This window comes from Bradyrhizobium sp. USDA 3256 (assembly GCF_054058275.1).
On sequence record NZ_JBSSAE010000002.1, the window covers coordinates 6,211,511 to 6,437,846 of the forward strand.

A 226,336-nucleotide genomic window follows, 5' to 3' on the forward strand; every position below is an offset into this window, starting at 1 on the left:
GTCATTGGCAAGCGAGGGATGGCAAACATGCGCCGACAGAAGCACCTCGTCGTCTGACTCTCCCTGGTGAAGATACTCACCATAGGTCAAATGCCCGTCGGCGAGGGTCGAGTCGATCACGACCTCGTAGCTATCGTCCCGCAGTTGCTCCAGCTGTCGGTGGGCCATGCAGAAAGCCCAGTTTTCCTGGTAGTAAGACGTTCGGTATGGGACCAGGTCCGGCTGATCGGGCAATGTGAAGACGTGGGACTTAAGGTCGTCCAGCGGCATGGTGCGGCACACCGGCACGCTGTAGCTCATGACGTGCAGGTTGGATTCGTTGAAATCGACGACCTTCCGGCCCCGCGGGTCCTTGATGTACGCGTCCCGGATGTTCCACTCACGCGGCACGACCCAATCGAGAACGGGTGTACCGGTCGGCACCTCGTGGACATCAAGGGAGATGTACGCACCGATCTCCCGAAGGGTCTGCCGCACACCGTTACCGGTAATACTGCGGCAGATCGGGTATATCCTTTCCGCAAGCGCAAACATCCTCGCGCCTGCACTTGTGACATCGTCTGCCGCCGACACGCCGTCCTCCTGGTGTGTCAAATTGATCGGCGCGTGTATTAGTTCGCGACGAGTGCCGATTGCCCGACGCCCTGCCTCGACTTTACATGGCGGAGATCCGCATCGAGCACGCCGTCCGCCAGCAACTTGTTGACGTGGCTGATGCGCTGATACCGGGGACCTTCGAACTCTTCGAGCGTGATGCCCGAGGCCCGGTACGCCTTATAGAGCTGCTCCGCGCCCATCTTCGCATCCCATTGCGGCTTGAACTCCGGCAGCCGGGTTCGGATCTTTTCGAAGCTCACGCGATAGGACCGCGTGTCGGGACCGGCGCCATCGGCGAATTCGATCTGACAGCCAGGGACAACATCGGCGACGATCTTCGCGAGATCGCGGATCTGGTAGTTGTGCGCCGTCTGGCCGACGTTGAAGGCTTCATTGAACACCGCCGCCTCGGGAGCCTCCATCGCCGCGATAAAGGCGCGGGAGATGTCCTCAATGTGAACGATGGGCCGCCAGGGCGTGCCGTCCGACTTCAAGAGGATCTTTCGCGTTGTCACCGCCCAGGCAACGAGATTGTTCAGCACGACATCGAATCGGAGCCGGGGAGATACGCCGTAAGCCGTTGCCGGTCGCAGGTAGACCGGACAAAATCCGTCACCGGCGAGGCCGGCAATATCGCGCTCCGACTGCACCTTGGATTCGCCATAGGCAGTCACCGGGTTGAGCGCTCCGGTTTCGTCGATCATCCCGTCGCCCGCCTTGCCGTAGTTGCTGCAGGAGGATGCAAACACGAACCGTCGCACACCGGCTTGCTTGGCCAGCTGCGCGAGGCGCACGCTGGCTACGTGATTGATCTGGTCGGTAAGGCCAGGTCTCAGATTGCCGAGCGGATCGTTCGACAGCGCGGCAAGATGCAGGACCGCGTCAAAAGCCTTCAGGTCCGCAAGTTCGACGTCTCGCGTGTCCTTGCAAATGGCCGGCACATCCACGATCGACCCGCCCTCTGCAAATGTGCAGCGAGAGTACAGATCGCTGTCGAGGCCCACGACTTCGTGCCCGGCACGCCGTAGCATCGGGGTGAGCACTGTTCCGATGTAGCCGAGATGTCCGCTCACGAGAACGCGCATCTTAACGCCTCCAAATTTATTCTGTTTCTATCCCCCCTGCTTATTTCAGAATCGCCCGCTGATGCACGTGTTTGTAAAACCTTAGTTAATGGCACGCTTGAAATAGCGGGAACGATCCGCTCAAGACGACGGGAAATGGTTGAGCCGTACGCCATGATCGTTGACGTCGCCGGTCGCGGCGCCAGCCGAGAGACGCCGCAGCAGCGCTTGGGGAACTCTGCGCAGTTGCCGGTGAAGCCGGTAACGAGTGGTGGAACGGCTGACGTCGAAGCGATTGGCCAGTTCTCCGCCGAACGCCACAACGAACTTGTATCGCGCCTCGTTCTCAATTCCGCCGTCGAAATCGAAATGAAGGCCCCGCTCGTGCGCCAGCTCGATGCCACTCCAGAGGAGCAGACTTACTGCGCCTGGATGGGCAATGCTCCTGTCCCGCGATGACAGGAAATAGTGCACGAACTTGTGGTCCCAGACAAAGAAGACCTGGGCGTGGACGTTGTTGTTCGAGTCCACCGCCGCGAGGATCTTGCATTGCTGTCGCTCGCTCGCGGCGGCATAGACAGCTTCCAATCGCGAGAGGTCGAAATACGATTTCGCGCCCTCCAGGTTAGCCTGGTAATACTTCACGAAGTATTTTGGGGACGTGACTTCGCGAATGGCAAGCCGTTCCCGCGCGCGTCGTATCACGTTCTTCGTCTTGTCGCGCAATCCCGACCAGAGCTCGTCTCGGGAGATCGTGCATTTCAGCATGAAAGTCGGATGCGCCCGCACCTCGTAGCCGCACGCGAGGAACGCGGCCACATCGCTGAACCCGGTATCGAGCGTCATCTCGACGTGATCGAAATCCGCGACCTGCTTGAGCAGGTCAGTGATGACCGCATGCGCCAACCGCATGCGCGCTTCCGTCTTGCCGGACTGCAGCGTGACTGTCGGCCCGAGAAAGCGCGTGATTTGAGGCATCTCGCATATGTTCATCCCGCCTTCAGTACGCGTGACGAACCGGAGAGAACCAACAACGCGCCCGCCACGCGAACAAGTGACTTCGCGCCAGCCACCGGGAGCCAGCGCATCCAGCCACCAATCCTCGTGAAAGACCGATTTGCGCATCAAATTCCTCTTCCGGAGACTAACCGGATAGCGAATCGGCAATCTGATTAAACCAAAACGTGCAGAAATGCCCAAGGTCCGCGCGGATCAGAAGGCCTTAGCTTCTATTGTAGTTAACGACGTCTGCAGCATTTAAATCGGGGCGCTCGCCTAGTTAGCCTCTGAGCTCGTCGTCGGTCAGGTGACGCATTGACGCAATACCGCGCCTGTTCAAAACATATTTAATCATTGCCCACGAGGCATGTGCTCACTGCGAACTTTTGCGTGCCGATCCATCCAAATTCGGCTGCACGAACGGCGTGCCGGCGTCATAGCGCGCTTTGGCCGGAAGCACATGAAGCTTCGTCTCTCCGACCGGGTCCACCCAAGGCCAATCGTATCCGCGCCCGACATCGAAGAACGGGGGGCGGCTTGCGAGGTACATGGAAGCAGGCAGGGCGCGATCCTCGCTTCCGGAATCCCAGTGCGTTTTGTTGGTGAGGTAATCAAAATTGCCATATCGAATCGTGGACATCGCAACCTTTGCGTCCGTCGGATATGGCTTCACGGCGTCCCAGCCGAGCATCCAGACGCCGGGCTTTGCATCGGTAAAGCGGGTTTCATACGACCAGCCGTCCATCTGACCGGGAACCCCGAGCACGTTTCCTATGAAAGACATCCAGTAGGAATACGCCATCAGACCGGCGGCGCGCCGCGGCCCATTGCGGGGCTGCGACATATCATCGATGGTCCCGCCAGCCTGATTGTCGAACGCTGCCCGGACGCCGCGTAGATAGTTGCGGAAAAACGTGTGATAGATGCTGTTGCCGTGAGTGTCGTCGCTGTCGGCGTTCTGAGCGTAGTTGCCCTCGAACAAGACGTGATGGGCGCCCACCATGTGGCTGGCGTTGAGCCCGGTCTCAATCCAGGCTCCATTCGTATTGATGTAACCCATGTCCATGTAGTTATAGCCGACCACGGAGCCCGCCCCGGCGGAACGCGCCACCACCAGCTTGTTGGCCCTCACGGCAATTCCATTCTCGATCAGAACTTCCGACGATCCGGCGGAAAGACTAATGGCATATCCGCCTCCGCCGGGTTGAGCCCAGGCCGCGTCGTGCACGTAGAACTCGCGTAGTTCGACCCGGAAGGAGCTGTGAATTGCAAAGCCTTCGCCGTGCCAAACCGAATTGTCGACGTTCTTCGCCCACGAAGAAGCAGCCCAATTGAAGCGAAGATTGCCCGCGTCGCCCCCCTTGAGCGCCAGATCTTCGACGCCCGCGTGCTTCACATGCGGCTGCGCGAACCGTGACAGTTGAGCGGCGTTTGCCTTCCGATAGCTGATGTGAATTGGGGTCGTGAAGGTGATCCTGGAACCGGAGACGGTGCTGATCTCCTTGACCTCGGCAACAGGCCGATCAGGTCTCCCGAACCACGATCCAGCGCTTTGCGGCGTCGATGGAAACGCATCGGGTGCAAAGTCATCGACAGACTGAATCGCAGGTTTGTGCTTTTGCCAGACAACCCTGAAATCTTCCGACGCCCAGATCTGCCCTCGCCCCTGCGGGTCGACACGCCAATTGGCGGCCGACGCCTCGTCGAGCAGCACGATCTGTCCAGGCATAAAGCCCGCAGCATCGTCGACCTCGACCGTTTTTTCGCCTTTTACTGCATCATTCCGAAGGTTCGTCGATCGCACGGCATTGACCGTATCGCTCGTGCTGGAGAAAAGCGACGGTCCCACCACGACCAGCGGAGACGGCCTGGCACCGACTGCGTCATTGAAAGGTTTCGCGCCATCTTGCTTTTCGAGCATCGTCCGGCCCGGACCGGAGCCGCGCAGGGTAATTGCCTTGTTGAGCAGCAGGAAATTGCCGCCATTGATCAGAAACCGTCCCGCCGCCAGTTGCACGACCTGCCCTACCGGGCATGCGTTGATTGCGCCCTGGATTGCCGCAGCGTCGTCGAGTGTGCCGCCACGAGGCGACAGCGTCGCGCAAATGGTTTTTCGAGAGGGTATCCCACCCTCAGCCATCAGGCCGGGTTGCCAGGTCGTCGCGCGATCTGAGGGCAATATTTCCATCGAGTCGAGAGCAAATGCGGACGAATGGCTTGAGCATGCAACGAAGATCATCGTTGCAGCCAAGCACTGCCAGGGCCGCCGCAGCGCCGCTCGCAACGTCTCGTGACCAGGGTTGCGCCGCGTCGCGATGACCTTCCGGTTGAACATGCATCCTCTGGCTTGCGGCGCCGAGCCGACTGGCTTCGCGCCTGCTAGCGTGACCTCACGACGTTGACGGGAGTAGACGGCGGCCTGAACCGCGGTCCGTGGATGCGCCGCATTGCTGGGCGCCTGGCTATCGCCGAATTTGCCGCGGGACGCGCCTGCCCCCAATATCTGGCAGCTTCAACCGCGGCTATAACGAACACGACCCACAGCATTTCGAAGCCGCGCATCCATGTGCTCTCGAGACCGTTCGTAATGGCAACGTAGAGAACGATCGACAGCAGGATCCATGCCCGCGAAAGATCAAAACGCGCCAGGCGGCCAATGCCGTGTATCGTCGCAAGGATGAACCCGACAAGCAGGAAAAATCCCGCATAGCCTAGTTCAAGCAATGTGTCTTCATACCCATTGTGGGCGTTGGGCATCTCCTTGACCCAGCCCGGCGCTTCCACGATGCTCGGCGCGTCGGGTCCGACCAGCCAGAACGACTGATAACCCCAGCCCAGCAGCGGCTTCTTTGCGATTTGCATATTTGCAAAATCCCAAATGATGGTACGGCCCGTGAAAGTCGAATCGCCGTACAGCATGTACGACACGCGATTCATGCTGATGCCGGTGACGAACGAAAAGACCATCCAGCAAATCGGTATCGATACGACAATCACCCACACCGGAACGCGGGTAGCCCTGGAAAGCTTGAGCAAGGTCCAGGCGAACGCCGGGACAAGCACCGCAAGTGCAAGCGCCGTCTTTGAATTGCTCAGCAGGAGCAGCGCGACAGACATGAGCGCGGTAACGATGCCGAGAACCCGTCGCCGTCCGGGATGAAGCAGCTCATGGAGCGCAAGCAGGAATGCAACGGCAGCGCATTCGCCTAGATAGTTCTTGCCCGAGAAATAGCCCGGGTAACCCCATGTGGCGAACTTCACCTCGATCGGCGGCCTGCCCATGACGAACAGCATGTTCAGCACGGCGGCGATAAAGAAGCACCAGAACAAGCCGCGCAGCAGGTCGGTCGATCGAGTTGCAACGATCGCCGGGAGCGCGATCGAGGCAATGATCATGGCCTGCTGCGCAAATCTGATCCCCGAAGCCTCCGGCTTGAATGCCCAGGCAACGCTCGCGCCCGCCAGCGCAAGATAGGCAAACAGTATGATCAGGATCGGCGGAAAGCGGAGTCGCGACCGATTGCGCAGCGCAACGACGAGCGCGACTGCGGACAGGATCGGCCAAAAGATTTTGCTCTCTGGTCGAGCTTCCAAAAGACAAGCCGAGTCCGTCGGACTGCAGGTCACGAGGATCAGGGGAAAAGCAATCGTGGCGTAGACACAGGCCAGCAGCGGGATGATCGCGTATCCGTCGATTACCCGACCGGACGGAGCCGCCAAGCCTGGTCGCTGAGAACGCAATACGGCTTCGTGCATGCTCGGTGCCCGTCAACTCCAGTCGCCAAGGCAGCACGCTGATCGTTAATCGCCTGCCTTGCCGACCGTGGGGCCGCGCAGCGAAACGATCAGCCTCTCAATGGCGCTGGCGCCAACACGTACTCAGACACGGCTCCGAACACCAACGATAAGTCAATCTTTCCTGAATTTTTATAGTGAACGCTTCGTTAACGCTTGTCCCCTAGCGTGGCGCACAGGGCGGGCTGTTTCGCTTGGTCGATTGATATTCCGGGAAATTGTCGATGCCGCGTAAGTACATGTTTACTCGCGCAAATTTCTTCCAAACTTCTATCCGGCGGTACGGCGGTCGATGCCGGACGGCGACGACCGCAAGCGGCGCGCGAGCAAGCACGAAGAAGAGACCGGCGTTTACCAAGACTCCGTTCGTTAATCTTCGTTAACCAGGGTCCAATGTCGTGCCGAGAAGTGCGGGCAAGAATAGTCAACGAACGCCGTGCCTGACCACTCGCGAAGTGGCGCCGGCGCATTCGGCTGGCAATTCCTCGCGTCTCAGTGGTGGCCGCCTATTGGGCGCTTTGGCCGTCACAGCGACAATCGCGCTCGCTGGCTGCTCGACCATGCCGACCTCGGGACCGGCAAGCTCCTATGTCCGCGCGGGGCAGACCGACCCTGAAAGCGTGCACTATGCTCTGGTACGTCTGACGACCGACACCGAGAGGGTGCTGGTGCGCAACTCTACGCGGATCGACCGCGTTTTCACGGATCGCCGCGGCCCGCCCGAGATTCGCTTTGGCATCGGCGACACGGTGAGCGTGACGTTGTTTGAATCGATGGCCGGTGGCCTGTTTACTCCGACCGAAGCCGGTACGCGTCAGGGTAATTACGTCAACTTGCCCAATCAGGCCGTGAATTACAAAGGCAACATCACGGTTCCGTACGGTGGCTCCATCCGCGCCGCGGGCCGGACACCGGACGAAGTCCAGAATGCAATCGTGAAGTCCCTGCAGGATCGTGCGATCGAACCACAGGCGGTGGTTGCGCTGGTGGATCAGAAGGCAACCTCGATCAGCGTATTGGGCGAGGTCGGACAGCCTGCGCGCTTGCCTGCAAGCGCCAGCGGCGAGCGGCTGCTCGACATCATCACGCGGGCGGGCGGGCCCAAAAATCCCGGCTTCGATACCTGGGTGACCCTCGAACGCGATGGACGGCACGGTACTGCACCGTTCGGATCGCTGCTCAGCCAACCGGCAAACAACATCTTTGTTCGTCCCCAGGATACGGTCTACGTGTACACGCAGCCGCAAACCTTCCTCGCGATGGGCGCCGCCGGGCAACAGGGGCAGTTCTCGTTCGGAGCCTGGCGCCTGTCACTGGCCGAGGCCATGGCGAAGGCGGGTGGCCTTAAGGATGATCACGCTGACCCTGGGTCGGTGTTTATCTACCGAGGAGAACCACGCGAAGTTGCCAAGCAGCTCGGCGTCGACTGCACTCGCTATGGCGGGCCCCTTGTCCCCGTTATCTATATTCTCGATTTGAGAGATCCCGGCGGCTACTTCATCGCGACAGAATTCGAGATGCGGAATAAGGATGTCATCTTCGCGTCCAACGCAACATCTGTCGAAGCGACAAAGTTCATGACTTACCTTCGGATGATCATCGGCACCGTGAGCGATCCAATCGTCGCCGGGATCGATGCCTACACGCTGAAGGGACTCGCCAACGGCAGCATCTCCGGCGCGACAACCATCGTTACGTCGTCCCGATGACGACAATTGGCCTGGCGGGATCGACTCCCGCGGCAGGTATGCTGCCGGCAACCGAATCCGCCGAGGCAACTGTCCGCGACCGGTGGCCCCGCCTTCACGGACACATTCCTGCGCTCGACGGAGTGCGGGGACTTGCCATCGTGATGGTGATGCTACTGCACTTCGTCGGCAACACGTTGCCGACCAACGCTGTCGAGAAGATCGTCGTCGGAATCACCAACTACGGCTCGTATGGCGTCGAGTTGTTCTTCGTCCTGTCCGGCTTTCTCATCACCGGAATCCTCTATGATTCACGGGGGGAGCCGAACTTCTTTCGCAATTTCTATATACGGCGAGTGCTGCGTATTTTTCCGCTCTATTATGGCGTGCTCGCGCTCGTCTTCTTCGTCGCTCCGCTTTTGAGCCCGCTGCGTGGTCCGACCCTCGACTATCTGATAGATCGTCAGGCCTGGGCCTGGCTGTACGGAGTCAATGTCTACATCGCATGGAACGGTGACTGGTCATTCTCGTATCTGGAGCATCTCTGGTCGCTTTGCATCGAAGAACATTTCTATTTCTTCTGGCCGCTCGTCGTATATCTGGTCGCGAAGCAACCGAGAAAGTTGATTGTGGTCAGCCTCGGCCTATCGGTCGCTGCGATGCTCGCTCGCCTGGGCGGCTCCTTGGCCGGACTTAGCTGGTGGACAACCTATGTGTTGACACCGTTTCGGCTGGACGGTCTGGCACTCGGCGCCTTTCTCGCCGTGGTGGTCCGACAACAGGGCGGACTTCAGCGACTTGTGGGCGCCCTTCCATACGTTGCGACCACTGCATTTGCCTTGCTATCCCTGACTTTCATCTGGACGCGCCTGGTGACCGACCAAGGTAACGCTTTCGTCCTTCCGGTTCGGTCTTCCATCATCACCGTGCTGTTGGCTTGTCTCCTCATCTGGGTGCTTGTTGCGCCAAGGCGTTCCTTGGTATCGCGCCTTTTCTGCAGCCGACCCTTGATGCTTCTCGGGACCTATAGCTATGGCCTGTACGTCTACCATCACTTCATATCATACTACCTTGTGACTCATCGAACTGAACTGGCACTCGGCGAATGGCTTGGCTCTCACAGCGCAGCCGTGGCAATACAGGCGACAGCGGGCGCGCTCGTCTCGCTGCTAATCGCTTATCTGAGCTATGAATTCGTCGAAAAGCGTTTCCTGGACCTGAAGCGGTTCTTCAACGCTCGGCGCGCCGTTGCTGCTGGCGAAGCGTTGGCGCCTTCCCATCCGTACCGCAACTGATGGCGAGCCTCGTACGGTAAAAACCCTCGAGAGCGCGAGCTGCTGAACTCCAGGCATACTTGCCTTCGGCCAAAAGCCTGGCGGAACGTCCGAGATCCGCAGCGCGATCGGCATCGCCCAGCAGGCCGCTGACACGGGCGGCAAAGCTCTCGACATCGTCCGCGATCATGATGTCACGATCCGGCACGGCCTCGATCCCCTCGGCGCCCAAGGTTGTCGAGACGATTGCCTTGCCCATCGCCATAGCCTCGACAATCTTGAGCCGTGTCCCGCCTCCCAATCGCAGAGGGACGACGACGACTGCCGCCTCGGCAAGATGCGGTCTCAGATCCGGCACGAAGCCGGTGAACTCGATTCGGGGACCTGCCAGCGCTAACAGGGCGGAGGGCGGCGAACCGCCAATGATCTTGCAACGCGCATCCGGATGGCTGGCCGCGATGCGCGGCCATATATCGTTGATGAAGTGGATGACACCGTCGACATTCGGTGCATATGACAAGAGGCCAAAGAACACGACAGTGCGTCCGTCAGGCTTCGGATCGTCGGCACGCGGGCGATAGAACTCGATATCCGCGGCATTTGGAATGACAGTAGTCCTGGCTTCCGGCATTTCTTCAAGCAGCCGACGTTCGTCAGTCGCGCTGCACAGATAGACGCCATCCGCGTCACGATAGGTCCCGAGCTCCTCCTTCCGAAGCTTGCGCCAATTGACCTCGGAATAAAGGCGACGAAACAGACTGTCGCCGCTTTGGGCGTACTGGCGGGCAAGGTCGTAGTCGATGTTGTGAGAATCCACGACCAATACTGGAAGCTTCTCTCCTGCCGGCGCCTTGCGCAGCTCGTAGTGACCAAGGAACGTGAACTCGAGATTAACCACGTCGAAGCGCGTCGACCCCAGCAAGTCGTCCAGCGTCTGACGCACTACGTCTGCCGTGATTCGCAAACGCTCGAAGCTGAGGGGCGATACCAGGGAGCGCAGTTGAAGCAGGCGCTTCGGCATCCCATCGCGACCGAACGGGTTACGCACGAGCACCACCTTGCGGCAGTAGGCCTGCATGGCAGTTCGGCATTCCTCGATGTCGTGCTCGTCATCCACGAGCATGACTGCCGTCAGGTCATGACGTTGAGCCAATTCCGTCATCAAACCGTGCATGCGTGCCTGCGCGCCGATCCGCGGCGGGCTCGCAGGCATCTGTGAGACGAAGAGAACATTTAGGCGGTCTGAGTGCATCGATCCAAACCTGCCTGCCGACATCGACAGGTACTGAGATGCTCGCTGGGCCCACATTTCACACAGCTCGGCTTACTCAATGCTTAAGCTTGAGCCTTGCGTTAATAGTTGCCTCGTTCCTCTTAACGAAACAATGATAGAAAGGCGGCGTATCCATTTATCCGCTTGGATTTTCGACGTAGAAGCATTGCCGAAGCAGTCTTGGTAGGTTCTCCGCAACGTTACCTCGTGCGGGCCAGCTCAAGCTCAAGCCGCGGAGGCGACGATTGAATGTGCGGTATCTCGGGTATCATCGGCCGGCTTGACGAAAACAACCGGGCCGCGCTCGCTCGGATGAGCAAGGCCATGATCCATCGCGGGCCGGACGGCCATGGCTCGTGGGCTTCAACGCCGGATGCCCGCGGCTGGGGTGTCATGCTTGATCACCGCCGTCTCTCGATCCTTGATCTGTCGTCCGCCGGCGCTCAACCGATGGTGGATGATACAACCGGGCACGTGATTTCGTTCAACGGCGAAATCTACAACTATGTCGCCCTGCGCAAACGCCTCGAGAGCGAAGGACAATCTTTTCGGTCTAGCGGCGACACCGCCGTCATGCTGCGGGCACTCGGGCTGCATGGCCTGGAGGCAGTCGGATGGCTACGCGGCATGTTCGCATTCGCAAGCTGGGATCCGCAACAGCGGCGACTTCTGCTTGCGCGCGACCAGCTCGGCATCAAGCCGCTCTATATCGCACAGTCCAGCAATCCGAACACCACGTGGTCGCTGATATTTGCATCCGAACTACGTGCATTGCTGGCCTCAGGCTTGCTCGGAACGCCGCGCCTTGATCCGCAGGCGGTTGCGAGCAACGTATGGAACGGGTTTGTGGTCGGCCCTTGCACCTCGGTCCAGGGTGTTGAACTTCTTGCGCCGGGTCACTACGCCGAGTTTGACGGGGCAGGCCGTAAAATAAGCGAGCACGATTTCTGGCGCATTCCCGGAGAGTCGCCAAAGCCGACAATGGACGAAGCGACGCTTGCCTCGATCCTCGACGAAGGGATGAAGCTTCACCTCGCCAGTGATGTGCCGCTCGCGGTTTTCCTGTCGGGCGGCATCGATTCCTCCGCGATGGCAAATCTCGCGCAACTGACCGCTGACGCCCCGGTTCATACTTTCACGCTCGCGTTCGAGGACCAGCAGTTCAACGAAGCGCCGTTCGCAAGGCGGACCGCTGCGGCAATCGGCACTCAGCATCATGAGGTAGTGTTGTCCGAGCAGCGGTTCGTCGACAGTCTGGACGACGCCCTCGATAGTCTCGACCAGCCAACCTTCGATGGACTGAACGCCTATTTCATCTCCCGGGCTATTCGCGAAGCAGGCTTTACCGTCGCGCTGTCGGGAACCGGGGGCGACGAGCTGTTCGGCGGGTATCCGACGTATCGCGATCTTCCGATCTTGCAGCAGTGGTGTCATCGGGGCCGCGCCTTTCCCAGAAAATGGCAAGCCAAGGCTGCAGCCTTGCTGACATGGCCCTTGCGACGATCCTCGCATCCCGTAGCGCCTCAAACGCGCTGGGCGAAGCTTCCGGATATGGTCGATCGTGGCGAGGATCTGCTGGCGTTATACCAGATGGCCTACGCACTCTTCCTGCCTGGATTTCAGGGTGAATTGCTTGCACCGGATTTCGCGAGCGCGCTCGTGGACGGCCTTCCCGACGCGATGCGCCGGCGGCTGATGGCCGAAACGGCAGGCCGTACCCCTGTTTCCGCTATTAGCGTGATGGAACAACGTCTCTTTTTGGGTGAACGCCTCCTGCGCGATAATGATGCAGCAAGCATGGCCAGTTCGCTCGAGCAGCGCGTTCCGCTGGTCGACCACGTATTGTTTGAAAGCGTCGACGCCCTGTCGGACCAAGCGCGATATCAGCCCTTGGGGCGCAAAGATATGCTTCGGCGGATCGGATTGCGCGGTCTCGATCCTGCGCTCTTCGAGCGCCCAAAGACCGGCTTCGTCATGCCCTTTGACCGGTGGATTCGCCGCGGATTGAAGGACGCCATGGATCGGACCATGCGCGATCCGCAGGCGATCGCGCCTACGGGCCTGAATCCCGCCGCGGTCGAGCGACTTTGGCGAGCCTTTCTCGACGGAGCGCCCGGCATGTACTGGTCGCGGGTCTGGTCCATCTACACGTTTGTCCGTTGGTGCCATCGCAACGGCGTTTACGCATGATCAGCGAGTGCCTTCACCGGCTTTCCCGCCGTTCGCTCTGACCATTCGTCCAATCGATAACGTCGAACTCGAGCCCTCGCTTCAGCATCTCCGCCTCAAGATCGGTGGCATGCCGCTTCCATTCGGCCGTCGACCGGACTCGGAATTTGGGATCTTTGCCGCTTGCCTCGAATTCATCGTCGGCCTCGAGCGCGCCGCGGATAGCTTCATATATCATCCTCAGACTGGGATCGGTGATGGCGCCGCAGGCCATTGGTTTCAGTGTCTCGATCTCGTCGAAGTTTTTGCTCATGACTATGGTCGATCCTCATCCACGCGCGCTAGCGCGCCTTCGATGACCTCGATCTCCTCGCGAAGGATATCGCTCACAATCGACGGCTTGAACCCTGGAATGGTGTGCATCTGAACATCATCCAGCAATTGCTGACGATGGTGCCTCAGCTTTTCCAAGGCTTGGCGATCCTTCAATGAAACGTAGCCGGCAACGATCTGCTCGATGGCTTTCATCGGTAATGCGCTCTACAATAAGAATAACGTACTGCAATCTCTCGAATAAACTGGCCAAATCGCTTCCTGACAAGACCCCCGCCTTTGTGCTCGTGCGGTAGCGTTAACGCTCAGCCCGTAAAAACCCGGACCCTCCACGAAATGATTTCGCCGCCGTTTGTCGGGATCCGGCAAAGCGAAGACGTCAGTTCGATCGTCGTTGCCGAGTCACTTCCACGCAACGCGACGGGGAAGGTGCAGAAGAACCTGTTGTGCGACCGCTTCGCCGATATCTCCTCGGCGGAAGTTCAGCAGCGAATCTGAAACGGACTCCTGCGACCCGCGACATGATGCCCGTCGCGCGGTACTGCGGATCCTCGAAGATAGCAGCGATGCTGCGGGCGGCGTTCCGTTCACCGGCCGCGAGCGACGTGCGTGACGCCAGTCAGGAGTGGCGCATAACGACACCCGTCGGCGTGGCAAAGCCCTGGAGAGTCTTGATCCGCTTCTCGAGCCACCAGCCGAACTCCGGCGACCAATCTTCGAAACGGCTGTTGATGCCGAGATCGTGCGCCCAGTGGTGGGCGATGTTAGGATTGAACTGCGACTGCCGCCCGACGGCAATGAGGTCGGCCTGGCCTTTTTGAAGGATGGCCTCGGCCTGCTGCGCCTCGAGAATGATGCCGACGGCCATGGTGGTGACATCCGCCTCCTTGCGCACGCGCTCGGCGAAGGGAACCTGGAAGCCGAGGCTGCGCGGCACTTGCGCTGCCGTAGCCGCGCCGGAGATTCCGCCGGAGGAACAGTCGACGACGTCGACTCCGCGCGCCTTCAGCTCGTGCGCGAAGGCGACCGTATCATCCATGTTCCAGCCCTCGACAGTGCCGTCGACGGACGAGACGCGCACGAACAGCGGCATGTCCGCCGGCATTTCGCGGCGCACCGCCTCGACGATCTCGAGCGGCAGACGCATGCGGCCAGCGCGGTCGCCGCCGTACTCGTCATTGCGTGTGTTGGAGACCGGCGACAGGAACGAGGCCAGCAGATAGCCGTGCGCGGTGTGGATCTCGATGGTGTCGAACCCGGCGGCAACCGCTCGCCTTGCAGCGGCTGCCCAGGTACCGACCATGGCCTTGCACTCGGCAGTGGTCAATTGCCGTGGCGTCAGCCAGCCCTTGGCGACCGGCTCGGCGGTCGGGCCGACCGGCTGCCAGATCCTGGCGCCGGCTTTCAGATTCTCCTCGGTCAGCGGCCCCATGCCCTGCATGGCGGACTGTGCCGACGACTTGCGGCCGCCATGGCCGATCTGGATGCCGATCGCCGTCCCCTGACGCTTCATGAAGGCGACCAGCGGCTTGAAGCTCTCGGCCTGCTCGTCATTCCAGATGCCGAGATCGTTTTCGTTGGTGAGCCCGACTTCCTCCACCGCCGTCACTTCGACGAAGACGAGCCCGAATCCACCGAGCGCATAGCGACCAAGATGAACGAGATGAAACGCTCCGCAGGTATTTCCCGGTTCGCAGCTGTAATGGACCATCGGCGGCACGACGAGACGGTTCTTCAGCGTAAGGCCTCGAATCGTGAGTGGCTGGAACAGCATCGGCCGCTCGTCTTCTTTGCCGTTGATCATTTCACCACTCATGGAACTGTCTCCTTGCATGCTATGGCCGTCCGGTCGTGCCATGGACGGCAAGTCTTCAGGTACGTCTTGGGGGCCCCAGCGACGCGCGCGGGATGAACTCGTTGGGCACGAGCACGCGCCGCGGCTCGCGCGGACCGTCGTTTCGGATGCGATCGAGCAGCATGCCGGCCGCAATCCGGCCGACCTCCGCCTGATCCCAGCCGATGATGGCGACCGCCGGCGAGACGAGCTCGGCGAGCTCGGAATGGCCCGACGCGATCAGCGACACGTCCTCCGGTATCCGCAGGCCTCGCCCGCGCACCGCGCGCAGCACGCCAGACAGCATGTCGATGCCGCCGGAAATGATCGCGGTCGGAGGGTTGCGCTGGCCGAGCAATGCCGAGGTGATACGAAATCCCGCGCCGGGCAGGAAGCTCCCCGCGTGAACGAGCGAAGGATCAGGCTCGAGATTTCGCGCGGCAAAAGCCTCCTGATAGCCGCGAACGCGTTCGCGCGCCGGATAGAGCCCGGCGTCGCCGGTGATCAGCGCCACGCGCCGATGACCGAGATCCAGCAAATGACTGACCGCGACGCGCATCCCTTCAGCGTGATCGGCCATAACGGCATCAGTCCAATCCGGCTGATCACGATCGATCAGCACGATCGGAATATCGAGATCGCGCAGGAAGGCCTCGAACTCACCGGCGACCGGCGTGTACGGCCCCATCATCACGCCGTCGGCCTGCCGCCGCGACAGCCGGCTGAGCAGCTCCCGCTCACGCTCCTTGCGGCCTTCCGAGTTGGAGATGAGCAGCGAGAAGCCGACCTCGTCCAGCACGTCGTGCGCGGCTTTGACGAAACCCGCGAGTTGCGGAATGTTGATCTCACGCAAGATGCAGCCGATCGTGTGGGTCGACCGGATGCGCATGCTCTGCGCCACCGCGTTCGGCGTATAGCCCAGATCGTCGATTGCGCGCTGGACCTTCCGGCGGATGTCGGGATGGACGGTGGCATTGGCATTGAGCACCCGCGACACCGTGCCGGTCGAAACGCCCGCTGCGGTCGCCACGTCGCGGATCGTCAATTTGCTTCCGCGACCTGCCGTTTGCTGTTCTGCCATCACCATCACCGGGGCTGAGACCTCAATCCCCTGCACAATACGCGGAAGCCAATTCGGCCGCAGGTGCTATCAGCCGGCCGATGGCAAATGATTTGTGCATTTCTCCACCGTGATCCAAACGGCCTGGCCTCCCGTCCTTGTTCCGGAACGATCAGATGGCGTCGGCTTCGACGATATTGCGGCTCATACTTCGAACGCCCACTGCTCCGCCACCAGGCTGTATCGGCCTGCCTCGCGCCGCATATGTCCGAACCCGGGGAAATGCAGATGCATGCCGCCGACCAGCATGTCGTCAGTGACCACCATGTCGAACATCATCTGACGAGCGGCCGCGGCGGCCTCGGGGTCGGTGTCGAATTCCATCGTCACTTCCGGACGTGCAACCTGGATCTCCGGCACATGGACCGTGTCCCCCCAAACCACCATTGATTCGCCGCCGCACGATACGACATAGGCGGCGTGGCCGGGGGTATGACCGTGGATCGGGATCGCCGTGACGCCCGGGAGCACCTCGCCCTTCCGGAAAGTCTTGACGCGATCGGCAGCCATATAGGGCTTCAGCTGGGTGCGGCCGGCCTCGAAATAGCGGCGCCGGGGCCGCTCGGCCGCCTTGGCCATCGCCTCATCGTTGAACCAGTGATTGATCTCGTTCTCATGGACGATGACTTCCGCATTGGGAAACAGCCGCGTTCCGGTTGCGGCATCTGTCAGCCCGTTGGAATGGTCGGGATGAACATGGGTCAGCAGCACCGCGTCGACCGAGGCCGGATCGATGCCGGCGGCAGCGAGATTTGCCGGCAGGCGGCCGCAGGTCGGCCCCATCAGATCCGCTGATCCGCAGTCGATCAGGTAGGTCCGGTTGTCCATGCGCACGGCAAAGGCGTTGACCGAGATGCGCGGCGGCGAGGTGCGATGATCGCGCGCCAGAATGGCTTTGGTTTCCTCCTCGGGGATATTGCGAAAGATCGTGTATCCCATGTCGACGTAACCATCGCTGAGGCCTGTGACCAGCGCATCGCCAAGCTTGCGGTGATAGACTCCTGCGACTTGCGTTGAGGGTGAAGTGCTCATTGTGCGTCCCCTTGCCAAAATCTTGCAACGATCGCTGCATCGTCGCGCCTGTGGTGCCAGCTCCGGCCCACGCCAAGTTGTGCCTTCGACCAGAGCCTGATCTGCATCAGCGCGTAGGCCCAGGTGACGGCAAACACGTCCATCACGGGAGCGCCGGCGATGCGATGGACGCCGTGACGAACAAGGAGTTCCGCCAGCACACCTTCCGCCGGAATGATGACGTCAGCGCCGCGCGCCACCAGGCGCTCGGCCGCGGCCGTGAAATTTGCGATGACCGGAGCCGGGTCGGCGTAAGCACGCGCCAGCTGCGGCTCGTCGAGCGGCGGATCCATCGCCGCGACCTCCAGCACACGCGCGGCGAGCTTGTGCTTATCGACCGCAACCTTGGTCATCCACTGCACCGCCGGCGCATTGGAGATCAATGCCACATAGCTGCCGAGCGAGCAGCCGACCAGCAGGCCGCTCTCGGTCAGCGAGGCGACGGGAATATCCACCGCGGAGCGGATCTCGCGCAGAAACGGTTCGCTGAACGAACCGATCACGAAGGCATCATAACCCTGCCGCTCGGCTGCGATCGCATTGTCGATCACCCGGCTGAGAATGCGGTGATAGGCGAATGCATTGCCGAGCACCGCAGTGGCCGAAGCGCCGGCGTATGATCCGGACGGAAGCCCGTGGACGACGACCTCGGCGTCGTCGCCAAGAATTTCCGCCGCATGGGCCTCGAGCGCGCGCTTGTAGACTTCGAGATGATCGAGCTCGTTGACCGACTGGTGCCAGATGCGCGGCGTCGATCCCTTCCCAGCCATTGCCGCGCTCATGCGTCGCTCCGGTCGTTGGTCAGGCGCAGCGAACGGATCGACCTGAGGTCCTCGATATTCCAGAGCTGCTCGAACAGGGCGTCGGCCTCGCCTTGCTTGAACACCCGGGTCGCGCAGTCCATGAACTTATCCTGCAGTTCGTCGCGCGAAAGCGGGCGCTGCCAGCTGCCCTTGGCATGAACCACCGGCGCGTGCTCAAGCACTTCGCCCGATGTCAACACGACGCTGACGCAGTCGGCCGGCGCGAACGGCTGATCTCCCGGCATGATTTCATCGGTTGTCGTACAGTGGACCTTGGCGAAGGTAGCGCCGACGTCGGGCCGCGAGACGAACTCGTCGGTGAGCTCGGACAGCCCGACGCGGCCGGCGATCAGCGCGGCGGTCATCGCGAATTCCATGCTGAACTTGGCCTCGAGACCGGTCTGCGGATTGGTGTTGCGCAACATCAGCCTTTGGGTGACGCCGGTGTGGACCCGAATTTCCTTCACGTCGTCGGGTTTGAGCTTGTGCGCATTCACCAGGCCAATCATCGCGTCGATCGAACGATGGGTCGCATAGCAGGTCGGATAGCGCTTTACATTGATGCCGAGATCGGCAAGCCGCCAGTTGCGGCCGATATCGATCGTGCCGTTTTCGATATCCGGCGCGCCCGAGGGCGAATGGGCGCGCAGGAAGCCGGTTTGGTGCTCGAGCACGTCCAGCGATGCGGTAAATCCCTGATCGGCGAGACGCGCGGCAAGCACGCCAGATTGGGCGGTGCGACCGGCATGCAGCGATTTGGTCATGGTGCCGAAATTGGCGACCAGTCCGGAGGCGAGCGAAGCGGCGATCGCGATGGCATGCGCGGTCTTCGTGGAGTCGAGATTGCGCAGCCGCGCACAGGCGGCCGCGGTGGCAAGCGCACCCATCACGGCCGTCGGATGAAAGCCGCGCTCATGGAGGTGACCGGGCTCCAGCGCAATGACCTGCGCCCAAACTTCGTAGCCCGCGGCATAGGCGGCAAGCGCGTCGGCGCCGCCGGAGTCGAGCGACCAGCCTTCGGCCAGGATGGCCGGCACCAGCACGGTGCTCGGATGTCCGGCCAGCGCCACGTCGTCATAGTCGAGCACATGCGCCGCGACACCGTTGACGAGCGCGGCATCCGGCGCCGCGAGATTGCGACCCGACGGAACCTCGGGCGCGCCGTCGTTCTGGGTGGACGCGGCCACCATCGCCGACACGATCCGCACCGGCTGCTCGGCGGCGCCAGCGATCATGACGCCGACGCAGTCGATGATGCCGGTCCGCGCCGCCTCGCGGCAGCGGCCGGACAGATCGGACAGCTTGAGGCCGGCTACAAAATTCGCCGTCTGACGCGTGATATCCAGCATGGGTCGTCTCCTCAGTAGGAACGCGGAAGACCGAGCACGTGCTGCGCCACAAAGGCCAGCACCATGTTGGTCGAGATTGGGGCTGTCTGGTAAAGACGGACCTCACGCCATTTGCGCTCGACGTCGTATTCCTGCGCAAAGGCGAAGCCGCCATGGGTCTGGAATGTCGTATCGGCCGCCTTCCAGGTGGCCTCCGACGCCAGCAGCTTGGCGATGTTGGCGTCTGCTCCGCAGGGCTGCCCAGCCTGGAACAGCGCGGCGGCACGGCGGCACATCATGTCGGCGGCTTCGAGTTCGGCGTAGGCACGCGCCAGTGGAAACTGGATACCCTGATTCTGGCCGATCGATCGCCCGAAGACGCGCCGCTCATTGGCATAGGCGACACCCTTGCCGAGAAGCCAGCGCCCGTCGCCGACGCATTCGGAGGCGACCAGGATCCGCTCGGCGTTCATGCCGTCGAGGATGTAGCGAAAGCCCTTGCCTTCCTCCCCGATGAGATTGGCGGCGGGCACTTTCAGGTTCTCGATGAACACCTCTGTCGTGTTGTGATTGACCATCGCCTTGATCGGACGGATTTCGACGCCGTTGCCCTTGGCCTCACGCAAGTCGACGAGGAACACCGAAAGTCCGTCGGTGCGCCGCTTCACCTGATCGACCGGACTGGTGCGCGCCAGCAGCAGCATCAGGTCGGAGTGCAGCGCCCGCGACGTCCAGACCTTCTGGCCGTTGACGACATAGACGTCCCCCTGACGCTCGGCGCGGGTCTTGAGCTGGGTAGTGTCGGAGCCGGTATTGGGCTCGGTCACGCCAAAGGCCTGCAGCCGCAGCCGGCCCGCCGCGATCTCCGGCAGGTAGGTCCGCTTCTGGGTCTCGTTGCCGTGACGGAGCAATGTACCCATGATGTACATCTGGGCGTGCGCGGGACTGGCGCTGCAGCCGTTCGCATTGATCTCTTCGAGGATCACCGCGGCCGCACGCAGCGGCAGGCCCGAACCGCCATATTCCTCCGGAATCAGCGCGCCGAGGAATCCCGCTTCCGTCAACGCCGCGACGAATTCGGTCGGATAGGCGCTTTGATCGTCGAGCTTGCGCCAGTATTCGCCCGGAAAGCCCTTGCAGATCTGCCGCACCGTGTTGCGCAGGTCGGAGAAATCTTCGCCCAACGCGACGGTGACCTCCATGTCGGCGGTTTGGGCGGCGTCGTGATAGTTCATGTCATATCCTTTCAGGCGGCGGCGCTGGCCGACACGCGGAACGTTTTGGGCAGGCCGGCGCGGGCGATCGCGCCGGAGAACCGTTCGCCGGGCAGCCAGCTCTCGACCTCGCGTCGCAAGGCAACCAGCCGCTCGACATCGGCGCCGGTATCGAAACCAAGTTGTTCGAGCAGGAAAACGGTATCCTCGGTGTCGATGTTGCCGGTGGCGCCGGGTGCGAACGGGCAGCCGCCGAGCCCGGCGAGGGATGCATCGAACGCGCGTACACCCGCATCCAGCGCCGCCGTCACATTGGCGAGACCGAGACCGCGCGTGTCGTGGAAGTGGCAGGCGACCGGCAGTGGACGCACCGCTGCGATCACCGCGCCCATCAGGCGGCGAACCTGACCCGGATCGCCATAGCCGACTGTATCGGCGACGATGATCTCGTCGGCGCCCATCCCGGCGAGCCGCACCGCGATCTCGACCACTCGTGCCTCCGATACCGCCCCCGAGATGGTGCAGCCGAACGCGGTCGCGATGCCCGCACCAAGTCCGATTCGTGCCCCGGGGCGCTGATCGCGCGCCGCAGCGATGCGCGCGAAGTCCTGCAGCGACTCCTCGGTGCTGCGGCGAACATTGGCCTGGTTGTGCTCCTCGCTCGCCGACAGCACGTAGTTGACGATTGGCACACCGAGCGCGAAGGCGCGCTCGGCCCCCTTCAGATTCGGAACCAGTACCGACGGCCGCAAGCCCGGCATCGCCAGCGCACCGCGGGCCACCTCCTCCGCGTCGGCAAATTGCGGGATCACCTTGGCCGGCACGAATGAGGTCACCTCGATCTCGCGGATTCCGGCCTCCACCGCGCCACGGCACCAGGCCAGCTTGCGCGCGCTCGGCAAGATGGTTTTGACCATCTGAATGCCGTCGCGGGGTCCGACCTCGCGAACATGAGCTTTCTCACGCATTTCGCGCTTCCTCCTACTTGCCCTGAAAGTTGGGTTTGCGGCGCTCGTTGAACGCCAGCACGCCTTCGCGCCGGTCCGCCGTCGGGACCAGACGGTTGTAGGCCTCGATCTCGAAGGCGAGGCCATCGGCGAGCGACATCTGCAAACCGCGATGGATCGCCTGCTTGGCCTGGCGCACCGAGATCGGGCCATTGGCAGCGATGCGATGGGCGATGGCGAAGGTCGCCTCCAGCAATTCCCCTGGCGGCAGCACCCGATTGACCAGCCCCCACCGCTCGGCCTCGGCGGCCGAGAACGGCTGCCCGGACAGGATCAATTCCTTGGCGCGGCGCTCGCCGACGGCGCGCGGCAGATTCTGCGTGCCGCCGCCACCTGGCATGATGCCGAGCGTCACTTCGGTCAGCGCGAAGCGTGCATTGGTCGAGGCGTAGACGAAGTCGAGCGCCGCCGCGATCTCGCAGCCGCCGCCATAGGCCGCACCATTGATCGCGCCGATCACGGGAATCGGACAGCCCAGCAGAGCGCGCAGCATGCGCTCGAAGACCAGATGCTGTGCCTGCCAGGCCTCGTCCGTCATGCCGTTGCGCTGCTTCAGATCGCCCCCGGCGCAGAACGCCTTGTCGCCGTGTCCGGTCAGGATCACCGTGCGCAACCCCTCGATGTCGGTCGAGAAGCCCTCGAACAGTTCCACCAGATCGAGGCCCATCTGGGTGTTCATCGCATTGGACGCTTCCGGCCGGTGCAACGTGACCAGCAGGATATCGCCATCACGCCGTTCGACCTTGATGGTCTGGAAATCAGTTCGCATTGATGGCTCCCTTGCTCGCAGGCTTTCGAAGAATGGCATTGTGCTGGCCGAGCGCCGGCGCAGCGGTGCGTGCGCGCGGTCGCGTACCGTCGAAGGCAAGCGGAACGCCGACAAGATCGATATCGTCGCCGGCACATCGCACCATCATGTCGAGCGCGCGGGTTTGCGGATGCTCCGCAACCTGATCGGTGGTCAGCAGCGGTGCATTGGGAACCCCGGCCCCGTCGAGAATGCCGCCAAGCGCATCGGCCGTATACTTACGCACCGCGGCCGCGATTTGCGGGATCAGTCGTTCGCGGTTGACGACCCTTGCCGCGTTGGTCGCGAAGTCAGGATCATGCGCAAGCGCTTCGAGATTCAACGCCACGCACAGCTTGCGGAACAGATTGTCGTTGCCGGCGGCAATCATCAGCCATCCGTCGGACGCCTCAAATGCCTGATAGGGCGCGATTTCCGCGGTGCCCGATCCATAGGGCTTGCGCACCTCACCTGACGCCGCATAGCCGGCCAGCGGAACGGTCATCCACGCGAGCCCGGTCTCGTAAAGCGAGGTCGCAATGCTGCGACCCTGACCGCCCTTGTTGCGCGCCACCAACGCAGCGAGCATGCCGATCACTGCCCACATGCCGGACCCCATGTCGACCAGCGAGACGCCGACACGCACCGGCGGCCGTCCGCCCTCGCCGGTGACGCTCATGATGCCGGTGCTGGCCTGGGCGAGCGGATCGTAGCCGGGCTTGCTGGCGAGCGGCCCCTTGGCGCCGAACGCGCCGATGTCGCACCAGATCAGCGATGGCTTCGCGGAGCTGAGCGCATCCGCGGTGAGACCAAACTTGTCCAGAATGCCGGGCCGCAGATTCTGGATGACGCCATCGGCCTCGTTCAGGATCAGCGACTTCAGCCTCTCGCAATCCTCCGCTGCGCCGAAATCGACGGTGATGCCTTCCTTGCCGCGATTGAGACTATGGAACACACTTGCCGTCCCGTTCCAGAACGGCGGCCCCCAGCCACGCGCATAATCGCCGCTCTTGGGATTTTCGACCTTGACCACACGAGCGCCGAGATCGGCCAGAATCAGTCCGGCATAGGGGGCGGCCACGCTGTGTCCGAGTTCAACCACGGTGATACCAGCGAGCGGCTTGTCAACGTCCATCAAATCCTCCCGGCCGCCGCAGGGGCCGCCGCCGTTCCTGTTGTCATCAATCGGTTCATCATGTCGAGCGGCGTCGCTTTCACGACTTGTCCTGCGCATTGTCGGCAACCAGCACCGCGCCGTTGACGAAGCTCGCGCGGTCGGACAGCGCGAAGACAATCAAATTGGCGAGTTCCTCCGGCGTGCCCCAGCGCGTGTTGCGCATGGAATTATTTTCCGACCAGCGCTTGCGTTCGGCTTCCGCCTCCTCTTCGCCCAGATTGCGCTTGGCGAGCTCGCGCTCCCATTTTGCAAAACGTTCCGGAGTATTGACGAAACCGGGAACGACGCAGTTGACGCGAATGTTGTGCGGTCCGAATTCGTTGGCGAGAATCTTGGAGAAGCGGATTTCGGCCGACTTGGCCGGACCGGTGCAGGACGACAGGAACGGCGGCATCGTCACCATGATCCCGGTTTCGCCCGACACGTTGACGATGCTGCCGCCGTTCTGCTCGATCATGATCGGGATGATGCGCTGACAGATACGGAACTGAGCGAAGAAATTGATCGCCATGCCGTATTGCAGTTCCTCGTCGGTGACTTCGAGGAACGGCTTGTAGGTGCCGGTGCCGGCATTGTTGACCAGGATGTCGATGCGGCCGAGACGGTCGCGGGCGACCTCCGGCAGCCGCTCGATCTGCTTCAGATCGGTCACATCAAGCGACAGCGTTTCGACCTTGACGCCGGTGCTCCGCTCGACGTCAGAACGAGATTCGGCCAGCGCGTCCTCGCGGCGCGCGCAGACCAGAACCTTGACACCCTCCTCCGCCAGCAAGCGTACGGTCTCGAGACCAATGCCCTTGCTGCCGCCGGTGACGATCGCAGTCTTGCCTTCAAGTCCAAGTTTCATTTGATCGCATCCCTCCGAGATCGGGTCAGGCGGTCGAGCAGCCTGCGCACAGGCATCGATCCGCCGCTACGTGCCGAAGCGAAAACCTCGGCCGCAAGGCTGGCGCCTTCGCCGGCCGGAATTCCGGTGCCGACCAGGCGGCTCTCAAAAACCTCGGTGGCACGGGCTTCGTCCTGGAACACCAGAACCTTGGGCGCCTCGCGCGCGGTCCGGCGAAGACGCGCACCATTTTCCATCTCCAGCTCGACGGTCGCGTCGAGATGGGTACCGATCGCGTCCGGCTCGACGATCGTCTTTTCGACGAGTGACATGATCTCCCGGTCCTGGCGGTGCTCGACGCCCATCTCGTAGTCGAGGCGGCCGTAGCGCAGCATGGCGGCGACCGCAAAGGCGGTGCTGGCCTGGGTCTGCACCGTCCGCGTGAACGGTCCCTTGAAGGACGTTCCCGGATATTGCGTATAGGGCTCCCAGATCGTCACGGTGATCAGCTTTACCTGCGACAGATCGATGCCGTCGCGGTGGAGCACATGCGCCGCCAGTACCGCCGACATGTTGTCGCCCAGGGTTGCGAACGGCTTTGCCATGATGCCGATCATCGTCGCGACATCGGGGCCTCGCTGCCATTGTTCTGGCGTGCGATCGAGGCCGGCAAGCGAGCGCAACAACCCCTTCGGTCCTTCCAGCGCATCAGGCGCCCCCTGGACGCCGCGCGCCGCAAGCTCCGCGGCCACCAGCCCACCCTGGGCGGCGCGCCCGTTCTGCACGCGCCATTCGTCGGAGCCGCAGCGCACCGGCTCCAGCGTACCGCCGGTCGTACAGGCCGCGATTGCAACCGCGCTGGTGGACCTCGGTGGATCCAGCCCAAGTGCGGCTGCGGCCGTCGCCGCGGCGCCGATCGTGCCGAAGGTCGGGCTGGTCCGCACGCCCCTGCGGATCAGGCCGCGGGCAACGACTTCACCCGCACCAAGCCATTTGAGCGTGGAATAGCCGACCGTGAGAGCGGTCAGTACGGTGCGCAGCGGCGCATCCAGCGTTTCGCCAAGCGACACCGCGACCGGCGCAATCAGGGATCCCGGGTGCGTCCATGAATCGTGGTCGGTATCGTCCTGAAAATGGGCGTGAACGGCAATGCCATTGGCGAGAACCGCCTCGGACAGCGCGGCATGTTTGCCGCTCGCCCAGATGCGCGCGGTACGCGGTCCAGGCAGCACCTCCGCGGCCATCGCGCGCGCAGCCGCGGCCGTCGGCTCGTGCCGCGCCGCGAGCGCGAGCCCCAACGAGTCGAGCAGGCAAATGGCTGCCTTCGTGGCGACATCCGGGGACAGTTCGCTCGCCGACGTCGTTGCGGCGAAGGTCCCGAGCAGCGCAGTGGCGTTCAGAGTAGCGGACATCATAAATACTCCTCGGCAAGCGCAACGTCGCGAATTTCGGCGACGGTGCCGCTCCGCCTGACCTCACCACCGCGCATCACGTAGCCGCGTGTGGCGAGCTTGAGCGCCGGACGCGCCATCTGCTCGGTCATGAGAATGGTCGTGCCGCGCTGTTGCATATGGAGGATCGCCTCGCTGATCTGCGCGATCCACACCGGCGCAAGTCCGAGAAACGGCTCATCCAGCAGCAGCAGCTTGGGAAACGAACTCATGGCGCGCGCCAGGGCGACGATCTGCTGTTGTCCCCCCGACAATTGTCCGGCCGGCTGGCTGGCGCGCTCCTTCAGGATCGGGAAGATGCCACAGAGCCAGGCCCAGGCTTGGCGCTGGCTAGCCCCGCCGTGCCAGCAGGCGCCACTCAGGACGTTGTCGGCGACCGACATGGTCGGGAATACGCGGCGGCCTTCGGGCGAATAACCAATTCCGGCCCGCGCGCGCCCGTCGCAGGAAACGGCACTGAGATCACGGCCCGCGAAGCGCACGCTGCCATGCGAGGCCTGGACCAGACCGATGATAGCGTTGATCAGGCTCGACTTGCCGGCGCCATTGGCGCCGATCAGCAGGACCGTCTCGCCCTCGGCGACGTCGATCGAGACCCCGCTGATTGCCGTGATGCCGCCGTAGCGGACTTCGAGGTCTTTCACCGCCAGCATCAGGCCGCCTCCTCGTCCACTGTCCCGAGATAGGCGTCGATGACATCCTTGCGTGCCAGGACGTCGGCCGGAGCGCCTTCGGCCAGGACACGGCCGGAATCGAGCACCAGTATTCTCGGACAGAGGCGGCGCACGAGATCCATGTCATGCTCGACGATCAGGACCCCGCAACCGAGCACCGTCCTCACGTGGCGCACGAAAGCATCGACCCGCAGGCGCTCCCGCCGCTCGAGACCGGCCGCCGGCTCGTCGAGCAGCAGGACTTTCGGCCGGGCGGCGCAGGCCAGAATGAGGCCGAGCATCTTCTGGAGCCCGTATGGCAGCTTGTCGCTCTGCTCGTCGAGCTGCGATTCGAGCTCGAACGCGTCGATCAGCGGCGCGACGCTCTCCCATCCGGGCCCGCTGCCGCTGAAGCGAAGGGCCCGCGAAATGTTCTCGCGGACCGACGCCGTACGAAAGGTGTTGGTCTGTTGAAAGCTGCGGATAATTCCCATTCGACTGACGGCATGCAGCGGCTTGCCGGTCATATCCTTGCCGTCGAGCCGCACCCGGCCGGTGGTCGGCGGCAGCATGCCGCAAATGACGTTGATGAGCGTGGTCTTGCCGGCGCCGTTCGGCCCGATGACGCCAAGGACGTCGCCTGGCGGGATGGCGAAGCTGATACTGTCGAAGACATGCAGCCCGCCGAAACGCTTGGAGATGGCTGCGACCTCGAGCAGCGCGCCGCCGTCGGTCCGTCCGGTCCGTTCAGTCGTCATTGCAGGGGCTCCATCGCATTGGGCACGCTCAGCGTCGGCGACGAGGCGACGGTGGAAGACCGCGACGGCGACGGCGGAGAAAACACGCGGACGCCGAGGCGATGGATCGTCCCGACGACGCCCTCGCGCGCGACCAGCACCACCACCACGATCAGGAAGCCGAACAGGAACTGGGAATACTCGCCGCGCAATGCGAAGACGTCTCCCGCCCAGATCAGCAGAGCGCCACCGACAACCGGGCCAAGCATGCTGCTCTTCCCACCGATGATCGCATAGGCAATGTAGTTGACCGATGACAGCGCGCTGAACGAGGTCGGATGAGCGGTGAGCAGCATGTTGACGAGAGCGAAGCCGGCGAGCCCGGATACACCCGCCGCGATGGCGAAGCCGAACGCCTTGTAGTGCCAGACGACAAGGCCGAGACTCTGGGCGAGCAGTTCGTTCTCCTCGATCGCCGCGAAATGCTGGCGCAGCGTGCGGGTCACCGCAGCGGTGACGATAGCGCCGGCGAGCGCCAGCCCGATCGTGACCTGCAGCACCGCGCGGTTGTCGGCGAGTTCCAGCCCGAACAGCGTCACGGCCGGCATCCCGACCAGTCCATTGGACCCGCCGGTCCATCCCGGCGTTTCAAACAGCAACAGTTGCGTGATCTCGGTGAGGACGAACGTGACCAGCACGAAATAGACGCCGGTCAGACGGAGCACCAGCGCACCGAGCGGCAGCGCAAACAGCGCCGGCACCACGAAGCTCGCAAGCCCCAGCAGCAGCACATCGGTCACGCCGTGACGAAGCCCCAGGATCGCGACGGTGTAACCGCCGATCGCCATGAAGGTCGGCACCGCGAAGGTCATCAGATTCATGCGCAGCATGATGTAGACGCTGAACGCGGCCGTAATCGCGATCAGCATCTGGTTGGCCAGCGAATAGACCATCGGGTTCTGGCTGAGCCAGGGAACTACGAAAGCGGCCGCGATAACCACGACGCTTGCTGCCTCGGCCAGGTCGCCGCGCTTGGAAAGGGTGCGGGCTGTCATGTGCTCAAGCTCCCCGAACCCGGTGGCCGAACAGACCCGATGGCTTGACGACCAGCATGACCAGGACGAGCACGAACAGCGCGAGTGCGCCCTTCGAGCCACCGAGATAGACCGCCGAGAACGCCTCCGCCATGCCGACGATGAAAGCCGCGACTGTCGCACCACCGACGCTACCGAGACCGCCGAGAATGACGATCAGGAAGGACGTCGCCAGCACGGGATCGCCGATATGCGGCGCGAGCGACAGGATCGGTGTGACCAGCGCGCCGGTGAGGCCGGCGAGCCCCGTCGCCAGGGCGAAGGCGGCCGGAAACAGAATCGCCGGACGCAGTCCCTGCGCCGTCGCCACCGCGCGGTCATCGGCCAGCGCTCGCAACGCGCGGCCGAAATCGGTGTAATAGATCAGGCCGTAGATCGACAGGATTCCGACGATGCAGACGCCCAGCACCACGAGATTCTCGATCGGCACAAAGAAGCCATGGCCGTGAATGACACCGGTCAATGGAAAGGCGAAGGCCGGAGATTGCGGTCCGAACACCACCAATATGCCGCTCGACATCATCAAATAGAGGCCGAGCGTCAGCATCAGTGTCGCCAGATGATCGTCGATCACGCGATCCAGCACGAAGCGTTCGAACAGGAATCCGAGCAGCGTGGTGCCCAGCGCCGCGCAGATCACCGCCAGCGCGTAGGGCATGCCGAGATAGGTCACCGCGGAATAGGCGAGATATCCTCCGAGAACGTAGAAGCCGCCATGCGCGAAATTGACGACTCCGAGAATGCCGAAGATCAGGGTGAAGCCGAGGGCGAGCAGCGCGTACTGCGCACCCAGGCTGATGCCGATGAGGCAGGTGGCGACAAAACCTTGCACGGAGTACCCGCTACTTGCCGCCGGCCGCTTCGACCCTGATGGTCGGTTGCAGCTTGCCTTTTTCCACGAGTCCGACGCCGAACGGGAACGACAGTTCCTGGTTGATGCCGAAGAAATCCTGCCCGATCCAGTGACCGGGACCGATATTGGGATCCTCAACCGGCAACGATCGCAGGGCCTCGGCAACCTTGGCCGTGTCCGAGATGGTACCGGCCTTGGCGATGGCTTTGGTTACCATGCGGGCGGCGGAGACCCACTGAAAGAACAGATTGTTTTCCGGCCGCTCGGCACCGAGCAGCTTCTTGTACTCGTCGGCGATCAATTGCACTTTCTCGTCAATGAGAACCGGTTCGTACCAATAGAAGTCCTTCAGCACCTCATCGCCACCGGCGACGCGGGAGATTTCGGTGTATCCCGGACCGCCGAGACGTCCGATCGGTCCCTCAAAGCCAGCCTGACGCAATTGCTTCACGATGATGCCGGCGTCGCCAGGTGGCGATGAAGCGAGATCGACGGCATCAGGCTTCGCGTTCATGATCCGGGTCACGATCGGCGCGAAATTGGTGGTGCCACGCTGATAATATTCTTCAGAAGCGGTGATGCCGGTTCTCTTGTATGCGTCGGCGTCGACGCTCGCGATATCCGTGCCGCCCTGGTCGTTCGGCGCGACCAGCACCACGCTCTTCATGCCGAACTTCTGCTTGGCGATCTTGATGATCGGCTCGGCCCAGCCCGAAGGACCCGGCCCCATGTGAAAGACCAGCGGCAACTGCGGCGATAGTGCATCCTTGGCGTAGCCGTTGCCCATCACCAGCATCGAATTGCGCTTGGCGATCGGCTTCACGCCGGTGAGCTCGGGCGAGCCGATCGGGCCGATGATGAATTTGACGCCCTGCCCTGCCAGCGTGTTGGCTGCAGCGGCAGCGCCTTCGGCCGTGTACTTGCTGTCGATGGCGACGACGTTGACCTTGCATGGCGCCCCGTCGACCTTGATCAGGCCGTCCCGGTTGGCCTCGGCAGCGACGAGTTCGACCGCGCCGCGCAGCGCGAGGCCCCATTGCGCAGCGGGACCCGACAGAACGCCGACGACGCCGAGCGTCAATTCCTGTCCCGCCGCCATCACCGAGACATTCGAACTGGCCAGCGCAGCGCCGACGGCGATGCCGGACAACAGCAGATTTCTCCGCGTAGTGCTCATCACTCCCCCCATAATTTGTTGCGGCTCATGCGCCGTCCACTTGTTGCGTGGAAACCCGAAGCGTTCCGCTCCGGGGCCGCGCGTATCGCTCGGCGCCGGGACGCTAGGCGCGCGGAGGCTGCCTTGTCAATGAAACGTTTCATGAAAAATAGGGCAGATCAGCTATGCTTGAGATGAGTCATCGTTCCGAACATGCAATAAATGCAAATAATAACAGTATCTTACGCTATCGATCGAACGATCCATCAGAACTCCCATCGACGCGCCGCTACTGACACACCCTCACAATGAAACGTTCCACTTGAATCAACCTGGCCCGGCCGTTAGCTTCCGTGACCCGTCGCGCACAGAAGACGACGGCCAAGGGGAGAAACTCGATGATGCGGGGCGCCGTGACAGCCGTGCTTGCCGTGCTTGCGATTCAGTGCAGCCAGGGAGCGCTAGCAGCCGAACCTCAGTTCAAGCTGCGGGCTTCGGTGGACACCTCGGCGACACACGGACGGACATTGTCTGCCGCCGACTACCTGAAGAAGCTGCAGGAAAAATCCGGCGGCCGGATCACGACCGAGCTGTTCCACAGCGGCCAGTTGTTTCGCGACCGCGACGTGGTGAAGGCGCTGCGTCAGGGCGCCGTCGAGATGGCGATCCCCGGCACCTGGGTGCTGACCGGCTTCGTCCCCGATGCAGACGTCTTCCAGCTGCCGGCATTTTTCGGGCAGCCCTATCCGGTGGTCTATGCTGCTGCCGACGGCAAGATCGGCGAGATCATCAACAAGCAATTCGAGAGCAAGCTCGATGTCAAATTGCTCGGCCCCTGGCTGCAGCTCGGATATCAAAACACCTACAGCACCAACAAGCCGATCCGCGACTTCGCCGATCAGGCCGGCATGAAGATCCGCAACTCCGGCGGTGCCGGACAATCGGCGCGGGCCAAGTTCTTCAATGCAACACCGAACGTCACAGCCTGGCCGGACGTTCCGCTGGCGCTGTCGCAAGGCACGTTCGACGGGCTGAGCTCGACCGATGAAAGCCTTGCCAGCGCAAAGCTCTGGGAATCCGGCGTGAAGTATGGCTTTGCGGATCGCGAATTCGTCGGGTTCTACGTGCCGATGATCAGCGAGAGCTTCTACAAGAAGCTGCCGCCGGATCTCCAGAAGCTGGTCGTCGACCTCTGGCAGGAGAACATCGAGGCCTACCGCAAGAGCATGGAAGAGGCTCAGACCGAGGCGCGCCATACGCTGGAAAAGAACGGCATCGTGTTCGTTTCGCCGTCCGAGAGCGCGCTCGCTGAGGTCCGCGCCAAGATGCTGCCTTTGCAGGACGGCATCGCGAAGGAGTTGCGGATTTCGCCCGCCTTGCTGCAGCAGGTGCAGGCGGATGTAACGACCGTCGGCCATTGATTGCCACCCATGATGAAGATCTGGAACAGGCTTGAACTCCTGTTGATAGGAGTTCTTGGTGCCGCCGCGCTGACGGTCGGGACCGCTCAGGTCATCGGCCGTTACGTGAACAAGAATTTCGCTTTCATCAATGGCGAGGAGGTAGTGGTCTATCTGACGGTCTGGGCGGTGTTTCTGGCGTCGAGCCAGTTGGTCCGGACCGATGGGCATGTCAGGCCCGACGTCGTCCTGCGACTGTTGCCGCCGCAAGGGCAAAGATGGGTCGAGGCATTCAACTGCTGTGTCGCGATCTTGTTTTGTGGCGGCCTGGCCTATTGCGGCTTCCAGGTTTCCGACGTCGCCCGCAGCCTCGACGAGCGCAGCATCACGGGCCTCGAATTCCCGATGTGGATCTACTACTCGGCCATCCTGACCGGCGCCGTGCTGATGCTGTTGCGCTACGTCATCAAGCTATATTTGCTCGTCTTCCGCTTCGATCCCGCCACCATGGTCATCGCCGTTCACGATCACTGAGCGATCGGCGGCGACGTCAGCCGTCTTGATGACCGATCTGCCATCGGCAAACTGACCGTCGTGGTCCCGCATCGGGACGCAGGTCCAGCAACAACGAGACCGACACGATGTGGACGATGCTTTTCCTGCTGATGTTCTTCGGGCTGCTCTGCGCGGGAATGCCGATCTTTCTGGTGTTGGGTCTCTGCGCGGCGGTCCTGTTCGGCTTCAGCGACCAGCCTCTGGTGGCGATCGCGCAGAAGATCGCCGATGAAATGAATTCCAGCACACTGATGGCCTTGCCGTTGTTCGTGATGGCTGCCGCATTCATGCGGCGCGGCGGCGTCGCCAAGGCACTGGTCGATGTCGCGATCGCCTGGTTCGGACGATTGCGGGGCGCGCTCGGTCTCGTGACGGTGGTGTCATGTACCCTGTTTGCCGCGATCTGCGGCTCCTCGGTCGCGACTGCGCTCGCCATGGGCACGATTCTGGTGCCGGCGATGATCGAGCGCGGCTATCCGCGTCATTTTGCGCTTGGCGTGGTCGGCGCTTCCGGCACGATCGGCATCGTGATTCCACCCAGCCTGTCGCTGATTCTTTACGGGCTGATCGCAGAGCAGTCCGTGCCGCGCCTGTTCCTGGCCGGCATCATGCCCGGGCTGCTGCAGGCAGCGATGTTCTTCGGCTGGGTGTTCTACTACTCGCACAAATACGAGCTGCCGCGCGAGCCGGCCGTGCCACGCACCGAACTGGTGCGGATGAGCCTCAATGCCCTGCCCGCGCTTTGCGTACCTTTCATCGTGATGGTCGGAATCTACGGCGGCCTGATGACGGTCACCGAAGCAGCCGCGGTCTCGGCCACGGTGGCTCTTCTCGTCAGCCTGTTCTTCTATCGCGGCTTTAAGGTCAGCCAGACGCTCGAGGTGATCGCCGAGGCAATCAAGAGCGCCGCGACGATCATGATCATCGTCGCGACCGCTTTGGCGTTCGGCCACTGGATGACGGACTCGGGCATCCCGGCCTCGCTGGTGAAGTTCACGCTCGACAACCAGCTTCATCCCTGGCAATTCCTGCTCGCGATCAACGTGCTGCTGCTCGTGCTCGGATGCTTTCTCGAGGTCGCCGCCACGCTGCTGGTGGTGATGCCGATCCTTGCGCCTGCGCTGAAACCGCTCGGAATCGATCCCGTCCATTTCGCGATCGTCTTCACCCACAACATGGAGATCGCGCTGGTTCATCCCCCGGTCGGACTGAACCTCTACGTGCTGGCCACGATTTCGACGGCGCCGGTCACCGAAGTGGTGCGCGGCGTTCTGCCGTTCCTCGGCCTGCTGCTGCTGTGCCTTGCGATCATCACCTATGTCCCACAGCTTTCGCTTTGGCTGCCCAATCTGGTCTACGGCGCGGGCTAGCAACGCGGATCGTCTCGACGGAGAGCTCGAGCATGTCATCGAAATCGATCCATTGGGCCGGCGAATTCTCCGCGCTCGCGCTCCGCTACGGCAACAGGCCGGCCGTCGTCGACGCCGCCGGCACAACGTCCTATGCGGAGTTGTTCGCCAAAGCCGCCGGCGTGGCGGATGCCCTGATGCAGGCCGGGATCGGCCCGACAGATGCCGTGGCTACATTGTTCCGCAACAGCGCCGACGCCGTTGCGGCCACTTTCGGCGTCATGCTGGCGGGCGCGGTCGAAGTCCCGATCAACCCTGCGCTGAGCAGCGACGAACGCGCTTACTGCCTCGCGGTCTCCAACGTTCGCCTCTTGATCACCGGCGCGGCCCTCGCGACCGAAAGGGCTGCCGGCGGTCCGAACAGCATCGAGGTCGAAAGCATCGAACGGACCGCGTTGGATCCGGCCGCCTTCCCGCAGGTCGACGGCGACGCGCCGGCGCGTATCGTCTTCACCTCTGGTACCACCGGTCGCCCGAAAGGCGCGGTTCACAGCCAGATCGGCCGCTGGACGGCCAACATATTGCTGCGGGCGAACCTGCCGTTCCGCCCGGGTACCGGCAGCAATGTCCTGCTGATGACACCATTCTCGCACGGCTCGTCGTTGATGACGCATGCCTATCTGTCGTCGGGTGCCGCCGTGACACTGCTCGACGGCGTCGACCCGCCGCGCGTGCTTGATATCCTCGCACGCGGCGCATGCGATGCGATGTTTGCGCCGCCGACCGTGCTGGCAAAGATCGTGGCCGCCGCGGGCACGTGCCAGTTCTCGTCGCTGCGCGCGATCTTCTGCGGCACGGCGGTGCTGAAGCCCACGCTCTATGCGCGCGTCAGGGAGATGTTCGGTCCGGTGGTGCGGGTCACCTATGGCAAGAGCGAGGTATTCAATCCGATCACGGTGCTCGAAGCCGAGGAGACCGAGTCCTGGTATGCATCCGGAGGCGAGGACGCCTGCGTGGGCTGGCCCGCTCCTGGCGTTGAGATCGTCATCCGCGGCGAGGACGGCCGGCCGGCCGCGGCGGGCGGCGATGGCGAGGTTCTGATCCGTGCACAACACCTGATGACCGGGTATCTCACCACCGAGGGTTTTAGCGCGCTCGCACCGAATGAATTCCACGAAACCGGCGATCTCGGCTATCTCGATGCATGCGGCCGGCTGCACCTCACCGGCCGTAGCGCCGACGTCATCAAGTCGGGCGGCTACAAAGTAGCGCCGGAAGAGGTCGAACGATTGCTTGCGCCGGCGCTGCAGCCATCGGAAGTCGCGGTGGTCGGCATTCCCTCGGACTATTGGGGCGAGGTCATTCTGGCGGCGGTGGAAAATCCTGCGCCAGGCTGGGAGGAGCGTATCAATCGCGTGGTGCCGACCATGACCGACTACAAGCGCCCGCGCCTGCTGATTGCCCTCGACGAATTGCCGCGCAATGGGATCGGCAAGATCCTCCGCGGCGCCATTCGCACCGACGTGCTGTCCCGGTTCCGCATCACCGAAGGGCCGCGGCCGCGGCTCGAAAAGCGCTCCTAGTTCAGCGCGAGCGACGAAGCCGAGTTCGCGTTGCAGGCGCAGAGAGTGTGGCCGCATTACGGGCACTTTACTCCGGCGGAACGCACAGCACGCCGGTTTCACGAGAACGGCGCCGTCCAGCGAACGAGAAGGCTTACGTAGCGCCCCAATCGATGACCTGTCGCCATTATGTGGCGTTTGCCCCAATAGTTGGAGTCGTCATCGCCCCCTTGGCCTTAGCTCGTGGCTCATCGGCCGAGTCTGACGCTACATCCTCTCCGGTAATTGACGCAGCCCGGTTCGGGACTCCCATCATCGGGACGCTGCCCTGCATTATCGCTGGATCAATCCGCCAGAGATATCGGGCGGGTGTTGCGTGCACGCAAAAAGACTGCGACGCGGGGCTGGTATGCGTCGGGCCTCCCACTTCGTTCCGCTGCGGGACAGAAGCCCGACAGTGAGTCTCCCGTTTGGCTCGACAAGCACTGCAGGCCCGCGCTTCGCTCTCATTCGTCTTCGGGCTCGCCCCAGTTCCATGCGAACACAACCATCTATCCACCGGCGCGTTGCGCCGGAATGTGATCTGCAATGCATAACCCGCGTCACGAAAGTTCCGAGCTCGCCTAACGCCAAGCGTTCCTTGTCCTTGCCGTGAGCGGCCCGCGTTTGGCGCCGCCTGTTGCAGCCAGGTTACAGCAATTCCGTACGTGTCTGATAGGCGATGAACTTGGGGCCGGGCTAGTACAAGAAAGTTGGAATGAAAAAGATGAAGAAAATTCTGCTTGTCACCGCCAGCATGATCGCGCTCGGCGCGGTCGCGCCCGCTTCCGCGGCTGATCTCGCGCCTCAGCCCTACACCAAGGCTCCGCCCTATGTTGCTCCGACCCCGATCTACAACTGGACCGGGTTCTACATCGGTGGTCACGTCGGTGGTGCGTTCGGTGGCAACGACAACGTCCTCGCCCCCGGCTTCGGCGGTGGCAACGACGGTGTGTTCATGGGCGGCGTGCAGGCTGGCTATGATTACCAGTTCGCGCCGAACTGGGTGATGGGTCTTGAAGCCAACTACAGTTTTCTGGATACCAGTTCGAGCTTCGCTAATCGCGGCCTCGGTTCGGTAACCGGCCGCCTCGGCTACACCTGGGGTCCGGCGCTGCTTTACGTCAAGGGCGGCTATGCCTGGGCTGACACGCGCTTCTCAAACGGCTTCGGCGGCGACGGCGGCCGTGACGGCTACACCGTCGGTGCCGGTCTCGAATACATGTTTACCCAGAACTGGTCGGGCAAGCTCGAATACCAGTACTATGACTTCGGCACCGTCAACGTGTCCGATTCTCTCGGCTTTATCGGCAGCTTCCGCAACGACCAGCACACCATCAAGGCGGGCTTGAACTACAGGTTCAACCTGGGCGGCCCGGCCGTCGCTAGGTACTGATCGCTCGCTTAACTCCAAGCGACATGAAAGCTCCGGGCCCAAACAAAGGCCCGGAGCTTTTTCGTCGGAGCGGTGGTTCCTCCCGGATTGGAAGCCTCTTGTGCGGTCGACTGACGCAACACCGTGAGGGCCAATACGAGGCGACCGCGCACTAATCCGAGCATCCTCAAGGTCCGAGTGAGCCGCAATCGTTGACACCGACTTCCTTGGTCGGGTCGGCGGCCTCAGTTTTCGATCCCGCTGACCGAAAGCATTGTGGAGCTTGCCGCGCGACGGACCAATCAGTGACGACATGACGCACGACGATCAATGCGTCATGGAACTGACCTCCAAGGGACGATGGCAGCTAACGCTCATCGGGTTGATGGAGCGCGAACAGGAGGCCCGTTGCGACCGGTTCGGCCGAGCTGGTATTTGGACAGGCCGGTCGGATTTGCCGCATGGGCGCCGCGCGCTGCGAAGCTTCAGCGCCGATGCCTGATCTGCACGGCCTTCAGATAGTCGGCAACCTGCTCAGCCCAATCGGCGGGTGGCGCCACGCCTGTAACTTGCGGGCTGCGACCGCAGCCAACGCAGATCGGGTGAGTGTCCTGATCGCTCTCGAAGCTATAGGCATCCGCGCCGTCGGTAATCACGCACGGCGTCATGTCGGAGCGCTTGCAGTCGCAGCGTTTCATCATGGCCTCCGTTCCCCGGCGAGTGCTAGCCGACACACTTTGCGAGTCCAGTGCTGGATCATGAGTCGCCCACCACCGCCGAGGAAAATGCAAAGTGTAACGCATTCGATGGAACAGCAACACGCGCGGGTGTTTTGGTTGTTGATTGATTATGATGCAATCGTGACTACGGAACCGGTGCTCTTGGCACGGACTGCACATCCCATCACGAGGCGGTTGTGATCTCATGGTGTGCATCGGATCGACCGAGCACGCGCATCGGCTCGGCCAATCCGAAATACTGGCAAAGACGGCTCCGGCGCGGCCCTCAGACAGCACGTCGGGGCCGTCGCTTGCGTCAGCGGAGCTTGCGAGATGGGTCGGCAGCCATCAAGTGCCGTTGTCGGATATGCACGCGCGCGTGTTGACGCGGCGTTGCGGCGCTCAATAGCCTTGCCGGTTGGGGTGGCTTGATGCGCGGTGATGGCGATGTCGAGAATAGAAGTGAGCGCGGAAGAGAAGGAATTGATTCTAATGCTGCGCGAATGGAAACGCGACGTGCGCGGATTTGGGTCGTCCGAGGTTTTGATTTCGCGCCAGCATGGACGCGGATGGGAAATCAGGCTTGCGCTTAACACGGATCAAGTGTCGTCCATCGGACTGAGCTTCGGCTTGGCCTGGAATGCACTCGCGGCAACACAGTTGGGTGCCGCACGATAGGACGGGCAGCGGAACTGGTTGTGTTGGCACAAAGTGCACTTCTATCCAAAGCCGAGTGTGATCTGATCATCGCTCGGATCAGCCGAGCCCCACAGCGCATCAAACTCGGATAGTCCGAAGCACTGGCGAAGACGGCTTCGACGTTGAAGCCCCTCAGACTCACGTCGGAGCCGTCGAAAAAGGGTGACGCCAATGAAAACTCGAACAGGCACCGAATGGGCCATCATCGCCGCTGAATGCTGGCTCGCATTGGTCGCGGTGGCGATCTTGCTGATCGCGCTACACCCGGAAGTTGGCTGATTGCGACACGCGCGGCTGTTGGGATCTAACGGACGATTTTGGTTAGGGTGGTACTCCAAGCGCATGGCGCGGGCCGAGATTCGTCGTCGCCTTCAGGACGACCGCCGCAGACGAGCGAGCGGAGCATCGCCGCCCCCGTTTGGCGAGCGCCTTGATCGCGTCTACCGCCCGGGAACCCGGGAGATGGACCACGCGGCCGGCGATACCTAAAACAGCGTCTCGAACATGCTTCAACGAGCAACTGTAGACGGAGATTCAGGAGTTGCGCTCTTGGGCGCGTCGTTCGACTGTTCGGCGGCAACGACGGAACGAATCTCGTCGATTCGTCGACACGCGCGGATCGCACACTCTCTCAACTCATCGATCGATTGCGTTTCTGCCCGTGTCTTTTCGATCGCTTCGATTTGCGAATTGAGGGCTGCAAGTTCTGCCTGGAGCAGCTCGAGTAGCGATTGGTTGGAACCAACCGCCCTTTCCACTCTTTTTGCCCGCATTGTCATCCCCAAATACGGTTGTACGTTCGTGACAACGATTCGTGGCGTCATTATGAATCCGAATGCCCCCAGCTTGGACCGGAGCTTCGCGTCACCGCAAAAACATTGCCAACGGCGCCCGACCACGCTGCCGAACTGATCGCTCATTGCAAGACGCGCAATTTCGTTCGGGACCTCGAGCGCGACTCATCGGCGATGGTCGAACCTCGAACGAGAACGCTCCTGATCGTGTTCTCGTATTTATCGTGACTGCAAATGCACGGCCTTTGCCAAGGCTCGCGCTGCCTCTTCCGGAGACACCTTGTCCGTATCACCGTCGACCAAGAGGTTAGCGGCGCGCATAGCCTCAACGGGAACCGAGCCGACAAGCGGAACAAGTGCTCGCTTCAACCGCGCATCGGCGGCGCGCTTCGGCGAGATGAGGATCAGCGCATCATAGGAAGGTATCGCATGCTTCGGGTCAGCCAGCACGAGAAGATCAAGCGCCGCGATACGCCCGTCGCTCGAGAACGCGGAGATGACATCGGCCTCGCCGGCCTCGAGAGCATGATACATGATCGTCGGATTGAACGAGCGTCGCGTTCTGAACGACAAACCATAGGCATCCCTGAGCGCGCGCCATTCCGGTCGCCCCAGGAACTCAAGGTCATCGCCGATGGTGAGTTGAGGTGCAACACGAGCAAGATCGGCAATCGACGTGACGTTTAGTGCCTGCGCTCTCTCCCGTTTCATCGCGAGAACGTAGGCGTTTTCGAAACCAAGCGCGCCAAGTACCGTGACTCCCTGCTCTGCTTTCATCCAGCGGACGATCTCCGCCTGCATCTCCTCGCGCCGTGGCATGTCGGTGCGACCGATGACGTTGCGCCAGAGCGTGCCGGAGTAATCGACGTAAGCATCAATGTCATTGTGAGCCAGCGCGCGAAAGGCGATAGCCGAACCGAGCCCATCCTTGCGCGTTACGCCGACTCCTTCGGCCTTCAGCCGGTCACCCATCAGGTCCGCCAGAATGAACTGTTCGGAGAAGCTCTTCGCGCCGATGACATAGGTTTCTGCTTCGCTCGAGAGCAGCGGCGCGAAACCGGCGAGCGTGCCGAGAGCAAGCCCGGCGATGCCGAACACCACACGCTTCCTGCTGCGTTCAGACGCCCCTGTCTCCACGAGACCGAGACAGAGGTCGGTGATCAGAGCAAGCCCGGCCGCGGCGATGCAGCCGAACAGCACGGAAACCCAGTTCTCGGTTTGCAACCCCGTAAAGATGTAATTACCAAGGCTGGGTTTGGCCGACGGGCGTGGAAAGCGTGGCTGCTCCAATCGTCCATACAGCTGCAGTCCGCACCCCGGCCATGATGACAGGCGTGGCGAGCGGCGCCTTGACGCGTGTCAGAATCTGCTGAGGCGTCATACCAACGCCTTCTGCCGCTTCGACGATAGCAGGACTGACGCCATTCAAGCCAACCACACTGTTGCGCAAAATCGGAAGCATCGCATAGAGCGTCAATGCAATCAGCGTCGGCAGGAATCCCAGCGCTGGGATGCCGAAGCCGAAGAGCCGTGCCGTCAATGTCGAGAGCGCAAGGAGCAACGGATAGAACAGTGCGAGCAACGCAAGTCCCGGTATGGTCTGGATCAAGCTCGCGATGGCAAGCACCAGCCTGCGTAGCCATGGTCGTTCCGCAGCGAGGGCAGCCAGCGGCAGGCTGACGAGTAGTCCAAGCGCCAGCGCCGTGGCGCAAAGTACAATATGCGGTGTGAGATAGGTGGGAAGCAGGCGCCAAGCGTCGAACAAGGCGTCTAATCGGGCACTGGAAAGCAGCTCAGCGCCGGCATCAGGCACGGGCAGGTCCGTTCTGGGTCGCAAACGCGGCGATGCGTTCCGCTTGACGTCGCGGCACTTCCATCAAGGCGGTCACGTCCGGATCGTCAGAACCAGAGCCCATCATCAAAGTGTGCGGCGTGTCGTCCGCGAGCACGCGGCCGTTCTTCATGACGACGATTCGATCAGCCATCAGCGCAGCTTCCTGGATGTCATGGGTAACCATCAGGGTCGTCATGCCGAACCGGTCGTGCAGCTCGCGGTAGGAAGAACCCAGGCTGTCGCGGGTGACAGGATCGAGTGCACCCAGCGGCTCATCCATCAGAACAATGCGCGGTCGGGCGGCGATTGCACGCGCGACGCCGACCCGTTGGCGCTGACCTCCGGACAGCATGTGCGGAAAGCGGCTGGCGTAATCCTGCGGCAAGTCCACCATATCCAGCATCTCGGCCACCCGCGCTTCGATCTCGTTCGCCTGCCAGCCACGCAACTTGAGTGTTACGGCAATGTTGTCGGCAACTCGCATATGCGGAAACAAACCGATCCCCTGAAAGACGTAGCCGATGCTCCGCCGCAGCATCGGCGGTTCGGCTTCGCTTACAGGGACTCCGTCGATCCTGACTTCTCCAACGTCAGGATCGACCAGTCGATTGATGGTCTTCAGTAGCGTGGTCTTGCCGGATCCCGAGCCGCCCACGAGCGCGACCAGTGAACCCTGCTGTACGTCGAGCGATACGTTGGAAACAGCAACACTCCGCCCCCCATCGTAGGATTTTGATACGGCATCGATCTCGATATACGGCGCGGAATTAGACGGATTCGAAATCGGCGAAGCTGTCATGAACAGGGCCTCCCTGTAGACTGCAGAACTGGCAGAAAGTAGCCAAGCAGGAGTCAGGGCATGATCCACTTGGGTGCACGGGTTCCTGGGTCACACCCACGCCCATCTTCGGAAAGCGAGCCCGTCACGGCTCCAGCGCGACCTGCGGGCCGTCGTCACCCTCAACATGGACATAACGAGGTCCGATCGGACGCCCCCTACCGCTGGCAACAGTGACAATGTCTTCCAGGGGAGCGGCGCGCGCATCCGCCTCAGGCCGGGACAACATCAGATCGGCGTGAAACAGCCCTTCCGACTCAAGACCGGTGGCATCGATGCCAAGAGCCGCGAGGCTGGCCAAGCAACTTTCAAACTCTTCAGCATCGCGAAAACGACGCTGGATAAAAGTCGCGCCGGCAAGACGCTGCGTCACAAGGCCACGCTTCGCAAACGTCGCGGCTAGAGAATCGAACGGGAACATTCGTAGCACGAACGAAATGATCCATGGACGCTTCTCCGTCGCATCGAGAATCTTGCTGAACGTCTTCTCGGTGACGTAGCCGATGCACCCCGTCGACATGATGACATCCGCGGATCGGATAAGGTGCGCGCTGTCCGTCGAGAGCGCCTCCGTTTCAAGATCTGCGACAATGCCCTGCTCAAGCAGACCAACACCCGTTGCATACCTTATCGCCGGCGCCGATACATCGAGACCGATAAATCGCGCGAGACCGACATCCGGCCAGGCCGCATAAAAATTGCGATCGAGACGCACCAATGTCTCAGAACCGATCGCCCTCATTTCGCGTCGGGCGTAGCGATGGCGCAAGCCCCCGAAAGTCAGTGGAAACCGATGCACCGCTGCGTTGATTCCGTATGAACAGCCAACATCAAGCACGGTCGGCTTGACGCCGGTTTCCGAAACCTTCGCTGCCAGAATTTGGCGCACAACCGGCTCAGCCACGTCCGGGATCATGTAATCCAAATCTCCCAGGACAGAGAAATACGCCCTGGGATCATCCAGGGCATAAATTTCATCGAAGACGGCCTTGGACTGATTGATGCGCGAAAAATGTGTTTGCAACCCGGTCTCCTATTTCAACTTACAAGCCACTCGACGGCTGCTGCGTTCAAGTGCTTGATACCTTATTGTAGAGATTGACCGACGCATAAACCCATTGCGCTTTTTCAACCTCGCTTCGTGGAACTGCGCTGCGCCCCGATGTGCCCGCGCGTGTAACGCGGCCTCTTTTTCGAAACCATCGCTGGTTGGGGCGGCTTGATGTGCGGTCAGGATGATGCCGAACACGCCGGTCGCTCCGGCAGAGAAAGAAATCAATTCTAATGCTGCACGAATGAAAGCGTGCGGGCAGCCGGCCTCGATAGTCGACAATGCTGGTCAGGCACGGACGCGACAGTTGGGATATCACGCTCGCGTTGCGTGACCGGTGGCGCCAGTCGCCGCGCCGGAGAACATCTCGCAGAAGCATGGAATGCACTCGCACCAGCACAGTTGCCGACAACAGGTTGAGACCGCGCCAATAGGAAGGCCGCTCAGATGGGAATGATTGGCCCGCGTAGTTGGCCGATGGATCGAACTCGGCCTACGGATAAGGCGCGCTGGAGCAGTTCCTCGGCAACGGCAACTCACGCACGTGGTTTGGGGGCCATGTTAGAAAATGCGCCAAGTCGCCACGCCGAGGATGAACCAAGCTTGAAGCTGATTTGGTGGAACAGCAACTCGCGCATGCGCACAGGGCTATTGACGGTTTGCATCGCTCGCGAGGCCGATGTTCGGAACTTTGTCGGTTCCGCTCCAACGATGAGAGCCTGACAGCACTGAACGGACCGGGCTCCTCGCAGGGTATCGTCAGCGAGATTGAGCGTTTCCAAGCGTCTCGAACACTGTCTGCTGCCACCAATCACCTTCGATTTGATCGAGTACGGCGAGATCGAGCATCGGCCGCAAGGCGCTGTCTTTGGGCAGTACGATCGCATAGCTCTCGCTGCTGAAGCTGGTATCGACGACGCGAGCCGAGGCCGAGAAGTCGCTGCGAACCATCCAGGTCAGCAACGGCTTGTCATGAACAAAGGCATCGATTGTCCCGCGCCCCAGCGCGGAGAGGCCGCCTTGGATGTCCGGAAACGTTCGAAACGAAAGCCGCTGACGAGCGAGGTAGTCGGCAGTCGCGGAGTTCGCGACCGCGCCGACGCGCACGGAACGCAGGTCGTTGAAGCCGTGAACGGCGCCCTCGAGCCCTCTGCGCGTCAGGGTGGAGGTGATACCGGCGGTGAACACCGCAATCGCGATCACGGAAGCGATCATCCATCCCATTGCGACGATCCTGCCGGGGAGGGTTGTCGGAGCATTCTGAGCGGCCCCCGCTTGCGTCATGGCGATGGTCGACCACCAGAAGCTGGAGCCGAGTCCCTTGGCGCCGCCACCGAAGTGCTCGGTTTTGCGCCGTTCCAGCATCCAGATAAGGAATCCGACCGCCATTGCGAAACCAAGCAGCACCGCGACGGCCTGGAAGAATCCGAAAGAGAGAAGCGCCCGTCCGATCGCGACCCAGGGGTTCTCGTTGACCGGCACCGCAACGCCGAGCCCGGTGTTGTAAAACGGCTGTGTAAAATCGACCTTGCGCGCACGCTCGGCAGTCACTGTGACCGCCGCGACGCCAACGTCGAATCTGCCGTTTGCGACGCCGTCCAGCAAATCCGGCACGCCCTGGGTTTCGACCAGGCGAAAACGTAGGTGTGCCTGATCGGCGATCCTTTTCCAGAGCGCGATGCTCATACCGCTCCAGCTCCCATCCGGCTGCTTGATGGCAAATGGAGGGGCCTGCTTGGTCGCCACGACTAGTTCCCTGTCAGGGGCCGTGGCAGCTTGTGCGTGAAGGGCGCCGGAGCCGAACGCGGCCACCGCCAGCGTCAAGATGCATAACCAGACCGGTCGAATCGACGTCCGCTTGCGTTGCGAGATTGGATCTCCCCGCCTGGCGCTGTGGGCAGCCATCTCACGCGAGACCCCTCCCAAGTCGCGGTCGTGCAGAGCTAACGGGAAAGCCTCGAATGAACTCATTGCTCACCTCGATGCATACCGGGATTGCCGACCAGAGCACCGCTACTCTCTTGGCAGCACTTCGTCACACACCTGTCCGTCAAAACAATGGCGAAGGAGTCTTCGGCCATGTCCGGAGGGCCAACTGACCTCAGGTTGGATTCCACAACGCAGACGCTCGATCGTCGACGTTGCGGGTGACGGCCGAAGCTGCGTTCTCAGCATGGTCGGTTGACCGGTTGGTCCGTCAGCTCGCGGCGCTATCCTTCAACTGCAACTGCACGGCAAGATGCTCTGTCCACCAGAATGCAGGTGCAGCTCGTTTCATCGACAAGAACACGATCGAGACGAGCGCCGGACTGCGGATCTCCGCCGACAAGATCATCATTTGCACCGGCGGAGAGAGCCGGCTACCGCTTATCCCCCGGCTTCGAGCTGACAAGCACCCACGGCGATGCATGGGCCCTGACTTCGGTCCCGCCATCCACGATCGTCGTCGGGCAGGTGCGACGGGTGTTCAGGTTGCCTCGATCTTCAATGCATTCGGCTCACGCGTTCAGCTGTTCGAAGCCGGTCCGCGCATTCTGGCCACGGAAGACGCTGACATTCAGCTGCCGGCCGCGATCGCCCTGCGGCAATCGGGAATAGCGGTGCACGAGAGTTTCGGCACCATCGAGGCGTTCGCGAAGACACCCGCTGGCGTGCGCATGGTCTTTACGAAGAATGGAGCCCGGTTGGATGCTGAAGCCTCGCTTGCGGTTGTGGCGGTGGGTTGGGTCGCAGATACGAAGCGGCTGAACGTCGCGGCTGAGCCTACCCCACCTACGGAGGGATCTTGACCCGGGCTGCGGTGATGGCGGCAGGACAGATCGGCTTGAGCATAGGCTCGCAAGCGCACCGGTTCGAGAATGTATCGCCTGCGACCCAGTCGGGAGAGGTTGGGGACCTTCCCGGTCGCCCGTCGCAAGGGAGATTTCCGCAAATTTCGGCAAGTATCGCGACGTTCGAACGGCCCACGGAGACGGGCTAGCAGTCCCGACCAGTAAGCCGATCCTGGTCAACCCACAGCACTGAAAACCATCCAATCCCTGCAGTCGGGCAGCCCCCGCGACAGGCAGAATGGCTAGTCCGTTTTGTTCAATATCCCTTTCAGCGACGAACACGGCAGCCACCACAACGAAAACGCTGGGCAATGGCGGCATTATTCGCGGGGTTATCCAGTCCATGCCATTGAATTTGCTTGAGATATCCCTCCTGCCGGGATCGCCACGTCATTTTCCGCTCCAGTGTTTTCAATAGGTTGAGCCTCAATTTGGAAGTTGAGCTTGTTCAGAAGGCGCAGCCTCATGAAGACTGGAACGAAAGCAAAGCGTCGAAAGCTAAGAGAGCCAGTGACCGTCCTTTGGCGCGCGTTCGCGCCGCGTCATGCACACGGCTCGGCCAGCCCTTCATGTGCACGTCGACATGAAAACACCGAGCCTCGCTCAAGCCCACATCTGCTCGGCGTGTGAGTGACAAGTCATCGCCTGTGGTCGCGTTCTTTCCGGATCACGAACGGACCCGAAGTTTGACGATCATTGTGAGCCACCCCACAGCCCGCATGCCACCGAAGTGATAAAAGGCATTTTTAGACATAAAGGCATAGTGTCAAAGCAATTGGACAAGACCGCTGACGGTCTCCGGCGGTCCGAGAACCGCAGGTTTGTTGATTTTCTCTCCAAGACAGGGTTCCATTCCGGCTCCATTGAGCCGAGGTCGTGCAATGCCTGCCGGAGCTGTCGCGAGGGAGCAAGCCGCCCACACGCCAAAATGGGTGAATGCACGCCTCCGGTCTCAGGAGTGGACCAACAACCCTCGCGCGGACGCCCGGACCGCGGCGGTGCTACTTATCGACATTGCCGGCTTCACAGCGAAGACCGACCGAGCTGCCGGCGACGGCGCTGAAAGCCTTACCTACTTCATCAACGATTGCTTTGCCATACTGGCCGACGTGATTGATTCAGAGGGAGGCGACATCGTCGCTTTCGCCGGCGACGCCATTCTCGCGATTTGGGTCGATCCGGACGCTGCCGTCGCGACCGCGCAGGCCGTGCGCTGCGGCCTTGCGCTGCGACAGGCCATGACCGCCGGGCCGGGCCGAGAAGCGATCAGTGCGCGTACGGCGGTGGAAACCGGCGAAGTGTTCTTCTGCAGGCTCGGCGGCTGGCAGGACAAATGGCACTATGTTGCAGCCGGAGAACCCTTTTACAGCATCGGCCTCGCCTATCAGAAAGCCGCGATCGGCGACATCGCGTTGTGTGCAAACGCCGCGCGGCTGTTGACGGGCTCGTGCGAACTCGAGCCCATGCCCTATGGGGCACGGCTCCTTGGAATGAACTCGCCCGATGCCGTCGCACCGATAGACGGCACTATCTTCGGAAGCCACACGGGCAAAGCCGATGCCAGCGACTGGGTCGGCGAGTTTCGCACGCTCACAGTGGCGCGGGTCGGCCTCCCCGATTTCAATTTCGATGATGATTTCTTGACGAGACTGCAGGCCTTCGTCGTTGACGTCCAGCAAATCGCCGAACGGCTCGAGGGAACCGTTCATCAGGTCCTGATGGACGACAAGGGCCTGACTCTTACGCTCGTCTTCGGATTGGCTCCGCTTGCCCACGAAGACGATCCCTTCAGGGCAGTCGAGGCGTGTCTGCGCCTCCGTCGCCAGCTGGAGGCGAAGGCCATTCCGATTTCTGTCGGCCTGGCGACCGGCCGCCTGTTCTGCAGCAATTATGGCGGCCTCCATCAAAGGACATTCGGGATTTTTGGGCAGGCGATCAATGTGGCCGCGCATTTCGCCGAGGCCGCACAAGGCGACATCGTCTGCGACGCCACGACGGCCCAGGCCGTCGGGCGCAGGATCGTGTTCAATCTGCTGCCACATCTCCAGGTCAAGGGGACGGGCGCATCGATGTTGGCGTTCAGTCCGGCGGCAGTAACCGACGATTTCCATGCTCCACCCCGGCGCACCATCATCGACCGCGTCAGCGAAACCGCGATGCTCAGGAGCTGTCTCGACGGTCTGAAGACAGGAACCGGTAAGCTCGTCCTCATTGCAGGCGAAGCCGGCATCGGAAAATCGCGCCTGCTCGAAGACTTCATCGGATCGGCGCAGGCCGACAATCACGCCGTCCTGGTTGCAAATGCCACGGCGATCGAAAGATCGACGCCCTATTTCGTGTGGCGCGCCGTATTGCGGCAGATCTTGCAGTTTGAAGGACCGGGCGACGGACCGCGGGTTCGACGCGAATTGTCGGAAGCGCTGCTCGAAAACGAGTCGCTGCTGAATTGGCTTCCGCTGCTCGAAGAAGTCATTCCACTGGGATTTTCCGAATTCGCCTTCACCGAACAGATCGTCGGCTCGGCTCGCGCGAGCGCGATCGAAGAACTCGTGATCTTCATCCTACGCCGATCGAGCGTTCGCATCCTCCTGATGGAGGACGTCCACTGGTTCGACGGCCCCTCGATCGAACTGCTTGGCGCCGTCGCGCGCCGGCTTTCGGACTTCCTGATCGTGGTTACTCAGCGGACCCAGACGACAGCCATCGCAGAGCAGCGTCTTGCCGTCGAACTCGCCTCATCGCTGCAGCTGCGGCTCGACCGGCTGTCGCGCGACGACGTGCGGCTGCTGGTGAAACGGCGCCTGAGATCGTCCGAGGTTCCGCCGGAACTGGTGCGATATGTCTACGGTCATGCCAGTGGAAATCCGTTCTTCAGCGAGGAGCTCGCGCTCGCGCTCAGGGACACTGGAAAGATTCAGGTTACGCGGGGGATATGTTCGTTCGATGAACAGAGCCTCGCCGATTCCAGTATCTCGCTCTCGACCAGCGTTGAACGCGCAATCGTCAGCCGGATCGACCTGCTATCGCTCGACGACCAGCTGGTGCTCAAGGCCGCCAGCGCAGTCGGCGACGCCTTCTCCTCCGAGTTGCTGGATCAAATCGTCCCGGAGTTGTCCGCTGCCACCAAGGCGGAATGCATCCGCCGATTGATCGACTTCGACTTCCTGCAACTCGATCGCGAGACGCGGCCACTTTCCTTTGTGTTTAGGCACTCCATAACGATGGAGGTTGCCTATCATGTCTTGTCTTTTGCGCAGCGAAAAACCCTCCATCGGCGGATTGCCGGCTTTATCGAGCAGCATCACGCCGAGGAGCTGCAACCGAATTATGCGCGCCTGGCAAGGCATCTCGAACTTGGCGGCGAGCCGTTGCGGGCGATCACTTACCTCGAGCTTGCGGCGCAACAGTCGCGCAACAACTCGGCAAACCGCGAAGCGATTCGTTATGTGGAGAAGCTATTCGATCTCACGCAGCGCGAAGCAATCCAGATCGGACGCAGCCGCAAGGCGGCTTGGGAGGTCATCCTCGGTGACGCTTGTCACGAATTGTCGGACTACGAGAGCTCCGCCAACCACTACCACCGCGCGATGGAGTTGCTTGGTCATCATCTCCCGGCGAGCAAGACCGAACGAATCGGCGCGCTTATTCGCAACGCCGCAACCCAGTTGAGGTTACGGTTTACTTCGTCGAAACAAGTGGTCCTGGCTGAGCAGGACAGGTCCGACATGCAGCGCGTCGCTCATATGCACGAATTTCTGTCGGAGCAGTATTTCTACCAGAATGACTCGCTGGCCGTGCTCAATGGAACCCTGGCCTCGTTGAACCTGGCCGAAAAATGCGGCGCGACCCCGGAGACGATTCGAGGATACAGCGCGCTAGCGCTCGGAATGGGGATGTCCGGCATGGTGGGGATCGGCCGCAGTTACGCAGCGCGCGCGATCCAACTGGCGGAAGATTACGGCTCGCTGCCCGAGATCGCGCGGGTCCGTCTCGTGCTCGGCGTTCTCTCTTATGGCCTCGCCGAATGGGACAATGCCGAGGCGCATGGCGAGCATGCAAGACGTTGTTACGAGCGCCTAGGAGACCGAAAACGTGCGCAGAACAGCGAGACGATGTTGATCTTCATAGCGCTTTTGCGGGGATATATTTCGCTCGCCGACGAGCGGCTTGCCAGGCTGTTCGCGGAACTCTCCGACGATTCCCCGCCGCAGATCCGCGCTTGGAGTCTTTCCTTACGGGCATTGATCGACATCACCCGGGGCGGGACCGATAACGGATGCCTCGACAAACTGAAGGCGCTGGCGGGCCAGCGGTTGATCCGCACGGAACAATTGCTTTGCACGGGCGTGGCCGCGGCCGGCTATCTCGAGCGTGGCGAGGCCGCGGTCGCCCTTGAGCTTGCGGAACGGGGACTTCCAATCTTGCGCGAATGCGGCGTTGTGTGGGGCGGATATGCCTTCGGACCGGCAGGAATCGCCGATGTCTTACTGAGCCATTGGGAGCAAGCTTCCGGCGCGGTCTCTTCGAACATTCAAAGCCAGGCGAAGCTGGCGTGCCGGGAGCTTTCCCGGCTCGCTCGAACATCGCCGATCTGCCGTCTCTACAGCTTGTTAATGAACGGCCGATTGTGCTTCCTGACCGGTCAACCGGCGCGCGCGCTCGAGAATTGGAAGCGCGCCGGCGAAGTGGCCGAGCTGCTGCAAACCCCCCGCGAGCAGGCGCAGGCGATCTATCGAACCGGCCTTGCGACCAGCGCGAGCGATCCTGAGCGTGAGTCTCGCCTGCGGCAGGCGGCCGACATCTTTGAACGCCTCGGCGCCGCCAAGGAGCTCGCCGAACTGAAACGTGTCCATCCATCGCCGTCGTCGCAATGGAGACAGGCTTGAGCCAACGCCGCATCATCATCGTGGGCGGCGGAATGGCGGGACTTTCCGCCGCCTATCAGCTCAGCCTTACACCGGAATTGCGCAAGCAATATCACGTCACGGTCTATCAGCTGGGATGGCGGCTCGGAGGCAAGTGCGCCAGCGGGCGCGATGCGCAGGGCCGCAACATCGAGCATGGCCTGCATATCTGGTTCGGCCACTACCTGAACGCCTTCCAGATGTTGGCTGAGGTCTACCAGAACTTGCCGCGGGAAGGAGCGAAAGTCGAATTAAACACCTTGATTCTCCCACAGGGTTACACGCCGATCGGCGATCCCGATGGGGCCAAGCCGAGGGTGTATGACGTCAACTTTCCGACATCGAAGAAGATCGGTATACCCGGCAGAGAACCGGCTGACCTCAGCATCGCCAATTGTCTGTCGCACGCGATAGGACTGCTGATAGACTTCCACGACTATGCGCTCGGGTCAGACTCGCCGATCGTCAAGCTCGACGAAGTTTCGATCGAAACGATCAAAATGCGCGACGATCCGCTGTTTCCACCCTCAAGACTACTCGGTGTGGTGACGGCAAGAACCTGTCTGGAGATTGCCTCGGCATGGCTGTCGCATCTCGACGAAGACATGATCTCGTTTGGCCGCGCGGACATGGAATTAGTCCGCCGGGTGCTTCAGGGCGCTGCTGGCGCTAGTTGTCATATGACCTTTGCGAATACCGCAGCTGGTCACTTGTTCGACCAGGCCTTGCGACTAGCGTGGCCGCTGGTGGACGGCATTTTCGACGACATCGTGATTGAGCAACGATCCATCCAGCAGATGGACGGCGAGGACTTTCGCCGCTGGTTGGTTCGTCATGGCGCCGAGCCCTCACTGGTCAAGCAGTCGCCAATGGTGAGAGCGCTCTACGACACGATGTTTCAGTATCCGGACGGAGACATCGCCAACGCGAGCTACGGCGCAGGAACCGCGGTGCAGGTCCTGCTTCGAGCACTCGGAACCTATCAAGGAGCCGTGGCGTGGGAGCTGCAGGCCGGTGCAGGCGAAGTGATTGTCGCTCCCCTGTTCGAGATACTCAAGCAGCGAGACGTCAAGTTTCGGTTCTTTCACAAACTGACCGATATCAGGGTCTCGTCGGATGGGCGATCTGTCGATTCACTGCACTTTGACGTGCAGGCGATACCGAAGTGCGGCTATGAATGGACCGTGCCGATTGGCCATGGACTGTTCGGCTGGAGCAGCCAACCCGACTGGCTTCACCTCGACGCGCCCCCGAACGGCTGCGTTGATTTTGAATCGTTCTGGTGCAACGAGCGGGTCGACACCGACGTAAAGACACGAGTCGACGATTTCGACGATGTCGTCCTGGCGATACCGCTCGGCGCTTCCAAGAAGTTCACGGGCAACAAGAGTGTCGAGCGACCGCCCGGACCAGGACCAGGCCTATTTAGCATTGAAGAAAATCACGAGCCGTTCGACGACCTTTACAACTACAGCACCGGCTTCTGGAATATGGCGGCAAAGCTTCGCCTGGTGCCCAGCATCGCAGTTCAGCTCTGGAGCACGCGCTCGCTTGCCGGCCTCGGCTGGTCTGGACAAAAGCCCGCGCTGGTGTCAGGCCCCAATCCTCTCGACATCTGGGCGGACATGTCCCAGCTCCTGCGATATGAGCGCCGCGACCCTCCCTATTCGCTTCACTACCTCTGTGACGTCTTCCCTTCGAAATTGTACGCAGCGCCGCGGACAAGCCGGCATGCCCAGGAGATGGCAAATCTGCTGGCCTATCTCAAGACGTTGGATTGGCTCGAGCACAAGGCCAAATTCATCTGGCCGAAGGTGATGACGAACGGTGCGTTTGACTGGACCGTGCTCTACGACGACCAGGATCGCGACGACTATCGCCGGATCAGGGCGCAGCACGTCAAAGCCAATATCAGTCCCTGGGACTGCTGTGTCGCGACCGCGGCCGGCACCAGCGCCTGGCGCCTGAAGACCGACGAGTCCGGCTTCAAGCACCTGTACCTCGCCGGAACCTGGATCGACACCGGCTTCAACACCGAATGCGTTGAAACAGCCGTGATCTCGGGAATGCAGGCGGCGCGCGCGATCATCGGCGCAGAGCTCGAAATTCCCGGCGAGCGTTTCCTCCACGCTACCCGACAATATGTGTCTCTCTGTGATTTTATGCGCAGCTGCGCGCCCGCTCCCGCTGAATGAGGATCGGCCGCATGGCGCGCAGAAAGATTGCAATCCTGGGAGGCGGTGTCGCAGCGCTCAGCGCGGCGTTCGAGCTGACGGAGCAGGATCCCCAGCATCAGCTGTTCGACATCACCGTCTACACGATCGGCTGGCGGCTTGGCGGCAAGGGAGCGGTCGGCCGCGACAAGGAAAAAGGGTATCGCGCCGAAGAACACGGACTTCATGTCTGGACCGGTTTTTACGATAACGCATTCGAACTGGTCGACCGGCTTTATGCCGCGATGATCGATCTCGATCTCAGCCCGCCGTTCGGGTCACGCGAGCACGCCTTCGAGGGCCTCGATCGATCCGTGCTCATGGAGCCGTTCAATTCCGGTTGGACTTCATGGACTATCGACATTCCACCCCATGAAGGAATTCCGGGCACACCGCGTCCCGCATTATCGCTCGTCGATTTTCTGCGCTCACTGCTCGAATGCTCGGTGCAGCAGAGCCAGTCGATCGCTGGTTTCACCGACCAATGGCCGGCGGGGACCCAGCACTCCGCCGTGGCGGCCGGAACGACCGACGGTCCGTTCAGAACGGCGCGGGCGAAGATCGATATCCTGCCGCAGGATCCCAGGGCGGTCAGCCCGAGTGACGCCGCCGAACTACAGACGATACTAAGGCATGCGCGGACTCAGCTCTGCGACAAGCCGGCGTCAGCCGCCATGTCTCGCGACCCGCGCGAGATCGTGGCGGAGGTCGCGCTGACGATCGCGATCGGCATGTTGAGCGACGGCGTGCTGTGGCAGGGCTTCGACTGCATCGACCATCAGGAGTGGACCGATTGGATGAGGTCGAACGGTTGCTCGGATTCGACGCTGGATTCCGCCATCGTCCGTGGCTGCTATGATTATGTGTTCGGGTTCTTCGGTAGCCACACGGAACACGGGAATGTCGTTCCCTGCAGGAATGTGGCGGCTGGCACCGGCACCCGCATCCTGTTGAAGCTGCTCTTCACATATCGCGGGTCGTTCTTCTACCTTCTCAAGGCGACCATGGGCGAGCTGCTGTTCGCTCCGCTCTACCAGGTCCTCACGAAACGCCATGTCAAGTTCGAATTCTTTACCAAGGTCGAGCACATCGGACTGTCTCAAGACAAAGCTTCGATCGAATTCATCGACACCACCGTGCAGGCGACCACCCACTCCGGCAATTCTTACGATCCGCTGATCTGGATCGGCGCAGATGGCACAATCCCGAGCTGGCCTTCCCATCCAGACTACTGTCAGCTGGTCCAAGGACAGGATCTGCGGGACCAAAGAATAGACCTGGAATCGGCATGGACGAAGTGGCCCGGCGTCGACCCTCCCCGAAAGCTGCTGCGAGAGAGGGATTTCGACGATGTCGTGCTCGGCATCGGCATCGGCGCATTTTGCACGATATGCAGCGACCTGATCTGCCACACGCCCGGCTGGCGAGAGATGGTCGATGCCATCAAGACGACGGCGACGGTAGCCTTTCAAGCATGGACAAGCGTCGGCATGCGCGAGCTCGGTTGCAAGCAGGATCGAACGGCTCTTTCGGGATTCGTATTGCCGCTCGATACCTGGGCCGACCTCAGCCTGATGTTGCCACTGGAAAAATGGCCTCAACCGTCTCCCAAGGGGTTGGCATATTTCGTTGGCTCCCTGGTCGACGATCCCCTGGATCCGCCGCCCCCGTTCTGCAAACACAGCTATCCGGCCAGGATGCTCGCGCGGCAAAGGCGAAGGATGCTGCGCTGGGTCGAGAGCGACCTTCACTTCCTATGGCCCGGAATTGAAGGCCCCGGCCATGCCATTCGTTGGGAGCGATTCTTCGACTATCGTGCTTATTCCCCACCCACTCGAAGGCGGTTCTTCGCGCAATATCCGAGGGTGAACATCAATCCCTCGGACCGATATGTGTTATCGGTTCCCGGCAGCGTGTTCAAACGCATGGAGGCCGGCAATTCGGGGGTCGACAATCTCTTTCTCGCCGGCGACTGGGTTCGTACCGGTATTAATGCGGGTTGTATTGAAGCATCGGTCATGGCGGGCCGCGCCGCGGCAGCCGCAATTGCAGGAGTAGATATTGCCATGCCAAACGCCAACGACTTCGACGACGTTTCGCTGCCAACCGCCTTGTTGCCGGCATTGGACCTGTTGCGCAAGCTTGCCACTAACGCCGTCGCCGGTACCGGCGAAATCGAGGCGTTCTGCGTCGTCCAACAACGGCCGCGCTGCGAACTCGAGAAAATGCTACCCGATGGGCTGACACTCCTCGAACCTCCAGCGCCCCACAGCACGATCAAGACAGCGCATCACGGCGCGTCGTCCGATGCAGAGGGCAAGACGGAAAAGACAGCGGAGAATATTCCCGAGCCACCGCATCATGTCGTCCTGATCTTTGCCCGGCAACGCAACGTGCGTCCGGGACCACTACCCTTCGGCGGCGCGCACTACCTCGAAATCGCCCAGCTGATTCCCGACGTTATCCATAAGAACGCACCTTCATTGCAGAACGTCCTGTTCAGCTACATGCCGCATTTGTTCGTGAGCTCGCTGGCAGCCACGTTGATCGGCCAGAATTTTTACGGCTTCAACAAACAGGTCGCACGAATCCAGGATGATAATGACTCCTTCTCCATGCGAAGCTCATCCGGCACCATAAGAACCTGGTTCGAGCGCGACGGCGTGCCCGGTGGTATCGACAGTTATCTCGTCATCAAGCAACTCCGCGACAAACTGGATCAGCCGCTGGTCGGCGTCCAGCCGGATGGCAATTTCGTCTACTCGATGCTGAAATACGGTCTAGGCGGCGCGGTCGTTCAACCCATCAAAGGCAAGATCGCGCTATCCTCGCCTTTCGCCCATAAGGCAGACGAGATCGAACTCACACCGATCTCAAAGCCGCCGCAAAAGGACGACTCTTGGGGATTCCGGTTCATCGCGCCTTGGACGCTCAGCCTGCCCTTCAATTTTCCGGCCGGGCAGCCGAGTTCGAGCGCAAGAAATCTGGCGAGGGCCACCGGCGAGTACAGCACGGCATTGCTGGGCCGTATCTTGGTACGACGCTGACGGCCGGGAATTGGCGCCACTAATTCGCTCAATGGTCACCAAGACACTGCACTCGCACGAAGCCCTTAGGATGACGACAGCCATCAAAACGGCGAGAGTCGAGCATGAGGATGCAGCGCCCCGGACCCGACAGCCGAACGCCAGGCAGCCTTTCACTCGTTACTCGTGCCTTGGCCGCAGAGCGCGCCCGCCCCCGAGCCGGCGGACCGCGTGGAAAGCACCATCCCTTTGGAGGCTGGATAAGGCAATGAACCGCGACGGTATGACGAATGCCGCATGGTAGCGGGGGAGCGCTACCGCCTTTCCCCACACCAACCAAATCTACGATATCTCATCCAGTCCTTCGCATGAGTCGGTTCTTGGGCCCGTTGCTGGGTTCAGTTCTTACGCTCTTAGAGACCCACGCTGAAAGACCGCAAACCCTGGAATCGGGCCAAAGCGGCCGAACTCGCAGAGATTCGAAAGGCAGCGCATGTTTGGCGCCAACTGCGTGGAGACGACCGTGATTACCACGCTCAGAATGCTCTTGCTGCTTCTGTAGGCTCGATCTGGATGAGCCAGGTTTCCATCGACGGTGGCGAATTTTTGGTCATTCAGATCGTGATACAAAGTGCCGGTCAAAACATTGACAAACCCGACATTTTGTATCATTCATGCTCGATGCAATCAGCCTCTGAGACCCAGCAAGACCGCGCCATAACTCTACTGAAAAAGCGGGGCATGGCTCGCCTTTCTGAATTCAAGGAGGCGGGCGTCACGGCGGCAACCGTGTCGCGAATGAGGGAGAAGGGGCTTGTGCTCCAACTCAGCAGGGGACTGTACCAGCTTCCCGATGCCTCGCTCGATACCCATCATGCGCTGGCTGAGGCCGCCAAGCTCGTCCCGAAAGGCGTGATCTGCCTCACCTCTGCGCTGGCGTTTCACGGACTAACCGATACGATCCCGTCGCGCGTTTGGATGGCAATAGGCGCAAAGGATCGGCGGCCTCGCATCGAAAACCCTCCCCTCCAATTTGTGCGTTTCGGACAGAAGGTTCTGGCCTCTGGCATTACAGAGCAAAAGATCGAAGGCGTACGGGTACGCATCTACAATCCTGCCAAAACAGTAGTCGACCTGTTTCGCTACCGCCGGAGCGCTGGAAAGCGCTATCAAAAGAGTCCTGGCCTCAATCTCGCGCTCGAGGGTCTCAGAGAAGCACTGCGACAGCGCAAAGCAACCCCTGCCGAGATTGCCCGGTACGCCGATGAAGCTGGTATCTGGAAGGTCGTTCAGCCGTATCTCGAGGCTATGACCACCAATGCCTAAGAAGCCAAAGCCTCCGATCAAGAACATGGGCGCGTCGATTCGGGCGCGGTTGCTCAACCTCTCAAAGCAGCGTCGTCAGCCATTCGATCTGCTGCTCAACAATTACGTTCTCGAGCGACTTCTTTATCGGCTAAGTCAAACCAAACATCACGACCGTTTCATTCTGAAAGGAGCGATGCTGCTTACGAAGTGGTTCGAAGATCCGCTACGCCCGACAAGAGATTTGGACTTTTTGGCCATCGGCAATGACGATCAAGAAGAAATGGTGCGCATCTTCCAGGAGGTCTGCGCCGTCTCCTTTAACGATGGCGTCGTTTTCGATCCCGACAGCGTGAAGGTCGATCGTATCCGCGAAGAAACCGAATATGGCGGGCTACGCATTACGGCTAACGCTATGATCGACAATGCCAAAGTTCGGATCGTGATTGATATCGCCTTTGGCGATTCCGTTGAGCCGGGTCTTCAGGAGATGGACTTACCGGTTCTGTTGGATTTTCCGGCACCACATCTCCGGGCCTATGCTCGCGAGACAGTGATCGCCGAGAAATTTCAGGCGATGGTCATGTTGGGTCGCGCCAATAGTCGCATGAAAGATCTGTACGACGTCTGGGTCTTATCGCGCAACTTCGAGTTTAAAGATGGTAAGCTGCCACGAGCTATCGCCGCGACATTCGCTCGACGCGAGACCGAAATTCCCTCAGAGGCTCCGGATGGGCTGACAACGGCCTTTGCGGAAGATCCAACGAAGGTTCAGCAGTGGAATTCATTCCGCGAAGACGTCGCGTTTCAGCCCGGCACACTCGCTGACGTGGTCCAAGACTTGTCCGCATTCCTAATGCCTCACGAGTCGGCGGCACGCTCGCTCGGTGAAACAAGATCGGCGTGAATGATCAGTTCGCTCGTGACCATATGTAGCAGGCTTCCCTACGCAGAGCAGTTGCCGACACTAGAGACAGCCAAGACTAGACGTCCATCCTACCGACATTGCGTCGACAGACTTTCAGCAAGTGGCTCTGGCGATGAGGAGCTTGCATTCGAGAAATCATTGGCAAGAGAGCGCGACGAACATCGGCTACAGTTCTAGCCGCAAAAAATGCTGATATCTTCGTGGAATCGAATCTGCCGCGACTGCCCGAAGCCAATGGAACATCGCTTTACCCGTCAGGAACTTTACAGCCGTATCTGGTCAACGCCGATGACGCGGGTGGCTGCCGAGTTGGGCACCAATACAAGCCGGTTGAGCTCCCTGCTCCGCCGCGCCGGCATTCCGACGCCTCCATCCGGTCACTGGATCAAGAAGGAGTTCGGCAAAGCCGTGGCTCAGCCACCTCTGCCTCCGGCTCCTCCAGATTGTCCCGAGCCTTTGGTGCTGGACACGGATGCGGAGACCACACGCACACGACGCCCCGAAACTGCAGCGCACAAAGCCGAGCCAGTGGCCCAAGTGCTTTCGGAAGTAGAAGTAACATCCGCATCGGCTGGCTTCACCGCCGCCAGCCACACCTGCACCACGCCCGTCTCAGCCATCGACGCTCACCCGACAAGATCTTTATGCTGCTGTGTGGGAAACGCCCATGTCGCGGTTGGCTGAACGGTACGGGATCAGCGACAATGGCCTCGCCAAGATGTGCCGTCGGGAGGACATTCCATATCCGGAGCGTGGCTATTGGGCTAAACACGCGGTTGGCAAGGCGCCTGAGCGTACGCCACTACCGGAACCCGGCCGAGCTTCCCGCCCGATCACGATTTATCCGACGCCGCTGCCCGAACCGCCCCATGACCTGCCGGACGACGTGCGCCGCCAGATGGAGGGCATTCACGCGGAAGCATCCTCGATGACTGTGGCCGAACGCCTCGTGAAACCGCATGCGATTGTTGCCGCGTGGCTGGCAGACCATGAGGAACGAAAGCGGCGTGCGCACCAGGAACGCGATCCGTGGCGAAAGAAGCTGTATGATCCTGGTGACTTCAGCGATAGCGATCGGCGACAGCATCGCTTTCTCGACGCACTGTTCAAGGCAATCGAGCGCCAGGGTGGCAAAATCAAGCAGGGCGACCGGCGCGAACTCTTTGCCGAAGTCTCCGGTGAAAAGGTCGAATTCCAGCTTCGCGAGAAGCAGAAGCAGACCCGCCGTCCACTGACTGCAGATGAGCAGCGCTGGCGGATAGGTAACAAGGATTGGAAACAGGAGCTCGTGCCAACCGGTCGTCTTGTCTTCGAAATCAAGGCTTATCTGCCCGCTGGGCTAAAATGCCAATGGCTGGAGACCGATACGCAGCCGCTCGAAGGCATGCTACCAGACATCGTGGCAGTATTCGTTGCCGCGGGCCCGCTGCTCGTTCGGCAACGACAGGAACGGGAAGCCGCCGAGCGCGAAAGCCAGCTCGCGGCACGACGCCGGCACGAGGAGCAACAAAGAAGGAAACGTGACGCCAACCGGTGGCGGTATTTCAGGGAAATTGCGCAGGGCCGGCGTGAGCTCGCTGCCGTACGGGATTTCCTGAGCACACTCCGTTCAATGGATGTTGATCGATCGATTGAGATCGATGGTCGCAGTGTCGGCGATTGGCTCATGTGGGCCGAGGACTGGCTCCAACATGCAGATCCAACGGCGAATGGCCCCGAAGACCTGTTCAGACGGATCGCTGAGATAAAGGAATGGTCTTATCGTGACTGATAGCCTAACCGGTCCACCCCGTGTAGCGGCTAACTAACGCAAACTTCGCCCTTAGTTGTGGTACCCGAATCCAACCATTGATCGTGCAAAATCGTAGTCTAGCGTAGGAAATCGCGGTGCCGCGTAGCGGGGGAACGCTACCGCCTTTCCCCACACTCGAGCGACTTGCTCTACGTTCTTCAATCATCGGCTTGATGTATCACGCAAGGGACTGGCTCAACTCAGGTTTTACGCACGCAACGCAAATGTTGGAAGATCCCGCACACCGATATCGGCGACGAGCAAATGATATCGCGAGAAATCGAATGGGAGCACGGCCTTCGGCCGCTTAGTCGTAAAGCCGCGCGGAATTTTCGCTCTGAACCAGATAGGGGGGTCGAGTAGAGGCGTCGATCGCTCGACGCCCCCCTCACAGATCCGGACGTGCAGCTTTCCCGCATCCGGCTCCTCTGACGAGCAACTTGATCAAGCCATTTGGTGACGCCAGTCGCGTACATGCCCGGTCGGTATCGGAAAGACCTTCAGGATCGCGTTGAACCGCTCCCACGACAGCTTCGGCCGTTGGCTTCGCCGTAGCAGGACCCGCCGCCACGCCTTCATTACCTGAAGACGGAAGCGACCGAGGCAGGTGCTGTTGCCAGGGATGCCGAAGTAGGCGTAGTGCCCGCGCAGCACCGCAGCCAGCCACCTGTGCTGGTCGCGGAGCCGTTGGTGCATTCGTCGCCTCATCTCCTGGCGCAGCTCCTTCAGCTTGCGGATCATCCGTTTCCTTTGGGTCTTCTGGCAGAGGAGAAAGCGTCCGTCCCTGGTCTCGCCGCAGTAATGCGTGAAGCCCAGGAAGTCGAACACCTCCGGCCGTGCCCTGCCCTTGCGCCGACGGTTTTCTTCAGCAAACCGTCCGAACTCGATCAGCCGCGTCTTGTCCTCATGGAGATGAAGACCGAACTTGGCCAGTCGTTCCGCCAAGGCCGCCGTCATCGTCTCCGCATCCTGCCGTCGCTGGAATAGGAGCAAGTAGTCGTCGGCATATCGGACCAGCCGTACCTGACCGGTCGCATGCCTCCGCTTCCACTGCTCCACCCAGAGATCGAGCACATAATGCAGGAAGATGTTGGCGAGCAGCGGGCTGATGCCCGCGCCTTGGGGCGTTCCTTCCACCGTATCGGCGTACACGCCACCCTCCAGGATGCCGGCACGGAGCCATTGGCCGATCAGCCGCAGGACTCTCGGGTCGGCAATCCTGTGCGCCAGTATCCGCAGCAGCCAGTCGTGGTCAACGCTGTCAAAGTATCTGCGGATGTCGGCATCGAGTACCCAGTTCACCGGCTCCGTCGTGATGGCTTCGCGCACCGCCCGCAGCGCCTGATGAGCACTGCGTCTGGGTCGGAAGCCAAAGGAGCAATCGAGGAAGTCGGCTTCATAGATGGCGCTCAAGACCTCCGCCACCGCGCCCTGGACGATTTTATCTTCCAGCGCGAGGATGCCGAGAGGCCGCCGACCGCCGTCAGCCTTTGGGATGTATGTCCGGCGAACCGGCAACGGCCGATAACGGCCGCTATGGACTCTGTCGGCTAGATCGCGAAGGCTACCTTCGAGGTCTTGCCCGTAGGAGTCCACTGTCACCCCGTCTACCCCGGGCGCCGCCTGCCGCCGCAGCCGTCGATACGCCCTTTCGAGCGCAGCGACGTCAACGTGGTGCAGCAACGCCGTGAACCTGGTCTGGCGCGACCGTTTGGCCGCCTCATTCACCCTGGTGAGATTGGCTGACAGGATGATCCGGCTCTGTGTCCGGTCCCGTGCCTGCTCACCGGAGTTTCCCATCAGTCGGGGCCTTCCCTCCGGTCGACTCGTTGCCTTCGCCGCCATCGATAGTACTACGCCCCGATCCGCCACCCTGCCGTGCCTGAGGAGCGGCCTTTGCTTTTCGCTCGGCCAATTCCCTCTCCGGTGACGAACCGGAGCACACGACAGGGCTTCTCAGGTTCCCATGATCTCTGTGCGCGCGTGATGTGGTCTCCGACCCCGGCGGCCCAGAATCTGCTCGCCTTTAGCGCAGATCCCGGTGTTGCCTTCGACTTTTGAAGCAGCCTCGGCGACCGCGACGATCCCATTACGTGGCCCAATACACACCCTGTACGCTTGCTGTCTACGCTTAGTCCTGCCGTTACCGGTTCGGACCCAAGACTCGCTACGAGGCGTCTGGCTAAGACCTACCTCGGCAGAACTTTCATCCGCTAGACATCATGAGCTTCTCCTGACGCACTTCAAATCGTGGAGACGCAACCACCGATACCGACATTCGGTTCAAGTCGCGATCTGACCGTGGGCGGCCCCGCGCCCCGAACGGATAAGCATCTTCTAACCTATTGGTGTTTCTTGGCATGGTAACCATTTTCGTCCCGTTTTGTTCACGGTCCTTCCACCCAATTGCTGCAATGTCGTTGCGCTGTCGCTTCATGAGACAGAGAGCGGACATCGGCGATCCGCTGCACACCGTGACTGTTGCCCTCCGAAGGCAAAGGTCACACGTTCGAATCGTGTCGGGTGCGCCAATTCTCCTTATTTTATAGGCCGATGTGCGCTCCAAGCCGAAACTGTAGCTCCGCTTCGGGTTGTGCGAGTAAGCAATCCGATGAGCGACGATCCCACCGCTCACGGCCGAAACTCGTAACGGTGGGGCATGCGCGTGTGGCGTACCGGAAGGCTGGTGTCAGCTTTGGTCAGAACCGGATTGGAGCCAACGGCCGTGATTTCCGCAGAGGCCAAAAAGTGGACTTGCACATTATTTGGAGGCTCTTCACTCAATCGACTGCCGCGGCGGTCGGACCTGCTGCTTAGACTTCGGCTTACGATCGGCGGGAGCTTGTCAGCAGTGCGCTTCGCCGCGGGTGACGCGCGGCTGGACTAGAAGCGCGCGGCCATTGTCAGCCGTACCGCGCGCGGCTCCACGGGATGCACATGACGGTCGGCAACCCCGCCGATGGGCTCGCCCGGCAGGCGCGAAAGATAATAGTATTCGATCTGATTGGTCTGCTCGTTGAAGAGATTGAGCACGTCAAGCTGCACCCGCAAGCCATTGTCGAAGCGATAGCCGGCGCGTGCGTTGAAGATCAGCGAGGAAGCCGAGCGTACGCTGTCGTCCTCGATCAGCGGGCGCGGCCCGAAATAGCGCGCCTTCAGCGCACCGAACCAGCCGGTCTCCTGTCCAAAGGTGACAGCGGCGCTCGCAATCCAGGCCGGCGCGCCGGGAATGCGGTCGCCTGCCGGATCGAAGTCCGTGAAGCGGGCACGGGTATAGGCGACATCGAGCTCGACGGACAGCCACGACGTCGGCTTGTACTGGTTGACCCACTCCATGCCGACGCGCCGGCTGGCCCGGCTCGGCTCGGTTGTGCCAGCATCACCGACGAACAATAGCTCGGAATCGAAGTCGAGCACGAACAGCGCAAGCGAGCTGGTGAGGCCCTCGATCGCTTTGGTGCGGATGCCGACTTCCGCGCCACGGGAGCGCACCAGCAGTGGTACGCGGCCGAGCGGCGTCACCTTGTCGTTGGGATCGACGGTGATCGTCGCGCCCCTGATGTCATTGCTGTGCAGGCCGTAGCCAGCATTGCCGTAGAATTCCGTCTCGAACCAAGGACCCAGCACGACGCCGGCCTTCGGGCTCGTCATCGATGCCTGCGCATCGCCTGAATTTTCTGGCGTGTCGCTCAGCACGCGTCCGGCAAAAAAGTCCTCGCGGACGCCGATGGTAGTGCGTAACCAGTCGGTCCACCGCGTGGTGGTGTCGGTCCAGATGCCGACGTTGCCCTCCTGCACGTGGTCATCACGCACGGTCGAGAGCAAATTGCGTTGCTCCGTCTTGAACAGGCCGACATGAATATCGTCGTAGCGGCTTTGCACGCCGACGCGGGTCTGCGTCGCGAAGCCGCCAAAGCGCCAATCGAAGAAGTGCCGCGCGTCGAAGCCTCCGACGGTGCGGCGATCGAGCTGATTGAACTGATCGCCGTTAATGGGATTGTCGAGGAAGTAGGTGAAATTGTTGTAGAGTTGCAGGTCGGATCGGATCGCGTAAGCACTGATCCTGGTCTGCCCATATTCGCTCGAATGCGCCAAATTGCCGGACAGGCTGAAGCGACTGGAAGTGCCGCCATCGGTCGGATCGAGCGTGCCGAAGCGGCCAATGATGCCCTGATCGATCGCACGCTGTGCTACCTGGTCGGTTGAATTCCAGCCGTTGGAATAGGCCATGCCGGTGAGCGTGAATCCGTCAGTGGCGGTGCCCTGGCTGTAGCGCAGCACGCCGTTGATCTTGCGAACATCGTCCGGCACGTCCCACGGACCGTTGTATTTGGTGCCTTCAACGGCTGCGAGCAGCGTGCCCTCACCGACTGCTGTCGATCCCGCCGCCAGAGCGCGGCGATAACCGAAGCTGCCAAAAGTTGCCTCCGCGATACTTTTCGGCAGCTTGTTGACGTAGTCGATCGCCACGGAGCCGGCGGAGCTGAAGTCGCCGACATCGGCGAAATATGGACCCTTGCGGACATTGACCGTCTGGATCAGCTCCGGGATCAGGAAATTAATGTCGGCATAGCCCTGCCCGTGGCCGTGAGTCGGCATGTTGACGGGCATGCCGTCTACTCTGATCGCGAGATCGGTGCCGTGATCGAGGTTGAAGCCGCGCAAAAAATACTGATTGGCTTTGCCTTCGCCGGAATGCTGCGTGACGATCAGGCCGGGCACGATCTCCAGCGCCTCGCCCGGCCGCGCGAACGGCACCGCGTTCACCTCGGCGCCCGTGAAGCGCACAGCGCTGACGGCGGTAGGTCGCAGCCCGGCCGCACCGCCGGAGACGGCGCCGTCGGAGGAGGCGCCGGGCGAAACGCCGCTGGCGCCCATAGCCGGCTGGTCGGACCGAGTGGCCGTAGCGCTGCGTGTCACGCGAACTCGCGGCGGATTGGGCCGGGCGACCCGTTTGGGCGGCGTGGCCTCGGGAGCCGTGATGTTGACGGGCGGAAGGTGGTAAATATGCGGCACGTCACTTTCGTGCGCCGCAGCAGGCAATACGCAGGCGGCAGATGAAGCGGCGGCAGAAAGGATCCGCAGCCAATCCTTACTCACCGTCGTGTTCCCGCCCCCTAAGGCTGGTCAGATCGCGCAGCGGTCCACCTTCGTAGCGCACCTTCATCCCGAGCCCTATTCCACTGACCGAAACGCTCACGCGGCAAAACCGGCCAGTCGTTCGATAAACCAGTACGCGGCCATGATCCCGATCGTGTAGGTCGTCATCAGCCTTGCGTGGCGTTCGATGAAAACCGGAACCCTGATCAATTTGGCCAATCGCAAGGCGCCCAGAACGGCCGCAATGAAGATGAGCTGGCCGGCTTCGACGCCAACATTGAAGGCAAGCAACGCAAGCGGAATATCCCCTTGAGGCAAGCCAATCTCTGTCAGCGCGCTGGCGAAGCCAAATCCATGCAGCAGGCCGAACGAGAAGGCAACGAGCCACGGCCATTGCGCCGTCAGGCTTGCCTGCCCCCGGTCCGATCGGATGATCTCGCACGCCAAGAGAAGAATGCTGAGCGCGATCGTCGCTTCGACGGGCGGTCCGGGCACGTGCACCACCCCCAACGTCGCAAGGCTCAGGGTGATGGAATGCGCTATCGTGAAGGAAGTGACCGTGATCAGGAGGACACGGCCGCTGCGCACGATCAGGATCAGAGCCAGCACGAACAGCAAATGATCATAGCCGAACAGGATATGCTCGACGCCATGCATCAGATACGCCTTCGCGACTTCCAGCGAGCTGCGCGAGGTAGCGACCTCGATCCACGGTTTTGACGGGCGCACCAATGTGGTGGAGTAGCTGCCGTCGAGCAGCTGCACGCGCACCAGTGCATCCGTAATGGTCGCCTGCAGGCCGACGATCTCGATGCGCGCGCCGGTGAGCCCGCTGTCCAGCTCGATCAGCCGGCGTTCGACCAGCGAATCCGAGAGTTCGCGCAACGTCGGTTCGTTGACGTTACGGGTTTTTTCAGGAAATCGGAGTGCAATCGGAAGCCGCATGCCGGATAACAGCGGCGTGCGCCAGACAATTTGATACCGGTGCGGCGCAATCTCGGTCACTTCCATGTAGGCCGGACGGGACTCGTGCGCGGACGCGCCGCCCAGAAAAGCGAGCGTCACGAAAAAGATGGCGAGAAATGCCAATCGTAGACTCAATTTTACGGCTTCTCCGGTAGCACAACCTGATAGCGTGCGCGCATCGTCTCATAGGCCTTTGCCTTCGCTTGAGCGCGCTGATCGGCGATCCAGCTTGCCTTGATGTCCGACTCGATTTCTTCGAAAGCAGGGATCCGCCCCTGAGCGGAAGAGTCGACAAAAATCAGGTGCCATCCGTACCCGGATTCCACTGGTCCTTGCCATGAGCCAGGCTTGATGCTCACGAGCGCTCGGGCAAAATTCAGTCCGAACAGCTTGGCCATATCGTCGAATGACCGATCGCCGTAGTAATCCTGATACATGAAGGGGTCACCAAGAGCCGCAACATCCTTCGAATCGCCCGATCGCTTTGCGATTTGCTCCAGGGCTTTCGCGGCGGCTTCCCGGGTGCGCTCGCCATGTTGATCGAAAGAAAAATAAAGATGACGGAACGAGACTCGCGGCAACAGCGCAAATCGCTGCTGATTCTCCTTGAACCAGGCCCTGAGCGTATCGGTCGAAGGGTCATTATCGATTGAAACGCCCTCGGCCAGAAATTCCATTTTCTGCGCCAGGCGCCGCTTGACGATGGTGTCGTCCTTGTCCAGCCCGAGCGCGGTTGCTTCCCGAAACAGCACCTCCTCTCGAACCTTGAGTTCAATCAAGTTTCGCATCTGCTCCGGAGTTGGCGGCGGCCGGCCCTGGGCCAGCCATGCCACGCTCATCTGAACAAGGTCGTCCGGCGTCAGAACAATACGGTTCGATTCGGATGTGGCTTCTGTTTTCGGATGCAGGACGCTGTAGCCGGCAAACAATGCCAGGCCGATCAGAAGAAACTGAACCAGCGGTTCACGCGACCATCGTCGCAACAGCGATGGCTGAGCGGGTACGGCTGCGTCCGGACTTTTGCCGGACACAGCGCCCGCATCCATTGAACGATCTAACAACACTCACCGGCTCTTGCTGACAAGCTGCTACGTTAGAAGGGAGAACGCTCGGCTTGACCCAGGCTGAGATTCTCCAGATTTACCGGCGTCGGAACGATCTCGTAATTGGCGTAGCCGTATTCATTGCTGCGCGCGCCAAAGTATTTGTCGCCCACCTTATAGACGGTCACCTCATAAGGCAGGTTTCCGAAGGCGGTGACGATCTTGCCATCCTTGATTGAATAGGACGATGGCGAGCCAAGCTCACCGCTGTGCAAGACGTCACCGATCTGTCCGGGCTGTGGCAGCGTCCCGTCAACATTGGTGATCAGCCGCCGTCCGGCCGTGCTCCAGATGACCTGGAAGACGCTGCCGGTCGCGTTGTTGCGAATCCATGTCGACTTGCCGACGATCAGGTCCTTGAGTTCTGCATCATTCAGCGCGGTTACGCCCGGCTGCTGTTTCAGGCTGGCGACCGTCGTCCCTGGCTTGGCAGCCACGCGCGCTTGCTCGGTCGGCGTGTACCAGATGGGCGATGCCCACGCCCGCTCCTGAACCGTGGCCGCGACGATGTCGGGAGGATTGATCCCGAGATTCTTGGCCTGAATCGTGGTCCACCGCGGTGTCGGGATTTCAAGTGCCCGGGCGTAATAGAATGCGTTGAGACCCGGATCGAATTCGGGATCGCTCCACACGGCCTTGAGTTCGACCGCGCCGATCGTGTTCTTGTAGGTCGCTTCGTGAATGTTGACGGTACTGCCGATCGGCGAAACTTTGCCGGTGACCGGATCGGGCGCGCGTTTGCCTGCCCAAACCACGTCAAAGACCTTTTCGAAGGCCTGGCCGTCCTTGGTCCATCCCTTGATGATCTGAATACGGTCAAGATTGCCCGATGTCGGGTCCTTCACCGCCCAAACCGCGAAGGACGGAGCCTTCTTGTCGGCCGGCTTCGACGACAGGTCGCCTCCCATCGGCACGCCCTGCGCATAGGCGGTACGGACCCACAGCCGGTCCTTCAGCCAATCCGGAACGATATTCCAGACTTCCCTGCTCTTTACGTCCTTGGCATCCTGGCTGTAATCCCATCCGCCAAAGAAGCGAAGCTGGATGCGCGGTCCGCTGGTGGCAAAGGTTTCCTTGCGCTGCATGGCATTGAACAGCGAAGCGCGGGTGTTCTCCTCGGCCCACAGGCCGGTGAGGCCGGCGGGATTCTCGAGGCGAACGTCGAGGCCAGCGAAGACGTGACCCGACATGCGCTGCTTTTCCTCGCCGTCGTTGCGGGCATGGCCGCCGTAGAAGTTGTCCTGGCGGTAGGGGACACCGGTGTTATGCGAGTCGGAGCCACCCACGACACCAAATTTGTAGGGGTTGTAGCCCCGCGAATCCTGCATCGCGATGCCAGACTTGTAGGCGTCGCGAATGTAGCTGCCTGGGATGGTAGGGAAGCGGCCCGCCGGATCGCCGAGCAGATAGGTCAAGACCTCGAAATTCGCGAATTCATCGTTCGGCGACAGACTCGGATGCGTCTCTGACTGCCCCTTGATCTGCTTGATCTCGGACAGCTTCTCATTGCGTTCGCGCGACTCGGCCCACGCCTTGTCGATTGGCCGTCCTTTGAAATCCAGCTCCGTCGGGAACATGATTCCGTCCGAGAGGTTGGCATTGTGCGAGATCGCGAGCAGCTCGTTGCCGGCCTTGCGCTGGCCGTCCATCCAGTCCCACAGATCTTCCGGGGCCGACGAGTCGATGGAGCTGAACGGCAGCTCCGGCACCTTGGCGCAGTCCTTGAAGAAGACGTTGCGGTGCATGTTGCGATTGTCGGGCGTCGATGTCCATTCGTAGGAACAGAAGGCGGTGAATTTGCCCGGCTTGTTGAAGCGATCTGCGATCGCATTATTTTCTTTCCAGATGCTGCCGGCGACCTCGGGACTGATCAATTCCTTGATCGGCTTCTTGTCGATGATCGTGTAGCCGAGCCAAAGATAGATTCTCTGAATATCGGCTGGGGTGCGAACCTTCAGCTTCTCCGCGATCGGCAACTTGCTCAAGGCCGAGCCGGGAGTATTGGCCAGCTTCACTGTTCCGACATATTCGGAGTGATCGGTAACGCCCATCCAGTCCAGCGGAGTCGTGATCTTGATGGGATAGCCCATCGGGTGGAGGATGGTTTGTCCCGTCGCATATTTGTAGGCGTCATCCGGCCCGGTCTTGGTGTTACCGAAGATGTAGGCGTCGAACGACCAGCCAGTATGGACGTGCGTCTCCCCGAAATACGCGTTCCGCTCCGGGGTGGTTTGAGCGAACGCCGGCGATATGAGGGCAGTGGAAGCTGCAAAGGCGAACAATGCGGTCCGGCCGCGATGGTTGAAACTATTCATGTCAGTACCCCATTCGATGCATTGAATGCCAAATCGACAGATCGATTCCTTGGGACGGTCTCAATCCCCCTCAATAACAGGGCGGATAGGGATAATAACCGCAGACCGGACGCGTGTAGTAAGGCGCGCCATAGGCGGCGGCTCCGACCGCGGCGGCGGCGCCGGCATACATCGCGCCGCGGAAGGCAGCCCGGCGCCAGACCCCGAAAATATCGATGAAGATCGAAGCCGGTCCGTCGCCGCCGTTGAGATCGCCTTCAAGGGTCTGAACATCGAACGTGAGCTTGTCGCCATCGAGCTTCGGATTCTTCAGCACGACCACGGCGTCCTTCACCGATCCATCCTTGCCGAGGACGGACACGGTGGCGTTCGGCGGATCCTTGACGAAGCTGTCGTTGCCTGGCGTGCTCGCGCCCCAGTCCGCGATCAGATTCGCGGTGAGCTCGTGGCCGGCAGAGCGCACTGGTCGGTCAGCAAATATGATGGAGTTCGGCGAGACGCCGGTCAAAGTCAGCACATCCCCTTGAAGCGTCGCCCCGCGGGAATTGAGCACGATCAACGAGGGTATCACCTCAGGCCTGGCTGCCGCGGAAGGTGTCCCGATCGTCTTCATGGCAGGCGGCGCTGGCGCGTTCTGGGCAAGCGCGATCTCGGGACCGCATAAGGCGGTCGTCAGAGCCAGCAATCCGAAAATCTGATTCAATTTTGCGATCCGCATGAAATCCAGGTCCTTCTCTTGCAGAAGTTCAATAGATCGGCGCCATAGCACTCTCGTTCTGGGCGAGAAGTCGCGCATCGAAACGTGCAACATTCGCTGCAGCTAACGCCGCATGGCACCCGCAGAATCAAAAACGCGCTGGAATTGAATGTGGTTGGCTTATAGTCTTACGGCACTTCAAAGGGTGATGCTCATCTACCTCCACGAGCATTACGCTAGCACAATCAGAGAATGAGGGCCAGCCCATGGTTATTGTTCTGTGCCTCTATCTCGTTGCGCTATGGGTCGTATTCTCGAAATTCAGACTGGTGCGGTGGGGCTGGTTGTCGGGGACGATCTCGCTGCTGATCGGAGGATTTATTCTCGCGACATTTCTTGCGCTCTTTAATTATCTCACGCCGTCGGGGCGCGTGACGGTGACCGGCCGCGTGGTGGAAGTGACGCCGAATGTGACGGGGCAAATTGTCGCAATCCCGGTCAAGCCGAACGTGCCGGTGAAGAAGGACGATGTGTTGTTTCAGATCGACCCGGCGCCTTTTCAGTACAAGGTCTCGCAGTTGCAGGCTTCGCTCGCGGCGGCAAAGCAGCAGACCGAGATATTGAAGGCGAATTACGAGCAGGCGACTGCGAATGTGGCGGGTCTCACCGCGCAGGCCGCCTACAACAAGAAGCGTCTCGCCGACATTGAGACGTTGGCCTCTGACGATGCCAACACGCAATTTCAGGCGCAAGATAAGCAGGTTCAGTACGAAACCGTGTCGGCCCAGCTCGTCGCAGCCCAGGCGGCGCAGCAGAGCACCAAGCTTGCGCTGGATTCCGAGATCGGCGGCGTTAACACCACGGTCGCGCAAATTCAGGCGCAACTCGAGAACGCGAACTGGGAATTGTCGCAGACCTCCGTTCGCGCGCCTGCCGACGGCTATGTCACTGTCGTGGCCTTGACGGTCGGCGACCGGGCGCTGCAGGCCCGCTCGGCGATGTCGTTCATTGTCGAGAAGGAGATCGCCCTGGTCGGCATCTTCTCGCAAAACGGATTTCAGACAATCAAGGAAGGCACAGCCGTCGATATCGTGTTCGACAACGTGCCGGGCCGCATCTATCACGCCAAAATCATCGGCATTCCCAAGGGCAATCGGCGTTCGGCGCTCCGGCCGCGGCAAGGGAAATTCAGGTCGGCCGATTTCCAGCGACCGTGAACGTCAATTTGAACCTGCATCTGAATGCGCAGGGCGATCTCGTGCTGCTCAACCCCACCTACACCTTCGCGACGCCGGTGCTGGGTGGCCAGTTGGCTATTGGCGTTACCGGACTGTTCGGGCGATCGGCCGCCGACCTGAACGGGACGCTCACGACGGGGGTCGGACCGTTGGCGGTAACCCGCATGGGAAGCTTCGGCGACTCCATCACCTCCGTCGGCGATCTCTATCCGCAGGTGACGCTGAAATGGAATCAAGGCGTCCATAACTTCATGACCTATGCGACGGGAGATATACCCGTCGGGGCCTACGATCCAGTTCGCTTGGCCAATCTCGGAATCGGTCACGGCGCGATCGACGGCGGTGGTGGCTACACCTATTTCAACCCGCAGGCGGGGCATGAATTTTCGGCGGTCGCCGGGTTCACCTACAATTTCAAGAATCCGGACACGCAGTACCAGAACGGCATCGATTTCCATGTCGACTGGGGTGCTTCCCAGTTTCTCTCGAAGCAGCTCTTTGTCGGCCTCGTGGGCTACGCGTATCAGCAGATCACCGACGATTCCGGACAGCACCCTATCCTGGGCGGCTTCCGGTCACGTGTCGTTGGCGTCGGTCCGCAGATCGGATATCTGTTTCCGGTTGGCGACATGCAGGGTTATCTGAATCTGAAAGGATACGGCGAATTCGCTGCGGAAAACCGCCCAGCAGGCTGGAATACCTGGCTGACATTCTCGATCTCACCGACGTCACCTACCAGCACCGTGACGCCAACACGACGGATCGTGACGAAATAGCAGCATCTATCGCGAATCGCATGCCCTGGGAATCGCGCGGAGAGCTTGCCGCTCCGCAAGGGTCATCAAGGTCGAGAACTCAATCACCTGTGCGCGGCGAGCTGCGAAGAACAGTTCGCCGGTGGTGCATCAAATATTGAAGCCTTTGAGCTGCAAGACCGAGTGCGGCCATCTCGGCGCCATCGGCGCCCTCCCCGCTCGCGCCCCTGGCAAGCTCGGCCCTTAGAATGTCATCAATCCGTCTTTCCGTTTCTTCCAGCTCGGCCTCGGTCTTTGCATTCCTGATCCTGTTGCCAAGCTCGTAGAGCGGCTCCAGCATGCTTTTCGAGCCGCCCCCAGAATTCGCAAAACGCCAAACTGCCAAAATGATCGAAATCAGCGATCCCAGCAGCAACGACGCGTAATAGAGCTTGTCGTCGTATTTATCGAGGAAGCTCTGCTGATTTCCATTGTAGTAGGTGGCGGCTCCCGGATGAATCGGAATCAATGCGTCCGGATCCGTGCTGGGAGCGCCGGCCTGCGCCAGTACCGGGTATTGCGACAACAAATCCCTGCGGACGTCGACGAGGGACTGCGTCAGATCCGTGATGGTACCGGCGTCCACCGACTTGTTGGCAACCAGAAAGAACGACACCCGCAGCGATGTCAGATCGTCCGAAGGAATGGGCGGCGATCCCCGCAAGGTACCCTTTGGAATATCATAGCTTTCATAATACTGCGCGACATTGGCGACTGCGCCGGCCGATTCGATTTCAATCAGCTTTGGAGCCTCACCTTTTGCGCCGGACAGCTGAAAGAAGCGCCTGACCTTGGCCAGATAATTCTCGGTAAGAGGCACGACGGCAAGAAGCGCCTGTACCTGTCCGGACGACAGCGCCGCCGCCCCTTCCGTCACCGCAACGTCATGGAATCGAAGCTTGGCGCGGTCGAATTGATAGACCTGCTTCAGGGCATCGACGGTGGGCCGGTTGACGGGTCCCCCGACGACCCCGATTGTCGTGTCGCGCAGATCGCCAAGACTGTCGGCGCTGACGGTCGAGGGCGCCATGATCAGGACCACGCCATGCGTCAGCAGGAGGACGCTTCTTGCATCTGCGAGGCCCCCGGTATCGCCGCGAACCACGGCAAGATCTGCCTTACCGGAGGCCAATAACTCCGACGCACCACCCGACGTTAGGCTATCGATGACTTTCAATCGCGCGTGCGCATTCGACGCCGCCAGACGCGCCGAGATCGCCGAGATCAGCGACAACGTCTCGCCGTCGAGCGAGCCGGCGGCCACGGTGAGGTAAACGGGCTTGGCAAAATAGCGATAGGCAAGCCAGCCGCCGGATATGACGGCGGCTGTTGCGATCCCGACCACCGTTATGCGCAGCCATCGAGGCCACAGATTGACTGCAAGGCTCGGCATCGCGTTCTCCCTGGCTTGAAGCGAACCGGGCGCGCTCTCGCCGTCGCGATTTTACATAGGAGATCGCGCAAAGCGAGCGTAAACTGCGTGTGACCACCCGATGCCCAGGCCGCCGCATGATATGCCAACAAGCCATTCCGGCGAAGGCCGCTAGCCGTAGATAAAACCAATGTTGCCAGACACACCGCCGGTCAGTCAGCTCTCGCACGTCATCTCCCAGGCGGCCGCGCCTGCGTTTCTTCTCGGTGCATTGGCCGCCTTTATCGCCGTGCTCATATCTCGGCAAAACAGGATCATCGACAGAACAATCTACCTGAACGGAATCCCTGACGAAGACGGCGCCAGGTCGAGGCTCAAGGCCGACTTGCCACGCCTCATCCGGCGCGCAACTATGATCAACCGCGCAATCTTTTGGTCGGTGATGGGAAGTATCGCGATTAGTATTTTGATCGTGGTGGCATTTGTGAGCGCGTTCTTCCAGTTTCCGCATGAGCGGGGCGTTGCCATCCTCTTTATTCTCGCAGTTGCGGCCTTCACGGTATCGCTGGTTGATTTTGCGCGAGAAGTTCGAATTGCACTGAGCGAATTCGATCATCACGGCTGATGTTTGCTTTGGGTCGATTCTGTTGAAAAAACCGACAGTATTTCGTTGTAATGGCTCCGTTGCGATGTGGCCGAACTACTCTACCAACGCTTACGCCAGCCTTGGGGCGACCATCGGGATCAGCTTGGCCATCTTTCGAAGATTTTGGGCGATAGCTGCGAGGATGAACTCGTTACGCGCGCCGCTTGGACCTCGTAAGCGTAGAAAGTCGAGCTTGAGAATGCGCTTGAGTTGCGCGAACAGCATCTCGATCTACTTGAGAAGCCGACGCGAAGTTTGGCCCTCCCACGATCTCGCGATCTGGCGCGCCATATTGCGAGCGCCCTCGTAGATCGAGCGCGGCTCCCTCCGTGTGGCCCTGCTTGGGCAGCACCGGCACTTCACTGCGCAGCAATCAGAATCGCGTTTACTGGCGAGATAAAGCATGATGGCAAAGACTGCCGTAGCTTTGATGAGAACGCGGGCCTAATTCCTAGCGGACGATCTAGAACCTCTGCCAGATAACGCACGCTACGCGGCTAAGCGGCGATCCTCTGCGGCCTTCTCTGACTCGCCGCTCGAAGCCCTCTTGAGGAAGCGGGCGAGCGCGGCTTTCCGCGAATCGCGATCCAGCGCGTAGGCAGTTTGCTTGAATTCGATACCGTCAAGGAGCTCTTGAATGTAGCCAGAGATCGTGTCCGCAGCCATGATGAGCGCCGTGTCGAGCGTATGGATGTATCTGCTGGTCACCGAACCTTTCGCATGGCCCACGAGCGCCGCGATCGTTACCTCGGTAAAACCGAGGTCGTTGGCGATACTTGCGAAGCTGTGACGCAAGACATGGGGCGTGATATCGGATAGCGGGGACTCCTCGAAAAGATGTTTCCAATGGTTCGGGAAGCTGCCGAACGCATTGTCCTCGCCCTGCCCCGGAAAGACGTATGTGCCGACGTCATCCGTGAAACGACGATCGAGATATTCGACGACTGGTAGCCCAATCGGACGGACGGATTCTCCCTCCTTACTGTCCTCCAACCGCAAGCAGCTCGATTCGGTGTCCGCCTCCGTCCATTTCAAGCCGATCATCTCGCTGCGGCGGCAGCCCGTCAGCGCAAGCTGCCGAACGATGTCCACGATCGTGGTGTACTTCTCCTGCTTGGCAGCGTCGCGGAGGATCCGACCCAATATTCGATACTCCCCCTCCGATAGACGACGCTTTCGCACGTTATCATTTGGCTTGCGGATGCCGTGGGCCGGATTGGTTTCGATGATGCCCGCTTCGACGGCGTACGTGAGGATACCGCCAAGAAGACCAACAGTGCGCGTAGCCGTTCCTGCTCCGCCGCGGACAATAGCCTTTCCGCGCAGCTTCTTTGTCTTGATCGAAACCCGCGTCTTTCCGGCCATGATGTCCTTGAGGACCTTGTTGATGTCGGTCTTGGCGAGATCCTTAATCCGCCTGGTCCCAATAAGTGGAATGATGTGACGCTCTATGCGGCCAGTGTCAGTGACGATCGTTGAGGCCTTCTTGGGTCGCCCACCTTTCCCCGGGATAAGCCCGGCCTGGAGATCGGCGAGATAGCGGGTGCACAGCTCTTCACAGTGATCGCCTTGTGATCAAGCTGGCGGTCTTCGACGGGATCATCGCCCCCAGCGACCCGACCGAGTTGCACCTTTGCCTCTCGGCGTGCAGTCTCTGGCGCCCAGGCTCCGTGAAGCCCAATCGTGTAGCGACGTGAGCGACCTTTCGTTCGATACTGGATGACGTAGCTCCGCTTGCCGGAACTAAAGACACGGAGCCCGAAACCCGCCAGCTCGTCGTCCCATATCAGGTAGTCCTTCCCTTGCGCTTCCGCCGCCTCAACAACCCTCTTCGTGATCTTGACCATGACATTCCTTCGTTCCGGGCACGATCTCTCGCGTAAGCAGTGCGTAAGCACGCGGGAGAAAATCAATGCGTGTTTTCGGATAGGAACGTCGCTTGTGGTGTTGAGAATATCCAGTTGTTTCAGCTGGATAGCGTAGTGCAGCGTGCCCTATCGTATTTTTCGGATGGGCACGTTATCTTGCTCCGAAGGCAAAGGTCACACGTTCGAATCGTGTCGGGTGCGCCAATTTCCCCTTATTCCACTGAACGATAGACGCGCGCGGATCGAAACTTCAGCTTTGCCTCGTTAGGGCTAGTCAGCAATCTGGAGGCAAAACCGTCGTCCTAATGCAAACTACCTGGCAGTGACGTTCGAAAGCTCGCTTGTCCAACAACATAGCGGCACGACGACTAACCCCGCCGTTCAGTTCACGCACGCTCGAAAACGCTAGTCGTTGCAAGATTCGGCTAGCGGCGATTCATTTTCGGCGACCCAATATCCCAGCGACGGGTCACAATTGCACGCTCTATCGCGCGATGCCACTCGGCAGAAAAGGTCTCGCCTTGGCGAAATCGCGCATCCTCGAATTCACTGGCGAGGGCGATGTAGGATTGAGACAAGGACGTATACCTTAAATGCAACGCCCGCTTCCGCGGGGAAAGCAGACGCGTCGTACCCGCCCGGGAATCTCGCCTTATGATCCTTAAGGGACGTTCGGCACCGCCCAGCGATTGATTTGGATCGAGCGTTCCGTTCGGCTTTCGCGGACTAGGTAGAGGCATGAAGCGGCCAGAAGAACCTCGCCGTCTAAAGATGCGCCACAACCCAAACCGTCACGCCTGGAGCAGGCGCGCCGGGTCATTGAGGAATACGCAAACGATCTGCGGGAATAATCAAGAAGCTGCGTCAGCGCTTAAATTGAGCTCCTCTCACGAGTTAGACTGACCACATCGACCTGCAACTCATCCGAGATCATTTGGGATCGGCTGAGCGCCACATTCCGTTGCGCGACAAGCACGTCGGCCGCCAAGTTGCATCATCGATCAGTTGGGTGGTTGCCGGAACACCTTCGCCAGGCGCCACTCGATGCTATGTCGATGTCGTAACGGTGCTGCACGTTGGCGCGCCCGAAAGGACCGTTGTGGGTCAAACTCGTCAAAGTCAAAGCTCAGAGTGAGCATCACGCGTCCGGTTTCGGGGGCATCGCCCGTGGGGAGCAGCTCATTGAGCCTGACTGCCCAGCCATGATTCAAATCCGCTGACAAACGGGGCCGAATCATGCGCTACGAACTCTCCGACGAGGAATGGACTGCCATCAGGCCGATGCTGCCAAACAAGCCGCGCGGCGTACCGAGGGCGAATGACCGTCGCGTCCTCAACGGCATCTTCTGGTGCTACGATCCGGGGCGCCATGGCTCGATCTACCAGACGCCTTTGGCCCATATACCACTTGCTACAATCGCTTTGCGGATTCCGCTCGATGTCGCCCGGCATTCCGAGATGATCTCGCCCACCTTTCCGATTTGAAGTCGCCCACCCATTCCGAGATGAAGTCGCCCACCGGGATGATGTCGCCCGGGTGACGAGGCCTCTTCTGGCTCCCTTAGGGTCCCCCTTTCGGCTTTGCGAAGGGGGACCCTGGATGCCGACGGAGAGGCTTGCGATGCGCCGTGTGCGCGATGTGATCAGGATGAAGGCGGCTGGGCTGCCGAGCCGCGAGATTGCTCGGCGGATGGGCGCGGCGCCCTCGACAGTGCGGCTGACCATCCGGCGGTTCGAGGCCGCAGGCCTGAGCTGGCCGTTGCCCGACGAACTCACGGACGCGGCCCTGGAGGCCCGCCTGTTCGCCAAGACCGGCAACGGTAACCGGCGGGGTCATCGCCGCATCGCCGAGCCCGACTGGGCGGCGGTGCACCGCGAGCTCAAGAGCAAGCACATGACGCTGTCGATCCTGTGGGAGGAGTACATCGGCGCCGAGCCCGGCGGATACCGGTACTCGCGCTTCTGCGAGCGTTACCGCGCCTGGGAGGGACGCCTGTCGGTGACGATGCGCCAGGCGCACGCGGCCGGCGACAAGCTGTTCGTCGACTACGCGGGCGACGGCGTGCCGGTGGTGGTCGACCGCCTCACCGGCGAGCGGAGGACGGCGCAGATCTTCGTCGCCGTGCTCGGTGCCTCGAGCTTCACCTACGCGCAGGCGACGTGGACGCAGGGGCTCGCCAACTGGATCAGCGCCCATGTTGGCGCCTTCGCGGCGATCGGCGGCGTCCCGGCGCTCTTGGTGCCTGACAACACCAAAGTCGCAGTCATCAAGGCGAGCCTCTACGACCCGCAGATCAATCGCACCTATGCGGAGATGGCCGCGCATTACGGCACGGCCGTCCTGCCGGCGCGGCCGCGCAAGCCGCGCGACAAGGCCAAGGTCGAGCAGGCTGTCCTCATCATCGAGCGCTGGCTGCTCGGCCGCCCGCGCCACCGCGTCTTCTACAGCCTCACCGAGGTCAACGCAGCGATCGGCGAGTTGCTCACTAGGCTCAACGAGGAGCGGCCGATCCGACGGCTCGGCGTGACGCGCCGCCGGCTGCTTGAGGAGGTCGACCGGCCGGCGCTCAAGCCGTTGCCGGCAAGCCCATACGTCCTCGCGGAGTGGCGGATCCGCCGCGTCAGCCTCGACTACCACGTCGAGGTGGAGAAGCATTATTACAGCGTTCCGCATCGCTTCGCGCGTGCCGAGGTCGAGGTGCGGTTCACCGCCCGCACCGTCGAGATCTTCCACAAGGGCGAGCGGATTGCCGCGCATCAGCGCATGAGTGGCAATCACAAGCACACCACCGTGCCGGAGCACATGGCCTCCAGCCATCGGCGCTACGCCGGCTGGACCATCGGGCGTATCCGCCAGGACGCCGCCGCGATCGGGCCGGCAACCAGCGCATTGTGCGACCTCATTCTCGACGAGCGCTCCCACCCCGAACAAGGCTTCCGCGCCTGCCTCGGCATCCTCAGGCTCGCCGCGTCCTACGGGCGCGAATGGCTGGACGCCGCGGCTGCGCGGGCGATCGACATCGGCGCGCGCACCTATGGCTCGGTCAAGTCGATCCTCGCCAACAATCTCGATCGGCGTCCTGCTCACCAGCGCTCCGCGGACGATGCGCCGATCCTGCATGCCAACATCCGCGGACCGCGCTACTACAATTAGGAGACCGTCCCTTGCTCACCCATCCGACCCTCGACCGCCTCAACGCCCTCGGCCTCCACGGCATGGCCAAGGCCTTCGCCGACATCGAAGCCGCCGGTGAGGCTGGCAGCCTCGGTCACGCCGAATGGCTTGCTCTGCTGCTCGAACGTGAAGCCTCGCTGCGGCACGACAAACGGCTCGCCACTCGCCTGCGCTACGCCAAGCTGCGCCAGCAGGCGTGCGTCGAGGACATTGACTACCGCACCCCGCGCGGCCTCGACCGCCCACTGTTTGCCAAGCTTGTCGAGGGACGCTGGATCGACGACCACGTCAATCTCCTGATCTGCGGCCCGGCCGGCGTCGGCAAGAACTGGCTCGCCTCGGCGCTCGGCCACAAGGCCTGCCGCGACAATCGCTCCGTGCTCTTACCAAGCGACGACGCAACCTGTTGCGTCATGATGTCAGCGAAGGCATCGAGCGGCACCACCTTGGCCGGGTTCGTGAAGGGCAGTACGGCAACCGCGGGTCCTTTGGTGACAATCAATGACGGAGACTGTGCAGCTTTCGGCGGGTCTCCGCGTGTATGACTGCTTAGAGCGTCCCATGCGCGCCAATAGCCGGCGAGCCCTCCGACTACGGCACCGACCGCGGCGATCGGCGCAATGACTGTCCCGAACTTCTTGAAATAACGTCGAGCACGAGCAACGATTGAGATGGATATGCCTACGTTCAATTTCGGGGCGTTTGCAGGTTGATCTGCACTGTCCATCGTCCTCCCCCAAATTCCCTGAGGTTACCGACGGCGGATTTAGCTGTCCAGATAGTGACAATGGGATCAGTGCGCCCGCAGTGCAGCACCACCCGTAGGTATACGGGAAATATTTCAGCCTGAATGCGTCAATGCGTTTCGGCTCGTAACGCTTCTATCACTCTGCTGCGCTTCGGCGCCGCCCTCGGCGCGGATCGAATTCGTCAACCGGGCGCCGCTGGCGTCCGGAAAAGCCAGTCTACATTCCATTGCAAGGGGGCGGAACGAAGCCGGCATTTCGGTTGCGCTTGTGCAAGCTTCGGGGCACTCGGTTCGGCCACTACGAGCGTCCTGTTCGTCACAAGATCAAATGGCGTTGGCATAGAAGCGGCGATGCCGGCTCGAATTGGAGCGCTCAAGGATGTCGCCGCAATCGCGACCATCGTTACAGTTACGAAGACTACGAGCACGTCAGTCATGATGCGCGATGAAGAGAGCTTGGTCATAACGTGAGCCCTCACAACCGACAGAAGTACGTGCGCAACTACAAGTTCGTACGCAATGGGTATGTGAAATGGGGTGCTCACCGCGCGTGGCGGATCATCCTCTCATTAGGCCAGCCGCGACCCATTATGTAGCAGCGATCCAGACCTAGTCGCCTAATTCGACCAGTCCCCAGAGGCGCCGAAACGCGAAGGCAATCGCGTTTACGTTGAGCGTCGGCGCCCCCGCTCTCGGCGCGGGTCGAATTCGTCACCCGCCTCGGCAGCCGAAGCGCCACCAGCAAACTGGACATTGGCGATGGTCCCCGGTGGTCGGCTCGCGGGGAGGTGGTGAGCTTGATATCTGGCGGCCACGATCCTCTGCGACACTCGGGGCCAGGAACGAGCTCATTAGGGCCGAGTTTGACATTTTAACCATGCAACACCTCAGGAGAGAGCAATGGCAGAACGTGAGACAGGAACTCTTATCGGTAGTGACAAGGTCGAAGGCACCGCCGTTTATGGAGCGGACCAGCAGAAGATTGGCAACGTCGAGCGCGTCATGATCGACAAGGTGTCGGGCAAAGTCGCCTACGCAGTCCTGGGCTACGGCGGCTTCCTCGGCATCGGCGACGATCACTATCCGACGCCGTGGTCCAGTTTAACCTATGATACCAATCTCGGCGGGTACCGTACCAACATCACCAAGGACCAGTTGGATAAAGCGCCGCGCTACACCAACGACAACGACTGGAGCTGGAATCGTGAGAATGACCGACGCGTTTATGACTACTATCAAGCCACGCCCTATTGGTAAGACGTGATCAATTGTACTCATTGAAAGTCCGGCGCCTTATGCGCCGGGCTTTTGCGTAGGAACCTTGCGGGTATCCGTGGCTTGTGTCGTCGATTTATCATTCGGAGGGACGCCATGAGCAAGCCCAAGACCCTACAAGACCTTTTCCACGACACCCTCAAAGACATCTACTTCGCCGAGAAGAAGATCCTGGGCGCCTTGCCCAAGATGGCCAAGGCGGCACAGAGCGATGAGCTGCGCGCTGCCTTCGAAAAGCACCAGGAGGAGACCGAGGGGCAAATTGAACGCCTGGAATCCGTGTTCGACGCGATCAACGCCCGCCCTCAAGGCAAGACCTGCGATGCCATCATGGGCATTCTCGATGAAGGCAAGGAAATCATGTCTGAGTACAAGGGCGCACCTGCGCTCGACGCGGGCCTTCTCGCCGCCGCCCAGGCGGTCGAGCATTACGAGATCTCGCGTTATGGTACGCTTATCACTTGGGCCGACGAGCTCGGCCTCTCGGACGCCGTCAAACTTCTGAAGGAAACACTGGCCGAAGAGAAGAAGACAGATCAGACGCTGACCAGCCTCGCCAAAAGTGTCGTCAATGCCGAGGCCGAAGCGGCGTGATGCGGGGAGGGCTATCGAGACGCCTCGATAGGCCACAAATTCTTTAGCTTGCCGCCCGAGGCGAAAAAGACCGCGGCATCCGCGAGGAATGCCCGTGGCGAAGAAAGCAACGGCGTTTCCCTTTCAGCCGTGTGCTAGAGTGGCGACCATAGCACCCGAAGGTCGCAGCGTGGCCTTCGGAGCTTTGGAGATCTTGGATAATCCTCCTGGTACCCACGCTGGATGGAAATCGCTGGATACGTCTCTATCGCCATTGTCGGGATATTGATGTTTCTCATCGCGATTCTGGCCGAGGGATTTTATCCCGCCATTGGCGAGATCGTCGGCCTGTTTTTACTTGCCTTCATTATTTGGACTCGCGTCGGCGCGGCCTCACCACGGCCGTGAAGGCGCGCTTAACGCCAGCCTCAGTCTCGTCCGCCTCGTGCTCTTTGGCGGCCTCTAGGAAGCGCTTGGACTGCTCAGGATCGTCCTGCGGATGATCCTTCTCCTTATTCTTCGTGGAAGAGATCATTGATTCGAAACTTGTCCGGCAAGAGGTTTGTAGCGCCGGGCGCTACGATCCGGCATCCGCGCACGTTCGATTTGCCAATTCGTTTTGCCAGCCGGCCGTCAACACTAAGGAACTCCATAGCCTTGACCATCAGCGCTGTAGCTACGTGAATTCGGTCTGCGACGCGCTCCCAAAGTCCATCGACTACCGCAAGGTCGCGGGCGAGCAGAACAATCAGCGGTGATGGCGAGGTAGCCAAAATGCCATCGCGGCCGCAAACAATCAGCCTTTCAACTTGGGGCTTGAAGTCGGCGGGCGGCGGTTCATCGCCAAGGTGAAGCACCTCACCAACCGTTATGATCGATGTGTGAAGCTCAATCTCTCCATCTCTTCCAGCGCGCATTATGCGCTCAATCATGTCGACTTAGCGATTCGGTCTGGCGTGGCGACAGCTCAACAGTGAATCGGCGTCGGAGAAGGCGTGTCGGGCGCCGCCCGGCAGAGCAATGCCGCGGTTAGATAGCTCAAGATCTTGATGCGCTGGGATCATGTTTAAACGAATCGGCGCGTTATGCCTTCTATGTTGCGTATCTCACTAGCGGCGCGGCTGCGCGCCTTGCCGCATCCCTTGTCTCGTAAATAAGAGGATCAACTGGGAAAGCTTCGCGAGCCGGCGCGTTCGTATTCGACGCTACGACGCAGGATTTTCAATGCGAACCACAATCGTTGCTATGCTCGTCGCGAGCCGAACCATGATCACGCTGCCGGCGCTGGCGCAGCAGCAGCTAGCACCAAACCCGGAAAAGCAAGAGGGCTGACAAGGGCGCCAAGACTCGCCAGTCGGATGAGTCAGGCAATGTCGGCGAGCAGGAAAAGCCCGGTGCTTCCGCCCGCGCTCCCGGGAAGACTGACACTGCTCCGCCGACAACGGGCTCAGCCAGGGGCACCTCGACGGGGGCAGACAGGCAGCGGTGAAAAGCCGCGCTCAGCCTTCTGGAGGTGTAGCACGACTGAGCGTAGTCTTGCGTTCCTGACGCGGGGTCCTTGGCTCCTCCCGTCTAGCGCCGAGGCTACTCGGGACTGGGATCCAGGCTCGCGGCGGAGTTGGAGAAGAGAAATGCGGTGTCCGAAGCAATCGCGACGCTCGCTTCTTTGGACGACGCTCGCCACCGGAGCGTTCCTGACGGTGGGAAGGTTCGCTGCGGCGCAGGAAGATCAGCCCGGCAGCAGCGACCGACCGAAGAATGGCGATCTTCTTGTTGTCTCCGAAGGCGAACGCGCCGGCGCCGTCATCACGCCCGATGACTTTAAGCTCGGCGAACCGCCGCTGCACGCTTGGCCAAAGGACCCCAAGACTTCGGTCGTCCGCAACGGCTCGCGGCTGAACGAGATCCTGGTCATAAGGCTTGATCCCGGCGAAATGGATGAGGAGACCCGCTCACGCTCTGCTGAGGGCATCGCAGCCTATTCGGCGATCTGTACTCACGCCGGATGTTCTGTCACCGGCTGGCTGAAGTCCGAGACGGGCGACAAAGACGTTCTTAAATGCTTTTGTCACAACTCCGAATTCAATCCCCGGGAAGGCGCGCAAGTCGTGTTCGGACCCGCGACCCGGCGTCTGCCGGCACTGCCGCTGGCGATAGCCGACGGCTCGCTGACCATAGCTGCAACATTTGTTGGAAAGGTAGGTGCTCAACAACCAGGGTGATGGGGCGCGGTCGCATCGGATTCCCGTGCCCCAGACGATCGCACCAGCCACCGTAGGGGTGGCCAAAGAGCACAGGGAGATCGCGTCCATGACCAGAAAGCAATGGCTACTATCGGGTTGTGTTGCGTGCACAACCCTTATCTCAACTGCTGCAGTCGCCGGTCCGATCGAAAATTACAGCCCGGTGACGCAAGCCCGCCTGGAAAATCCCGAACCCGCCAACTGGATGCTGTATCGGCGGACCTATGACGGTCAGGGCTATAGCCCGCTCGACCAGATCAACACCTCGAACGTGAAGAGCCTGACGCCGGTGTGGACTTTCTCGACCGGCGTGATCGAAGGCCATGAGGCGCCGCCGATCGTCAACAACGGCGTGATGTTCGTCACGACCCCCATGGGCCAGGTGATCGCGCTTAATGCCAAGACTGGCGAAGAATATTGGCGCTATAAGCGAGCGCTTCCTGAAGATTTGTTCCAATTGCATCCGACCAACCGCGGAGTAGGCCTGTGGCAGGACAAGCTCTATCTCGCGACGACCGACGATCACCTGGTCGCGCTCGATGCGAAGACCGGCAAAGTGGTCTGGGATACAAAAGTCCAGGACTACAGGAAGGGGCAATACCTAACCCTGATGCCGCTGATCGTCGACGGCAAGGTCATTGTCGGCGGCTCCGGCGGCGAATTCGGCGTCCGAGGTTATGTCGTTGCGTATGACGCCAACAGCGGCAAGGAATTGTGGCGCACCTTCACCATCCCGGCGCCAGGTGAGCCCGGCAGCGAGACCTGGACGGGCGACGATTGGAAGACCGGCGGCGGATCGGCCTGGATGACCGGCAATTACGACAAGGACACCAAGACCATTTATTGGGGTGTCGGTAACGCTGCGCCGTGGCCCGGGGACGCTCACCCCGGTGACAATCTCTATACAACTTCCGTGCTCGGCCTCGATCCCGAGAGCGGCAAGATCAAGGCACACTTCCAGTACCATCCGAACGACTCCTGGGATTGGGACGAGGTGGAGGCGCCGATGCTGATCGACCTGCAAAGGGATGGCCGGTCCATCAAGAGCCTGATCCATCCGGGACGCAACGCGATCTTCTGGGTCTTGGAGCGCAAGCCGGACAAAATCAGCTATGTAGCCGGCTGGCCCTACGTTTACACCGATGTCTGGAAAAGCATCGAGCCCGAGACCGGTAAGCCGATTGTCGACCCCGCGCATAAGCCGGTGGTTGGCAAGCGAGTCGAGTTCTGCCCGTCCCTGTGGGGCGGCAAGGACTGGCCCTCGGCGGCCTACAGCCAGAAGACCAAATATGTCTACGTTCCGGCCAACGAAAACACCTGCGGCGGGTTCTCCGGCGAGAAGGTGCCGCTGGTCCCAGGCCAGCTCTGGCTTGGCACCAAGCCGGAGGACATCGGTCTGACACTCCGTCCCGGCGCCGAACACATCGGCGAATTGCAGGCTTGGGATCCCGCAACCGGCAAGAAAGTCTGGTCGCACACCTTCCCGAAGTCGCAATTGTTCGGTTCGGTGCTGGCGACCGCAGGCGATCTCGTTTTTGTCGGCGGGACCAACGATCGCTACTTCCGCGCCTTCGATGCCAAGAGCGGCGAGCTGTTGTGGGAGCAGAAGACCAACTCCGGCATCATGGGCATGCCGGCCTCCTATGAAGTCGACGGCACGCAATATATTGCGATCCAGTCGGGCTGGGGCGTCGACGCGCAACGCATCCAGGATGCGCTTACCACCCAGAGCATCGGGGTGGAAAACAACGTGCCGCAGGGCGGCGTGGTCTGGGTGTTCGCCGTCAAGAAATAGCCGCGCGTGAAGCCTCGAGCTGACTAAGCGGCGAACCGAAAGGTCCGCCGCGTGTGTTTCTATTTGCCCTTGGTCTCGACCTTCGCCTTCTCGTCCTCGTTCATCTTCTTCACCGTCGGATCGCGGCTCGATTCGCCGGTGGTCTGGGTCGTGGTGGCGGGCGGAGCGTTGCTGGGCACCGAGCTTTGCTCCGTGGGATTCTTGGCCGGCCGCGTGGCGGTGGCAGGCGGCGGGTTTGCCTGCGCGCTGGCAGCCTGTGCGTTCAAAAGAAGAGCGCCCGCCAATATCGACACCGCGAGCGCCGTTGAGGTGAGTTTCATCGATCCGTCTCCCGTTCAGATCAATAAACGGTCTATACGACCTAGTGTTCCGTTTCACGCTTCCAGTTGCTTCCCGATCGGCAACGCCCGAATGCGCTTGCCGGTCGCGGCGAAAATCGCGTTGATCAGCGCCGGCGCAAAGGGCGGCACACCGGGCTCGCCAACGCCGCTGGGCGGCGTGTCCCGACCGGGAGGCACGATGTAGACATTCGTTACGCTGGGAGATTCATCGATCCGGATCACCGGGAAATCGTCGAAATTGCCTTGTTGCACCTTGCCGTCTTTGAAGGTGATCGCGCCATGTTTGGCGAGGCTGAGGCCCATGATCGCAGTGCCCTCGATCTGCGACTGGATCCGCTCCGGATTGACGTAGGTTCCGCAGTCGATGGCGGTGTCGACCCGGGGGACGGTGAGCTTGCCCTTCTCGTCAACGGCGACTTCGACAATGGTCGCGATATAGCTGACGAAGCTGCGGTGCGCGGCAATGCCGAGCCCGTGTCCCTTGGGTACGGCCCGTCCCCAGCCGCCTTTGTCGGCAACCAGCTCGACCACGTTGCGCAGCCGTCCGGTGTCGATCGGATAGCTGTCATAGGGCTCGCCATAGTTCCACAAATCCTTGACTGAGGTGAGGTTGAGTATCCGCGGCGCGCCGACCAGCTCGAGCAGCATGTCCTTCGGGTCGCGGTTGGTCGCTTGGGCGATCTCGGCGACCATGGACTGCACCGCAAAGGCGCGCGGGATGTTCGAGACCGAGCGGAACCAGCCGACGCGGGTATGCGCGGCCGCTTCCGGGTTCTCGCACTGCACGTTGGCGATCTCGAAGGGCATGTCGACCAGCCCCATGCCGAGTTCGAATGGTGCCTGATGCACCGTGCCCGCCGCGAAGGTCGAGGCAATGGATGGTGCGACGCTCCGATGCCGCCAGGCAATCACCTTGCCGCCCTTGTCGAGGCCCGCCTCGACGCGCTCGACCGAGACGGTGTGCAGGAAGCCGTTACGGATGTCGTCTTCCCGCGTCCACTGCACCTTGACCGGCGCGCCGAGCTCCTTTGAAAGCAGAGCCGCCTCGAGCGCGAAATCGCATTTAGATTTGCGTCCGAAGCCGCCCCCTAGCAGGGTGACGTTGACAGTCACGTTCTCCTGGGGGATGTCCAGCGTCTTGGCGACGTCCTCGCGCGTTCCGCCGGCGCTTTGCACAGGAGCCCAGATTTCGGCCTTGTCGCCCTTGACGTCGGCGACCGCCACTGGCGGCTCCATGGCGACGTGGGCAAGATGCGGCAGATAGTACTCGCCGACGATCACCTTGTCGGCGCCTTTCAGCGCGGCGTCGACGTCGCCCTCCTTACGCACGACAAGGCCGGGCTTACGCGCGGCTTCCTCGAGTTGGCCGCGGTAGGCGATCGAGTCGTATTTGGCGTTAGGGCCGTCGTCCCAGGTGATCTTCAGCACATCGCGTCCCTTGATCGCCGCGCCGGTGTTGCGCGCGATCACGGCGACACCTCCGAGCGGCTGGAATTTGGAGGGCCATGGCCAGCCCTTCACTTCCAAAACCTTCTCGACCCCGGAAACCTTCATCGCTTCCGAGCCGTCGAATGACACCACCTTGCCGCCGGTGACCGGCGGGCGCGCGATGACGGCATATTTCATGCTGGGCAGCCGCACGTCGGCCCCGTAGCGGGCCGCCCCCGTTGTGATGTCGTGAAGGTCGACCATGCTGATCTCGCCCTTGCCGAGATAGCGGAAGTCCTTGGGGTCCTTGAGCTTCAGGCCCTCGACGCTCGGCACCGACTGCTTTGCCGCGTCGGCGGCCAATTCGCCAAAGCCGAGCTTGCGTCCGCTCGCGGTGTGGACGACTTCGTGATCGACGGCCTTCACTTCGGTTGCCGGAACGCCCCAGCGTTTTGCCGCGGCCTGCTCGAGCATGGTGCGGGCCGATGCGCCGATCTGGCGCATCGGGATCAGATAGTGCCGCGTGCTGCGCGAGCCGTCTGTATCCTGGTTGCCGTACTTGACCTCGTCGCCATGCGCCTGTTGGACGCGGACGCGCTTCCAGTCGGCTTCCATTTCTTCGGCGACGATCATTGGCAGGCTGGTTCGCACGCCGGTTCCCATCTCGGCGCGGTGCGCGATGATAGTCACGACTCCATCCGACGCGATCGAGACGAACACGCGCGGGTCGACCACAGTACCGTGCGGCATCTGGCCGGCGCCGGTCTCATAGGCAAAGGCCCGGCGCGTCATCACCGGCGCGGCGAGCACGAAGCCGCCGGCGAGGCCAAGGCCCTTGAGGACGCTGCGACGCGAAACGTTCTCGATCTTGACGTGCTTCTCGAAGCCGCGAAGCTTGCTAGGATTGATAAGAATACTCATGTCACACCCCCGTCGATGCGAGATGGACGGCATTTTCGATGCGCTGGTAGCAGCCGCACCGGCAGATATTCCCGGACAGGGATTCGCGAATCTGGTCATGTGACGGTTTCGGATTATCCATCAACAGCGCCGCTGCCTGCATGATCTGACCGGTTTGGCAAAAGCCGCATTGCGGGACATTGAGCTGCCGCCAGGCCTTCTGCACCGGGTGATCGCCAGTTGGATGAAGGCCTTCGATGGTAGTGACCTCGCGGTCGCTGACGTCGGACACGGAGGTGATGCAGGCCCGCACCGCCTGCTTATCGACGATGACGGTGCACGAACCACAGAGCGCCTGCCCGCAGCCGAACTTGGTACCGGTCAGACCCACCTCATCACGGATGAACCACAGTAGCGGAAGATCAGGATCGCCATCCCAGTTCCGTTCCTGGCCATTAATCTTCACCTTGATCATGATCGTCTCTCCCTCTTCCTACAGAGCCGTCGTGAGCGTCTCTTCGAAGTGAGCGAAACGTCTATCCTGGACACCCCTCGTATGGTCTCAGGCAAGACTAACCTCGCTGAGAAACTGCAGACTGCACCGTAGGATCTGATTGATTGTCTGTGTCGGGCCCATCCTCCTGTTTTACTTTGGCTTTGTTCAAGGTATGGACGCGTGGAAGGCTACCACAAAAGCGGGGCGAATAGGGTTCACAACGCCTTGTATGCTCTTGTATTTAGCGAGGGCTGCCTCCTCGAACGAGATGCTTTTGGTCAAGAGCCCTTACGCAGGGGCCCGCACGAGACGAGATTTTTCGACGAGTTGAATGCGGCGGCGCAATCGCTGCAAATTTTTCGGCCCTAGATCCCTCCCCGGCCCTCCCGGTCCCTTTTGATTGTCCAGCCGGCCGGATACGCCGGGACCTGATCTCAATCTTCCGGGCGCTAAGCATCGTCCTCCAAGCTGTCAAATCCGCCGAGCTCGACAGTCTTTTCGAGTCCTTGAGCGTGACGACTCTGCGCTTCAGATCAAGAATCCCTTCGGTCCGAAACGTCTGGAGGACGCGATTCACGTGGACGATGCTAAGCCCTAGTGCGTCAGCCAGCTTGGATTGAGTGATGGGGAAATCAAACTGCTCGTTGACGACCAATCCCATTGTCGCCAACCGCTGCCGCAATTCCCCGATCAAATAGGCCATGCGGCCGGCGGTCGATCGCGTTCCGAGATTGACGATCCATTGACGGAATAGGAGGGCATCGACAAGTGTCTCGCGCCAGAGTGCCCTTGCCAGGGTCGGCCGCGGCTCAAGGACCGATTCGAGTGCCTCGTGTTTTATGAAGCCAAGCCTCGCTTCCCAAAGTGTGGTTAGATCGTGGTCCATCCGCTTCAGCGGCAAGCCTTGGAGATCTGGCATGTCGCCAGCAATGTGAAACGACAGGATCTGCCGCTTGCCATTTTCCGCGACCTTCGATCGGTAGGCGAAGCCGCTCAGGATTACGCAGCATTGTGTGCTGAGGTCGCCTTCGCGAACGATCACCAAATCCTCCGGCAAAACCCTCACCGGGCTAACAATGGATCGCAGAGCTGCGACATTTTCGTCGGGCAGCTCAGAGTGCAGCCGCAACTTGCGGCACCAAGCCAGATCGGAGCGCGAAATCGTCTGAAATGTCTTGAGCTTCCGCGCCATTAAGTATTGTCGCAGCTTCCAGCTCTCCTTAGCGCCGGCGCGCCATCCAAATCCCCAACAAGAACGCCACGAATAGCGATTGCAACGGAGCTTGCACGGTCACCTTGCGCAATTGATCTGCCCAGCGCATCGCGACGTCCGAAGAGGGAGAGAGGAGCGGCCGCGGGCTTGCCGTCGCGCTCGGCCGCGCTCCGGACGCGAGTCTGGCACCCTCTAGATCGTCCACGAGACCGGAGGCTTCCGTCATTGCAGAGGTTTCCCGCATATCCATCGCAATCCTCCATCGCAGAGCAACCGGCAGCCCGGCCGCTTGGTTCCTGCGCGGCCGCCTAGAAGGCGATCGATTCCTCCTTCCGCGATTAGACCGATCTCCGTCGGGCCCCGGCCGCCGGCTTCTTCGCCGCCGGATCACCGCGAAGGCCTCGTGGTCGACCTTGTCGTTCGGACGCAGATAGTAGGGGTCGGATGAGGGAGCGCGGGCCGGGATCGGCCTTATCGACGAACTCATCGATTTCGATGGTCCGCGTGGATTCCAGCCCGATCTTCTCGAGCTCCTCCGTCGACACCTTCACGAAGTCCTTGTCGAGCATGTAGCCCTTGACGATGTCCTCGTTGGCTACCCCGTTGCCCGTGTCGGCGTCGAGCTCAGGTACTTGATGCGCTGGCCGGCGTGGCGAGGTGTCCGAGCTCCTCTCGGGCCATGGATTGGCGGCAGTCTTGATGCCGAGATCTTGCGCGAACGCCGTTATTTATGGCCAGTCCGCGAGGACGCGCTCCTCGTTATGAACAGCCATGACCGTGTCCGCGATCTCGGCGACTGCACGGCGCGAGGCATGCCCGGGATGGACGCCTGCCATCATCGCTCACGGAGGAACGCGTGCGCCCATGGCGAATTATCCGGTCTCCACCTGAAGGAAGATCGCCAAAGCCCCATGCTGGACCCGTTTGGAGGACATTCTGACGAGGCGACGATCGTCGAAATCGCCGCCCGGCACGCGGTGGCTCGGAGCGTCTCCGGAATGGATTCCGAGAGGCAATACCGCGACCTGCTCCAGAACCTGCCGGCGGCGATCTACACCACGGACGCCGAGGGCCGCATCACGTTCTTCAACCGCGCTTGCATCGATTTCGCTGGACGCACGCCGAAGATCGGCGAGATGTGGTGCGTGACCTGGAAGCTATATCTGCCCGACGGCACGCCGTTGCCCCACGACGAATGCCCCATGGCCGTCGCCTTAAAGGAGAACCGGCCGATTCGCGATGCCGAAGCCATCGCCGAACGGCCGGACGGCTCGCGGATCTGCTTCATGCCCCATCCGACCCCGCTGCGCGACGAATGCGGCCGGCTGACCGGCGCGGTGAACATGCTGGTCGACATCACGGCCCGCAAGCTGGCCGAGGAACGCATGAAGCTTCTCACCTCCGAGGTCGATCATCGTTCGAACAATCTACTTGCGGTAGTCCAAGCGATGCTACGGCTGACAAAGGCTGACACGGCGGAGGAATTCCAGGCGGCGTTCCAGGGGCGGCTCGGCGCGCTCGCTAACGTGCAGCGGCTGTTCTCAGCATCGCGGTGGACGGGCGCGAGCCTCAGGGTCCTGGTCGAGGAGGAGTTGCGCCCGTACGGAATCGACGACGCCAAACGGGTCAACATCAGCGGCGAGGATATCCGCCTGCCGGCCGCGCTGGCGCAGGGGATCGCGGTGGCCGTGCATGAGCTCGCGACCAATGCGGCGAAATACGGTTCGCTGTCGACGCCGTCGGGCCGGCTCGAAATCCGCTGGAATACCGGCGGCGTCGCTCCGCTGGTGCTGCACTGGTCGGAGAGCGGCGGCCCCTGCGTCAAGGAGCCCACGCGCACAGGTTTCGGGGTCGGCGCGATCGACAGCGTGATCCGCACCCTGGGCGGAACCATTACCCGGCACTGGAGGCCGGAAGGGCTGGTATGCGAGCTCTCATTCCCAAACGTCGTGGCTTAACGCCGCATCGACGCGTTGGCCCGCGGCGTTCTCGCCCATGCCCCGGTCGCGCCAAGGCTTATGTTCATGCCCACCGATCGGCCAATGAGCGATTTGGGCGCGCGACGTCCTTGCCGGAATCGCCAAGCGGACTCGACCGCCAGGCGGAGGCCCGCAACACCGAGAACGGTGCGGCTGGCCTGGTACACGGCGGCGACCATGCTGGTTTCCGATATCGCGCGACGGCGTCGCCGATGCAACGCATCCATGGCTTTGAGCCCACCCTGAGAAACCTGACCAAATGGCCGTCTAAGAAAGAGCAACGCCAGTGCACGCTACTCATTCCGTTGTCCCGGGGCGAAAACTACCGTCGCTTGGAAAGCGACAAGTCGGCAACCCGGCAGGCAGGTTAGACTCATCGGCCGCTGTGTGATGTGCCGCTGCGGGTGGTAAAGCGGGCGTTTCCGAGGCCAGTCCTCCTGGGCGCGCGCCTAACGCCGAGATCCGCAGGTAGTTCGTTCAGCAGCAAAATCAACCAATTTCGTCGCTTTGGTCGTGCAACACTCGTTCGGCCAAATGGTATGACGACGTATATCTCAGTGGGGCATCTTCAGTCGGAGATTTCAAGGCAAGCCCAGACGCCGGCCTCCAAATATCCTGGTCATCTTGCGATGCACCATCGATTTCATTTTCGCGGGATCGTCGGAGCTATCGTGAAACTGCTGCCAAAACCGCGTAGTCGTTTTCGCACGCTCATCACTACCGCTCATCAATGTCATGTCCGTATCGGTGCCAAAGCCAGGGACGGCAAGCCTCGCGCGAGTTGGTGGCTGGCCCAATAGCAACGCGTTGCCTTCTCGAAACCATAGAACTGCGTGAGTTCAAAAGCGAACGATCGATTTCCCAGAGCAGCATGGCCGTCTGGCCACCGTGCTGCCGAGACTTGGAAGCACGCGATCGACGATGATCACCCGAGAACTCGCTAAACCTTCACCGGCCGCAAAGCTGACACGGCCGGAGCATTGATCGGCTGTCCGTTGGGCGCAAAGATCGAACCGTGACATGGACAGTCCCAGCAGCTCTCAAAGCCGTTCCAGTGCAGATGACAGCCGATATGGGTGCAACTCGCTGAATGAAGGTGCAGTTCGCCAGCCTTGTCCTTGTAGGCGGCGATCTTTTCGAGTCCCCGCCGCAGGATAGCGCCCGCACCCGGTTGAAGCTCTTCGAGCGAGGCGATTTCCCCAGGCGCCACGTATTCCGCGAGATTTTGCAAGATCGTCATGTTCTCGCGCAGGAAATTCCTGGCCGCTGCGAGCGGTTTGCGATCCGGCGCATAGACGGACTTCCACGGATGATCCTCGCCGAGAATGAGGGCCGTGTTCAGCATCGCGCCCATTGCGCCATGGGTCAGACCCTGGCCCGAATCGCCCATCGCAAGGTAGACGCGCTCGCTGCCGGGCTCGCGGCCGATGAAGCCAGCATAGTCGATGGTATCGAAAACCTGGCCCGACCAGCGATGGGTGATATAGCCAACCGCCGGGATCAATTCGCGCGCCCAGCTCTCCAGCCGGGCAAAGCGCTCGTCGGCGTCATCGGCCTCGCCGCTTTTATGGTCTTCGCCGCCGACAAGAACGAAATCGTGATCGTCTGGGCCCGTTTGCAGCCGCACATAGTGGTAGGGATCTTCGGTGTCCCAATAGAGCGCATCGGGAAGTTCACCGCGCGCGATGGCAAAAGCGAGCACGTAGGTACGGTAAGGAGCGACCTTGGTATGCAGTTGAAAGCGATCGGCGATGGAGGCGTTGGTCGCGATCACGGCATGCGCGGCGGTGATCTGCCCTTGCGAGGTTCGCAGCGTGACGGCGCCGTCTTGTTCGGCGACTTCTTCCACCGGGCTGTTGGCAAAGAAGCGGACGCCGCCGCTCTCGCACACGGCGGCCAGACCCGCGAGATATTTGAGGGGATGGAATCTCGCCTGGCGTGGATATCGAAGGACGTGCCGGTTGTCGCAGCCTTTGAGCGGCACGCCCATCAGGCGATGCACGGGTGCGCCGACCTCGCGTACCGCTTCCAGCTCCTCATCGAACATGTCGGCCGGCATGCCGTTCCCCTGAAACAGATACCCGTCAAGACGAAGAAAGTCGCAGGCGATCTTCTCGCTGGCCTGGATCTCCTCGATGCGGTCGACGGCGGCGGCGTGACTTTCGTAGAACAGCCTGGCGGCCTCGGCGCCGCGCAGTTTCCGGAATTCACTCGTCAGATCATCGCAGAGCGGCGCAAGGTGCGCCGACGTGCGCGCCGTCATACCGCTTGCGATGCCTTTGCGGTCAATGATGATAACCGACCGGCCGCGCTTCATGAGTTCGTACGCCGTCGAGAGACCGGCGATGCCGGAACCGACCACGGCGACATCGCAATGCACGTCATCTTTGAGCGCACCCGCCTGCGGCAGGATTTCGGTCTCCATCCAGAGCGAGGTGCTGACCATCCTGAACTCCATCCAAAGAGGGCAAAACGCGGGCTGTTTGCGCGGGTTCCTGCGACGCATGGGACGCCGCCTCCCCGCGATCTTTGAGGATGATCAACGCGCGACAGCTCGTTGGGCCGCTTACGCTCCGAGACCGCACTCGCCCGTCCGGCAGCGACAAAGCGTGAGGAACAAAGCCGTGGCGCCGCCGTTCCATCGCTTTGAATTCGCGGAGCGACGTCATGGGACTATTCACGAAAGACATCAAGACGATGGATGACCTGCTGCTGCATGGCTTGCAGGACATCTATTATGCCGAACAGCAGATCACCAAGGCCTTGCCGAAAATGATCGACAAAACCACCAACCGGGATCTGGCCACAGGTCTCAAGAACCATCTCGAGGAGACCAACAAGCAGATCGAGCGTCTCGAAAAGGTCTTCGAGAAACTCGGCCAATCGCCGCGTGCCACGCAATGTCCGGCCATCGACGGTATCATCAAGGAAGCGGACGAGACAGCCGGCGAAATCGAAGACAAGATGGTGCTCGATGCGGCGATCGTCGCCAACGCTCAAGCCGTCGAGCATTATGAGATATGCCGGTATGGCACGCTGATCGCCTGGGCGGATGAACTCGGCCACGACGACATCGTGCGTTTCTTGACCACGAACCTCAATGAAGAGAAAGCGGCGAACACCAAACTCAACACGATTGCGTTGCGCAAGGGCGTCAACAAGAAGGCCTCCACCGCCGCCTGATTGTCAGGGCCCGGGACCGGTTCCGCCGGGCCCACTACTCCTTTCGAAGCCAAGTAATTCGCCATGACCAATCTGACAAAACTGCCGAGTTGGGCCGACGACAACAATATCTTCGCCGTGGTCGAGACGCCGCGTGGCAGCTCGTGCAAGCTCGATTTTGATCCCAAACTTGGCGTTTTTGCCCTGGCGAAGCCGTTTCGAATGCCGCGCGCACTTCATCAAAGGTCGTAGCCGGGCCTCCGGCCGACGGATCGCAGCCCGGGTGGAAGCCGCATTTCCATTCCCGTTGATCGGCGTGGTTCGGAACGCCGCGGGCAGCCCGATCGAGCCGACGACGACGTCGCCATAGAGGATGTTCCATTTCTAAGTGGCATGGGGCGAGTTGCTGCGCGGGGCGACGACCGGCCGCTGACCGCCTTCGCCGGGATCTGGACCGAGTACGCCGGCGATCGCGGCACCAAGGCCAAGCCGGTGCCCGGCCCGCATCTGGTCTACGGCTTCCTGACCACCGAGCCGAACAGCGTCGTGACGCCGATTCACCCGAAGGCGATGCCGGTGATCCTCACGACCGACGAGGAGTGCGACGTCTGGATGCTCGCGCCCTGGGACGAGGCCAAGGCCCTGCAGCCGCCGCTGCCGGACGAGTTGCTAAAGGTCGTCGGACGCGGACTGGAGAAGGAGGATCGATCGGCCGCCTAGCAACCTATGTTAATTTGGTGCGTTATATGGTCATCACCAGCCAATGGCTCTGCCGAGGGCGTCGGTGGCTGAGAGACCCAGCGCTCTCCCGCTTACATCAAGCAAGGGCGCGCGACCATGCCGGTCAAATCTATCCATCGCGTCCACAATGAAGCAATTATCAAGCAGGCCGCGCATGTCCGGGCGATCCTGGCGCGAGCGCATGCTCTACTAAAGCTGCCGGCAGACAGTTTCTTCGGCCGCAAGACGCGGGAGCCTTTCCCGCAAGAGGAAAATAACATGGCGAAGCACAGAACCGTGGGCGTCCAACTTGATACCCCAGCCAAGCGGGCACGAGCCAGGTTGCGCCGGCTGCGTGCCAGACTAAAGCTGATCACTTGGAGGCAAGGAGGTCGGACAATGGCGCCGCTGCGCAAAACAACGACGCGGAGAGCAAGGGCGCCTCGGCCGGAGCGTCCCCAGTCGGTGGCTTCTTAGGAAACGGCCTCAGCGAGGGGGTTTCCCGCTGAGGCCAAGTCGACGTCATCCCCTAAGGATCGGCTATTCGAGGAGAAGGAGCCCAAGCCGACGACGAGGCCCACGAACGACATTGCAGCGAAGCCGAGAAGCCCCCACTCCACCCCGTCCATGTAGTGAGACTGAAACATGCTCGCACGATGCCCCGAAGAAGCTCTCCTCCGCAGTTGCATACGCAGGTCAGTGCGCGTGTCCTAATTCGCTAAGCCGACTTTTTAACTCCTCGATCGTCCGCCGTTTGATGAGAGCCAGGCGGAGGCAGACCGCAGCCTCGGTGCGCCCCATTTTTTGCGCGATCTCGCGTTGTGTGAGGTTTGTTTCCCGAACGAACTGCAACAGTCGCTGCTCGTCCTCTGCGGACCAAGCTGGCATCGGAACTCCCAAAAATCGCTTCGCTCTGAAATGCCAGCGAGGATTGCAGAGACCGGCTGGCCTGTCTGTCCGGTTTCCTCCGGTGTTCTAATTTGTCGCAGGGAGCGTCCTAACCAGGGCAACATCGAGGCCTGGCGCGTAAATCTTCCGTCATGCTCCCCGATAAGGTGGGGATCCTCCGAAGCTTCGTCAGAAAAAAGCCCGTCCGCACGTTTCTCGATTGCCGTCTGTCCGGTATCTCCCGGTAATTAGGGGTGCGACCTTTTGCGGATATCCTCGACATTAACATAGGTTATGTTGTGGCCTTTTGGCGCTTTCGCAGGGCTATGGCCGAAACCAATTTCGACATTCAATTACTAGAGGACCAGATCGCAAAACAGATCGAACTGGTCGCGCAATTGATTTGCGAGAACAAGAGCGCGGTCGAAGCAGAGCGGGAGCTTGAACGGCTCGAAAGACAACTGGTCGAGGAAATTATGCGATTGAAAAAGGCTAGCTCGGGGTATCAGGAGATGACCAAGGGACGCAGGCCTTTCTCAGTCGCGCCTACGACTCTGCCGTTCTGACACGATGTACCAATATCCCGTCCCAACCGCAGCAGCCGCGCTGAGTACTCCGACGATTGCGACAACTCCCTCTATTAGCTCCATGCGAGCCTCATCATCTCGCGGCCCCGGTGACGGGACTGTAGGTGGTCGTCACAGAGTGGTCAGACCGCGTGACATGCGACAATAGAGAGCGCGCCGAGCTCGTTCCTGTGGCTGACTACCTCTTCAGGGGTATTAAACTTTTTAATTGCTTGTGCAGACTTACGATAGCCAGGATTTTGCAGATCCTTCCTGGGGCTAGAACCGACGCCGTCCGCATGCATTTTAAGCGGGCGGCGTTCGTATATTCTGAGGCAGCGTAAACAGTAAGAAGCCCCGACGGGGGCTAGCGCGTCAGGGCTTCTTTCAGGATGCGATCCCGAACCGCATCCTCAACGCGCGATCCAGCTGAAAGCGTCGTGAAGTTTACCGGGGAACGTCAGCAATTTAGACCGCTCTCCCGGATTACCTCGACTTGACAAGTGGCTTGATTTTCAAGCTGACCGTATCAATTCCTGGATTTTCGCTCGCCATCGCAGTCCCGTGCAGGACGGCGACACTCGTTCCTGCAGCCGCCAAACCAGCGATGAATCGTTTTGTCGTGACGTCATTCGTCATTCACAAAGCGTGTCGCTCTCATCACGTGCCAGCTTCGAATCAGGGTGTAGACGACAATTAGCCCCCAACCCATGAAGAGAACCATCCGGATTGGAATCTAATCGAGGAAGAAGAGCGGAACCTGAAGAATGGCGATTACGATTGCAGCTTTCAGCGCGACAAACACGAAGAGCGCAGAGCTAGTGAGAAGAGGCGGTGACGGATTGCCAACCAAAACAACGTTGATTACCCACAGAACTAGAAGAACCCGATCGCAGCCTTGACGGTTCCCGGCTCATTTCACATTCCTTCCGCGAGAGTCCGAGTTTCACTTGTCTTCGCTTGCGGGCCGCGTCCGAATAAAGGGCTGCTGTATTGCCAGCAATTCGAGCCCGCGCTGAGCATCATGTTGGAGCCTCGATTGCTCCGGCGGAGAAATGGACTTCAAAAAGATTCCCTTGGTTGAACTTGTCCAAGGGCTCCTTCGCCCGGATCGTCTGCGCATGGAAGAAATCGAGCGTTCTGATTTGGTGACTCTCCTACGGCAGCTCAAGATCTCGATTAAATTGATCGAAGATAAAATGGCATAGTCAACGGCGGGCGGATCGCACCACAAATCGTCAATTCCTCTCAGCCCTTTGAAGGCGTTTGATCGACGAAGCTTCGTAGAGAGAACATCGAAAATGTCCCTAATAAGTCGAATATTCCGTTGGAAGCGGACCAAGCTTTTCGCCCGGTGTCTTTGTTTGTTTGTTGGCTGCCTTGCATTCGAGACCGCGAGCGCTTGCATCCTGCCGAGCTCAGAGAGAGGCATCTTATTCGAACGCATCCCTGAGGGCCTTGACGCACCGGTGATTGTTGAGGTTACGATTGTCAGCAGGGATGCAAACGTTATGCTTCTCAATGGTACTCAGGTTGCGATGTTGAATGCACGAGTCGACAGGGTCATCAAAGGCTCGCCGGATGGTAGCGCTTTGAAAGTCATCGCGTACCTTGATAGTTGCAGCAGAATTGGCGTCGGGCACGGCTTCGTCGCGGGTAGGCTCACCACAACCGCGCCATTTAGATTCAGCTCTATCGCTAGCTCTCGAGATACCGACTGCTGAGCGACCGCTAACGGCATTTCGATCGCCGACAAGACCGTGTCGGTTCCGGCGACACGGTATCCGAATCTGATCATTTCGTTTACACGCCCGAGGCCTTTCAAAAAGACCTCGCCAAAGGGCTCAACCGCGGGCAAATCCAAAGAAGACATACGTCGCACTCCTTGCGCGTTGCTCTCGGGCGGGGATGACACGAGCTTGGCTCGATTCCACAGATAGATAATCTATCGCTAGCGAACACCTGCTATATCTTACAGGTGCATCGCCTTTGTAAGTCGGCATAACTTACTCCGATTGGCTTCTTTGCGCCGGAGAGTTTGAATTGGACGCGCAACTTCCGGGTGGCCATCGTTGCCTTCGCCGAGCTTGCCTAGATGTCCCGGGAACTAAGGGTTCCAGCGGCCGTTAAATGTGGAACCATGGCGCCCAACCATGACCCTGCGCACCTTCGCCGCCTACATCCTTGATCGCGACGGCCACATCGCCAATCGCATTGATCTGCTTTGCCTCGACGAAGCAGCAGCCAGGGATAGTGCCAAAGCGCTCGCCGCCGACGATCAGATCGAACTGTGGGACGGTGATCGTCTGGTTGGCGAATTCGAGTCAGCAAAGTGGTCGTGAACCGCTAGTCCTAGACCTGCCGCAATCACACAAGGAGAAGCAACACCGTAGGATGGCGCTTCAAATTTGAAACAAGGGGCCCGCTGTCGCATTTACGACCATGGCGGAATCCTTCGGCAACACCTTTACTGTCGTTGAAGTCACGGCGGACAATCTTCGCCGGACCAATCTCAGATTTGGATCGCATTAGCTAAGCCAGATCAGGCCCTGACCTTGGTGCTCGCCGCCGTCCCGGAAGGCTGGACAGCGGAAGTTTTGGACGTTCAATTGACAGGTAGCCAGCAACGAGTGTTCGAAGACCTCAACCTCAATCCCGGTGACGTTTACAGGCTGACGAAGTAAGGCCGGCTGCATTACGACGCCTACGGAGGTCTATGCCGCTCGCGCTCAGCCCTGTTCGCCGCCTTGAGCCGGTCTCCGATGTAGTCGGAGATGTCGCCGATCTCAGCTTGCAAGTCGGCCTCCGAGAAACCCTGCTCCTTGGCAGCCGCGACAAGGCGGCCGGTCAGTTCGGCCACATCCTGCGATGCGCCGACAGTCCGATACTGCTCGACAGCGTGAACGCTATTCTCGATCCAGAAATCGATAAACTCGCGGGCCCTGCTCACCGTATATAACCCCTACACCAACCCAAGAACCAGCGTTAGCGCGAGTGAGTGAACACAGCAAGGCCGCCTCAGTTGGCGCCTCTTCGTTTGCCGCGCCATAGCGATGGCTCCGCTGGCGCTTGCCCTCACAAGTAGAATTGCGACTTGGCTCTATCCCAACCTCGAAACACGCAGCCGATGGGGACAGTCCTTGCATCCATTGTTCCGACTTTTAGCGCCATACCTTCTGGCGTCGGCTCTGTTGGGCCTTGCTGTTTGGCTGATTATGGGACCGCCGCCGAAGAATGCCGCGAAGCCCGGCCCGCCCACGCACCGAGTACCATAAGCGCAGCCACCTCACTACCGGGCTCTCGCAGCGGCAGGCGCATTTTCCGATTTTCCCCGGACCACAGTTCCCGTGCTAATCTCTCGCATTGGGCTGAGAGGGCAAGAAATGTCCACCTACCTCCATTTGCACACCAGCACCATGCCGCCCGAAGAAGCCAGCCTCATCAGGAAGGCTTACGAGCAAACGCTGCATACATTGTGCGTCAAGGACCGCGACGATCCGCTGACGCAACTGGTCGCGAAGACAATCATCAAGGTCGCGCAGACGGGCATCGAGGACCCCGCCGAGATTTCGGCTCAGGCGATCCGCGAACTTGAAGTGCGATAAACGCATCTCGATCCTCGACGGTTGGAACCGAAACGTTTTCGTCCTCGGGGAGTTTGGTTTATGGGTGTCGGGGCTTCGCAAGACGCGAGGCGCATTATGACCAATCTGCCCGTGGCCGACGTATTTCTCACCGTCACTATTTTGAGCACCGCTTTCCTGATCGAGGTCGTGGTTTTCATTTTGATCGGGATGTTCTGAAAGGAAGGCGCTCTGGGCAGCGCTCAGTTCGATGCGCGATCTAGCTCTCCACAAGCTTGATGGTTGAGACCGGCCATCTTCCATCATGGCCTTCGATCGAAATCCGAAGCCCGTACAATTCATCCAACCAAACGTTCTCTACCGTGCTGGCCTTTCCATCGGTAAGGACGACGGTTTTACCGATCAATTCGGATTGCGCCTCCGCGTATTCTTGCAAAATCTTTAACCCACGGCGCTTCGCCGATGGCTTGCTCGCCCTGTTCGGCCGGCCGCTTACGCCTACCCTCCCGTAGCTCTCCCGCTTGCGAGCACAGTGACAATTCTGAATGGAACTGGAGACCGCCGCTTTTGGCTATCATTGCGCGTGCGCTTGTATTCAACAGCGGGCCGCTGGCAGCGACCTTTGGCTATCCGCGACATGCGCCGTTTTAGTACCGGCGAGCGGCAGTCTCATGTTTCTCTCTAAAGCTTGGCCGGCGCTTTCGTTCCTTTGATCTCTGATCGCAAAGTGACGTTCCAACCGGACGAGGAAATCGGGGTGCGGCATCGACGCTCAGACCACCGGGCCCAATTGACACACGAACAGCACTCGGAACCATTTCTGAGAGCGACGAGTTAGTTTATAGGGCGAAGAGACGGATCATCGCCATGAGGATCGAATATCTCGGTGCAATTGCGATAGCTGTTTGTATCGCTGGTGCTGGATTAGCGGCGGTCCAATCCGTCGGCACGCCGCTTGAAAAGCAGTCCACGCCGACCGCCGCTGAATTGGCGACCCGAATAGCCGCATCCGTCGACGCGTTCTCGCCTCGGTCCGGCGGCTAACAGCCGCCCCACTCAAATGGGCCTAGGCGTCGCCTGCCACCCGTATTCGTCCGGGATAGTAGTGCTGCTCGCACCGCAGCATAATCTCCGCATTCATGAAGTTCATATTTGCATTCGCCCGGCCGCCTGAATTGGCGGCCGGGTTTTTGCATTGGCATAGAGCCTGAGGCCTTTTGCGTTACATCAATGATAGGCCTGCCCGATCGAACTAGAAAACAGGCTGCATCCGAAACAGCCAGACTATTCAAGGGCTATGGGCTCAGGCTCTAGCGCTTCGAGGAGGCTCGCATGCCCGTAAGCAGCCACGCAGATGATTTGCGTTCAGCCGTGCACTACGCGCTGGAAACGACCCATGCCATAGCAGTATGTCCTTTCCACCTGGATATAAGGGTACGTATCGGCGATGACGCGGCTGAGAACCACGCCTTTGCACGTGCCAGAAAACTCATCAAGTGCGATGGCACGACGTGGGAGGGAGAAGCCCTCCGGAAGGAATTCGGGCGCCAACTCGGCGAGGCCGCTGATCGGTATTGTCCTCACTGCGCTCTCTTGGGTGATCCGGAGCTTTAGACGGTGTCATGGCTCATCCCAGCACCGACTAGACTGACCACCTAATGCAATCGCAGTAATGCCATCGAAGAAGCGATCGGCCCAGACGCCGTTGTCCGGGACACCCGCAGCGCATCATCAGGCAGTGGTGCCGCACGGCAGCGCACACTATTGCTTCATCCTGAGATGGCTCAGCTTCCGAATGTAGTAGCCTTGGCTCTGAACCGCCTGCCTGATCTCCTCGCTCACCTTGATGATCCGCTTCCTGCTCTTGCGCCATTTTCCTTGGGCGCTGACGCCCGGGAATGAAAATCCCTTTTTCACCACGAGCAGATCACGCCTGACGTTGAAATAGACTTCGACCATATAGCCCCCCAAAAAATGTGTAGAAGTATCATCTAAGAACAGAGCGCGGCTCCTCGAAATGCAACTGGGTCTTTGGGACCGCTTGTGAATATCGAGGAAAAGTTCTGCGCTTGTCGTCCCCCCTGACATTTTCTGTTTGGATGTTGTTCGGATGCCGCATCCAACGACCAACGATTACTCGATGAGTATGACCGGGAGCTAGACGAGATCGTCGCCGCCTGTGACGGCGATCCACGGAGCGCTCTCAAGGCTCTGTTGCTCGTCAACGAGCCGTTGGAGCAAATCCTAAACTGCTTGAACGCGGAACTGGTCGAGCACATATCGCGGCATCGACGACAGACGCTACACTAGTTGCCCGAAACCAGCGCGATGCACAGCTTGGTCGGCATGCACGTGTCATATTCCGTAGCAGACCTGAGTTAGGGCAGGCCCGGTGCTCGCTCGAATTCACGCAGGAGCTTTTTGCAATCGCCGCTTCGAAGGCAGTGCCGGAAGCGATTGAGTATTAGTATTACCGTAGTCATACGGCGCTGCATTCGTCCATGCCGGGCAGCTAATGTCGGTGCACTTCCACCCATTAGCTACCCCAGCGCCTGCCTACGCCCGACTTTAAACGTTTCCGTCAGAAAGCCGCCGAATGTGAAGAGGAGGCGGCCAAGGCCACGACTGCGAGCGCGAAGGAAGCTGGGCTACAGACCGCTGAGGAATGGCGAAAGCTCGCACAATCGGCCGAGAAGACGGCGCCGCTCTTAGCGAGCGATGAACGTTTGGACCGAACTAGTACGGCGAGCAAGTTGCCGGCCGACCGAGGAGACCATTCGATAGCGATCATCCCAGATCGTCCATCCTTCTCAACTGATCCATCAACGCCTCAAGTCGCGCCGGCAAAGGCAGACTGTCGTGATCAAGGAATTCACGAAGTCGCTCGCCTATTCCTTCCCGGATGGCGCGGCGATGGCTCGGCTCTAAGGCCGAAAAGGGATCGATACTTTCCGAAGGCGGAAGTTCCATAGATCTCAAACTCTCCATTGGGTAACGAACCTCCTGCCACTCACCACAATGCGTGGGACCTGTGTTCGATCCTCGGAACTCGTAGGCTTCTTTCTGCATGGCTTCTTTCCGCATGGCTTCATCTGGAACTACCGTTCGCCCGGCATCACAACGGTGGATCGCGCTGCCGAAATTTTGGTCATCCACCCGCCACGGGGCCGGCTCAGCGGAGGTCGGTTCGAGGTGGAACGGGTCCTATTCCCAGCAAGTTCTATCTACGGTTTGAAGGTCAGGAGAGGAACATGCGTACCTTGACCGAGCAGGATATCCGAACACGAGCTTACAAGCTCTGGCAAGCTGCTGGTGAGCCCCGCTCGAAGTTCGACGCCTTTTGGTACCAAGCCGAGAAAGAGTTGCTGAAAGAGCGAACGGCACAGATGCGCGGCTCACGTCGTCCGGACGCGACCAAGAACGTTCGACAGCGGCGGGCCGGATCAACTGTGAACTGATCGTCGGCTTTGTGGCTGCTGATGGCAAACGGCGAAAATGAGGCCCGACCAGCACACGGCTGGCCGGGCCAATGCCCTGATCAAGCAGCGAGCCGTCGTGATGCTGGCGCGTCGCGCGACCAAGAGCTCCAATTCTCGTTAATTGTGGAACCGTGGCGCAAAACCATGACCTTGCGCACCTTCGCCGCCTCCATTCTTGATCGAGCCGGGCACATCGCCAATCGCATCGATTTTGCTTTGCCTCGACGAAGCAGCAGCTAGGGAAAGCGCTAAAGCCCTCGCTAACAACGGCCAGATCGAATTATGGGACGGTGATCGTCTGGTTGACCAATTCAAGCCAGTGAGGTGGTCACGAGTGAACCGCTATGCCTAAACCTGTTGCAATCACCCCTCATGAGTTTAGCCGCCGCTTGCGTATTTGTCTTCACCGTCGCGGCGGCTCTGATGGGCTCACTAACCGAAACGGGTCACCGGTCGCGTGAGGAGGATCATGAACACCCGACAATGCTTGGTTCACGGATGAGTTGTTAAGGCGGCGCCGCCACAAATAGAATTGCGATGCGCTTGGCCTTATTCCAAGCTCGGAGGACACGCGGCCATGTCCACCTACCTCCGCTTGCAGATCGACGCGATGGCGCCGAAAGATGCCAATCTCATTGCCAAAGCGTACGAGCAAACGCTGCGCATGCTCTCGGTCAAGGATGGTGATGATCCGCTGACGGAGATAATCGCGAAGACGGTCATCAAGGTTGCGCAGACCGGCATCGAGGACCCCGCCGAGATTTCGGCGCAGGCGATCAAGGAACTTGAAAATCGATAGGTTGCTGCTGCCGGAACTTAGGCTCCAATGTCGATAGGCCCCGACGCGGGGCTGATTGCGTCGAGGCCTCTCGACGCCGCCATTGCTCCATCCCCTGGACGGGATGGGCTCCGCGCTTAGGTAAACGGCCACAGCCTAAACAGCCTCGGACGCTGCACCCGAGCCTGCCCGGGAATGCCTCCGGCGCCATCCAATGCCGCGAACCGCCCTAATAGTTTTCGCGGGGCGGTGGAACGGGAGCCACGTCGCGCGAGAGATGTTGACGAAGCCGATCGCCGATCTCGTTGCAGATCGCGCGGAAGTGGTGCGGTTCCAGAGGAAGCGGATCAGGAGCGCGGTGCTGTTCGGCCATGGCTGCTACCGTCAGTCTGCTACCCGGCCTATTGCGCATGCAGTATCCTTCCTGAGTCACGACGTGCATTGGACTTGCTTCGATTCCCTGGAACCGAACCTTTTTATCATAGGTGAATTATCAGTGGGGCTTCGCATTGCGAGGCGCACAGGATGACAAGCCTATCAGCCAGCGACGTCTTTCTCACCGTCGCAACCATGAGCGCCGTTTTCCTGATCGAGGTTGCAATCTTCGCGCTGGTCGGGCTGTTCTGACTGGACGCGCGGTGGAACAGCGGCCTTTTTGAACCATCGCAGCAACGTGTTCGTTAACTGTTGCCGCCGGCAAATTACCCTGGCGCCGGCGGCGAGAGGCAACCGCCCCTCTCGCCTAACGTTACACAGGAGAGAGCGATGCCCCGCAAACGCTCTATCCCCCTACGTCCACGAACTTTTGTTCTCGGAAATGGCGCGACTGCAAGAGCGACTGAATTCAAGCCATGGACAGGAACGAGAACTGATCAAACGAAGGTTGCTCCAGATCGAGGCAGCTCTTCGGTCGAGCCGATGGATGGCATCGGCTGACTTGCCGCCGCCCAGTTAAGCATACTCGTGGACACCACAAGGCCCGCCGCCATTCCGACTAAAATTCTCCGCTTTCCTCGCAACGATCGACCTCGTTCGGCGTCATTGCTCAAGTGACGGAGCGCGTTATGGACAACGACGGGGAACGACGAGAGCTTCAAGATCGTATCGGGCGTTACCGCAAGATGGAGCGCGAGGTGACCGATCCGCTCGCGCTCGGCCTCCTGCACGATATCGTTGCCGAATTGGAGGTAGCGTTGCGAAGGCTTAGCGACAACGCACGGCCAGCCTGAGCGTCCGGTGAATTTGAGACGATCTCGGCTATGCCGCTTTGTTCGACGTTAGCTCCGACACAGCCGCTTGCCCGGCTTCGGTTAGGCCACCGAGAGTTCGGTCGCCACGATCCGCACACTTGATCGTCTGGCGAGCGATGTAGCGACGGGTTTTATGATCATCGGTGCCTTTCGACAGATGCTGACAGGCACTTTTCAGCGCGACGTCCATATTGGCGAGCGTTCGGCTGTCAAATCGATTTGTGGTGAGCATTATTGACCTCCCGAGCAGCTACTTCACTGGAACGAGGGTTAGATAGAAACGGTACGCTAATCGGGGCTATTTTGCTACCGCCAATTGCCCGTAATGTTCCAAATGCAATAATCCGCCTAGATGCAGGGGGGAATAGCCCGTTGCAGGATATGAAGGCGCACTTGGAGAAGCTTCGGGTTGAAGCTGAGAAATGCGAACTGATCAGCAAGCTCGCGACCAACGCGACCGAGAAAGAGCTTTTCGCCAAGCTGGCCGCGCATCACCGGGCGCTGGCCGACGAGGTCGAGCGGGCGATTATCGCGGCCGATCCGTAAGTCTCATGTCAGCCATTGGAACCTTCGAATAAATCGAAACTTAGCTACTCGTTTCGGGCTGGAACCTGACGAGGAAAGCAATGGGAGAAATACGCCGTCGCGTTATCCAAACGGAGACGCTTGAAGAGCGCCTAACAGGACAGGCAAAAGAGCTGCGCGGCCGAGCCGGGGCGATGCCTGCCGGAGTCGAAAAAGAGGCCCTGCTACGACGCGCGAAGCAAGCCGAGGCCGGCTCGCAAATGAGCGCGTGGCTGCGGTCTCCCACCCCGGATTAAAACTTGGGGTTGGGCATATGAACAGGCCTCAAAGGCGACTGTCGCGTATTAGGAAGAGGCCCCAGTTGTGAAGCTGAGGCCAGTGTGTAGCTGGGCGTCTCGGTGCCAGTAGCGGTGCGGCACCGAACAGGGCGACAAATGCCACTGCATCCGCTTCGTTCCTATTCTATAAAAAGGCCCCACCATCCGGATCATGCTGGGGCCAAGTCGGATCGCCGAACCGCTGTCCACCGATCAGCAGCGGTCGTCGTTCGAGGGCTGAAAAAAATACGAAATGAAAATTGCTTGCCCTGTTGCTCGAATCATCTAAACGATCCCGAAAATATCCCGCGTGAATCTTGGTGAAAAAAGCAGCGGCGCTTTATCCGGTCCATTGCGACGGTCCCAATGGAGATGATCGCGAATGTGCCCCGGGTCATCGGGAGCAAGAGCCGGGGCACGTTCATTCTGAGAGCACGATGGGATGTTCGATGAGCCTCAAGGCTGACAAGCCCCGATGACGTCTCCAACAGTCCCTATGGACAAAACGTACCTGTGCCCGGTTTGCGGTGAGGTTGCGGTGACCGCTTCTGCTCGAGGGCCGCGCTTTCGCCTCGAGCGATATCTGACCTACCTGCCCCAATGGACACAGACTTATAATCACACCAAGGGGCAAGGTCGTGGTTACCCGAAGCTCGAGAACGGACCAATGGTAGACCTCACTGCAGAAACGGCGCGACTGATGAAGGTCACTGAGGCGATCGTTGCTGAACTGGATCGACAAGGTGTCGCGGAAGCGGTCGCCGACCTGGGCTTCGATCCCCTTGAGGTGGCCCGCGTCGTCATCCGCGCAGCAGACGTAGACCTGGTGCCCGTTTCGAAAGCCGCGGACCTGATGCACCTGACAGACACCCCAGCTGAGACCGCACGACTGATGAAGGTCGCAGAGGCGATCGTCCACGAAATGAACCGTCAGGGCGTGGCGGACACGCTCGAAGACCAAGATTTTGACGTCATGGAGCTGGCCCGGGTGGTGATCCGCGCCGCGGATAGCGAGGTAGTGCCTTTTCGTCGGCCGTATTCCTGATGGAATTGTTTCTCCGCCCTACTTCATAGTCGGCGAGATTATCCCAGACGACTTCGTGGTGATCCACGAGGGCCGGATGATCGGCCGGATCAGGCTGGCAACCGCGCGCAGCCCGCCCTTCTGGACCTATAGCATCACGGTGCCGCTGCCCGTGCCGCCCTACGCGACCGGCAGCGCGCCCGATTTAGAGGGCGCCAAAGGTGCGAAGCCTGGGAACCGTTCTACGCTGGCCTGAGCCCGAAAGAGCATCGAGCACTGGCACGAGACGCAGGACGCAGGACGCAGGACGCAGCGAAGAGGCGCTCCGGGCGCGATGGGGATCGATAATCCTTTGGGTAGGGCGCACTTTGGCGCCACTTGTGCTATAAATGTCCGTCTTAGCCAAAGCTGAGTTGCCGGCCGCATGGGGGCACGCCATGGCTGAAATCTTATATCATGCAGGCATCATCGTCTTGGGCTTAAGCCCTATCGCAATCGCTGCAATTGTAGTGCTTATGTGAAGATGCCTCGATCAGCGGACTAAACACACAAGCGATGAAATACATCGGCGACCGCCCCTACTCTGATCCCGAAGTATCATGAGAGCGGAGCGTTCGTGCGGACGACACAAGGGGGGAAAGACCTGTTCGCTTGAGCTGGAGCACGAAAGAGGCCGTCAACTAAGGCGGCCAGAAGGGTTCAACATGCAGCCGAAGATCAAAGAGCATATGTGCCCGGCCTGCAATGGAACGGGCTTCCCCGCCGTTACTGAGCCTGTGCAACCGGGTCACAAAATCTATCCGGTCAAATGCAAGGTCTGCGAAGGTAAGGGCAAGATCGCGGACGCCGACTAAGGCGGCTTCGACGCAGCTACGCCGCCCGTTTGAAACTCTTACAGGCGGCGCGGCCTTCTAGCCCCGAGAGGGAACGAGCAAAATCCCGGCATTGATGCGTCTAGGCGGCGAACTGAAAGGTTCAGCCTACGGCTCGTCTTTTTGAGACAGCGCATTGGCTACGGTGGAAGATTGCCGCAAAGCCGCTTCGCTGGCGGCCAATGTTCTGTAGCTGTTTTCCATAGCTTCGAGGTGAAAGCGCGAGAAGTCGTCCTTAGCGCTCTCCTTGGCTAGGCGGTAATGCTCGGCTTTCTCTAAGTATTCTTCGGGTGTCATGTGCAATCAAGAGGATTGAAGTCCGGGAGGGCGCAGCCAATCGGTCATGCTCGCGGCTGCTTCAGCTTGCCGGGCCAGCTTTAGCAGCGCTTCCTTCTCGATACCTGGGGCAAGCGCTGCGGCCTGATTGCGCAGCTGCCTAGCGCTCTCCAAAAGCCGAGCTTCCAATGAATCCGTGTGAATGACGCGGCGGCGTAGCTGCCCCATGCCCTTTCCCTCGTTCGGTTCCCTGCCCGGAGCGGGGACTATAATGGTCAGGCAAGTGTAGGGTTCCTAAGAGGCGAGGATCGCAGTTAGTATCAGCGCGCTGAAGGCAATTACGATGCATCCCGCGATGGTCACACGGTCCAATGTCATGTCGGTGATGCTGGCCAGCTGGCCGGAATGTTCGTTGATCTGGGTCAAGCCCGCAAGGCGGCCTTACTTCTGGTCGCCTTTCTCGCTGTCCGGGGGCTGGGAATGTCGGCCGAGGAACGTGTCAGGGGGCGGCAACGCCAAGGCTGACTTGGCTTCGGCGATACATTCTTGTGCCAACTTCAATAGAGCGGAGTCGCCCCGGCGCGGTCGAAATATGATTTGTTGCGGCAGTTTTGGCATCACTACACCAACAAAAGCTAATTTGGTTTCCTCGCTTCCCTCAGGAACATCAAACGTCGCTCTTGGGCGCGTAGTTCCATGGCACATGCCGAATGGACTCGGCGAGTCTGCTCTACAATTTCCTTGCTGCGAGCAATCGCCAATTCGGCGGCATCGAATAACGCTTGCGTTTCCTCGCTGACCTGGTCGGCCATGGCATACTCCCCTTGTGCAGGCGGGAGCGCGTCACGGTCTCTCAGCCACCGACGCCTACGGGCAGAGCCTCGGCCGGTGATGCCGGAACAATGATCCTGCCCGGAGACGATTGCAAGGAACTTCGTTCAAACGCGACTGGCTGGAGGAATGTTCATGAGAGCGGCACCTTCACGCGGATGACCCCGGCCGGCAAAGACGTGTTCGAATAAAAACGGCCCCAGCGAGGGGTACACGCTGAGGCCCGAGTCTGAGGTGCTGAGTCCTCAACAGATGAAGAGGCAGCTCGCGCCACCGACCAGCGCGATGAAATGACCCGCCGCTAGTCCTACGAAGCTGTATTCTACGCCATCCATGTGAGCGAACTGAAATATCAGTCTGCGGCCCGACGTCCGTTCCCGCATTTGCATATGCCGGTCAGAACTAATGTCCTAGTCCGGTTCCCAGCTTAACTTATGCAAAGACTTTTGAAACGATCGCCTGTAGTTGCTCTTATTGGGTCATGCAGCAGGCAGCCGAAGTCCACCTGGTTCGCGTGACGACCGATGACGGGGAGGTCCAGATCTGGCTTGCCGCGACCTCGCGTGATGAGGCCATCGACCGTGTGCTGGACGCTATCCCGGAAGGATGGGCCGTTAGCCTCATCAAACGACAGCTACCGCCCGAGCATATCCCGGCGCTGAAAATGACGGTCGGGGAAGTACGCCGGATCTCCTGTCTTAATTCCTCGCTGCGAGTGTCCAACTAGGACAGCAAGCGCGGCTACCCATGGTGGCACTGCGGACGAACAAAGTCTCAGCTTTGAACTAGAACGTCGATTAGGCGCGTGGAAAACGCACGCCCCGTTCAACCATGTTAAAGCGGATAACAACTGCTGGGGTCTAGCCTCACTGCTGTACCTTACTTTTCAAGTGCACACGGTGGCTGACGAACCGGCTTTCGAACCCAAACCGACCGATCTGTGGCGTGTCCTATTTTCCATCGGGGCCTGCGCTGCTGTTGTAGCAGGCGTCTATCTCACAATTCGTTTTGTGATCGGTCATTGATCCGGTAGCATGGGGCTATACTCGTAGTGGGACGATCCCCCGTACCTTCCCGGTGCTTCCCGCGCGCGTCGATTGCTAAATCACTGACATGCCCACTACCTACCAGCACCGAGGCGTTCCGTTCAGCGTCACCCGCCAATACGGCGATCAATTCGAGATCGTCATTGAACTCGACGACGCAGTACCGTGCGCACGAGGCTGCTTGAGCTGGCAAAGCGGCGCGCCGAAATGCTCATCAACCGCAAGTTCAAGGAGAAAATCAGGGTTGTCTGAGAACGCGGACTTCCCTAACGCCGCTCAAAAGCGGGGCGACGCCGGCCGAGTACTGGGCTGGACTACAGCACGCGATCGACAAGGGCTGTACGCATCCGGTCAGCACCCCGGGCAGGCGCGCCGATCAGCCGTGGCGCTCAGGCGGCAGCGGCTTTGGACTGTCGGGTCGCCTTCCAATTCCACGGGAGTAGGTCGGCGACACTGTTGGCGGGGTGATCTGGAAGCCTGGCCAGCATGTCAGCGAGCCAGGCTTGCGGATCAACGTTGTTCATCTTGCAGGTCTCGATCAGGGTATAGACGGCGGCGGCACGATTGCCGCCAGCATCTGAACCGGCGAAGGTCCAATTTCGTCTCCCGACAGCCACACCGCGTAACGCTCGTTCGGCAGCATTGTTCGAGAGGCAGACGCGGCCATCGTCCAAGAAGCGAGTGAACGCCGCTCAGCGGTTAAGCAGGTAGTTGATCGCCTTTGCGGTATCATTGTTTGAGGAGAGCAAGGTCCGCTGCTGGCGCATCCAGATCTCAAGATCAGCAACGATCGGCACGGACTTCTCTCGACGTACCGCAAGCCGCTGTTCTGGCGTTTTGCCGTTGATAGTGCGCTCGATCTCGAACAGGATATCGATGCGCCGCACGGCCTCGCTGGCAATCGGCGCCTCTCCAGATTTCGCCAGGTCGAAGAACTTTCTGCGACCGTGGCTCCAACAGGCCGCTTCAAGGATCGGAGCTGGCTTCCTTTGCGCCTTGTAGAGCTGGTTATATCCATCAAAGGCGTCGGCCTGCATCAGGCCCACATAGCCGGCAAGATGGCTTTGCGGGTGCTCTCCAGCCCGGTTGCGTGAGTAGTAGAACAGGGCCGCCGGCGGACCTGTGCCGCCAAACGGCCGGTCATCGCGAACATAGGTCCAGATCCGGCCGGTAACCGTCTTAAGCTTGGCCAGTACCGGCACCGTCGTATCGTCGGCGTGGATGCGTTCCGCGCTCATGACGTGGATCCGGATGGCCTCAATAATGGGATCGAGTGCCACCACGCAGGCGCCGACCCGATCCGCCAAGGTCGAGACGTCGATCTCGATCCCTTCGCGGGCATAGGTCTTGCTCTGTCGGTTCAACGGCTGATGCAGCAGGAACTTGTTGACCAGCACCATCGCCAGCAGGTTCGGCCCGGCAAAGCCTCGCGGGATCGGATGGAAGGGCGCCGGAGCCTCTGTGATCGCCTCGCAATCTCGACAGGAGAACTTTTCGCGGACATGCTCGATAATCTTCCAGCGCCGCGGCTCGCATTCCAGGGTCTTCGATACCACCTCGCCGAGCTTGTGCAGTCGCTCGCTGCCGCACTTGCCACATACGCAAGGAGCGGGTTCGACGACGCGTTCGATCGGAAGATTGTCCGGTAACGGAGGTCGCGGCGGCCGTGGATTTCGCACGCGCTGCTGTTTGGCGGCTCCCGGCGCTGCAAGCTCGGCCTTGATCTCCTGCTCCGCCTGGGTCGCTTCAAGATCCTCGATGGCGAGTTCAAGCTGCTCGACCAGCAGCTTGCCGCGCTCAGAAGATTGCCCGAACTGCTCTCGCCGTGCCTTGGCCAGCATCAGCTTCAGTCGCTCGATCTCCAGCCGGCCGACGGTCACCTCGCTCTTGGCCAGCGTCAACTGCTCGCGCTGCGCAAGGATCATCGCGTGTGCTGCGGCAAGGTCGGTGGGAAGCTGATCGGAGGGCGTCGTCACGAAGACGAATCAACCATATTCGTCGCAAAAAATCCCGCTCGATTTAACCGGAAGCCTGTGGACGCCAGGTTGCCTGCGGCATCCGCCAATCAATTCCGGACAGAAGATACGATAGCTGCGCAACGCTGATCGTCACAACGCCGTCCGCCAGTAACGGCCACAAAAAGCGCCCGCGCTCCAGCCGCTTCGTGAACAGACACGCGCCCTGGCCATCATGCCAAATAATTTTGATCAGGTCGCCGCGGCGGCCCCTAAAAACGTAGAGATCACCAGCGTGCGGATCACGCTTCAAGCTCTCCTGGACCAACCGCGCAAGGCTTGGAAAGCCGCGGCGCATATCGGTGTGGCCGGTCGCAAGCCACACCCGCACATTACCCGGTATGGCAATCATCGGCGCTCAAGTACCTCGAGGACCCGCGCCAGCGCTTCCGGATCGACGTGCGCGTCCACTCGGATGCGTCGCCGGTTGCCAAGGTCGATCTCGATCAAACCAATACGCGCGGCTGCTGCCACAGACCGCCCTCGGCCATCACCCGCAGATAAGAGCTTCGGAGTCTCCTCCGCTTCCGTAGCGGCGATCTGCACCGGCACAAAAGATGGTACGGCCTGCTCGGATGTCCGCGCTTGTCGACGCCAGGTGAACACCAGGCTGGCCGCTACGCCGTTGCGACGCGCAACCGCAGTGACCTTTGCGCCCGGCGCCAATGTCTCCTCGACAATCCGCGCCTTGTCATCCTGCGACCAGCGCCGCCGCCGCTCCAGCCCGCCTAAAACCTCGACCCGCATCGCCTGATGACCTTAAAGCTAGACTTAAGGTTACACGCTTGGCCAATTACAGCGCCTCAGACAAGACGGCGCCCGTCGGATGCGTACCAAGGGCTGGCTCGAGTACCACTAGAGCGGGACGTTCGTGCGGATGACGCAGCCGGGGAAAGACCTGTTCGCTTGAGTTTGGAGGATGAAAGAGGCCGCCAACTAAAGCGGCCTTACTCCCGATTGTCGCGATGCGCCTTGGTCTCTGTCCGAGCGCTAGCGCTGTTGTGTATGCTGTGACGCAGTTCGCGCAACTGTTCGTCGAAGGCCTCGGTGAGGCTTCGCCTCTCGTTCCGCAGTCGGTGGCCTTCTTCGATAGCCAATTGCGCACGAGCAAATAGGGAATCTGTCATCCCTCAGCGTTTCATGCCCGCGAGCCCTCGCTTATGTTAAGGCGTTTCCTCGGATCGCTCGATTATATCGCCAGCTCGCTGGGCAAGTTCTCGACACCAAGCCACATGTTCTAGGCCGTGTACTCATCTGTGGACGCCCCGCGAGATGCAAGCGGTTTTTGAAGAAGATCGGCACGTAGTCGGATGCTGCCATCTGTCCGGCCTCTGATGGTGCAGCGATGAAGCTGCGGGCCTGTATGGGAGTTCGCAGACCGGAACCAAATCATAAAAGCGTGCTCCAGGCACAATGAGTACATCTGGTTCTTCCGGCCTCGTCTCGCCGACTGTTGCGCCATACCCTCCTTCGACCGACTACATCTCTGACGACCTCTGGCCCGCCAAGATCACGCCTTGGCGGCAACCGGAGCCCTATAGTTCTCCTGCTTCACAAGGAGCGCCCAGACGATCCGCGCTATCTTGTTCGCGAGCGCGACCGTTACCAGCATGCGCGGTTTGCGAGCCAGCCTGTTCGAGCCACGAACCCCTTGGCGCGCCGCGTTTGCTCGCCTGTTGCACGACCGCGCTGCTGCCGATGATGAGGAGGCGCCTGAGCGTGCGTTCGCCCATCTTGGATGTCGCACCGAGCTTCTGCTTGCCACCTGTCGATCTTTGAAGAGGCGTGAAACCGAGCCAGGCCGCGAAGTCACGGCCTTTGGCAAAGGTCTCGGCCGGCGGTGCTAGAGCGGCGATCGCGGTGGCGGAGATTGGGCCAATGCCGGGAACGGTCATTAGCCGGCGCGATACTTCGTCCTCGCGAGCACGTCGCGCGATCTCCTGGTCGAGGTCCGCGACCTTGCCATTGAGCGCGGCCAGCAGGTCCAACATCAATCGGAACATGGCGTGGGCCGCTTTGGGAAGCGAGCTGGCCATCTCTTCTTCCTCGATCAGGTCGGTAAGCATCGCCACGTGCGAAGGCCCCTTAGGTGCGATCCAACCATATTCAGTGAGGTGTCCTCGGATCGCGTTGATGAGCTGCGTTCGCTGCCGCACTAACAGGTCACGGGTCCGAAACACCAGACCCGCCGCCTGCTGCTGTTCGCTCTTCACGGCCACGAACCGCATGCTCGGCCGCTGCGCTGCTTCGCAGATCGCCTCGGCATCGATCGCGTCGTTCTTCTGGCGCTTCACAAACGGCTTTACATAGGCGGGAGGGATCAGCCGAACTTCATGGCCAAGCTGGGCGAGCTGACGGGCCCAGTGATGGGCTCCGCCACATGCCTCCAGCGCTACCGTGCAACTCGGCTGGGCTGCGAAGAAATCCACCAGCTTTCCTCGGCTGATCCGTTTGCTGAATATAGCTCGCCCTTTCCTGTCCGCTCCATGAGCGTGGAAAACATGCTTGGCGATATCCAGACCGATTATGCTAACCTCCGACACGGGCGCCTCCCTTAAGTGGTGCTAAACACCTCCACTTTGGCACATCGATGCCGTCGGCGGGGCGTCCACCCCATCATAAATCAGGAAGCGCGGTAACGGCGCATTTCGATGTCCGCTTGTCCCCAAACAGCGGTGCAAAAGCGGACGTTGTCGGACTTCCGAAAAGGGCCATTTCCGGACTCATGCACCGCAGCAACAAGGGTTTCTGTTCGATCACCTCCTCGGCACCCGCGCACCGAGCTCATTCGGGCAACCCAGCTTTGCGGAGACCCTCGGTATACAACTTCCAGCGTGATTGCCCGCCCCGGGCGATCCACGCAGATATTGTAAAGGCGGGATCGACCTTAAGCACATGCGCCGCCCACTCACGCGCCTCTGCGTCGCGTCCGAGATGGGCGAAAGCGGCGGCGAGACAGCGGTAAGCCGACGAATAGGGGTTCTGACGAAGGGCCTTCTTTCCAGCGACGATTGCCTCGTCAAAGCGCCGAAGCTCAATCAAGGCCACCCCCATCCCAGTAAACGGCCGGTATAGCAGCGGGTCAAGCGGGCTCAAGCGGATAGCACGTTCAAAGCTGCGGAGCGCTTCCTCCGGCTGAACTGCAATTGTATAGACCCAACCTCGTCCATTCCATGCGTGATGTGAATTTGGATTGAGCTTGACCGCCCGCTCTACCATTTCGATCTCACGTTCACTATCGCTGACCATGAATGCCGAGGTTGCGGCAGCCATTGCTAACGTGTCTGGATCATCATCGTCGACGCTCAATGCATAGCGAGAAAGCCGGATTGCTTCCTCCCGCTCGAAATCAGAATCCTCAGCATAGCCAAAAAGGACGTTGTTCATGTGACAGAGACCTGCCAGAGCAGCGACAACGCCGAACCGGGGATCTAGCTCCAAAGCCCGACGAGCCAGCCTGATCGCCTCGGCCACCCCTTCACTGGTCATTGGGTAGTACTGTTGCGCGGCTCGAAGATAGAGATCATAGGCGGTGAGGTTTTTCGATCGTCGCCGCGCCGCCTCCGCAATTTCTGTTTGAAGTAATTTCGGGTGAATGGCTGACACGACCGCAACTGTGACTTCGTCCTGAAGAACGAAAATATCAGTCAGGTCGCGCTCGAACCTGTCCACCCAAATGTGCGCGCCTGTCACCGCATCAACCAACTGCCCAGTGATGCGAACTTTGCCTGACGCCTTGCGCACCGACCCCTCAAGGACGTAGCGTACGCCAAGTCTGCGCCCGACTTCCTTAATATCGACGGCTCGGCCTTTGAAGATGAAGCTAGAATTACGAGCGATCACGAACAACGATTTGAACCGCGAGAGCGCGGTGATGATCTCCTCAACCATTCCGTCCGCAAAATATTCCTGCTCGGGATCGCCGCTCATGTTATCGAACGGCAATACCGCGATGGAGGGCTTGTCGGGGAGCGCAAGAGCGCTCTCGGGCGCATCGCCCGGATCCGGGCCCGCAACTTCTCGCGTCTCCTGCACCTGTCCGACGAAACGGAAGCCCTTGCGCGGAAACGTTTTGATGAGGCGCTGCTCCTCGCCGGTATCGCCGATGGCCGCGCGGACAGCATTCAGGCGGGTCGTAAGCGCAGCATCGGACACAATGCGACCTTTCCAAACGGCGTTGATAAGGTCGTTCTTGCTGACGACGCGCTCCCTGTTTCGGATCAGGTATTCGAGCAGATCGAACACCTGTGGTGTAATGGAAACGACCTCTGCCCCGCGATGCAGTTCGCGCCGGTCGATGTCAAATGCGAATTCCTCGAAGCGATAGCGCAAGTTGCCAACCCTCACGGTGTCCTCCCTTCGCAGGAAGGCATCTTCGCACACCCAATAATAAGCCGGTGGTATGAAAAATGTAAACCGATGGTTGAGCGGGTTTTGAGCCGTGGCATCTCATCCGATGTGGCGGATTCCGACTTCCGGTTTGGGTCATTCGCGTCACCATCCCTCAAGCGCCCGCAACCGGGATGCCCGCTTCACCCCGGAAGCGACTGAACTATTGCGTTGCCGCGAAATGACGCGAAGGGCCAAATGCCGACTATGCGCCTTCCAGCCGCAGATCACAGTTCTGCGCCCAACAAGCCGACACCGCCAATTACGACGATTGCAGCTTTAGGCTGGTTGTTCTCGCAAGCGAAGGAAGCGCGGTCTTGCCGACCGACGCAATCTGTGCGGGGAGGCTTGCCGATTTATCGCCCTGCGCGCAACGCGACGCGCTCGGTCATGTCGCGTAGCCGGCCTCTCCCTTTGTGAGCCATTTCACACAGTAGCGAAGCGCAGCCCGATATGATTACTTGAGGAGCTGCTCCCCAAAACGGGAGGTCGAGATGCCAACGTCATCTCACCTTTTGCGATGGTCGACCGAGATGCTGCCGCAGCGTGCGCGGTTCTCGACGTTTCGTGAGGAGTTTGCGCGGCTGAACCTCGCCTTAGACGTGATAGATCACAGTGGCGGCCGCCCGCGTATCGACGTCACCTTCTTGTCGCTCGGCGCGGTTGGCGTTTGTCACCTTGTCGCGACGCCGGTCGAATTTATTCGTCACAGACACCACCTCAAGGATAGCCGTGAACAATTCGGACTGAACCTCGTCGAGGCTGGACCGGTCCAATTTGCAAATGCTGGCCAAGAGCATGCCTATGATGTCGGCTCCGCTTGTTTGGTTGACCGAGGAAGGCCGCTGCGAGTATTTGGACCGCGTGGCGGGAACGTCAAATTCGTAACCGTGCAGGCTGCCGCCCTAAGGTCTCTGGTTGCCAACCCGGAAGATCTATCAGGTCGGCCAGCGCGTTCCGGACCGGCGCTGAAACTTCTCAACTGCTACCTGCGGTCTCTGGCATCCTTCAAAGAACCTCCGTCATCAGAATTGGCCGCCACCGTCAGCGTACATCTCCTCGATCTTGTAGCCGCGACGCTCGGGCCGACCGACCAAGCAGCAGAGATCGTTACGGAGCGCGGTGTGAAGGCAGCAAACCTACAAGCGATCCTGGCAGAGGTCGCGAGACGCTACAGCGATCCCAATTTCGATCTGAATAAGGTCGCTGGGGCGATCGGCATGTCGCGGCGATACGTGCAAAAATTGCTCGACGAGAGGACCGGAAAGTCGTTCACCGAACATCTTGCAGGATGCCGGCTTGAGCGTGCCTTCGTGATGCTGACTGATCCGCACCATCTGCATTTGGCCATCATCGATATCGCGTATGCAGTCGGCTTTGGTGACGTTTCTTATTTTAATCGCATGTTCCGCCGGCACTTCGGCGAGACGCCCTCAGGTGTGCGCGCCGCATCGACCATGCGGGAGCAGAAGTGATCCTGCGGCTCCTAACAGTGCGCCGACCATGCAGCTGAATGTGAGTATTTGTAGGCTTCGCGAACACCCTTTTCTTTAACATCATCGCTAAGAGGCGCACGCAGACATCGCAGGAATGAACGCTAAATGCGGCATAGGACATTCGGCGACCGGTCGATGTCGGCTCCGGGTCACAAGCCGACCACGGCGCCCCGCTTGACCTTGGTCGGCTTCCCTCCTGGCAGCGGACAGCCGGGCATTCTGAGAAAACGTCGGCTAAGGGCCAATTCCGGAGTCCACCCGCTGACTGGCCATTCAATGATTACCACCGTCGATAACGCGGAGAGCCGGTTGGCCTGCCGTGAGCGGCACGTTGTAGGTAACGACCGGCTGGGTGAGACCCTTCAAAGCAAGCGCGCCAAAAGGTTCAGTCGCAACGCTTCCTTTGAGTGCCACATTGACGCGCTGACTGAGCAGAATTTGGCCGTCCTTGGCCTCGCCGCACAGCCGCGCCGCCACATTGCACACGGTGCCAATCGCAGTGTATCCGGAGCGCTCGGAAAATCCGATCTGGCCCAGGGTCGCGTAACCTTGGGCGATGCCAGCGCCAAAGCCCAACTCACGACCTCGCTCGCGCCAGGCCGCGGTCAGCGACGACGCAGCCTCGCGCATCGCGATGGCCATCTTGACCGCGCGCTCGGCCGGGTCGGGGATCGGTACGGGGTCGTTGAAGAACACCATGATCCCATCGCCGGAGAACTGGTCGAGCGTCCCCTCGAACTGGCTGACGAGCGGACCTAGCGCGCCGTGATACTCGCGCAGGAAACCCAACACCTCCTCGGGCTCGGCTTTCTCTGTGAAGGCGGTATAGCCGCGCAAATCGCAGAACACGACGACGATCTCGCTGCGGTGGCTTTCGAGGATCTTCTCATTTCCCTGCGAGACGATCAGTTCGGCCAGTTGCGGAGCGAGGAAGCGCTTCAGACGTCCAACCCGGCCCAATTCCTCGACTTGCTCGGCGACACGCGCTTCGAGTCCCCGATTAAGCTCCGCCACTTGATCGGTCCGGGCGCGCAGTTCCTTGAGCAGCCGCGTGTTCTCGATCGCGATCACCGCCTGTGCGAAGGCACCCCATCAAACGGCGCGATGAAGTGTGGCGGCGTTTCTTGGTCGGGCGCATACAATTGCGGCACGCTTTGCGCGGCCATTCGCGCCACTCGCCGCAACCTGTCGCCTTCGTCCTGGATCAATCAGGTCGAGCGCTGGTTCGCTGAACTCACCAGAAAGCAAATCCAGCGAGGTGTTCACACCTCCGTCAAGCAGCTCGAGGCCGACATCCGTACCTTCATCGACCTGCACAACAAAAATCCGAAGCCCTTCAAATGGACCAAGTCTGCTGACCAGATTTTGGCTTCCGTCAAACGCTTCTGCCACAAAGCCCACCAGACTTTATGTGGTGAACTTTAGATTCACGTGACTAGTCCCCCGAAATCCTCGACCGCGCGTTCGATCACGGCGCGGCAATGCTCGGGGCTGCGAAGGTCTCCGGCGACGAGGACGGCCCTGCGCCCTTCCGCCTGGACCAGCGTCTTCACCTCTTGAGCGTCGTCGTGCTCGTTGAGATAAGAGATGAGAAGGTCGGCGCCTTCGCGGGCGTAGGCGATCGCCACGGCGCGCCCGATGCCGCTGTCGCCGCCAGTGATAACTGCTCGCTTGCCCGCCAACTTGCCGGAGCCCCGATAGCTGGATTCGCCATGGTCCGGACGCGGGTTCATTCTGGCGGTGGCGCCGGGCATCGGCTGCTTCTGGTCGGGATAAGGCGGCTTTGGATAGTCCGGCATAGCTCTCTCCGCAAAACTGATGGATTTCAATTGCGCAGCTGAGCAAGTGTTCCTGGAGGCTGGCCCCACCGAATGGCAAGACGAATTGGCAGGCGGACCTTCCCCTTCCTCGCCACGCGAGTGCGTTCACCCTCAATCCGAAGGACTGCTGCGTCCAAGCTCATTCAAAAGGATTGAGGCGCAACCAACTTAGTTTAGCGACACGCCCTTCGTGACTTTGTACGTTGCTCGGAAGATGGAGCTGAAGCTTCGGCTTCCGAGGGAATGCGTGATGAAGAAAACTAGAAACCGGGTCAAACAAACGGTCGCTGCAGGAGCGACTCGCTGCGTTCGCGGTGGATATTTTCCAACAAGCGTCTCAAATGCCTGCAGGGTCGAGCGCGACCATCTCTTGAAGAGGGCTGACACGGCGGAGATCGCAGCAGACGTCGACGAATGGGTCTCCTCGGCGGGGCCTCAATCGCCGACGCCATAGGCTTGGAGCGCTCTTCCGACGCGAACCAGACCGGCACTTTCCTCCCGTCGATCGTGTCGTATTCTGAACGACGTGAATGGCACGAGACAGGACTGGCCGTCGAACTCTGGCAACCCGCGGATCTCGGTAATCAGACCTCAAGGATGACCACCACTTCCACCTCGCAACCTTTTGCCGTGGGCGTCCTGATCATGCTGCCTTTCATCTGCGCGGTCATCAGGTTGATCAGGCGCGTCCCCAGGCCACTTTTGGCCTCTGACGGGCATCCGATTCCATCATCCCGTACCGTGATTGCGACCTGCTCGTTTCTGCTCCGGACATCGACTTCCACGGTGCCCGGTCGTCCGTCCGGAAATGCGTATTTGAAGGCGTTAGTCACCAGCTCGTTGACGATCAAACCGATCGATGCAGCTTGCGAGCTCTTCACAGCGATTTCTTCGCTGGTCACCCGTATCGCAATCGGGCGCAAGCCCCGGTGGAAGTCAGCGAGGCTTCCGCACAACGCCTCCAGATAGGCCGAGAGATCGACCGTGCTGTTAACGGAGGTGTCGCGCAGCCTGTCATGGACCTTAGCGACCACCTCGATGCGTGCGAGGGCGGAGGTGATCGCCGCTTGCACGGCAGGGTTGGAGTCTGATCGCGCTTGCAGTCGCAGGATCGACATGATCGTCGCGAGGTCGTTCCTGGTTCGATGCGCCAGCTCGATCAGCAGCACGTCCGCGTAAGCCTTCGCTTCCGAGTGCTTCTCCAAGGTGGTACGCAAGGCTTCGGTCACTGCCGCGATGCACAGCCCGCTTATCAGGAAAATCAAGAGCGGCAAGATCTCAGCGCTCAAAGGCGGCGGCATAAAGTATCGCAGGGCAAGCGCGGCGCTCGCGCCAGTGGCAAGGAAGCCGGATCCGCGATCGAAGATGACTGAGGCTAGGAAGATGGCCGGAATGAACAACACCAACGGATAGGACGCAGAAGTCGGCGTGAAGTGGACATGATAGTGAGGCCGGCGAGCGAGCCACGCTTTGATCTTGGGCGTCTTGTGGGTGGCGTAGTTATCCATGACGATATGGACAGCGAGCCCCCTCAGGGATTTGAGCGTCGATCTCTTTGAGGAACTTCAAAAACTCGACTGCCCGATGGCGCTTGTAGCATTTGCCGATGACGAACCCCGAGGCGACATCGAGCGCCGCAAAAAGCGTGGTCGTGCCATGCCGCACGTAGCTGTGCGTGCGACGTTCCGGCACGCCAGGCATCATCGGCAAGACCGGCTGCTCGCGATCGAGGGCCTGAATCTGGCTTTTCTCATCGATGCTGAGGACAAGGGCTCGGTTCGGTGGGGATAGATAAAGGCCGACGATATCGCGCACCTTATCGACGAACAGCGGATCGCTCGACAACTTGAATGTCTGGCTACGGTGCGGCTGCAAGCCGAATGCCGACCACATTCGGCGAATTGTGGTGTGGGAAAAGCCAGTTTCCGCAGCCATCGAGCGGATCGACCAGTGCATCGCGTCGGCCGGTGTCGTGCGCAATGTCCGCTCGATTACCTCGCAACCTGATCGTCGTCGATGGTGCGAGGGCGGCCAGGGCGGGCTTCGTCAAGCAGGCCATCACAGCGATCTTTCAAAAATCGACGGCGCCACTTGCCAACGGTCTGTTCATGGATGCCGAGTTCGGCGGACACAGACTTGCTTGGCAAGCCATCCGCACATCGCAGGATCGCGCGGCATCGCTCAGATAGCGACCGCGCAACATGATGACGACGAACTTGTCTCTCTAGGTACGTCGCTCCTGCGGACTGAGCACTAACGGCGCGATCGGCCGGCCTCTCACACCTGCATTCCCCACAAGCGCTCTCCTCTACAAAGATTCGAGCGTTCAACTAATGTGACGAACTTGCGTTCCAGATGACTAGCACTACTTTGGCAGAATCTATTTGTGCCGGTGTTTTTCAAGGATTTGTTTTCGGCAGTATGGGCACCGCTGAGATGGCGGCCGAAGGATGAGACCGACGATGGCGTGACGCACGGCGGGCATGGTTGGCTGAGGCGGAGGTCCGTTGATTCTTTTTTTTCCGCCCCGCGTGTGCGAGGCGGCGATGCTGCAGGAAGGCGTAGGCAATCATTGTCATCAGGGCGTGGCGATGAAGACCCTGCCATGATCGCCCCTCGAGGTGATCAAGTCCGAGCTCCTCCTTCAACTGCTGATGCGCCTGCTCACAAATCCATCTTGCCTTGATGGTGGCGGCTAGTGTGCGCAGATCCGTCGCCGCAGGGAGATTGGCAAGATAGTATTTCTTCTCCCCTGAGGCACGTTGTTCGCCAATGAGCCAAGCTTCGTCGCCCGGGAGATGCTGCTGACCCTTATCCCAAATCCGCTGAGGAGGGCCGTCGGCGGTGCGGACACGGAGAGCAGCAAATCGGGCTTTCAGCCGACCTTTCGTCCCGCTGCGCCAGCTCACGGCTTTCCATTTGGCGCTGGCCAGCATTTGTTCTGCCGCAATCGACAAGATATCGGGCACGTGGTGCTTTCGTGGTTTCCCGCGGACTTTGGTAATCGGCCAAATGAGTTTCACATCGACCGGATACACCTTCAGGTGCCGAGGGATGCCGACAGCCCAGACCAGCCCGCGCTCTGTTAGCCCTTGTCGAAATGGTGCGCTAAGTCCGTGTCCTGCATCCGCCAGCACACATCCAAAGCGCACGTTGGCTGCCATCGCGCGATCAATCTCGGCCAAAGCAATTTCCGGCTTGGACCGTGGCGTTCGGTGTTCGACTGGCACGCGAGCACGCGTCAAACGAGACACGTCGCTTGTCCAACTGTCAGGCAGAAAGAGACGTAACGCGACCATCACTGGCACTTCGCCGCGCGCAAGCGTCAAAGACACCAGCGTTTGGCAATTTGCCGTTTTGCCGAGAGCCGACGCGTATTGAGCCGCAACACCAACCGAGCGTTCGCCCTTCTTCGGTAGTGAGGTGTCATCAATAACGAGCACCGCATCCCTACCGCCGACAAGTCGGTCCGCCTGGTTAAGCAGCTCCGTCTCCAGCGGCGTCGCGTCCCAGACACCGTCCGCAATGAAATGGTGCAGCTGGTCGTAGTTGCCCGTGGCAAGGCGCTCCGCCATCGGCTGAACGCTCTTGCGATCGCCAGGACCGATCAGTCCCGCAACATAGAGAGGACACATCCGTTGCCGAGTCTTATGACCCAGCCGATCCAAGAACGGCATCAGCCAACGTTCAAGTTCGTCTTCCCATCCCGCCATGGTCAGCCCTCCAGAGCCGACCACCCATGAATCATTGAAAAATTGATTCGGGAATCCTATAAAGCACAGCAAACCGGACAATCTGCCAAAGTAGTGCTAGGACGTGGACTCATTAACGCGCAGCGATAGGCGGATGGATGCAAGCTGGATGAATGCAAGATAGTTGGCCGCGAGCTTGTCGCAGCGGGTTGCCACACGCCGACAGTGCTTGATCTTGTTGAAGAACCGTTCGACCACGTTGCGCGCACGATAGAGGTATTGACTGAAGCATAGCGCCTCTGTCCGATTTCTTTTTGGTGGGATGTTAGCCCAAGCGCCGCGCTGGTGAACAAGGGCTCTGATCCAATCGGCGTCATATCCACGGTCGGCGAGCAGCATTGTTCCCGACTTCAAGCGAGAGAGGAGTTTTCGTGCGAGCCGGTTGTCGTGCGCCTCACCAGCCGTCAGTGCGAGCTGGACCGGCAGCCCATTCACATCGACCAACGCATGAATCTTGCTGGTCAACCCGCCCCGTGATCGGCCCATGGACTGTCTTCTGTTTCGAGCGATGCAGGCACCGTGCTGATGTACGCGGACAATAGACGTGTCGATCATCTGTACGGCGCCGTCATGGGCGCCAGCCAGAGCGTTCATGATCTTGGCCCAGACACCAGCACGCCCCCAGCGAACGAAGCGATTGTAGCAGGTGCTATAGGGGCCGAAGCTGCTGGGCAGATCGCGCCATGGTGCGCCAGATCGTAAGACCCAGAAGATGCCGTTGAGGACACGACGATCATTCACCCGCGGCACGCCGCGAGGTTTATTCGGCAGCATCGGCCTGATGGCATTCCACTCATCATCGGTGAGTTCGTAGCGCATGATTCGAGCCCTTTATTTGGAGGGTTGAATCACGGGACGGCGGTCAGTCTCAACATGCCCTGTCACAAGCCCTTTTGGTCGCTATGCATCCGAAGCAAACCTATTATGCTCACTGTGAGTTTTGTCGGTCGATGACCCAAAGCGGAAATCGTGAGGAGGCCAACCCGAGGTCAGCTTTGCACCTCGACCTGGCGTGCGCCAGGCAAGCAAGCTAGTCAGGCATCATTCCGCTGGCCCTGATCGTGGCGTCCGCTGTGGTTAGGAATCTGATGAACGCCTTACCAGCTTCAGGTTCTTTAGCATTCGCGCTCATGGCCGCGGCGATCTGTGAAATTAAATCAACGTCAGCTGGCAGCTCGCCGACAACATCGACGCCTTTCACCGCCATAAGTTCGCTCATCTGCTGGATGGCAAGTTCGGCCTCACCGTTTGCAACGAACTCAGCGACATTACCTGTCGGCAGCGTCTTGCCTTTTGCCTTAAGCTGATCGGCTATGCCGAGACGCTCGGCGACTGCAATCAGATGCTTCCCGCTTGCGCCCGCAGTGACGTAAGCCACTGACTTTGCGTTCACTAGCGCCTGCTTGAACGCGTCCGATGTGCGAATATCAGGCTTCGGTTGACCAGCGCGAACGGCGAGACCGAGCCCCGCACGTGCAATATTGGTTCGTGTATCTGACGCAATTTTTTCCGCCTTCTCAAGGGCATCCAAATTAGAGGCGATTAAGATCACGACGTCAAAGTTGTCGCCCTTGGCGATCTCCTCTTGCAGAACCGGGGAAGCTGCGGCTCTTACGGACAGGCTATGGCCAGTGCTGCTTTTGAAAGAAGGCTCAATCTTGCCTATGACCGATTTGAACGCATTTGTTACGAGCACCCTGATCTCAGCAGCCGATGCTGAGCCAGCAACCAGACAGCAGAAAAGGGCTAGGCTGAGGGCATTCGCTAATCGCTTCATCTCTGTCTCTCCAAAGCTGGTTCAGGAGCATGCGAAATGTTCGTCCCTACAGCGTCTAGATCAGCAGCATACGCGTCCATGCGCAATAGCGTCCTCCGAGAGCTTTGTCGGTAGGGGGCTGCGCTTGACGAATGTCTCCTAGTGGCCCTTCTCGGACCTTCTGCTTCTGCGCCGCTACCTGGGGGACAAGCGGACATCAGGTATGCCTACTCCAAGCGGTCGATTTTATGAGAACGCGACCTAGACATCCTCGTGAACAACGCCGCTCACCAGGCCAGCTTCAAGGATATTGCTGCTATCTCCGACGAGGAATGGCGGCTGACCTTCGACGTCAATATCCACGCGATGTTTTATCTCGTAAAGGCGGCAGTGCCGCATATGCGGTCAGGCAGCGCGATCATCAACACGGCATCGATCAATTCGGACATGCCGAATCCAATTCTGCTCGCGTATGCCACGACCAAGGGCGCGATCCAGAATTTTACCGGAGGACTTGCGCAGATGCTGGCCGATAAGGGCATTCGCGTGAATGCCGTCGCGCCGGGGCCGATCTGGACTCCGCTGATCCCATCGACGTTGCCGGACGAGTCGGTCAGGCATTTTGGCAAGCAGGTTCCACTTAAGCGAGCGGGCCAGCCCGCCGAGCTTGCGACGGCCTACGTCATGCTCGCCGACCCGCGTTCGAGTTATACGTCGGGAACGACGGTCGCAGTTACCGGTGGAAAGCCGTTCATGTAGGACATTGACAAAGCGGCTTTCCATCGCAAATCCGCCGCCGCGCGCGACCGCAACGATTGTCATTCCGCGAGATTGAGCCGCGCTACGAGCGCGTCTGGAGCATCCCGATCGCCGCCGCCATTGAACCAGCTCGATCGAGACGCGGCTGGTGCGGATGATTGCGCCGGCATCGCCCGGGACGCTGACCCAGGCGAGCGCGCCCGCAAGTTTATCGGGTGCGTTGTAGCGTCCGACGTCCACGCGGTCGCGACCAAAGTATTATCCGGAAGAAATAGGCTGGCCGCATGCGCAACAGGAGCTGCGCATTCGAGGGGTTGTGCAAGGCGCGCTCGATCTGGCCGGATCGAGAAAAAACGCGGCCCAGCCTGCGCGGAAGCGGGCGTGATGCCTCAGTGAGGCTCTCGATGCTGCACAGGCGACAACCAGTGGTGCCAACCAGGCAGCGATGACGGTGCCTGAAGCGCTCCCCGCTCGCCGAACCAAGCCAGATCCGTGGCTCAATGCCTGCATCTCGCGGCACGATTTCGTGTGACGCGAGACGCTTGTATGAGAAATTTGCCTTGCGCTGCCCCTTCTTGCCGATCGGCGAGCCGGGCCGCTTCCATATTGCTCTTGCCATTCAAGTCCTCCTGCAGTCGTTCTTGAACGAAGGCCTCAGCAATTCGGTCCCGATGAGCAGGAACGGCAGGATCGGCGGGACGTTCTTCGTTGACCAGAGCCAACGGAGGCTTCAGTGCGCGTCCGACTTGCATGGATAATTCTTGTGCTGTCTTATGGATTGGCGATTGCACAGCCTGCTAAGCCGGCGGACGATCTTCAGGCGCCGACCGGGCGTTCGGCGCCGGAAGACAAAGGTCAATTGCAACCGCAAGGCTGGACCGGGCCCGTCAACACCGGGGCGGGTGGCGCTCCTCCGGAAAGTCCCCAAGGGCAAAGTCCGCCGAGGATGCAGCCGGCGCCGGACGGATCGACGAAGACCACGGTCATGCCTCCCAAATAGCTTCATGGAGCGCTAGGTGGTGTGGACTCTAAGGATTCCCTTTTAGGCGCAAATCAGATTCAAGGCTTCTTTTGGGAGGCAGCCTTGGGTGTGATGGATCGCTTGGTGTTGAGTGACACGGCCTGGGAGCGCATGGCGCCGCTCATCATCGGCCGGCCTGACCAGAAGGGTTCGACCGGACGCGACAACCGGATGTTCGTGGAGGGGGTGCTTTGGATCGTTCGTACGGGTTCTCCCTGGCGTGATCTTCCGGAGGCGTTTGGAGATTGGAACAGCGTGTTCCGGCGCTTCAGTCGATGGAGCATCAAGGGTGTATGGTGGCGGATCTTCGAGACAAATGTCCGATGATCCGAACTTCGAATATCTGATCGTCGATTCCACCATCGTCCGGGCGCATCAGCACGCCGCCGGGGCGAAAAAAGGGGGTCTGAAGATCAGGCGATCGGCCGCTCGCGCGGCGGCTTGAGCACCAAGATACATATGGCCGTGCGAGGTTTGGGATGTCCCGTGCGGTTCACACTCACCGCAGGCCAGAATGGCGATGCACCGCAAGCCGCCACATTGATCGAGGGATTGCCCGCCGAGGCCGTCATGGCCGATACGGCCTATGACGCGGATCACTTGCGCCAGGCCATCGCAGCCAAGGGGGCGCTCGCCGTCATCCCCAACAATCCGTCACGCGCACTCAAACATCCGCTCGACAAGCATCTCTATGCCCAGCGCCACCTCGTCGAATGCTGCTTCAGCAAACTCAAGCAGTTCCGTCGCGTCGCAACCCGCTTCGAAAAGACCGCTCGAAATTACCGAGCCGTCGTCACCCTGGCTGCCATCGTCCTATGGATGCGATAACTGTCCACACCACCTAGCGCGACAGCGCGTGCGCGAGCGACACCAGGCCAGAAAAAAGGGCAAGGAACAAACGATTCAGGTTACCGTTTGCAGACCCATGACTAACCTAATCAAGCTCCCGACATGGGCCGACGAGAAAAATATCCACTCCGTGATCGAAACGCCCCGCGGAAGCACCTGCAAACTGGAGTTCGACCCGGATCTGAAGGCGTTCACGCTTGCGAAGCCTTTGATGGTCGGTCTCACATATCCTTATGATTGGGGTTTTATTCCCTCGACAAAAGCCGACGATGGCGATCCCCTTGATGTCCTCGTCATTCACGATTCCCAGACATATCCGGGCGTCGTGCTGCCATGCCGGCCGATCGGAATCCTCGAAATCCTTCAAATCCGCAAAGGCAGAAAGGAAAGGAACGATCGCGTCTTTGCCGCGCCGGATCGTTCGCCGCTCGAGACCAATCTCAAGGATATAAGGCACCTGCCGTCCCGGGCCGTGGAGGAGCTCGAGCAGTTCTTCCGTGCGACAAACGCGCTCGAAAACAAAGAGCTTGAGTTTTTGGGATGGCGCGGGCCTGGCGCGGCTGTCAGGGCGATCAAGCGCCTATCGGTCTGAGGTGCGTCGAGCGCCCATGGCTTCGGGGGACAGGTCGGACGGACGCGCGCCCTCGGCGTGTGAGGAAGGGCTTCGAGGGGCCGTTGATAAGCACTCGCCGATGGGTCGCAACACTGAGGAATTGGCAGGTAAGGCCGCAGAATGCGAGAGGCCACGCCATCAAACCGCGCTTTGCCGGAAGGTCCAGTTCGCGACGCACTAGCCAGGCAGTACGAAGCACAGATCCCCGCCGATCCTACGTATGTTGCGCAGCGCCGATGAAGACTCGATCGGCTAGTTGAGCCCTTTCATACCACCTATTAAGCATCACCGGTCGATCGCCTCATTATCCGTAAGTTCGCGCTCGGCTTGCAGCCAGAAATCTAGGTCGCGGCCCGAAGGGCAGCCTGCCTCTTCCCAAAGCTGACGCGCGCGAGCCCGGATCTCGTCTTGGCCACGTCGGCGAGACACTAACCGCTGGAGCGCTTCCCTGATATCGTCGGCAAAATCGCGTATCCGTTCATAGGTCGTCCGATCCGTTGTGACTGCGGCAAGCCGTTTCGCCCTTTCCAGCTGACGCTCCAATTCCCGGCGGCTTCCCCTCTCATCGCTTGGCATCCTTTCATTACGAAGGAGAACGCCAATTGTTCATTTTGAAAGTTTCCGACGTACGAACTTGTGGGTTTTGCCCTAGTGGCGATCCCGGGCAGTCCTTCACCGGCTCCGCCGCACTTTCGCAGGCGGCGCCCTCGACGCGGCCGATTCCCTCGCGAACGTCCAAGTCTTGGCAGACGGCGCGACGCAGGCAGGCATTGACCTTGGCCAGGGCGGCGCGGTCGGTTTTCTCGCAGACGCGCGGAAGCCACGCAAGCTGCGACAGAATGGCAAGGAGCCGCTGAAAACAGGAACGCCCCCATAGTGGCCGAGTTAAACCGACGAAACCCACGTTTTGAGGGAGTCTACCCATGGCCCGTGCAACAGCCCATCCGGATCATCAATGCATCTCGAGCGAAGACATCCAAGGAACCGAGGTTTATGGAGCAGATGGAAAGAACATCGGTGAGATTGATCACCTCATCATCGACAAGATGTCTGGTCGCGTAGCCTATGCCGTCATGAGCTTTGGCGGCTTCGTCGGGCTCGGGCACAGCCACTATCCCATCCCTTGGGGTGCTCTGACCTATGATACGTCGCTTAGTGGTTTTCGAACTGCTATCACCGAACAACAGCTAAGGGACGCGCCGGAGTTCAGTGATGACTCGTGGCAGGATCGTAATTGGGAAACGCGAACTCACCAGTACTATGGAACTCCTACGTATTGGGAGGGGCGAGGTTCACTAGGCAGCGCGTCTGCAAACGTAGCTGATTCGTTGAAGCACTGATCGATCTCGATCACTTCGGTCGGCCGACGCCAACCCTGTGGCGGACGTCGAAAGTTGTCGGCAACTTCCGCTCGGGTCAAAGGACGACATGGACAAGAGCCTACCGCCTCCCGGGTCAGACCAGGGCGCTTGCGTGAACTAGCCATTCATCGACCTGCTCGACGGAGGGGCCATCCCATTCCTCTTGCCGGCCTATCCGCCGCGATCTCGGCTTTGATGGCAGCCCAATTGCCCGTTTCAGCCCGCACTTGATTCAGCGCAGTGGGCGCTGGCGGGCCGGAATAGCGCGCCGTGACGTCGCGCCAGACTCAGCCTTATACTCGAGCCAGTGTTCCCGCCCTTGGCGTTCGGATAGCCCATAAGTTCGGCGGCGTGACATTTACGACTTGACATCATCGGGCCCAATACAGATTCCCGGCAGCACCGGAACGGCACGCCGCTTCGTGGTTTGTTCTGAAAGACGAACGCCCCGGTGTGGGCGGCACGCCGGGGTCGCCATCTGACTCCCGACCGGGTTGGGGGAGAGAGCCGGGAGCACGTAGACTACCCTTCGCAACGCCACTCGTTCCTGCGCCTTCGCTGGCACACCAGGCATTCGGCGGAGGCGCACGAGGCTGTCGCTGCCGTTAGCAAATCAGCAACCTAACCGGCGCAGGCTTATTTGCGGGACGGGACCGTTGGGGAACCTAGCTCGGTCGCGTTTCAGGAGGAGCTGGCGCAGGTTGATGCGACGGCTCCTCTCTCTTAAGAAGCGTGCCAGCACAGACTGTCCAGGTCTTGTTATTCGAGCGGTAAGGCAAGCGCCGGAGACGACTTGCCGCCCTGCTCGCAGCCTGTTCGTCCCTTGAGCGGCAGAATTGAAATTGAGGCAGCATCGGCTACCTCGGTCCGGTTCGAGAAGCGGGCCAGGTTAGCGTCCGACGACCACTCAACATAACGAACAGCCGCGAAGACAACCGCCACCACGATGAAGGTGCCGAGCATGGAGGCGGATGCTGTTGCGGACCAGCTCTCGCCGCTGAATAGGGACATCACTATTCTCCGAGCTGTCACCCCGTCCCGCTTTAAATCGGCTCGCGATTATCAAATGTGAACGGCCTCATATCTCACGCGCACTTGATCCCGAGGCAGCCACAGCTGAGGACCCGCCGGGCGCGAACCGGCGACATTGTCGACTTATCATAGGACTGTGGCTTGGTTCGTGCAGGACGATCATGGCTGGGGATTTCAGGTCCCAGTTCAGGAAGAAACCGCCGCCGGGCGTGTATTTTTGAGACCGGCGGCGTCTTTTCTTGGGACTTCGGCAACCGCGAAATAGAGCCAATCTGCGCCGCTCATCCCATGTTCACATTGAACCTCCTACTGTGTGCGACTTTCTCGAATGCACAGGAGGGAACCAATGAAGCTTAGATTTGCGCTAGTTGGACTAGCTGCCCTCGGCAGCCTCGCTGCGGGTAGCGCATCGGCAATGCCGCTCGCCCCACTTTCTCACGCCTCAAACGTCCAGACCGTTGCCGTGGTCTGCGGCGCGAGGGGTTGTGTCCGCACAGCGCCCACCTACCGACGATACGGTTACGGATACGGCTATCGCTACGGGGTCCGTCGCTATGGTTACGTGCGCAGAGGTTACGGGTACCACCGCGGTTATCACCGCTGGTAGGCAAAGACCGCCGGGTGAGCCGGAGACCTTTTCGTGTCTTCATGCCACCCCAAGGTTGAACCGTCGGCTGATGCTCGGCATTCCGCAACAAAGGCGCGGCGATTACACGCTTCCCAGTTGGATGGACGAGCGCAAATGCACCGACATCCTTTCGGTCAACAAATACGGTTCTGGGCCGGTGAATTGGAAGAGGCCGCCAGTCGTTTAAGCGGCCCCGGCAACCTTTGGGGGCTTGTGAAGGAGAACCCAACGAGAGATAGGACCTGGGCGCCCACCGCAAGTTGGTCCGGAGAGCAAATCCGCCCTTTTCGAGAATTTGTCTTCGTCGTACCATCGGCCTCGCGACACTCGGGTGGACGCGAGACGGCGGGCATGTTTCCGTGCGATGATGGCGATCTGCAGGACGAGTGGCCGTTACATTCTGGGCATAGGGATCAGCAAGTCTGCCTGATGCTCCAAGCAAACGCTTGCCAGTAAGTAGACTGCGGAGCCCAATTCGATCCGAGCGTTTATGCATTGCCGCACAACTCGTGCCGGATCAACTGCATGGTAGAAATCATTTCTGATCCTTATCAAGGGGACCAAAAATTAGTCGTCTTGGACAATAAATTTACGTAATCCAGGCGTCGCCGATGTCTGATCCGCGATCACTAACTCCGGAGCTAAAGTTCTATCGAGACATCAGCTATGCCGGTAGTCTGGTCGTAGTTGGGGCGATCTATTTCGTCCTCGCAAAGGGCGGCCTTGCTCTCGCTTCTATTCATCCCAACGCAACGCCAATTTGGCCACCGACGGGCGTCGCGTTGGCGGCGGTGCTGTTGCGGGGATATCGGACATGGCCGGCAATTTTCGTGGCCGCGATGATCGCTAATGCTACGACGGCCGGCTCGCTTGCCACCGCAATTGCGATTGCAGCCGGCAATTCTCTTGAAGCGCTTGTTGGCGCGTATCTCATCAAACAATGGTCGAACGGATGTGACACGTTCTCAACCCCAAACTCCGTAGCAAAATTTGCCCTGATTTGCGTGGTGATCGCGGCGCCGGTCAGCGCCAGCATTGGATTGATCAGCTTGGCGATGGCCGGGTACGTCGAACCGACAAATTTCGCGGACGTCTGGGTCACATGGTGGCTGGGGGATGTGACCGGCGCGCTCGTGATCGCCCCGGTTATTGTGCTTTGGGCGTCAAGTCACCATCAGGCTTTCAATCGCGACGACCTCATCGAGATCTTCGCCCTCCTCGTGACTGCGGCGATTGTTGGACTGATTGCTTTCAGTCCCCTCATCGAGCAATCGCCAGGCCGCGATCCACTGGGCTTTCTTGCAATCTTGCCAATGTTGTGGGCGGCTTTACGACGAGGTCCACGCGACACCGCAACGGTTGCGTTCGTGCTTGCGGGCATAACCATTTGGGGAACACTCACGGGCGGCGGCCCCTTCACGACCCCGGAATTCAATGCTTCTTTTCTGCTGCTGTTGATGTTCCTGATTAGCATTACCCTTCCAAGCTTGTTACTGAGCGCCGATGTCGAGGTGCGCAAGAACGTGGAGGAAAGTCTGCGCCGCGCGCACATCGAGCTCGAGCAGAAGGTTGCAGAACGCACGCACGAACTGGAGATCGCCAACGCAGCAAAATCGCGCTTTCTCGCCATGGCAAGTCATGATCTGCGGCAGCCACTACATGCGTTAGGGCTATTCGTTGCACAACTGCGCACGCCGCTCAAATCGGAGGAAAGGACAAAGGCGATAGAGCAGATCGATGCAACGCGCGAAGAAATGGATGAAATGTTCAATTCGATCTTGGACATGTCCAAGCTCAATGCTGGGATGCTGACTCCCCAAATTACCGAATTCCCGATCGCGCGGCTGTTGCAAAAAATTGAGACGACGTTTGATCAGGCAACACGAGAAAAGGGTCTACGTCTAACAGTCAGGCGAACCGACGCTTGCGTGCGGAGCGACGCCATGCTGCTCGAACGCATACTTCTGAATCTGGTGTCCAACGCTGTGCGCTATACGTTACGGGGCGGGATCATCGTCGGATGTCGTCGGCGTGGCGAAATGCTGCGTATCGAAATATGGGATACCGGCCCCGGCATTCCTGACGATCAGAAGCAGAATATTTTTGGCGAATTTTTTCAAGTTCTCGGGACTGAACGGAACTCGTCGGGCGGACTGGGACTTGGTCTTGCCATTGTCGACAGGCTTCGCCGACTTCTCAACCATCAAATCGACGTAGCTTCGACTCTCGGTCGAGGCTCGCGATTTGCGATCGTGGTTCCGATGGTAGATGAATGCGCCGCGACCACAGCGCCAGCTGACTTACCCCACCCCGGGGCATTTGCGGTCAAGGATAAGGCCGTACTGGTTATTGCCGATACTCCAATAGTGCAAGAGGGAACGGGGGGGTTGCTCGGCAAATGGGGATACTCCGTCCTTACCGCCGGATCCGACGAGGCTGCATTGGTCGGGCTTGCTGAGCGCCAACAACGCCCCGATCTTATAATCTCGGATTACCATCTAGCGGGCGGAAAAACGGGGACCCGAGTGATTGAAGAGGTTAGTGCGGTGTTTGGGTCGTCAATTCCAGCTATCCTGGTCAGCGGCGATACGACAGCTGAACCATTACGTGACGCTAAGGAAAGAGGATACGTTTTGCTGCACAAGCCTGTCGATCCAATGCGGCTCCGCGCTGTGATGCACGAGCTCTTCAGGAATCACGACAGCAGGGGCGAGACGGGGTCAGTATAGTTCAGATCTTGGCGGCAATTCCCAGCCCATTTTTCCTACCTTTATTATCGCCTCGGTGCGGGTATTTACGCTCAGCGCCTTGAGAAGGACGGTGATGTGGTTCTTCACCGTCGGCACGGCCATATTGAGCGTCTTAGCAATCACCTTGTTGCTTCTTCCTTTCATGAGGAGCGCGAGTACTTCAATCTGCCGATCGGTGAGGCCGAGGTTTTTAAGAGAGCCGCGTGTCGCTGGCTTATTTGCAGGCCGTGGACTCGTTTCCTCTAGGATTTCTGAGGGAATGTAGAGGCCGCCAGAGAAGACTAACTTCATAGCGTTGAGCATAACCTCCCGTTTCGTCGTTTTCGGGATGAACCCCAAGGCACCGAGTTTGAAAGCGCGCTTGACTGTCTCTTGATCATCTGCAGACGAGATTATGATAATAGCGATAGTCGCATCGCGCTCACGCACTTCGCGGAGAACAGAGAAGCCATCTCGATCAGGCAAACCGATATCAAGCAAGATGAGACTGATGTCCGCATGTTCCTCAAGGAGGTGCATTGCCTGACGGCTATTCGAAGCCTCCAGTATGACAGCTTCTCGTTTCAGCTCCTTCAGCAAGGAATGCAACGCCTCGCGGATCAATGCGTGATCGTCAACTATAAGAACCTTCATAAAAAGTTCTCCGTCATCCATTGCACGGAGATCCAATTGGAGATCATACACCCGTCCCCGGGTCTTTGGCGACAAAGAAGCAAGACCGAAGCCGCCCATTCCGCCTTCATCCACTCGCAGTGCGCGGTTATGCACTCAAGGTCGAGACCAATCGCGACTGTGTGTTACGGTTGCAAATCGCCTCAGATTACTGCCACACGCAGGTACCTTGATCGTAGGACCAACGAACCTCTCTGTGTGGACCTATGGCTGATTTACAAGCGGCGCCGGTTGAAAGACCTTCGTCGCCGGCAGATTCACTGTCAGGAAGTTGACCAGGCGCCGCCACATGTCGCATTAGCTAGGCTCGGCGCGGACCAATTCTTTACTGCGGCGCAGTTACGTTGCGGCAGTTTGGCGGCGATTTTGTCAATTCAGTCCCTCCTTATTCGTTCTCTTGAAGCGTGCTTGCACGCCGATGGAGCAAGCAGATGCATGATCGAACTGTTACCCCGAAGCCGCTGGCAAGCGCGCTGCCAGAGCTGACAGCCTCAGGCCGTGATCTGCGAATTGATGCCTGCCGCGGCATCGCGCTCTGGTGCATCTTTCTGGACCATGTCCCTAACAACATCGGAAGTTGGTTGACGCTCCGGAATTACGGCTTCAGCGATGCCGCGGAAGTGTTCATGTTCGTCTCGGGTGTGACCTGCGCACTGGCGTACGGCAAGATACGACACCGCGACGGCTGGACCGGCGTGATCAGCCGAACGCTGCGGCGAAGCTGGGATATCTATGCAGCATTTCTGCTGCTCACGCTCGCCTGCGTCATTTTTGTGTACCTGGCAGGCGGGGATCGTCTTGCTGACGAGAGCAATACGCGCATTCTGTTAGATCAGCCGGGCGCAACTCTAGTGCACGCCGCGATCCTACAATACTGTCCAGTCAATACCGACGTATTGCCTATCTTCGTGCTTCTTCATCTCTTATTTGCGCCCTTGCTGTGGCTGCTATTGCGACTGCCGAACATGACGCTTGGGGTTTCGATAGCGCTTTATGTCTTCGTGCATGTATTCGGCTGGACTGTGCCAGCATGGCCCAACGGCCACTGGGCCTTCAATCCGTTGGCTTGGCAGCTGCTTGCTGTGCTTGGCGCCTGGTGGATGATCGAGGGCGAGAGAGTGCGGCCGTGGGTCACGTCACGCGCGGCGCTTGTACCTGCCGTCTTCTATCTGCTGTTCAGTCTCATCATCGCATTGAACTGGAAGATCAGCCCGCTGGAAGGACAGGTCCCGCAGGGGCTGCTGAAATTGTTGTACCCTATGGACAAATCCAATCTCGATCCATTGCGACTGTTGCATTTTTTGGCTCTTGCGATTTTGGTGGTACGGCTGGTGCCTCCAAATCGGCGCGCACTGACGACGGCAGTTATGCGCGGCGCCATTCTGTGTGGCAAGAACTCGTTGCCAATATACTGCCTTGGCGTTCTGCTTACGCTAGCCAGCCTTCTGGCGCTGATCGACATTTCGGATGGGCTGGCGATGCAGATCGCGCTCAGCGTTAGCGGTGTCTTGATGATGATCTTGGCGGCGGCGCTACTTAACTTGATCAAGATCAAACCCGGGCGACACCCGACCGCTGCGCTGGCTGTGGGAATCCGCGCCAAGCAGGAAGGCTTGAGTACCTTTGGCAGGCGCCTTCTGGCGGCTTTTCACCGAGGGCTGCGTAAGTTCGGCTGGGGCGGCCAGAACCGCTTGCTCAATTGGCGGTTTGCAGACCGGCAATCCGAGCGCCTGCCGGGCCTCGCCGACGAATTGGTCCGGCTCAAGATGGATATCGTCGCAGTGTCGCCGAAGCCCGCAGCCATACCGGCCAGGAATGCAATCGCGACGGCCCCAATCGGAATTTAGCGGTTCGCATGCGAATTCTCTGTCGTTCGCCACGACAACAGTCCGCAGATCACCGAGTTCCTGGCTCGCGAGCGAGCAGACCACCGCTGCCGACTTGGCCCCCCGCTTCTTCGCTCCAGCATCCTTCGCCTGCTTCTTGCCCGCGATCGGCATCAGCATTTCCTTCTGGCTGGCTACCGCCTTGCGCGCTTCTTGGCCGATTTCCTGGGAGGCTTGGTCCCGGCCGCAGCGCCGCCGACGCTCCGGCGTAGCGCCTCCATTAGATCGACGACGTTCTCGCCGCGCGGCCGCTCGCTCGGCGTGATCGGCTTGCTCTGGTTGATGAGGTCGATAAGCGCAGTTTCGTGCTGGTCCCCCCCCGAACTTTTCGGGCTCGAACCGCCCGGACTTCTGGTTTGACGATGTGCTTGACGAGATCGAGCATGTCCTACGTCTTGGATCTCGTCGAAATACTCCTTCGGATCCTGCCGCGGCCCCGCTGTCCAGCGGAGGCCTCTCCCGCCCTGCGGCGTTAGTTGTGATCTTGTGTTGATCGGCGAAGAGCGGAAAGAGACGCTTGGTGGCTTGGCGGTCGCGGCACTGGCAACGTTGAATGAGTCGACGCAACGCAAGTCGGCTTAATCAGTCTGATCACATCCCGGACTTCCGCCTGCCTTGAGGCACTCGCGATAGCGCCAAGGTACAGCGTAGCTCCCGGCCCAAACGCCACGCCCCCCCGTGTTCGGCTTCGCGCTGCGCTCGCGAATACCTGTCCTTCGAGTACTGCGGCCAGTCAAAGGCCAAGCCACTCGTCACAAACCATTGTGCCAGGTCCACGCGGTTAACCGAACAGGTCGCAACTGTGCGTCCATATTGATCGTGGTCCACGGGCACACACGCCACGAGACGGTCCGCATGAAGGCATCCAGTTCATAGCGGCTTTGGCGTCGCATCGATATTGGATGCTGTTTTCGCCTCGGCAAAGCTGATCACTTTCCGGCGCGTCAATGCCCCAAAGCCGAATTCGCACGCCGCGAATTTCGAATGTGCCGCCATCTATGACGCTGGCTCGGCCGAGAACCTCCTCGGCGACGACGGAAAGTGCGGTCGCCGATAGGGCTGCAAAGGCAAACGGCCACTTCATGATCGGGGGTTACGACTGGGTTGGATCCTGCGGAGTTTTCGCAGATAGTAACCTTCGGCTCCAATAGCGACTCTGATTTCGTTGCTCACCGTGCGAACGGCACGTTTCTTTTTCCGCCAGTTGCCGCGCATAACTAAAGGTCTCGGTGATCCTTGCTCCAAAACCAACAAATCGTTCTTGCTGTTCAAATACACGTCGTACATTGATCGACCTCTCCAGGCAGCATAACGGATCTGGACAGATGAGCGGTGGTAGAACCGCCACAGTGGGTTGAAAAGATCGACTTGGCGTCAGACGAATATCTGCACGCCGACGCTCGAACGTGTGGGATCAAGGGGACCTTCGGAAATCGCTCGATAGTGCGGCAGAGCGGGTTCCTGGAAGCGTGACCGTCGGCTCCCGTACATAACCGGCTTAACGAAACGATAGGTGCTCGGGCTCTCCAAACCGCAAGGTCTAGCGGCTTGCCGCTTCCGTCGGGGAGTAGTCTATCGAGCGGTTCCTGGCAACGACATAAAAGGCGGCAGAAGCCGATGTCCGGATTACGACCGAGTGTGACGTGGCGAGCCATGGCAAAGTGTCCGGCTCAGGGGAAACGCCAGACCTCGGATGTGCTTCTCGGGCAGCGTTAGATGTTTTCGGCCGCCGGACCGCGCGCAGGAGTCGATCAGTGGGTCAGTAGCTCGTTCCAAACAGTTGAAGTAGATTGCTCACTAAATGGGGAGAGGCCTTGCCCAGCGAGCGTGCGGATCGACGCCTGGCGGGCATTCTAGCGGCTGATGTCGCCGGATACATCCGCCACATGGGCGCCGACGAGGAAGGGCACCCTCGCCGACCCTAAGGCCCACCGCCGAAAACTCGTGGACCCCAAGATCGCCGAGCATCGCGACCGGATCGTCAGGACCACCGGAGATAGACTGCTAGTCGAGTTCGCGAGCGTTGTCGATGCGCCACGTTGCGCGCTTGAACTCCAGGGGCATGACCGAGCAGAACGCAGAGGTGCCCACCGGAGAAGCGCATCGCGGCGGACGAGCCGGAAGTGGGCTGTTGCTTCGTGAACGACAATGTCCGCTCGGACTCGCGCCAGCCATTCAGTGGCATTAAGCAGTCCGGCTACGGTCGAGAACTCGCAGAATTCGGCATTCGCGAGTTTTGCAAAAGACGGTCTTGGTTGAGCCGCTGTAGTTGAGCCGCAGGTCATGCCCCCCGAGCGATCTCGACAATTGATGAGGTCATTCGATTGCTGGAAGGAACAATCGCGATGCAAGGTTAGTGAGCGCAGCTCCGATAAGCCGTCGGCGGGTCCGCTTGGTCAAGGGCATCAATTCCCGTCCGCACGCGAACCGAGCTCGCGGGTCATTTACCGGCAGCGGATCGCTGCGTCAGGCAGCCAATCCGTCACCTTTGCCGACCAGCGGACCGAAGGTCGTGTGAGCGATCTTTCCCGCGGAGTTGAAACGGAAGTGCGTCCGAACTGTCTGCCCACCGCAAGCGCGGTACTCGATACAAACGCCGCTCGTTTCCGGCACGACTGCCCTGATCTCGAAGGCACCGGGATCCTGATCGAGCAGCTTCAGCGTCCAGTAAGCGCGCAACGCACACCGTCCTTCGAACCGGCCGCCTTCGCTGCAGTCCACCGTGGCATCGTTATCGTACAGTTCGAGCAGGTCCGGCAGGCGCCCCTGTCTGCAAGCGTCCAGCCAATCGACTACGATCGCTACAGCATCGAACGCCTCTGACGTGTTCGACATCACCGACCTCGTTCTGCCAATGCCCCATCCGCAGGCTAAGGATGAGAGCATGAACTTAGCCTGAACCGCCACCGGGGCGGCCGGAATCTCTAGCGCGGCCTTCTCGCGTCGCTCAAGGTCAGCCTCCAGCACGCCGGCGAACCGGTTAAGTGGCCTCATTCGCTCGCGCCAAAGCAGCCAAAAAATCAGGCCAAGTATTTCGGAGGCATCCCCCTAAGCCGCGGAGAATGTTTCCAATTCCGGTCAGGATTCGGGTCGACATGGCGAGAGTGTGAGTGCCAGGGGGCGGTGGACGGGAACTCTAGGGCACCTCGCCCGGAAGGAACTTCCATTCTTGGCAAACAATTAATGAGTAGTCGGCCATGAGACTGGAAAAGAAATCGTGCGCGCGCGAGATCCCTACATTCCAAAACTGTCTTCGGAGCCTTCGGAGGATAGCAAGGAGGACAGGCGAGTTCGTCGAGCACAGGCGGAGCAGTTCTACAGGGAAATTCTCGTGGAACTGCTTGACGCCAAGCTTCCGTTCCTGGTTGGGGGCGGGTACGCCGTTAATGCTCACACTGGCGCGAGAATCCCGACGAAGGACCTGGACATCTTCACGACCAGGGCTGAATTGCAACGACTACTCGATCACCTGAATCGCGGTGGCCGCCGAGTGTCAATCGTCGACGACCAGTGGCTCGGAAAGATCGACTACGGCGAGCACTTCGTGGATGTCATCTTCGGATCGAGCAATGGCATCGTTCCGGTCCAGGAAGGATGGTTTCACCACGCTCGCGAAGCTCAAGTACTGGGGCTTAGCGTACTGGTTATCGATCCCACCGAACTCATCTGGTCGAAGGCCTTTATCCAAAAGCGATTTCGGCATGATGGCTCGGATATCGCGAACATTATCTTGAAGCAGAGCAGCCAAATCGATTGGCAACGCCTCATGGCCTATTTCGATGCTCACTGGGAAGTGCTGCTCTCTCATCTGCTGATCTTCCGATGGGTCTACCCGAGTGAGCGGGATGCCATTCCGTCATGGCTACTCGACGAGCTTCTCGAACGACTGAATCGGCAGCGCGAACTTCCACCAACAGCAGCCAGGATGTGCCGCGGTCGATTGTTGTCACGCTCCGATTACCAGAACGCCGTCGAAGTGTGGGGATTTTTGGACGCCAAAGGTAAATGCGACGATGACCAATGACACATCATTCACATTCGCGAGCATGGGCGACCTTCATGTGAAGGATGGCCAGCCGGGCTCGCTTCGCGAAGTATTCCGCCAAATCTCAAAGAGCGCCATGGCACTGGTTCTTTGCGGCGATCTTACCGATACCGGGACTCCGAGTCAGGCGCGCGTTCTGGCGGAGGAACTGCGTGCGTGCACCGTCCCGGTGATTGGCGTTCTCGGAAACCACGACTACGAATCGGGGCACGTCGACGAGGTGAAGCAGATTCTTTGCGATGCGGGCCTACGCCTGCTGGACGGGCAGGCGACCGAAGTAAACGGTGTGGCATTTGTGGGAATAAAGGGCTTCGCGGGCGGGTTCGGACCGCGCATGCTCAGTTCATTCGGAGAACCCGCGATCAAGACATTCGTTGCTGAAGCAGTAAACGAAGCGATGCGACTCGAAAATATCATGCGCACTGTGAACAGTCAGCGTGCAGTTGTCGTCCTGCATTACGCGCCGATCGTCGAAACTGTCGAAGGCGAACCACTGGAGATCTATCCGTTTCTCGGATGCTCGCGCCTAGCGGAGACCATTGACCGCTTCAGAGTGAGCGCGGTGGTGCATGGCCATGCACACCGCGGTAAGTATGAGGGGCGCACCCCGGCCGGAGCGCGCGTGTACAATGTCGCCGTGCACGTGCAGAAGCCTGATCGCTTGCCTTATGCCCTGATTACGGTCTAGCAGTCGGCTTTGCGGAGAATGTTGTAGCCCGCGGCAGGTCTACATGCTCAACCCGATGGCTCGCGGTCATGTCACCACAGACCTCGATCGCGGCCCGGCCTCGGCGTCGTGCTCGTAGTCTACCGGACTGTCGAATGAGCGTCTCTCTGTGCCGACTAATACAAGCGACTGACGAATTCATCGCGTCCTATGGATACATCACGATCTTCACCGGTCATCCCCGCGCCGGTGGCGATGATCAAGCGACGCAATTTGTCATGGGGCTCCTCCTGGAAAAGTCCTTTATTGTGTATTGCGACCAAGTCAGAGCAATCAATGTGCCAGACCAGAACTCATGTTTTTTCAGCGTTGCGCGGAGCAGGCGATATGGCTGGAGACTCCGTGCACGGCGACAGGGCTGGCAACGCCCGACATCCCCGTCCATTTGAGCGGAAACGTAAAAGCCGCCGGAGGACATTCCGGAGGCTTTTTCTGGTGGTCATTGAAGTTCGCTTCGCTTTCCTTCCTGGTTTTGGTGATTCTTAGCGATTCACCAGTTGCGTTGAGTGTGGAGCAGCACCGTGAGGCTATGTTGATCCTTTAGCTCGTATGAAGCACCGGGCTTTGCGATGCTCGCCTGCAATGGCAGCGTTACAGTGCTGCCGCTCGCGTATTTCTGGTCGTGTAGTTGACGTCTGCCAAGAAGGTAAGGTTCTTAACGGGGCCCAAGAGGTGTAAGAGCCGACGCCCAACGTCACGCGATGCGAAGCCCTCTGGCGGCTGATGACTTCGCTCGGCTCGGTCGTTTTGCCAAGTACGACGGTGCATATCCTGATCGTCAGGGAGGCGGATATTGGAAATTATGGAACACGGGCCCTTCTCCGCATGCGCACAACAAGCGCCACTTTACCAGCGAACAGTCCACAGGCTAGCCGAGTTGCATACGGGCGCCCTTCCCTCTGTTGAGTAGCCGCCGCCTACTGTGACATGAGTCATCCTCATGGCGATGAATCGCGGCGCGTTCGTCGCGCTCGATTGCCTGGCCCGAGCCTGCGAAGGATCGTTAGGAACCAGCAGAGTTTGCATGGCTTGTACTTGTCGAGGCGGCGCGCCAAGACGTGGCACGAAGATGTATAAGGACGCGATTTTGGATGAGCTGCGGCAGATTGAATTCGATGTGATCGAAGGCGAAAGGCGGCTTGCGGAGCACGAGGCGCTCCTCATTGAACTGAAGAGCATGAAGGACGATACGACCAAGGTCGAGGCCGAGCTCGAGCTCGAGCTAATGCGCAAGAACCAATTCGAGCGGGAGCAGCATCGCCAACGTCTGCTTGCGCTCCTTCATCCCTAGCGACAACTGTCTCGACGTCCTGCCGAAGCCTTTCTCCTTCAGCGCAGGTCCAGCTGGTGGTACGCCCTGACGATGGGCAAAAGCGCTCCGCGTCTAAGATGGCTGCTATCGAGTGCTTTAGTAGTGCAAATCGCCCTTCTCGAAGGAAAGTTCGGCTACGCAGTGACGGCCAAACTAAAGCACCTCAACCCGAACGTGGACTACACCACGATCTATAATTCTCAATGTACGTGCGGCTCCGAGTGAAAGGTCTAGCATACGGCCGGCAACTCTCGGTCCGCGGTCGTTGATAGTAACTATCACCGACCTGCTGGTCGCAGGATCGGTCACGCGAACTCTTGTACCGAACGGCAAGGTGCGATGGGCTGCGGTCATCAAGTTCCGGTTGAAGGCGAATCCGCTTGCGGTTTTCCCTGCCCGGTACGAATAGTAGGAGGCCTTACCGGAGAGAGCTCGTTTCGGGGATCGAATCGCCACGCGATTTTCCGCAGCGGAGGTCTGCTCTTCTTCAACAGGAGATTGCGTTGGCGGCGGCGCGATCTGTTTGCCATCCTCTGGAACCGCGGGAGCGGGAGCTGGCTCTGCCTTTGCCTTCGGGATGATGGACCAGCGATCTTCAAAAGTCTGCGCTGCGACCGGGGTCACATGTAACACCAGCCATGCGGCGGCGACCGTGATAGCCAATCCTAAAAGGCGCATTATCTCCATCCAAACAAATGCGATAACGTGGAATCATCAAGATGCGTTCCTGCAAATGGAAGTTCCGGCTCGCAGAAGGTCCCGGGTAAGAGGTGGACCAACGCGGGCTCCGAGGAACCTGAGCGGCCACCAGCGGGAGTTGGGGGCGCCTTGGCGGAACGTCCCCGGATTGTCGGGTACCAGTGACCCCAGATCGGGCTGGGAGTAGCTTTGCGGGAAGAAGCGTCCGACAGGGACGTACCTCGAGAACAGCGCCATGGGATAATGCTGGAAACTTCGTTGAGCCGTGCCGACCGCGAGCAGACGGTTCGGGTCCAGAACCGCCTCCTGGCCGGTCTTGCCGATCCTTTTCGGCTTCTTCCTTTCCTGCAGCCGTTGCGCTTAATCGCCGAGCCATTCTTCAGGACCGCCACCATCCCATCGAGCAAATCTACTTCATCGAACGCGGCGTGCACTAGGTGTTCAGTCCCGAGGTCAAGTGGATGGGATCGATCCTGAAACGGTCTGGCTCGTCCGTCCATACCTTGCAGATAGCTTCGTAGGGTGTGAGGCCGCGTAGGGTCTTAAGGCGCTTGCGAAGTTGTAGGCGTCAAGGAACGCGGCGAGGTGATCTTCCAGCTGCCGGTGGGTCTCGTAGTGGTATCGCCGGACGGTGGCTTCCTTGAGTGTGCGGTTCATCCTCTCAACCTGGCCGTTGGTCCAGGGGTGATTGGGTTTGGTCAGGCGATGCTCGATGCCATGTTCCTGGCAGGCCCGATCGAAGGGGTGACCGCGCCACCTGGCGGTGAAGCCATCACGGTTCTTGGGCAGGTCGGCGAATTGGATGCCGTTGTCCGGTGTGGATCTGGTAAGGGACGGCGGCCACCAGTTCGTCAAGGAAGGCCCTGGCCGCCGCACCCGTGGCCTTCCTCACGCAAAGGCGTACTAGCTGGTCCGGTCCAGGGCCACGAAGAGATAGAGTTTGCCTTCCTCGGTGCGACCTCGGCGATGTCGATGTGGAAGTAGCCAATGGGATAGCGCTTGAAGGGCTGCTTGGCGGGCTTGTCGCCGGCGTCTCGGGCAGGCGGCTGATCCCGTGGCGTTGCAGGCAGCGGTGCAAGGATGAGCGCGTGAGATGCGGGATCGTTGCCTGCAGTGCGTAGAGACAGTCATCCAGAGGCAGCAACGTGTGCTTGCGGAAGGCGACGATCATCGCCTCCTCCGCGGTCGAGAGCACGGTCGAGCGCACGGTCTTGGGGCTCATTGGCGCATCGTGGACAAAGGCGCGTTTACGCCACTTGGCGACGGTCTTCTGATTAAGACCGTGCTGGGCGGCTAATTCTTTGAGCGAAGCCTTCGATCGCTGTATTGCCGCTCGGATGGCGTGCGTGGTCGTGGCGCTGCATGGAGTATCTGGCCCATAGGTCCTCCCGGAATGAGGAATCAGCATGGCTGATTCCCCCACATCCAGGGACCAGACACCCGGTGAATTTGCGATGACCTGCCGCCTTATTCGACGTTAGCTCCGACACAGGCGCTTGGGCGGCTTCGGTTAGGCCACCGAGCGTTCGGTCGCCACCATCCGCACACTTGATAATCCGGCGAGCGATGTAGCGACAGGTCTTATGATCGTCGGTGCGAAGGCGCCTGCCTCTAGAAAGCGCAATGCGGCTCGGACCGCTTCGACCGCGCTCGGAAATTCTGCCAAGAACCCGTCTCCGGTATTCTTCACGATGCGGCCGCCGTGATCAGCAACAGCAGGCTCAACTTCGCTCGCAAGCAATTCGGTCAACCTAGCGGGCGTCGCCCCTTCGTCATCGTGCATGAGCCACGAATAGCCGGCGACATCGGCGGCCATTATCGCCGACAGCCTGCGTTCTATCCGACCTCGCCCCTCTTGCATCATGGCCTCGAAATCTCAAAGGACAGCCGATTGTACGACGGCCTGACCGCCCCGCCAACGGCTCTGAGAAAGGCGCTCCGTCCGTCGATTAGCCGTCGGTCCGGACGGACGCGCAACGCCAGGAACGGTCGGTGATCCCTAGGCGTTACGCTCCAGCCAGAAAGGCACTTTGTAGTGCGTGACGCGAGGAGGATTGCCACAATGGCGGATGATAGCCTGGGTGCACCGTCCGTTACGCCTGAACAGCGAATAGACCGCGCGTCGGAAGCAATTCAACGGATGGCCGAAGACGACGCGTTGCAAAATTCACCACAGCATGATCGGTGGCTGCATAATTTCACTGAAGCGACCCGGACGGCTCCACTTCAATCACTTGCTGTTGCGTTCTTGCTTGGTGCGTTCCTAGCTCGTCGGTAGTCCCAAAATCAGCGTAACACCAATGACCGAGCGCATTTAATCTGGTCATTCAATGACTTTGCTCACGTCAGGCTCATCGATCCCATCTGTCCGATTGCATTCGCAAGGCATGCCTGCGCCGCACTGACAGCCGTGTGGCTCGGCGATCCACGGCAGATGCGGATGGTTCTCGCAAACCCAGCCTAAGCCGGACCAGATCGGACAGTTAGGTTTTGTCATTCGTGATGGTTGCCGAATACGCCCTGTACTAACGTTGCTGTCCCAACGCGAGTTCCTTCTAGCGCGTCGACAGACCCTTGAATGAGATGGCGCATAGAAGCCCTTCGGACGTGATGTCACGGTACTCAACATCTGCGTAGAACTTCGGTTCGAGCCACGTAGCCTTTGGCTTCCTGATCGGCTTGGTCAGCTTGGATTTCGGACTGACGACCGTATCACCAGCTTCAGCTTGGCGGGCGAGCTTCAGCAATCCTTCTTTCTCAATACCTGGGGCGAGTGCCGATGCCTGATCGCGTAGCTGTCTAGCGCGCTTTAGTAGCCGCTCTTCAAGCGTCTCCGTCTGGACGACGCGGCACCGTATCTGGCCCATATTTTCTTTTCCCTCGCTCGGTTTCCTGTCCGAACGGGGCTCTAATTGTCAGTAAATGTAAGGTTCCTAAGCGTGTTTTAGCCATTTGGGCTGGATTTGATCGTCCGCTCGACCTCGTCGGCCAGTATGCGGTGATGGGCGGCGAGCTTTGCGAACAGCTCTTTCTTGATCGCGTTGGTCGCCAGCTTACTGATGAGTTCGCACTCTTCGGCTTCAACTCGAAGCTTTTCCAAGTGCGCCTGCATGTCCTTCATCGGTCTACTCCCGTCCTTCATAAGGTGGATTATTGCACGCGGAACTCGACGGGCAATATGAACCTTGCAGAACTCTGCTCATCCACGGAGAACCACGGAAGTCTTTCATGTAGTTCTTGCTCTGTTCTTATTACAGTTCATCGCCAATCCAGAGCGAACCATGCCCACACTCGAATTCGTCCGTTCGGAGATCGAGCGCTGCGCGCGCAAGTCAGCCGCCAGCGTAAGGAAATCCTTCAGCTCCAGCGAGCCGGTATTCCGACCAGCTCGGCTGAAGCGCTGCTGCAACGGATGCTCGACAAGATTGATGCTCTCTGCGCTGACCGAGACCGGATGAAGGCTGCGCTGCCGAAGCTGAAAGGCAAGGTTCTTGGAGGCCGGAAATGGTGAGGGAGCGCCCACATTGGTTCGATGATTGCGAAAACACCGCCGTTCGTCGGGGCGCTGACGAAGTCCGACGACTCTCTGCTCGTGAAGGTTGGTGCTATCACCATGTTCAGGCGATCCAGGTCTCCATTGATCAGTACGCTGAAGCTGCTCTCGGCAATCGCGAGTTCTTCTTGAACCGGCGTTACAGTATTGCACCGGGGCATCGGTGCTGTCCTCGTTAGGACACTCGTCATTTCGAACTGGGACACCATGATAATTGGAACCTCTTGGTCTTCGGGACGGTTTGCCCGCCAAGTCATTATGGCAACCTTAGCCTCGGCTCACTCCGACCCGCGCCGGGGCCGATTTTTGGATGCCATGCCGTATGACTCCGGTACTCCGAACGAGCCACAGGGAAGCATCGTGGCGAGGCCTATGATCGCGTGACTACGTTGCTCTCGGCCTCAGCTTGCACCCCCTCGCTGGGGCCGTTTCTTTTAGGAACAAGGCGGGGCGACTACGGGTTATCGCACGTTCGATGCGCCTCCGACGCACGGACAAGGGAAAGTCGGCCCCAGCTGGCACCTCGCTGGGGCCGTTTCTTTGGGGCATTAGGTAGCAAACTCACCTAAAATATCTCGGAATTTACGACCAAAGCGACGATTATCCCGAGAACGATACCGAGTATCCCAAGCGCAGCGCCAGCGTAGGTGGCCGCAATACCATCCTGCATCAGCCGCATTGGAGCGATCGACCCAATAAATCCGAGCTAGTGGTACTGCGATGAAAATCGCTGCTTTCAGTAACCTTTGCATTCTGGTTTTTATCACATGAGCATGATCGTTCTTAGTGGGCTCGTGAAGCGCCGGGCCGAGCTGGCTGGCGATAATCGAAAACACCCATGAAGCCCTCAGTAAAATTGGGGCGCTTGGGAGCTGCAAGGCTCGTCACTGTGCATTCGCGCTCCGGCCTTTAATTGCGCAGTCGAAGGGATCGCACAAGATGTGACGCTTCTAGCCTGCTCGCTTGCCGGCTTTTCGACACGATAGGGGATTGAGCCGCCCCCGGAGCGACAGCACCGTAATCATACGGCTGCGCGACGTCATGAAGTGGCGCTAACCTGCTACCTCCTTTCCCAAGGTAGTCGCCCAAGCGCATGCCTACGCAGGACGTTGAACGCTACCATCAGAAAGCCGCTGAATGCGAGGACGAGGCGGCCAAGGCGACGACTGCGGGCGCAAAGGAAGCTTGGTTGCAGGCAGCCGAGGAATGGAGAAAACTCGCACAAGCGGCAGAGGAGAAAGCGCGCCGGTCTTAAGCCATGTCGAAGCAAGCCTGTCTCCGCAAGTCCTACCGTGCTCCTCCGACTAAATGAGACGGGCTCGCGTCGGGCACTACGCCACCCGTATTCGTCCGGAATGGAAGTTGTGCTCGCACCGCAGCATATTCGCTGTGTTCATGAGGGATCATACTTGCATTCGCCCGGCCCACTGTATTGGTGGCCGGGCTTTTGCGTGCCAGGCATCACGCCGCGTTGATCGGCACCGCCAGCCTTCTTGGGACCGCTCAGTTTGCGAATGTAATAGCCTTGGCTCTGAATCGCCTGCCTGATCTCATCGCTGACCCTGATGACCCTCTTCTTGCTCTTGCGCCATTTGCCTTGGGCACCAGTGCCCGGCATCGGAAATCCTTTTTTCACAACAAGCAAATCAGGTCTGACGTTGAAATACACTTCGACCATATAGTTTCCCCAAATGCCTGAATATCGTTCCAGACCAAAGCGCCGCTCGTTGAAATGCAATGGGCTGCCTGCCGACTCGCTTGTGAACATCGGGGAAACGTTAGGCTTCGGTCGTTAGGGCGCGACAGTATCTTCCTTGTCCGCTCCACGCATCACGATCTTGAGCACATCATCCGGCAATGGCCGTTGCAGCACCTTGGCCTCATCCCACGACGCGCGCATCCACACATCGCGCTCTTCATCCGTCGTCAGGATCACCGGCATAGCCTTGGGATGGTTCGGCGCGACCACCGCATTCGCCTGAGAGGAAGCCATAGGCGTTGTGCGGACCAGGGATTGGCTTTGATTTCGCTCCTCTGTCGCCGTTGAACTCGGTCCAGATGCCAGCGAATGCCGCGAGCGGTCGGTCGTCGTTCAACGCGAACCAGACCACGTCTTTCTTCTTGGTCTCCAGGTTTGGCTCTGGCGCATACTCAGCGAAACTATTGAACGCACGAGGCAGCGGTTCTCTGGTTTGAGCCAGCCGCACCCGTGCGGCGAAGATGTGTTGGTAATGGAAGGGGCCCCAGCTGTGAAAGCTGAGGCCAGTATTCAGCTGGGCGTCTCAATGCCGGTAGCGATACGGCACCGAACAGGGCGACCAATGCCACTGCATCCGCTTCGTTCCTAATCAAAAGGCCCCAGCATCCGGATCATGCTGGGGCCGAGTTGAATCGCCGAACCGCTGTCCGCCGAGAAGCAGCGGTCGTCGTTTAGGGCTGAAAAAATACGAAATGAAAATTATCCGCCCTGTTGCCCGGATCATCCCAAACGACGACCCGCTCCGGAAATAACCCGTGTGAATCTTGGCGGAAAAAAGCAGCGCTTCATCCGGTCCACGCCGACGATCCAAATGGGAATGATCGCGAACGTGCCCCGGGTCTTCGGGGGCAAGAGCCGGGGCACGTTCATTCGCTCCTATGCCGCTCTGCCGAGGAGCAGCCTACTGCTAACCACGCTTTGACGGTGCCGTTCCTAACGACTTTATCATCGCCGACCCGAGCCGGCGCGCAACTCGCTTGCGGCTATTGCCGACCTTCTTGACGGCCTTCTTCACCGACGCTGCCGACTTCCGGGTTTTCCTCGCCTCGTAGCTCACCTCGTAATCCTGCCCGCCGGCGACGCGTGCACGGTCCTGCTTGCGACTGCGCGCGGTCTGCTTCTTCGCTTTCTTTGCCATTCAGGCCTCCAATCGCGCCGCAGTGCCTTTGCGGCAAACCCGGAACAACGACTCAGCCACTTCGGTTCCTGACCTGCATAACGGGCATAAGTGCTGGCGTGAGGAAGGGACCGTTGACGCAGGTGCTATAACTGGTGGCGTCGATTGATTCGAGACCACGTCATGAAGAGCAATGCGCAACGTCGCCTGCCGCTGCGGGCCACTCGTCCGGCTTATCGGAGCCTCGAAGGCTGGGCGCTCGGCATGCTGGTCGAGCAACACGCCGTGAGGGAGTGCGAACACCACGGTCATGCCCTCGATCGCAGCGACCCCGATGCGCGGAACCGGGCTCGTGAAGCGGCGTGGAACCAACCCTTCCCGGGCGCCACGCCGGAAGAATGCCAGGCCGCAATCGATGACGTCCTGCGCGGAATCGGTGATACCTGCCCCGACTGCTAGCCGAGACTCCACTTCGCTGGCCGGCCTCCTATATTGATACCATTCAGTGTAGGGAGTTTTGAGTGTGGCCCCGCGCGCCAATTGGAAGGGCTTTTTGCGGTTATCCCTGGTGACATGCCCGATCGCGCTGTTCCCGGCGACCTCTGAATCCGACAAGATCAGCTTCAATCAGATCAACAGGAAGACCGGCCACCGGATCAAATATCTGAAGGTCGACGCCGACACCGGCGAAGAAGTTGACTCCGACGACATCATCAAGGGCTACAAGGTCGACACCGACCAATATCTCGAAGTCACCAAGGACGAACTCGAGAACATCGCCCTGGAATCGACGCGCACCATCGAGATCGACGAGTTCGTGCCCAGGAGCGAGATCGACGATCTGTATCTTGTGCGGCCCTACTACATCGTCCCCGATGGCAAGGTCGGCCACGACGCCTACGCCGTGATCCGCGAAACCATCCGCTCGCTCGATAAAGTCGCCCTCGCCCGCGTGGTTCTGACCAACCGCGAGCACGTCATTTCTCTCGAGGCGCGCGACAACGGACTGATGGGCATGCTGCTGCGCTATCCCTATGAAGTTCGCGACGCCGCGGAATATTTCGACGACATCCAGGATGTGAAGATCACGAAGGACATGCTGGAGCTGGCCAAGCATATCGTCGAGCAGAAGTCCGGCCACTTCGAACCGGAGAAATTTGAAGATCACTACGAGCAGGCGTTGCAGGAGCTGCTTGACCAGAAGCGGAAGGGCCAACCGATCGCGGCAACACGAAAGCCGGCGCCGAGCAACGTGTTCAACCTGATGGACGCCTTGAAGCAGAGCATCCAGGGCGGCGGCAAGGCGGCGCCCGCGAAATCCACCAAGGCGAAGAAGGCGCCCGCCAAGCCGCGCCGCAAAGCGGGCTAAGATCCTGTTCCGCCATTTCTGCCCTGTCTGCCGAGCAGCGCTATGGTCGTTCCTACCGGTGCCAACCCGGCGCGAACGCGATGCCTCACGCAGCGCGTGTCGGTCGAACGTCGCTATCGATCAACCGGCCTAGTATCCGGCGTTCTTCCTCGATTCTCCGTCGATAGCGCTCCCGCTCTTGTTCCGAGGTCGCGCTGTCCAGCAGGAATTGATAGTGACCGATGACTTTTTCGCTGTCTCTTATGAGCAGCTGCTGCAGACCAGTCATGGCGTGATCTCCTCGCAAGCTGCGCGATCGATCGAGGGAAGTGGCGGAATGTCGGCCGCGAGGCCTTGCATCGCCGTGACCTCTTCGGCGAGCCGTCTTTCGATGAATTCGCGCTCGAGGTCGGAGAGCTGGGTCTGCAGCAGCCGCCGATATCGATGAATGTTGTTGCGATGAGCGCGCAGCTGTTCAAGCCGGCGGTCGAACTGTTCTGAGCTCCGGTGCCTTGCCTGTCCAAATCTTGACTGCCAGCGTTCCTCGAGCCGATCGATGACCTGCTTCGGTAGCCTGTCTGTCATCTCGCGCTCCTATGCAGCCACGCAGCGGTCGACGGAGCGCAGGCGCGCAGGCCGGCCGCCCGGCGGATGGCGCGGATCGCTGTCGAGCGCGCGAAGCGCTTCGAGGATGTCGCGGACAGGAACGGGTGCTTTGAGCCCCTTGGGTGCCCGCAAGGCGGGATTGGACGCAACGGCGCTGGCGTCCGAGGCCCAGGATGCCAGGAGAGCGCGCTTCTCGGCGAGGCTCAGGCGAGAATCCCGCACCACATCGTGCGGGGTCTCATATTGGTGGTAATCGCCAATCGGCAGATGAAAGCCAATAACGTTATGAGCAGGCGCGGTCGTCGGCCGCATGGATGCCTCCATTCGAAAGACGAGTTGCTGAGGAGACGGAGCCGCGCCCCGTTCGTCGGACGCGGCTTCATCGGTTCGGTCAGGCTGCAACGCTTTCCAGCTGTCGGGGCGCCGGGTTCGACGCCGCATTGATTGCGATGCGTCGCGGCTTCATCGCCTCCGGCACTTCGCGCGCCAGCTCGATCCTGAGAAGCCCGTTGTCGAACGCCGCGCTCTTGACTTCGACGTAGTCCGCCAGGCTGAACTGGCGCTTGAACCTGCGCGTCGAGATGCCCTGGTAGATGTATTCGCGCTCGGCCTTTTCGACCTTGACGCCTTCGACAGTCAGAACGTTCTGCTCCGCCGTGACGGAAATTTCGTCGGGGGCAAAACCGGCGATCGCGAGCACGATCTGGTACCGGTCTTCGGACAGACGTTCGATGTTGTAGGGCGGGTAGTGATCTTCGCCGGCCCGATGGGCTGCTTCGGCGAGATCAAAGAGCCGGTCGAATCCGATGGTCGACCGGAACAAGGGAGAGAAGTCGTACGTGCGCATAGCCAAATCCTCCATAGAGCAAGATGGATATGAACGGCACCGGACACGACCGGTGCCCGTCTCGCCTGGCCCCGAGGGGCGACCAGGCCCAGCCTCCGCGATGGGGGCTGGCGCGACAAAAAATAAAAATCGGAGATGCCTTGTCAAGAACCCCGGTCGAAAAATTTTTGCGGTTGAGGATCGCTGGATACGCAAGCAGATCAGCCGAACACGACCTGTTCGCTTGAGATTGTAGGATGAAAGAGGCCGCCAACTAAGCGGCCTTACTCCCGATTGTCGCGATGCGCCTTGCTCTCGGTCCGAGCGCAAGCGCATTTATGTATGTTGTGACGCAGGTCGCGCAACTGTCGGTCGAAGGCCTCGGTGAGGCTTCGCCTCTCGTTCCGCAGTCGGTGGCCTTCTTCGATAGCCAATTGCGCACGAGCAAACAGGGAATCTGTCATGCTCCAGCGTTTCACACCCTCGAGGTTTCAGCCCTTGCTTATGTTAAGGCGCTCGTCGCGTTGTTCTGGAAACCGCGCATGGGTCCTGCGACCCAGGAATGTATCTGGCTTCGGCAATTGCAGTAATTCCTTGGATCGCTCAATTATCTCTCGAGCTCGCTGCGCAAGTTCTCTGCACCAAGCCGCATGTTCTAGATTCCTTGAGCGCTGGTCAGTCATGACCGGCCTCCCATCCTGTTGCAGGCGGGAGCGCGCTCGGTCTCTCTGTCACCAGCGCCTACGGACAGAGCCTCGGCCGGTGATACGGAGACAATGATCCTGTCCGGAGATGGTTGCAAGGAAATGCGTTCACGCGAGGCACGGGTAAACGTGGCAATTCCTGATACCGGTGTTAATCTCGAACTTTTCGGGTCGCGTCCCGATTCATCTTAGGATGACTGGCCCCAGCACCGGCCTCTAGGCCCCCAGAGGTGCTGGGGCTTTTTCTTTGGGAACGAGGCACCGACAGTCAGCCTTGCTGCGGTCCAAGCACCGGCTTGGACTTCGTGCCACGATCGCCAGTGAACGTCGTCCAGATGCCCGCGAATGCAGTAAGCGGCCTTTCCTTGTTCAACGCGAACCACACCACGTCCTTCTTCTTCGTCTCTGGATTCGGCTCTGGTGCGTACTCGGCAAAACTGTTGAACGGAACGAGACAACGGTTCTCTGGCTTGAGCCATCCGCGCCAGTGCGGCGACGACGTGTCGCGGATGTTCGTAACAGGCGGACCACTTGTGCGCGGCGTGGTGGCATGCCCCACCGCATCAGAGCAAGCTCGGTACCGTGCTCAGTGTTACGGACCACTGGTGCAGGATATGCTTCGGCGGGATCGGCATCGCGGCGCTTGGCACAGCAATCGGCGTGTCGGCGTGGTCCATCCCTGCCGTCGTCGGTGGAATGATTGGGAACCGAATTGGTATCGGTAGAGACAGGCAGCGCTAGGCGATAAGGCCGCCAACTGAGGCGGCCCTTTCCTACCCAAAAATGACGAAATAGCCTACGCACCCGACAACGACGGCCAGCCAGACCAGCAATGGAACGTGATACATGGTATTGGTCCGCACCACTAAGGTTCTCTGCCCCCTAGATGTCGCCAACTGAGGCGGCCTTACTTCTTCACGATGCCTTCTTTTTCTTTTTGGATTTGATTACGTCAGCTTGCGCCCGGTAGGCGCGTGCCATTGCCTGCAATCCCTCCGCCAAGTCGCGGTCGAGAGCGGAGAGCGCGGCGCGCTCTGCCTTGTCAGCCTGCTTGCGAAGGGACTTAATCTTGGCCATGGTCGAACCCCAATGAGGTGCGTACTCATAGAGGACGAGTGCCCCTGATCAATGCGTCAGAGATTAATCCAAGTCAGGAGGATCACTCCTAGGTGCCCTCCGTAAGCCTCTTCTCGATATAGGCGTTCACGGTTTCGGCGAAGCTCCGCTGGTCACCGATAACGGTGTTCAGTTGTGTCAGCACATCATGCTGAATAAAGCGCAGCCCGCTTTTCCGAGCCCCGGGTATCGTAGCTTTCCAATACTCGTCAATGGCCCGCTCTGCCAACTCGACTTGGTTCGGATCGCCCTTGGCGATCAGTCGGCGCAGAATTCCTAAGCAGGCGTCTAAGTGAGGCATGCCCCATTATACGCCCTGTTTCTTTTCTAAATTTCAAACTGAGGCACCCTACCTCACGCGATCAGAATATTCGTTACCTTGGCGGCTGTAGCTCCCGTGAGGTCAGCCATTGCGTCATCCGGCAGGCTGCTTCGGCCTGTCGTGCCCGGCGAATAAGCCGGTCGCGTTCAATTCCTGGTGGAGTGCCACGAGCCTCTTTTCGCAGGCGCTCAGCTTCCGCACAGCCATTCTTATCGAGGAGATCTATTTGCTTGGAAAGATGCAGCCCGGTCATGCGCTCCCTCCCTGTTATGCAGGCGGGAGCGCGATTGGTCTCTCAGCCACCGACGCCTACAGGCAAACCCTTGGCCGGTGATGTTTGAACAATGATCCCGGCCGGAGATGATTGCAAGGAACTTCCGACCCGCGAAACCCCGGTGAGAACACTTAGGGACCGATCACATTTGTTGCCGGGAGAACATTCGTTGGGGATCTCAGTAGTCCTACCGAGAACACCGGCAAAGCCTTGGTTTCCCTTCGCTTAATCAGAACTATCCGCGACCAGTTCATTGACGCAACGATGAGCGGCCTCGAACCGCTTGTCCACCAGCTCAACGAAGAGTGGAGACCGTTGTCGGACGAGGAAGGTGATCAGTTCCTGCGAGATCGGCGCCAGCTTCTTCCCCAACTTTGCCGACTTCAGTTCGCCTTCACCGCACGCGTAGGACACCCGCAGCCTGTCCAGCTCCGCGGCCAACAGCGCGGCGTCAGCAGCGCCGACACAAGCCAACGCGAAAAACGGCTGGCCCGCAAAGTCGAGCTTCTTCGCTGAGGCTAGATCGCCGCCATGACCGCTTTCGTCTAAGAAATAGCGATCTACAGGGACGCTCGGCGATGGCCGGATGCCGCGATCGGCCATCGGCCGTGACAATGCTTGTATTTCCGGCCTGACTCACACGGACACCGCTCGTTCCGGCCGATTTTGGTCCGACGCTGGGGTGGCGCCGCCTGCTCGTTGCGGGCCGCGAGAAGCTCCTTCACTGCCGGAGGGATAACCACCTTTCTCTGCGGGGGTGGGCCGGATCGACGAAGACTGCCGACCTTCATCTTTGGGATAGTCACGGCGATCCCTGTCGTTGCGTTTTCCAGACAGTCACCATGGCGGATGATAGCGGCGGTGTCCTGAGCGTGCTGCCGCTGGTCGCTGGTCTGTTCGTCATGGTGGAGGCCCTCACGCGGAGCGGCGCGATCGCACAGTTGAGCGATATGCTACAGGCGGCAGCTGAACCGTCCATTCCAAAGACGGCATGAACGGCTGGCATCCCCACCGTCCTTGCCGACAACGTCGCCAACAATCTGCCGGTGGGTTTGATTGCGGGCTCGGTCGTGGCGAACCACCAAGTTCCGCCGCAGGTCGTTCAGGCGATGCTCATCGGAGTCGATCTTGGGCCGAACCTCTCCGTCACCGGCTCGCTCGCCAGCATCCTATGGCTCGTCGCGCTGCGTCAGGAGAAGGTCGAAGTCAGCGCATGCGCGTTTTCTGTGGCTCGGTTGCTGGCTGATGTCGCCCGCCGTGGTCGCGGCCTTGGCCGCCTTGTGGCGCACCGGGTGAGCAGCGGTCTTGGCTCACACGGGATCGAAGCGAACGCCGATGCGCTTCTCCTTTCGCCAGACGATGCGGCAGGGCAGCCGACTGTGATCCGGAACCCCGACGGGCGAGATCACATCGAGCGCGGTTCCGACATCCGACACGTTGCGGACCGTACAATTGATCGCGCCGCCACGAACGAAATGGTTCCCGCCTTCAGTATTCGCCGTCGTTGCGACGCTCGCTGCTCTTTCGTCATGGGTGCCAATCACCGCTACTTTCCGCAACGCACCAACCGCAATCGGGGTTGTGGGTAAGAGTACCCGGTGCCGGGGGCTGCCGAAAGCTTGAGCGCCGTTGCTTAACGGCCTACTCCGGCGTTCCGTAAACTTGGCGGTAGCGTTATCAAAAGCGCCTTAGCTTTTGAAGAGATGGAAGCTGGCCGGTTCAAGATGGCGTTAATCGGTCAATGGGACGCTCCCGCTGAAGGAAGCAAGCCTCGAATGCCGAATAGCCGCCGCGAACTCGGGAAGGCCCGCCTGCCGTTGTGGACGGCGGGCTTCGTCGCGTTGGCCTGCACTGCCATCCTGGCGCTCAGCGGCTGGCGTGAGTGGGAATCCCGAAAGGTCGAGCTGCGAAACGCCGAAATCGACATGGCCAATCTCGCCGGCTCGCTGACGCAGCACGCCGATGATACCTTCGACTTGGCCGACACCATCCTCGCCGGAATGGTCGACCGCATGGAGGTAGGAGGGACAAGCGCTCCGGCCATTGCGAAGATCCAGACGTTCCTCCAGTCCCGCAAGTACAACAGGCAGCGCATCCGCGGCATCTTCGTCTACGACGAGAACGGCCGCTGGCTCGCCACGACCGAACAGGTCGATCTCTCCGGCCTCAACAACAGCGACCGGGACTATTTCCAGTATCATCGCCTCGCGAGCGATCGCGCGACCCACCTCGGCCAGCCGGTGAAGAGCCGCTCCGGACGGCAGTGGATCATCACCGCATCGCGCCGGTTCAACCATCCGGACGGCAGCTTCGCCGGTGTGGTGCTGACCGGCATCGACGTCACTTACTTTACGGAGTTTTACCGGCGGTTCGACATCGGCCCGAACGGGGCGGTGTCGCTCTTGAACTCCGATGGCATCATGCTGGCGCGGAGCCGGGACGACGAGGGCGCCTATGTCGGACGCGACATGTCGGGGTCGACCCTATTCCGGACCCTGAATAGCCGCCCCGCCGCTAGCGTCTACTACTTCAAGTCTCCGCTCGACGGCCAACAGCGGCTCAGCTTCTACCGGGTGAGCAGCCATTACCCGATCCTGGTGCTGGCGACCAAGGCGCAAGACGACGTGCTGGCCGCCTGGCGTAGGGAAGCCGCCGTGCGGATGGCCATCCTCGCCGGCCTGACTCTGTCGCTCGCTCTGCTCGGACTTTGGCTGGTCCGGTACCTCGCACAGCGGCAACGGATGGCCGCGGCCCTCCTCGCCAAGGAGGCCGACTTCCGCCTGCTCGCCGAAGAATGCAGCGACGTGGTGATGCGCATCGGTCTCGATGAACGCATCCTCTACGCCTCGCCATCCTGCGCCCGGATCCTCGGTTGGGACCCTGCCAAGCTACTGGGAACGCCCGCCCTCGCCGGTCTCAACCCGGAAGACCGCCCGAGGGTCGAGCGGGTCGTTGCCGCCCTGAAGAACGGCGAGGCCGAAGAGGCGCGGATCATCTATAGGTCACCTCACCGCGAAAAAAGGCGAGATCTGGGTCGAGACCGCCCTGCGCGTTACCCACTCGAGCGAGACCAACGAGATCGACGGCGTCGTGGCGATCTCGCGCGACATGACCGAGCAGAAGGATCTGCAGGACAAGCTGGCGGCGCTCGCCACCTCCGACGGGCTGACAGGACTCGCCAACCGCCGACACTTCGACGAGTGCCTCGCCGAAGAATGGGCCCGGGCCCGGCGCGATGGCGCGCCGCTGTCCCTGCTGCTGATCGATGTCGATCATTTCAAGAAGTTCAACGACCAATACGGCCATCAGGAGGGTGACGCCTGCCTGCGCGCGTTGGCGCGGATCCTGGAAGCGCATGTACGACGGCCGGCCGACCTGGCGGCCCGCTACGGCGGCGAGGAATTCGCTCTACTGCTGCCGAATACCGACTCAGAGGGCTGCGAGCAGGTCGGAGAACGGGTCCGCGAAGCGGTGCGCGAGCTCGGAATGCTGCACGCGCTGAATCTACCGTCGAAGATCGTAACGGCCAGTCTCGGTGGCGCGACCAACCTTCCGGCCCAAGGCGAGTGCGTCGCGCTGGTCGCCGCAGCCGACCGGGCGCTCTATGCAGCCAAGGACGAAGGCCGGGACCGGCTCGTCATGGCCGGCCATGTGATCACGTGGCTCGATACCAAGAGAGCTTAGATCGTGGGCTTTCCGGCGGTGAATGCCTCAATCCTAGCTTAAGGTGAGGGCCTCGGTTGCAATGAAAAGGCCGCAAGCCAACGGCCTGCGGCCCACCGGTAAAAAAATATCAATTGCTGCTGAAATTCGCCTAGCCCCGGTGCTGCGGTACTTGATCACGACTGCGGCGGGATTGGGATTCCGGGAATCTACGGAATGGCCCCCGCGGCCGTTACGACGATTTCAATCCTTCTGTTTCGGATGCAGTTTGGCCTTTTCAGCGACCAGCCGCGCGGCGATGTCGTACGTAAGCGCGGACAAATTGGGGAGCAGGTCACATCACTGAGGTGGCTGCTTGCCGAGAAGAAGGCGCAGATAAGGCGCTCGGCTCTGAATAGGATTGACGCCGCGCTCTGACACTCAGCGGGAAAACCACGGACCTTTTTGCTCGCAATTACTTTTTCGGAAGGCGCAATTCCTCGATCGCCCGGACGCAGATCTTGGCCGGGTCCTTGAGGCCAGTCTGCCCGGTCTCAATGATCTTCCTGGCTATTAATTCGGTGAGGGGATCGTTTCGATCCTGTACGCCGATCGTACGGAGGGCCTCCTCATAAGCGCTGGAAAGCCGTGCGATCTCTTCAGGCCCAAGGGGTGAGTTTTGAAGGATTCGGTAGATGGCCACTGCTAGTCCCCCTGCTGGACCCAGGGTAGCATCAGTCCGCTGAGGGAGCATTGCGATTTACGAGCTAATTTTAGCTTCCGAAACTGCTGCGGGGTCGTTGAGAGGTCCGCAATGGCACCCCGCGACTGCGCGATGCATATGGCGCCGTCTGAACCGTTAGCCCCAGTCAGGCGCCTTGAGGCAGCGAGGTACGAAACCATGTTCGAAAAGAGATTAGACAGGTCTTCAAGCAATCGGTTTCTGGCATGGCCGAAGTTCGGCGGAAGCCGCCTGGGAGGAGTCAGGAAGCCTTCGCCCTGGCCCGCTCGCGGGCGGCTCGGCGGCGCTGACGGCGTTGATCTCGGCCGAGCCGGGTCGAGGCCGGAAGACGACCCGCTGGCACGGTAGGCGACGGCTCAGCTCCGGCTACCTGTCTTTCCGGCTCGACTTTAGAAGGTCGAGCTTCCATGAGCTCAAGCACCGCCCGTCCCTTCTCGGTGATACGCCAGCCCCCGTTCAGGCGCTCGACCAGCGCTTGCGAGAAGATATCGAGAGCCACCACCCGCGCGGCGAGCCGCTTGGTCCGCTCAGTCCAATCCCGTCCGCTCGTTGCAAGAATGGCCATGTCGCGCTTGAGGTCCGCCATGACGGCGAAACCGTCTGGATAGCTCACCAGGATCTTGAGCACCGTGACCTGGAAGTTCACGCCCCCGTGCCCCTCCCGCTATCGCCACATGGTCGGCACTTCGTGGAGAGCCTTACGACCGATCACCCTGAGCCTCTCCGGCGAAGTGTCACCGTTCGTGGCAGCTTCCAAGATCCTGGACGCCACGTGGGTACGTGTGCCGGATTCGAAGCGCGAAACCTCTTCACAGACCTCGTCGAGGACGGCACGCAGGAGCGCGGTCGTTGCTGGATCGAACATGGGATCCCCCAAGAGAAAAAGCAGTCGTATCGCAATCATAAGGCGCCGCATTCAACAGTGTTAAAGCGGCGTAAAATCCGGTCTAGTCTACATTCGGACTGCCTCTTCGCAAGCCTGGAATTTGCCGCGCTACAGCGTTCAGGCGCCGATCGCTCGGCACCGCCGTCTTGCACGAAGGCATGCGCTCGCTGCGCCAAGCCTTTGCGCCAACTTCGGTCGATCTGGACACGGCGCCCAACCAGGACGTCTCCGTCCGCGACGACGCTCGCAAGCCGGTGAAGGGGCTCATCGTGGCCAACGACTTCTTCGGCCGATCTCTATCGAGTAATCGGCGGGCGGCCACTCACCATACCAAATTCTATAATGAGAGAGGGTTATCCGTTCAAGCGCAGCCACCTAGTTGCATTGCGAACGAACAAGATCTCCGCCATGGATCCGCCGTCGACGTGGTGGCCGGAGAGCTTAGACTGCGCCAAGATGAAACAACTAACGCGCTTGATCTACAGTAAGCACATCGAGAGAATGCCAGACTACCGGCGGGGGCGTGCCGAGGCGGGACAAATGACGGACGAACGACGTGGCACAGTGACGGCCGAGTACAGTCCCGCCTTCGTCATCCTGGTGGATGGCTACATCGCCCAGGGCAATCTAGCTGCGCTTCAGAGCCTTCGGGCTATCTACACCGCGGCCACCCGCAGACCGCTTGTTTCCAACCGACAAGACAATCTAAATCTAATGTCGATCTTCGAAACTCGCCTCGTTCTTTTGGACGAGGCCATTACCACCATCAGTCTCGCTGCTCTCAAGCAGCGCCTTAGTCAAGAACAGCCATTGTAAAATGTATTGGGTGACGCTTCGCTCCGACTCCTGGAGAGACGTGCACCCACTTGCGAGCTATCGAATCCTGGACGATGCTGGCGGTGCCAAATCCCGACGCGGGACTGGCAATTGGCCCCGGCATCCCGGCCTCCGCAGGCCCCCCAAGGTTGCCGGGGCCATCGCTATTTTTTTGGTGCATACGAGTCCGATGTGCCGACCAGTTGTCCGTTTACAGCAATCGCTTCGAACGAAAGGCGAGAGAATAAAATGACGATCAGCATGCTTGACCAAATGCTTTTCACCCTCAATTGTGGACACGAAGTGGTGATTGGTCGGCTGGAGCAAGCCAAGACTTGGAAATGCGAGAAGTGCGGCCGATCGATGGACTTAGGTGTAGAGCCGCGGAAAAGCGCCTTGGCGAAGGATCTGCACACAGCCCACCAGATCGACCTTCAGGCCAAAGAGCGCGGTGAGACAATTACGCGGCTCGGCTGAATGAAATCTGTTAGCGACCGCCACTAGGCGCGAGCAAACTCGATGAGGAACAGGTAGTCCTGAAACGAGGTAGTGACGAAACGCCGCTTCGGGGAGCGAGCCGTCTGCCAATCCGTTCGTGAAGGGATGCTCGGTGTAGGCCCGCCACTCAGCGGACGCTTCTGTCTTTAAGCGCTCAAAGAAACTCACGATCTTTTTCGCCTGGCTTGCTTTCCATGAACGTCTTTGGCTCGTAAGGGAGCACGGTCGTGTCATCAAAGTGAGCGCCTGAGGAAAAGCGCGTTGCTCCCTCAGTCGCACGTCCATTAGTTCGACATGTTGGTGTCAAGGAGCGCCAGAAGAGAGCGCACCACCACTAGTCGCCGACGTCCGATCGTTGTCGTGACGATACGTCCGGCTCCTATCAACTCGTAAAGCTTCGTGCGTCCCAAGGCGCGGCGTCGAACGCTTCCCTGTCGTTGGCCACCCATATCTTTGAATAAGCTCCCCTGAACGAGCGGGTGATCAACGACAGGGAAAGTTCAAGCTTCATGGAGGCAGGATGTGCCAATTCCTCTTCCAGGGCACCGATGATCTGTCGATTGAAGGCCTCGCCTTCTTCAGGGCTTAGATAATATTGAGCCCGATAGCCTGAGCGGCCATTGAACAACTGGTCGAAGAGGCGCTCGGGCAGTGGAATTTGGCTGACAATCCGGAAAGTGTTTGACGGAGCTTCAGTGTCGACGGCCCGCTGCCACTCAAAGTCTGCTTGGCCTTCAACCGCAGCTTTCTTCGCAGCAATTCTAACCCCCGAGATCAAGTCGCCCCCGGAAACCTCTTCCAACAGGCGTATGCGCCGGTCTGCGTCGTTGATGAGATTGGTGAGATCCCAATGCGAACATCCGAGAGCGCTCGCGTACGACAGCGCACGTCAGCGGCGGTTCGAATATTTCCGGATACCAAGGGCGACGAGGAAATTTTTCGCGAATGCGCCAGCCACAGTGAGGCATCGCGCCGAGGCTAGTGCGCTAATGTCGGCAGCAAATTCCCCAAGCGTTCGCCGCTGTTCACCAGCGTCTTATTCAACCATTATTCAACGAACGCGGCTGATGGCTATCTAAGTGCCTGAGTTTGTTGGCGCTCCCTAGGGGAATCGAACCCCTGTTTCAGCCTTGAGAGAACCAAGTCGATCCGCTCAATAATCGTCCTGAAAGAGTCCTATAGATGTCAATCCCGGCCCGCCCTGCGCGTAGGCGTGACCGCACCAGTTTCGCACCAGAAACGACCTCATCAAAACGCAATAAACGCGATCGAACGCAGATGAAACCACAGCAAAAATCAACGAAGCTGACCGATAGTCTGCCGCTCATAACGATCTGGTTGCAGTTTCTTCAGGCCGAAGTATTTACGAAAGCAGTAGCTGCTCAAAGTCTTGTTGGTGAGGGTGCCGGGTCTCGCCCCAAATATCTGCCAGGTGCCAAAGAGAGCTTAATGGGTCGCTTCCTGGCAGCAGGCACTTTGGCAGGCGAAGCCGTTGAAGGCTCCTTCCTTTTTCTTCGCCGCGGCATCCAATTGCACGTTGAGCTTATAGCCGCCGTTCCGCTTAGACGTCGCGGCCGAGCATGATGCTCGGGATGATCACCACGGCCGACATTTTGTGGATTGGCGCCAGCGCAGGTGCATACACCTCGTTGAGTCGCGCGGTGACCTAGAGGTTTGATATCGTGCGGGACGCGCATCGCAAATTGTCCTTGCAGACGATTCCAGACAAGGCGATCCTGCGCGTCGCGCGGGTACTTGCTCGTCTGGCCGCGAGGGAAGATCATGAAAGAGAGCTCGCCAATCGAAGAGACAAGGAAGCGAGCGACGATCTATGCTCGATTCTCAACCGATCTTCAGAATGAGCGTTCAATTGAAGATCAGCTTTCGCTTTGTCAAAGCTATGCTGAGCGCGAAGGCTTAACCATCGTCAGCACCTATGAAGATCGAGCCCGTTCAGGTGGCTCTGTCATGGGACGCGAAGGCCTTCTGCAGATGTTGGACCAAGCGCGTGAGCGATGCTTTGACGTAGTGATCGTTGAAGCGCTCGATCGCCTCTCTCGTGACATGGAAGATCTCGCAGGCATCCATAAGCGGCTATCTTTTCTCGGGATTGAGATCCGGGCGGTTCACGAAGGCGTCGTTAACACCGTGCTGGTCGGTCTTCGCGGCCTGGTCGGACAACTCTATCGTGAGGACAACGCTCACAAGGTGCGTCGTGGCCAAGCAGGGCGGGTCAAACAAGGTTTAGCTGGAGGAGGCCTGACATACGGATATGCCGCGGTCGCCGGAAAGAGCGGCGAACGGGTCATCGTCGAGGCCGAGGCACAGGTGATCCGGCGCATCTTTCAGGAATACGTGGACGGTCGAACGCCTCGCGAAATCGCGCGCGATCTCAACAAGGAGAGGGTATCACCTCCGCGCGGGCGCGCATGGAATGCCTCAACTATCAATGGCAATCTTGAGAGGGGGGCCGGAATTCTACAGAACGAGCTTTATGTAGGACGCCTCGTTTGGAACAAGGTCAGGATGGTGAAAGATCCCGACTCGGGGAAGCGCCTGTCACGACCGAATCCGAAGCGTGACTGGCAGGTTGCTGAAGTGCCGCACCTTGCAATTGTCAGTCCAGAACTGTTCAGGGCTGCCCAGCAACGCAAAGGGGAGCGCAGTCACGGCCACCCCAGCCATCAACGTCGACCTCGTCGGATGCTGTCTGGCTTGCTCCGTTGCGGTTCGTGCGGCTCGGGCATGGCAACGAATGGGCGGGACAAATCCGGGCGCGTTCGCATTCGCTGCTCGGCAGCTACGGAGAGCGGCACATGTCCTGACGCCAAGACGTTCTATTTGGATGTGGTCGAGAGTGCAGTTCTCAGTGGGTTAAAGGCTGAATTGCGCGCGCCGAAGGTTATTTCGGAATACGTACGCACGTACCTCGAAGAGCGGAAGCGCCTCGCAGCTTCATCAAATGCAAAGCGGCAGCGCCTTGAGCAGCAGCTTGGACAATTGAACCGGGAAATCGAACGACTGGTGGATGCGATTGCGAAAGGGCATGGCGATCCATCTATTCTCGGCCCGCGGTCGACTGCCTTGGATGCCGAACGAAAGCAGATATCTGAGGAGCTACAGAGTGAACCGGCTAGCCTGAAAGAAGTCGCGCTGCATCCTGCCATCCTGAAACGATACGAGGAGCAACTCGGTCGGCTTGAAGAAGCACTGGCGAAAGGGGCCAGTGCTGGCGACGGGGAAGCCGCAGAAGCCATCAGGGATCTGGTCGACACGGTCACTGTGTTCCGCGATCCAGCGCGCCCAGGTGGTGCAGCCGTCGAGATAGCAGGCCGGTTGAATGCCCTGCTCGGGGAAAAGGCCTATCCAAACCAGGTCAAAGGAGTGTGGGGAAAGATGGTAGCGGGGGAGGGACTCGAACCCCCGACCCCAGGATTATGATTCCCGTGCTCTAACCAGCTGAGCTACCCCGCCATGGGCTCGCCATCGGCGGCTGGTGAGCCGCGGGTGCGAACGCGCGGCATATAAAGAGTGGCATACGCGCCTGTCAAGCAAACCCGGACGGGGCAGCAACTTATTGCAGGCAGAGGCTATTTCGGCCTCACCGATGGGTCGCCGCCGGGGCTGCCGGGCGGTGGAATCACCGGCGTGTTGCCGCCTTGCGGGGTCGGCGCACGCATTTCGGGATCGACCCCGGCCGGCGGGCACAACACCCCGTCGGATTTGGCGAGCTTGTCGCCCAGCGGCTGGCTGCTCTGCCCGGTGGTGGTTCCCTCGGGAGCCGGCGCGCCGGGATGCGACGGCTGCTGCTGCGGCGCGCAATTCGCGGCGGCGCGCTGCGGCGCCGGCGGCGCGGTCTGTGCCGGCGGCGTGGCGGGCGTCGGCGGCGCCTGCGCCGCGGCAACAGCGGGTGCCAGCATCAGCACACAGGATAAAGCGAGTGTTCGGTTGATCCTCATGACGGGAAAACCGTGACGACGCGCCGATGTTCCCTCGCAAAATCGCCGCAACCTCACGATTTGCGGAAGCGGATCAGCGAGAAATGCCCCATCGGCGGCATCGGCCGGCGCTCCGCAAGGCTGACCCCGCCATGCTTCGCCGCCCAATTGGTCAGCCGCTCCCACGGAAACTCCGGACGCCAGCCGAGCCGCCGCGCCAGCGGTGCGAAAGCGAGCTCGAAGACGCGGCGCGGGCCGCTCTCGGCGCCGATGTGATTGACCAGGATCAGCTCGCCCCCGGGCTTCAGCACGCGGATGAAATCGTCGAGCGTCGCCTCGGGATCCGGCACCGCGGTGATGACATATTGCGCAACCACCGCGTCGAAGAACGCATCCGGAAACGCGAGATTCTTGGCGTCCATCACCGCCAGCGCCTCGACATTGCTGAGGCCCTGCGTGCGCACGCGCTTGAGCGCCCGCCGCAGCATCGGCTCGGAAATATCGACGCCGCATAGTTTTGTGGTGCGCTTGTATTCCGACAGCGAGAGCCCGGTGCCGACACCGACGTCGAGCACGCGGCCGCCGATCCGGTCGGCTTCCGCGATCGTCGATTGACGGCCCTGGTCGAACACCTTGCCGAACACCAGATCGTAGATCGGTGCCCAGCGGCCATACGCCTTTTCGACCCCTTCGCGGTCGATGTCCCCAGCCATTCCCCTGCCCCGACGTTTCTTCTGCCTATCCGCGAACCGCTTCCGCAAGCGGCGCCAACGCGTCCCGCGTCGCGGCCCGTGTTGCGCGGCTTGCGCTTGCACTTCTGATGAAGCCGCCGCCGAGCACACGCGCCTGCCCGGAGGGCGCGTCGTAGAACACGCAGGCCTGGCCGGGCGACACGCCCTCCTCGCCGGCGACGAGCTCGACCTCATAGCCGCCATCGACGGCGCGCAACCACGCTGGCTGCGGCGCGCGCGTCGAACGCACGCGGACATAGATCTCGATGCCCTCGCCGATCACGCGATCCAGCGCGCCGTCGCCGATCCAGTTGACGTCGCGCAGCGCGATGCGATCCATCCACAGCGCCTCGCGCGGCCCGACCACGACACGGCGCGTCGCCGCATCGAGCTTGACCACATAGAGCGGGCTGCCGGAGGCAATGCCGAGCCCCTTGCGCTGGCCGACGGTGAAATGAACGATGCCCTGGTGCTGGCCGATCACATGACCGTCGAGATCGACGATGTCGCCCGGCGCGATCGCATTCGGCTTCAGCCGTCCGATGATGTCGGTGTAGCGGCCGGTCGGCACGAAGCAGATGTCCTGGCTGTCCTGCTTGTCGGCGACCTCGAGATCGAAGCGCCGCGCCAGCTCGCGGGTCTGCGGCTTGGTCATGTCGCCGAGCGGGAAGCGCAGGAAGTCGAGCTGCTCGCGCGTGGTCGCGAACAGGAAATAGCTCTGGTCGCGATCGGCATCCGCGGCACAGACCAGCGAGCGCGATCCGTCGGCAAGCCGCCGCGAGGCGACATAGTGGCCGGTAGCGAGCGCCTGCGCGCCGAGCTCGCGCGCGGTCGCGAGCAGGTCGCGAAACTTGACCGAACGGTTGCACTCGATGCACGGCACCGGCGTCTCGCCGAGCGCGTAGCTGTCGGCGAAATTGTCGATCACCGATTGCTTGAAGCGGCTTTCGTAGTCGAGCACGTAATGCGGGATGCCGATCCGCTCGGCGACATTGCGCGCATCGTGGATGTCGCGGCCGGCGCAGCAGGCGCCCTTGCGATGGGTCGCGGCGCCGTGGTCGTAGAGCTGCAGCGTGATCCCGACCACGTCGTAACCCTGCGACTTCAACAGCGCAGCCGTCACCGACGAGTCGACGCCGCCGGACATGGCAACGACGATCCGTGTGTCTTCAGGGCGGCCTTCGAGATCCAGACTGTTGAGCATCTTTAAGCGGTCATTGGTCACTGTCGCGGCGAGCATATGCGCTCCGCGACGATATTGGAAAAAGCCTTTTGTCCAGAGAGCCTTAGAACACATCCAAGGCCGGTTCGGTCGGTTCGGACGGATCGGAGGCCACCTTTTAATATAGGCCGTATTCCGGTGAGGCAATCCGCCGGAAGCCGTGCCGTGCCGCGCGTGGACGGCAAATCTTGCCGCCGGGCAAAAAGGAGACCTGCCGGGAACCCGCTCCAGCCGGCCAAGATAGCCCGTAACCTTCTGAAATAACTCATTTTTTATTGCCATCCCCGGTTGGCCCACTCCTTGCTGACAAGACGCTGGAAGTCTCATTTGCGAGGGTTGGCAGTGGTCATCGTCACGTCGGAAGCATTGGCAGGCCGGTCTTTTCAGGGCGCGACGCAGCGGTCGTCGCGGCCCGATCCCGCTTCGCAGACGGGGAACGACGGCTTTGCCGCGCTGGTCGACAGCAACACTGCGTCCACAAACGACGGCAGCCGCTACGACTCCCAGCCGGCGCTCTCGCGGCGGTCCGACGATCCGCCCTCGACGACCGACGCACGCCCCCGCGACACCAGCACGGGCCCCGACCGGACGTCGCGGGATTCCGCCAGTTCGCGCAACGACAACAAGGTCGAGAGCGACGCGCCGTCCAAGACCAAGTCGAAATCGAAATCGGACGACTCGAAATCGAGCTCCGATGCGAAATCGACCAGTGACAAGCCGGACGCGACGCAGGCCGCTGCGCAGCAGGATCCGGGTGCGGCAACCGTGAATGCCGTGATTGCTCCTGTTGCCGCGACACCGGCGACTGCCCCGACCCCGGCGGCCACCGCGCCGTCGGACCAGCCGGCCGCACCGCTCGCGATCGCCGCAGCGGCCATCGCGGCAAGCTCGGCCAATGCCGGCACCGGCGCTGCTGGCGGCAGCGGCGCGCCTGCCGGCGCCGGCGCCGACACCGCAGCGGCGGCGGCCACCACAGCGAATGCCGACAAGGTCGCCAAGGCCGCCGGCGTCAAGACCGACGCACAGGTCATCACCACCAGCGATGCGGCAACGGCTTCGGGCGCAGCGACAACGACCGGCGATGCGACATTCGCCGCCACGGTTGCCGCCGGAACGCCCGCCACCAAGACGACGGCGCAGGCCAAGACACAGCTCACCGCGAAGGACGCGACGGCGACGATGCCGGCCGACCAGGACGGCGCCGCCGCGGGCAGCGTCAACACCGCGCAGGCTGCTCCGACCAACATCGTTCCCGCCGCCGCGCAGCCGGCCGCAGTTGCCGGCAAGGCGAAGGCCGCCGCCGACGGTGCCGCCGATGCCATCAAGGCCGATGCGGGCGGCGACGGCAATGCCGTGCCGACGCCGGCAGTCGGCGGCCACGCCGCCGCGCAGACCCAGCTCACAACCCCCGATCCCAGCGCGCAGGCGGCGAACGCACTGCAGCCGCAACCCGCGACCACCCAGACGACGCTGTCTGCGACCGCACAATTGACCGTGACCAACGCCGCGCAGAGCGCCGCCGTGCCGCTCAGCGGGCTCGCGATGCAGATCGCCGCCTCCGCCAAGAGCGGCAAGAGTCGCTTCGAGATCCGGCTCGACCCCGCCGAGCTCGGCCGCATCGATGTCCGCATCGATGTCGATCGCAACGGCCAGGTCACCTCGCATCTCACCGTCGAACGCCCGGAAACGCTGTCGATGCTGCGCCAGGACGCCAACCAGCTGCAACGCGCGCTCGACAATGCCGGCCTCTCGACCGGCAATGGCGGACTGCAGTTCAGCCTGCGCGACCAGTCGCAGTCGGGCCAGAACAACAATGGCCAGTCCAATCCGAACGCCCATCGTTTGATCGTTACTGAGGAGGACAGCGTTCCCGCCGCAGCGACGGGCCGCTCCTACGGCCGTGCAACCGGCGCCCTCGGCGGCGTCGATATCAGAGTGTAAGGAGTTCACCATGGCAGTCGATGCAACCATGCCGACGCCCGTCGTCTCGGCACCGGGCACCAGCAACGGAACGAACTCTGGAAGCAGCAGCGGCAGCGGCCTGACGACCTCCTCGCAGGGCATTGCCGACAATTTCCAGACCTTCCTGACGCTGCTGACCACGCAATTGCAGAACCAGAACCCGCTCGACCCGCTCGACACCAACCAGTTCACCCAGCAGCTGGTGCAGTTCGCGGGCGTCGAGCAGCAGCTGAAATCCAACGATCAGCTGAAGTCGCTGATCGAGATCGAGAAGAGCGCGCAGTCGACCCAGGCGCTGGTCTATGTCGGCAACACGGTCGCGGTCGACGGCAGCAAGACGCAGTTCGACAAATCCGCGACCTGGAATCTGGTGTCCCCGCAAGCCACCAGCGCCACCATCACGATCACGAGCGCGACCGGACAGACCGCCTATTCCGGCAATTTCAGCCTGAAGCAGGGCAACGCCAGCTTCGTCTGGGACGGCAAGGGCAATGACGGCACGCAATGGCCGGCCGGCACCTACACGCTGACCGCCACCGGCAAGGATTCCAAGGGAAATCCGATCGCCATCTCGACCGAGGTGCAGGGCGTCGTCGACTCCGTCGACCTGACCGCCTCCCCGCCGCTGCTCTCGATCGGCGGGCAGACCTACACCACCGACAAGATCAAGCGCGTGGTGCGCGGGGCGACTGGCTCGAGCTAAGCACATTGCCACGATCCGTAGCTGCGCGTTGAGCGGGCGACCCGCTCACCACACTGTATCGTCGTCCTGGCGAAAGCCAGGACCCATAACCACCGCATTTGATGATGAACGGGATCGTGGCCCCAGCGTCGCGCAACAATTGAGAGTTGGGGTAATGGGTCCTGGCTTTCGCCAGGACGACGCTGAGTGTGTGGCGCGGTTCTTGCGGGCCACACGATCGCATTCTCGCGACATGATTTGCCCGAGCTTTTGCTTCTCGTTTCGCCCTCCCTTGAAGGGGGCGCAGGGAAAGCCGGGTGCCGGTCGCGACGGTTCCATGCTATAGCCACATCACTTGGCTGCTTGCTGTGGGGCTCGACAATGCCGATCAATCGCTTGCTGAAGACGGGCGAATACACGCCGGAGCAAATCGAGCTCTTCAACAGGGCGTTCAGCCTGGCGCTGCATTCGATGGGTCTGGTTGATCGGAACGATCCGCTTTGCGAGATCGTGGCCCGCAAGGTCATCGAGATCGGCAAGACCGGGGACCTCGACGCGAAGGGCATCGCGGAAGCCGCTGTCGCCAGCATCGGTCTCTGACGGCCGACGCGGTCGATGGCCGCTGACGGAACGGCGCTTGCCCCCGCGGATCAGACGTTCCGGCTGAGCGCGGGCCGCCGCCGTTGCTGGCGGCCCGTCATCAGAGCGGCCTCACTCGACTTCCTGCACGACCGTACGGGTGTCGGGATCGACCAGCATCACGCGCTGGCCGGTATAGACATAGCGATACCTGGTGAGCGACGGGCCCCAATCGGCAGGCACCGCTTCAAGCTCGACCTCGCGCGGCACAGGCGAGCCGACGACGATCCTCTCCCGCGTCTCGACGGGACGGATCTTGTGTTCGGTCACATAGCTGTGGATTCGCGTGCGGTACTGCGGCTCGATCTGCACGGTGGCGGCATGTCCGGCACCGGTCGTGCCGACAATCGTGCTCTGGGCGAAAGCGCCCGTCGACGCCAATACGGCGGCAACAGAAATCAGAACCAGCTTTTTCATAACGTCCTCCTCACCGCTCCATGCGGCGTTTCGAGAACCGCGACAGAATGGCAATGTTCCTAACGGAGGATCCCGATCAATCGCGCCGCCGGCGCGCTCCTCGCGCCAAGGCGTTCATCCGGGAATGGTCGTCTTGTTCGGCTGGTCCAGTGTTGGCGCGTCCGGACTTTCGCTCTCCGCATTCAGCTCGACCTCGGCCGCGTGCCGGAATTCCTTGTCCCTGCCGTCGGGCTTTCCGGCCTTCTCCCAGAGCTGCCGCGCGTAGTCCCTGATCTGCTGTTCGGTGGCCATGTCATTCCTCGGGAATTCCGAGCTCCTTGCGAACCGTCACGGCCGAGTCACCGACCTTCTCGACGGCTTTACGCAGCTGTTCGCGCGACACACCGAGGGCATGTGTCCAGCATCTCACCTGAAGCAGATCGTGCATGTTGATCTTCGAACGATCGAACTGCTCTTTCCTGGTCAGGCGCTTGGTCACTGAACTTCTCGCGTCAGCGCTCGGCCTGAGCCTCGGCCGTTGCTGGCGATCCAATCTTCAGGACAGCCATTTGTTCCTTTCTTGGATGGATCGGTCGTCACCCTCGGAGGAACATTATCCGCGAGCGATACTTCAGTCGTGAGAGGCAGAGCGGGCGGCAGCACGAACAAGGGCGAGCCATGACAGGCATTGCAGACAGGATCGGCGGACGGATCAAGCAGCTCATCGCCGAGATCATCAACGATGGCAGACTTGCCGAGGAAGGCGCGCAGCAGATCAAGAGGGCCGAGAACACGCCGCCTGCGAAGCCGTTCGGCAATTTGGACAAGCTGACCTAGATGCCCAGATACTTCTTCCATCTCGCGGGCGACATCCCCGCACACGACGTCGTCGGTCACGACTGTGCCGACGACAAGGACGCCCAGGATCACGGCAGCTTCATCGCTCACCGGATCGGGACCGAAAAGCCGGAGATGGTTCGCGACGGCAATTTCATTTCGGTTCGCGATGCGGGCGATAGCGAACTCTTCCGCATCCCGCTGGCTTCGACGAGCGTCTGACAGGGAGCGGTCTTTCCCGGCTCGGCTCGCTTCCCGCAAACCGACGCTGCCGGCCGATGTCCGGCATTCCTTCGCCGGCCCGCCGCATGGTGCTCTCGAGGACGCGGCCAGGACAGGCCACGCCCCGCCGTTCATAGGAACAAACGACGACGAGCGTGGTTCGGACCTACACCAGGGTTTGAAACACCAATTGCACACATGAAACGCCGCAATCGCTTCAAGCAAACCACGACGCTCGCATACCGCCTGATTCAGCTGGAGGAAGCGGCCCGCGCAAGGGCCTCGCACCTGCCTCCCGGCACCGAGCGGGAACGACTTCTCAAGAAGGCCCGGGAGGCCGAGCGCGCCGTCCAGATCGAACAATGGCTCGCCACTCCCGGAGCAGAGCCGCCGCCGTAGCGCTTCGATTCACATAAGCTAGTCCAATTCACATAAGCTAATGCGCATTGCCGACCCGTGCGTCATTTGAAACGCATTGGTTTCACGGCCACGAGAGGCGCTCGACAGCGTCGAGAGCAGTGAGCCAGACTTGGCAAGAACACACCGAGCGGCTGGCCCCGGCCTGTCCGACGCCAGCCGCGCAACCGGTGCGGCCGGCACCCTGTTCGCGCCGCGTCAATAGAGGCGGACGAGGTCGGCCTCGAACGTGACCTGAAAATTCCTCCGACCGCTCCGATGCGACGCCCGACACGGCTGCCTCCCGCGCACCCGCGCCGTGCGATAACTCACCCTGCCTTGCAGCCGCGCCAGCAACCTGCCCAGCTCTTGCAAAGGACGCCTTGCCTGAGCGACACTCCTAATTCCTGATATTGCGAGCTCGATACTCCCGGCACGCGATGAGTTCATCGAATGAAAACAGCTCCGAGCGATCGACGACCAATCCATCATTCCCCGATCTTCTGGGTCGGCATAGCCTTGTGCCTGGCAGCGATCGCAATCTACCTCTGGTCCGACGACCTCTCCTGGTGGCCCGCGCCGAACCCGCGGTGATGAACCGGCTGGCGGGAGTTCGACCAGCTCATCGAGGTGGCTCTAAAGCATATTGCCGCTGTCAGCCTTGACCAAAATCCCTGCAACCCAAATCCCGTGGCTCAAATCGCTGCCGTAGCCGGGAAAACACGCTTTCTCGTCGAATTCATTTGAAATACAATTTAGGTTTGACGGCCAAAGCCGCGTGAAAGAGGATCATTTGGAATTTTTTTCACAACTGCCGATACTTACTTCCTTTGCGCTGACGTTGATGCTGACGCTGGTTCTTCCCAGCCTCATGGAGCGCATTCGGCTGCCTCGTCCGGTCGGATACATCCTCGCGGGCATTATCCTGGGCCCGAACATGCTTTCTATCCTCAATCCCGACGGAAAGATCGTCGGCTTCTTCGCTGAGCTCGGCAAGCTGTTGCTGATGTTCTTCGCCGGCTTTGAGGTCAACATCGCGCAGTTCAACAAGGCGCGTCATAAGGCGGCTACGTTCGGCCTTCTCACTTTCGCCTGCCCCTTTGCATTGGCAGTAACCCTTGCGGCGCTGCTGGGGTACTCGCCTAATGCAAGCGCGGTCATCGGCGCCATACTGGCCTCCCATACCCTGCTCGGACTGCCCATCGTCAAGCAAGAAGGCCTCCTGGGACAGGAAGCGACCGTCGTGGCAGTAGGCGCCACGCTATTCACCGACATGCTTTCCATTCTTGTCCTCGCGTTATGCGTGCCGATTCACGTCAGAGGCTTTGATCCCTTGGGAATGCTGATCCTCCTGGGATGGTTGGCCATTTACGTGCCCGGGATCGTCGTCGGATTGAGCTGGTTCGTTGAGCGCCTTCTGGCGGCCTTTGGGACAACCAGGGTCTCCAGCGCGCTGATCATGCTTCTTGTAATGGCGATTTCCGCCCAGATGGCGGAATGGATTGGCATGGAAGGAATCATCGGCGCCTTTCTTGCAGGCGTTGCCCTGAAGCGGGCGTTCGGAGAGGTCAAGGGCGACGATTCCCTGGAAATTATGAGTCAGGCCCTGTTCATTCCGGTGTTCTTCATTACGGCCGGTTTCCTTGTCGATTTCAAAGTGTTCTTTGCAACATTGCGCGATCAGCCGTTGCTTGTGGTCGGCGTGCTTGCGGCGCTATTTGGCGGCAAATGGCTTGCAGCCGAAACTACAGGATGGTTGTTCGGCTACCGCCGCGCGGAACGCAACTTGATGTTCGGTCTTACCGTGCCGCAGGTTGCGGCCACGCTCGCGGTCGCTCTGGTCGCCTATTCCACAAAAAATGCTGCGGGTCAGCGATTGATCGATCATCCCATGTTGAATGCTACGGTTGTTCTGGTGATCGTTTCGTCGATCGTCGGATTGATGCTCACAGCGCACGCCGCACGACAGCTAGATCACATGGACAGCAAGTCCAACCAGGCGAGCCCTGGTCGAAGCTAGTCGAGAGATTGCAAGGCGGCCGATACCTGATCCGGGATGAAGAGCCGGCTGACGCGGCATCCTGCACGTGCGCCGACCGGAGCACCGTGGCTCAGTGAGAACCCTTTCGCGCGAGCCGCACACCGCGCGGCGAATCGCCGAAGCGGGTTCGGAACAGACGGTTGAAATATGAAACATCCGAGAAACCGACCTCGAGCGCGATATCGGAAATTCGCCGACGGCCGGCATCAGGCTCGATGAGCAATTTGAGCGCCCGCTGCAGCCGCAATTCATTCAAGCGCTCGGTGAACGACGGTCCTGACGATGTCATCAGGCGCTGCAGATAGCGCGACGAGATGCCCTGGTCACGCGCAACCGTTTGAACGCTGAGTCCGGGCTCCTCAAAGTGTGCGGCGATGTAGTCGAGCACGGCACGGTGCCGCGCAGCGACGACGGCGCTCGCGCTGCTCTCGCCCAGCGCACCACACTCGCCGATCGCGAGCGCGATGAGATCGTGGATATGGGTCACGACCGTATCGCGAAGCTTCGGCGCGCTCAGCGCTTTCGTCTTAAGCACCGATTTCAGATATGAGATGAACAGTCGGAATGCTTCCGTCCGGTGCCAAATCGGCCGCATGACCAGGCCTTCGACGTCGGTCACGCGCTGCGCAAGTGCCTCGCGCGGCACGGCCAGGCCGAATTGCAACCCGTCGATATAGGTGACGCTGGCGGGCTCGGAATGCAGAATTGCAATTGCATCGCCGGCGCGAAAATCGGCGTCCCGGCCGCGCTGCGATAGCTGACCTCTGCCCGGAGAGCAGAAGATGATCCCGATGGAGTCATCGCCATCGGCAAGGTTCGCCTGCAAACGCTTGAACCGCATCGACGTGCCTTTCAGCGCCAGCATGCGCAAACCCTGAACCGCTCGCAGCGACGCATCGGCCTGGAATGAAACGTTCGATAGAGGCTCGATATCGGCGTGCACGATGCATCGGCCAAAGTGCTCGCGCCAGAGCGGGATACGAATGCGTTCCGGAAGCTCGCACGTCGAAAATCGATACGATGCGAAATTGGCTGCGTCCATCGGCATGGGGACCTCCAGCCTTCACAAAACATCAGAATGAAATGCTGCGGCACTCCACAGTCAGTATCCGCATTTTGCGATTCACGCACCGGCCTTCGCCCGATCCGTGCGCATGAGTCCAAGAAGCCACGTTACCGGTCTGCTAGTCTTGTTCGCCTGTGATTGATGCTGATGTGAACTGGTTCACTTGGTGGTCAGAATATTATGTATATAATGACATTATGAAAATCGCGGCAAATTTCCCTTTTAAGAAGAAGCAGTCGCGATCGCTCTATTTATAATTGCTGCCATCGGATCCGTTTCAAACATTCCTGGCAGAGTAAAGCGCAAATCAGTGTCATGCCCCTGTACGCGGTCTCCTGGCTAAGTCGCCACGCGCAGGTCATTCAGTAGAACGACTGATATCGATTTTGGTTGCGTCGGACTGCCTGCGGCACTTGTCGGTTATCGCCGCCGGTTGAAATGGTCGAAATCTGTCACGTGGGAAAGTCAACCTAGTGATCAAGAAGGCGTTCGATCATGTCCATCATATTCGACATGCTTTATCGTGAATACTGTCGCGCCCGCCTCGCCGAAATGCGAAAGCAGCATTTGTTGCCGGCCATCGGCGACGTCGCGCAGGCGGCGCCGTCAGAGGATAGCGATCCGCCCGGCCCCCGTGATTGCGGCTGGCCGGCGGAAGCGCCGCCGACCCTCGGGTAGCTGGAGCGCACAATCATACAGGTTGGCCGGAGGCTAGTCCGGCACGCGCACGCCTCGGAGCACCCGAGCGTCTCATGGACCTAGGTCCGGTGAGGCCGCGCGCGCCCGCCAGACAGATCGACAGATGCACGATCGAACCCGCAGCTCGAAGCGATTGCTCGGCGAGACCCCGCCGGAGTTCAGATCGACCGGCCGCGACCCGCGCATCGATGTCTGTCGCGGAATCGCGTTGTGGTGGATCTTTCTCGATCACATTCCAGACAACGTCGGAAGTTGGCTGACCCTGCGCAACTACGGCTTCTGCGATGCCGCCGAAATATTCATGTTCATCTCGGGCGTCACCTGCGCACTGGCCTACGGCAGGGCGCGTCAGCGCGACGGTTGGCGCGGCATGATCGGCCGTTCGCTGCGGCGGGGATGGGATATCTATGCCGCCTTTCTGTTGCTGACGCTCGCTTGCGCGATCGTCGTCTACCTCGCGGGCAGCGACCGTCTCGCCGACGACAGCAATACGCGGGTTCTGTTCGAACGTCCAGGCGCAGCGCTTGCGCACGCCGCGGTCCTGCAATTCCACCCTGTCAATACCGACGTGCTGCCGGTCTTTGTGATCTGTCACGTGTTGTTCGCACCGCTGCTGTGGCTGCTGCTGCGAGCGCCGAACCTGGCGCTTGGTCTTTCGCTGTCGCTTTACGCGCTGGTGCACGTCTTCGGCTGGAGCATTCCCGCCTGGCCCGACGGCGTCTGGTTCTTCAACCCGCTGGCCTGGCAGCTTCCGGTGGTGCTGGGCGCATGGTATGTCATCGAGGGAAGGACCATCCAGGGATGGGTGACGTCGCGCCCCGCGCTTGTTCTGTCGGCGCTTTATCTCGCGTTCGGCTTCGTCGTTGCGCTGGGCCACGGCATCAAGCCGCCGCTGCTGCCGCAGGCGCTGACGGATCTGCTGTTTCCGATGGACAAGTCGAACTTGAGCCCGTTGCGGCTGCTGCATTTTCTGGCACTTGCCATCGTGGTGTCATGGCTCGTTCCAGCGGGCTGGCAGGGACTGTCGACGCCGATGCTGCGCAGCGCGAGGCGTTGTGGCGAGAACTCGCTGCCGATCTATTGTCTCGGCGTCCTGCTGGCGCTCGCCAGCCAATGCGACCTGTTCGACATCTCGAACCGGCTCTCGATGCAGATCGGACTCAGTCTTGCCGGTGTCCTTGTGATGGCCGCGGCCGCGACGCTGCTGAACACGCTCGGCACCAAGCGCGCCCGGTCGCCGGATGTCGACACCGCCGCCGGACATGATCTTGTGCCGCGCGCCGCCGATCGCGGCATTTTCGACGGTCACGGCGCGCATATCCTCTAGCGCGCGCCATCGTGCGCGGGAGATGCGGATGCTCTCCCACGCACGGTCAACGCCGACGCTCAGCTCGACTGCCGCGCGGCGTCGAGGATCAGCCGCGCGATCGCGTCCGGCTGCGAGATCAGCGCGAGATGGCTGGCCTTCACCTCGATAGTGGTGGCGCCCATCCGCTTGGCCATGAAGCGCTCGAGATCCGGATTGATGGTGCGGTCTTCGGTCGAGACGGCGTAGTAGCTCGGCTTGCTGCGCCAGGCCGCATGGCTAGTCTTGCCGGCCAGCAGTTGCTTGTGGAACGGCTGCTGCACGGCATAGAGCACCTTCGCCTTGGCCTCCGGCAGGTCGCCGGCGAAATCGCGCAGGAACGCTTGTTCGCTGAGACGGCCCTCGTCGCCGTCGAACACGATGCCGGCGCTCGCGGGCGGCGTCGGATAGGTCTTGGCCAGCGCGGTGTAATCCTCGTCCGCATCGGGTGCGCGCGCTGCGACATAGACCAGCGCCGAGACATTCGGATGCACGCCGGCCTCGGTGACGATCATGCCGGAGAAGGAATGGCCGACCAGCACGGTCGGACCATCCTGGCGATCGAGCACCCGCTGCGCGGAGGCAACCGCTTCAGGCAACGTGGTCAGCGGATTTTGCACCGACGTCACGTTGAGCCCGGCGGCCTGCAGGCGGGGGATGACCTCGGACCAGCAGGAGCCGTCGGCGAACAGGCCGTGCACCAGCACGACGTTGCGCGCCTTGACCGGCGGCGTGGTGGCGGCCATGCCGCGCGAGGACACCAGTGAAGCCGCAGCTCCAGCGAGCAAGGCGGTCGAGAAGGCGCGTCTGTTCATCATCATGTTACTGCTCCGTTGTCGTATGCTGAGTTGAAAATCAGAGAAGCGCGTCCACCTGCGGTGAACGGACAATCTCTCCTACGCGCGCAAAGGCCTCATGGTTACGCTCGATGCTGTCGTGATCGTAAAGATAGTTGACCATGATGCCGAAGGATTCCGCCATCGCGCGATCGGCCGTGTTGCCGAGCCAATTGATCCGCTCCAGCCGGGCACCGTTGCCGAGATGGAAGCGCGCCACCGGATCGATGCGATTCCCGGACGCCGGCGAGCGCGTGAGATATTGCGCGCATAGCGTCATCAGGACCGGACGCCAGGTCTCGCAGGTCGCCGCGTTGTGCCACCAACCTTCGCGGTCCAGCTCGCGCAGCATCGCGACATCGTTGCCGCCGGATTGCGGCTGCTGGCCGAGCCAGCGCCGGAAGCCCGGGATCGGCGACAGCGTGGAGAAGCGCTTCAGCTGCGGGAATTCCGCTTGCAGCTCCTCGACCACCTGCTTGATCAGGAAATTGCCGAACGACACGCCGCGCAGTCCGTCCTGGCAGTTGGAGATCGAATAGAAGATCGCGGTGTCGGCATGCGCGGCCCTGAGGCCTGCGCTGTCCTGATCCGCATCCTGCACCAGCAGCGGTGGCACGGCGGTGGCCAATCCCTGCACCAGCGCGACCTCGACGAAGATCAGCGGCTCGCCGGGCAGCGCGGGATGGAAGAAGGCAAAGCAGCGGCGATCGGGCGCAAGGCGGCGGCGCAGATCGTCCCAGCCCTTGATCTCGTGCACCGCTTCATAGGCGATCAGCTTCTCGAGCACGGCGGCCGGCGACTGCCAGTCGATGCGGCGAAGCTCGAGGAAGCCGCGATTGAACCATGAGACAAACAGATGCTTGAGATCGGCATCGAGCAGCTTCAGCTCCGGTTCGGAGCCGAGACGGCCGGCGATCTCACTGCGCATTGCGATCAGGCTCGCCGTGCCGCCGGGCGCCATGTTCATCCGCCGCAGCACCTCCTGCCGCGGCGGATCGGCGGCGTCGGCCAAAGCGGCCGCGGCCGCCGCGGTGCCGTCGGCAAGATAGCGCTTCGCCGCATCCTGCAGCGCCGCCGCGTCGGGCTGAAACGCGCTCGCCAGATAACGTTGAAAGCCGTGCCGGCCGTCGGCATCGAGCGCGCGCATGGTCTGCTGCAATTGGCGCGCGATCAGGGCGCCCGACGCTTCGCCGCGCTCGGACAACAGTGCCGCGGCGAGCTGCCTCGCTTGATCGAGCGAGGCCGGTGGACTGCCTGGGATGTGCTCGGCTTGGGTCATGGGAGCCTCCTTCTAGCGGCGGAATTTGGCGGGCGGCGTGTAGAGGTTGCCCGATGCGGCGACGAGGTCGTCGATCGATTTCGCGGCGAGCCAGTCGCGCGTCGCCGTCTCGACGTCGAGGCCGAGATCGGACGGCAGCATCACGATGCCGCGGCGGCGCAGGCCGTCGGTCGTCCCGGCGTCCTGCCGCCGGCCGAACTCGGTGTCGCCGGCGACCGCGCGCAAGGCGGCCTCGCGCTCCTGCGGCGAGCGGCAACGCAACAGGTTGCAGACGCCGCGCTCGGTGATCACGTGGCTGACGTCGTCGCCATGGATCATGACGGGCGGCAGCGCGAAGCCAGCCGAGGCCGCGAGGTCGAACGCGTCGAGGCGCTCGACGAAGCTCGGCGCGCCGTTCGGCTGCCGGGTCTGGACCATCTGCACCACGAGCTTGCGGCCGCGCAGGCGCTCGCCTGCTTCCTCGCCGGCACGCAGCCAGGCAGCGCTGTCGTGGCGCCGGCCGCGCGGATCGGCGCCCATGTTCGGCGCGCCGCCGAAGCCGGTGATGCGGTCCTTGGTGGCGGTCGAGCTGTTACCCTCGGGATCGATCTGCAAGGTGCCGCCGACGAACAGATCGCAGGCATATTGTCCGGCGACCTGCGCCAACGCGCGGTTGGAGCGCAGATTGCCGTCGGCGCCGACCGGAAACACATCGGGACGGCTGGCGACATAGCGTTCCATGCCCAGCTCCGAGCCGAAGCAATAGACGTTGTCGACGAAGCCGGCTTCGATCGCGGGGATCAGCGTCGGATGCGGGTTGAGCACGAAATTCCGCGCGACCTTGCCCTTCAGCCCGCGCCTCGCGGCAAAGGTCGGCAGGATCAGCTCGATCGCCGCGGTGGCATAGCCGATGCCGTGATTGAGCCGTGTCACCTGATAAGGCTCATACACTGCTGCGATCGCCATCATCGCCATCAGGACGTTCTCGTCCCTGATCTTGGCGGGATCGCGCGTGAACAGCGGATCGATCGCATACAACTTCGGGCCGGGCACCACGACATCGACCCAGTCGCCGGGGATGTCAACGCGCGGCAGACGATCGACGATCTCGTTGACCTGCGCCACGACGACGCCGCCGCGGAACGCCGCGGCCTCGGCGATGGTGGGCGTGTCCTCGGTGTTCGGACCGGTGTACAGATTGCCGTCGCGATCGGCCTTGTCGGCAACGATGAGCGCAACCTGCGGCGTCAGGTCCACCAGCATCCGCGCGTAAAGCTCGAGATAGGTATGGATCGCGCCGATCCGCAGCGCCTTGGCGGCGACGAGCTCGGCAAGACGGCGGCTCTGCGGGCCGGCAAAGGCGAAGTCCAGGCGGTTGGCGATACCGCGTTCGAACACCGCGAGATGATCGGGAAGCGCGAGCACCGACTGCACCATGTGCAGATCATGCACCCGCGCCGGGTTCACTCCGGCGAGGCACGCGGCCAGGAAGTCCGCCTGCTTCTGGTTGTCGCCCTCGAGCGCAACCCGGTCGCCGGATGCGATGACCGCCTCGAGCAGCTCGACCGCGCGGTCGGGCGGGCAGACCTTTCCGTTCGTACCGCAGACAGCTCGCGCGCGCGCCAGACGCGCCGTGCGATCGGTTCGTGGTGTCGTCTCCGACATGATGGCCTCTCCTTGCTTGATCATCTGAAGCGAAGGTAGGCGGCCGGCATTGATAATAGAAACGATATTCTATAATATGATTGATTACAGATATGGATTAATCGATGCTCGACCTCGAACTTTTGCGGGCCTTCGTTGCGGTCGCCGATTGCGGCGGCTTCCACCGCGCCGCCGAGCAATTGCATCTGACCCAGTCGACCATCAGCCAGCAGATCAAGCGGCTCGAGCTCGAGACCCGGCGGCCGCTGTTCCGGCGTACGACGCGCAGCGTCGCGCTGACCGACGAAGGCGAGATGCTGCTCGGCGATGCGCGACGTTTGCTGCAGCTCGAGGAGGCGGCGCGGCAGCGGCTGGTGGCGCCGCGGCTGTCCGGCTCGGTCCGTCTTGGCGTCGTCGAGGAAGTCGCGGGCGGCTCATTGCCGTCGGCGCTCGGCCGCTTCGCCGCGCTGCATCGCGGCGTCAAGCTCGAGGTGCAGATCGGTGTCAGCGCCGAACTGATCGAGCAGCTCGATGCGGGCCGGCTCGATCTGGTGTTCGCCAAGCGGCCGCTCGGAACGTCGAAAGGCCGTCTGGTGTGGCGCGAACCACTGGTGTGGACCGCGGCGGAAACGTTCGATCTCGTTCCCGGCGCGCCGCTACCGCTGGCGCTGTATCGCGAACGATCGGTGTCGCGCGATGCCGCGCTCTCCACGCTGCGCGACGGCGAGCTCGGCTGGGAGATCGTCTATACCAGCCCGAGCCTGACCGGCGTCCGCGCCGCCGCCGTCGCGGGACTTGCCATTACTCCGTTGCCGCTCAGCGCCGTCACCACGGGCCTGCGCGTTCTCGGAATTGGCGACGGCCTGCCGCCGCTTCCCGATCTGGAATTCGCCATCTACGAGAAAAGACGACCGGACAAGGCCTCGGAGGCGCTCGCCGATGCCTTGCTGACGTTGGCGCGCGGTCCCCTGCGCCCCACGATTTGAGCGCGCCGAACCGCGAATTGTGCCGCGCGCCGGCCTGCCTGCCGGCGGTCAGCCCCCCTGTTCCCGGCCGTTCCAACGAGATTCGTATTGAACGCTTGGGCTTAGGCAAATTTTAAACCGGGAGGCGTAGCTTACCCCTTGCGAGTTCAGTGGTTGAGAGTTTGTGAGTACGCCATGACAGAACCCCATCGCCCGAGGGTGAAATACGTCATCGGGCCTGACGGCAGCCCGTTAACGATTGCGGATTTGCCGGCCCCCGGTACAAAGCGGTGGGTCATCCGCCGCAAGGCCGAAGTCGTCGCTGCGGTCCGCGGCGGCCTGCTCTCCCTCGAGGAAGCCTGCAGCCGCTACACATTGACCGTCGATGAATTCCTTTCCTGGCAGTTCTCGATCGACCAGCATGGTCTGGCCGGGCTGCGCACCACCCGCATCCAGCAATATCGGCAGTAATTCGACGCCGATCCTGTGGCATTTGACGAAAACCGGCCTCGCCTTGCGAAGCCGGTTTTTTTCATGTCCGCGATTTTGCCGCGGTCCTTAACCGTCGTTAACCATATGGAAACCATACCCTAGGCAATATTTGCCCAGTCGGACCCGCGCGGGCCGAATCCCTGGGGGCCGTTGGTGCAAAGTCTGGTTGCTTTCCTGAGAGGTCTTGGTGCGGCCCGCCTCGCGGCCATGATTGCAGTCACCGCGGCCCTGATCGGCTTCTTCGCCTTCGTCATCATGCGCGTCACCACGCCGCAGATGACCACGCTCTTCACCGACCTGTCGACCGAGGATTCCTCTGGAATCATCAAGGAGCTCGAGCGCCAGGCGATCCCGTTCGAGCTGCGCAATGACGGCGCCGCGATCATGGTGCCGAAGGACAAGGTGACCCGGCTCCGCATGAAGCTCGCCGAGGGCGGCATGCCCAAGGGCGGCGGCGTCGGCTACGAGATCTTCGACAAGTCGGATGCCCTGGGCACCACGAGCTTCGTCCAGAACATCAATCATCTGCGGGCGCTGGAGGGCGAGCTCGCCCGCACCATCCGTGCCATCGACCGCGTCCAGGCCGCGCGCGTCCATCTCGTACTGCCGGAGAAGCCGCTGTTCTCGCGCGAGACGCCGGAGCCCTCCGCTTCGATCGTGCTCAGGGTGCGCGGCGCGCTGGAGCCGCAGCAGATCCGGGCGATCCGCCACGTCGTCGCCTCCGCGGTCAACGGGCTGAAGCCGCAGCGGGTCTCGATCGTCGACGAGGCAGGCCAGCTGCTCGCCGACGGCGCCCAGTCCGATGCCGACGCCGCGGTCGGCGACGAGCGCCGCGCCGCCTTCGAGAAGCGGATGCGCAAGCAGGTCGAGGACATCGTCTCGTCGGTGGTCGGCGCCGGCCGCGCCCGCGTCCAGCTCTCCGCCGACTTCGACTACAACAAGATCACCCAGACCTCGGACAAGTTCGACCCCGAAGGACGGGTGCTGCGCTCGACCCAGACCCGCGAGGAAAGTAGCCTCACCGCCGACAATTCCGGCCAGGTCACCGTCGCCAACGAGCTGCCGGGCAGCCAGAACCAGGACAACGCCGCCCGCGCCCGCGACCAGAGCAAGAAGAGCGAAGAGACCAACAATTACGAGATTTCACGTACCACCAAGACCGAGGTGACCGAGGCCGGCCGCGTCAACCGCATCTCGGTCGCGGTGCTGGTCGACGGCAGCTACTCCAAGAACGAAAAGGGCGAGCTGATCTATCAGGACCGCACCAAGGAGCAGCTCGACCGCATCGCCGCTTTGGTCCGCTCCGCGATCGGCTTCGACCAGAAGCGCGGCGACCAGGTCGAGGTCGTCAACCTGCGCTTCGCCGAGCCGCCCGCCGCGCAGCCGATCGCCGAGCCGACCGGCCTGCTCGGCATGCTGCAATTCACCAAGGATGACGTGATGTACGTCATCGAGCTCGGCGTCATGATGATGCTCGGCCTCGTCGTGCTGTTCATGGTGGTCCGCCCGCTGGTCAAGCGCATCGTGGCGGCCGACGTCATTCCGGCGCTGACCGGCGCGGGCATGCCAGCGCTGGCCGAAGCGCATGCCGAGAGCGCCGCAGCACCGGGTCAGGCGCTGATCCCGAGCGGCAGCGGCGCGGCGCAATTGATCGACGTCGCCCAGATCCAGGGCCAGGTCCACGCCCAGGCCGTGCACCGGGTCGGCGAGCTCGCCGAACGCAATCCGAACGAAACCGTCTCCATCGTCCGTCAATGGCTGAGCGAGCCGGTAGAGAACTGACATGGCCGCCGTACCCCAGACCACCAACGCCAACGACATCGCCACCGTCCTCTCGACGCTGGCAAACCGGCAAAGCGCCCGGCCCAAGGGCAAGCCGCTGCCCGGCCCCAAGCGCGCGGCGATCCTGATGCTCGCGCTCGGCGAGCAGTATGGCGGCAAGATCTGGTCGATGCTCGACGACGAGGAAGTCCGCGAGCTGTCTGTCCACATGTCGACCCTCGGCACCGTCGAGGCCGACGTGGTCGAGGACCTGATGCTGGAATTCGTCTCGCGGATGTCGGCCTCCGGCGCGCTGATGGGCAATTTCGACGCCACCGAGCGGCTACTGCAGCAATACCTGCCGGCCGAGCGCGTCTCCGGCATCATGGACGAGATCCGCGGTCCGGCCGGCCGCAACATGTGGGAGAAGCTCTCCAACGTGCAGGAAGAGGTGCTCGCCAACTACCTCAAGAACGAATACCCGCAGACCATCGCGGTGGTGCTGTCGAAGCTGAAGCCGGAGCACGCCGCGCGCGTGCTCGCGATCCTGCCCGAGGACATCGCGCTCGACGTGGTCGGCCGCATGCTGCGGATGGAAGCGGTGCAGAAGGAAGTCATCGAGCGCGTCGAGCAGACGCTGCGCACCGAGTTCATGTCGAACCTGTCGCAGACCCGCCGCCGCGACGCCCATGAGGTGATGGCCGAGATCTTCAACAATTTCGACCGCCAGACCGAGACCCGCTTCATCACCTCGCTGGAAGAGGAAAACCGCGAATCCGCCGAGCGCATCAAGGCACTGATGTTCACGTTCGACGATTTGATCAAGCTCGATACCGCCTCGGCCCAGACGCTGATGCGCAACATCGACAAGGACAAGCTCGGCGTCGCGCTGAAGAGCGCCAACGAGGAGGTGCGCAGCTTCTTCCTCGGCAACATGTCCTCGCGCGCCGGCAAGATGCTGATGGACGACATGGCCGCGATGGGCCCGGTGCGGCTGCGCGACGTCGACGAGGCGCAGGCCCTTCTGGTCAACCTCGCCAAGGATCTCGCCGCCCGCGGCGAGATCACGCTGACCAAGAACCGCGCCGACGACGAGCTGGTGTATTGATGGCCGCGCCCGCAAAATTCCTGTTCGACACGGATTTCTCGGCGCCAGACCGCGCGCGCGAACGCGCGCCGACGCCGGCCGAAGTCGCACAGAAGGTCGCCGACGCCGAGGCACGGGCCTATCGCGCCGGCTACGAGGCCGCGCTGCGCGAGGCCAAGGTCGAGAGCGACCGCCGCGCCGCGCAGGCGCTGGAGGAGATCGGCACCGCGATCAAGGGCATCGCGGCGCGCTTCGCCGGCATCGAGACGCGGATGGAGACCGAGGCCGTGGACGTCGCGGTGGCGGTCGCCCGCAAGCTTTGTTCCGAGCTGATCGCGCGGGAGCCGCTCGGCGAGATCACCGCGCTGGTCTCCGACTGCTTCTCGCATCTGGTGGCGACGCCGCATCTCGTGGTCCGCATCAATGACGCGCTCTACGAGGCGGCGCATGACAATATCGAGCGGATGGCGGCGCATTCCGGCTTTCAGGGCCGGCTGGTGATCCTGGCCGAGCCGACGATTGCGACCGGCGACTGCCGGATCGAATGGGCCGATGGCGGCGTCGTGCTGGAGCGCGCCGCGACCGAAGCAAAGATCAACGAACTCGTCGGGCGCTATCTGGCGTCCCGCGGCCAGGCCGGCTGAAGACGATTGAGGGCTGAACCATGACCGACACCGACACCCAAGTCCCGCTTCCCGATCTCAATTCCGCCGACGCGCCCACCATCGACGACATCGGCTACAACGAGGATGAGCACGCCGCGCGCATCGCGGCCGATCTCGAGGCCGTGTTCGACGTGCCGGTGCAGGTCTCGGCGGTGCTCGGCCGCTCCAAGATGGACGTCGGCGACCTCTTGAAGCTCGGACCGGGCACCGTGCTCGAACTCGACCGCCGCGTCGGCGAGGCGATCGACATCTACGTCAACAACCGCCTGGTGGCGCGTGGCGAAGTGGTGCTGGTGGAAGACAAGCTCGGCGTGACCATGACCGAAATCATCAAGGCAGAACGCTCTTAACAACTCAGGCGGTCACGCGCGGGACCTGCGCGACCAGACGAACAGGAGATCATCATGCGGCTTCTCATCGTTGGCACCCTGAAGGGCCAGCTCACGACCGCGACCAAGATCGCGATGGACAACGGCGCCTCGGTGACCCACGCCGAGGCCGCCGAACAGGCGATGAACGTGCTGCGCGGCGGCAAGGGAGCCGACCTCCTGCTGGTCGATGTCGGCCTCGACATCCGCGACCTCGTGATGCGGCTGGAAGCCGAGCACATCCACGTGCCAATCGTCGCCTGCGGCATCTCCAACGACGCCCGCGCCGCGGTCGCCGCGATCCATGCCGGCGCCAAGGAATACATCCCGCTGCCGCCCGACCCCGAGCTGATCGCAGCCGTGCTGGCCGCGGTCGCCAACGACGCGCGCGATTTGATCTACCGCGACGAGGCGATGGGCCGGGTGATCAAGCTGGCGCAGCAGATCGCGGGCTCGGACGCCTCCGTTATGATCACCGGCGAGTCCGGCACCGGCAAGGAAGTGCTGGCGCGCTACGTCCATTCCCGCTCGGCCCGCGCCAAGCGGCCGTTCATCTCGATCAACTGCGCCGCGATCCCCGAGCACCTCCTTGAATCCGAGCTGTTCGGCCATGAGAAGGGCGCCTTCACCGGCGCGGTCGCGCGCCGCATCGGCAAGTTCGAGGAAGCGACCGGCGGCACGCTGCTGCTCGACGAAATCTCCGAGATGGACGTTCGGCTGCAGTCCAAGCTGCTGCGCGCGATCCAGGAGCGCGTGATCGACCGCGTCGGCGGCACCAAGCCGGTCCCGGTCGACATCCGCATCATCGCGACCTCGAACCGCAACCTCTCGGAGGCGGTGCGCGAAGGCACCTTCCGCGAGGACCTGCTGTTCCGCCTCAACGTCGTCAACCTGAAGATTCCGCCTCTGCGCGACCGCCCGGCCGACATCCTCGAGCTGGCGCAGCATTTCGCCAGGAAATATGCCGAGGCCAACGGCATGCCGGTGCGTCCGATCTCGACTGATGCCCGCCGCATCCTGACCGCGAACCGCTGGCAGGGCAACGTCCGCGAGCTCGAGAACACCATTCATCGCTCGGTCCTGATGGCGCAGGGCGACGAGATCGGCGCTGAGGCGATCCTGACCCCCGATGGCGACCGCCTCGACCTTGCCAGGACCGCGCCCGCGGTCGCGCACGCCACGCTGGCCGCCGAGCAGGTCACCCGCGCGCTGGTCGGCCGCACCGTCGCCGATGTCGAGCGCGACCTGATCCTGGAAACGCTGAAGCACTGCCTCGGCAACCGCACCCATGCCGCCAACATCCTCGGCATCTCGATCCGCACACTGCGCAACAAGCTGAACGAATATGCCGACGGCGGCATCCCGATCACGCCGGCCGGCAATGGCGCGCCCGACTATCAGCGCATGGCGAACGCGGGTTGAGCACGGGAAACGGCGGGATAAGTCCCGCCGCTTGCCTCGCTTCACGAATAGCTGGGCGCGTCAGGCTTGCGGAAGATCCGGATCGGATCGCCGGGCGTGATGTCGCGGCCCGTGAACGTCACATAGGCATAGAGCGCGAGATAGGCGACGGCGATCGCACCGACGATGTAGAACAGCCAGGTTCCCACGCGCTTCATCAAACGGTCACCTCTCCGAAACATCCGCGCCATTTAATGCGCCGATTGGGAAAGCGCCACGGCCAACAAGCCGCGCCGGCCTCGGCGCCGTTCATCCCTTGAATCTTGCGGCAGGTTGCCTTATTCAATCTCCTATTGCGTTTACATTCTTAGACAACTGGAGAGTGATATGGCTCTTTATGCGCAGACCAGCGGCACCCTGTCCACGACCTCCGCGACTTTAACGCCGATGCAAGGCCTCAGCCTGACGATTCCGGAGGGCGTCGGCACCACCGCGATCATCACCCTTAACGTTCCGAATCCCTACGCCACGGGCAACGATATTCCGGGCGGGGTGTTCGGCGTCACCGTCAATGGCACGGTCTCGCCGGTCGTCGCAAGCTTCACCTATAACGAGACCCCGTCGAGCTTTGGCCGCATCCCGACCACGCTCGTCGTTGGCATTCCGCTGGCCAATGCAGCTCAGACCGTCCAGGCTGTATGGGCTGGCGTCCGCGGCAGCAATGTGATCATCGACAGCCCGGCATCGCTGAGCGCAGTTTTCTAAAGTCCGATCCGGATAAGCACGTAAGCACGGCGCGCTAGCGCGGCCCTCGCACATGAACATGACGCGACGGCAGGCTGACCTCAGCCAGCCGTGCGGCATCTTCCTCATGGTCGATCGCGACATACTCGCCGTGCCAAGACGCCAGCGCGGCGGTTCGCTCGGAGGCAATCACGTCGAGCACGCGGCCGATGACGATGACGTGCGAATGCCGTTCGATGGTCTCCTCGACCTCGCAATCAACCGCGGCGAGCGCGCCGACCAGCAGCGAGACGCCCGACGCGCGCGTCGTCCACTCGGCTCCGGTGAAACGGTCCGCGCCCTTCAGGCCGCCCTTGCCGGTGAAGCGCTCGGCGATGTCGCGCTGGTCCGCGGCCAGGATGTTGACGCCGAACACGCCATGGCGCGCGATCAGCGGCCATGACGAGGCCGCGCGGTTGATGCTGACGATCAAGGACGGCGGCTCGACCGAGAGCGACGACACCGAGGTCACCGTCATTCCCGAGATATCCTTAGCCCGACCGGCCGTGATCACGCTGACGCCGCCGGTGAGGTGACGCATCGCGCCGCGGAATTCGGCGGCCGCAACCGCGGGCTCGATCGAAACATTGCGGACGACGGAATTCATGGCGACCTCACAGACTGTCTTCGCTGCCTTCGAGCAGATGCTTCAGAATCTCGCCCTCCAGCGCGGCGAGTTCGGCCGACCCGCGCCGGCGCGGCCGCGGCAGGTCGACCGCGACATCCTCGGCGATGCGGCCGTCCTCGATGACCAGCACGCGGTCGGCGAGCGCGACCGCCTCGGCGACGTCGTGCGTCACCAGGATCGCGGTAAAGCCCTGGTCGCGCCAGACCCGCTCCAGCAATTGCTGCATCGAGATCCGGGTCAGCGCGTCGAGTGCGCCGAGCGGTTCGTCGAATGCCAGCACGCGCGGCTGGCTGACCAGCGCCCGCGCCAGCGCCACGCGCTGCTTCTGCCCGCCCGAGAGCACCGACGGCCACTGGGTGCGCTTGTCGCCGAGCCCAACCTCGACCAGCGCGCGCTCGGCGCGCGCCTGCGCATCAGCAGACGAGCGCTCGCGCCCCAGCCCGACCTCGACATTGGACAGCACGCGCGCCCAGGGCAGCAGCCGCGGTTCCTGGAACATGACGCGGACGTCCTGTGCCCTCGGCTGTTCGCCGAAGGCGATGCTGCCCGCCGTCGGCGCGTCGAGGCCGGCGATCAGACGCAGCAGCGTGCTCTTGCCGCAGCCGCTGCGGCCCACGATCGCGACGAACTGGCCGGCCGGGACGTGCAGGTCGATGCCGCGCAGCACCTCGTTGTCGCCGAACGCCTTGCGCAGGCCGCGGATGGTCAGCGACAGGCCGCGGGCCGCGCCTTCCGGCACGCGCCGCAACTGCCGCGCCTTCGCGACGATCTCGGTGCGGTCGACCGGCTCGGCTTCAGCGGTTTCGAAACGAAGCGCTTCTTGCATTCTCATTCTCACTTCTTCTGGAAGGCGGGGTGCCACGACAGGGTCAGCCGCTCCAGCGCCCGCGAGGCGCTGTCGGCGAGCTTGCCGAGCAAGGCGTAGATCAGGATCGAAAGCACGACGACGTCGATCAGCATGAACTCGCGCGCCTGCATCGCCATGTAGCCGAGGCCCGACGAGGCCGCGATGGTCTCGGCGACGATCAGGGTCAGCCACATGATGCCGAGCGCGAAGCGCAGGCCGACGAAGATCGAGGGCAGCGCGCCGGGGAAGATCACCCGGCGGAACAGCTCACCGTCGGTCATGCCGTAGATGCGGCCCATCTCGATCAACTGCGGATCGACGGTGCGGATGCCGTGCAGCGTGTTGAGATAGATCGGGAAGAACACGCCGAGCGCGACCAGGAACAGCTTTGCCGATTCGTCGATGCCGAACCACAGGATGACGAGCGGGATCAGCGCCAGGTGCGGAATGTTGCGCACCATCTGCAAGGTGGTGTCGGTGAGTTTTGCCGACAGCTGCGACAGCCCGTTGGCGAGACCGAAGGCGAAGCCGATGCCGCCGCCGATCAAAAAGCCGATCGAGGCGCGCCAGAAGCTGACCCAGATGTTGCGGACCAGTTCGCCGGACAATAGCAGCTTCCATCCCGCCACCGCGACGTCAGTCGGCGCCGGCAACACCCGCGAGGGCACGTAGCCGGTGACGCAGGCGAGCTGCCACACCAGCACGATCGCGAGCGGCACGACCCAGGGGATCAGCCCGTCGACCTTCGGAAGTTTCGGCGCGCTGGAGCTGCTTCCGTTCCGATGGGATCGGAACGGAGCTGCAGATTTTTGTTTTGACGCGTTTTCTTCACGCGAACCGGCATCCACTTCGCTCGAAAACGCTTTGCGGCGTGGGAGTGAATCGATCAAGCTCATGATTGCGATGCCTGCTTCTGCGGACGGTAGTCGTTGCCGATGGTCTCACCGAACGGCCCGGTGTTGACGCGGATCGGCGTCACGTTGCCGCCCTGCGCCAGCGACAACAGCGGGAACACCAATTCGGCGAAGCGATAGGCTTCCTCGAGATGCGGATAGCCCGACATGATGAAGGTATCGACGCCGATGTCCTGGTACTCCTTGATCCGCGCGGCGACGGTCTCGGGATCGCCGACCAGCGCGGTGCCGGCCCCGCCGCGCACCAGGCCGACGCCGGCCCACAGGTTCGGGCTGATCTCGAGCTTGTCGCGGCGGCCGCCATGCAGCTGCGCCATGCGCTGCTGGCCGACCGAATCCATCCGCGCGAAGATCTTCTGCGCGGCGGCCACCGTGTCGTCGGTGACGTATTGGATCAGCTCGTCGGCGGCGCGCCACGCCTCCGCATTGGTCTCGCGCACGATCACATGCAGGCGGATGCCGAACGAGAGCTTGCGGCCGCGCTGCGCCGCCACCGCCTTCACCTTGGCGATCTTCTCGGCGACTTGCGCCGCCGGCTCGCCCCAGGTCAGATATTTGTCGACGGCGTCGACCGCGACGTCGATGCCGGCATCCGAGGAGCCGCCGAAATACAGCGGCGGCCGCGGCGACTGCACCGGATTGAACAGCAGGCGGCCGTCCTCGATCCGGATGTGCTTGCCCTCGACATTGACGGTCTTGCCCGCCAGGAGATCGCTGTAGACGTTGAGGAACTCGCGGGTCACCGCGTAGCGCTCGTCATGATCGAGGAAAATGCCGTCGCCCTTGTTCTCGATCGGATCGCCGCCGGTGACGACGTTGATCAGCAGGCGGCCGTTCGACAGCCGGTCCAGCGTCGCTGTCATGCGTGCGGCGACGCTCGGCGACTGCAGGCCGGGCCTCACCGCCACGAGGTAGCGCAGGCGTTCGGTCCAGGGCGCAACGGCCGACGCCACCACCCAGGAATCCTCGCAGCTCCGCCCGGTCGGCAGCAGCACGCCGTAATAGCCGAGCTGATCCGCGGCCTGCGCGATCTGGCGCAGATAATTGAAGTTCACCTCGCGGCCGCCGATCGACGTGCCGAGATAGCGGCTGTCGCCGTGGGTCGGCAGGAACCAGAGGATGTTGGCGTTGGTTGGGGTGCTCACGTGCCCGGTCTCCATGCGACGTCGGAAATCTTGATTTGTTTCGGGATCAGGCCGAGCGCGTAGAACGCGTCGGCGACCTGTTGCTGATCCGCGACCACGGCATCGGTGACCGGCTTGATGCCGTAGGCCTGCCGCTTCAGCGCGACCTCGACCACCGGCACCGACAGGCCGATGCTCGGCGCCAGCTGCTCGGCAACGGCGTGGATATCGCCCTTGGCCCAGTCATCGACCTCGCTCAGCTGCACCAGCACGAGCTCGACGATCTTCGGATCGGCCTGCAGGAATTTCTTCGAGGCGAAGTAGAACTGATAGTTCGCGACGATGCCGGTGCCGTCTGCGACGGTGCGGGCGCCGGTCGCCGCCTCCGCCGCGGCCTGGAACGGATCCCAGATCACCCAGGCATCGACCGCGCCGCGCTCGAACGCCGCGCGCGCATCGGCCGGCGCCAGGAACACCGGCTCGATCTCGGAATATTTGACGCCGGCCTTCTCCAGCGCCTTCACCAGCAGATAGTGGACATTGGAGCCCTTGTTCAGCGCGACCTTCTTGCCCTTCAGGTCAGCGACCGATTTGATCGCGCTGTCCTTCGGCACCAGGATCGCCTCGCCCTTCGGCGCCGGCGGCTCATAGGCGACATACTGGATCGGCGCGCCGGCGGCCTGCGCGAAGATCGGCGGCGCCTCGCCGGTGTTGCCGAAATCGATCGCGCCAACATTGAGCGCCTCGAGCAGCGGCGGCCCCGACGGAAACTCGGTCCACACCACCTTGGTGCCGACCGCCTTCAGCTTTTCCTCGAGCGAGCCCTTGCTCTTGAGCAGCACCAGCTTGCCGTATTTCTGGTAACCGATGCGGACCACCTTCTCCTGGCCGTAGGAGGCGCTGACGGTTGCGGCGACGATGCTGAGCGACAGCACCGCGCGAGCGATCCAGCGTCGAAATAAACGCGTCATGGAACTATCCTCTGCATTGAAATGACCAAACGTGCGCCGATCAGGTCTGGGGATTGCGCCAGACGATGTCGCGGATCGCGATCTGCTTCGGGATCAGGCCGAGCTTGAAGAAGCGGTCGGCGACGCCCTGCTGGGTCGCGATGATGTCGTCGGTCACGGGTCCGACCGAGAAGCCCGCCCGCTTCGCCGCGATGGTCTGGATATCGAGCGGCACGCCGGTGACGGCGGCCAGCGACTTGGCGACCTCATCAGGATGCGCCTGCGCCCATGCCGCGCTCGACGTCGTGACATCGACGATCTGCTGCAGGATCGCGCCGCGATTGCGGGCGAAGTCGCGGTTGGCGATGTAGAACGAGTTGGTCTTGGTGATGTCGCGCGTCTTGACCAGAATGCGGCCGTTCTGCTTGGTCTCGGCGATCGCGAAATACGGATCCCAGATCGCCCAGGCATCGATGCCGCCATTGGCAAAGGCCGGCCCGGCGTCGGGCGGCGTCAGATAGACCGGCGTGATGTCGTCATAGGTGAGCCCGGCCTTCTCCAGGGTCTGGATCACGACGTTATGCGCGCTCGATCCCTTGGTGAAGCCGACGCGCTTGCCTTTGAGATCGGCGATGGTGGCGATGGCCGAATTCTGCGGCACCAGAATGCCGGAGCCGTTGATGATGGGCTGAGCCGCGGCATAGACGATGGCCGCGCCGGCGGCCTGCGCGAAGATCGGCGGGGAATCGCCGACCGCGCCGTAATCGACGCTGCCGACATTCATCGCTTCCATCATCGGGGGGCCCGAGGAGAACTCGACCCATTTCACGCTGATGCCCTGCGGCTTGAAATGATTTTCCAAGGCCTCGCGCTGCCGCGTGATGACGAGCACGCCGTTCTTCTGGTAGCCGATACGAATATCCTTCGCGTCCGCCTGCGCCTGCGCGCCGCGTGACATCGCAGCAGTGGCGGCCGTGACGAGCGACAGCCGGAGGAACTCACGACGCTTCATTCCAAGACTCTCCTGACGATCAAGCGCGCTATCGCGCTGCACGATCATGCGATGTCAGGATGATGGGGCGCGCGAATGAAGCTGTCGAGCACCGCACAAAAATAGCGATGCCAGCACTTCGGTGCTGGCATCGCGCGTGCCGTTTCTTTTAAGGCGCGGATCGCGTGTAGCGAATTATTTTCCTCACGGAAACGCGAGGTCGCTGTACAGAAGCGTTTTCGAGCGAAGTGGGCACCCGCTCGCGTGAAGAAAACGCGTCCAACAAGAAGCTGGAACATCGGCTCTGATTATCAGAGCCGGTGCTCCAGCAATCGATCAGCCCGCAGCTGCCGCCTTCGAGCCGACATTGACCGCGAGTTTACCATAGCGGTCGGTGAACGCCTGGGTGTCGATCTCCTCGAGCTGGATCGAGCCGTCGAGCACGCCCTTCTTCCAGGCTTCGTGCTCGGGATCGTGCTGGAACTCCGGCATCACCTCTTTCGCGAACAGCTCGAGCGACTCGCAGATGTGTTCATGCGTGTTCTTGCCGGCCTGGTTGAGCAGGATCACCTGATCGATATGCGACGAGCGGAAGCGCCGCAGCTTCTTGCGCAAGGTCTCGGGCGAGCCGATCAGGCCGCCGCGCAGCGCGGCCTCCTGCGCCTCGGGATTGTCGCGCTTCCACTTGTTGTACTCGTCCCACATGTTGACGGTGCCCGGCGCCGGCCGCTGCCGGTTCTGCGCCTGGCCGTAATAGCGCAGCGCGAACTGGAAGAAGGTTGCGCCGTCGGCGCGCTTGCGCGCCTCCTCGTCCGTCTTCGCGCACATGAAGAACGAGACCAGCGCCATGTTGGGATTGATCTCGTAGTCGGCGAGCTTCTTCAGCCGCTTGGTGATCGCGTTGTAATAGGCGTGCACCCAGGCATGCGCCGCCTCGGCGCTGACGAACTGAAAGCCGAGCGCGCCGAACCCGTTCTGCCCGGCGCGTTCGATGGTCGGCAATTGCGAGCATGCCATCCAGAGCGGCGGATGCGGCTTCTGCACCGGCTTCGGCACGACATTGCGCAGCGGGATGTCGAAATATTTGCCGTGATGCTCGGTGCCGACCTTGCTGAACATCGGGAAGATCGCCTGCACGGCTTCCTCGAACACCTCGCGCTTGGTCTCCATGTCGCGGCCGAACGGCGTCAGCTCGGTGATCGAGGCGCTCTCGCCCATGCCGAACTCGCAGCGGCCGTTGCTCAAGAGATCGAGCACCGCGACCCGCTCGGCGACGCGGGCGGGATGATTGGTGGTGAGCTGGAAGATGCCGTGGCCGAGCCGGATGTTCTTGGTGCGCTGGCTCGCGGCGGCGAGGAAGGATTCCGGCGCCGGCGAGTGCGAATATTCCTCGAGGAAGTGGTGCTCCACGACCCAGGCGTAGTCGTAAGCCAGCCGGTCGGCGGTTTCCAATTGCGTCAGCGCGTTCTGGTAGAGCCTGAGTTCGTCGCCGTCGTTCCAGGGGCGCGGCAGTTGCAGCTCGTAAAAGATGCCGAATTTCATGGAGTCACTCCCAAGGTCGCTTGCTCGACCACTTGTCGTGGTCTCGACCGCTTGTTGTTTTGGGGCAGTCTAGTGGCGCTCCGGATCAAGTCTAGCCTCGGGGGCGAAACCTCAATTCCGCGCAGCGGGAGACGGCTTGATCGGAACGCATGAATGTTTAGCTTGTGCTGGCCTGAGTCGCGGCGCTATCGGTCGCGCGCTCACGCTTCCGAAAGCCCATGACCACCTTCACGCCGCATCAGGACACTGCGCTGAAAGCCGTCGCCGACTGGCTGAAAGCCAAGCCCGGCCAGAACGGCACGCCGCCGGTGTTCCGCCTGTTCGGCTATGCCGGAACCGGCAAGACCACGCTCGCCCGCCACATCGCCGAAGGCGTCGACGGCGAGGTGAAGTTCGCGGCCTTCACCGGCAAGGCGGCGCTCGTCATGCGCAACAAGGGCTGCGACAGCGCCTCCACGATCCATTCCCTGATCTACCGCGCCCGCGAGTCCGGCGTCGAGCAGCCGAGCTTCGAGCTCTGGGACGATGCGCCGGCATCGAAGGCCAAGCTGATCGTGATCGACGAATGCTCGATGGTCGATGCCGAGCTCGGCCGCGATTTGATGTCGTTCGACTGCCCGCTGCTGGTGCTCGGCGATCCCGCGCAATTGCCGCCGATCCAGGGCGGCGGCTTCTTCACCGACGCCGAGCCCGACGCGATGCTGACCGAGGTGCACCGCCAGGCGCAGGACGATCCGATCGTGCGGATGTCGATGGATATCCGCGAGGGTCGCGAACTCGAGATCGGCCGCCATGGCGAGAGCGAGGTGGTGTCGCGCAAGGAGCTCGATCCGGACCGCGTGATGAGCGCCGACCAGGTGCTGGTCGGCCGCAACAACACCCGCCGCGCCTACAACATGCGGGTGCGGCAGCGGCAGAACATCGAGGATCCGCTGCCGGTTGCCGGCGACAAGCTGGTCTGCCTGCGCAACAACCGCAAGAAGGGCCTGTTCAACGGCGGCCTGTGGCGCGTCAAGGCGCGCGCGCAGTCGAAATCCAGGATCATCACCATGCGCGTGATGCCGGACGAGGATTTCGGCTACAAGGTCACCAAGGTCTCGGTGCGCGGCGAATGCTTCGACGGCGGCGTCGAGGGCGTGCCGTGGGAGCAGCGCAAGCCCTACGACGAGTTCGACTACGGCTATGTGCTGACCGTGCACAAGTCGCAGGGCTCGCAATGGGACGACGTCGTGCTGTTCGACGAGAGCTTTGCCTTCCAGGACTCGCGGGCGCGGTGGCTGTACACGGGGATCACGCGGGCCGCGAAGCGGCTGAGCATCGTAGTTTGATCGTCCCGCAGGCACCGACGTCATCCTGACAGCAGGTGAGCGTGTGACACCAGCAATCAGCGTCGTCCTGGCCAACGCCAGGACCCATTACCCCGGCTGCTTGTTGCTGCGGGACGCTGGGGCCACGATGCCGCCTAAAGTTACGTTTCGTGGTTATGGGTCCCGGCTGTCGCCGGGACGACGTGGAGAGGCCGCGGGCAAAAATCCATCACCGTCATCCCTGAACCTCGCTGATTTCCCTCACGAAACCGTGTGGCCGGCGCCGTAACAAAACGCCTCCTCGCCCGTATTTTGAAGCGTTGGAGCTGCCCGGCCTGATTGGCCAATGCCGGCTCCCGCTCTACACTGGCCCCAATTGCGATCCCACGAGGAACCCATGCCCAAAAGCTCCCTCAGCCGCCTCTCGCTGTGCGCCGCCGCGATCGGCGCGCTGGCCGTCACAGCTTTTGCCGTTGCGCCCTCGCTTGCCGCCGAGGACGCCGTGATCATCCCGCCGCCGGCCGCGAGCGCGCCGGAATCCGGCATCAAGACCGCGGTGCTGGCCGGCGGCTGCTTCTGGGGTGTGCAGGGTGTGTTCCAGCACACCGCCGGCATCGTCAGCGCGGTGTCCGGCTACTCCGGCGGCAGCAAGGCGAACGCCGATTACGAGAAGGTCTCGACCGGCAACACCGGCCACGCGGAATCGGTCGAGATCAAATACGACCCGCAGAAGATCTCCTACGGCAAGATCCTGCAGATCTTCTTCTCGGTCGTGCACGACCCGACCCAGCTGAACCGGCAGGGCCCGGATTCCGGCACGCAATATCGCTCGGCGATCTTCACCACCAGCGACGAGCAGAAGAAGGTGGCGGACGCCTATATCGCCCAGCTCAACGCGGCCAAGGTCTACAAGAAGCCGATCGTCACCAAGGTCGGCGCGCTGGAGGCGTTCTATCCGGCGGAGGGCTACCACCAGGACTATCTGACGCTGCACCCGAACCAACCCTATATTGCCTATAACGACATCCCGAAGGTCGAGAACCTGAAGAAGATCTTCGCGGAGAACTACATCGAGAAGCCGACGCTGGTGGGCAGCACCAAGGTCACCAACTGAGCATCTCGCAAAGGAGGTTGAATGTCCGATACCAAGACCGACGGCAAGGTCCGCAAGAGCGAGGCCGAGTGGCGCAAGGAATTGACGCCGATGCAGTACGCCGTGCTGCGCGAGAAAGCGACCGAGCGGCCCTTCACCGGCGAATACGAGCATGATCCCCGCAAGGGCACCTATGTCTGCGCCGGCTGCGGGCAGACGCTGTTCGAATCCGACCAGAAGTTCGATTCCGGCTGCGGCTGGCCGAGCTTCTCCAAGCCCTCGGTCGAGAGCCATGTCGACGAGGAGCGCGACATGAGCCACGGCATGATCCGCACCGAGGTGCTGTGCTCGAAATGCGACGGCCATCTCGGCCACGTCTTCAACGACGGCCCCGGCCCGACCGGCCTGCGCTACTGCATCAACTCGGCGGCGCTGAAGCTGAACGAGAAAAAGTAACGGCGCACACCACGCCGCGCCCCACGCGACCAACAGGCCGGTCGCGTGGGGCTTTGTTTTGGCTCCGGCCCCCGGCAACATCCTCGTGATCGGCTGACGGCCTTAACGACTCGCAGGCCGGAATGTGCTTTGCTCGGTATTCGCGGGGCCGTAGGCGTCTCGCCGTGCGGCTGCCGCCTGTTCTGAGGAGGGCGCCATGTCGCTTGGACTGATCCTCATCATCCTTTTGCTGATTATCCTGCTGGGCGGCTATAGCGGCCGAATTCGCGGCTATGGCTATGGCCTCGGCCACTCCGGAATGGGCCTTTTCGGGGTGATTTTGATCGTGGTCGCGATCCTGGCCTGGCTCGACAAGATTTGAGTACCATAAGCCATTGAAATAAAATGATTTATCTGGCCGGCCCGCGTGCTATGCGCGGATTCAGCATGTGCCCTGTCAGGGGCTCTTCTGGGGTCGCATTTTTGTCAAAGAGGCCTATATTAGGGGTCGAAATGACATGTACGGCGCGCCGCCGATAATAGGCCGCCGTCCCCCAAAATCCCTTTCGCAACGCCAACTGAAAAGAACACAAGAGGTCGTCGACCATGCGTCCCCTGCGTCCGTTCAACTATAACACATCCGCCGAACTGTTCCCTGCCGCGATCCGCAAGAAGAAGCGGGCGGGTTTCGCCTACCGCCGTTTCGGTACCGCTGCCGAGGCCGTGCAGTTCGCGATGGAGCAGCTGCCGGCGGACTCGCTGAATGGCGCCTATCTCCAGGTCGAGGAAGCCCGTTTCGACCAGAACGGCATCCGCTCGCTCTATGAGAGCGAAGCCTTCCCGCTGCCGCGTCGTCCGCGCCCGGCTGCCAGCCAGACCGACGCCGACGCCGCATAAGTTTTCTGCTCTTCGCTCAACGAAAAGCCCTCGGATCGATCCGGGGGCTTTTGTTTTGAGGGACATTTATTTGCGCATGATCTCCGCGCAAACGCCTTGCGTTTGTCGCGAGGGAAAACCGCTGCACACTTTTCCGGATTATGCGCGGCGCGGCTGCTTGTCGAGCCAGCGCCGCAGCATCCGCACATTGCGGATATTGGCGCGGAACATGACGTCGAAGGCATCGCCCGCCACCGGCACCATGCCGATCACGCCGTCGACGGCGACGTTGGCGAGCATCCGCGCGGTGATGTGCCAGGGCGCGCCCAGCAGACGGGCCTCGCGCACCAGCCACAGCGAGATCGCGGTGGTGATGATATCGCCGACCACCGGGATCAGGCCGATCAGCCCGTCGATGCCGTAGCGCACATTGGTGCCCGGAACGATGAAAGCGACGTCGAGCAGCTTTGCGATCGTCTCCAGCCGCGCCAGCCGCTGCTCGCGGGTCAGATCGCCGAACGGATTGGCGGTGGTGTTGCGGAAATCGAACTGGAAGCCTCCCTGAAAGCCTTGCTGAAAGCCTTGGAACTGCGGATGCAGCGGGCCATCGGCAAGCTCGCGCCCGTCCTGGTCGATGACCTTGCCGCGCGCCTGCGCGCCGCCAAAAGGCGGCCGCGATCGCGCGGCGTTGGGCGTGAAGATGTCGTCTTGGGGCATGGCCATCACATGGTAACGCAGGCAGGCGGTTCAAGTTGCGTCACATTACCACTGTGTCACCTTCAAGGCCTGTTACCTCGAGGCTCTGCCGTGCTCGCTTCAGTAGACGCCCTTGTTCATGGTTCTGAGCCGCTGCGCCAGCGTCCTCATGACCTTCAGGGCAAAATGCGGCGTCTGGCTCACGAGGAAGAGGAACTGCTTTTCCGAGACCGGGACGAGCTCGACATCCGTGAGCGCCGTGGCGGTCGCGCTCCTTGGCTCATTGTCGATCAACGCCATCTCGCCGAAGATCGTGTCGGGCGCCAGATCCGCCATGGTCTTGTTGCCAACCTGAATGCGCACATAGCCGCTCTTGATCACGAAGAGCTCGTTGGCCTGCTCCCCCTCGCGAAAAATAATGCCGCCGGCTCGGACCAGGCGCGTTTCGATACTGTTGCCCGTCAGAAGGCTGAAGCTTGCATCTGCCACTCGAAATTCCTTTCCCCGAATCCGAAACGCAGAGCCCGTAAGTCCCGGTCGTCTGCAGCGACGGCTGAAATAAATACGCGAACACAGAATAGAGCAGGCCCGGGATCGGCATCGCCGCTGCCCCGAGCGGCCGCGGGTCGTGAGGACGAGCGCGGACATGACATTGGGACTACGTTTGCATGACGATGATGTGACAGTTGTGTGAAGGTCGCCGGACCTCCGGCGTCTCTCGCGCTGATACGATGACTGCAAGGGGCGATCTATTCCGCGCCGTGGGTTGAGCGCGGCCCTTGTCCGATCGCGACGTGCTCATTTCGCGGTTGGTCAGAAGTCGCCGAACGCGACTTCTGCTTTTCCCTTGGTACTGAGCACCTACCCTAGTGCTGCGAAGCCGGCTGCGCCGGCGCGTGCAGCTCTTCGGCATATTTGTGCGCCAGCCAGGACGTGATCACGCCCGGGATGAAGCCGACCATTCCGTACAGGATGAACTGCACCGCGCCGCTCTCGGAGCCGTGCGAGGCGTAGGTCAGCGCCGCGCCAACGAACGCCACCGCGCCGACGAGTAGCATCCGCACCACCGGCGCAATCCGCTTCACATGCATCAGGATGTCGTCGATCGCACCGAACATCAGCGACGGCACGATGCCGAACAGATAATTGTATTGCAGCGACTTCACGAACACGACGAGCAGCTTGGTCACCTCGCCGCCATTGGTCTCGGTCCAGTAGCCGGACTGATAGGTGGTCATGAGCAGCAGCAGGAAACCGCCGATGAACGGCCCGATGGCTGCGAAGATCAGATAGCGTTTCATGGCGTGCCCTCCTCATGGCGGCAACCCGCCTGTAGCGGATTCATCCTATTGGGCTTCAGCCCCGGTAACAGTTCTCATTGTGCCAAACCAGCGCCTTCGCGTCAGGTTGGCGATTTGGATTTTGGGGTTTGGCAATCTGCTGTCCGTGAAGCGCATAGTAATGGCGTCCATTCTCGAATTCTTCGCGAATACGCTTACTCACTTCGAACCTATAATCAGGTGAAATCGTCACATAGCCCGAGTCAAACAAGCTATGGATATCCCGACGGAGCAATATCCCGTTTGATGCCTCATGCTTTCCTCCAGACGAAAAGGGACGAATGTGCGCCGCATCCAGCGCTGGGAGCGTCTTTTCTCCCGACACCGCACAGCGTCGTTGGTAGCTGTCTGTCACGACTATTCGAAAGGCGCCCTGACCGAGGCGCGGCCGCACGAGAACAGGTTCGCCATAGCGCGCTTGTTCCTCAGCAAGACCAGGTGCAGGTTTAGACAAGAGACCTTGAACAGAATTCCATAAGAACATTCCGTCCGGCTCATTGGTCGAATATCCCTTGAAGGAGACGATATTAGAAGACCAACTTTCCGGCACAGGGATCCACTGCTCTTCGGGAAGAAAGAATGGCTGAGTCAGAATGCGGCAACCGATGGTGAAATCCGTTCGGTCGCTAGGGAGTGCTCGGCGATACTTGGCAATGCGCTGGCGCATTTCTACGAGAGAACCCGCGCCATTCGACTCCCCAAACGCCTCCCAGGCCAAAGTGCACGGGAGCGAATTCGCATGTGCAAAAACGCCGCCGCCTACAATGAAATTTCTCGGTGCATGAAGCTTAAATAAGAACAGCTCTCCAGGTTCCAGAGCCCGAAAATTTGTGGCGGAGGGCGACCAAAAATTGACCTCGGCGAGCGGCTTACCCCTCAGGTGGTCAAACCAATCGCCGTCAGTGACTGCCACGACTAAGCGGACGGCCATCCGTCATGCCTCCCTAAGAGCACGACAGAATTGTGATCGATTTCGCTGAAAAGGAAAAGAAGACTAAAGGGGAGACCTCACTCACCCCACGCGGCGAACGCCTCGTTGAAGGCTCGTTCGCCGGGGGCGCCCTTCTCGATCGCGATGATGGCGCGGCGCTGGTTGGTGTAGACCAGCGGCACGTCGAACCAGGAGCGCTCCTTCAGGAGCTGCAGATTGCGCGAGCGGTCGGCGTCGACATTGGAGAGGCCGACCAGGAAGAAGCCGTCGGTGACCTTGACCGCGAGCCCGGCCAGCGGCGTGCCGCGCGCCTGCTCGTTCGACTTCATCAGGATGCCCGGCACGTTGCCGACGCCGCCATTGGCGAAGTCCTGCGGCAGGATGAAGGTCAATTCCGCGGTATGGCTCGCCGGCAGCGATGAATCGGTGTTGCGGCGGAACGACATCGTCATCTTGAACTTGCGATCGGGGATGTCGATGTCGGCGCGCACGGCGATGTCGGGCTTCTGGTTGCCCGATCCCTTGACCTGCTCGGTGCGCCAGACCACCGAACCGACATACTGCTTGCCCTTCGGATCCGACGGATCCTCGTCATACAGCACCACGCGCTGCGCCACCGGGGCGACCGTCTCGCCCGACGAGGGCTGGCCGACGCGGTCGGTGATCTTCTTGCTCGCAGGCGTCGACGCGGCATCCTTCGGCGCCTCGACCGGGGCCGAGGATTTGAACAGGCTGCTGACAAGGCTCATGGCCTGCTGCCTGAACAGGATGCCGGTGCCGACCAGGATCAGCAGGATGCCGATCACGATCGCGGTCTTGAACGGGAACATCGACCCGACGCGCGGCGGCTTCTTCGGCTCGCGCTCGCCGTTGCCGGCCCGCGACCGCTGCGGCGGCGGACCCTGCGGCGGCTGCGGGGTGTAGCGCTCGGCCTCCTCGATCGACTCGTCGTAGGAATACGGCGCCTCGGGATCGCCGCCGCGATTCTCAAGGCTCGGCTCGAGCCGGTCGAACTCCGGCGAGGGCGACGGCACGTTGGCGTAGGTCTTGCGCGCGTTGCGGCTGGCTTGCGCCGCGGCGCGGCCGAGATCGTCGGCATCGGCGGTGATGTCGCGGAAGCCGCGCACGCCCGGCGCGGCCGGCGGCACCGGCGGCGGCGCGCCTTCCGGACCGCGGCGGGGCGGGCCCGGCCGGGCCGGCGGCGCCTGGGTCTCGGGCGGGACCGGCGGGTTCTGCGGCCGCGGCGGGGCCGGCGGCGGCGTGTCGGGGCGCAGATTGCGCGGCGGACGGGGTTCGGCCGGGGGCCGCGGGCGCGCGGCAGTGTCGGCGGGGCTGGCCTCGGGCGGCCTTGTATTTGCCTCCGGCGGTCTTGCATTGGCGCGGCTGCCGCGGGCAGCGGCGGCGCCACCGGGACGCGAGGCCTCGCGGGCGCGCTGCGCGGCCTCGGACTCGACCTTGCGAACCGCCTCTTCCAGCGACAGCCGTTCGCGGGTGATCTCGGATTCGGAGAGCGGCGGCTGCACGCCGCGGAGCTGCTGGATCAACGCCGTTCGCGCCCGCGCATACAGCGCACGGCGGGCTTCGCCGGGGGCGTTGGGGTCCAATCCGGCGATGGCGCGGGCGATCAGCGGGTAGTAGTCAGCCATTTCCACACAATTGGAGGGATATAGGTAATATCCCGTTAAGCCTCGAACGGATTCTGTACCAGAATAGTATCTTCACGCTCCGGGCTGGTGGACAGCAGGGCGATCGGACACCCCACCAATTCCTCGACCCGGCGAACGTACTTGATGGCCTGGGCCGGCAGGTCCGCCCAGGACCGCGCATTGGCCGTCGGCTGCTTCCAGCCCTCGATGATCTCATAGATCGGCTCGACGCGGGCCTGCGCGCCCTCGCCCGCCGGCAGATGGTCGATTTCCTTGCCGTCGAGCTTGTAGCCGATGCAGACCTTGATGCTGTCGAACCCGTCGAGAATATCGAGCTTGGTCAGCGCCAGCCCGGCAATTCCGCAGGTGCGGACAGTCTGTCGCACCAGCATGGCATCGAACCAGCCGACCCGGCGCTTGCGTCCAGTATTAACGCCGAATTCCTTGCCGCGGCGGCCGATTTCCTCGCCGATCTCGTCGTTCAGCTCGGTCGGGAACGGACCCTGGCCGACCCGGGTGGTGTAGGCCTTGCAGATGCCCAGCACATAGCCGACCGCGCCCGGGCCGAGGCCGGTGCCGGTCGCGGCCTGCGCCGCCACCGTGTTGGACGACGTCACATAGGGATAGGTGCCGTGGTCGACGTCGAGCAGCGCGCCCTGCGCGCCCTCGAACAGGATGCGCTTGCCCTCGCGGCGCTTGAGGTCCAGCAGCCGCCACACCGTCTCGGCATAGGGCAACAGCTTCGGCGCCATCGCCGACAGGTCGCTCAGGATGCTCTTGCCGTCGATCTCCGCGAGGTTGAGGCCGCGGCGCAGCGCATTGTGATGCGCCAGCAGGCGTTCGATCTTGTGCGGCAGGGTGTCGAGGTCGGCGAGGTCCATCAGGCGGATGGCGCGGCGGCCGACCTTGTCCTCATAGGCCGGGCCGATGCCGCGGCGGGTGGTGCCGATCGAGGTGATGGCGTTGGACGATTCGCGCAAGGCGTCGAGCTCGCGATGCAGCGGCAGGATCAGCGTGACGTTCTCGGCGATCCGCAGATTGTCCGGTCCGACCGCCACGCCCTGCCCCTTCAGCTTGGCGACTTCGTCGAGGAAGGCCTGCGGATCGAACACCACGCCATTGCCGATCACCGCGAGCTTGTTCGGGCGCAGCACGCCGGAGGGCAGGAGCGCCAGCTTGTAGGTCTCGCCATTGATCACGAGCGTATGGCCGGCATTGTGGCCGCCCTGGAAGCGCACGACGATGTCGGCCTGTTCCGACAGCCAGTCGACGATCTTGCCCTTCCCTTCGTCACCCCATTGGGCGCCGACGACGACAACATTGGCCATTGCGAAGATATTCCCTTCAGGTGTTTCAGACCATGATCGCGGCGAAAACGCGTCCGCCCACAGCGACCTGCATTGATATGCCCAGCCTAAATCGCGACGCCCGGCCGCGCGCACGCAAGGCGCCTACCGGATAAAGGAAGCGGCTCGGCTGCGCAAGCAAGAAGGGGCTCGTTTACGCCTTTTAGACGACCTACAACCCTTTGATATCCCCATTAAATTCCATGCTGCGCCCGGCCGCGCCGGGCTGGCGGGAATTTAATGTTACGGCAACGTGACGCCGGACGTGCTGTGGATTGATCGCAGCTCCTGTTACGGCGATCATTCACCTAGATTAACCGGCAGGTCCATGCCCAATTCCACCCAAGCGACGATGGCGCTGCGCAAGCTCGGCATTGCCTTCAAGCTTCACACCTATGTCTACGATTCCAGCGCCGAGAGCATCGGGCTGCAGGCGGCCGAGGCGCTCGGCGTCGACCCGAATCGCATGCTCAAGACGCTGATGGCGGAGGTCGACGGCAAGCCGGTCTGCGCCGTGGTGCCGTCCGACTGCGAGGTCAGCATGAAGAAGCTTGCCCGCCGCCCTCGGCGGCAAGTCGGCCAGGATGATGCGCCCGGCCGATGCCGAGCGGCTGACCGGCTATCATGTCGGCGGCATCAGCCCGTTCGGCCAGAAGAAGAAGGTGCCGACCGCGATCGACGAGACCGCCCTCACCCACGTCACGGTCTTCGTCAATGGCGGCCAGCGCGGCCTGCAGATCGAGATCGATCCGAACGACGCCGCGCTTGCCGCCGGCGCCACGATGAAGGCGCTGGTGGCGACGCAGGACTGAGCCTGCGCAAGACCGATCCTGCGCGAGACCGATCCGAAGACCGGTCGCCGCGATCAATGCGAGGATTTGTCCCTCATGAACTCGGCGCCGACGAAGTCGGACAGACCGGATAATTCCTCCGCCGTAATATCGTTGACGTTGAGCCGCAGCTGCATGATCGCGAGGTCGAGCAGATGCGCGGCAAAGCTTGCGCCGGCCGCCTTCACGATGCTGCGCTGCTCGATCAAGACAGCGATGACGTCGCGCAAACTGCGCACTTGCACTTGATCCATGGCCCTTTGCCCGGCGCTGGCCGTTGTTAGCTGAGTTGTCATTGGGATACCGATTGTAGTGTGCTGATGGACGCCGCACCCACGGGTGGGATGTACGGCAGATGCCCGGCTTCGTCGCCGAGAAGCGGGATGCGCCGGCGCATCTCGCGGACTTCGATCTCGATGGCCATCGGCGGCGGAATCAGCGTCACCGAGGCCTTCGGCCACGGCGCCGGATTCGGAGTGACGCCGGTGAAGCGATAGGCCGCGGCGATCTCGAGCGCGAGCAGTTGCAGCTCGAGCATCGCAACCCCCATCCCGGCGCAGGCGCGCGGACCGGCGCCGAACGGGATGTAGGCATCGGTGTTGTAGCGCCGCGTCATCAGGAAGCGGTCCGGATTCTCGAAATGCCGGGGGTCGCGCTGCAGCTGCCAGGGGCAGATCAACAGCGAGGTGCCGACCTTGAGATCGCGCCCGCCGATCGTCACCGGCTGCATCACCTCGCGCGAGAACCACCAGGCGCTGGGATAGAGCCGGCAGACCTCCTTGACCAGCGTCGCGCTCAGATTGGCGCGCTTCACCGCGTCGAGCCGCAGCTCGCCGTCGTCGCCGAGGCACTCCGCCGCCTCGTCGGCAATCTCGTCCATCAGGGCGGGATCGGCGGCCATCTGGTAGAACATCCACGCCGCAGTCGAACCTGTGGTGTGATGGCCGGCCAGCAGCAATGTCAGGATCTCGTCCTCGAGATCGCGATCGGTCAGGCCGAGCGCCTCGAGATCGCGCAGCGCGCTGCTCGAGCCGGCCTTGCGGCGCAGGCGTTGCACCACCGTGGACATGGCAAGCTTGGCGCAGACCCGGTTCTTGCGCCGCCGATACCAGGCCACCGGACCGAACGGCAACGCTCGGAACATCTCTTCCGCCAGATCGTCCTCGATCGCGCCCACCGCCTGAACCAGGGCTTCCTCGTCGCCGGACGACATCACCTGAGAGCCGAAGATCGCGACGCAGATCGTCCGCAGCGCCAGCATCGCGGTGACATGGTGCGGATCGAACGATCCGAGCCGCGCCAGGCTGGCGCCGACCGCGCGGATCTCGGCGCACATATGCGGCAGGAATTTCTCGACGCTGCCCTTGGCCATGTGCTTCTGCAGCACCGCTCGCCGCCGCTTGTGCTCCTCGCCGCTCAACATCAGCGAGCTGCGGCCGAGCACCGGCGTCAGCTTCTTGATCAGCTTGCCCTTTCCGATGTCGGTCTCCGGCGCCTTGAGGATCGGGCGGAGCAGATCCGGATCGTTCACCAGGAAGACCGGCGCAGGGCCGAGCTGCAACGGCACCAGCCCCAGCGCGGACTCGTTGCCGCGCGTCAGCAGCAGACGCAGCGGATCACGCTGGAATGCTCGAACGTCCGAGAACATGTGAAGCATCGTGGATCTCCAATTGCCGTCCAAGGTCGAGGAATTTGGTCAGGCCGGGATTGGCGGCGGGACCGAGCGGGATTTCTCCGGCGAGCGCCGTCAGCGGGCGGCCCATGCGATCATTGCCGATCACCTGCGGCGGGCCGTAGCGGCGGGTGCGGATGTCCATGCGGGTGAGAAAGCGCTCATAGGAGAGATCAGCCAGCGCCACGAGCGCCTTCGCTCCGCGCAGCTCGGCGAAGCGAAACATCAGCGCGTAGTTCACGCGTGCGGCCTGCGACCTCGCAACGTTCGGCAGCACGCCGAAACGGCTGATCTCCCAGGCGTCGCGGCTGGCCGGAAAGCGGCGCAGCGCAAGCTGCGGGAAGACCGACTTGGTGAGATAGGGATAATCGGTGCGGATCGCGCGGAAGCCGCCGACGAGCTCGACGCCGGAGAACAACAGGCAGTGCTCGGTATACCAGCAGTCGAACTGATCGCGTTCGACTTCCCCGACCGTGGTCAGGAGCCAGCCGCAATGATCGACGAACAGGCGCTTGCGCAGCCGCAACATCGCCCCGACATGCGCCGGATCGAGCTCTTCCCTGGTGATGAGGGCGTGGTAGCCGTCCAATGAATGAAGCATTTGTCCCTTCCTCCAAATGCGGGAACATCTGGAACAAAAGGGGTTAACTGTGGTACCCCCTAAAACCGGGGGTTTTCGTCAATGGGCCTGGTAGACGCGATTTCGACCATCGAGGCGTCGGATACCATCGACGAGCTCAGCTCGTCATTGCACCGCGTTGTCCAGAATTACGGCTTCTCGGGCTTTGCCTTTGTCGATGCCGGCCGGCCCGACCTTGATCTGCCCTATCATATCGGCACATTTCCCGACGCCTGGAAGCGGGCGTATGTGCAGAACGAGTTCGTTCATGCCGATCCGGCGCTGGCGCGGTCACGACGCACCAACACGCCGTTCAGCTGGAGCAGCCTGAAGCTGCCGGAGCGAAGCGGACGCAAGCGACCGCCCGAGGTCAAGACGATGGATGCCGCCCGGGAGTTCGGATTCAAGGACGGCTTCGTCGTTCCCTTCCACTATCGCGACCGGCTCGGCGCGGTGCATTCGAGCTCGACGGTGTTCTTCTGGGAAGACAAGCCGCGCGACTTCGACAAGCTGTTCGTCTGCCATCGCCATGAACTGCATCTGTTGATGATCTATTGGGTGCAGCGGGCGATGGACATCGTCAACCGCGACCAGCGCAACGCGCCGACCATCCTCAAGCCCGCGGACGCCGCCGAAACCATCAAGCTCACCGGGCGGGAAAAGGAAGTGATCGCCTGGGCGGCGCGCGGCAAGACCGTGGCCGACACCGCGCAGATCCTCGGCATTTCACCGGAGACGGTGGAAGGCTTCATCAAGCAGGCGCTGCGCAAGCTCGAGGCATCCAACAAGACCCATGGGGTGGCCAAGAGCATCGCGCTCGGAATCATCGATTTGTGAGCGGCGCCGCGCAGCCATGGCGGTGCTCCCGGGGCTGCCGCCATGCCGGCCGCATCGCCCTGCCAGGACCAAACACCGCGATACATGGCGCGGTCACACATCCGGGTTGGGCTCATGCTCCCAGTCGCCCCCTGATTGCATTCGCGCACGGTCTTGATAATAAGGGCCGGGGCCGGATGACGCTGACGCGAGCATCCCGGACCAGGGTGCGCACTCCGGTGCCCGTCCGGCACGACTGCCCGGCTGGCGTAGAGGCGCGGATCATCCTGCGCATTGCCCGGTACGGCAGGACCCGTTGTCCAGCCGCATGATCCGTAGAAGTCCCATCGCGACGAACCGCCGGTTCATTTGCTACCAACTTTCGTAGCGGAAATGCTGTCCACGGACCCAGCTGGAGATGGTCTGAACGCATCATGAGCACATCACAGGACGACCAGATCGACCAATTGGTGCAGGCGCGCTGGCGCGCAATCGGGCTGTCGCAGGCGGATCTCGCCGAGATCCTGTGCGCCGGCGCCTCCCGGCAAAAGAACGGCGTCGACGGCACGGTGAAGATCGATACCGGTCGCCTGGCGACGGTCGCGGAGATGCTCGGAATCGCCGCCGACATCCTCAACTGCCGGCCGGTCACGGCAGCGCCGACGCAAGCCGGCCAGACGGCGGAATCGCTTCAGTCCCTGCTCGAACTGCGCATGCTGCGGGTGTTTCGCGACGTGCAGGACCCCGACACCAAGCGGATCCTGATCGAGCTCGCCGAGCAGATCGTCAAGCGCCAGACCACGCCGCCGGAGACCGGCTAAAGCGCGATGAGATTAGGTTGAATCGTCATCGCGCCTTAGCTCTTTGTTTGAGCATGATCTTTTCGGAAAACCGCTTCGCACTTTTCCGGATCATGCTTTAGGACCAAGCGTTCGATTCCCTGCGCGACCGGCGCGGGGCTGGCCCGGCCAGGCGCCGTCAGGCCGCCTTGGTGAAGGGGCCTTCGCGCATGGTCGCGATGCGTCTATCCCCATTGATGGAATGACGAAATCCGTGTCTGTGATCCGAGCCGGGGAGATCCATACCGGCCCGGCGGTGCCAGCCGGGCAGGCCGCGGCGTCGTGAACCCGGGCCCTCTTTATGTCTGCCTCCGATTCCACCACATCAACGCCTGCGGCCGGCTCCTGGATCGCCAACCAGCCCTATCTGCTGCTCTGCATCACCGCGACATGCTGGGCCGGCAATGCGATCGTCGGCCGCCTCGCCGCCGGCCACATTCCGCCGGTGACGCTGTCGTTCCTGCGCTGGTCGGCGGCATTCCTGATCATCCTGCCGTTTGCCTGGAAGCACCTCGTTCGCGACTGGCCGGTGATCCGCAACAATCTCGGCATCATGGTGCTGATGTCGATCACCGGCATCAGCGCCTTCAACACGCTGCAATACTGGGCGCTGGAGCACACCCAGGCGCTCAACACGTTGCTGCTGCAATCCGCGGCACCGCTGGTGGTCGCGTTGTGGTCGCTGATCCTGCTCGGCGCACGGCTGACGCTGGCGCAATTGTTCGGCGTGCTGCTGTCGCTCGCCGGCGTGCTGGTGATCCTGCTGCACGGCGATCTCACGACGCTGTCGAAGATCGAGTTCAACAAGGGCGATCTGATCTTCATCATCGCATTGGTGATCTTCGCGCTGTATTCGGTGCTGACCCTGAAGCGGCCCAACATCCACGGCCTGTCGGTCGCCGCCTTCACCTTCGGCTGCGGCGCGCTGGTCCTGATCCCGCTCTACATCTGGGAACTCGGCGCGCGTCCGGTGATGCAGCTCACGATCAACAATCTGCTGTCGCTGTTCTATGTCGCGGTGTTCCCCTCGACACTGGCCTATCTGTGCTTCAACCGCGGTGTGCAGCTGATCGGCGCCAACCGGGCCGCGCCGTTCTTCCACATGGTTCCGGTGTTCGGCACCATCATGTCGATCGTGTTCATCGGCGAGCATCCGCAGGCCTTCCATTTCATCGGCTTCGCGCTGGTGCTGGCCGGCGTGTTCGCGGCGTCGCGGCGGCAGTCGGCGGCGTGACTGTCGGAAGAGCACGTCTCCATCCTTCCCTCTCCCCGTTCTTACGGAGAGGGTCAGGGTGAGGGGCTCGCTCCGCAAAGACGGAGCGAGATGAATTCGCGGAAACTCCCCCTCACCCGGATCGCATCTTCGATGCGATCCGACCTCTCCCCGCAAGCGGGGCGAGGTGGAAGAAGGGGATGCGGTGACTATCGGCGGCAAATCCGCTATCTCTTGAGGTCTGCTTCGCAGACGGGTTTTACGCATGGCGCGCGCCAGCAATCTCTTGATCGGCACCCTGACGCTGGCCCTGGTCGCCGGCTCGCTCGGCGGCTGGCTGGGCTATCAGCGCTATGCCGGCATCAAGCGGATGGTGCCGTTCCGCGTCATCTTCGAGGGCTCGGCCTCGGGCCTGCGCCGCGGCGGCAGCGTCAACTTCGCCGGCGTGCGGATCGGCGAGGTGGTCTCGATCAGGCTCGACCGGCACCGCGTGGTGGCGATGACGCGGATCGAAGGCAACGCCCCGATCAAGAAGGACACCCAGGCCGGCCTCGAATTCCAGGGCCTGACCGGTATCGCCTCGATCTCCTTCACCGGCGGCACCGACGATGCGCCGCCGCCGACGCTCGGCGCCGACGGCATTCCCGAGCTGACGGCCGACGCCGAAGGCACGATGGGGATCCAGGAGAAGCTGCGGGTCGCGCTGCGCAATGTCGACCGCGTCATCAGCGAGAACGAGGCCGACATCAAGGACTCGCTGCTCGGGCTCGAGAACTTCACCAATTCGCTGTCCGGCAATGGCGAGCTGATCGCCGGCTTCATCGACGCCGCCGACGACGGCATCAGCGCGGTCGACGCCAAGATGAACTCGGCCGACAAGTTCCTGAAAAGCTTCGGCAGCGACAAATATGGCGGCGAATTGCTGCCGACCGTGATTTCGCTGCGCGAGCTGATCCAGAGCTTCGACAAGAAATCCAACGCCATGATCGCCGAGACCCGCAGGACGCTCAGCGACGTCAGCCAGTCCGTCAACAAGTTCAACGAGAAATTTGTCCGGCCCGCCGGCAGGCGCTAGTCTGGCCTTCCGACCAAGAACCAAGAACAACGGAAACGCTCAACGTGCACGACCGGACCGCAGCCCCCTCTCCGCCTCCCGCAACCGTCAACCGCGCAGCACCCGCCGTACCGCGGCATCTGCGGCGCTATCTCACGCTCGACGATTTCGAGCCGCAGGCGCGGCGACTGCTGCCGAAATTCCTCTACGGCTACATCTCCGGCGGCGCCGAGACCGACGCGGCGCGCAGCGACAATCGCCGGGCGTTCGAGGAATACGGCTTCGTGCCGCGGGTGCTGCAGGACGTCTCGGGCCGCGACCAGACCACGACGCTGTTCGGCAAGAGCTACGCCTCGCCGTTCGGCATTCCGCCGATGGGCTCGTCCGCGCTGTGCGCCTATCGCGGCGACATCGTGCTGACGCGCGCCGCGGTCGCCGCCAACATCCCGATGATCCTGTCGGCCTCCTCGCTGATCACGCTGGAGGACGTTCGCGCCGCCAATCCTTCGGCCTGGTACCAGGCCTATCTCGCCGGCCTTCCCGAGCGGATCGAGCCGCTGGTCGACCGCGTCGCCGCCGCCGGCTACGACACCTTCGTCGTCACCGCCGACGTGCCGGTGCCGCCCAACCGCGAGAACAATATCCGCAACGGCTTCCAGGTGCCGCTCGAGATCACGCCGCGGGTGTTCTGGGACACCATCACCCATCCCGACTGGCTGCTGAACACCTGGGCGCGCACCGTGTTCAATCACGGCATGCCGCATTTCGAGAACATGGACGCCAAGCAGGGCCCGCCGGTGCTGTCCAAGAATTTGATGCGCAACATCGGCAGCCGCGACCAGCTGGCCTGGAAGCATGTCGAGCTGATCCGCAAGCGCTGGCGCGGCAAGCTCGTGGTCAAGGGACTGATCGCGCCGGAAGACGCCCGGCTGGCGCGCGAGCATGGCTGCGACGGCGTCATGGTCTCCAACCATGGCGGCCGCCAGCTCGACTACACCGTCTCCGGCTTGCGCACGCTGCCGGAGATCGCGGCGCAGAAGGGCAACATGACCGTGATGGTCGATGGCGGCATCCGCCGCGGCACCGACGTGATCAAGGCGCTGGCGCTCGGTGCGGACTTCGTCTGGGTCGGCCGGCCGTTCCTCTATGCCGCCGTGGTCGCCGGCGAGGCCGGCGTGGCGCGCGCGATCTCGCTGCTGCATGCCGAGATCGACCGCGATCTCGCGCTGCTCGGCATCCGCAGCCTGAAGGAGATCACCCCGGACCTGGTGCGGAGGTTCTAAAGCATGATCCGGAAAAGTGCGAAGCGGTTTTCCGAAAAGATCATGCCCAAACAAAGAGCTAAGGCGCGATGACGATTCAACCTAATCTCATCGCGCTTTAGAACGTTTTCGAGCGAAGCGGATACCGGTTCGCGTGAAGAAAACGCGTCACAACAAGAATCTGGAGCCCCGTTCCAATTCTAGCGGAACGGGAAAGGCTCCAGGCTCACGCATAGCGCGCCGCGCCCATGCACAGCGCGGTGACCGCGAGCAGCCCGGCGGCGATGCGCTGGGCGACCGCCAGCCGCGAGCGCGCGGCTGAGGTATCGCCCGCGCTGCTGCGCAACTGCCGGACCGCGCCGCCGCCGACGATAATCTGCACTGCGACCGCGGCCAATGCTGCGATCGCGCCACAGGCCAAGATCTGCTCCGGCAGGGCGAACGAGCCTTCATGGACCAGGCGCCAGAGCGTGGCGCCGGTCACGATCGCGACCGTCGCGGCGCCGATTTGCGGAAACAGCAGCTTTTCGCCGCCGAGGCCGCCGGTGCGCGCCAGGGTGAAGCTCGAGCCGGCCCAAAACACCGATGACAGGACGTGAAGGGACAGCGCTATGATGAGGGCGGTCTGCATGATGTCGCTCCGGATGGGCATTGGAAATTAGATATACATAATGTATAGTCAATATGACGAAAGCAAGGCAAACCGATGCCGCCGCGCAGCTATGTGAGCCCGGCGCGCAGCGCCGCCGCCGCCGAAACCCGCGAGCGCGTGATCGAGGCCGCCTCGCGCACATTGCGCGACGAGAGCATCGCGCGCTTCTCGCTGGATACGGTGGCGAAAGTGGCCGGCGTGACCCGGCTGACCGTCTACAACCAGTTCGGCTCGCGGCGCGGGCTGCTCGAGGCGGTGTTCGACGAGATCGCGCGCCATGGCGGGCTGCACCAGCTCGCCGACGCCATGACGATGACCGATCCGCGCGCCGCGCTCGACCGGATGGTCGAGATCTTCTGCGGATTCTGGAGCCGGGATTCCGCAGTCGGCCGGCTGCACGACGCGATGGCGACCGATCCCGAATTCGCCGAGGCCGTGCGCGAGCGCAACGAGCGCCGCCGCCGCGGCGTCACCGGATTGATCGACCGCATCGCGGGCAAGAGCGCATCATTGCAGGCCCGCCAGGACGCGGTCGACCTGATCTTCGCGCTGACAAGCTATCCGACCTTCGCGTCGCTGAGCGCGGGGCGGTCGAAGGATGAGGTCTGCCGGCTGGTGCAAGCAGCCTGCCACGCAGCACTTGCGCCGCTTTTGGGCCCGTCATCCCGAGGCGCTGGCGAAGCGAGCCTCGAAGGATGAATCGGCCCCGGTCGGGCCGTCGACCCTTCGAGACGCGCGCTCCTCAGAGAATGTGAATATATGGCGGAGGAGCGGCGCCAAATATTCAATGTCGTCCCCGCGAAAGCCGGGACCCATAACCACCGAAGGCCATTGTTGCGCAGGGCTGGGGCCACAGCCTTCCTCAACAATTAAACCCTGTGGTTATGGGTCCCTGCTTTCGCAGGGACGACGTCGGACATGTTGTCCCGCCTTCAGTCCCCTCATCCTTCGAGGCTCGCTCCGCTCGCACTTCAGGGTGACGGTGATAGATCTGAGCATGCCGCCAGGCACGGCGCGCGCTACTCCCTCACCCCACCTTGAACTTGCTGTAGGCCTCGCGCGTCGCGATGATGACGTGCTCCTCGCAGCCGTTGCGGCGATGCGGGTCGCAGCGGTCTTCGTAGTCGGCCGAGGTCATCATGTCGATGAAGGCGGCGACGCTCGGGTAGTAGACCAGCGCGAGATAATCCCAGCGCTGACCGGCCGGCTCGCCCAGCGCGACAGTCTCGGCGCTGCCGGTCCACAGCAGCGTGCCGCCGCGCGCCTTGATCATCGGGACGGTAAGCGCGCTGTAGCGCAAATAGGCATCCCAGCCCGAGCCGTCGCCGTCGAGCGAGCGCGCGCGAAACCGCATCAGATTGACCATCACGACCGGCGCCTCGCGGTCCAGCTCGTTCAAGCCTTTGACGTTCAAGAGATCGACACCCATCACCCGCTCCCGCCCAAGGCACCTCGGTCCGGCCGCAACGATTATGTCACATCGCGGGACTAGCCTGAAATACCGCCGGGCCGTAAACTCAGGCCAGCTCTCGGAGGTCAAAGCCGTGATGACCCTTCCAGAACTAGCGGCCGACGCGCTCGGCAAATTCCTCGGCGAGTACATGCAGCGCCGGTTCGGCTCTTCGCAGACCCAGCTGGTCGAAATGGTGCCCTCGATCGCGCGGATCGCGCTCGAATGCATCGGCAACAGCGACGCGCTCTATCACAATGTCGAGCACACCATGCTGGTGACGCTGGCCGGCCACGACATCCTGCGCGGCCGTGCGCTGCACTCGCATATGAGCGCCGAGGATTATGCCCATGTCATCATCGCCTGCCTCACCCATGACATCGGCTATGTGCGCGGGCTGTTCGAGGCCGACGGCCAGGACGGCTATCTGGTCGATGCCGACGACCGCAAGATCATCCTGCCGCGCGGCTCGTCGGATGCGGCGCTGATGTCCTACCACGTCGACCGCTCCAAGATCTTCGTGATGGAGCGGCTCAAGGGCGTCACCCTGCTCGACAAGGAGCGCATTGTGCGTGCCATCGAAGGCACCCGCTTTCCGCTGAGCGACCCTGATGACGACGAGGATTTCGGCGAAGAGGCCACCCTGCTGCGGGCCGCCGATCTGATCGGCCAGCTCGGCGATCCCCACTACATCCGCAAGGCCAACGCGCTGTACATCGAATTCGAGGAGGCCGGACTGAACCGCCAGCTCGGCTACGATTCGCCGGCCGATCTCGTCGACCGCTATCCGCGGTTCTACTGGGACAGTGTCGCCCCGCATGTGCAGAAGGCGATCCGCTACCTCAACATCACCTCCAGCGGACGGCAATGGATCGCCAATCTCTACAGCAACGTGTTCCGCGCCGAGCGCGACATCTCGCTGTCGGGGCCGCAGAAATAGGCGGTGACGGCTCAAGCCACACGCAAGGAACTACCCCCCGTCACCCCCGCGCAAAGGCTTCGCCTTTGCGCGGGGGTGACGGGGATAATTCTTGCGCCTGGGAAGGATGACATCTCGGACGGTGTGTCTGCTGCCACAGATTTGGTCGGCCACGCATGGCTCCAATCCGCACTCTCGTCTTGTCGCCGTGCCGGATTCGGGCACAACATCCATCAAATAATGACCGACCTTCGCGCTTTGCCCGCACCTGCCACAACGCCACGCCGCTCGCCGCTCAACTGGCTCAATAACCAGCCCTATCTGCTGCTCAGCCTGACGTCGCTGTTCTGGGCTGCCAACATCGTGCTGGCGCGCCATGTCGGCAGCCATGTGCCGCCGGTCACGCTGACCACGATCCGCTGGTTCGGCGTCTTCCTGATCCTGTTGCCGTTCGCCTGGCCGCATCTGAAGCAAGACTGGCCGAAGCTGCGCAGCGCCCTGCCGTTGATGCTGCTGTTGTCCGCGGTCGGCTTCGCCTTCAACAACGCGATCTCCTACTGGGCGATGCAGTACACCGAGGCGCTGAATGCGCTGCTGATCCAGTCCGCGGGGCCGCTGTTCGTGGCGCTGTGGTCGCTGATCCTGTTCGGCGTGCGGCTGACGCCGGCACAGCTGGCCGGCATCGCGATCTCGCTGGCCGGTGTGCTGACCATCATCCTGCGCGGCGACTTCTCCGCGCTCGCCAGCATCAGCTTCAACCGCGGCGACATCATGTTCGGCGCTTCGCTGGTGTCGTTCGGGCTCTATTCGGCGCTGATCCCGCGGCGGCCGAAAATCCATCAGCTCTCGCTGATCTCGTTCACCACCTGCTGCGGTGCGCTGATGCTGCTGCCGGTGGCGGCCTGGGAATTCTTAAACGGCGTGACGCTGAAGCTCGACGTCCTGACCTTTGCCACGCTGGGCTACACGCTGATCTTCCCGTCCACGCTCGCCTATCTGTTCTTCAACCGCGGCGTCGCGCTGATCGGCCCGAACCGCGCCGCGCCGTTCTTTCATCTGGTGCCGGTGTTCGGCTCGGCGATGGCGATCCTGCTGCTCGGCGAGACGCTCGCGCCGTTCCATCTGATCGGCTACGCGCTGGTGCTCGCCGGCGTCATCATCGCCTCGCGGCAAGGATCCGCCAAGACATCGGCGAAGCCCTAGCTGGCGCCGAGGAGATGGTTAGAGCGTTTTCGAGCGAAGTGGGCACCGGTTCGCGTGAAGAAAACGCGTCAAAACAAGAATCCAGAGCTTCGGTTCTGATTCGATCAGAACCGAAAATGCTCAAGTGTGCTGAATGCGAAGTTCGCGCGATTTCGCGGCAGCCATTTTCACGAACTTCGCATTCATAAAGCACACTAGAATCATAAGTTTTGCTAGTGTTCTTATCGAATCCGAAGTTCGCTCCGAAGGTGCGGCAAATGATGCGAACTTCGGATTCGGGACACTAGCCTACCTTGCGCAGGCCGGCGGATTTGCGTGGCGAATGCGACTTTGCCGCCAGCGTTTCCGTGATGAAGTCGATAAACCGCCTCACCTTGGCCGGCACGTGGTTGCGCGAGGCGTAATAGACGTAGAGCGGAAAACGCTCGTCGGGCCAGTCCGGAAACAGCTCGATCAACGCGCCGCTCCTCAGGTGATCGTCGAGGCCGAGATCGATCACCTGCGCGATGCCGAAGCCGGCGAGGCAAGCGCCGAGCTTGGTTCCTGAATCGGTTACGGTGAGCCGCCCGTTGACCGCGACCGGCACGACCTCGCCGCCGCGCCGAAACTCCCAATCGAAGGGACGCCCGGTCGACGCGTCGATTGCATGGATGCACTGATGGTCGCGGCTTGCCAGCTCCCGCGGATCAAGCGGCCGGCCGTGTCGTTCGAGATAGATCGGCGAGGCCACGGTGAGCACGCGCGTATCGAGCACGCGGCGCGCAATCAGCGCCGATGGCGTCGGCTCGCCGAAACGCACCGCCAGATCAAAACCGTCGCTGACCAGATCCGCGATCCGGTCGCGGGTCTCGATACGCAGCTCCATGCCCGGATTCTGCAGCAGGAACTCGCTCAGCTTCGGCGACAGCACCATGCGGGAGAACAGCGGGTCGACATTGACCCGCAGCCTGCCGCGAACCGCATCGCGCGATTTCGAGGTCTCCGCCGCCGCCTCGCCGATCCCCGCCAGATGCGCGGCAACCCGCTCGTATAGCGCGCGTCCTTCCTCGGTGAGCTCGACGACGCGGCTCGTGCGGTGAACCAGCCTGGCATCGAGGCGCGCCTCGAGCTTCGCGATCGCCTTGCTGACCCCGGATTGCGTCATGCCGAGCCGTTCGGCGGCCCGGCCAAAACTGCGCGCATCCGCCAGCGCCGCGAGGACCACCAGGCCGCCAACCAGCCGACCGTCAACTTCGTCCATGCCGATGCCTTTCAGTCATCCAAGAGATGACCGCCCAGTCGTAGCACTCCGCCACCATATCGGCCACTGTCGGTGCACATCACCGGTTCGATCCGGTGCGGGCACCGCCACATCAACCGCCAAGGAGATCATGCAATGAGCGACATCGAGGCCATCGCATCCGCGATCGATGGATATTTCAACCTGATGTACGACGTCGACGATAGCCGGTTCCACGACGTCTTCGCCGATGCCTGCATCGTGCACGGCGTCCGGGACGGCAAGCACACGGTGCGGTCGGCCGCCGAATTCCGCGACTTCATCCGCAGCCGTCCCTCGCCGGCGTCGATGAAATCACCGCGAGAGGAGGCCATCATCAGCATCGACCAGACCGCGTCCGACCTGGCCATCGCCAAGGTGCGCGTCAGGGCCGGCCAAACCGGCTTCATCGACCATCTGGTGTTTCATCGGATCGACGGCCGGTGGCTCATCACCACCAAGGCGTTTCACGTCGCGCAGGTCTTCCCGGCGGGATCGTAGCGTCCCTTACGACCAATTTTCGGAATATTAGAAATATGCCACTGATTTGCCCGACGTGTCAAGCTGTCTGGTCGGGCGCCCGTCGCCCCGGCTCCTTTGCATGGGGTTGTTTTCGATATTTTTGGCAGCGCGCCCCTGCGACGGCCCGGGAGTGGCCATGCGGCGAAAGGCTGCTCCCGGCACGACTTCCGCGGCCATGGCGGCCGGGCTAGCTTCGGCCGCAATGGGCCTGTTCAGGGCCTGCGCGGGGGGACGACGACATGATCATGGGATTCAGAAGATATTGCTGCGTGGCGGCCGCAGCCGCCGCCGCGCTTGCGGCGATATCCGGGGCGGCACTTGCCCAGACCTATCCCACCCGCAACATCACGCTGGTGCTGCCGTTTGCCGCTGGCAGCGGCACCGACACCACGACACGGCTGATCTCCAAGGAGCTCGGCGTGGCGCTCGGCGTCGGCATGGTGATCGACAACCGGGCCGGCGCCAACGGCTCGATCGCGGCGAACTATGTCGCCCGCTCCGCCCCCGACGGCTACACGCTGTTCGTCACCACGAACACGACGCACTCGGCCAATCCGTATCTGCTCAAGACCATGAACTACGATCCGATCAAGGATTTCACGCCGATCGCGCGCACCGGCGACCTGCCCTTCATGCTGGTGATCCATCCGGACATCCCGGCGAACTCGGTCGCCGAGCTGATCGCGCTCGCCAAGAAGGATCCGGGCAAGTACAGCTACGCCAGCGGCTCGTCGTCGGCGAGCGTCTCCGGCGCGACCTTCGCGCGCCTCGCCGGCATCGACCTGCTGCATGTGCCCTACAAGAGCTCACCGCCGGCACTGACCGACGTCATCGCCGGCCGCATCTCGATGATGTTCATCGACGTGCCGACCGGGCTGCCGCACGTCAACGCCAAGGTGCTGAAGCCGCTCGCGGTCACCACCAAGCGGAAGTCGGCGCTGCTGCCGGACCTGCCCACGATGGACGACACCGTGAAGGGTTTCGATATCACCTCCTGGCAGGGCTATCTCGGCCCCGCCAACATGCCGAAGGACGTCGTGGTCAGGCTGAATGCGGAGATCCGCAAGTTCATCGAGCGGCCGGATATCAAGAGCCAGCTCGCCGAGCGCGGCATGGAGGCATTCTCCGGTACGCCCGAGGAGTTCGAGGCGTTCCTCAAGGAGCAGCTCGTGCTGTGGGAAAAGCTGATCGCCGACGCCGGAATCGAGAAGCAGTAGGCGGCCGACCTTTCGCTGCGTCTCAAAACACGAATGCCCGGGCGAAGCCCGGGCATCACGCTGGAGTCGATCGATCGCGCAAACCTTACGCCGCGCGCACCTTCTGCAGGAACTCGTCGACCGCGTTGCGCAGCATGCCCGATTGCGTGTCGAGCTCGCGGGCATTCGACAGCACGTCCCCGGCCGCGGTGCCGGTGGCGGCGGCCGCTGACGTGACGCCGCCGATATGGGCGGAGATCTCGCTCGAGCCGGCCGCGACCTGCTGGATGTTGCGCGCGATCTCGCGCGTCGCATCGCCCTGCTGGTCGATCGCGGTCGAGATCGAGGCCGTGATCTCGCTCATCTGCGCGATGGTCGCGGTGATGCCGCCGATCGAGGTCACCGCCTCGCCGGTGGAAGCCTGCATCGCGGCGACCTGCGCCGAGATCTCCTCGGTCGCCTTCGCGGTCTGGTTGGCCAGCGCCTTCACTTCGGAGGCGACTACCGCGAAACCGCGGCCGGATTCGCCGGCGCGCGCCGCCTCGATGGTGGCGTTGAGCGCAAGCAGGTTGGTTTGGGCTGCGATCGAATGGATCAGCTTGACCACCTCGCCGATCTTCTCGGCGCCGGTGGAGAGCGCCTGCACGGTCGCGTTGGTGCGCTCGGCATCGGCCACCGCCTGGCTCGCGACCTCGCTGGAGCGCGCCACCTGGCGGGAGATCTCGGCAACCGAGCTGGAGAGCTCCTCGGCGGCGGCGGCGACGGTGCCGACATTGTTGGAGGCGCTGTCGGACGCAGCGCCGAAGGTCGCGGCCCGCGCGCTGGCGTCGCTCGCGGTCGCGGTCATCGACTGCGCCGTGGTCTGCATGCCGGCGGCGGCGGAGGCCACCGTGCGGACGATGCCGTTCACGCTGCGCTCGAAATCGTTGGCGATATCCTCCATCGCACCACGGCGCTCGGCCTCCGCGCGTGCTTTGGTTTCGGCCTCGGCCTGTTCCAGGCCGCGGATGCGAACCGCGTTGTCCTTGAAGACCTGAACCGTGGCCGCCATTCCGCCGACCTCGTCACCGCGGCCGACGCCGGGGATGTCACCGTCGAGCTTGCCGTCGGCGATGTCGCGCATGCGGGCGCCGAGCAGGTTGAGCGGACGGGAGATGCTGCGGCCGATCAGCCAGGCGACCGAGCCGGAAACGATGCCGATGCCGAGGATCGCGAGGCCGAGCAGCCAGGCAATCGGCCGCATCTTGGCATCGATATCGTCGAGATAGGCGCCGGTGCCGAGATACATATCGAAGCCAGGGACCGCGACGGCGTAGCCGAGCTTGCGGATCGGCGTCTCCTGGCCGGGCTTCACATAATCATAGAACAGCAGGATCTCGCCTTTGGCCTTCACGCCGTCCATCAGTTCCTGCGAGAGCTTGCGACCATTGGTCACGACGTCCATGCGATTGGTTCCGACCTGTTTCGGATCGGGCGCCAGAACCGTGATGCCGCTGTAGTCGGTGCCGAACAGATAGCCGGCGCCGTTGTCGTAGGTCAGCGTGTTGGCCCGCTTGCCGAACTCGGCCAGTGCCGCTTCCTTGGTCAGCTTGCCGGCATCGACATCCTTCTTCAGGCCCGCCGCCATGTTCTTCGCCATCTCGACGATGGCCTTGGCCTGGTCGATGCGCGCATTCATCATCTCACGCTGCATCAGGTGACCGGCGAGGATGCCGGCCGTGCACAGGCCAAGGAGGGTCACCCCCACCAGAATGCCGAGCTTGGGGGTGATCTTCAGATTTGACAGCTTCACGGGGGTCTCCAGAAGAGGCGGGAACGCGACGCGATTGGCGGATTGATTCCGCGCACCGTAATGTGAGACCCTTTACCTGATGGTTACGGAGGTTCCCCGTAGAAGCCCGGAGAATCAGGCCGTGGACCAACCGGCAATTGTGGAGAGAACAGCGCGGCTCGCGTACAAGCATGGGAGGGCGGTGATGCAAGCCGCGCCCCAAGAAGCAAGAAGAATCAAGATCAAGAAGCAAACCAGCAAGAAGCAAGAACAGCAGACTCACATCGGGAGCAGACAATGTCGAAATTCAGGGTGGTCACGCCGAAGGGCGCGAGCTTCACGGTCGCCGGCGGCGGCTACGATTATGAGCGCGAGGCGCTCGATCCGATCGGCGCCGAGATCGTCGAGGCGCCGGCCAACGAGGCCGAATTCATCGCCGCGGCACGCACCGCGGACGCGATCTACGCCAAGGGCATGCCGATCACCAAGGCGGTCATCGACGCGCTCGAGAACTGCAAGGTGATCACGCTCGGCAGCGTCGGCGTCGACTCGGTCGACGTCAAGGCCGCGACCGCCCGCGGCATTCCCGTCACCAACATCCCCGACACCTTCATCGAGGAGGTCGCCGATCACGCCATGATGCTGCTGCTCGCCGGCTTCCGCCGCCTGGTCGAGCAGGACAAGATGGTGCGCACCGGCCGCTGGGCCGAGGGCCGCCCGGCGCTTTTGAAGATTCCGCGGCTGATGGGCCAGACGCTCGGCTTCATCTCGTTCGGCCGGGTCGCCCGTGCGGTGGCCAAGCGCGCCGCGCCGTTCGGCCTCAGGATGGTGGCCTACGATCCCTTCATTCAGGAAACCCTGATGTACGACCACGGCGTGATCCCCTCGACGCTGTCCGAGGTGCTGTCGCAGTCGGATTTCGTCTCGATGCACGCGCCGGCGCGGCCTGAAGTGCACCACATGCTGACCGAGAAGCATTTTCGCCAGATGAAAAAGTCGGCGATCTTCATCAACACCGGCCGCGGCGCCACGGTCGACGAGGAATCGCTGATCAAGGCGCTGCAAGAGGGCTGGATCGCCCACGCCGCGCTCGACGTGCTGGAAAAGGAGCCCCCGTCGCACAACAATCCGATGCTCGGGATGGACAATGTTACCTTGACCGCCCATGTCGCCTCGGCGTCGGCACGTTTTGACGAGGCACGCAAGCGCCGGGTGGGCTACGAATTGTCACTAGTGCTGCAAGGCATGTGGCCGGTAAGCTGTGTCAACCCGTCGGTGCTGCAAAACACCGCGTTGCGCCGCTGGCAGCCCGTCAGCATGGATCGCGGTCCGAACAGCTAGGGCGGGAATGCGCTTTTTCGTGCGGGGCCCGTCTCTTGCGGGCCCTTTGCGCGGCTGGCGACGAGACCAAGACACCTTCACCGGCGGCCAAACGCCGGGAAGGAAAAACAACAACGAAACAAGAAGAATGGGAGTGCGAACGACATGAAGTACGAGATCACGCGTCGCGACGCGCTGGTGCTGGGGGCTTCCGCGGCGGCGCTGGCGGTCACCGGCGCTTCGGCGCAGGGGGCATCGAAGGTGAAGGCTGCCGACGTAGCGGCGCCGTCGCTGCCGATCGAAAAGGACGCCACCTTGCGCATGCTGCGGCCGGTGCGCTTCGTCCAGGCCGACGAGGACGTGTTCCGCGCCAATGCCAAGAAATTCACCGACAAGACCGGTGTCGAGATCAAGGTCGACTTCGTCGGCTGGGAGGACATCAACCAGCAGACCGCCGTGACCTCGAACTCCGGCGCCGGCCCCGACATCATCATCGGCTTCGGCGACGCGCCGCACATCTATATCGACAAGCTGATCGAGCTGACCGATGTCGCCGACTATCTCGACAAGCGCTATGGCGGCTGGCTCACGCTGGCGCGCCGGTACGGCATGCGCTCGAAGTCGAAGAGCTGGGTCGGCCTGCCGTTCGGCGCCTCGGGCGGCCCGCTGGTCTACCGCAAGTCGCTGGTCAACGCCGCCGGCTTCGACAAGGTGCCGGAGGACCACGCCGGCTTCCTCGAACTCTGC

General features: G+C 61.3%; 206 protein-coding genes, 2 tRNA genes and 27 pseudogenes (2 of these 235 cut by a window edge). 104 read left to right on the plus strand and 131 right to left on the minus strand.

From position 1 onward, the window contains the following. From ACVWY5_RS31235 to ACVWY5_RS31255, 5 genes are all read right to left on the minus strand, one after another. On the minus strand, nucleotides 1-534 hold the start of the coding sequence (locus ACVWY5_RS31235) for a DUF4910 domain-containing protein (RefSeq protein WP_456671781.1). 726 nt of this gene lie to the left of the window's left edge; the window shows 534 of its 1,260 coding nt (coding positions 1-534); it begins with the start codon at nucleotides 532-534; its stop codon lies off the left edge, out of view. A 77-nt stretch (nucleotides 535-611) separates the two neighbouring features. Then, nucleotides 612-1,682, minus strand: coding sequence for an NAD-dependent epimerase/dehydratase family protein (locus tag ACVWY5_RS31240; protein WP_028333401.1), 1,071 nt, complete (start codon nucleotides 1,680-1,682; stop codon nucleotides 612-614). A 120-nt stretch (nucleotides 1,683-1,802) separates the two neighbouring features. Then, on the minus strand, nucleotides 1,803-2,786 hold the full coding sequence (locus ACVWY5_RS31245) for a GNAT family N-acetyltransferase (RefSeq protein WP_321176706.1): 984 nt from the start codon (nucleotides 2,784-2,786) through the stop codon (nucleotides 1,803-1,805). Nucleotides 2,787-3,033: 247 nt separating this feature from the next. After that, nucleotides 3,034-4,995: a hypothetical protein gene (locus tag ACVWY5_RS31250; RefSeq protein ID WP_321176705.1), complete on the minus strand. Its 1,962-nt coding sequence runs from the start codon at nucleotides 4,993-4,995 to the stop codon at nucleotides 3,034-3,036. Nucleotides 4,996-5,039: 44 nt separating this feature from the next. Next, nucleotides 5,040-6,416, minus strand: coding sequence for an O-antigen ligase family protein (locus ACVWY5_RS31255; RefSeq protein WP_321176704.1), 1,377 nt, complete (start codon nucleotides 6,414-6,416; stop codon nucleotides 5,040-5,042). Nucleotides 6,417-7,015: 599 nt separating this feature from the next. Here ACVWY5_RS31255 and ACVWY5_RS31260 point away from each other — a divergent pair. Together ACVWY5_RS31260 and ACVWY5_RS31265 are read left to right on the plus strand one after the other, a co-directional pair. Next, nucleotides 7,016-8,164, plus strand: coding sequence for a polysaccharide biosynthesis/export family protein (locus ACVWY5_RS31260; RefSeq protein ID WP_321176703.1), 1,149 nt, complete (start codon nucleotides 7,016-7,018; stop codon nucleotides 8,162-8,164). A 38-nt stretch (nucleotides 8,165-8,202) separates the two neighbouring features. After that, the gene (locus ACVWY5_RS31265; RefSeq protein WP_321176702.1) at nucleotides 8,203-9,438 is read left to right on the plus strand and encodes an acyltransferase family protein; all 1,236 of its coding nucleotides are present in this window, start codon (nucleotides 8,203-8,205) and stop codon (nucleotides 9,436-9,438) included. Here the strand turns inward: ACVWY5_RS31265 and ACVWY5_RS31270 are convergent. Continuing rightward, a complete protein-coding gene (locus ACVWY5_RS31270; protein ID WP_321176701.1) occupies nucleotides 9,374-10,669 on the minus strand; it encodes a glycosyltransferase family 4 protein in 1,296 nt (431 codons plus the stop codon). The two genes, ACVWY5_RS31265 and ACVWY5_RS31270, sit on opposite strands and share 65 nt — an antisense overlap. 270 nt (nucleotides 10,670-10,939) lie before the next feature. Between ACVWY5_RS31270 and asnB the strand changes: the two genes are divergently transcribed. Beyond that, nucleotides 10,940-12,880 (plus strand): asparagine synthase (glutamine-hydrolyzing), encoded by a 1,941-nt coding sequence (asnB, locus tag ACVWY5_RS31275; RefSeq protein WP_028333408.1) that lies wholly within the window; start codon nucleotides 10,940-10,942, stop codon nucleotides 12,878-12,880. Between the two features lie 13 nt (nucleotides 12,881-12,893). Here asnB and ACVWY5_RS31280 read toward each other — a convergent pair whose 3' ends face one another. Beyond that, nucleotides 12,894-13,172, minus strand: a complete 279-nt coding sequence (locus ACVWY5_RS31280; RefSeq protein WP_038377337.1) for a hypothetical protein — start codon at nucleotides 13,170-13,172, stop codon at nucleotides 12,894-12,896. A gap of 2 nt (nucleotides 13,173-13,174) precedes the next feature. Beyond that, nucleotides 13,175-13,387: a hypothetical protein gene (locus ACVWY5_RS31285; protein ID WP_028333410.1), complete on the minus strand. Its 213-nt coding sequence runs from the start codon at nucleotides 13,385-13,387 to the stop codon at nucleotides 13,175-13,177. A 141-nt stretch (nucleotides 13,388-13,528) separates the two neighbouring features. Here ACVWY5_RS31285 and ACVWY5_RS31290 point away from each other — a divergent pair, with 141 nt between their 5' ends. After that, entirely contained in the window at nucleotides 13,529-13,690 is a 162-nt protein-coding gene (locus ACVWY5_RS31290) for a hypothetical protein (RefSeq protein WP_321176700.1), read from the plus strand. A gap of 121 nt (nucleotides 13,691-13,811) precedes the next feature. On the opposite strand, the gene ACVWY5_RS31295 is transcribed toward ACVWY5_RS31290, so the two are convergent. The 16 genes from ACVWY5_RS31295 to ACVWY5_RS31370 all read right to left on the minus strand — a co-directional run bounded on the left by ACVWY5_RS31295 (nucleotide 13,812) and on the right by ACVWY5_RS31370 (nucleotide 30,324). Further along, the gene (locus ACVWY5_RS31295) at nucleotides 13,812-15,008 is read right to left on the minus strand and encodes an NADH:flavin oxidoreductase/NADH oxidase (RefSeq protein WP_321176699.1); all 1,197 of its coding nucleotides are present in this window, start codon (nucleotides 15,006-15,008) and stop codon (nucleotides 13,812-13,814) included. Between the two features lie 55 nt (nucleotides 15,009-15,063). Then, nucleotides 15,064-16,071, minus strand: coding sequence for a LacI family DNA-binding transcriptional regulator (locus tag ACVWY5_RS31300; RefSeq protein ID WP_244978375.1), 1,008 nt, complete (start codon nucleotides 16,069-16,071; stop codon nucleotides 15,064-15,066). Between the two features lie 219 nt (nucleotides 16,072-16,290). Further along, nucleotides 16,291-17,178 carry an MBL fold metallo-hydrolase gene (locus ACVWY5_RS31305; RefSeq protein WP_028333413.1) on the minus strand — a complete coding sequence of 296 codons (888 nt, stop codon included), beginning with the start codon at nucleotides 17,176-17,178 and terminating at the stop codon, nucleotides 16,291-16,293. Beyond that, nucleotides 17,175-17,999 carry an aspartate/glutamate racemase family protein gene (locus ACVWY5_RS31310; RefSeq protein WP_028333414.1) on the minus strand — a complete coding sequence of 275 codons (825 nt, stop codon included), beginning with the start codon at nucleotides 17,997-17,999 and terminating at the stop codon, nucleotides 17,175-17,177. Before ACVWY5_RS31310 ends, ACVWY5_RS31305 begins: the two co-directional genes overlap by 4 nt. Continuing rightward, on the minus strand, nucleotides 17,996-19,369 hold the full coding sequence (locus ACVWY5_RS31315; protein ID WP_028333415.1) for an MmgE/PrpD family protein: 1,374 nt from the start codon (nucleotides 19,367-19,369) through the stop codon (nucleotides 17,996-17,998). The genes ACVWY5_RS31310 and ACVWY5_RS31315 overlap by 4 nt, the downstream gene beginning before the upstream one ends. A gap of 11 nt (nucleotides 19,370-19,380) precedes the next feature. Then, nucleotides 19,381-20,583 (minus strand): acyl-CoA dehydrogenase family protein, encoded by a 1,203-nt coding sequence (locus tag ACVWY5_RS31320; protein WP_051376082.1) that lies wholly within the window; start codon nucleotides 20,581-20,583, stop codon nucleotides 19,381-19,383. Nucleotides 20,584-20,594: 11 nt separating this feature from the next. After that, entirely contained in the window at nucleotides 20,595-21,530 is a 936-nt protein-coding gene (locus ACVWY5_RS31325; RefSeq protein WP_016844203.1) for a hydroxymethylglutaryl-CoA lyase, read from the minus strand. Nucleotides 21,531-21,543: 13 nt separating this feature from the next. Continuing rightward, on the minus strand, nucleotides 21,544-22,338 hold the full coding sequence (locus ACVWY5_RS31330; protein WP_028333417.1) for an enoyl-CoA hydratase-related protein: 795 nt from the start codon (nucleotides 22,336-22,338) through the stop codon (nucleotides 21,544-21,546). Next, nucleotides 22,328-23,491: a CoA transferase gene (locus tag ACVWY5_RS31335; RefSeq protein ID WP_028333418.1), complete on the minus strand. Its 1,164-nt coding sequence runs from the start codon at nucleotides 23,489-23,491 to the stop codon at nucleotides 22,328-22,330. Before ACVWY5_RS31335 ends, ACVWY5_RS31330 begins: the two co-directional genes overlap by 11 nt. A 79-nt stretch (nucleotides 23,492-23,570) precedes the next feature. After that, nucleotides 23,571-24,380 carry an SDR family NAD(P)-dependent oxidoreductase gene (locus ACVWY5_RS31340; protein WP_028333419.1) on the minus strand — a complete coding sequence of 270 codons (810 nt, stop codon included), beginning with the start codon at nucleotides 24,378-24,380 and terminating at the stop codon, nucleotides 23,571-23,573. Beyond that, entirely contained in the window at nucleotides 24,377-25,774 is a 1,398-nt protein-coding gene (locus ACVWY5_RS31345; RefSeq protein WP_321176698.1) for an MmgE/PrpD family protein, read from the minus strand. Before ACVWY5_RS31345 ends, ACVWY5_RS31340 begins: the two co-directional genes overlap by 4 nt. Continuing rightward, complete coding sequence (locus tag ACVWY5_RS31350) at nucleotides 25,771-26,463, minus strand: ABC transporter ATP-binding protein (RefSeq protein ID WP_028333421.1); 693 nt, start codon at nucleotides 26,461-26,463, stop codon at nucleotides 25,771-25,773. The genes ACVWY5_RS31345 and ACVWY5_RS31350 overlap by 4 nt, the downstream gene beginning before the upstream one ends. Next, entirely contained in the window at nucleotides 26,463-27,221 is a 759-nt protein-coding gene (locus tag ACVWY5_RS31355; RefSeq protein ID WP_028333422.1) for an ABC transporter ATP-binding protein, read from the minus strand. The genes ACVWY5_RS31350 and ACVWY5_RS31355 overlap by 1 nt, the downstream gene beginning before the upstream one ends. After that, nucleotides 27,218-28,255, minus strand: coding sequence for a branched-chain amino acid ABC transporter permease (locus tag ACVWY5_RS31360; RefSeq protein WP_028333423.1), 1,038 nt, complete (start codon nucleotides 28,253-28,255; stop codon nucleotides 27,218-27,220). The genes ACVWY5_RS31355 and ACVWY5_RS31360 overlap by 4 nt, the downstream gene beginning before the upstream one ends. 4 nt (nucleotides 28,256-28,259) lie before the next feature. Beyond that, nucleotides 28,260-29,126 carry a branched-chain amino acid ABC transporter permease gene (locus ACVWY5_RS31365; RefSeq protein ID WP_028333424.1) on the minus strand — a complete coding sequence of 289 codons (867 nt, stop codon included), beginning with the start codon at nucleotides 29,124-29,126 and terminating at the stop codon, nucleotides 28,260-28,262. 10 nt (nucleotides 29,127-29,136) lie between these two features. Beyond that, complete coding sequence (locus ACVWY5_RS31370) at nucleotides 29,137-30,324, minus strand: ABC transporter substrate-binding protein (RefSeq protein ID WP_152977919.1); 1,188 nt, start codon at nucleotides 30,322-30,324, stop codon at nucleotides 29,137-29,139. Between the two features lie 377 nt (nucleotides 30,325-30,701). Here ACVWY5_RS31370 and dctP point away from each other — a divergent pair, with 377 nt between their 5' ends. The 5 genes from dctP (at nucleotide 30,702) to ACVWY5_RS31395 (ending at nucleotide 36,604) form a co-directional block, all read left to right on the plus strand. Then, nucleotides 30,702-31,724, plus strand: coding sequence for a TRAP transporter substrate-binding protein DctP (gene dctP, locus ACVWY5_RS31375; protein WP_028333426.1), 1,023 nt, complete (start codon nucleotides 30,702-30,704; stop codon nucleotides 31,722-31,724). A gap of 9 nt (nucleotides 31,725-31,733) precedes the next feature. Further along, nucleotides 31,734-32,237, plus strand: a complete 504-nt coding sequence (locus ACVWY5_RS31380; RefSeq protein WP_028333427.1) for a TRAP transporter small permease — start codon at nucleotides 31,734-31,736, stop codon at nucleotides 32,235-32,237. 107 nt (nucleotides 32,238-32,344) lie between these two features. Then, a complete protein-coding gene (locus ACVWY5_RS31385; RefSeq protein WP_028333428.1) occupies nucleotides 32,345-33,628 on the plus strand; it encodes a TRAP transporter large permease in 1,284 nt (427 codons plus the stop codon). A gap of 32 nt (nucleotides 33,629-33,660) precedes the next feature. After that, nucleotides 33,661-35,190 (plus strand): class I adenylate-forming enzyme family protein, encoded by a 1,530-nt coding sequence (locus ACVWY5_RS31390; protein WP_063616544.1) that lies wholly within the window; start codon nucleotides 33,661-33,663, stop codon nucleotides 35,188-35,190. Between the two features lie 745 nt (nucleotides 35,191-35,935). Next, nucleotides 35,936-36,604 carry an outer membrane protein gene (locus ACVWY5_RS31395; protein ID WP_028333430.1) on the plus strand — a complete coding sequence of 223 codons (669 nt, stop codon included), beginning with the start codon at nucleotides 35,936-35,938 and terminating at the stop codon, nucleotides 36,602-36,604. 464 nt (nucleotides 36,605-37,068) lie between these two features. On the opposite strand, the gene ACVWY5_RS31400 is transcribed toward ACVWY5_RS31395, so the two are convergent. Further along, nucleotides 37,069-37,284: a hypothetical protein gene (locus ACVWY5_RS31400; protein ID WP_028333432.1), complete on the minus strand. Its 216-nt coding sequence runs from the start codon at nucleotides 37,282-37,284 to the stop codon at nucleotides 37,069-37,071. 459 nt (nucleotides 37,285-37,743) lie between these two features. On the opposite strand from ACVWY5_RS31400, the gene ACVWY5_RS31405 reads away from it, so the two are divergent. After that, a complete protein-coding gene (locus ACVWY5_RS31405) occupies nucleotides 37,744-37,980 on the plus strand; it encodes a hypothetical protein (RefSeq protein ID WP_028352098.1) in 237 nt (78 codons plus the stop codon). A 530-nt stretch (nucleotides 37,981-38,510) separates the two neighbouring features. Here ACVWY5_RS31405 and ACVWY5_RS31410 read toward each other — a convergent pair. From ACVWY5_RS31410 to ACVWY5_RS31430, 5 genes and pseudogenes are all read right to left on the minus strand, one after another. Further along, a complete protein-coding gene (locus ACVWY5_RS31410; RefSeq protein WP_028333433.1) occupies nucleotides 38,511-38,921 on the minus strand; it encodes a hypothetical protein in 411 nt (136 codons plus the stop codon). Between the two features lie 93 nt (nucleotides 38,922-39,014). Continuing rightward, nucleotides 39,015-40,560, minus strand: a pseudogene (locus tag ACVWY5_RS31415) (ABC transporter permease/substrate-binding protein). A 40-nt stretch (nucleotides 40,561-40,600) separates the two neighbouring features. Continuing rightward, nucleotides 40,601-41,428, minus strand: coding sequence for an ATP-binding cassette domain-containing protein (locus tag ACVWY5_RS31420; protein WP_038377338.1), 828 nt, complete (start codon nucleotides 41,426-41,428; stop codon nucleotides 40,601-40,603). A gap of 124 nt (nucleotides 41,429-41,552) precedes the next feature. Beyond that, the gene (locus ACVWY5_RS31425) at nucleotides 41,553-42,491 is read right to left on the minus strand and encodes a hypothetical protein (RefSeq protein WP_028333436.1); all 939 of its coding nucleotides are present in this window, start codon (nucleotides 42,489-42,491) and stop codon (nucleotides 41,553-41,555) included. Nucleotides 42,492-43,277: 786 nt separating this feature from the next. Beyond that, the gene (locus ACVWY5_RS31430) at nucleotides 43,278-44,264 is read right to left on the minus strand and encodes a transporter substrate-binding domain-containing protein (RefSeq protein ID WP_244482627.1); all 987 of its coding nucleotides are present in this window, start codon (nucleotides 44,262-44,264) and stop codon (nucleotides 43,278-43,280) included. Between the two features lie 401 nt (nucleotides 44,265-44,665). Between ACVWY5_RS31430 and ACVWY5_RS31435 the strand changes: the two genes are divergently transcribed. The 7 genes from ACVWY5_RS31435 to ACVWY5_RS31465 all read left to right on the plus strand — a co-directional run bounded on the left by ACVWY5_RS31435 (nucleotide 44,666) and on the right by ACVWY5_RS31465 (nucleotide 59,496). Then, nucleotides 44,666-45,307, plus strand: coding sequence for an FAD-dependent oxidoreductase (locus ACVWY5_RS31435; protein ID WP_028352096.1), 642 nt, complete (start codon nucleotides 44,666-44,668; stop codon nucleotides 45,305-45,307). A gap of 1,040 nt (nucleotides 45,308-46,347) precedes the next feature. Next, complete coding sequence (locus ACVWY5_RS31440) at nucleotides 46,348-50,235, plus strand: adenylate/guanylate cyclase domain-containing protein (protein ID WP_028333439.1); 3,888 nt, start codon at nucleotides 46,348-46,350, stop codon at nucleotides 50,233-50,235. Continuing rightward, nucleotides 50,232-52,448, plus strand: coding sequence for an FAD-dependent oxidoreductase (locus ACVWY5_RS31445; protein ID WP_321176696.1), 2,217 nt, complete (start codon nucleotides 50,232-50,234; stop codon nucleotides 52,446-52,448). Before ACVWY5_RS31440 ends, ACVWY5_RS31445 begins: the two co-directional genes overlap by 4 nt. 11 nt (nucleotides 52,449-52,459) lie before the next feature. Beyond that, nucleotides 52,460-55,513, plus strand: coding sequence for an NAD(P)-binding protein (locus tag ACVWY5_RS31450; RefSeq protein WP_321176695.1), 3,054 nt, complete (start codon nucleotides 52,460-52,462; stop codon nucleotides 55,511-55,513). Nucleotides 55,514-56,173: 660 nt separating this feature from the next. After that, complete coding sequence (locus ACVWY5_RS31455) at nucleotides 56,174-56,818, plus strand: type IV toxin-antitoxin system AbiEi family antitoxin domain-containing protein (protein ID WP_028352095.1); 645 nt, start codon at nucleotides 56,174-56,176, stop codon at nucleotides 56,816-56,818. Further along, the gene (locus ACVWY5_RS31460; RefSeq protein WP_028352094.1) at nucleotides 56,811-57,704 is read left to right on the plus strand and encodes a nucleotidyl transferase AbiEii/AbiGii toxin family protein; all 894 of its coding nucleotides are present in this window, start codon (nucleotides 56,811-56,813) and stop codon (nucleotides 57,702-57,704) included. Before ACVWY5_RS31455 ends, ACVWY5_RS31460 begins: the two co-directional genes overlap by 8 nt. A gap of 688 nt (nucleotides 57,705-58,392) precedes the next feature. Continuing rightward, nucleotides 58,393-59,496: a hypothetical protein gene (locus ACVWY5_RS31465; protein ID WP_028352093.1), complete on the plus strand. Its 1,104-nt coding sequence runs from the start codon at nucleotides 58,393-58,395 to the stop codon at nucleotides 59,494-59,496. A 465-nt stretch (nucleotides 59,497-59,961) separates the two neighbouring features. Here the strand turns inward: ACVWY5_RS31465 and ltrA are convergent, their stop codons facing one another. The 6 genes from ltrA to ACVWY5_RS31495 all read right to left on the minus strand — a co-directional run bounded on the left by ltrA (nucleotide 59,962) and on the right by ACVWY5_RS31495 (nucleotide 69,719). Continuing rightward, entirely contained in the window at nucleotides 59,962-61,317 is a 1,356-nt protein-coding gene (gene ltrA, locus ACVWY5_RS31470; protein ID WP_321176694.1) for a group II intron reverse transcriptase/maturase, read from the minus strand. 1,083 nt (nucleotides 61,318-62,400) lie between these two features. Beyond that, nucleotides 62,401-64,533, minus strand: a complete 2,133-nt coding sequence (locus ACVWY5_RS31475) for a TonB-dependent receptor domain-containing protein (protein ID WP_028352091.1) — start codon at nucleotides 64,531-64,533, stop codon at nucleotides 62,401-62,403. 180 nt (nucleotides 64,534-64,713) lie between these two features. After that, a complete protein-coding gene (locus tag ACVWY5_RS31480) occupies nucleotides 64,714-65,706 on the minus strand; it encodes a HupE/UreJ family protein (RefSeq protein ID WP_028352090.1) in 993 nt (330 codons plus the stop codon). Nucleotides 65,707-65,720: 14 nt separating this feature from the next. Beyond that, on the minus strand, nucleotides 65,721-66,629 hold the full coding sequence (locus ACVWY5_RS31485; RefSeq protein ID WP_051383881.1) for a peptidyl-prolyl cis-trans isomerase: 909 nt from the start codon (nucleotides 66,627-66,629) through the stop codon (nucleotides 65,721-65,723). A 47-nt stretch (nucleotides 66,630-66,676) separates the two neighbouring features. Next, entirely contained in the window at nucleotides 66,677-69,001 is a 2,325-nt protein-coding gene (locus ACVWY5_RS31490; protein WP_051383880.1) for a DUF3604 domain-containing protein, read from the minus strand. 70 nt (nucleotides 69,002-69,071) lie between these two features. Continuing rightward, on the minus strand, nucleotides 69,072-69,719 hold the full coding sequence (locus ACVWY5_RS31495; protein ID WP_321176718.1) for a hypothetical protein: 648 nt from the start codon (nucleotides 69,717-69,719) through the stop codon (nucleotides 69,072-69,074). A gap of 1,033 nt (nucleotides 69,720-70,752) precedes the next feature. Between ACVWY5_RS31495 and ACVWY5_RS31500 the strand changes: the two genes are divergently transcribed. Beyond that, on the plus strand, nucleotides 70,753-71,712 hold the full coding sequence (locus ACVWY5_RS31500; RefSeq protein ID WP_080673039.1) for a transporter: 960 nt from the start codon (nucleotides 70,753-70,755) through the stop codon (nucleotides 71,710-71,712). Nucleotides 71,713-71,791: 79 nt separating this feature from the next. On the opposite strand, the gene ACVWY5_RS31505 is transcribed toward ACVWY5_RS31500, so the two are convergent. Beyond that, nucleotides 71,792-73,123: a TAXI family TRAP transporter solute-binding subunit gene (locus ACVWY5_RS31505; RefSeq protein WP_028352086.1), complete on the minus strand. Its 1,332-nt coding sequence runs from the start codon at nucleotides 73,121-73,123 to the stop codon at nucleotides 71,792-71,794. A 169-nt stretch (nucleotides 73,124-73,292) separates the two neighbouring features. On the opposite strand from ACVWY5_RS31505, the gene ACVWY5_RS31510 reads away from it, so the two are divergent. Beyond that, nucleotides 73,293-73,727: a DUF2721 domain-containing protein gene (locus ACVWY5_RS31510; RefSeq protein WP_028352085.1), complete on the plus strand. Its 435-nt coding sequence runs from the start codon at nucleotides 73,293-73,295 to the stop codon at nucleotides 73,725-73,727. Between the two features lie 90 nt (nucleotides 73,728-73,817). Here ACVWY5_RS31510 and ACVWY5_RS31515 read toward each other — a convergent pair. Further along, a pseudogene (locus tag ACVWY5_RS31515) lies at nucleotides 73,818-74,156 on the minus strand (transposase); the annotation flags it as partial. Between the two features lie 81 nt (nucleotides 74,157-74,237). Continuing rightward, nucleotides 74,238-75,595: pseudogene (locus ACVWY5_RS31520) on the minus strand (tyrosine-type recombinase/integrase). A gap of 132 nt (nucleotides 75,596-75,727) precedes the next feature. Here ACVWY5_RS31520 and ACVWY5_RS31525 point away from each other — a divergent pair. From ACVWY5_RS31525 to ACVWY5_RS31555, 7 genes and pseudogenes are all read left to right on the plus strand, one after another. Then, nucleotides 75,728-75,820: transfer RNA gene (locus ACVWY5_RS31525), tRNA-OTHER, on the plus strand. 1,032 nt (nucleotides 75,821-76,852) lie between these two features. Continuing rightward, a pseudogene (locus ACVWY5_RS31530) lies at nucleotides 76,853-77,040 on the plus strand (transposase); the annotation flags it as partial. Between the two features lie 197 nt (nucleotides 77,041-77,237). Next, complete coding sequence (istA, locus tag ACVWY5_RS31535; RefSeq protein ID WP_080673042.1) at nucleotides 77,238-78,770, plus strand: IS21 family transposase; 1,533 nt, start codon at nucleotides 77,238-77,240, stop codon at nucleotides 78,768-78,770. An 11-nt stretch (nucleotides 78,771-78,781) separates the two neighbouring features. Continuing rightward, nucleotides 78,782-79,174 (plus strand): annotated as a pseudogene (locus ACVWY5_RS31540) (ATP-binding protein); the annotation flags it as partial. 1,265 nt (nucleotides 79,175-80,439) lie between these two features. Then, entirely contained in the window at nucleotides 80,440-80,796 is a 357-nt protein-coding gene (locus ACVWY5_RS31545) for a PRC-barrel domain-containing protein (protein ID WP_028352083.1), read from the plus strand. A 114-nt stretch (nucleotides 80,797-80,910) separates the two neighbouring features. Further along, nucleotides 80,911-81,408 (plus strand): YciE/YciF ferroxidase family protein, encoded by a 498-nt coding sequence (locus tag ACVWY5_RS31550; protein ID WP_028352082.1) that lies wholly within the window; start codon nucleotides 80,911-80,913, stop codon nucleotides 81,406-81,408. A 222-nt stretch (nucleotides 81,409-81,630) separates the two neighbouring features. Continuing rightward, complete coding sequence (locus tag ACVWY5_RS31555; protein ID WP_321176693.1) at nucleotides 81,631-81,795, plus strand: hypothetical protein; 165 nt, start codon at nucleotides 81,631-81,633, stop codon at nucleotides 81,793-81,795. Between the two features lie 104 nt (nucleotides 81,796-81,899). Here the strand turns inward: ACVWY5_RS31555 and ACVWY5_RS31560 are convergent, their stop codons facing one another. After that, nucleotides 81,900-82,319 carry a PIN domain-containing protein gene (locus ACVWY5_RS31560; RefSeq protein ID WP_028352081.1) on the minus strand — a complete coding sequence of 140 codons (420 nt, stop codon included), beginning with the start codon at nucleotides 82,317-82,319 and terminating at the stop codon, nucleotides 81,900-81,902. A gap of 699 nt (nucleotides 82,320-83,018) precedes the next feature. On the opposite strand from ACVWY5_RS31560, the gene ACVWY5_RS31565 reads away from it, so the two are divergent. After that, a complete protein-coding gene (locus ACVWY5_RS31565) occupies nucleotides 83,019-83,609 on the plus strand; it encodes a QcrA and Rieske domain-containing protein (protein ID WP_080673038.1) in 591 nt (196 codons plus the stop codon). Between the two features lie 88 nt (nucleotides 83,610-83,697). Beyond that, nucleotides 83,698-85,425 (plus strand): methanol/ethanol family PQQ-dependent dehydrogenase, encoded by a 1,728-nt coding sequence (locus tag ACVWY5_RS31570; protein ID WP_028352079.1) that lies wholly within the window; start codon nucleotides 83,698-83,700, stop codon nucleotides 85,423-85,425. A gap of 59 nt (nucleotides 85,426-85,484) precedes the next feature. Here the strand turns inward: ACVWY5_RS31570 and ACVWY5_RS31575 are convergent, their stop codons facing one another. From ACVWY5_RS31575 to ACVWY5_RS31595, 5 genes and pseudogenes are all read right to left on the minus strand, one after another. Further along, complete coding sequence (locus ACVWY5_RS31575; RefSeq protein WP_028352078.1) at nucleotides 85,485-85,745, minus strand: hypothetical protein; 261 nt, start codon at nucleotides 85,743-85,745, stop codon at nucleotides 85,485-85,487. A gap of 54 nt (nucleotides 85,746-85,799) precedes the next feature. Next, complete coding sequence (locus ACVWY5_RS31580) at nucleotides 85,800-88,115, minus strand: molybdopterin cofactor-binding domain-containing protein (RefSeq protein WP_028352077.1); 2,316 nt, start codon at nucleotides 88,113-88,115, stop codon at nucleotides 85,800-85,802. A gap of 1 nt (nucleotide 88,116) precedes the next feature. Then, a complete protein-coding gene (locus ACVWY5_RS31585) occupies nucleotides 88,117-88,569 on the minus strand; it encodes a (2Fe-2S)-binding protein (protein ID WP_028352076.1) in 453 nt (150 codons plus the stop codon). Between the two features lie 262 nt (nucleotides 88,570-88,831). Beyond that, a complete protein-coding gene (locus ACVWY5_RS31590) occupies nucleotides 88,832-89,782 on the minus strand; it encodes a Crp/Fnr family transcriptional regulator (protein WP_063616542.1) in 951 nt (316 codons plus the stop codon). Between the two features lie 403 nt (nucleotides 89,783-90,185). Then, nucleotides 90,186-90,458: pseudogene (locus ACVWY5_RS31595) on the minus strand (Ku protein); the annotation flags it as partial. Between the two features lie 343 nt (nucleotides 90,459-90,801). On the opposite strand from ACVWY5_RS31595, the gene ACVWY5_RS31600 reads away from it, so the two are divergent. Beyond that, entirely contained in the window at nucleotides 90,802-91,761 is a 960-nt protein-coding gene (locus ACVWY5_RS31600; RefSeq protein WP_456671782.1) for an HWE histidine kinase domain-containing protein, read from the plus strand. Between the two features lie 961 nt (nucleotides 91,762-92,722). Here ACVWY5_RS31600 and ACVWY5_RS31605 read toward each other — a convergent pair. Continuing rightward, nucleotides 92,723-94,228: an FAD-dependent oxidoreductase gene (locus ACVWY5_RS31605; protein ID WP_028352073.1), complete on the minus strand. Its 1,506-nt coding sequence runs from the start codon at nucleotides 94,226-94,228 to the stop codon at nucleotides 92,723-92,725. A 221-nt stretch (nucleotides 94,229-94,449) separates the two neighbouring features. Here ACVWY5_RS31605 and ACVWY5_RS31610 point away from each other — a divergent pair, with 221 nt between their 5' ends. The 5 genes and pseudogenes from ACVWY5_RS31610 (at nucleotide 94,450) to ACVWY5_RS31630 (ending at nucleotide 98,326) form a co-directional block, all read left to right on the plus strand. Continuing rightward, a complete protein-coding gene (locus ACVWY5_RS31610) occupies nucleotides 94,450-94,965 on the plus strand; it encodes a ferritin-like domain-containing protein (RefSeq protein WP_028352072.1) in 516 nt (171 codons plus the stop codon). A 63-nt stretch (nucleotides 94,966-95,028) separates the two neighbouring features. Continuing rightward, on the plus strand, nucleotides 95,029-95,196 hold the full coding sequence (locus ACVWY5_RS31615; RefSeq protein ID WP_321176691.1) for a hypothetical protein: 168 nt from the start codon (nucleotides 95,029-95,031) through the stop codon (nucleotides 95,194-95,196). Nucleotides 95,197-95,352: 156 nt separating this feature from the next. After that, a pseudogene (locus ACVWY5_RS31620) lies at nucleotides 95,353-95,664 on the plus strand (SOS response-associated peptidase family protein); the annotation flags it as partial. A 1,214-nt stretch (nucleotides 95,665-96,878) separates the two neighbouring features. After that, nucleotides 96,879-97,118, plus strand: coding sequence for a hypothetical protein (locus tag ACVWY5_RS31625; RefSeq protein ID WP_321176690.1), 240 nt, complete (start codon nucleotides 96,879-96,881; stop codon nucleotides 97,116-97,118). A 1,055-nt stretch (nucleotides 97,119-98,173) separates the two neighbouring features. Next, on the plus strand, nucleotides 98,174-98,326 hold the full coding sequence (locus ACVWY5_RS31630; RefSeq protein WP_321176689.1) for a hypothetical protein: 153 nt from the start codon (nucleotides 98,174-98,176) through the stop codon (nucleotides 98,324-98,326). Between the two features lie 320 nt (nucleotides 98,327-98,646). On the opposite strand, the gene ACVWY5_RS31635 is transcribed toward ACVWY5_RS31630, so the two are convergent. Further along, nucleotides 98,647-98,991 (minus strand): hypothetical protein, encoded by a 345-nt coding sequence (locus ACVWY5_RS31635; RefSeq protein ID WP_028352069.1) that lies wholly within the window; start codon nucleotides 98,989-98,991, stop codon nucleotides 98,647-98,649. A 280-nt stretch (nucleotides 98,992-99,271) separates the two neighbouring features. Here ACVWY5_RS31635 and ACVWY5_RS31640 point away from each other — a divergent pair, with 280 nt between their 5' ends. Beyond that, nucleotides 99,272-99,460: a hypothetical protein gene (locus ACVWY5_RS31640; RefSeq protein WP_038381609.1), complete on the plus strand. Its 189-nt coding sequence runs from the start codon at nucleotides 99,272-99,274 to the stop codon at nucleotides 99,458-99,460. 362 nt (nucleotides 99,461-99,822) lie between these two features. On the opposite strand, the gene ACVWY5_RS31645 is transcribed toward ACVWY5_RS31640, so the two are convergent. Next, nucleotides 99,823-100,068, minus strand: coding sequence for a DUF768 domain-containing protein (locus ACVWY5_RS31645; RefSeq protein WP_028352068.1), 246 nt, complete (start codon nucleotides 100,066-100,068; stop codon nucleotides 99,823-99,825). A gap of 433 nt (nucleotides 100,069-100,501) precedes the next feature. On the opposite strand from ACVWY5_RS31645, the gene ACVWY5_RS31650 reads away from it, so the two are divergent. Continuing rightward, nucleotides 100,502-100,723, plus strand: coding sequence for a hypothetical protein (locus tag ACVWY5_RS31650; RefSeq protein WP_028352067.1), 222 nt, complete (start codon nucleotides 100,502-100,504; stop codon nucleotides 100,721-100,723). 238 nt (nucleotides 100,724-100,961) lie between these two features. On the opposite strand, the gene ACVWY5_RS31655 is transcribed toward ACVWY5_RS31650, so the two are convergent. Continuing rightward, nucleotides 100,962-101,141 carry a photosystem reaction center subunit H gene (locus ACVWY5_RS31655; RefSeq protein WP_028352066.1) on the minus strand — a complete coding sequence of 60 codons (180 nt, stop codon included), beginning with the start codon at nucleotides 101,139-101,141 and terminating at the stop codon, nucleotides 100,962-100,964. A 428-nt stretch (nucleotides 101,142-101,569) separates the two neighbouring features. Between ACVWY5_RS31655 and ACVWY5_RS31660 the strand changes: the two genes are divergently transcribed. After that, nucleotides 101,570-101,746, plus strand: coding sequence for a hypothetical protein (locus ACVWY5_RS31660; RefSeq protein WP_456671731.1), 177 nt, complete (start codon nucleotides 101,570-101,572; stop codon nucleotides 101,744-101,746). A 717-nt stretch (nucleotides 101,747-102,463) separates the two neighbouring features. Here ACVWY5_RS31660 and ACVWY5_RS31665 read toward each other — a convergent pair. Then, nucleotides 102,464-102,661 carry a hypothetical protein gene (locus tag ACVWY5_RS31665; protein WP_028352064.1) on the minus strand — a complete coding sequence of 66 codons (198 nt, stop codon included), beginning with the start codon at nucleotides 102,659-102,661 and terminating at the stop codon, nucleotides 102,464-102,466. An 828-nt stretch (nucleotides 102,662-103,489) separates the two neighbouring features. Further along, on the minus strand, nucleotides 103,490-103,771 hold the full coding sequence (locus ACVWY5_RS31670; RefSeq protein WP_157348672.1) for a hypothetical protein: 282 nt from the start codon (nucleotides 103,769-103,771) through the stop codon (nucleotides 103,490-103,492). Between the two features lie 182 nt (nucleotides 103,772-103,953). Here ACVWY5_RS31670 and ACVWY5_RS31675 point away from each other — a divergent pair, with 182 nt between their 5' ends. The 4 genes from ACVWY5_RS31675 to ACVWY5_RS31690 all read left to right on the plus strand — a co-directional run bounded on the left by ACVWY5_RS31675 (nucleotide 103,954) and on the right by ACVWY5_RS31690 (nucleotide 106,188). Continuing rightward, nucleotides 103,954-104,160 carry a DUF2934 domain-containing protein gene (locus tag ACVWY5_RS31675; protein WP_456671732.1) on the plus strand — a complete coding sequence of 69 codons (207 nt, stop codon included), beginning with the start codon at nucleotides 103,954-103,956 and terminating at the stop codon, nucleotides 104,158-104,160. Nucleotides 104,161-104,169: 9 nt separating this feature from the next. Continuing rightward, entirely contained in the window at nucleotides 104,170-104,421 is a 252-nt protein-coding gene (locus ACVWY5_RS31680; protein ID WP_456671733.1) for a hypothetical protein, read from the plus strand. A gap of 337 nt (nucleotides 104,422-104,758) precedes the next feature. Then, nucleotides 104,759-104,980, plus strand: coding sequence for a hypothetical protein (locus ACVWY5_RS31685; protein ID WP_028352063.1), 222 nt, complete (start codon nucleotides 104,759-104,761; stop codon nucleotides 104,978-104,980). A gap of 1,043 nt (nucleotides 104,981-106,023) precedes the next feature. Continuing rightward, a complete protein-coding gene (locus ACVWY5_RS31690; protein WP_198400346.1) occupies nucleotides 106,024-106,188 on the plus strand; it encodes a hypothetical protein in 165 nt (54 codons plus the stop codon). Between the two features lie 28 nt (nucleotides 106,189-106,216). On the opposite strand, the gene ACVWY5_RS31695 is transcribed toward ACVWY5_RS31690, so the two are convergent. Beyond that, nucleotides 106,217-106,441 (minus strand): hypothetical protein, encoded by a 225-nt coding sequence (locus ACVWY5_RS31695; protein ID WP_080673034.1) that lies wholly within the window; start codon nucleotides 106,439-106,441, stop codon nucleotides 106,217-106,219. 140 nt (nucleotides 106,442-106,581) lie between these two features. Here ACVWY5_RS31695 and ACVWY5_RS31700 point away from each other — a divergent pair, with 140 nt between their 5' ends. The 3 genes from ACVWY5_RS31700 (at nucleotide 106,582) to ACVWY5_RS31710 (ending at nucleotide 108,929) form a co-directional block, all read left to right on the plus strand. Next, the gene (locus ACVWY5_RS31700) at nucleotides 106,582-106,755 is read left to right on the plus strand and encodes a hypothetical protein (RefSeq protein ID WP_321176723.1); all 174 of its coding nucleotides are present in this window, start codon (nucleotides 106,582-106,584) and stop codon (nucleotides 106,753-106,755) included. 996 nt (nucleotides 106,756-107,751) lie between these two features. After that, nucleotides 107,752-108,096 (plus strand): hypothetical protein, encoded by a 345-nt coding sequence (locus ACVWY5_RS31705; protein ID WP_456671734.1) that lies wholly within the window; start codon nucleotides 107,752-107,754, stop codon nucleotides 108,094-108,096. Between the two features lie 683 nt (nucleotides 108,097-108,779). After that, nucleotides 108,780-108,929, plus strand: a complete 150-nt coding sequence (locus ACVWY5_RS31710) for a hypothetical protein (protein ID WP_321176687.1) — start codon at nucleotides 108,780-108,782, stop codon at nucleotides 108,927-108,929. A gap of 126 nt (nucleotides 108,930-109,055) precedes the next feature. Here the strand turns inward: ACVWY5_RS31710 and ACVWY5_RS31715 are convergent, their stop codons facing one another. Beyond that, complete coding sequence (locus ACVWY5_RS31715; protein WP_028352060.1) at nucleotides 109,056-109,244, minus strand: hypothetical protein; 189 nt, start codon at nucleotides 109,242-109,244, stop codon at nucleotides 109,056-109,058. Nucleotides 109,245-109,858: 614 nt separating this feature from the next. Beyond that, nucleotides 109,859-110,035: a hypothetical protein gene (locus ACVWY5_RS31720; RefSeq protein ID WP_321176686.1), complete on the minus strand. Its 177-nt coding sequence runs from the start codon at nucleotides 110,033-110,035 to the stop codon at nucleotides 109,859-109,861. 500 nt (nucleotides 110,036-110,535) lie between these two features. On the opposite strand from ACVWY5_RS31720, the gene ACVWY5_RS31725 reads away from it, so the two are divergent. Then, the gene (locus ACVWY5_RS31725; protein WP_028352058.1) at nucleotides 110,536-110,781 is read left to right on the plus strand and encodes a hypothetical protein; all 246 of its coding nucleotides are present in this window, start codon (nucleotides 110,536-110,538) and stop codon (nucleotides 110,779-110,781) included. Nucleotides 110,782-111,489: 708 nt separating this feature from the next. Here ACVWY5_RS31725 and tnpC read toward each other — a convergent pair. From tnpC to ACVWY5_RS31750, 5 genes and pseudogenes are all read right to left on the minus strand, one after another. Next, nucleotides 111,490-113,025, minus strand: a pseudogene (gene tnpC / locus ACVWY5_RS31730) (IS66 family transposase). Nucleotides 113,026-113,119: 94 nt separating this feature from the next. Next, nucleotides 113,120-113,467, minus strand: a complete 348-nt coding sequence (gene tnpB / locus ACVWY5_RS31735; protein WP_028338269.1) for an IS66 family insertion sequence element accessory protein TnpB — start codon at nucleotides 113,465-113,467, stop codon at nucleotides 113,120-113,122. Further along, nucleotides 113,464-113,862: an IS66-like element accessory protein TnpA gene (tnpA, locus tag ACVWY5_RS31740; RefSeq protein WP_028338270.1), complete on the minus strand. Its 399-nt coding sequence runs from the start codon at nucleotides 113,860-113,862 to the stop codon at nucleotides 113,464-113,466. Before tnpA ends, tnpB begins: the two co-directional genes overlap by 4 nt. A gap of 763 nt (nucleotides 113,863-114,625) precedes the next feature. Continuing rightward, nucleotides 114,626-115,658, minus strand: a pseudogene (locus ACVWY5_RS31745) (IS110 family RNA-guided transposase). Nucleotides 115,659-115,899: 241 nt separating this feature from the next. Continuing rightward, nucleotides 115,900-117,447, minus strand: coding sequence for a winged helix-turn-helix domain-containing tetratricopeptide repeat protein (locus ACVWY5_RS31750; protein WP_028352283.1), 1,548 nt, complete (start codon nucleotides 117,445-117,447; stop codon nucleotides 115,900-115,902). Nucleotides 117,448-117,998: 551 nt separating this feature from the next. On the opposite strand from ACVWY5_RS31750, the gene ACVWY5_RS31755 reads away from it, so the two are divergent. Continuing rightward, nucleotides 117,999-118,979 (plus strand): helix-turn-helix domain-containing protein, encoded by a 981-nt coding sequence (locus ACVWY5_RS31755; protein WP_080673065.1) that lies wholly within the window; start codon nucleotides 117,999-118,001, stop codon nucleotides 118,977-118,979. Between the two features lie 294 nt (nucleotides 118,980-119,273). Here ACVWY5_RS31755 and ACVWY5_RS31760 read toward each other — a convergent pair whose 3' ends face one another. Beyond that, nucleotides 119,274-120,071, minus strand: a complete 798-nt coding sequence (locus tag ACVWY5_RS31760; RefSeq protein WP_051383900.1) for an adenylate/guanylate cyclase domain-containing protein — start codon at nucleotides 120,069-120,071, stop codon at nucleotides 119,274-119,276. A gap of 123 nt (nucleotides 120,072-120,194) precedes the next feature. Here ACVWY5_RS31760 and ACVWY5_RS31765 point away from each other — a divergent pair. Beyond that, nucleotides 120,195-120,425: pseudogene (locus ACVWY5_RS31765) on the plus strand (IS630 family transposase); the annotation flags it as partial. A gap of 11 nt (nucleotides 120,426-120,436) precedes the next feature. Here the strand turns inward: ACVWY5_RS31765 and ACVWY5_RS31770 are convergent. The 7 genes and pseudogenes from ACVWY5_RS31770 to ACVWY5_RS31800 all read right to left on the minus strand — a co-directional run. Continuing rightward, nucleotides 120,437-120,799: pseudogene (locus ACVWY5_RS31770) on the minus strand (SDR family NAD(P)-dependent oxidoreductase); the annotation flags it as partial. 470 nt (nucleotides 120,800-121,269) lie between these two features. Next, nucleotides 121,270-121,363 (minus strand): annotated as a pseudogene (locus ACVWY5_RS31775) (SOS response-associated peptidase); the annotation flags it as partial. A 41-nt stretch (nucleotides 121,364-121,404) separates the two neighbouring features. Then, nucleotides 121,405-122,223, minus strand: a complete 819-nt coding sequence (locus ACVWY5_RS31780) for a histidine kinase dimerization/phosphoacceptor domain -containing protein (protein ID WP_321176965.1) — start codon at nucleotides 122,221-122,223, stop codon at nucleotides 121,405-121,407. Between the two features lie 6 nt (nucleotides 122,224-122,229). Next, nucleotides 122,230-123,116 (minus strand): annotated as a pseudogene (locus ACVWY5_RS31785) (IS630 family transposase); the annotation flags it as partial. 103 nt (nucleotides 123,117-123,219) lie between these two features. Beyond that, nucleotides 123,220-124,568, minus strand: a pseudogene (locus tag ACVWY5_RS31790) (IS701 family transposase). Nucleotides 124,569-124,629: 61 nt separating this feature from the next. Continuing rightward, the gene (locus tag ACVWY5_RS31795) at nucleotides 124,630-125,391 is read right to left on the minus strand and encodes an IS5 family transposase (protein ID WP_038381771.1); all 762 of its coding nucleotides are present in this window, start codon (nucleotides 125,389-125,391) and stop codon (nucleotides 124,630-124,632) included. Between the two features lie 211 nt (nucleotides 125,392-125,602). After that, the gene (locus ACVWY5_RS31800; RefSeq protein ID WP_051383899.1) at nucleotides 125,603-126,349 is read right to left on the minus strand and encodes a substrate-binding domain-containing protein; all 747 of its coding nucleotides are present in this window, start codon (nucleotides 126,347-126,349) and stop codon (nucleotides 125,603-125,605) included. Nucleotides 126,350-126,589: 240 nt separating this feature from the next. On the opposite strand from ACVWY5_RS31800, the pseudogene ACVWY5_RS31805 reads away from it, so the two are divergent. Then, nucleotides 126,590-127,087: pseudogene (locus tag ACVWY5_RS31805) on the plus strand (SDR family oxidoreductase); the annotation flags it as partial. Between the two features lie 87 nt (nucleotides 127,088-127,174). On the opposite strand, the pseudogene ACVWY5_RS31810 reads toward ACVWY5_RS31805, so the two are convergent. Beyond that, nucleotides 127,175-127,327: pseudogene (locus tag ACVWY5_RS31810) on the minus strand (formate dehydrogenase accessory sulfurtransferase FdhD); the annotation flags it as partial. 853 nt (nucleotides 127,328-128,180) lie between these two features. Here ACVWY5_RS31810 and ACVWY5_RS31815 point away from each other — a divergent pair. Genes ACVWY5_RS31815 through ACVWY5_RS31825 form a run of 3 tightly spaced genes read left to right on the plus strand, consistent with a single transcriptional unit; the run spans nucleotide 128,181 to nucleotide 129,549 of the window. Then, on the plus strand, nucleotides 128,181-128,435 hold the full coding sequence (locus ACVWY5_RS31815; RefSeq protein WP_456671783.1) for a transposase: 255 nt from the start codon (nucleotides 128,181-128,183) through the stop codon (nucleotides 128,433-128,435). 12 nt (nucleotides 128,436-128,447) lie between these two features. Next, nucleotides 128,448-128,936 (plus strand): IS5 family transposase, encoded by a 489-nt coding sequence (locus tag ACVWY5_RS31820; RefSeq protein WP_456671784.1) that lies wholly within the window; start codon nucleotides 128,448-128,450, stop codon nucleotides 128,934-128,936. A gap of 28 nt (nucleotides 128,937-128,964) precedes the next feature. After that, nucleotides 128,965-129,549 (plus strand): inorganic diphosphatase, encoded by a 585-nt coding sequence (locus ACVWY5_RS31825; protein ID WP_321176961.1) that lies wholly within the window; start codon nucleotides 128,965-128,967, stop codon nucleotides 129,547-129,549. Between the two features lie 306 nt (nucleotides 129,550-129,855). Here the strand turns inward: ACVWY5_RS31825 and ACVWY5_RS31830 are convergent, their stop codons facing one another. Further along, a complete protein-coding gene (locus ACVWY5_RS31830) occupies nucleotides 129,856-130,146 on the minus strand; it encodes a DUF2934 domain-containing protein (protein WP_028352274.1) in 291 nt (96 codons plus the stop codon). 347 nt (nucleotides 130,147-130,493) lie between these two features. Between ACVWY5_RS31830 and ACVWY5_RS31835 the strand changes: the two genes are divergently transcribed. Next, a complete protein-coding gene (locus tag ACVWY5_RS31835) occupies nucleotides 130,494-130,910 on the plus strand; it encodes a PRC-barrel domain-containing protein (protein ID WP_080673064.1) in 417 nt (138 codons plus the stop codon). A 780-nt stretch (nucleotides 130,911-131,690) separates the two neighbouring features. Here the strand turns inward: ACVWY5_RS31835 and ACVWY5_RS31840 are convergent. Next, nucleotides 131,691-131,942, minus strand: a complete 252-nt coding sequence (locus tag ACVWY5_RS31840; RefSeq protein WP_028352273.1) for a hypothetical protein — start codon at nucleotides 131,940-131,942, stop codon at nucleotides 131,691-131,693. A 1,260-nt stretch (nucleotides 131,943-133,202) separates the two neighbouring features. Here ACVWY5_RS31840 and ACVWY5_RS31845 point away from each other — a divergent pair. Beyond that, entirely contained in the window at nucleotides 133,203-135,320 is a 2,118-nt protein-coding gene (locus ACVWY5_RS31845) for an MASE1 domain-containing protein (protein WP_080673063.1), read from the plus strand. Here the strand turns inward: ACVWY5_RS31845 and ACVWY5_RS31850 are convergent. Further along, the gene (locus ACVWY5_RS31850; protein ID WP_321176960.1) at nucleotides 135,312-136,073 is read right to left on the minus strand and encodes a response regulator transcription factor; all 762 of its coding nucleotides are present in this window, start codon (nucleotides 136,071-136,073) and stop codon (nucleotides 135,312-135,314) included. The genes ACVWY5_RS31845 and ACVWY5_RS31850 overlap by 9 nt on opposite strands. Nucleotides 136,074-136,444: 371 nt before the next feature. Here ACVWY5_RS31850 and opgC point away from each other — a divergent pair, with 371 nt between their 5' ends. Next, a complete protein-coding gene (gene opgC / locus ACVWY5_RS31855; protein WP_028352270.1) occupies nucleotides 136,445-137,860 on the plus strand; it encodes an OpgC domain-containing protein in 1,416 nt (471 codons plus the stop codon). Between the two features lie 93 nt (nucleotides 137,861-137,953). Here the strand turns inward: opgC and ACVWY5_RS31860 are convergent. Both ACVWY5_RS31860 and ACVWY5_RS31865 read right to left on the minus strand, forming a co-directional pair. Further along, nucleotides 137,954-138,318 (minus strand): annotated as a pseudogene (locus tag ACVWY5_RS31860) (Ku protein); the annotation flags it as partial. A gap of 172 nt (nucleotides 138,319-138,490) precedes the next feature. Beyond that, nucleotides 138,491-138,742, minus strand: coding sequence for a thermonuclease family protein (locus ACVWY5_RS31865; RefSeq protein ID WP_456671735.1), 252 nt, complete (start codon nucleotides 138,740-138,742; stop codon nucleotides 138,491-138,493). Nucleotides 138,743-140,001: 1,259 nt separating this feature from the next. Between ACVWY5_RS31865 and ACVWY5_RS31870 the strand changes: the two genes are divergently transcribed. Further along, on the plus strand, nucleotides 140,002-140,172 hold the full coding sequence (locus ACVWY5_RS31870) for an aldehyde dehydrogenase family protein (RefSeq protein ID WP_321176962.1): 171 nt from the start codon (nucleotides 140,002-140,004) through the stop codon (nucleotides 140,170-140,172). Between the two features lie 193 nt (nucleotides 140,173-140,365). Here ACVWY5_RS31870 and ACVWY5_RS31875 read toward each other — a convergent pair whose 3' ends face one another. After that, on the minus strand, nucleotides 140,366-140,893 hold the full coding sequence (locus ACVWY5_RS31875; protein ID WP_321176958.1) for a nuclear transport factor 2 family protein: 528 nt from the start codon (nucleotides 140,891-140,893) through the stop codon (nucleotides 140,366-140,368). A gap of 337 nt (nucleotides 140,894-141,230) precedes the next feature. Here ACVWY5_RS31875 and ACVWY5_RS31880 point away from each other — a divergent pair, with 337 nt between their 5' ends. From ACVWY5_RS31880 to ACVWY5_RS31890, 3 genes are all read left to right on the plus strand, one after another. After that, on the plus strand, nucleotides 141,231-141,923 hold the full coding sequence (locus ACVWY5_RS31880) for a hypothetical protein (protein ID WP_321176957.1): 693 nt from the start codon (nucleotides 141,231-141,233) through the stop codon (nucleotides 141,921-141,923). Then, nucleotides 141,913-142,632 carry a metallophosphoesterase gene (locus tag ACVWY5_RS31885; RefSeq protein WP_028352267.1) on the plus strand — a complete coding sequence of 240 codons (720 nt, stop codon included), beginning with the start codon at nucleotides 141,913-141,915 and terminating at the stop codon, nucleotides 142,630-142,632. Before ACVWY5_RS31880 ends, ACVWY5_RS31885 begins: the two co-directional genes overlap by 11 nt. A gap of 979 nt (nucleotides 142,633-143,611) precedes the next feature. Continuing rightward, nucleotides 143,612-143,962 (plus strand): hypothetical protein, encoded by a 351-nt coding sequence (locus ACVWY5_RS31890; RefSeq protein ID WP_321176956.1) that lies wholly within the window; start codon nucleotides 143,612-143,614, stop codon nucleotides 143,960-143,962. A gap of 174 nt (nucleotides 143,963-144,136) precedes the next feature. Here the strand turns inward: ACVWY5_RS31890 and ACVWY5_RS31895 are convergent, their stop codons facing one another. The 5 genes and pseudogenes from ACVWY5_RS31895 to ACVWY5_RS31915 form a co-directional block, all read right to left on the minus strand. After that, the gene (locus ACVWY5_RS31895; RefSeq protein WP_080673061.1) at nucleotides 144,137-144,670 is read right to left on the minus strand and encodes a septal ring lytic transglycosylase RlpA family protein; all 534 of its coding nucleotides are present in this window, start codon (nucleotides 144,668-144,670) and stop codon (nucleotides 144,137-144,139) included. A gap of 445 nt (nucleotides 144,671-145,115) precedes the next feature. After that, nucleotides 145,116-146,062 (minus strand): annotated as a pseudogene (locus tag ACVWY5_RS31900) (IS481 family transposase). 235 nt (nucleotides 146,063-146,297) lie between these two features. Beyond that, nucleotides 146,298-146,546, minus strand: a pseudogene (locus ACVWY5_RS31905) (adenylate/guanylate cyclase domain-containing protein); the annotation flags it as partial. 691 nt (nucleotides 146,547-147,237) lie between these two features. Next, nucleotides 147,238-147,549 carry a hypothetical protein gene (locus ACVWY5_RS31910; protein WP_051383898.1) on the minus strand — a complete coding sequence of 104 codons (312 nt, stop codon included), beginning with the start codon at nucleotides 147,547-147,549 and terminating at the stop codon, nucleotides 147,238-147,240. A 77-nt stretch (nucleotides 147,550-147,626) separates the two neighbouring features. Further along, entirely contained in the window at nucleotides 147,627-147,803 is a 177-nt protein-coding gene (locus ACVWY5_RS31915) for a hypothetical protein (RefSeq protein WP_198400362.1), read from the minus strand. Between the two features lie 57 nt (nucleotides 147,804-147,860). Here ACVWY5_RS31915 and ACVWY5_RS31920 point away from each other — a divergent pair, with 57 nt between their 5' ends. Then, the gene (locus ACVWY5_RS31920; RefSeq protein ID WP_321176954.1) at nucleotides 147,861-148,193 is read left to right on the plus strand and encodes a hypothetical protein; all 333 of its coding nucleotides are present in this window, start codon (nucleotides 147,861-147,863) and stop codon (nucleotides 148,191-148,193) included. A 1,435-nt stretch (nucleotides 148,194-149,628) separates the two neighbouring features. On the opposite strand, the gene ACVWY5_RS31925 is transcribed toward ACVWY5_RS31920, so the two are convergent. The 3 genes and pseudogenes from ACVWY5_RS31925 to ACVWY5_RS31935 form a co-directional block, all read right to left on the minus strand. Next, a complete protein-coding gene (locus ACVWY5_RS31925) occupies nucleotides 149,629-150,003 on the minus strand; it encodes a hypothetical protein (protein WP_456671736.1) in 375 nt (124 codons plus the stop codon). A 24-nt stretch (nucleotides 150,004-150,027) separates the two neighbouring features. Continuing rightward, a pseudogene (locus ACVWY5_RS31930) lies at nucleotides 150,028-150,471 on the minus strand (SOS response-associated peptidase family protein); the annotation flags it as partial. A gap of 430 nt (nucleotides 150,472-150,901) precedes the next feature. After that, complete coding sequence (locus ACVWY5_RS31935; protein ID WP_051383897.1) at nucleotides 150,902-151,132, minus strand: DUF3606 domain-containing protein; 231 nt, start codon at nucleotides 151,130-151,132, stop codon at nucleotides 150,902-150,904. A gap of 162 nt (nucleotides 151,133-151,294) precedes the next feature. Here ACVWY5_RS31935 and ACVWY5_RS31940 point away from each other — a divergent pair, with 162 nt between their 5' ends. Beyond that, nucleotides 151,295-151,570, plus strand: a complete 276-nt coding sequence (locus ACVWY5_RS31940) for a hypothetical protein (RefSeq protein WP_051383896.1) — start codon at nucleotides 151,295-151,297, stop codon at nucleotides 151,568-151,570. 64 nt (nucleotides 151,571-151,634) lie between these two features. Next, the gene (gene ku / locus ACVWY5_RS31945; protein ID WP_028352261.1) at nucleotides 151,635-152,480 is read left to right on the plus strand and encodes a non-homologous end joining protein Ku; all 846 of its coding nucleotides are present in this window, start codon (nucleotides 151,635-151,637) and stop codon (nucleotides 152,478-152,480) included. Nucleotides 152,481-152,565: 85 nt separating this feature from the next. On the opposite strand, the gene ACVWY5_RS31950 is transcribed toward ku, so the two are convergent. From ACVWY5_RS31950 to ACVWY5_RS31965, 4 genes are all read right to left on the minus strand, one after another. Beyond that, nucleotides 152,566-152,748, minus strand: coding sequence for a hypothetical protein (locus tag ACVWY5_RS31950; protein ID WP_028352260.1), 183 nt, complete (start codon nucleotides 152,746-152,748; stop codon nucleotides 152,566-152,568). Then, complete coding sequence (locus tag ACVWY5_RS31955) at nucleotides 152,745-153,044, minus strand: hypothetical protein (protein ID WP_321176952.1); 300 nt, start codon at nucleotides 153,042-153,044, stop codon at nucleotides 152,745-152,747. The genes ACVWY5_RS31950 and ACVWY5_RS31955 overlap by 4 nt, the downstream gene beginning before the upstream one ends. 9 nt (nucleotides 153,045-153,053) lie before the next feature. Next, the gene (locus tag ACVWY5_RS31960) at nucleotides 153,054-153,377 is read right to left on the minus strand and encodes a hypothetical protein (protein WP_028352259.1); all 324 of its coding nucleotides are present in this window, start codon (nucleotides 153,375-153,377) and stop codon (nucleotides 153,054-153,056) included. 79 nt (nucleotides 153,378-153,456) lie between these two features. After that, the gene (locus tag ACVWY5_RS31965; RefSeq protein WP_028352258.1) at nucleotides 153,457-153,912 is read right to left on the minus strand and encodes an Hsp20 family protein; all 456 of its coding nucleotides are present in this window, start codon (nucleotides 153,910-153,912) and stop codon (nucleotides 153,457-153,459) included. A 281-nt stretch (nucleotides 153,913-154,193) separates the two neighbouring features. Between ACVWY5_RS31965 and ACVWY5_RS31970 the strand changes: the two genes are divergently transcribed. Then, nucleotides 154,194-154,481, plus strand: a complete 288-nt coding sequence (locus tag ACVWY5_RS31970; protein ID WP_028352257.1) for a hypothetical protein — start codon at nucleotides 154,194-154,196, stop codon at nucleotides 154,479-154,481. Between the two features lie 388 nt (nucleotides 154,482-154,869). Here the strand turns inward: ACVWY5_RS31970 and ACVWY5_RS31975 are convergent. The 5 genes and pseudogenes from ACVWY5_RS31975 to ACVWY5_RS31995 all read right to left on the minus strand — a co-directional run. Continuing rightward, nucleotides 154,870-155,210: pseudogene (locus tag ACVWY5_RS31975) on the minus strand (SOS response-associated peptidase family protein); the annotation flags it as partial. A 300-nt stretch (nucleotides 155,211-155,510) separates the two neighbouring features. Then, a complete protein-coding gene (locus ACVWY5_RS31980) occupies nucleotides 155,511-155,672 on the minus strand; it encodes a hypothetical protein (RefSeq protein ID WP_321176951.1) in 162 nt (53 codons plus the stop codon). 88 nt (nucleotides 155,673-155,760) lie between these two features. Then, nucleotides 155,761-156,012, minus strand: a complete 252-nt coding sequence (locus tag ACVWY5_RS31985) for a hypothetical protein (RefSeq protein WP_028352256.1) — start codon at nucleotides 156,010-156,012, stop codon at nucleotides 155,761-155,763. Between the two features lie 520 nt (nucleotides 156,013-156,532). After that, the gene (locus tag ACVWY5_RS31990; protein WP_028352255.1) at nucleotides 156,533-156,910 is read right to left on the minus strand and encodes a DUF3800 domain-containing protein; all 378 of its coding nucleotides are present in this window, start codon (nucleotides 156,908-156,910) and stop codon (nucleotides 156,533-156,535) included. Then, entirely contained in the window at nucleotides 156,868-157,098 is a 231-nt protein-coding gene (locus ACVWY5_RS31995; protein ID WP_456671737.1) for an SEC-C metal-binding domain-containing protein, read from the minus strand. Before ACVWY5_RS31995 ends, ACVWY5_RS31990 begins: the two co-directional genes overlap by 43 nt. Between ACVWY5_RS31995 and ACVWY5_RS32000 the strand changes: the two are divergent. Beyond that, nucleotides 157,085-157,603, plus strand: a pseudogene (locus ACVWY5_RS32000) (ArsB/NhaD family transporter); the annotation flags it as partial. The gene ACVWY5_RS31995 and the pseudogene ACVWY5_RS32000 sit on opposite strands and share 14 nt — an antisense overlap. Nucleotides 157,604-157,617: 14 nt before the next feature. Here the strand turns inward: ACVWY5_RS32000 and ACVWY5_RS32005 are convergent. Then, nucleotides 157,618-157,838: pseudogene (locus ACVWY5_RS32005) on the minus strand (PilZ domain-containing protein). 244 nt (nucleotides 157,839-158,082) lie between these two features. On the opposite strand from ACVWY5_RS32005, the pseudogene ACVWY5_RS32010 reads away from it, so the two are divergent. Both ACVWY5_RS32010 and ACVWY5_RS32015 read left to right on the plus strand, forming a co-directional pair. Then, a pseudogene (locus ACVWY5_RS32010) lies at nucleotides 158,083-159,991 on the plus strand (diguanylate cyclase). Between the two features lie 195 nt (nucleotides 159,992-160,186). Then, entirely contained in the window at nucleotides 160,187-160,387 is a 201-nt protein-coding gene (locus ACVWY5_RS32015; RefSeq protein WP_028352254.1) for a hypothetical protein, read from the plus strand. A gap of 37 nt (nucleotides 160,388-160,424) precedes the next feature. Here ACVWY5_RS32015 and ACVWY5_RS32020 read toward each other — a convergent pair whose 3' ends face one another. The 3 genes from ACVWY5_RS32020 to ACVWY5_RS32030 form a co-directional block, all read right to left on the minus strand. Then, a complete protein-coding gene (locus tag ACVWY5_RS32020) occupies nucleotides 160,425-160,652 on the minus strand; it encodes a hypothetical protein (RefSeq protein ID WP_038381774.1) in 228 nt (75 codons plus the stop codon). 280 nt (nucleotides 160,653-160,932) lie between these two features. After that, nucleotides 160,933-161,337 carry a hypothetical protein gene (locus ACVWY5_RS32025; protein WP_028352252.1) on the minus strand — a complete coding sequence of 135 codons (405 nt, stop codon included), beginning with the start codon at nucleotides 161,335-161,337 and terminating at the stop codon, nucleotides 160,933-160,935. Between the two features lie 18 nt (nucleotides 161,338-161,355). Beyond that, complete coding sequence (locus ACVWY5_RS32030; protein ID WP_028352251.1) at nucleotides 161,356-161,556, minus strand: hypothetical protein; 201 nt, start codon at nucleotides 161,554-161,556, stop codon at nucleotides 161,356-161,358. 429 nt (nucleotides 161,557-161,985) lie between these two features. Between ACVWY5_RS32030 and ACVWY5_RS32035 the strand changes: the two genes are divergently transcribed. Further along, on the plus strand, nucleotides 161,986-162,393 hold the full coding sequence (locus ACVWY5_RS32035; protein ID WP_321176966.1) for a hypothetical protein: 408 nt from the start codon (nucleotides 161,986-161,988) through the stop codon (nucleotides 162,391-162,393). Between the two features lie 249 nt (nucleotides 162,394-162,642). Continuing rightward, complete coding sequence (locus ACVWY5_RS32040) at nucleotides 162,643-162,870, plus strand: hypothetical protein (RefSeq protein WP_028352249.1); 228 nt, start codon at nucleotides 162,643-162,645, stop codon at nucleotides 162,868-162,870. A 26-nt stretch (nucleotides 162,871-162,896) separates the two neighbouring features. Here ACVWY5_RS32040 and ACVWY5_RS32045 read toward each other — a convergent pair. Further along, nucleotides 162,897-163,059: pseudogene (locus tag ACVWY5_RS32045) on the minus strand (TenA family protein); the annotation flags it as partial. A gap of 214 nt (nucleotides 163,060-163,273) precedes the next feature. Then, nucleotides 163,274-163,693 (minus strand): hypothetical protein, encoded by a 420-nt coding sequence (locus ACVWY5_RS32050; protein WP_028352248.1) that lies wholly within the window; start codon nucleotides 163,691-163,693, stop codon nucleotides 163,274-163,276. A 476-nt stretch (nucleotides 163,694-164,169) separates the two neighbouring features. Between ACVWY5_RS32050 and ACVWY5_RS32055 the strand changes: the two genes are divergently transcribed. Further along, nucleotides 164,170-164,475: a hypothetical protein gene (locus ACVWY5_RS32055; RefSeq protein WP_456671738.1), complete on the plus strand. Its 306-nt coding sequence runs from the start codon at nucleotides 164,170-164,172 to the stop codon at nucleotides 164,473-164,475. 198 nt (nucleotides 164,476-164,673) lie between these two features. Then, nucleotides 164,674-165,756, plus strand: a pseudogene (locus tag ACVWY5_RS32060) (recombinase family protein); the annotation flags it as partial. A 532-nt stretch (nucleotides 165,757-166,288) separates the two neighbouring features. Here ACVWY5_RS32060 and ACVWY5_RS32065 read toward each other — a convergent pair. The 4 genes from ACVWY5_RS32065 to mnmA all read right to left on the minus strand — a co-directional run bounded on the left by ACVWY5_RS32065 (nucleotide 166,289) and on the right by mnmA (nucleotide 168,764). Then, nucleotides 166,289-166,365: transfer RNA gene (locus ACVWY5_RS32065), tRNA-Met, on the minus strand. A 116-nt stretch (nucleotides 166,366-166,481) separates the two neighbouring features. Beyond that, nucleotides 166,482-166,850, minus strand: a complete 369-nt coding sequence (locus ACVWY5_RS32070) for a hypothetical protein (RefSeq protein WP_028333442.1) — start codon at nucleotides 166,848-166,850, stop codon at nucleotides 166,482-166,484. A gap of 53 nt (nucleotides 166,851-166,903) precedes the next feature. After that, entirely contained in the window at nucleotides 166,904-167,542 is a 639-nt protein-coding gene (locus tag ACVWY5_RS32075; protein ID WP_028333443.1) for a class I SAM-dependent methyltransferase, read from the minus strand. A 25-nt stretch (nucleotides 167,543-167,567) separates the two neighbouring features. Then, the gene (mnmA, locus tag ACVWY5_RS32080) at nucleotides 167,568-168,764 is read right to left on the minus strand and encodes a tRNA 2-thiouridine(34) synthase MnmA (RefSeq protein ID WP_028333444.1); all 1,197 of its coding nucleotides are present in this window, start codon (nucleotides 168,762-168,764) and stop codon (nucleotides 167,568-167,570) included. Between the two features lie 360 nt (nucleotides 168,765-169,124). On the opposite strand from mnmA, the gene ACVWY5_RS32085 reads away from it, so the two are divergent. From ACVWY5_RS32085 to ACVWY5_RS32095, 3 genes are all read left to right on the plus strand, one after another. Next, the gene (locus ACVWY5_RS32085) at nucleotides 169,125-170,723 is read left to right on the plus strand and encodes a flagellar hook-length control protein FliK (protein WP_051376084.1); all 1,599 of its coding nucleotides are present in this window, start codon (nucleotides 169,125-169,127) and stop codon (nucleotides 170,721-170,723) included. A gap of 10 nt (nucleotides 170,724-170,733) precedes the next feature. Further along, nucleotides 170,734-171,447: a flagellar hook assembly protein FlgD gene (locus ACVWY5_RS32090; RefSeq protein ID WP_016844363.1), complete on the plus strand. Its 714-nt coding sequence runs from the start codon at nucleotides 170,734-170,736 to the stop codon at nucleotides 171,445-171,447. 360 nt (nucleotides 171,448-171,807) lie between these two features. Further along, entirely contained in the window at nucleotides 171,808-172,026 is a 219-nt protein-coding gene (locus ACVWY5_RS32095; protein ID WP_050387531.1) for a hypothetical protein, read from the plus strand. 111 nt (nucleotides 172,027-172,137) lie between these two features. Here ACVWY5_RS32095 and ACVWY5_RS32100 read toward each other — a convergent pair whose 3' ends face one another. The 4 genes from ACVWY5_RS32100 to ACVWY5_RS32115 form a co-directional block, all read right to left on the minus strand. Continuing rightward, the gene (locus ACVWY5_RS32100; RefSeq protein ID WP_369525399.1) at nucleotides 172,138-172,335 is read right to left on the minus strand and encodes a DUF1236 domain-containing protein; all 198 of its coding nucleotides are present in this window, start codon (nucleotides 172,333-172,335) and stop codon (nucleotides 172,138-172,140) included. Beyond that, nucleotides 172,253-172,447: a 2Fe-2S iron-sulfur cluster-binding protein gene (locus ACVWY5_RS32105; RefSeq protein WP_410712219.1), complete on the minus strand. Its 195-nt coding sequence runs from the start codon at nucleotides 172,445-172,447 to the stop codon at nucleotides 172,253-172,255. The genes ACVWY5_RS32100 and ACVWY5_RS32105 overlap by 83 nt, the downstream gene beginning before the upstream one ends. Before the next feature lie 149 nt (nucleotides 172,448-172,596). Next, a complete protein-coding gene (locus ACVWY5_RS32110; protein WP_152977920.1) occupies nucleotides 172,597-172,773 on the minus strand; it encodes a DUF2934 domain-containing protein in 177 nt (58 codons plus the stop codon). A gap of 1 nt (nucleotide 172,774) precedes the next feature. Then, entirely contained in the window at nucleotides 172,775-172,960 is a 186-nt protein-coding gene (locus ACVWY5_RS32115; RefSeq protein ID WP_028333447.1) for a DUF3606 domain-containing protein, read from the minus strand. 179 nt (nucleotides 172,961-173,139) lie between these two features. On the opposite strand from ACVWY5_RS32115, the gene ACVWY5_RS32120 reads away from it, so the two are divergent. The 4 genes from ACVWY5_RS32120 (at nucleotide 173,140) to ACVWY5_RS32135 (ending at nucleotide 175,936) form a co-directional block, all read left to right on the plus strand. Next, nucleotides 173,140-173,298 carry a hypothetical protein gene (locus ACVWY5_RS32120; RefSeq protein ID WP_321176949.1) on the plus strand — a complete coding sequence of 53 codons (159 nt, stop codon included), beginning with the start codon at nucleotides 173,140-173,142 and terminating at the stop codon, nucleotides 173,296-173,298. Then, nucleotides 173,299-173,520 (plus strand): DUF6894 family protein, encoded by a 222-nt coding sequence (locus ACVWY5_RS32125; RefSeq protein ID WP_028333448.1) that lies wholly within the window; start codon nucleotides 173,299-173,301, stop codon nucleotides 173,518-173,520. Between the two features lie 198 nt (nucleotides 173,521-173,718). Beyond that, complete coding sequence (locus tag ACVWY5_RS32130) at nucleotides 173,719-173,919, plus strand: hypothetical protein (protein WP_028333449.1); 201 nt, start codon at nucleotides 173,719-173,721, stop codon at nucleotides 173,917-173,919. A 790-nt stretch (nucleotides 173,920-174,709) separates the two neighbouring features. Then, complete coding sequence (locus tag ACVWY5_RS32135; RefSeq protein ID WP_321176948.1) at nucleotides 174,710-175,936, plus strand: cation:proton antiporter; 1,227 nt, start codon at nucleotides 174,710-174,712, stop codon at nucleotides 175,934-175,936. Between the two features lie 91 nt (nucleotides 175,937-176,027). Here the strand turns inward: ACVWY5_RS32135 and ACVWY5_RS32140 are convergent, their stop codons facing one another. After that, the gene (locus ACVWY5_RS32140) at nucleotides 176,028-177,005 is read right to left on the minus strand and encodes a helix-turn-helix transcriptional regulator (protein ID WP_028333450.1); all 978 of its coding nucleotides are present in this window, start codon (nucleotides 177,003-177,005) and stop codon (nucleotides 176,028-176,030) included. Between the two features lie 513 nt (nucleotides 177,006-177,518). Here ACVWY5_RS32140 and ACVWY5_RS32145 point away from each other — a divergent pair. Together ACVWY5_RS32145 and ACVWY5_RS32150 are read left to right on the plus strand one after the other, a co-directional pair. Then, complete coding sequence (locus tag ACVWY5_RS32145) at nucleotides 177,519-177,701, plus strand: hypothetical protein (protein WP_038377339.1); 183 nt, start codon at nucleotides 177,519-177,521, stop codon at nucleotides 177,699-177,701. Between the two features lie 124 nt (nucleotides 177,702-177,825). Further along, a complete protein-coding gene (locus tag ACVWY5_RS32150; RefSeq protein WP_028333451.1) occupies nucleotides 177,826-179,049 on the plus strand; it encodes an OpgC domain-containing protein in 1,224 nt (407 codons plus the stop codon). Nucleotides 179,050-179,108: 59 nt separating this feature from the next. Here ACVWY5_RS32150 and ACVWY5_RS32155 read toward each other — a convergent pair whose 3' ends face one another. Genes ACVWY5_RS32155 through mdcA form a run of 3 tightly spaced genes read right to left on the minus strand, consistent with a single transcriptional unit; the run spans nucleotide 179,109 to nucleotide 182,850 of the window. Further along, the gene (locus ACVWY5_RS32155) at nucleotides 179,109-179,888 is read right to left on the minus strand and encodes an alpha/beta fold hydrolase (RefSeq protein ID WP_028333452.1); all 780 of its coding nucleotides are present in this window, start codon (nucleotides 179,886-179,888) and stop codon (nucleotides 179,109-179,111) included. 34 nt (nucleotides 179,889-179,922) lie between these two features. Beyond that, nucleotides 179,923-181,182 carry a malonyl-CoA decarboxylase gene (locus tag ACVWY5_RS32160; protein WP_080667021.1) on the minus strand — a complete coding sequence of 420 codons (1,260 nt, stop codon included), beginning with the start codon at nucleotides 181,180-181,182 and terminating at the stop codon, nucleotides 179,923-179,925. Between the two features lie 12 nt (nucleotides 181,183-181,194). Next, nucleotides 181,195-182,850, minus strand: a complete 1,656-nt coding sequence (gene mdcA / locus ACVWY5_RS32165; protein WP_321176947.1) for a malonate decarboxylase subunit alpha — start codon at nucleotides 182,848-182,850, stop codon at nucleotides 181,195-181,197. Between the two features lie 80 nt (nucleotides 182,851-182,930). Between mdcA and ACVWY5_RS32170 the strand changes: the two genes are divergently transcribed. The 7 genes from ACVWY5_RS32170 (at nucleotide 182,931) to flbD (ending at nucleotide 189,565) form a co-directional block, all read left to right on the plus strand. Continuing rightward, the gene (locus ACVWY5_RS32170) at nucleotides 182,931-183,791 is read left to right on the plus strand and encodes a LysR substrate-binding domain-containing protein (protein WP_028333455.1); all 861 of its coding nucleotides are present in this window, start codon (nucleotides 182,931-182,933) and stop codon (nucleotides 183,789-183,791) included. A 174-nt stretch (nucleotides 183,792-183,965) separates the two neighbouring features. Next, on the plus strand, nucleotides 183,966-184,241 hold the full coding sequence (gene sciP, locus ACVWY5_RS32175) for a CtrA inhibitor SciP (protein WP_002714638.1): 276 nt from the start codon (nucleotides 183,966-183,968) through the stop codon (nucleotides 184,239-184,241). 174 nt (nucleotides 184,242-184,415) lie between these two features. Further along, nucleotides 184,416-186,044: a flagellar basal-body MS-ring/collar protein FliF gene (fliF, locus tag ACVWY5_RS32180; RefSeq protein ID WP_028333456.1), complete on the plus strand. Its 1,629-nt coding sequence runs from the start codon at nucleotides 184,416-184,418 to the stop codon at nucleotides 186,042-186,044. A gap of 1 nt (nucleotide 186,045) precedes the next feature. Beyond that, nucleotides 186,046-187,131, plus strand: a complete 1,086-nt coding sequence (fliG, locus tag ACVWY5_RS32185) for a flagellar motor switch protein FliG (protein WP_018273552.1) — start codon at nucleotides 186,046-186,048, stop codon at nucleotides 187,129-187,131. Beyond that, complete coding sequence (locus ACVWY5_RS32190; protein WP_028333457.1) at nucleotides 187,131-187,754, plus strand: FliH/SctL family protein; 624 nt, start codon at nucleotides 187,131-187,133, stop codon at nucleotides 187,752-187,754. The genes fliG and ACVWY5_RS32190 overlap by 1 nt, the downstream gene beginning before the upstream one ends. A 20-nt stretch (nucleotides 187,755-187,774) precedes the next feature. After that, entirely contained in the window at nucleotides 187,775-188,125 is a 351-nt protein-coding gene (gene fliN, locus ACVWY5_RS32195) for a flagellar motor switch protein FliN (protein WP_028333458.1), read from the plus strand. Between the two features lie 54 nt (nucleotides 188,126-188,179). Continuing rightward, nucleotides 188,180-189,565: a sigma-54-dependent transcriptional regulator FlbD gene (gene flbD, locus ACVWY5_RS32200; protein ID WP_028333459.1), complete on the plus strand. Its 1,386-nt coding sequence runs from the start codon at nucleotides 188,180-188,182 to the stop codon at nucleotides 189,563-189,565. Nucleotides 189,566-189,606: 41 nt separating this feature from the next. Here flbD and ACVWY5_RS32205 read toward each other — a convergent pair whose 3' ends face one another. Then, entirely contained in the window at nucleotides 189,607-189,762 is a 156-nt protein-coding gene (locus ACVWY5_RS32205) for a hypothetical protein (protein WP_028333460.1), read from the minus strand. Between the two features lie 169 nt (nucleotides 189,763-189,931). Between ACVWY5_RS32205 and ACVWY5_RS32210 the strand changes: the two genes are divergently transcribed. Beyond that, entirely contained in the window at nucleotides 189,932-190,309 is a 378-nt protein-coding gene (locus ACVWY5_RS32210; protein WP_016844337.1) for a hypothetical protein, read from the plus strand. A gap of 34 nt (nucleotides 190,310-190,343) precedes the next feature. Here ACVWY5_RS32210 and ACVWY5_RS32215 read toward each other — a convergent pair whose 3' ends face one another. From ACVWY5_RS32215 to ACVWY5_RS32250, 8 genes are all read right to left on the minus strand, one after another. Continuing rightward, the gene (locus ACVWY5_RS32215) at nucleotides 190,344-190,934 is read right to left on the minus strand and encodes a flavin reductase family protein (RefSeq protein WP_028333461.1); all 591 of its coding nucleotides are present in this window, start codon (nucleotides 190,932-190,934) and stop codon (nucleotides 190,344-190,346) included. Between the two features lie 7 nt (nucleotides 190,935-190,941). Further along, nucleotides 190,942-191,781 (minus strand): ATP-binding cassette domain-containing protein, encoded by an 840-nt coding sequence (locus tag ACVWY5_RS32220; RefSeq protein ID WP_028333462.1) that lies wholly within the window; start codon nucleotides 191,779-191,781, stop codon nucleotides 190,942-190,944. 8 nt (nucleotides 191,782-191,789) lie between these two features. Then, the gene (locus ACVWY5_RS32225) at nucleotides 191,790-192,536 is read right to left on the minus strand and encodes an ABC transporter permease subunit (protein WP_050387602.1); all 747 of its coding nucleotides are present in this window, start codon (nucleotides 192,534-192,536) and stop codon (nucleotides 191,790-191,792) included. A gap of 158 nt (nucleotides 192,537-192,694) precedes the next feature. Further along, nucleotides 192,695-193,876 carry an FMNH2-dependent alkanesulfonate monooxygenase gene (ssuD, locus tag ACVWY5_RS32230; protein WP_038377340.1) on the minus strand — a complete coding sequence of 394 codons (1,182 nt, stop codon included), beginning with the start codon at nucleotides 193,874-193,876 and terminating at the stop codon, nucleotides 192,695-192,697. Then, nucleotides 193,858-194,811, minus strand: coding sequence for a sulfonate ABC transporter substrate-binding protein (locus ACVWY5_RS32235; protein WP_028333464.1), 954 nt, complete (start codon nucleotides 194,809-194,811; stop codon nucleotides 193,858-193,860). The genes ssuD and ACVWY5_RS32235 overlap by 19 nt, the downstream gene beginning before the upstream one ends. A gap of 40 nt (nucleotides 194,812-194,851) precedes the next feature. Then, complete coding sequence (locus ACVWY5_RS32240; RefSeq protein ID WP_028333465.1) at nucleotides 194,852-195,802, minus strand: sulfonate ABC transporter substrate-binding protein; 951 nt, start codon at nucleotides 195,800-195,802, stop codon at nucleotides 194,852-194,854. A gap of 44 nt (nucleotides 195,803-195,846) precedes the next feature. Beyond that, a complete protein-coding gene (locus tag ACVWY5_RS32245) occupies nucleotides 195,847-196,080 on the minus strand; it encodes a hypothetical protein (RefSeq protein ID WP_321176946.1) in 234 nt (77 codons plus the stop codon). A 37-nt stretch (nucleotides 196,081-196,117) separates the two neighbouring features. Next, nucleotides 196,118-197,323, minus strand: coding sequence for an LLM class flavin-dependent oxidoreductase (locus tag ACVWY5_RS32250; protein ID WP_028333466.1), 1,206 nt, complete (start codon nucleotides 197,321-197,323; stop codon nucleotides 196,118-196,120). A gap of 218 nt (nucleotides 197,324-197,541) precedes the next feature. On the opposite strand from ACVWY5_RS32250, the gene ACVWY5_RS32255 reads away from it, so the two are divergent. The 5 genes from ACVWY5_RS32255 to ACVWY5_RS32275 all read left to right on the plus strand — a co-directional run bounded on the left by ACVWY5_RS32255 (nucleotide 197,542) and on the right by ACVWY5_RS32275 (nucleotide 201,055). Continuing rightward, nucleotides 197,542-198,651, plus strand: coding sequence for an ATP-dependent DNA helicase (locus ACVWY5_RS32255; protein ID WP_028333467.1), 1,110 nt, complete (start codon nucleotides 197,542-197,544; stop codon nucleotides 198,649-198,651). Nucleotides 198,652-199,027: 376 nt separating this feature from the next. Beyond that, a complete protein-coding gene (gene msrA, locus ACVWY5_RS32260; protein WP_051376086.1) occupies nucleotides 199,028-199,744 on the plus strand; it encodes a peptide-methionine (S)-S-oxide reductase MsrA in 717 nt (238 codons plus the stop codon). A 21-nt stretch (nucleotides 199,745-199,765) separates the two neighbouring features. Continuing rightward, nucleotides 199,766-200,179 (plus strand): peptide-methionine (R)-S-oxide reductase MsrB, encoded by a 414-nt coding sequence (gene msrB, locus ACVWY5_RS32265; protein WP_028333469.1) that lies wholly within the window; start codon nucleotides 199,766-199,768, stop codon nucleotides 200,177-200,179. A 196-nt stretch (nucleotides 200,180-200,375) separates the two neighbouring features. After that, nucleotides 200,376-200,540 (plus strand): DUF3309 family protein, encoded by a 165-nt coding sequence (locus ACVWY5_RS32270; RefSeq protein ID WP_016844323.1) that lies wholly within the window; start codon nucleotides 200,376-200,378, stop codon nucleotides 200,538-200,540. Between the two features lie 224 nt (nucleotides 200,541-200,764). Beyond that, nucleotides 200,765-201,055, plus strand: coding sequence for a hypothetical protein (locus tag ACVWY5_RS32275; protein ID WP_016844322.1), 291 nt, complete (start codon nucleotides 200,765-200,767; stop codon nucleotides 201,053-201,055). A 138-nt stretch (nucleotides 201,056-201,193) separates the two neighbouring features. Here the strand turns inward: ACVWY5_RS32275 and ACVWY5_RS32280 are convergent, their stop codons facing one another. From ACVWY5_RS32280 to ACVWY5_RS32305, 6 genes are all read right to left on the minus strand, one after another. Beyond that, complete coding sequence (locus tag ACVWY5_RS32280; RefSeq protein WP_028333470.1) at nucleotides 201,194-201,757, minus strand: DUF4112 domain-containing protein; 564 nt, start codon at nucleotides 201,755-201,757, stop codon at nucleotides 201,194-201,196. Nucleotides 201,758-201,850: 93 nt separating this feature from the next. Then, a complete protein-coding gene (locus tag ACVWY5_RS32285) occupies nucleotides 201,851-202,219 on the minus strand; it encodes a Crp/Fnr family transcriptional regulator (RefSeq protein WP_024582951.1) in 369 nt (122 codons plus the stop codon). A gap of 377 nt (nucleotides 202,220-202,596) precedes the next feature. Beyond that, nucleotides 202,597-203,031, minus strand: coding sequence for a DUF5413 family protein (locus ACVWY5_RS32290; protein WP_028333472.1), 435 nt, complete (start codon nucleotides 203,029-203,031; stop codon nucleotides 202,597-202,599). Nucleotides 203,032-203,086: 55 nt separating this feature from the next. Continuing rightward, a complete protein-coding gene (locus tag ACVWY5_RS32295) occupies nucleotides 203,087-204,001 on the minus strand; it encodes an HNH endonuclease (RefSeq protein ID WP_080667023.1) in 915 nt (304 codons plus the stop codon). 77 nt (nucleotides 204,002-204,078) lie between these two features. Beyond that, nucleotides 204,079-205,647, minus strand: a complete 1,569-nt coding sequence (locus tag ACVWY5_RS32300) for a hypothetical protein (RefSeq protein ID WP_028333473.1) — start codon at nucleotides 205,645-205,647, stop codon at nucleotides 204,079-204,081. A gap of 35 nt (nucleotides 205,648-205,682) precedes the next feature. Continuing rightward, nucleotides 205,683-206,975, minus strand: a complete 1,293-nt coding sequence (locus ACVWY5_RS32305; RefSeq protein WP_028333474.1) for an adenylosuccinate synthase — start codon at nucleotides 206,973-206,975, stop codon at nucleotides 205,683-205,685. A gap of 346 nt (nucleotides 206,976-207,321) precedes the next feature. Here ACVWY5_RS32305 and ybaK point away from each other — a divergent pair. Beyond that, a pseudogene (gene ybaK / locus ACVWY5_RS32310) lies at nucleotides 207,322-207,805 on the plus strand (Cys-tRNA(Pro) deacylase). A gap of 53 nt (nucleotides 207,806-207,858) precedes the next feature. On the opposite strand, the gene ACVWY5_RS32315 reads toward ybaK, so the two are convergent. From ACVWY5_RS32315 to ACVWY5_RS32325, 3 genes are read right to left on the minus strand one after another with little or no spacing between them, the layout of a single operon-like run. Beyond that, complete coding sequence (locus tag ACVWY5_RS32315) at nucleotides 207,859-208,077, minus strand: hypothetical protein (RefSeq protein WP_028333476.1); 219 nt, start codon at nucleotides 208,075-208,077, stop codon at nucleotides 207,859-207,861. Between the two features lie 38 nt (nucleotides 208,078-208,115). Beyond that, the gene (locus ACVWY5_RS32320) at nucleotides 208,116-209,480 is read right to left on the minus strand and encodes a cytochrome P450 (protein ID WP_283088555.1); all 1,365 of its coding nucleotides are present in this window, start codon (nucleotides 209,478-209,480) and stop codon (nucleotides 208,116-208,118) included. Further along, nucleotides 209,440-210,096 (minus strand): acyl-homoserine-lactone synthase, encoded by a 657-nt coding sequence (locus ACVWY5_RS32325; RefSeq protein ID WP_051376087.1) that lies wholly within the window; start codon nucleotides 210,094-210,096, stop codon nucleotides 209,440-209,442. The genes ACVWY5_RS32320 and ACVWY5_RS32325 overlap by 41 nt, the downstream gene beginning before the upstream one ends. An 81-nt stretch (nucleotides 210,097-210,177) precedes the next feature. Between ACVWY5_RS32325 and ACVWY5_RS32330 the strand changes: the two genes are divergently transcribed. The 5 genes from ACVWY5_RS32330 to ACVWY5_RS32350 all read left to right on the plus strand — a co-directional run bounded on the left by ACVWY5_RS32330 (nucleotide 210,178) and on the right by ACVWY5_RS32350 (nucleotide 215,319). After that, nucleotides 210,178-210,951, plus strand: coding sequence for a helix-turn-helix transcriptional regulator (locus tag ACVWY5_RS32330; RefSeq protein WP_028333478.1), 774 nt, complete (start codon nucleotides 210,178-210,180; stop codon nucleotides 210,949-210,951). A gap of 413 nt (nucleotides 210,952-211,364) precedes the next feature. Beyond that, nucleotides 211,365-211,751, plus strand: coding sequence for a hypothetical protein (locus ACVWY5_RS32335; protein ID WP_028333479.1), 387 nt, complete (start codon nucleotides 211,365-211,367; stop codon nucleotides 211,749-211,751). Nucleotides 211,752-212,070: 319 nt separating this feature from the next. Then, nucleotides 212,071-213,003: a DMT family transporter gene (locus ACVWY5_RS32340; protein ID WP_028333480.1), complete on the plus strand. Its 933-nt coding sequence runs from the start codon at nucleotides 212,071-212,073 to the stop codon at nucleotides 213,001-213,003. 244 nt (nucleotides 213,004-213,247) lie between these two features. Beyond that, nucleotides 213,248-214,057, plus strand: coding sequence for an MlaD family protein (locus tag ACVWY5_RS32345; protein WP_028333481.1), 810 nt, complete (start codon nucleotides 213,248-213,250; stop codon nucleotides 214,055-214,057). Nucleotides 214,058-214,101: 44 nt separating this feature from the next. After that, the gene (locus ACVWY5_RS32350; RefSeq protein ID WP_321176945.1) at nucleotides 214,102-215,319 is read left to right on the plus strand and encodes an alpha-hydroxy acid oxidase; all 1,218 of its coding nucleotides are present in this window, start codon (nucleotides 214,102-214,104) and stop codon (nucleotides 215,317-215,319) included. Nucleotides 215,320-215,524: 205 nt separating this feature from the next. On the opposite strand, the gene ACVWY5_RS32355 is transcribed toward ACVWY5_RS32350, so the two are convergent. After that, on the minus strand, nucleotides 215,525-215,929 hold the full coding sequence (locus ACVWY5_RS32355; protein ID WP_028333483.1) for a hypothetical protein: 405 nt from the start codon (nucleotides 215,927-215,929) through the stop codon (nucleotides 215,525-215,527). Between the two features lie 75 nt (nucleotides 215,930-216,004). Here ACVWY5_RS32355 and ACVWY5_RS32360 point away from each other — a divergent pair, with 75 nt between their 5' ends. Next, on the plus strand, nucleotides 216,005-216,649 hold the full coding sequence (locus ACVWY5_RS32360; RefSeq protein WP_028333484.1) for a TetR/AcrR family transcriptional regulator: 645 nt from the start codon (nucleotides 216,005-216,007) through the stop codon (nucleotides 216,647-216,649). Nucleotides 216,650-216,977: 328 nt separating this feature from the next. Here the strand turns inward: ACVWY5_RS32360 and ACVWY5_RS32365 are convergent, their stop codons facing one another. Then, a complete protein-coding gene (locus ACVWY5_RS32365) occupies nucleotides 216,978-217,379 on the minus strand; it encodes a DUF1330 domain-containing protein (RefSeq protein ID WP_028333485.1) in 402 nt (133 codons plus the stop codon). 115 nt (nucleotides 217,380-217,494) lie between these two features. On the opposite strand from ACVWY5_RS32365, the gene ACVWY5_RS32370 reads away from it, so the two are divergent. Together ACVWY5_RS32370 and ACVWY5_RS32375 are read left to right on the plus strand one after the other, a co-directional pair. Beyond that, nucleotides 217,495-218,340: a hypothetical protein gene (locus ACVWY5_RS32370; protein WP_028333486.1), complete on the plus strand. Its 846-nt coding sequence runs from the start codon at nucleotides 217,495-217,497 to the stop codon at nucleotides 218,338-218,340. 219 nt (nucleotides 218,341-218,559) lie between these two features. Further along, nucleotides 218,560-219,522 (plus strand): DMT family transporter, encoded by a 963-nt coding sequence (locus ACVWY5_RS32375; protein WP_028333487.1) that lies wholly within the window; start codon nucleotides 218,560-218,562, stop codon nucleotides 219,520-219,522. A 283-nt stretch (nucleotides 219,523-219,805) separates the two neighbouring features. Here the strand turns inward: ACVWY5_RS32375 and ACVWY5_RS32380 are convergent, their stop codons facing one another. Beyond that, complete coding sequence (locus ACVWY5_RS32380; RefSeq protein WP_028333488.1) at nucleotides 219,806-220,762, minus strand: LysR family transcriptional regulator; 957 nt, start codon at nucleotides 220,760-220,762, stop codon at nucleotides 219,806-219,808. A 135-nt stretch (nucleotides 220,763-220,897) separates the two neighbouring features. Here ACVWY5_RS32380 and ACVWY5_RS32385 point away from each other — a divergent pair, with 135 nt between their 5' ends. Together ACVWY5_RS32385 and ACVWY5_RS32390 are read left to right on the plus strand one after the other, a co-directional pair. After that, complete coding sequence (locus tag ACVWY5_RS32385) at nucleotides 220,898-221,281, plus strand: nuclear transport factor 2 family protein (protein WP_038377341.1); 384 nt, start codon at nucleotides 220,898-220,900, stop codon at nucleotides 221,279-221,281. Between the two features lie 266 nt (nucleotides 221,282-221,547). After that, nucleotides 221,548-222,519 (plus strand): tripartite tricarboxylate transporter substrate binding protein, encoded by a 972-nt coding sequence (locus ACVWY5_RS32390; RefSeq protein ID WP_321176944.1) that lies wholly within the window; start codon nucleotides 221,548-221,550, stop codon nucleotides 222,517-222,519. Nucleotides 222,520-222,604: 85 nt separating this feature from the next. Here the strand turns inward: ACVWY5_RS32390 and ACVWY5_RS32395 are convergent, their stop codons facing one another. Next, nucleotides 222,605-224,290: a methyl-accepting chemotaxis protein gene (locus ACVWY5_RS32395; RefSeq protein ID WP_028333491.1), complete on the minus strand. Its 1,686-nt coding sequence runs from the start codon at nucleotides 224,288-224,290 to the stop codon at nucleotides 222,605-222,607. A 276-nt stretch (nucleotides 224,291-224,566) separates the two neighbouring features. Between ACVWY5_RS32395 and ACVWY5_RS32400 the strand changes: the two genes are divergently transcribed. Further along, nucleotides 224,567-225,610 carry a C-terminal binding protein gene (locus ACVWY5_RS32400; RefSeq protein ID WP_028333492.1) on the plus strand — a complete coding sequence of 348 codons (1,044 nt, stop codon included), beginning with the start codon at nucleotides 224,567-224,569 and terminating at the stop codon, nucleotides 225,608-225,610. Between the two features lie 144 nt (nucleotides 225,611-225,754). Then, nucleotides 225,755-226,336 carry the 5' end (the start) of an ABC transporter substrate-binding protein gene (locus ACVWY5_RS32405; RefSeq protein ID WP_028333493.1) on the plus strand. It continues 765 nt past the right edge of the window, so 582 of the gene's 1,347 nt are visible here — the first part of the coding sequence; its start codon is at nucleotides 225,755-225,757; the stop codon falls past the right edge of the window.

Coding starts and splice junctions, on each gene's coding strand:
- ACVWY5_RS31240 (WP_028333401.1), bottom strand. CDS start 1,682: ATGCGCGTTCTCGTGAGCGGACATCTCGGCTACATCGGAACAGTGCTC.
- ACVWY5_RS31245 (WP_321176706.1), bottom strand. CDS start 2,786: ATGCGCAAATCGGTCTTTCACGAGGATTGGTGGCTGGATGCGCTGGCT.
- ACVWY5_RS31250 (WP_321176705.1), bottom strand. CDS start 4,995: ATGTTCAACCGGAAGGTCATCGCGACGCGGCGCAACCCTGGTCACGAG.
- ACVWY5_RS31255 (WP_321176704.1), bottom strand. CDS start 6,416: ATGCACGAAGCCGTATTGCGTTCTCAGCGACCAGGCTTGGCGGCTCCG.
- ACVWY5_RS31260 (WP_321176703.1), top strand. CDS start 7,016: ATGCCGACCTCGGGACCGGCAAGCTCCTATGTCCGCGCGGGGCAGACC.
- ACVWY5_RS31265 (WP_321176702.1), top strand. CDS start 8,203: ATGCTGCCGGCAACCGAATCCGCCGAGGCAACTGTCCGCGACCGGTGG.
- ACVWY5_RS31270 (WP_321176701.1), bottom strand. CDS start 10,669: ATGCACTCAGACCGCCTAAATGTTCTCTTCGTCTCACAGATGCCTGCG.
- asnB (WP_028333408.1), top strand. CDS start 10,940: ATGTGCGGTATCTCGGGTATCATCGGCCGGCTTGACGAAAACAACCGG.
- ACVWY5_RS31280 (WP_038377337.1), bottom strand. CDS start 13,172: ATGAGCAAAAACTTCGACGAGATCGAGACACTGAAACCAATGGCCTGC.
- ACVWY5_RS31285 (WP_028333410.1), bottom strand. CDS start 13,387: ATGAAAGCCATCGAGCAGATCGTTGCCGGCTACGTTTCATTGAAGGAT.
- ACVWY5_RS31290 (WP_321176700.1), top strand. CDS start 13,529: ATGATTTCGCCGCCGTTTGTCGGGATCCGGCAAAGCGAAGACGTCAGT.
- ACVWY5_RS31295 (WP_321176699.1), bottom strand. CDS start 15,008: ATGAGTGGTGAAATGATCAACGGCAAAGAAGACGAGCGGCCGATGCTG.
- ACVWY5_RS31305 (WP_028333413.1), bottom strand. CDS start 17,178: ATGAGCACTTCACCCTCAACGCAAGTCGCAGGAGTCTATCACCGCAAG.
- ACVWY5_RS31310 (WP_028333414.1), bottom strand. CDS start 17,999: ATGAGCGCGGCAATGGCTGGGAAGGGATCGACGCCGCGCATCTGGCAC.
- ACVWY5_RS31315 (WP_028333415.1), bottom strand. CDS start 19,369: ATGCTGGATATCACGCGTCAGACGGCGAATTTTGTAGCCGGCCTCAAG.
- ACVWY5_RS31320 (WP_051376082.1), bottom strand. CDS start 20,583: ATGAACTATCACGACGCCGCCCAAACCGCCGACATGGAGGTCACCGTC.
- ACVWY5_RS31325 (WP_016844203.1), bottom strand. CDS start 21,530: ATGCGTGAGAAAGCTCATGTTCGCGAGGTCGGACCCCGCGACGGCATT.
- ACVWY5_RS31330 (WP_028333417.1), bottom strand. CDS start 22,338: ATGCGAACTGATTTCCAGACCATCAAGGTCGAACGGCGTGATGGCGAT.
- ACVWY5_RS31335 (WP_028333418.1), bottom strand. CDS start 23,491: ATGGACGTTGACAAGCCGCTCGCTGGTATCACCGTGGTTGAACTCGGA.
- ACVWY5_RS31340 (WP_028333419.1), bottom strand. CDS start 24,380: ATGAAACTTGGACTTGAAGGCAAGACTGCGATCGTCACCGGCGGCAGC.
- ACVWY5_RS31345 (WP_321176698.1), bottom strand. CDS start 25,774: ATGATGTCCGCTACTCTGAACGCCACTGCGCTGCTCGGGACCTTCGCC.
- ACVWY5_RS31350 (WP_028333421.1), bottom strand. CDS start 26,463: ATGCTGGCGGTGAAAGACCTCGAAGTCCGCTACGGCGGCATCACGGCA.
- ACVWY5_RS31355 (WP_028333422.1), bottom strand. CDS start 27,221: ATGACGACTGAACGGACCGGACGGACCGACGGCGGCGCGCTGCTCGAG.
- ACVWY5_RS31360 (WP_028333423.1), bottom strand. CDS start 28,255: ATGACAGCCCGCACCCTTTCCAAGCGCGGCGACCTGGCCGAGGCAGCA.
- ACVWY5_RS31370 (WP_152977919.1), bottom strand. CDS start 30,324: ATGAGCACTACGCGGAGAAATCTGCTGTTGTCCGGCATCGCCGTCGGC.
- dctP (WP_028333426.1), top strand. CDS start 30,702: ATGATGCGGGGCGCCGTGACAGCCGTGCTTGCCGTGCTTGCGATTCAG.
- ACVWY5_RS31380 (WP_028333427.1), top strand. CDS start 31,734: ATGATGAAGATCTGGAACAGGCTTGAACTCCTGTTGATAGGAGTTCTT.
- ACVWY5_RS31385 (WP_028333428.1), top strand. CDS start 32,345: ATGTGGACGATGCTTTTCCTGCTGATGTTCTTCGGGCTGCTCTGCGCG.
- ACVWY5_RS31390 (WP_063616544.1), top strand. CDS start 33,661: ATGTCATCGAAATCGATCCATTGGGCCGGCGAATTCTCCGCGCTCGCG.
- ACVWY5_RS31395 (WP_028333430.1), top strand. CDS start 35,936: ATGAAGAAAATTCTGCTTGTCACCGCCAGCATGATCGCGCTCGGCGCG.
- ACVWY5_RS31400 (WP_028333432.1), bottom strand. CDS start 37,284: ATGATGAAACGCTGCGACTGCAAGCGCTCCGACATGACGCCGTGCGTG.
- ACVWY5_RS31405 (WP_028352098.1), top strand. CDS start 37,744: ATGGCGATGTCGAGAATAGAAGTGAGCGCGGAAGAGAAGGAATTGATT.
- ACVWY5_RS31410 (WP_028333433.1), bottom strand. CDS start 38,921: ATGAGCGATCAGTTCGGCAGCGTGGTCGGGCGCCGTTGGCAATGTTTT.
- ACVWY5_RS31420 (WP_038377338.1), bottom strand. CDS start 41,428: ATGACAGCTTCGCCGATTTCGAATCCGTCTAATTCCGCGCCGTATATC.
- ACVWY5_RS31450 (WP_321176695.1), top strand. CDS start 52,460: ATGGCGCGCAGAAAGATTGCAATCCTGGGAGGCGGTGTCGCAGCGCTC.
- ACVWY5_RS31455 (WP_028352095.1), top strand. CDS start 56,174: ATGCAATCAGCCTCTGAGACCCAGCAAGACCGCGCCATAACTCTACTG.
- ACVWY5_RS31460 (WP_028352094.1), top strand. CDS start 56,811: ATGCCTAAGAAGCCAAAGCCTCCGATCAAGAACATGGGCGCGTCGATT.
- ACVWY5_RS31465 (WP_028352093.1), top strand. CDS start 58,393: ATGTCGCGGTTGGCTGAACGGTACGGGATCAGCGACAATGGCCTCGCC.
- ltrA (WP_321176694.1), bottom strand. CDS start 61,317: ATGGGAAACTCCGGTGAGCAGGCACGGGACCGGACACAGAGCCGGATC.
- ACVWY5_RS31485 (WP_051383881.1), bottom strand. CDS start 66,629: ATGGATGCGGGCGCTGTGTCCGGCAAAAGTCCGGACGCAGCCGTACCC.
- ACVWY5_RS31490 (WP_051383880.1), bottom strand. CDS start 69,001: ATGAATAGTTTCAACCATCGCGGCCGGACCGCATTGTTCGCCTTTGCA.
- ACVWY5_RS31495 (WP_321176718.1), bottom strand. CDS start 69,719: ATGCGGATCGCAAAATTGAATCAGATTTTCGGATTGCTGGCTCTGACG.
- ACVWY5_RS31505 (WP_028352086.1), bottom strand. CDS start 73,123: ATGCCGAGCCTTGCAGTCAATCTGTGGCCTCGATGGCTGCGCATAACG.
- ACVWY5_RS31510 (WP_028352085.1), top strand. CDS start 73,293: ATGTTGCCAGACACACCGCCGGTCAGTCAGCTCTCGCACGTCATCTCC.
- istA (WP_080673042.1), top strand. CDS start 77,238: ATGCGCCGTGTGCGCGATGTGATCAGGATGAAGGCGGCTGGGCTGCCG.
- ACVWY5_RS31545 (WP_028352083.1), top strand. CDS start 80,440: ATGGCAGAACGTGAGACAGGAACTCTTATCGGTAGTGACAAGGTCGAA.
- ACVWY5_RS31550 (WP_028352082.1), top strand. CDS start 80,911: ATGAGCAAGCCCAAGACCCTACAAGACCTTTTCCACGACACCCTCAAA.
- ACVWY5_RS31555 (WP_321176693.1), top strand. CDS start 81,631: ATGGAAATCGCTGGATACGTCTCTATCGCCATTGTCGGGATATTGATG.
- ACVWY5_RS31560 (WP_028352081.1), bottom strand. CDS start 82,319: ATGATTGAGCGCATAATGCGCGCTGGAAGAGATGGAGAGATTGAGCTT.
- ACVWY5_RS31565 (WP_080673038.1), top strand. CDS start 83,019: ATGCGGTGTCCGAAGCAATCGCGACGCTCGCTTCTTTGGACGACGCTC.
- ACVWY5_RS31570 (WP_028352079.1), top strand. CDS start 83,698: ATGACCAGAAAGCAATGGCTACTATCGGGTTGTGTTGCGTGCACAACC.
- ACVWY5_RS31575 (WP_028352078.1), bottom strand. CDS start 85,745: ATGAAACTCACCTCAACGGCGCTCGCGGTGTCGATATTGGCGGGCGCT.
- ACVWY5_RS31580 (WP_028352077.1), bottom strand. CDS start 88,115: ATGAGTATTCTTATCAATCCTAGCAAGCTTCGCGGCTTCGAGAAGCAC.
- ACVWY5_RS31585 (WP_028352076.1), bottom strand. CDS start 88,569: ATGATCAAGGTGAAGATTAATGGCCAGGAACGGAACTGGGATGGCGAT.
- ACVWY5_RS31590 (WP_063616542.1), bottom strand. CDS start 89,782: ATGGCGCGGAAGCTCAAGACATTTCAGACGATTTCGCGCTCCGATCTG.
- ACVWY5_RS31600 (WP_456671782.1), top strand. CDS start 90,802: ATGGATTCCGAGAGGCAATACCGCGACCTGCTCCAGAACCTGCCGGCG.
- ACVWY5_RS31605 (WP_028352073.1), bottom strand. CDS start 94,228: ATGGTCAGCACCTCGCTCTGGATGGAGACCGAAATCCTGCCGCAGGCG.
- ACVWY5_RS31610 (WP_028352072.1), top strand. CDS start 94,450: ATGGGACTATTCACGAAAGACATCAAGACGATGGATGACCTGCTGCTG.
- ACVWY5_RS31615 (WP_321176691.1), top strand. CDS start 95,029: ATGACCAATCTGACAAAACTGCCGAGTTGGGCCGACGACAACAATATC.
- ACVWY5_RS31625 (WP_321176690.1), top strand. CDS start 96,879: ATGGCCGAAACCAATTTCGACATTCAATTACTAGAGGACCAGATCGCA.
- ACVWY5_RS31630 (WP_321176689.1), top strand. CDS start 98,174: ATGGACTTCAAAAAGATTCCCTTGGTTGAACTTGTCCAAGGGCTCCTT.
- ACVWY5_RS31635 (WP_028352069.1), bottom strand. CDS start 98,991: ATGTCTTCTTTGGATTTGCCCGCGGTTGAGCCCTTTGGCGAGGTCTTT.
- ACVWY5_RS31640 (WP_038381609.1), top strand. CDS start 99,272: ATGACCCTGCGCACCTTCGCCGCCTACATCCTTGATCGCGACGGCCAC.
- ACVWY5_RS31650 (WP_028352067.1), top strand. CDS start 100,502: ATGTCCACCTACCTCCATTTGCACACCAGCACCATGCCGCCCGAAGAA.
- ACVWY5_RS31660 (WP_456671731.1), top strand. CDS start 101,570: ATGAGGATCGAATATCTCGGTGCAATTGCGATAGCTGTTTGTATCGCT.
- ACVWY5_RS31665 (WP_028352064.1), bottom strand. CDS start 102,661: ATGGTCGAAGTCTATTTCAACGTCAGGCGTGATCTGCTCGTGGTGAAA.
- ACVWY5_RS31670 (WP_157348672.1), bottom strand. CDS start 103,771: ATGCAGAAAGAAGCCTACGAGTTCCGAGGATCGAACACAGGTCCCACG.
- ACVWY5_RS31675 (WP_456671732.1), top strand. CDS start 103,954: ATGCGTACCTTGACCGAGCAGGATATCCGAACACGAGCTTACAAGCTC.
- ACVWY5_RS31685 (WP_028352063.1), top strand. CDS start 104,759: ATGTCCACCTACCTCCGCTTGCAGATCGACGCGATGGCGCCGAAAGAT.
- ACVWY5_RS31690 (WP_198400346.1), top strand. CDS start 106,024: ATGGACAACGACGGGGAACGACGAGAGCTTCAAGATCGTATCGGGCGT.
- ACVWY5_RS31695 (WP_080673034.1), bottom strand. CDS start 106,441: ATGCTCACCACAAATCGATTTGACAGCCGAACGCTCGCCAATATGGAC.
- ACVWY5_RS31705 (WP_456671734.1), top strand. CDS start 107,752: ATGAAGGTCACTGAGGCGATCGTTGCTGAACTGGATCGACAAGGTGTC.
- ACVWY5_RS31710 (WP_321176687.1), top strand. CDS start 108,780: ATGCAGCCGAAGATCAAAGAGCATATGTGCCCGGCCTGCAATGGAACG.
- ACVWY5_RS31715 (WP_028352060.1), bottom strand. CDS start 109,244: ATGACACCCGAAGAATACTTAGAGAAAGCCGAGCATTACCGCCTAGCC.
- ACVWY5_RS31720 (WP_321176686.1), bottom strand. CDS start 110,035: ATGGCCGACCAGGTCAGCGAGGAAACGCAAGCGTTATTCGATGCCGCC.
- ACVWY5_RS31725 (WP_028352058.1), top strand. CDS start 110,536: ATGCAGCAGGCAGCCGAAGTCCACCTGGTTCGCGTGACGACCGATGAC.
- tnpB (WP_028338269.1), bottom strand. CDS start 113,467: ATGATTGCCATACCGGGTAATGTGCGGGTGTGGCTTGCGACCGGCCAC.
- tnpA (WP_028338270.1), bottom strand. CDS start 113,862: ATGCGGGTCGAGGTTTTAGGCGGGCTGGAGCGGCGGCGGCGCTGGTCG.
- ACVWY5_RS31755 (WP_080673065.1), top strand. CDS start 117,999: ATGCCAACGTCATCTCACCTTTTGCGATGGTCGACCGAGATGCTGCCG.
- ACVWY5_RS31795 (WP_038381771.1), bottom strand. CDS start 125,391: ATGCGCTACGAACTCACCGATGATGAGTGGAATGCCATCAGGCCGATG.
- ACVWY5_RS31800 (WP_051383899.1), bottom strand. CDS start 126,349: ATGAAGCGATTAGCGAATGCCCTCAGCCTAGCCCTTTTCTGCTGTCTG.
- ACVWY5_RS31815 (WP_456671783.1), top strand. CDS start 128,181: ATGGATCGCTTGGTGTTGAGTGACACGGCCTGGGAGCGCATGGCGCCG.
- ACVWY5_RS31830 (WP_028352274.1), bottom strand. CDS start 130,146: ATGCCAAGCGATGAGAGGGGAAGCCGCCGGGAATTGGAGCGTCAGCTG.
- ACVWY5_RS31835 (WP_080673064.1), top strand. CDS start 130,494: ATGGCCCGTGCAACAGCCCATCCGGATCATCAATGCATCTCGAGCGAA.
- ACVWY5_RS31840 (WP_028352273.1), bottom strand. CDS start 131,942: ATGTCCCTATTCAGCGGCGAGAGCTGGTCCGCAACAGCATCCGCCTCC.
- ACVWY5_RS31845 (WP_080673063.1), top strand. CDS start 133,203: ATGTCTGATCCGCGATCACTAACTCCGGAGCTAAAGTTCTATCGAGAC.
- ACVWY5_RS31850 (WP_321176960.1), bottom strand. CDS start 136,073: ATGGGCGGCTTCGGTCTTGCTTCTTTGTCGCCAAAGACCCGGGGACGG.
- opgC (WP_028352270.1), top strand. CDS start 136,445: ATGCATGATCGAACTGTTACCCCGAAGCCGCTGGCAAGCGCGCTGCCA.
- ACVWY5_RS31875 (WP_321176958.1), bottom strand. CDS start 140,893: ATGAGGCCACTTAACCGGTTCGCCGGCGTGCTGGAGGCTGACCTTGAG.
- ACVWY5_RS31885 (WP_028352267.1), top strand. CDS start 141,913: ATGACCAATGACACATCATTCACATTCGCGAGCATGGGCGACCTTCAT.
- ACVWY5_RS31890 (WP_321176956.1), top strand. CDS start 143,612: ATGGCGATGAATCGCGGCGCGTTCGTCGCGCTCGATTGCCTGGCCCGA.
- ACVWY5_RS31895 (WP_080673061.1), bottom strand. CDS start 144,670: ATGGAGATAATGCGCCTTTTAGGATTGGCTATCACGGTCGCCGCCGCA.
- ACVWY5_RS31910 (WP_051383898.1), bottom strand. CDS start 147,549: ATGGGCCAGATACGGTGCCGCGTCGTCCAGACGGAGACGCTTGAAGAG.
- ACVWY5_RS31915 (WP_198400362.1), bottom strand. CDS start 147,803: ATGAAGGACATGCAGGCGCACTTGGAAAAGCTTCGAGTTGAAGCCGAA.
- ACVWY5_RS31920 (WP_321176954.1), top strand. CDS start 147,861: ATGAACCTTGCAGAACTCTGCTCATCCACGGAGAACCACGGAAGTCTT.
- ACVWY5_RS31925 (WP_456671736.1), bottom strand. CDS start 150,003: ATGTTCACAAGCGAGTCGGCAGGCAGCCCATTGCATTTCAACGAGCGG.
- ACVWY5_RS31935 (WP_051383897.1), bottom strand. CDS start 151,132: ATGGCAAAGAAAGCGAAGAAGCAGACCGCGCGCAGTCGCAAGCAGGAC.
- ACVWY5_RS31940 (WP_051383896.1), top strand. CDS start 151,295: ATGAAGAGCAATGCGCAACGTCGCCTGCCGCTGCGGGCCACTCGTCCG.
- ACVWY5_RS31950 (WP_028352260.1), bottom strand. CDS start 152,748: ATGACTGGTCTGCAGCAGCTGCTCATAAGAGACAGCGAAAAAGTCATC.
- ACVWY5_RS31955 (WP_321176952.1), bottom strand. CDS start 153,044: ATGACAGACAGGCTACCGAAGCAGGTCATCGATCGGCTCGAGGAACGC.
- ACVWY5_RS31960 (WP_028352259.1), bottom strand. CDS start 153,377: ATGCGGCCGACGACCGCGCCTGCTCATAACGTTATTGGCTTTCATCTG.
- ACVWY5_RS31965 (WP_028352258.1), bottom strand. CDS start 153,912: ATGCGCACGTACGACTTCTCTCCCTTGTTCCGGTCGACCATCGGATTC.
- ACVWY5_RS31970 (WP_028352257.1), top strand. CDS start 154,194: ATGCGCCTTGCTCTCGGTCCGAGCGCAAGCGCATTTATGTATGTTGTG.
- ACVWY5_RS31980 (WP_321176951.1), bottom strand. CDS start 155,672: ATGGCCAAGATTAAGTCCCTTCGCAAGCAGGCTGACAAGGCAGAGCGC.
- ACVWY5_RS31985 (WP_028352256.1), bottom strand. CDS start 156,012: ATGCCTCACTTAGACGCCTGCTTAGGAATTCTGCGCCGACTGATCGCC.
- ACVWY5_RS31990 (WP_028352255.1), bottom strand. CDS start 156,910: ATGGCCGATCGCGGCATCCGGCCATCGCCGAGCGTCCCTGTAGATCGC.
- ACVWY5_RS31995 (WP_456671737.1), bottom strand. CDS start 157,098: ATGAAGGTCGGCAGTCTTCGTCGATCCGGCCCACCCCCGCAGAGAAAG.
- ACVWY5_RS32015 (WP_028352254.1), top strand. CDS start 160,187: ATGGCCCCCGCGGCCGTTACGACGATTTCAATCCTTCTGTTTCGGATG.
- ACVWY5_RS32030 (WP_028352251.1), bottom strand. CDS start 161,556: ATGTTCGATCCAGCAACGACCGCGCTCCTGCGTGCCGTCCTCGACGAG.
- ACVWY5_RS32035 (WP_321176966.1), top strand. CDS start 161,986: ATGGATCCGCCGTCGACGTGGTGGCCGGAGAGCTTAGACTGCGCCAAG.
- ACVWY5_RS32040 (WP_028352249.1), top strand. CDS start 162,643: ATGACGATCAGCATGCTTGACCAAATGCTTTTCACCCTCAATTGTGGA.
- ACVWY5_RS32055 (WP_456671738.1), top strand. CDS start 164,170: ATGAAACCACAGCAAAAATCAACGAAGCTGACCGATAGTCTGCCGCTC.
- ACVWY5_RS32070 (WP_028333442.1), bottom strand. CDS start 166,850: ATGAGGATCAACCGAACACTCGCTTTATCCTGTGTGCTGATGCTGGCA.
- ACVWY5_RS32075 (WP_028333443.1), bottom strand. CDS start 167,542: ATGGCTGGGGACATCGACCGCGAAGGGGTCGAAAAGGCGTATGGCCGC.
- mnmA (WP_028333444.1), bottom strand. CDS start 168,764: ATGCTCAACAGTCTGGATCTCGAAGGCCGCCCTGAAGACACACGGATC.
- ACVWY5_RS32090 (WP_016844363.1), top strand. CDS start 170,734: ATGGCAGTCGATGCAACCATGCCGACGCCCGTCGTCTCGGCACCGGGC.
- ACVWY5_RS32095 (WP_050387531.1), top strand. CDS start 171,808: ATGCCGATCAATCGCTTGCTGAAGACGGGCGAATACACGCCGGAGCAA.
- ACVWY5_RS32110 (WP_152977920.1), bottom strand. CDS start 172,773: ATGGCCACCGAACAGCAGATCAGGGACTACGCGCGGCAGCTCTGGGAG.
- ACVWY5_RS32120 (WP_321176949.1), top strand. CDS start 173,140: ATGACAGGCATTGCAGACAGGATCGGCGGACGGATCAAGCAGCTCATC.
- ACVWY5_RS32125 (WP_028333448.1), top strand. CDS start 173,299: ATGCCCAGATACTTCTTCCATCTCGCGGGCGACATCCCCGCACACGAC.
- ACVWY5_RS32130 (WP_028333449.1), top strand. CDS start 173,719: ATGAAACGCCGCAATCGCTTCAAGCAAACCACGACGCTCGCATACCGC.
- ACVWY5_RS32140 (WP_028333450.1), bottom strand. CDS start 177,005: ATGCCGATGGACGCAGCCAATTTCGCATCGTATCGATTTTCGACGTGC.
- ACVWY5_RS32145 (WP_038377339.1), top strand. CDS start 177,519: ATGTCCATCATATTCGACATGCTTTATCGTGAATACTGTCGCGCCCGC.
- ACVWY5_RS32150 (WP_028333451.1), top strand. CDS start 177,826: ATGCACGATCGAACCCGCAGCTCGAAGCGATTGCTCGGCGAGACCCCG.
- ACVWY5_RS32155 (WP_028333452.1), bottom strand. CDS start 179,888: ATGATGATGAACAGACGCGCCTTCTCGACCGCCTTGCTCGCTGGAGCT.
- ACVWY5_RS32160 (WP_080667021.1), bottom strand. CDS start 181,182: ATGACCCAAGCCGAGCACATCCCAGGCAGTCCACCGGCCTCGCTCGAT.
- mdcA (WP_321176947.1), bottom strand. CDS start 182,850: ATGATCAAGCAAGGAGAGGCCATCATGTCGGAGACGACACCACGAACC.
- ACVWY5_RS32170 (WP_028333455.1), top strand. CDS start 182,931: ATGCTCGACCTCGAACTTTTGCGGGCCTTCGTTGCGGTCGCCGATTGC.
- sciP (WP_002714638.1), top strand. CDS start 183,966: ATGACAGAACCCCATCGCCCGAGGGTGAAATACGTCATCGGGCCTGAC.
- fliG (WP_018273552.1), top strand. CDS start 186,046: ATGGCCGCCGTACCCCAGACCACCAACGCCAACGACATCGCCACCGTC.
- ACVWY5_RS32190 (WP_028333457.1), top strand. CDS start 187,131: ATGGCCGCGCCCGCAAAATTCCTGTTCGACACGGATTTCTCGGCGCCA.
- fliN (WP_028333458.1), top strand. CDS start 187,775: ATGACCGACACCGACACCCAAGTCCCGCTTCCCGATCTCAATTCCGCC.
- flbD (WP_028333459.1), top strand. CDS start 188,180: ATGCGGCTTCTCATCGTTGGCACCCTGAAGGGCCAGCTCACGACCGCG.
- ACVWY5_RS32205 (WP_028333460.1), bottom strand. CDS start 189,762: ATGAAGCGCGTGGGAACCTGGCTGTTCTACATCGTCGGTGCGATCGCC.
- ACVWY5_RS32210 (WP_016844337.1), top strand. CDS start 189,932: ATGGCTCTTTATGCGCAGACCAGCGGCACCCTGTCCACGACCTCCGCG.
- ACVWY5_RS32215 (WP_028333461.1), bottom strand. CDS start 190,934: ATGAATTCCGTCGTCCGCAATGTTTCGATCGAGCCCGCGGTTGCGGCC.
- ACVWY5_RS32220 (WP_028333462.1), bottom strand. CDS start 191,781: ATGCAAGAAGCGCTTCGTTTCGAAACCGCTGAAGCCGAGCCGGTCGAC.
- ssuD (WP_038377340.1), bottom strand. CDS start 193,876: ATGGAGACCGGGCACGTGAGCACCCCAACCAACGCCAACATCCTCTGG.
- ACVWY5_RS32235 (WP_028333464.1), bottom strand. CDS start 194,811: ATGACGCGTTTATTTCGACGCTGGATCGCTCGCGCGGTGCTGTCGCTC.
- ACVWY5_RS32240 (WP_028333465.1), bottom strand. CDS start 195,802: ATGAAGCGTCGTGAGTTCCTCCGGCTGTCGCTCGTCACGGCCGCCACT.
- ACVWY5_RS32245 (WP_321176946.1), bottom strand. CDS start 196,080: ATGTTCCAGCTTCTTGTTGGACGCGTTTTCTTCACGCGAGCGGGTGCC.
- ACVWY5_RS32250 (WP_028333466.1), bottom strand. CDS start 197,323: ATGAAATTCGGCATCTTTTACGAGCTGCAACTGCCGCGCCCCTGGAAC.
- ACVWY5_RS32255 (WP_028333467.1), top strand. CDS start 197,542: ATGACCACCTTCACGCCGCATCAGGACACTGCGCTGAAAGCCGTCGCC.
- msrA (WP_051376086.1), top strand. CDS start 199,028: ATGCCCAAAAGCTCCCTCAGCCGCCTCTCGCTGTGCGCCGCCGCGATC.
- msrB (WP_028333469.1), top strand. CDS start 199,766: ATGTCCGATACCAAGACCGACGGCAAGGTCCGCAAGAGCGAGGCCGAG.
- ACVWY5_RS32270 (WP_016844323.1), top strand. CDS start 200,376: ATGTCGCTTGGACTGATCCTCATCATCCTTTTGCTGATTATCCTGCTG.
- ACVWY5_RS32275 (WP_016844322.1), top strand. CDS start 200,765: ATGCGTCCCCTGCGTCCGTTCAACTATAACACATCCGCCGAACTGTTC.
- ACVWY5_RS32280 (WP_028333470.1), bottom strand. CDS start 201,757: ATGGCCATGCCCCAAGACGACATCTTCACGCCCAACGCCGCGCGATCG.
- ACVWY5_RS32290 (WP_028333472.1), bottom strand. CDS start 203,031: ATGAAACGCTATCTGATCTTCGCAGCCATCGGGCCGTTCATCGGCGGT.
- ACVWY5_RS32295 (WP_080667023.1), bottom strand. CDS start 204,001: ATGGCCGTCCGCTTAGTCGTGGCAGTCACTGACGGCGATTGGTTTGAC.
- ACVWY5_RS32300 (WP_028333473.1), bottom strand. CDS start 205,647: ATGGCTGACTACTACCCGCTGATCGCCCGCGCCATCGCCGGATTGGAC.
- ACVWY5_RS32305 (WP_028333474.1), bottom strand. CDS start 206,975: ATGGCCAATGTTGTCGTCGTCGGCGCCCAATGGGGTGACGAAGGGAAG.
- ACVWY5_RS32315 (WP_028333476.1), bottom strand. CDS start 208,077: ATGGATCAAGTGCAAGTGCGCAGTTTGCGCGACGTCATCGCTGTCTTG.
- ACVWY5_RS32320 (WP_283088555.1), bottom strand. CDS start 209,480: ATGCTTCACATGTTCTCGGACGTTCGAGCATTCCAGCGTGATCCGCTG.
- ACVWY5_RS32325 (WP_051376087.1), bottom strand. CDS start 210,096: ATGCTTCATTCATTGGACGGCTACCACGCCCTCATCACCAGGGAAGAG.
- ACVWY5_RS32330 (WP_028333478.1), top strand. CDS start 210,178: ATGGGCCTGGTAGACGCGATTTCGACCATCGAGGCGTCGGATACCATC.
- ACVWY5_RS32335 (WP_028333479.1), top strand. CDS start 211,365: ATGAGCACATCACAGGACGACCAGATCGACCAATTGGTGCAGGCGCGC.
- ACVWY5_RS32340 (WP_028333480.1), top strand. CDS start 212,071: ATGTCTGCCTCCGATTCCACCACATCAACGCCTGCGGCCGGCTCCTGG.
- ACVWY5_RS32345 (WP_028333481.1), top strand. CDS start 213,248: ATGGCGCGCGCCAGCAATCTCTTGATCGGCACCCTGACGCTGGCCCTG.
- ACVWY5_RS32355 (WP_028333483.1), bottom strand. CDS start 215,929: ATGCAGACCGCCCTCATCATAGCGCTGTCCCTTCACGTCCTGTCATCG.
- ACVWY5_RS32360 (WP_028333484.1), top strand. CDS start 216,005: ATGCCGCCGCGCAGCTATGTGAGCCCGGCGCGCAGCGCCGCCGCCGCC.
- ACVWY5_RS32365 (WP_028333485.1), bottom strand. CDS start 217,379: ATGGGTGTCGATCTCTTGAACGTCAAAGGCTTGAACGAGCTGGACCGC.
- ACVWY5_RS32375 (WP_028333487.1), top strand. CDS start 218,560: ATGACCGACCTTCGCGCTTTGCCCGCACCTGCCACAACGCCACGCCGC.
- ACVWY5_RS32380 (WP_028333488.1), bottom strand. CDS start 220,762: ATGGACGAAGTTGACGGTCGGCTGGTTGGCGGCCTGGTGGTCCTCGCG.
- ACVWY5_RS32385 (WP_038377341.1), top strand. CDS start 220,898: ATGAGCGACATCGAGGCCATCGCATCCGCGATCGATGGATATTTCAAC.
- ACVWY5_RS32390 (WP_321176944.1), top strand. CDS start 221,548: ATGGGATTCAGAAGATATTGCTGCGTGGCGGCCGCAGCCGCCGCCGCG.
- ACVWY5_RS32400 (WP_028333492.1), top strand. CDS start 224,567: ATGTCGAAATTCAGGGTGGTCACGCCGAAGGGCGCGAGCTTCACGGTC.